The sequence below is a fragment of the Ruminococcus sp. HUN007 genome, from assembly GCF_000712055.1.
GTDB lineage: Bacteria > Bacillota > Clostridia > Oscillospirales > Ruminococcaceae > HUN007.
The window spans coordinates 461,371-692,056 of record NZ_JOOA01000001.1; the positions used below are offsets into that span (position 1 = coordinate 461,371).

Here is a 230,686-nt window from a genome sequence, read left to right on the forward strand (position 1 = left end):
TCGTAGCCTAAGCTGCGGAACTTTTCGAGTTTTTCAATAAGGTTTTCAAGATCGCTGCTCATCAGGGTTTCAGTTATCTCAATGTGGAGATACTGCGGAGAAACATCGTTTTCCTCGGCGATCCTCTGATATTTCTCAACAAGATCGCTCAGAGCAAATGTCAGCTTGGATGCATTTACCGAAACCGGAACCACCTTTAATCCTTTATCCATCCAGTTTCTGATGTTTTCACAGGTCCTTTTCCAGACATATGAATCTATTTCGGCAACAAACCCGTTCATTTCAAAAAGAGGGATAAAATCAGAAGGAGACATGAATCCGAATTCAGAATTCTCCCATCTTACAAGAGCCTCAGCTCCGATAAGTTTTCCGGTCGCAGCATCATGCTTCGGCTGATAATACACCTTGAAATCTTCATTCTGAAGAGCTGAATACATAGAATCTTCGATTTTGCGGCGCACACTGAGCTTCTGCTCCATTTCAGCATCATAGAAAGCCATGTCAACACTGTAGTCATGCTTGATATTATTAAGTGCAATGTGCGCTTTGTCACAGCAGGAGATAACATCAACGTCATGAGGAATGTTTTCATAGACACCGAATTTTGAAATGATGTTCGGCAGCCCGTTCCGGTTCATTGCATAATACCAGTTTTTTGCACTTTCTTCGGAAAGCGTGAATTTCATGATATTTTCATGATCGCCTATCATGACCATCTGATCTCCGCCGTAGCGTCCGATGACAAGCCTGTCATTGGCAAAAGGCGCAAGAAACGAGCCAACCCACGCAAGAATCCTGTCAGCAGTCTGAATTCCGTAAACCTCATTTATTTTCTTGAAATCAACAATGTCAGAAATGACAACGTCGAACTGTTTGTCCGGATTGAACTTTACCAGTTCAGTCGCATGACGCAGGAAAGCCGCTCTGGTAAGAAGTCCTGTGAGAGGATCAACATCAGCAGTCAGCATAATATCGATATCCCTGGTGGCAAGCACAATGTAGCGCAGACCGTTGTCATCGTTTATACGGTCATAAACGAGCTGATTGTAGTTCTTGTGATTATCTATGACCCTTCCGTAACCGATAAGAAACGCTTCCCCGTCCGCTGTCCTGCTGATAACGCTGCTTAAAGATGACTGTTCAAGCAGTCTTTTGCGGTAACGCTCACCGATGTAGTTTTCAGCATACCACTGACGGACTTTATCGTAATCGGAAAGTTCACGGATATTTTCGATCATATCAGCAAACTCATCATAGAGTTTACCTTCCAGCGGCCAGTACAGTTGTATCGTATTGTCATTTATATCTATAAGCCAGACGCTCTGATATTCTTTTAAAAAAACATCAAGAACTTTTCCGCTGATTTCTTTTCCAATCATGGCCCCATATCCTTTCCCCGAACTTAAGGAAACGCTGATTTATTCATAAATCAGCGTGGGGGTTCGGGGCGAAGCCCCGTAAATCCCACCTCCGGAAATCCGGCGAAGCCGGATTTCCGATTTAATCAGTGTTTCCTTAATAAAAACTCTTAAATATATTATATCAGTTAATTAACTATGATGTCAATAATAAATTATATAAAATCTGTCATAATTCATAAAATGCTATTGATAATTTACCGCTCATGACGTATAATAGACACATGAAAAACTTAAGGAAACACTGATCCGTTTGCAGACGGCACATTCTGCGGGACCGGACTGATCCCGGCACGGTCAGTGTTTTCACAAAACGGGGGTTAAAAATTATGAATCAGCAGACAAAATTCGATCTTCCGGTCTGTCTTACAGTCGAGGAAGATGCTCTTTACCATTCAGACGAGATCATAAAGACCTATATTCCTGAAATATCTGGTCAGAAAACGCTTATCGTTTCCGAACAGTTTCTGATCGACATCTACAGGGAAAAGGTAGAAGATCTGAGCACCGATTTCGGTGATGCGGAAATATATGCAATGGGAAGCGCAAGCTTTGACGAAGCTGTGGCTATCGCGAAAAAAATATGCATAGAAGATATAAAAGTGATAATCGGCTTCGGCGGCGGCAGAGTCCTGGACACCGCAAAATATGCCGCACATGTGAGCAAGGCTGCATATATCTGTATTCCTTCCTCACTGAGCAATGACTCACTCGCCTCTCCTTTTGCCGTGCTTGAAACGGAAGGAAAGGCAAGAAAAACTCTTGAATGCAAAATTCCGGCTGCTATCATAGTTGATCCCTGCATGATAAAAGCAGCACCTGTAAGCCAGACTCTTTCAGGTATAGGCGACACAATAGCCAAGCATACTGCCCTTTATGACTGGAAACTTGCTGCGAAGAAAACTGGCTCAAGAGTCGATGACTTCGCCTACGCCCTCAGCAGAATGAGCTACGACTCCGTTTACCACTGTGATGAAAAAGACTTGAACAGCCGCGTTTTCATAAGGATCCTTTCCAGAGCACTGGTAATGGGCGGCCTCGCTATGGAAATAGCTGGCTCTTCAAGGCCGTGCAGCGGAAGCGAACATCTGTTTGCCCATGCAATTGAGGAATATTATCCTGAAGTTAAGATCTCACACGGTCTGGCTGTAGCACTCGGATCCATAGGTGCATGTATTTTCCAGGGTCAGTCCGAAAAGGGCATAATGGATTTCTTTAAAATATACAGTCTTGATCCAAACCCTGCTTCCTACGGTATCACAAAGGATATGTTCGCAGATATGTGGGAAAAGGCACGTACAGTACGTACAGGCAGGATCACCGTACTTGACGATGTACACCCTGACAGAGCTAAACTCGACAGCATTTACGACATAATGCAGGGATAAACCTGTTTTTACAGCCGCGGCGCACGCGGCTGTATTTTTTCGCCGGCAGAAAAATAAACGGTATGTCGTGATTGACCAATAAAACATGAATGTCCGTACTGAAAAATATCAGTTTGTCAGTGTTGCACTCAGAGCGGAAATATGGTAGAATAGAATAGATATTGTTTAAAAAATTTCGGTTTAAGGTGGAATATAAAAATGAAGACAATTACCCAGATATTAACTGAAAAAGTTTCCGACGCCTTTGAAAAATGCGGTTACGACCGTGCACTCGGTGCAGTATTCGTTTCAGACCGTATGGACCTCTGTCAGTTCCAGTGCAACGGCTCCTTCGCTGCTGCCAAGCAGTATAAAAAGGCTCCGTTCATCATCGCTGAAGAGATAAAGAACGTTCTGAGTGATGACCCGGACTTTGAAAAGGTCGAAGTTGCAAAGCCTGGATTTATCAACATGACAATGACTGACGAATATCTTGTAAAGCTCCTCGCTGAAACTGCTGATGACGCTCACATCGGTATTCCTCAGGTCGGATGCGGTGACACAATTGTTATGGACTACGGCGGACCTAACGTTGCAAAGCCGCTCCACATCGGCCATCTCCGCTCCGCTATAATCGGTGAATCACTCAAACGTCTTGCACGCGAATGCGGATACAATGTTGTTTCCGACGTACATCTCGGTGACTGGGGTCTTCAGATCGGTCTTGTTATAGCTGAACTTGAAGAAAGAAATCCTGAATGGGACTGCTTTAAGGAAGATTTCAAGGACGGAAAAGTTCCTGAACTTACTGCCGACATGCTCAACGAGATCTATCCTTTCGCAAGCAAAAAGAGCAAGGAAAACGAAGAATTCAAGGCAAAGGCACATAAATTCACTGCAGACCTCCAGAACGGCAGACCGGGATACATTGCCGTATGGAAGGAAATTTTAAGAGTTTCAATAAACGATCTTAAGGGCAACTACGAAAAGCTCGGCGTTGACTTCGACTACTGGTACGGTGAAAGCGACGCAGACAAGTACATCGATGAACTCGTTTCAATTCTTACTGACAAGGGTCTTCTTTACAAAAGCGAAGGCGCTATGGTCGTTGACGTTGCCGAAGAATCAGACAAGGCTCCTATGCCTCCTGTTATCATCAAAAAGTCTGACAATTCAAGCATTTACGCTACTACTGACCTTGCAACCATTATCCAGAGAAACAGGGACTTCGCTCCGAAAAAGATCTGGTACGTTGTTGACAAGCGTCAGGATCTCCACTTCACACAGGTATTCCGCTGTGCAAGGAAGGCAGAGCTCGTACCTGCAGACACTGAACTTGAACTTTTAGGATTCGGTACAATGAACGGAAGCGACGGCAAGCCGTACAAGACCCGTGACGGCGGTGTAATGAAGCTTTCCGACCTTATCGAAACAGTTACAAACGCTGCCGCGGAAAAGCTCCGCACATCAGAATTCGTTTCTGCTGAAGACCACAGTGAGATTGCTAAGCGTGTAGGTATTGCAGCTGTAAAGTTCGGTGATCTTATCAACCACAGATCAAAGGACTACATCTTCGATATTGACAAGTTCCTTTCATTTGAAGGAAAGACCGGCACTTACCTTCTCTACACTGTTTCAAGAATAAACTCAATTTTAAAGAAGACAAACACTGAAAATTCCGATGCCAAGCCGGCTAAACTCTACACAGACGCTGAACGTGAGCTTATTCTCGCCATCCTTCTCACAGGCGATGTATTCCGCCACGCAATAGATGAAAAGGCACCTAACTACGTTTGCGAAAACGCTTATAAACTTGCAGTCATCTTCTCGAAGTTCTATCACGACAATCATATTCTCGGTGAAACTGATGAAGCAAAGAAGAAAGACTGGCTTGCACTCATTTCATTTACAAGAAAGCTTATTTTAAAGCATCTTGAAATTCTTGCGATCGAACCAGTAGAGAATATGTAATCAATCTGTCAGGAGGTGCTCTGAATGGATCAGAAAGCTGAAAAACAGCTTGCATTTCTTAAAGAGATAACCAGATGCTCAGGAAGTGAAGATGTTTTTGAAAAAAACATCGCACCGGTACGAAATGTTCTGAAAAAATATCTTCCGGACATTTATCCTGCTCACGCTGAACTGTGCGCCAGACTTGAATCAGCTTACGAAAGGCTCAGGGATTACGCAGCGTACAGACAGCTTGTCAAGAAAAACATCATTTCACTGTGCGGCAAAACCGCGTCGGGCAAATCATCGTTCTTCAATTCACTCTACGGCGGCGGTATTCTGCCGGTAGACACGGACATTAACTGTGCCGTTCCCGCCTACGTTATATGCGGCAGCTCACAGTATGCCTGCGGTATAAACCGCTTCGGACACTTCATCACAATGGAGCCGGAAGAACTCATGTCAGCGTTTTCAGGCTCTGAAAATGACGACATGCCGCTCGGACACCTTTTTTCCAGTATTCTCACCTACGCTTCCGCACCTGAACTGAGACACATCGCGTTCATGGAGACTCCGGGATATACAAGGTCATACGGGGAAATGCTTTCAACAGATGAACTCAAAACCATCCAGCGAATAAATTTTTCTGACTACATACTCTGGTTTGCGGACATAAATATAAATACACTGGGAATCAGCGACAATGACATAAGAATGCTGAAGAGAACGGATCAGCATATTCCAAAGCTCATCATAATAAACAAAGCTGATGCATTTAACCAGAAAGACATTCCTGAAATAGTGGAAAAGACCCGGAGAATACTGAATGCTCGCGGTGTAAATCACATCGACGTACTGACCTATTCAAAAAATCATCCTGAAAAATTTGATAAATATAAAATACTTGCTTATCTTGACAGATGGGACAAGAGTCCTTCGGTGATCAGTTTTTCCCAGGAATTCGATAAAATTTTCGATTCTCACCAGCCTACTCAGAAAATCGACGAGTTCCGTTCGAGCCTGCTTCCGGAAATACAGACCGCCAGCGAAAACATTTTCTCGGTCCAGAATGCATTCGGTTCATCCGGAAAACAGACTGCCGAGGAATTTGTTCCTGTGGAATCAGTACAGCAGAAGCCTTTAAACAGACTCAAGAATATTGATTTTACAAAAATAAAGCTCACTGACCTGCCTGTTCCTAACCCGGAAAAGCTTTTCAGAAACTACAACGACAGAAACATAACAGACATGTCGGCTTATGAACGCTATATCAACTCTGTTTCGATCATTCTCAGCGAGACCATGAAAGACATCGAGCCTGTATTTTCAGCATCGTCAAAGAACATGAAATACAGAAAAGAAGTATCTGCTGTTATAAGCAGAATATTCGGTGTACAGGAAGAACCAGCGGAAACCGCAAAAAGCCGCAGCGATTCAGGATCTGAACGTGAGGCTTCAGAGGAAAAACGCAGAGGAAAACGTTCAAGACTCGGATCAAGACGGGAACGTGAAGAGGAAATACCTGCACAGACAGAAACAGAAAACACTGAAGCGCCGGAAACAGCAGCTCCTGCCGTTCCTTCAAGACGCGAACGTTCATCATCTCTTCCTTCACGAAGAAGATTACGATAAAGAAAGGAAGCCGTCATGGATTCAAATAAAGTTTACGAGCTTTTCAACAAGACCATACTTCAGGGTTCCGCCATCAAGGAACATCCGCTTGAAAAAGCTGATGAACGTCTGAAAAGCGTTTATTACGATCTGCTCTACATTACTGCTCAGTATGAAAATACTGATACCGACAACCAGATCCAGTTTATAAAAAGAATAATGGACAGCACAAACGCTGTTACGGTAATTTCTGACCATATAAGAAGTGCCGGTGAACTCACACCGGAAAAAACAGCAGACTTCATACGCAACTGCAAGAACATGCATCTTGAGATAATCTTCTTCATGGACTGTCTGCTTATTGCATGCTCAACCGGAAACCTGAAAAAGAAACAGGTGGATTATCTTTCCGAGGTTGCTGCATCACTTGAAATAAAACGTTCCGACGTTGAACTTCTCTGCGGTTATGCAGTTTCCATCCTTGAACAGGACACAGAAAAATACGAGAAGACCAACAAGCTTGATACATCGGAGCTTTACAGACACATTCTGTGCTATACCAAGAAATATGTATGCGGCGCTATCGCCAATACGGAAAAATGCATGCATCTTTACTCCATGGGACATGAAACCATTGATCCGAAGAGAATAATAGTCTTAAGTTCATCTGCAAACTACAACAGCTGCGAAATAACAAGGGAAACCATTATTTTCGAAAATATCAGGATCGACCTTTCAAACATGACCCAGATACACGACTTTCACATCGGATTCAGCTGTGCAAAGAACGTCATTTTCCGCAGCTGCGATTTCATAAACGGCGGAAGTCTTAGATTTCACGGATGCCAGAATATCAGCGTAGATGACTGCACATTCACTGACTATGTAAATGACGCAGTTTTTGACTTAAACCAGGACAGTACACTTACAGTGACCCGTTCAGAGTTTAAAAACTGCGGTTATGAAACAAGCTTCCAGAATACAACGGGAGGCATAATACGTTCCGCAAATCTCAACCGTGTTGTTTTCAGAGAATGCAGCTTTGAAAACTGCTTTGCACAGGGCAGCTTCAAAGGCGGCATAATATGCTTCAACAACGCTGCCGAAGCATATGACTGTACATTCAGCGGCTGCAACAAGGGTACTTACCTCTTCTTCACTGACAACGGAACTTTCAGAGGTGACAGAAACAAACTCGTTGACAGCGTGGAACTTAAAAGCTGATACACTTCTGTTAAGATCAGCAGCGCCGGAACAATTCCGTATCTGCAGCTGAATCAGTGTTTCAGCATAACCATAAATATAAAACATCGGAGGAATTAATTTGAATCCAGCAATAAAAAAAGAGATTGAACGCCGAAGGACCTTTGCTATCATTTCACATCCTGACGCAGGTAAAACCACACTTACTGAAAAGTTTCTTCTGTACGGAGGAGCAATCAATCAGGCTGGTACTGTAAAGGGAAAAAAGTCTGACCGTCATGCAGTTTCAGACTGGATGGAGATTGAAAAGCAGAGAGGTATTTCTGTAACGTCTTCCGTTATGCAGTTCAACTACGAAGGATTCTGCATCAATATTCTCGACACACCGGGACATCAGGATTTCTCGGAAGATACATACCGTACACTTATGGCTGCTGACTCAGCAGTAATGGTCATCGACGCAGCTAAGGGTGTCGAAGCTCAGACAAGAAAACTTTTCAAGGTCTGCGTAATGAGAGGGATCCCGATATTCACATTCATCAACAAAATGGACCGTGAATCAAGAAATCCTTTTGACCTTCTTGAAGAGATCGAAAACGAACTCGGTATCAAAACTTATCCTGTAAACTGGCCTATCGGTTCCGGAAAGAGTTTCAAGGGTGTTTACGACCGTGACAAAAGAGCGATCATCTCATTTACCGCAAACGGCGGTCATCAGGAAGTTGAAGCAACTGAAGTTGATCTTAACGATGAGCACCTTTCAGAGATAATCGGAGAGGAAAACTACAGAACTATTGTTGACGACATCGAGCTTCTTGACGGCGCAAGCGAGGAATTCGACCTTGATGCTGTTCAGAACGGTAAGCTCTCCCCTGTTTTCTTCGGTTCCGCTCTTACAAATTTCGGTGTTGAACCGTTCCTTGAAAACTTCCTTCAGATGACTCCTTCACCTCTTGCCCGTGAATCTGACCAGGGTGTTATCGATCCTTTTGAAGAGGATTTTTCAGCTTTCGTATTCAAGATCCAGGCTAACATGAACAAGGCTCACCGCGACAGAATTGCTTTCATGAGAATATGTTCAGGTAAGTTTGAGCGTGAAAATGAAGTTTACCACGTACAGGGCAGCAAAAAAATGAAGCTTTCACAGCCTCAGCAGCTCATGGCATCCGAACGTGAGATCATTTCGGAAGCTTACGCCGGAGATATCATCGGTGTATTTGATCCGGGTATCTTCTCCATCGGCGACACTATCACAATGCCGGGAAAGAAGTTTAAGTACTTCGGAATTCCTACCTTCGCTCCTGAACATTTTGCCAAGGTATCATGTACGGACACATTAAAGAGAAAGCAGTTCTTAAAGGGTATCAACCAGATCGTTCAGGAAGGTGCTATTCAGATATTCACAGAACCATACACTGGTTACGAGGAAGTTATCGTCGGCGTTGTCGGCATGCTCCAGTTTGAAGTTCTTGAATACAGACTCAAGAATGAGTACGGCGTTGACATAAGACGTGAAACTCTCTCCTACGAATACATCAGATGGATCGACAATGCTCTCGACTTCGATGTCAAGACACTTTCTCTTACCAGCGATACAAAGATCGTTCAGGACTTCCACGACAACTATCTGCTTCTTTTCACAAGCGAATGGAATATCAGATGGGCGCTTGAAAAGAACGACGTTCTTAAACTTTCAGAATTCGGTAAAGCTCAGTAATAAACATAAGCAGATTTCAGGATACATATTTTCTTTATGTATCCTGTTATTATTATGAAGAGGATGTGTATGTATGAAATTTTCAGACGGCTTCTGGCTCAACAAAAAGAATTACGATGTTAAATACGCCTGTCACAATTACCGGACTGTATGTGACGAAAAATCAGTCAGATGCACGGCTGCACCGTATATTGTCTATAACCGCGGCATGACTCTCGGCGGACCGAACCTGGAAGTCACCGTATCATCGGTAATGGAGAATGTTATAAAAGTCAGCATCGTTCATTTCAGGGGATCATATGACAGTACACCAGGTTTTTGAACTTTTCTGTGATGATGAGTTTAAGCCTGAGATAAATGATACTGAAGAATATACGGAACTCGTTTCCGATGAAACGAAAGCAGTTATAAAAAAAGGTCCTGTATGGGACATAAGTTTTGAGTTTCACGGTAATAAACTTACGCATAACGGAACTAAATCGACCTCATACATTACTGAAGATGAACACAGCACGCAACTTCGCGTCACCTCATACCGTAACAGCAGGCCGTGGGACAGTGCATATACAGGATCTGCATTTATTCGTGAACAGCTTTCGCTGGATGTCGGAGAAAACATTTACGGATTCGGAGAAAAATTCACACCTTTTGTAAAGAACGGCCAGACCGTCGAGATCTGGAACTCAGACGGCGGTACAAGTTCTGACCAGTCTTACAAAAGTGTTCCGTTCTGCATTTCATCAAAGGGATACGGTATTTTCGTAAACTCCGCAGACAAAGTCTCTTTTGAAGTCGGATCAGACACCGTTTCAAAACTGTCGTTCACTGTTCCCGGAGAGAAGCTTGAATACTTCATCATCGGCGGAGAAACTCCACGTGATGTTATCAGCACTTATACGGCCCTTACAGGACGCCCTGCCCTTCCGCCTGCAGAAACATTCGGATTGTGGCTTACTACTTCATTCACTACAGACTACAGTGAAGAAACAGCGCTTTCATTCATCGATAAAATGAAACAATACGACATTCCTCTTGAAGTATTCCACTTTGACTGCTTCTGGATGAGAGAATACGAATGGACGAATTTTGAATGGAATACCGACTGCTTCCCTGATCCGGAAGGAATGCTTAAAAAAATCAAGGATCACGGGCTTTCAGTCTGCGTCTGGATAAATCCTTATATCGCACAGGAATCAGTATTGTTTGATGAAGGCATGAAAAAAGGATTCTTTTTAAAGAATCCTGACGGTTCAGTTTTTCAGACAGATATGTGGCAGCCGGGAATGGCTATAGTCGATTTCACAAACTATGAAGCATGTGAATGGTTTAAAGCCAAGATCAGATCACTGTGCAAAACCGGTGTGGATTTTATAAAAACCGATTTTGGCGAAAGAATTCCGGTGAACGTTAAATACTCAGACGGATCTGATCCTGAAAAAATGCACAACCTCTATTCCCTGCTTTATAACCGCGCTGTTTTCGAAGCACTTGAAGAGTGTCACGGAAGAAACAAAGCGTGTCTTTTCGCACGAAGTGCCACTGCAGGCGGTCAGAGATTTCCAGTTCACTGGGGCGGCGACTGCACCGCAGAATACGTTTCAATGGCCGAAACACTCCGCGGCGGTCTTTCACTATGTTTAAGCGGATTCGGATTTTTCAGTCACGACATAAGCGGATTTGAAGACACAGCCACTCCCGACCTTTACAAGCGCTGGTGTGCTTTCGGACTTCTTTCCACCCACAGCAGGCTTCACGGCAATTCTTCCTACCGTGTACCGTGGCTCTTTGACGATGAATCTGTCGATGTTCTGCGTTTCTTTACAAAACTCAAAGGCAGACTTATGCCTTATCTTTACTCCGAAGCAGTTCATACACACGAGACCGGAATCCCGATGATGCGAGCAATGTTCCTAATGTATCCCGATGATCCGGTATGCCTCACGCTTGACAGGCAGTACATGCTCGGCAATTCTTTGCTCTGCGCTCCGGTATTCCGTGATAACGGTGTTGTACAGTTCTACCTGCCGGAAGGAAACTGGACCGACATAATAACAGGCCAGACCGAAACCGGCGGAAAATTCATAACACGTACCTGTTCCTATATGGAAATGCCTGTTTACGCAAAGGAAAACTCACTTATCGCATATGGTGATTTCAAAAATAGTTTTGCATACGATTATTCCGCTAACGCTGAAATAGTCTGGTATTCCCCTGTCGATGATGTTCCGGCACATGCAAGGATCTGTGATACTGAAGGCAGAACCGTTATCGAAATTACTGTCGTAAAGCATGGTGAAAATATAAAGATAAACTGTTTAAATCCTTCGGCGAAGTCATTAACATTATCTATTCACGGCACTGATACTGTAATAATGATAGACTGAAGAACAATAAAAAACAGCATAACCAGCAAGCTTTTTTCGCCGGCAGGTTATGCTGTTTTTGTTATATTTCATTCTTTCGCAGTCTAGTCTGTGAAACAGCTGCAGAATATGTTTTAAAACAGACTAAGCTGTCCGTTTGTTATCTTGTAAAATCCATGCTCTATAACATCATTTCCTTCATGTGTCATTATCTCCTGATCTGACAAGCTCTGTTTCTTTATCACAAGTTTTATAACACATTCAAAACAGTTAATAACATCACTCTTGTTGATATCGCTGAAGCAGATAAGCTGAACGTTATAGCGCTTTGCAATCTCAAATACCGGTTTAAGAAGATGTTCAGATGTGATCTTTCCGAATGGATTGTCAAGAATGAGAACACCGCTTGCATTTTTATCAGCAAACCCGGTCACTGATCTGGTATAATTCATAAGTGTAAGGACAAGCGAGAAGAATACAACAAATTTCTCACCGCCGGAATTCTGAACAAGAGTATCTTCCCATCTCTTGTAAACTGAACGGCTGCTGTTCTGTTCGACCTTATAAACTTTAACAGCGATAGTATCCTGACAGATATATTTGTGAAGCAGCTTTTCACTGCCGACAACAGCTCTGGCTTTTTTACGGATAACTCTGTCCTCTGCACCATCTCTTATAAGATCCTTAAGTTCATTCGAACCGTATTCTATCTCTGTGCTTATCGAAAGCTTTGACTGTTCCTCTGAGATAGCCTTTTCCTCCGGAAGATCAAACTTGAACATCTGGATCTGAGGTTTTTCCTTTATTATCTGTACCCGCGAACTTGCAGCTATCTTGCAGAGATCTGTGTACATTCTCTTGCCCTGTATCATGCACTGATTTAAGATATCGTTGAAATCATTCTCAATTTCACGAAGATCTGTTTCTATTCTCTTGTTTTCCTTTTCAAGAGATTCGATCATAGTACTGATACTCTCGCTCACTGTAAACAGTCTGTCTCCCTTTAATGAAGTATCAAACAGCATTGCTCTGACAGAAGTCAGTTTTTCAGTTATTTCATGCATTACAATGCCATCATAATTCCGAATGATATCACTGAGACTCCTGTCAAGTTCATCTTTCTTTTCATTGTATTTATCTTTACTTTTTTCCACTGCCCTTCTTATAGCACCAAACTGGTTTTCAGGGTCATCAGAAAGAATAACTTCATTTACAGTTTCAACGCATTCATAACTATCCAGCATATATCCGGCAAGATTATACACTTTCTCCATAAGACGTGCTGTTTTTTCAAGTTCATTGTTTTTTAGTTTAAGCATCTTTACTGAATCAGAGGCAGTTTTTCTTCTTCCGGCAAAATCATCACCTATCTCATTTTCAGGAAGAGGCTTGTTTTCAAAAGCTGCAAGTGCATCAAGAGCAAATTGCAGATTCTGATCAGCACGCGAGTACTTATTGCTGCATTTACCGAACTCTTCACGACAATTCTTCGCCCGTGCCTCACATTCCTCTCTTTCACGTTTGTACTTTGAGAAAAGCTCAGTAGAATATATCAGATCCTCATATTCAAAAGCTTCACAGTCAAATGCTTTAAGCTGTTCTTCTGCTTCAGTTTTTCTCTTTATTTCTTCTTCAAGCCTGCTTTTCAGAGAGGCTATATCATCATTCATACTTGTAAGAAGTGTCTGGTACTGACCCCAGAGTGAATCCAAATCACCGTCAGTGATATCTGCTTCCTTTGCATTCTTTACTTTTTCAAGTATATCCTGAACACGTCTGAATTCTGTCTTTATTGCTGTAATTTCACTGTCAAGTACTGAAATAAGCTTATTATGTTCTTCAAGATCATCGCAGGCCTTATTATACTTATCCTCCGAAGACTTAAGATCAGCACGTGATTCTCCGAGTTTTGCATTCAGATCTGCTTCATCATCAAGCATTCGGCGAAGTTCTGCAAACAGAGTAAACCATGTTTCGAGCCCTGAAAGATTTTTGACTGCTTTATCAATATCACTTTTGATCTTCCTGTTCTCCTCTTCCAGCTCCTTATTCTCTTTTTCAAGTCCGGAAAGCTTTTCAGCATATTCTTTTTCTTTCTGCATGAGTTCAGAAATAAGTTTATCCTGATCTTCTCTCCATTCCGGAGCAAAATCAAATTTATCAGCCAGTTCTGCTTCTGACTTAAGTTCCGGAAGACGGTTTTCATAAAGGCTTATCCTGCTTTCAGTCTCCTTTATTTCGTCACTGATCCTACTGCAGTAACCTTCTCTGTCTGCAAAATAACTCCTGTCGCATAATGCAAGATACGCTTTGTTTTCAAGATCTCCGCTCAGTATCTGATTCATCTGATCCATGGTGAAAAGAGGTACAGATGCAGGCAGCCATTCAGTATTCCCGGCAGATAATAGTTTATTAAGCTCCTTATCATTGTCAAACAGAAGCGAATAAGCAAGTTCAGGATATCTGTCAAGTATAGCATCCGCAGATTCATCTGACAGTGCTCCGCTTTCCGTAAGACTGCAGAGATATCCTTCACCTGTACTGCAGCTCACGCCTGTTGAAACAACATATTTCATTATATCAGGCAGTATATGAACACACCCGTTTTCAGAAGCTTCGAGTCTTCCCTCAAGAGTATGCTTTTCCTGAGTCAGCTTCGAGATCATAACTCTTGTTTCTTCAGTTTCTTTTACTACAACGCTTTTCAGAGTATCTGAGAAAACTGCATCACTCATAAGACTGTGCTTTTCGCAAACCTTAAGAAGCTTGGCATAAAGATCGTCATAGAAAGCAGTTTCTTTTCCGGCTTTCTCTATTTCAGCTGTCGTTTTACCTGAATCAAGCATTATATCTGCCTTTTCTACCGGAATTGCACGCATTCTTTCATCAACCGCAGTGACACGTTTTTTCATTGTATCTATCCGGTTTTCAAGACCACTCTTTTCCTTTTCTTTCGTTGTTTTTTCAGCGTTTATCTCTTCTTCAGAATAGGAACCGTCAAATCCTCTCATAATATTGATTTCCAGATTTGCAAGGCGGGAATCCGTATTCTTTTTTGATGTTTCAAGCTGCGAATTTAAGGAATTATATCTGTCCTTGGCAGCATCACGAATCTCTTCAGCCTGTTTCTTATATTTTCTGCATTTCTCAAGAGTTTCATTTTCTTCATCATATTCTTCTTTTCTATCGGCAAGCCTCTTATCAAGCTCTGAAGTCTTTTCTTCAGCCAGAACAAACACTGAGTATTTCAGACTGGCTATACGCTGAGCCTCATCAGAATCATTTTCCTTTGCTTCGATCTGTCCTCTTAAGGCAGTACTCCTGCTGTCAGCGTCATTTCTCTGTCTTTTCAGATTTGCACACTGAAGAAGTTCCTCTTCATGTTTTTTATTTCCAAGTTCACTTTCAGTTTTATCCAGGAGTTCCTTTGCATGTTCCAGTTCAGTTTTAATTATTTCAGCATTCTCTGCGGCAATATAGTATGCCTTTGATTTTTCTTCGTGATCTATATGAACTATCTGTTCTTCATGCTTTGATATTTCGTCATCTGTTTTTGACTTTTCATCTCCGATTGAGATACGTTTATCATTAACTGCATTTCTGAATCCGAATGCATCCTTTACCGAGGATGTCAGTTTGTCATTGATATTAAACAGTTCCCCGCTCATCTCGCTGACACCGGAAAGATCCGCAAGCAGTTTCCTGTTGTTATCACGTTCTTTTATTGCGCTTTCCTTAACAGTGATCTTCTTTGCATAATTGAGGAGCATAGTTTCAAGTGAATCGTCCGTCTTTGATGTGGCAGCACTCTTAAGTTTCTGTTCAATTGCAGGAATAAAGAACTTGGATATGAGTCTGTCAGATGTCTTTGCTTCATCAAAATACTGACTGAGTCCGCCTTCGTCTTTATTCAGAACTTCTATAACATTTTCCCACTCAGAGCGCAGTATGCCATATTCTGCAAGAACCGAACTCCATCTTACACTGTCATCCGAAGAATAATACTCCAGCATTCCTCGGCTTGATTTTGCCTTCTCACGAACATAGTCAAATGAGGCGGGAACATATTTGCCTCTGTCACTGAAGGAAAGATCAAGCGAAGCAATACTGTAAGGAGATCCACCCTCATAAACAGTTTTGAATGTATAGTACTTTATACTATTTCCGCGCTGATTTTCATCATTTGAATTACTGGTGCTTGCAGCTATCGAGATACCGGTAAGCAGTTTTTCACGGCTTCCGTCAGTATTCCATTCTATCACTATATACGAATGATCACCCGGACGTGAAAAATATTCTTCAATACGTCTTCCGCCGGCCATCGCTTTCGGATGGACGGGCTGCATCAGAAGCTGAACCAGAACTGTCTTGCCACCGCCGTTGCTGAGATTGAAAAGCGAGTTGAGCGCCTCACCATCCTCCGGTGAAGAAAGATCATACAGTTCGTCAGGTATGAATCTGCTGCCGTCATTGTAACTGAAATTTACTATTCTTATTTTAGTTATCTGCGGCATGCCGATCCTCCTCTATCCAGTTGTTTATTGCACGCACTCTGTCCTTACGAAGTACGTAAGGCATAAGATCCTTCGTTTTTCTTGTTGGCTTGATGATTCCGCCTTCCTCTTCATAGAAAAGCTCATCTGCTCTGAATTTCAGCATGATCTTGTTTACAACACCATACCGGTCTTCGATCCTTCTGCTTGTTTCATCGCCTTCTTTTTTACTCAGCCAGTCTTCAGCAAGCATAAGAAAGTTTTCGCTGAAATCTTCTTTCTTGTCATCACCATCAATACCCTTCTTGGTAACATCCTCACAGTGTTCTGTAAATTCCTTTATAAGTTCTTCCTTCGTAATAAAATCACGTACCTGTGCATCTGTACCTTCTCCCCTGAAAAAAAGAAAAAGAACATATACGGCAAAATAATTAAGAAGATACAGATCTCGTGCACGCACTTCACTGGTTGCCTTGATATCAGAACGGTAATCAACGTTATTCTTCATAAAAAGGTCATTTTCCTCAGTAGGCACCAGATAAAGACGATCCTGAGCCTGAAGTATCTCAAATCCGAGTTCATCACCCATCTGCTCAAGTTCTTCTCTTGCTTCCGGATCTTCAGCACAGTTCCAGACTGCACTGCTGTCTTTTCTGTCTATCCAGCCTTTTTTCATCAGTTCATGATAAAGTCTGATCGAATTACTGTTCATCGTTCCACCTCGACATGGTAATTTGTCATTTCTATTTTCACGCTGTTCTCTCCGTCAGTAACGGTAAAGTCAAATGTTTCATATGACGTTGAGAATACTATTTTTTTCATTCTCAGATATTCTTTCGGCATATTGCTCAGTATCCAGAGAAGATCAAGTTCTCCGAGCGGTTCTGACACCAGGATATCATCTTCAGAACGGAGCAGTTCAAGGTCTATAAACTTCTTCTGGTAAATGGTCATAAGTGTATTCGGAAGAAGGCCTTCAAGACTCCATTTAAAAAGATCATCCATAGATAAGGAACGTATAAAATCTTTTATATAAAAATCATCGTGTTTTAAAAGAAATGCAAAGAAAGAATTACATATAGCATCGAAAATTTCATTTCGTTCCCTGCTGCGTTTCAAAACCTCATCATCGTCTTCTTCAAGTGATACGCCTTCCTCCTCCGGTTCATCACCTATGATCCCGTACGACGAATAGAAGTTTTCTATACTGAACTTCTTCTCCAGTTCCGGACTGCACAGCGGCCACATTAATGTCATAGCTGCATCACCAAGACCGTCGCCCATCCTGCGAAGCTTTACCATTATATCCTGTTCAAAATTCATACGTTCAAAACTCTTTATAGCAAAACTGTCCCTGAGGATCTGTTTATAGGATTCCGAAACTGAATGTTTGGCGTTTATAAGTGACCGCTGTTCAAGAATTGTAATATCAAGATTTTTGTTTATCTCAATAAGTGCCTGCAGGTTCTTTCTTGACTCCTCAGTATCCGCACCGCTTTCAAGAGCTTTCCTTATCGTTTCCGACTCTCTTTTTGCAGTATTCTGTATATCTTCAAGCTCCTTCTGTTCATCGACCATGAGATTTCTGAACTGACCGACAATACGCTCGTATTCGTCTACTGTAATCTTCATAATGTTTTCACGACAGCGCCGGATAAAATCATCCATACTCTGACTCATATTTCTGAGTCTTGAAACAAGTTCCTTGCTCTGAGAAAGCGCCTCGGAATAGTTTTTACGCTTCATGTATTCCTGCATTTTGAAACGTGTAACTGAATAATCAAGTTCTGATTCTATTTCTTTTGAACGATACAGAAAATCAAAGACCTCATCCGTCAGTCTGTAAGAACCTTTTTCTTCATTCACAAGGCGGACCGGCATTTTGCGAAAGCTTTCCGAATCTGAAAAGAAGGTATTGTATTCAATCATCTTACCATTATTCTGAAGAACATTAACTACTATAAAATAGGCGAGCTTATTTGAATCTATTTCGTATTCTTCAGGAATTATCTGAATAATGCTGTCGAGAAAATTTTCAATATCCTTAAGCGTACACTGAAGTACATCGCTGAGCGTACGTTCCTTTATATAAAGAAGAACTGCAACTACCAGATTATTGACGATATCATAATCTCCCTTAAACATCTTCTTTATTTCGTCCGGATAACTTGTTACTGTTATGCTGCGGACTATGTCTATAAATTTCATTCTGTTCTGAAAGCCTGAAAGCATTTCCTTTAAATCAGAACGAAGCATCTGATCACTCCTGACTTAGCTTTGTAAACGGGATGATTTCCTGTGGTATAAGTTTATTATGCTTTAAAACATCATTTAAAAATTCTCTTTCATCCGGTGTGAATTCTGTAAACAGATCATCAAAAAGCATTCCGTCCTTTTTATCAGACGGACTGTCTTCCGGCACGGTACCTCTGGAAAGTCCGATCATTTTTCTGTAGCCGGGAATAAAGAGAGATATATCCGCTGAAGGATTAACTTCACATGTCCTGCGAAATATATCAAACCCTTCCCTGTCTATATCTCCCCAGTATAAAAATTTCACATCCGGATCACCCATGAATCTGACATACTGAAGAAGAGCACCGTTACTCTGCGAAACCTTGTTACCGCAGCCGTATACAACTCCGTCAATTTCAGTCCCGAACAGTCTGTTCCAGCGGTATTCAAACATAAGACGCCGAATACCGAACCAAATATCCTTGTTTTCACACACAAGCAGTGTCATATGCTCTTTTCGTTCAGGAATATAGTCATGGAAACAGTACTCCGGCGTATCGTAGAATTTAAGATCTTCCGCTGTTATTTTTAATTTCACTAACAGTGATTTCACAGAACTGTCATCAAGATATTTTTCATGTCCGAAAATCTGAAATGAACGTTCTTTACGTGATATAAATTCGTTATCACGGATGAAAAAGAAAAATCTGTTTAGTCCTTCAATAATTTCTGAATATTTCTCATATACCGAAAGATTTGAAGATAAATAACCGCTTTTAAGCAGAACAGGATGAAGTCTTTTTACTTTCATTACGGTTTCCGGAGCAGATTCTTCCTTTATAAGAATACGATATTTTTTATAATATGGAAAAGAATGATTTCCGTTTTTGCCTGATGCTTTAACCGGTTCAATTATTTTTTCATTCACAAGCTCATGCGCTTTTTCTGACAATGTCCTTATATCAGCAGTACTCACCTTCAGAAAGTCCGCAAGTTCTTCGACTGTGATCGTCTTTTTTCCGCAGCCTGACAGTCTGTTTCTGATATTCATTAATATATTATCCTCATCTTACAGCTTCCGCCCAGCATTTCTTCATTTCATCTCTGACAGTTTTAAGCTGATCTCTTACAGTATCATTTTTCGCATCAAGGTTCATGAGCACGTCAAGATATCCCTGCTTAGCTACTATATTCCTTGAAACTTTATATTCCAGTTCAAACGCCATACAGCAGTGACTTACAAGGCTTTCAAATTCAGTTTTTGTAATACCTCTCGGTACACAGCGGCGTTCCTTTACAAGCTCCATTATCTTGTCAGATGCAGGCTCACCGTCGTTTATGATACGCTCATTTCTTCCGTCATACGGAGGTTCGGTAAGCACACGGAAAATATCAGCCTTGTCGGCATCTCTGAGAATTCTGGTATACATCAGTGTTTCCTTATCAAGTCCGTCCGGTACCGCCAGCTTGTTGTGCAGACGTATAACAGTTTCAAGCAGTTTCTTCTTATCTTCATTTAAAAAGATGTTTTCATCACTTCCGGTATCAGAAAACAACGCTTTCTCAAACTCTGAAAAAAGTCCGTCCTTAAAAAGTATATCCGCACTGAGCTCCGCATGATCGATGGATACCGCATCGTAAAATGTGCCGTACCTTTTCACCTGCTCAAATCTTCCGATGTCATGCAGAAGCCCCGACAACCACGCAAAATCGCGTTCTGCACCTAAGCCCGCCGCAATCCTGTCAGCTATCTCAGCCACCCTGAATGTATGGTCTATCTTAAGTTTGATTTTTACATCAGATGAATCATAGTTATCAGTATAACTCCTGAAAACCTGTTCTGCCTTTGTTCTGTTCATAATGGATCTGTATTCTCCTTTGCTTTTAACACTCAAAATTATTATAATTCATTTTTCGAAGAAAAATGCTCATTTTCATCAAACAATCCGTTCAGTACAGAAACAATACGTTCTGCATTTCCGGAAGAAAGATAATAATTGTTTATCTCCTTTTTGGTATATTCCCGATAGGTACCCTGAGTTGATTTTTCAAGCAGATCTGTAAAAAACTTTTCCCAGCTGAAGAATTCTTCACTGAAAATGTATTCAGATGGATTTGCGATTACATCACTGATTTGTTTATCTGCCAGTATACCGGAAGCGAGTATCATCCACTCAAATGATTCCGGCAGACAAAGCATTATGTTTCCTGAAGTCCTTTCGATCAGAGTTACTACATCATTTGCATACGGTCCAAATGCTGCGCCGTCAGCGATAATAAGCACCTTTTCTGTTCTGTGTTTTTCAAGCCATTTTATAATATTCGAATTTCCTTTGGAAGAAACGCACTTTGTCTTTTTATTCTGAACAACCACCTGAAAGAACTGAAATCCTGACTTGGCATCCTCAACTACAAGAAACTCCGGAACAAAGTCAGCGTGTTTGTTATACACTAACTGATTATCAGAAATATATCTTTTTTCAAATCTGCAGTATTTACCGCTTCTTTTTATTTCATAAACCGCTTCAACACTGTACGGAAGTTCTTTAAGTTTTTCTCTGTTGAATATAACATAGTAATTATCAGTTTTACGTATTTCACGGGCAAATTCTTTACCTGAAATAAAATCAGCCCCTTCATCGATAAAAACTATACTGTCTTTTATTCTCCTTAAACGTATTTTCCAGTCCGGATCATCAAGGACAACACATTTTTTGTCACATAACAGATTGATACCGCTGTGCTCCCCGTCACGCATATGTTCATAGATAAGCTCATACAGTGTAGTCTTTCCTGTCGCACTGTTTCCAACAACTACTGTAATATTTCTTTCAAGTGTAAACTTAAAACTGATATCACGATTGGAAACTGAAATCTCATGTTTACCGTTCATCTGTTTTCTCCTACACATACTGATGAGCTTTGAATATCAGATCAGCCATATTGTCTACTGTTTCTCCGCTGTTAAGTATTTTTGCCTTGAATTTTCTGCTGCCGAAATCCATAATATGACGTAAATTAATCGTAATATCTTTATGCTTCGCTATTTCAAGTATCCATCGTGCACAGTTATCTCCGCAGTTTGAAGCATTAAAAACATATTTTGGATCGTTGGCTATAAGTATAAGAGTCTTGACGCCGCCGGACAGTTTTACAGGTGAGATCAGCCCGAAAACCGGACTTTTGATAGTTTTTGCATCAATTACTTCCGAACGGTCTACGCTCTTTATCATTTTAACCGATAATTCATCGGTGATCCATTCATCTTTATATGTATTTTTAAAATACACACTGGTATTATAAACTGCATCCGGCATGTTCCCAAAATAGATATTCAGCATGCTCATTCCTCCTTTATACAGCAATCCGGCAGACAGCCGGAAATATGTCTTTGATTTTTCCGGAAAAAACTACCGTTTGCGCTTGTTCCTGCAACATTGTTCTTATATATCATTCTTTAAAATTATACCACATTCTGATTAACAAAAACAAGTATTCAAAAAACAGTCATAAGCTGAAACGTGATGCCATTGCGGCGGCATTTTAATGTGCTGCACTCATCATTTTCTTACGATAAGGATTATTTTCGCCTGCGTCAAATCCTTCAAGCTGATATTCTTCCGGCATATAATTATCAATATCCACATCAAGAAAATAGTTGCAGAACATAACAGCAGAATATGTAACAGTATTATCCTCGTTTTCCGGTTTCAGAGCATATACAAATCCATAATACTCATCGGCATCCATAGCGATCAGGTCATATCCCGGCGGTTCTCCTGTAACATCATAGATACCTTCATACTTCTCGTTTCCGATATCCGATAAACGCTTAAGTTCTGTTTTATAGTCCTCATCACTGTATTTCACTGTAAGATACGTAATTATCTGAGGATCCCACGGATTATAGTTTACATACTGAAAATCTGTTACTGTCATCCCGACCTTTATTTTCTCAGGGAAAATTCTTCTGTTAGATTCGTTCAGAAAATACTGTCCGTCTTTTTCTTTATCAAGGCAGTAACTGTATTTTGAAATATCTGTGCACACCGACGGCTTCTTTATCGCCGCATCATATATCACCCCTCCGAATGCCATCAAAGTGAGTAAAAACGGCAGAAGACCAATTATTATTACGGCAGTGATAAGTATACACAGATTTTTCTTCTGTTTTTTTTCTGACATTTCTAAGAGATCTCACCTGTGCCGATTCATAATCTTCCGCCCCATTTACTGCTTCATCATTACGCATAGAATCCGTTAATGAAGCACACTCCGGACATTCTTTTATATGATCCTCAACGATTTTTCTGCTCTCATCACTGCAGACTTCATCAATATAAAGCGGAAGCAGATCTCTTATCATTTCACATTTATACTTCATCTTTGTAACCTTCTTTCAGCATCAGTCTCGCTCTGTGGTATGTGACTCTGGCCCAGCTTTCAGTCTTTTTATGAATATTTCCTATCTCCTTAAAAGAAAGATTCCCGAATGTTCTCATCCAGAAAACTTCACGGTACGGGTCAGAAAGATTCATAACCTGTATCGTGACTTCATATATAAATAACCCCCTTAGTGTATACACGATTTTTGTTATTTCGTGTTTCTACTCTAAGGGGATTATATCAGAATGATATGCTGAGTTGTTCTTCTTTTTTAGTATCAGGATTATTTATCATCTGATCCCGCTGTTTCAAGGCCTGCAAAAGTTTCGAACTCCTTTACCGGCATTGGTTTTGCAAAATAGTACCCCTGAAAAAGAGTACATCCCATGTCAGTTAGGATCTGGTGCTGCGGCTGGGTCTCGACGCCTTCGGTAAGTGCGACGATGCCGAGTTCCTTTGTAAGCGAAATGACATTGTGAACAATTATCCTTGCACGTTCGGCATTGCTGCTCTTTCCGAGGAATTTCATGTCGATCTTAAGAACATCGACCGGCATATCCTTAAGCATGTTAAGCGATGAATAGCCGCTTCCGAAGTCGTCCATCTCAACTATGAATCCTGCGCACCGGAATTTATCAAGTATGCCCATCCGGTTGTCGGCATCGTTCATCATTACTGTTTCAGTTATTTCTATTCTTAACTTTGAAGGATCGATGTCATATTCCTTTACAAGACTCTTCATATCCGCAAGGACATCTGTAAAGTAGAAATCCTTCGGAGAAATATTTACAGATATAAACATACCGGCACCAAGCTTTTTCCAGCGGGCAAGTGTCTCACAGGCACAGCGCCACATATGCTTGTCAACCTCGACGATCATGCCGTTGCGTTCAAATACCGGTATGAACTTAAACGGCGGCAGAAATCCGTACTCAGGATGCTCCCATCTTGCCAGCGCCTCAGCACCTACTATTTTTCCGTTCCTGTCGGCTATAGGCTGAAGGTAAGGACAAAGCTGTCTTGTCTCTATTGCATCAGCAAGCTGTGAGGATATTTTTCTGATCCCACATAAGCTGTTCACGGATCTTTGAATCGTAATATGCTATATGAACATTGAATTCATCTGAAATAGTGGAGATCGAAAGCAGCGCCCTGTCGAACATAACTGAAACATCTTTTTCGGAACCATCGATCTCATAGACACCTGTATGAATAAGCACATGATATTCAGCATGCTGATTTTTGATCATTAACTTTGAAAGACCTTCCTCGACTTTTACAGGATCCCATTCATCCTTCGGGACAAGCACGCCGAATGCCGCTCCGATAAGTCTGCCGTGTATGCATCTGCCGGAAAAAGCTTTCCCTTATCCAGTCAGCAATGGACTTTATAGCCTGATTACCGAATTCCGTACCGAAAATATCGTTTACCACCTGAAAATTCTTTACATCGAGATACAGAATATAATACGGTGTTTCCTTATCGTTGCTCAGTCTTTCCGTGATCCTTGTAAAAAGGTATTCGCGCGTGAACAGGCCTGTCATCATGTCGTGGGTAACGTCGTACATCTCACGTTTGGCATCATCTACATTCGCAACTGAAATGATAATCTGCTTCGCTTCATCATCAGGACTTACTGCATAAAGTGATACGTATCGCGGTACGCCGTCGACCATAAGGCGATAGGTCAGAGTAAGCTTGCCGAATGCTCTAAGGTTCTTCAGCAGAGTATTCCTGCTTAAATTCTCCTCGACCATCGGAATATCTTCGCTGTAGACGCTAGTATGAATATTTCTCTGCGTATCACTGAAGAAATCCGTTCCGCTCTGTCCGCTCTCAGCCCACCTGTACTTGTCCGATGTACTGTATTCGGTATATTCACCGGTCTCAGTATCGATTTTATAAACAACTTCATACCTTGAAGCCAGTGCTGTCGCAATATCGCTGAATTTTTTGCTCTCCTCTTCGATAGTTTTTTTTCAGCTTCATCTCGGCATCGGTATTGGCGACACCAATAACAATATGACTGCTGTCACCATGTGCAGACATACAAAGCAGACCGACGTACTGCTGTCTTCCTTCAAGGATCTGACGGTACGAAAGCGAAAGAATACCGCTTTCTCTGATACTTTCAAGAAGGCTGCTCTTCTCAAGAGTTTTTAATACTACATTTCTGTCTTCCGGATGGATAAACCTTTTTACATCTTTTTTCAGATCGGAAAAGAAATCTGATCCGAAACTGGTCATACCAAGCTCCGTAAATTCCTTACTTGCACTGTAGACCTGATATTCGTTTGTAACCGTGTCAACGTAGTAAATAACCTCATAACGGCCGGCAAGTGTACGTGAAACCTGCGCAAACACATCGTTTCCGGTGGATTCCGTACTTTCGGAAACATTTAATATGTTTTCATTGTTTTCATACATTTCATGCATCTCCTTATATCATAAAATCACATCAACAATGAAAATACCGGAGACCTGCTTTATTCCCCGTCCCCTGCATTCTGTCGTTTACGTGATTATGCAATTGCAACAAATATATATAATTATTGTATAATATTCAGCGCGCTTTGTCAACCTTTTAGCCGGAAACCATTTTCTTAAAGTCCAAATCAAATTCAGCAACAATTAATTTGACAAGCAATCAGAAAAATGGTAAAATGTTTTACAAACCTTATGCTTTAAACACAGCATATATTATGAACACACATGAATAATAAACGGAGAGGTATTAAATGAATAAAAAGACACTTGCAGGCCTTATGGCTTTGATTATTACAGTTTGTCTTGCCGGATGTTCGGCTGAACAGAAAAGCGGTAATGAGACCGCAGAAAAAACGGATGAAACTACTGCAGTTTCAGAAACGACTGAGGAATCAGTAACAGAAGCACCGGAATCAGAAACTACTGTTCCGGAAACCACAGTAACCACTTCAGAAGAAACAACCACACCGGATATAACTGAAATAACTGTTACACTTGAAGATAAATCCGGGTTAATGAGCGGTGTGGCTGAGACTATGGCTCCAGTATCTGATGGAAACGGAGTAAAATTCACGGTCATACAGGAAGACGGAAACGTAGTGGAAGTAACCGATTCAGAAGAAACACTGAAAATGCTTGAATTACTTGGCGAACGAGTAAGAGTCGGTGAAGAAAACTTTGGATTTATTGATATTCCCGTAGACTGGGATTATAAATCAAAATACGAATTAAACGGAACTGAGTATCTCAGATTCGGTAGTCATGATGAAACACAGATGTTTACAATGAACAAATGCCCTGACGAATCGGCAATGGATATGGCCAATCAAGTATATGATTCTGTTGAAGCCTCAAAAGAATTAGGTTTTGAGATATTAGAAAGCAAAACAACCTGGATGATGGGTAAAAAAGCGTACCGCATCGATTACACTACAGGTAAGGGTAACCCGCTAAGGGCTGCATATGTCATTGAAACAGGTGAAAACGAATGCTACCTACTTCAGGTAATGTATACTGACCCGGCTGTTTTCAAACTTGTCAGCACCTACGATACAGATAAATGATCACGAATACACTGAGTATAATGTATTCATGTCGGTAATATCTTTAAACCGGGCGAATTTCCGCCCGGTTTTTTATTATACTTTGAAACTGCTGAAACAAAAAACGATACGTCATTGCACAAGACTTCATCAACATTTATCAACATTCATTTATTTTGTGACAATTATTTATTGAAAAACTGCCGCATATATGTTATAATATAAATTTGCAAGGGAGGAATGATATGACCCTACAACAGCTTAAATATGTTATAACTATCGCCGAAACTGGTTCGATCACAACAGCAGCGCAGCGGCTGTTTATTGCACAGCCGAGTCTGTCAAAATCGGTTGCGGAACTTGAAAAGGAAATGGGAATAACGATATTCAACAGAAGCAACAGAGGCGTTTATCTTTCGGAAGACGGTACGAAATTTCTTTCGTACGCAAGACAGATAATCGAACAGACGGAACTTCTGGAAAGCGAATACAAGTCTTCTCCCCCGCCTAACAGAGCTTTTGCTGTTTCATCGCAGCACTATGCATTTGTTGTCAATGCATTTGTTGAGCTGGTACGTGAATACGGACGGGACAAATACGAATTCTCGCTTCGTGAACTTAAGACAGCCGAGATCATAGAAGATGTACGTACTCACAGAAGTGACATCGGTGTTCTTTATCTCAGCGGATTCAATCACGAAGTTATTAAGCACATTCTCCAGACGGAAGAAATTCAGTTTGTACCCCTGTTCACTGCAAAACCGCATGTATTTGTAAGCAGGAAAAACCCTCTTGTAGGCAGAAAAAGCGTTACGCTTGATGACCTGAAGGAATATCCCCGTCTTACATATGACCAGGGAGTGAAAAACTCATTCTACTTTGCGGAAGAACTTCATATCACTGCGGAAAGCCCGAAAAATATTGTTGTCTCGGACAGAGCAACACTGTTCAATCTGCTTATAGGACTTAACGGATACACCATATCGTCCGGTATATTAAGTTCCGATCTGAACGGAAAGAACATTGTTTCGATACCGCTTGAAAGCAATGAACATATGGAGATCGGATACATCATCACAACTGACAGGCCTATGAATGAACTTACGGCAAGATATCTTGAGCACCTGAAGAACTATATCGAAAAGCACTATCAGACGAACTGATCCTGTCATAGCTTTTAGCTATGGTACCGGATACTTTTTTGATATTAACACATTACTGAAACTGTATGATATAATAAGATCATTGAAACGCGCGCTAAAAACGAATTAAAATGATCAAGTCGCAGATCCGGCTTCGCCGGATCTGCGGTGGGAGAGAATGCGGGGCTTCGCCCCGTTCCCCCACACTGATTTATAAATAAATCAGTGCTCCCCCTATTATCATACACGGAGGAAAATGTGAAATGAAAACTTCAATAATCGGATACCCAAGAATCGGCTGCCTTCGCGAACTCAAATTCGCAAGCGAAAAATATTTCCGCGGCGAGATCACAGCTGCTGAACTTGAAAAGACAGCTAAGGAAATAAGAAGCTATAATCTTCAGTTACAGAAAAAAAGCGGTCTCGATTTCATCCCGTCAAATGACTTCTCTTACTACGACGGAATTCTTGACACGGCTTTCCTTTTAAACGCTGTTCCTGAAAGATATACAACACTCGGTCTTTCTTCACTTGACACATACTTCGCAGCAGCAAGAGGATATCAGGGCGACAAGGGCGACGTTAAGGCTCTTGCAATGAAGAAGTGGTACAACACAAACTATCACTACATGGTAGCCGAGATCGATGACAGCACTGAAATAAAGCTTAACGGTACAAAGCCTTTCGATCTCTTCAAGGAAGCTCTTGACGCAGGTGTAAAGACAAAGCCGGTTGTTATCGGTGCTTTCACCTTCCTTAAGCTCGCAAGATACAAGGGTACAAAGAAAGCTGCGGATTTCGTTAAGGAAACTGCAAAGGCTTACTCAGACCTTCTTAAGAAGTTTGCTGAACTCGGCGCAGAATGGATCCAGTTTGACGAACCTTCACTTGTAAAGGACCTCACAGCCGAAGACATTAAGCTCTTTACAGATCTTTACAAAGAGATTCTTGCACACAAGGGTTCAGTTAAAGTAATCGCTCAGACATATTTCGGTGATGTCCGTGACTGCTGCAATGAACTCTGCGGACTTGATTTCGACGGTATCGGTCTTGACTTCTATGAAGGGAAGAAATCACTCGAACTCGTTGAAAAGAACGGTTTCCCGAAGGACAAGGTTCTTTTTGCAGGCGTCGTAAACGGTAAAAAACATCTGGCGCAACAACTACGCAAAGACATTAAATATTTTAAATACACTTAAGAAATATGCTTCTGTGATCGTGATCAGCACATCATGCTCACTTCTCCACGTTCCATGCACTCTTGCAAATGAAACAAAGCTTGCAGAAAACGTTAAGAAGCACTTCTCATACGCAGAAGAAAAGCTCGGCGAACTTGCTGAACTTAAAGTTATCGTTTCTTCTGCCGCTCCTGAAAACACAGAAGAATTCAAAAAAAATGCTGCTCTTCACGCAGAAACAAGAGAAGGAAGCAACCAGGCTGTAAAAGACAAGGTGGCAGCTCTTACAGAAAAGGATTTCGTAAGACTCCCTGCATTTGCAGAACGTGAAAAGATCCAGAAGGAACGTTTTAAGCTTCCGCTCTTCCCTACTACAACGATCGGTTCATTCCCGCAGACAGCTGAAGTAAAGTCAGCACGTAAGCAGTTCAGAACCGGCGAACTCTCCGCAGAAAACTACGAAAAGTTCATCGAACAGAAGATCGCTGAATGCGTTGCTTTACAGGAAGAGATCGGACTCGACGTACTCGTTCACGGCGAATTCGAACGCAACGACATGGTCGAGTACTTCGGCGAATGCCTTGACGGATACATCTTCACAGAAAAGGCATGGGTACAGTCATACGGTACAAGATGCGTTAAGCCTCCTGTTGTATGGGGTGACATTTCAAGAGCAAAGCCTATGACAGTAAGATGGTCTGTATATGCACAGAGCCTTACAGAGAAGCCGATGAAGGGTATGCTCACAGGTCCTGTTACAATTCTCAACTGGTCTTTCCCGCGTGAAGATATAACACTTAAGGAAAGTGCTTTCCAGATCGCTCTTGCCATCCGCGAAGAGGTTCTTGACCTCGAAGCAAACGGTATAAGCATTATTCAGGTAGATGAAGCTGCTCTCCGTGAAAAGCTTCCGCTTCGTAAATCAGACTGGAAGGAAGATTACCTTGACTGGGCAATTCCTGCATTCCGTTATGTTCACAGCGGCTGCAGACCTGAAACACAGATCCACACACATATGTGCTACAGCGAATTCGCTGATATAATCAAAGAGATCGACGACATGGATGCTGACGTTATTACATTCGAAGCATCAAGATCAGATCTTACTATACTTGACGTACTCAAGGAAAACAACTTCCGTACTGAAGTTGGTCCTGGCGTATATGATATTCATTCACCAAGAGTTCCTTCAAAGGAAGAAATCATTGAAGCAGTCAGAAAAATGAAGGAACGAATCCCGGCTGAAAAGCTCTGGATAAATCCTGACTGCGGACTTAAAACGAGAGGAAATGCTGAAACTGTCCCAAGTCTTAAGAACCTTGTGGCGGCAGCATCAGAGGTAAGAAAATAAAAAATGAAAACTGCTGATATATTCAAAACCAAGACTGTATTCTCACTTGAAATATTCCCGCCGAAGCCTGATGCTGACGAGAGCGTTATCTACAACACTCTCGACCAGCTTACAGACATCTCCCCTGACTTCATAAGTGTAACATACGGAGCAGGCGGCGGCAAAAACGGCGCGAAAACGATCCAGATAGCATCAGACATCAAAAACAAATACCATGTGGAAAGCATTGCCCACATGCCTTGCATAAATCTTACCAAGGATCAGGCTGCGTCAATACTCGACAACATGGTCGCACACGGCATTGAAAACGTACTCGCTCTCAGAGGCGATATTCCTGAAGGAACTGTTTCACCGGGAGACTTCACACATGCTGATGACCTCATCACATTTATTCAGGACAACTACGACTTAAACATTCTTGCTGCATGCTATCCGGAAGTTCATCCGGAGAGTATGGGAGCTGTTGATGATCTTAAGTGGCTCAGACACAAAGTAGACTGCGGCGCAGATCATCTTATCTCACAGCTTTTCCTTGATAATGAATATTTCTTCAGCTTTCTTGAAAAGGCACGCATCGCCGGTATAAACGTACCGATCGAAGCCGGCATCATGCCTGTAACAAATAAAAAACAGATCGAAAGAATGGTAAAGATGTGCGGTGTTGAGCTTCCTAAGAAGTTCATCCGTGTCCTCGAAAGATACGAAGATAACGACATCGCTCTCCGTGACGCGGGTATCGCATACGCAGTAGACCAGATCACTGACCTTATTGCAGAAGGCGTTGACGGTATCCATCTTTACACAATGAACAACCCGTACATAGCTCACAAGATCTATGACGCAGTTCAGAACCTTGTAGCAGCAAAGGCTAACGCCTGCTGATAAGAATATCAGGAGATAACTTATATAAATACGAGCAGCATGACTTATCCATTTTATGGTTTAAGTCATGCTGCTTTTTTAGTAATTGCTTATTTTATGATTCCTAAGGAGCTTATCATGCCTTGAAAAGGCAGCGGATGAAATTGTACATGAGCGGTGTTACTGTTTTGTTGTCGTGACCGCCGCCCGGAACTGAGATAAAGATGTTTTCTGTTCCGTGTGCAGTAAACAGGTCACTGTACTGCTTAGGATATGTTCCTACCATGTCGTCGTCTGTACCGCCTGCGATCATGAGAACGTATGGTTCATACGGTGCGTCGATACGCATGTCATCCTTGCTCATAACTCCCGGATGATCCATGAACTGATCCTTTGTCGGGAAAATACCCGGTGCAGGAGCGCCGGCACCGATATATCCTACCTTGTCACAGCACTTCATTCCGATGTAGAGTGACTCTCTGCCGCCCATTGAGAAACCTGCCACTGCGGTATTCTCACGTCCTGTGGCAACTGAGTAATGTGATTCAATATACGGCATAAGGCTGTCAGGAAAATCTTCAACGAATGCATCGTAATAAGGCACATCGGCAGCCCCGTTGCCGCTTTCCTTATTGCCTTTAGGGTCAGTATACTGATGCGTGAATACGATGATCATCGGCTCTGCTTCCCCGCTCTTTATAAGGCTTGTGGCAATTTCCAGTATTCCCATACCGTTTACCATTGTGGATTCATTTCCGCCGTAGCCGTGGTTCACATAGAATACAGGATACTTTTTACTCTCGTCATATCCCGGCGGGAGCCATACGTTTGCGTTCTTGTCATGTCCGGCCTTTTTTGAGAAATATGATATGTGTTCAAGCTTACCCTCAGCCTTGCCCATTGCAGATGAAGGAACGCTTGTTGTTATCTGATCACGAATCTTTGACATATATGCAGTATCATGAGCGGCTGTCGGTTCAGACGTCGGAACAGACACTGCTGAAGGATCAATGATATGTGATTTGAGCAGTGAAAGATCCTTTATAGTTATCTTTTTATCATCGTCAAGATCAGCTGCACCGGAATTATCAAGTGAATCTTTTGTTCCGAGCATGTAGTCAAGAAGCATCTTAAGATCGATGCTGTTTACAGCCCTGTTTCCGTCGATATCGCCTTTTATCTTACTGTCTGACGGAGACGGTGAGGCAGAAGGAGAAGGCGACGGAGCTGCTGCTTTTCCCTTTGAGATAACGATATTGTCAACGTAGAAATCACATGTGTCAGTATCTGTTTCAATGTAGAAAACAGGATTGGTTCCGTCCTTGACTGTGTAGCCTTCAGCTGAAAGCTCTGTCCATTCACCTGAAGCGATATCGCCTTCTGCAAATGTATCGTATTCCGCACTGTTTCCGGAACCGTACTGAACTGAAAGCTTGAATTTTACCTTGCCGCCTGAATTCTGCTTTATTCTCGAGGAAACATTGATCGTGCTTCCTGCAGGACAGAGACTGCTTATGTCGTATGAAATACCATTCCATGCAGCTGTACGTCCGGTAACGGCTGCTGACTTTGCTCCCCTGTCGTATTCAGCCTTTGATGCTGATACACCCGCTCCGCCGCGTGCAGTCCATCCTGAAAGTCCGTTTTCAAAACCGCAGCGGAGAAGTTCGTTTTCTCCAAGAGGTTCTTCCGGTTCTTCTGGTGTACCGGAAGCTCCTTCAAGATATTCAGAAATAACCTCAGACCAGAACTTACCCATTTTCTCATAACCGGCACCGCTCGGATGAAGGTTATCGGAAGACATGTCCGCCATTCCGTTAAGTGAACCGTGAACGTCAGCGAACTGCACGTTGTCACCGTATGATTCTGCGACCTTCTTTACTGTGTTATTGTAATTCGCAACACGCTGTGCATTGCCGCCGTATGCTGTGAATTCAGGGATAGATCCCATGAAGATAACACCGTCTTCAGACATATCACCGAGAATATAGTCGATGAGAGTGTGAAGGTCTTTTTCACAGTCGTTTAAGTTTCTGTTGGCAGTCATATCATTTGTGCCGATTATAAGAAGTACAATGTCCGGATTTGCCTTCTTTACAGCGTCCTTGCTCTTAAGTCTTTCAAGAAGACCGTTTTCGCCCCAGCTTGGTATCGGATACTGCTGCTTAATGGTAAATCCGCTGTATCCGGCATGGTTATTATCGTAATTAACGTTCTGACCGTTATACTTAAAACTTGCGGAATTCTGACCCTCAGGTCCTACCATGTCAAATGAAATGCCCTTCTGGCGCAGTGAATAGTCGAGATATTTTCTATAGCCTCCGTTTTCGCCGAGGCCAAAAGTGATCGAGTCACCTATCGGCATAATGTTTACCTGACCGGCAGCGTATACGCTGTCAGGTTTCAGGTTCACTGCCGAAGCAAAAACAGCTGTAACAGCAACTGCAGAAGCCGTAAGCAGGGAATGCAGTTTTTTCATAAATCAGTTCCTCCTTCATAAATACGTTTTCTGATACCGCATGAGTGAAAACGATTTCGATGATCTGAAATCTCCGCCGTCATTAAAGTCTGTCAGAAACAAAACGGCGTGGTTCCTTTACACAATATTTCAGCTTTTATTATAGCTTATAAAATTTATGCTGTCAAGGTGATTTTTTAGTACCATATTACCAAATTCAGCTGTAATAAAAAAGCACCCGGCAATCAGTAATTGCCAAGTGCTTCTATATCATTGTACAAAACACGTATTTTATAAGCTTCGCTGTTGATGTCCTCATGATAGTGTCCGCAGAACCAGTATTTGAAACTGGTCCTCCTGTAGATCTCATTCAGATAAATTCCGGTCGGTTCAGGTGAATAGTAGCATTTGCACACCGGATATTCAAGATCTGCCGGAAGAGTATGCGTAATAATGTAATCCACATTATAATTATGCTCTTCAAGTACCGACATTCCGTGACTCATTTCATAGTAGTCAGGAATTTCAGATTCCCACCAGCTTACATCAGGAATACGCATAAGCCTGTCGTGTGATTTGGCTCCGCCCATCGTCCAGAATGTATAGCCGTCTATTTCATAGAATTCGCCGCGTTTAAGATGTATTACATTCGGTGCAAGCGGATGATAGTTTACCAGTCCGCCGTGCCAGTATGAAACCGGCTGGTTGTACCAGAAATTATGGTTGTCATGATTTCCGTCCACCCACAGAATAGTATACTTGCGCTTTGCAAGCCATCTGAGACGGTATTCGTAGGTATACCGTGATATTTTAGCCTGCTCTGATACAGGCATTTCCGGTGAGTAATCTGTCGGAAGAAACGGAAAACCAAAATCTCCGCATATTATAAGGTAATCATTTTCACCCGGCTTGTCTGCTCCGCTCCAGTCTTCATCAAGGAGTTTGTTTATATCGTGTTCGCCATGTGTATCCCCGGTAACGTATATCATTATTTGCTTCAGCTCATTTCTGCATATAGTTTATTTCCCGTAATCACATACACATAAATCCTGTCTTGTTTATTATACCATACTTTAGCCATATTTTCAACAACAAATTTTGTCTTTTGCTGTATATTAACAATATATCACGCACTAATTTGTATAAAAAACTATTTTCGCATCAGAAACCGATCAGCGTTTCCTTAAATTATTTCAGATTTTTAACTGATTCCTTTATAACCGTTTTTCCGAGAATGATCTTTCTTCCGGCACGGTATTTCTTGTTTTCAAGTTTCTTAAGCATGGCAGCAACCGTTTCCTCAGCCATCGCCTTCATATTTACTTCCACAGTTGTGATAGGAGGATCACATACATCTGATACGATGAAGTTGTCGAATCCTACTACTGAAACATCATCAGGAACGTTTATATTTCTCGATCTGAGTATTGATATAAGTCTGAAAGCAGTTTCGTCACAGTTGCACACGAAAGCTGACGGCATTTTTTCAGGAAGATCAAACTCCTTAAGGGTTATGCCGTTGTCATCACGGTCGTTTATAGCCTTTGGAATGTCGCTGTTCTGAGTGCAGATGTTGTTTTCCATAAGTGCCTTTACATATCCGAGATAACGGTCCTGGATACTTGAGGTCGCATTGAGTCTTCCGATAAATCTTATATCTTTGTGTCCGTTTTCAATAAGATAATCCGTAAGGAGATACATACCGTAGAAATTGTCCGTAACAACTGAATCAACATTATAATGCTTGTCGTAGAAATCAAGGAATATCAGCGGTATATCGCATCTGATAAGAACATCAATATAGGAATGCTTTATCTGACCGAGAACTATAAGTCCGCTCACTTTGTTTTCGGATATTATACGCGGAAGTATTCCTGCTTTTTCATCGTCCTTTGAAAGAGTTTCGTTGATTGCAAACAGATTCTTTTTAAGAAGTTCCTTTGAAGTTTCCTGACAGAGTCTCCAGTAGAATGTCCCCTTTTCGCCTACAAAACGCTCTGACATAAGTATACCGATATTTCTGTTTTCGATTTTTGAAGTGATACGTTCATTGACAGTATACTTGTAGCCGAGATCATCGGCAGTTTTTTTGATGGCTGCGCGAAGTTCCGGACTTACGCCTTCCCTGTCGTTAAGTGCGTTTGATACGGTAACGACACTGACATTGAGGCTCTCGGCAATATCGATCATTCTTATTACTTTTTTCATAGAATATTCACTCGACCTTTCGGGTTTAAGGATTTTGCAGACAAAAGACAAATCGTGTCCTGTGCTGCGGATAAGAACAGTGACCGTACGTAAAATTCACTGTTTATAAAACACTGGTACACCAGTAAACCTGCATCTGAAAAGATGCATTAACCCCTCAAGTCATCCCTTTCACGGAACGTTCAAAGCATACCTGTCCCGTGATATGATCAGTTTTATTAAGAATATTATAACACAGCATCAGAAAAAAATAAAGTATTTTGCTTAAATTCACTTAAAAAATTTTCAGGCAATTAACCTTAATTAAAGTGACAATCTATTCAGTTACCACAGACAGCAATTTAAACAATTTTTTCTATTGATTTTTATTGATAATAATGCTATAATAAAATTTGCTTATTATAAAATTCATAGGAGATCATATATCATGAAAAAGTTGATTTCATTTATCACGACAGCAGCTCTTGTTTCATGTTCAGGAGCAGTTCTTACGGCCGGTGCAGCAGAACAGGACACCAAAGTCCTTGTAACTGTTTCAGACGGAAAAAGCGCTTCACCTGTCCTCATTCAGAAGGAAGTTAATGTAACGGACATCGACAGCGACGGAAAGCTCACCATCAACGATGCTCTTTACATTGCCCACGAAGATAATTTCACAGGCGGTGCGGCAGCCGGATACAAGTCATCTGAAAGCACTTACGGACTTATGCTCAACAAACTCTGGGGTATCGAAAACGGCGGAAACTACGGATACTACGTTGACAATACTGCTGCTATGTCACTCGGCGATGAAGTAAAGGACGGAAGCAGCATTTACGCATTTGTTTATTCCGACACGGCAAAATTCTCAGATTCATACAGCTGGTTCGATAAAAGCAATGCAGAAGCAAAACAGGGCGATGAACTTGAACTCACACTCTCACATATAGTATACGACGCAAACTGGACACCGTCTGCAGTTCCTGTTGAAGGTGCAGTTATCACTGTAAACGGCAAAGCTACAGAATTCAAAACTGATGCTTCAGGCAAGGTAAAGGTGAAGCTCGATGAATCAGGTGAAGATATTCTTATCAGCGCTTCATCAGAAAACCTTACACTTGTTCCGCCGGTACTTGTGGCTGATGTTACTGCAAATACGGCAGTTACTGCTTCAGTCTCAGAAACTGCCGCTGAAACAACGACTGAATCAACCACTTCAGCAGCAACTGCATCTGTAAGCAAAATAGCAGTCGTTCTCCACGAAAATTTCGGAGAAGATACCACAACATCAGCTCCGAAGGTTTCTGCAGTATCAGGCTCACCGGCAACAGGTGACAAAGGCAGCAGCACAGCAGTTATCGCATTCATTGCTGCAGGATGCACAGCATTTGCATTAAGAAGAAAAAATGAAAAATAAGACTTTATCACTGATCATAAGCACTCTGGTCATCGTTCTGACCATATTCTGCTCTGATCCGTCTAAAGCCGGTGCTTACGAATATACCGTCGGTGAGGTACAGTCTCTCATCGACGGTATCGTTGATTATAAGTGCAGACAGACCGGATCTTCCGATGTACAGAGTTTAATAAACGGAGCACTCGCTGACGGTGCAGGCAGAGATTCCGAATGGTATGTAATTTCGCTCAGCCAGTACGGTTACAGCGATTTTTCACGTTACGTTTCAAATCTTGAAAATTATCTTAAGAACAACGATGAACCTTCAGCGACTTCAAGGGAAAAATATGCACTGGCTCTGTCGGCAGCCGGAAGTACTGACCCTTATACTGAAGATATTCTCGACAGCTCGATAGGCGCACAGGGCATCATGAGCTATATTTACGGCTTAAATGTACTGAACAACGGTTACACATGTTCAGCCTTCACCGCTGAAGGCACTGCACAGACACTGGTCTCAATGCAGTACGGCGACGGCGGATGGGCTCTTTTCGGAGAATACGGCGATATTGATGTTACATCCATGACTATTGCTGCTCTTGCTCCCTACTACTGGAACGACCAGTCTGTTCATGATGCTGTTGACCGCGGTGTGGATTTTCTTTCAGCCAGGCAGCAGGAAAACGGCGGCTACCAGAGTTTCGGAACACCTAATCCGGAAAGTGCATCCCAGGTTCTCGTCGCTCTTTCGGCAATAGGTATCGACGGCGTTCACGACGAAAGATTCATCAAAAACGGAAACTGTCTTATTGACGGGATCGCTGAATACAGACTTGATGACGGCAGTTTTTCACACATTAAAGGTGATGCATCAAACGAAACTGCAACCATTCAGGCGCTCTACTCACTTATAGCCTACAAGAGAATGTGCGAAGGCCGCTCCGAACTTTATGTTTTCGATAACCGCAGATCTGTGGAAAGACCTGCAGAGACTGAAGCTGTAACAGAGGCGCCGGTCACGGAAGCTGAAAAAGTTACTTCAGAAAATGTGACTGATATCGCAGCTGTTTCTGTCACTAACGTGTCAGGATCTGCCGTATCAGAAACCTCGCTTTCAGGAACTGCGACTTCAGTAAGTGATGTTACCGGAAATGTTACATCACCGGCTGCTGTCTCAGAAACTTCTGTTTCAGTATCATCAGATATAAGCGAAAACATTTCTTCAGACTCTGATATTCAGAATGATCACAAAACTGACAGCGAAAAGAAAAACGCAGAAGGCTCTTCAGACTCAGGCAAAAGAGATAATAAAATATTTATAGTACTTATTATTTTCGGAGCTGCCGGAGTTTTATGTCTCGTACTTTTCCTTGCCGGCAAACGCAATAAAAAGAATTTTATCTTTATCATTATCGCTGCAGCCGCTGTTTCCGCTTTTGTTTTATTGAATGATTTCAGCTCAAAAGATGATTACTACAATGGAAAATCATCAGAAAAGCCGGATGCAACCGGTACGGTAACACTTGAGATACGCTGCGACACCATAGCTGGAAAATCAGACGATGAGCACATTCCTGCCGACGGAACGATACTTAAAAAGACTGAATTTGACATAGAGGACGGAGAAACTGTTTTCGACGTGCTCACCGAAGCGGCCAGGGTTTATAACATACAGGTGGAAAACAAGGGCGGTGCCGGTTCAGCACACGGCCTTTCCTACATAGCCGGAATAAACTACATCTACGAATTTGACTTCGGCGATCTGTCCGGATGGGTGTACCATGTAAACGGCATTACCCCGTCGCGAGGATGCGGTGAGTATATCCTTTCAGACGGTGACGAAATAGAATGGCTCTACACCTGCGATCTCGGTCACGATCTTGATGAGGTATACGAAGATGATCCGCTTTCATGAGCTTAATCCGGCAGTAATTGCTCTGTGGTTCTTCACTGTCACCGGTACGGCAATGTTCTGCAGCTATCCGGTGATTTGTTTTCTGACACTGACTGCCGGTGTTCTTCTGTTTCTTGTAAGAAACGGGAGAAATCATATCCGTACTCACCTGTTTTTTCTGATTTTATACGTGATACTTACAATAGCCAATCCGCTTGTCTCACACAACGGTAAAACTGTTCTGTTTGTAATGAACGACAATCCGGTAACACTCGAAGCACTTCTTTACGGCCTTAACTCAGCAACAATGCTTACGGGAGTATTATATATGTTCCGGTCGTTTACACAGATAATGACAAGCGAAAAGCTTCTCTACATAACATCGCTGCTCTCCCCGAAGATATCACTGGTGCTGTCAATGGCAGTACGATACGTTCCGCTGTTTAACAGACAGGGGCAGAAAGTAAGCGACACCCAGAAGGCAATGGGACTGTATGCTGACGACAATATTATTGATGACATTACCGGACGCATGCGTATTTTCTCCTCCGTTTCCACATGGGCGCTGGAAAATGGTATAGTGACCGCTGACAGTATGGCAGCCCGCGGATTCGGTACAGGACGCAGAACCGCTCTGAAAAGATTTTCATTCACTCTTACCGACACTGCTTTTCTTATCCTTACAGTATTTTTTTCGGGTACTGTGATCGCCGCAGCAGCACACGGAAGTCTTGAATTTGATTTTTATCCGGAAATATCGGGTATCCATCCTGATCACACCGGAAAAGCCGGACTTTCCGCATTCCTTCTGCTCGTCCTGATGCCGGTATTCAAAGAAACGGAGGCTCTGATAAAATGGAAATATTCCGAGTCGAAGATCTGAATTTCACCTATCCTGAATGCAGCTCAAAGGCAGTGCATGATGTGAGTTTTAAAATCGGCAAAGGTGAATTCATTGTCATCTGCGGCTCTACCGGAAGCGGTAAATCAACTCTTCTCCGTCTTCTGAAGCCGGAGATATCACCGAACGGAGAAATGACCGGAAACATACTGTTTCACGGCGCTCCCCTCTCAGACTGTTCCGGCAGGCGCTCCGCCTCATCAATAGGATTTGTAATGCAGTCACCGGAACAGCAGATAGTTACAGACAAGGTCTGGCACGAACTTGCATTCGGGCTTGAAAACCTCGGAGTACCCGCTTCAGAAATAGCACGAAGGACTGCTGAAACAGCCGGATTTTTCGGTATCGGCAGCTGGTACGGAAAGAATACAGCCGATCTTTCGGGAGGTCAGAAACAGCTGCTCAATCTCGCTTCCGTTCTGGTAATGTCACCTGAGATCATCATTCTCGATGAACCGACCGCCCAGCTCGACCCGATCGCAGCTTCGGAATTTATCACTGCGTTAAAACGTCTGAACGAAGAGCTTTCCCTTACAGTTCTGATCGCCGAACACCGGCTTGAAGATACTTATCCGCTGTGCGACAGAATAATGGTAATGGATGGTGGAAAACTCATCTTTAACGGTGAGCCGCGTAAGATATTTACGGAAATAAAGGGCGACTCGCCTGTTCTGCGCGGTCTTCCTGCAGCAGCGAGAGTATACGGTCTGACAGGCGGAAAGGATGACTGTCCGCTGACTGTACGCGAAGGCCGGAACTACATTGAAAAGACTTTTAAAAAAGACATCACCGCCCTTCCGGCTCCTGCACATGAAACGACAGATAAAGAAACTGCACTGGAATTTAAAAACGTCCGTTTCAGATACAGCCGTAACGGTGATGATGTTTTGAAAGATTTAAGCTTTAAGGTGAACACCGGCGAAATATTCTGCATTCTCGGCGGCAATGGCTGCGGCAAAACGACTTTTCTTAAGCTTGCCGCAGATCTTGCTTCACCGTACAGCGGCGTGATAAAAGTCTTCGGGAAAAAACTTAAGGAATACAGAAACCGTTCGCTCTACAGGGAATGTCTCGCACTTCTCCCGCAGGATGTACAGAACGTTTTCCTCTGTGATTCAGTTCGTGAGGAACTTGAAAAATGCGGAGCCGATACCACTTCACTGCCTTTTGACATTTCCGGTCTGCTTGACAGGCACCCTTACGATCTCTCGGGAGGAGAACAGCAGGCTGCTGCTCTGGCACGCATCCTTGCGGCGAAGCCAAAGCTTCTGCTTATGGACGAACCGACCAAGGGCCTTGACGCTGACTGGAAATCAAAGATGAAGGACATCCTTGACCGCCTGAAAAATCAGGGTGTAACCGTAGTCATCGTCACACACGACATCGAGTTCGCAGCTGAATGTGCCGACAGATGTGCCATGTTTTTTGACGGAAAAATAGTTTCAGAAGGCACTCCGAAGGAATTCTTCCCGGCAAACAGTTTCTACACAACTGCTGTGAGCCGTATGACAAGAGAAATGTACAAAAACATAGTCACCGTTTCCGAAGCCGTGGAAATATGCTCGCTCAACGGCAGAAAGGATGATGCTCATGACAGTCATTAAGAGCAGAAGACTCCGTGAATTCATCCGCTATGCAGTTCCGCTTGTCATAATCCCGTCTCTCGTACTTGCAGGTGCATTTGTATTTGACCGGAAACGGCATATCCTTGTTTCACTGGCAGTCGCACTCTTCTCGCTTCTGCTCTTCGCAGCAGGATTTGAAAGAAGATCCGCCGGCACGAGGAGGCTTGTAATAGTTTCCGTTATGACCGCACTTGCATTTTCAGGAAGATTCATACCTTTCCTCAAACCTGTTTCCGCGATCACCATAATAACCGCGCTTTATCTCGGCGGTGAAGCCGGATTTCTAGTAGGTGCACTTACAGCGATACTTGCAAATTTCTACTTCGGTCAGGGTCCGTGGACAGCCTTCCAGATGCTCGCCTGGGGACTTATCGGCTTTACCGCCGGCCTTCTCGCACCGGTACTGAAAAAAAGCCGGATAAATCTCATAATATACGGATTTATATCCGGCATAGCCTATTCATTTATAATGGATATCTGGACAGTCCTTTCGTACAACGACGGAAAGTTCGGCCTGAAACTATACCTCGCCGCCCTGACAACAGCTATCCCCTACACCATATCATATGCCGTATCAAACATCCTCTTCCTCTGGTTCCTCGCCGAACCCTTCGGAAGGAAACTTAAGAGGATAGTGAAGAAATACAATGTATGAAAAGAAAAGCTTAAACTATTCCGAACCGGATAATAGTTTAAGCTTTTTATATTTATTATCTGCTACTTAAGCAGTGATCTCATCTCAGAATAATCTGCACCGCTGTGGCGTTTTTCAGCCATTTCGGTAAGCTTCAGGGATAATGATCTGTATATATCCGCATCAGTGCCCTCACCTAATGCATCCAGATGTTTCTTTACAGTTGAAACATCATTTCGTTCCACCGGACCTGTAAGAGCTGTTACCGGATCTGATGCTAATATTCGGTTTAAATTGCTGACTGCAAGAGGTTTAAGGGCTTCAAGTGCCTCTTTTTCAGAAAAGCCGCATCCCGTAAGAAGTTCCGTACTCTCTGCCATAAGTCCGCACACGAGATTGCTTGCCGCCACGCAGGCAGCGTGGTATTTTATCTTGATATCACTTTCTATTATACGAACCGGATTGCCCATATCAGAAAGAATACGGCTCCATTCATCCGCCCGATCGCCTTCGATGCAGAAAAATGCATCACCGATGGCCTTATACGAATCATATTTGCTGCTTACAGGAAACAGCGGATGTACCGACGTTCCCTCTGCCCCGTATTCATTTATTCCGGGAAAAGCATCTTTCGAGGACAAAGCCCCGCTGCAGTGACAAAGCTGTTTTCCTTTCAGTTTATGAAGGGGCAGAGAAAGATAAACATCCTTTATTGCTCCGTCAGGAACAGTAAGAAATATTACATCACTCGCTTCGATAAGTTCCTCCGCATTTTTATAATAAACCGAACCGGTAAAATCTGCAGCTTCCTTTGCAGATCCTTCAGAAGAACTGCAGTATCCCGATAACTCCATTCCGTTTCCGGCAAAGTATTTTCCAAGTGTAAAGCCGACTTTTCCGGCTCCGATAAAACCGATCTTCAAAACTGTCACCTCAGTATGATAAGTATGCACTGATAAGCTGACCGCATTTCCGGATCCGCAGTTCTGAAAAAGCGATAATGCGAACATATCAGCGTTCTCTGTTACATATATTATACATCAACCGGTTAAGGATAACAACATTTTATCTCCGGCACTTTTTTCAGATGACAAAACTTTAAAAACGGCACGCCTGAAATTAGCACTATTGAACAATAACGATTCTATTATTACGAAGCAAAAGGTTGTGTTCAACAAAAATTAATACAAAAGCAATATATTGCTTGACACGGTCTGACTATTAGTATATAATCGTAATCGTTGTTATCTGAATACATGTTTTTTCCATTCAGAGAAACATATTATATACTGGAGGTTAATTATAATGAAAAAGTCTATTATAGCAGCTGCACTTGTTGCTTCGGTACTCAGTATCACAGCCTGCGGTCCTGCAGAAAATATTGAAGTTGCTGAAGAAAACTATGATGCAGCAGAAGAAACCACAGCTGCGGAAACTACTGAAGAAACTACTGAAGCTACTACTGAAGAAACAACAGCTGAAACTACAACGGAAGCTACTACAGTAGTAACAACAGAAGTTACAACAGCAGAAACAACTGAAGTATCAGCTGTAACAGAAGTTTCAGGCAATGCTGAAAAGAAGGATGAAAAAACTGAAGAATTCAAGGCAACAGAAGGTTTCAGCAGTACTTATGCTGATCTTGACAACAGAGCATTCGGATATAACGGTAAAGTATTAAAGCTCGGCGAAAGCTCATTTCAGGATCTTGTTGATGCCGGTGTTCCATTCAGCGAAGATGATCTTCTCGACGCTGACAACAACGTAAAATCGGGAAATACATCAGATTATTATACATTACATGTTGATGACTCAAAGTATTCCAACTTACAGTTAGTGTTCGTCAACGATACAGACACAAATATCAAGCTGAAAGAATGCAAGCTTGAGATGGCAAGATGGTGGGCTATGATCCCAAGACCAACATATGATGAAGAACGTAATGCGGAGCTTAAAGCTGACCTTGAAGCTGCAGCAAAACATGTTTCATTCGCATTCCCTCTTACACTTACGAAGAGCGAACTTATCGCCAACAGCGGTGATCCTACTGATGAAAAGCTGGGCACAGAATACAAAAACCCAGGCGAGGTCTACGGAGGATACAGATTCACTTTTGATCCTGACAGCGAAGTCCTTCAGGATGTTTCGATAGAATTGCTCTATTGATCAGCTTTTTACGATGACACAAAAACAGGACACAGATACTCATGAGCTGAAATATCTGTGTCCTGTTTTTTTATATTCTAAAATGCCTGAAATATATCTATTATAAATACAAAAGACGGACAGCTGTAATAGTAAACAACTGTCCGTTAAATAATCAGCTTATCTTTGATCAGGCAAAAATCTCAGCAAAGATCTTTTCTCTGTTGCTTCTTGCTTCTTCAAATGAATCAGAGATAGTTTTCATATTCTTTTTAAATGTTTCTCTGTTGTTATAAGCGTCATCAACAGCTTTCCTGATAACATCAGATGTAATATCAATTTCATTCTTGTTTAACTCAATACCGGCATTGAGGTTCTGAGTTACCTTTGCCACGTCAAACTGATCGACAGACTGCGGAACCATTACGAGCGGAACACCTGCAGTAATGCCCTCTGTTGTTGAGTTATATCCTGCATGAGTTACGAATACATCAACTTCAGGAAGAAGCTGTGTCTGAGGTACGTAATTAAGAATAGTAAAGTTTGCAGGGATCTCCTTAAAGCTTTCTTCAATATTAACAAATCTTCCGACAGACATAATAACCTGATAATCTTCTGAATCACGGAAAGCCTCAATGCAGCGGTGATAGAAACTGAGATCATTGCCGAAAATCGTTCCAAGTGAAACATAAACAAGTTTCCTGCCGGCATCCTTTTTGAATGTAAAGCTTGTGTCAGGGTTTCTCTTTTCAATGTTAGGTCCGATAAAATAACATGTGTTATCTGTATCTTCAGCTCTCAGGTGGAAATACTTCGAAACCGGTATAAGCTTTTTGTATATACTCGGACTGAATATGTTGGATACAAAATCGTGAAGATTGATGTTATATTTTCTGCTTGTCATCTGAAGGCCCTGAATTCTTCTCGGGTCGTACTGATCAACATCAGTGAGAGCATATGAAACATAAAGTACAGCTATCTTAGCCGGGTCAATATTGAGTACCTTGTTCATTTCAGCTACATCAAAGAAGAGATCGAAAATGAAGTAATCAAACTCGTCCTTCTTTTCAAGCAGTGTTGAAATAACGATATCAGTAGAAATACCTACACGGAAAGAATTGATAGCAAAAGGAGGTACATTTGGAGGAAGCATCTTTTCAGCTTCAGTTGTATCGATTTTGTAAACGATCTTTTTTACATTTTCGACATTCATTCTGGCTTCAAATTCATCTGTCAGGCAGCATGTAACGTCATAGCCTAAAGATACAAGTTCTCTGACCAGTTCAACACTGGTAGTGAAATGACCGTGAAGAATACCGTTTGCTACAAAAATCTTTTTTCCTTTTCCGATGTTATTCATTCTGTTGCCTCCATATGTCAATTACTTATTTAATGCTTCTCTGTACCACTTAACTGTTTCTGCAAGACCGGCATCAAGTGAATATTCAGCCTTCCAGCCGAGTAATTCGAATGCCTTGGTCGGGTCAAGCTGCTGTGCAAGAATTTCAGAAACTTCGCTTTCCTGAACGTTTGAAGGAATATTTTCGAGGTTCATAACAGTCTTGATCTTGTTTACGACTGTTTCAACGTCAGTTGCTATACCTGTACCGAAGTTGAAAGCATTACCTACTACATCTTTCTTTTCAATGTTATATAACATGTACATGTAAGCATTTACGATATCCTTGATGTAGAGAAAATCTCTTCTGAACACACCGTTCTTAGGACGTCTGATAAGAGGAGACTCACCAAGTTCAAGTCTCTGGATAGTTCCCGGAATAAGTCGGTTGAAGTTATTGTCACCAGGTCCGTAAATATTGCCGAATCTGCCAACAACTACCGGAAGGCCATAGCTGTGGTAGAAGCTTCTTGCGAGCATATCCTGACAGACCTTTGAAACATCGTAAGGATTGCTTCCCTGAAGCGGAAGTGTTTCCTTGTAAGGAAGTATGTCACTGTCACCGTATACCTTGTCGCTTGAAGCAACAAGAACGCTCTTTACTGTATCCATGTGAAGTCTTGCTGCATCGAGAATATTATATGTGCCGACAATATTAACTTCAAATGTAACCTTCGGCATTTTATATGCAAGATCCTGAAGAGCAACGGCAGCAAGATGGAATATTGTTTCGATCTTCTGTTCAACAATGATCTGCTCAATAAGATGACCGTTGCTGATATCACCGTAGTAAATGTTTACCTTTTTATCGAGTCCGCATGTGCTGAAATAACTGCTGCTGTCACATCTTTCGATCAGTACTGTAACAACGGCTCCCTGTTCAATAAGATGCTTTGTAATGTGGGCTCCGACAAATCCTGTGGCACCTGTAACAAATACACGCTTATTCTTCATATCTTTTTTCATTGTTAATTCTCCTCTTCAATCGTTATATATATTCATTCATGAAAATGGTGTATTTCATTTAACGGAAATACACCTTCATAAAAACAAATCTTAAATAATCAATCCCCTCAAAGAATCAAACAAATATCATTTATCAAACATTTTGTTCTATGCACATTTACTTTTCGGAAAAACACCGATTTTCTGTGTAGCAGAAACATTTTTATATCAAAAAGGATTATAACACAATTTACAGACTTTGTCAAGCAAGTCCAAATAGTAAAATGTCATAATAATTTCTCGCAAAGCACGCATTTACGCTGCTTACGCATAATAGCCTTCCGATATCCATTGGAATTTTTGTCGTTTGATATAATTTTTTCTGATCTGTCATCCAATAATATATTGCTTTTTTCAATTATTGAATTTTATCTACGCATTCTCTCTTTATTCTGATAAATTCAGTCAGCGGTCAGAAGAAGTGAGGAGAAACCAGTGCTTGTACTATTAAACAATTTTGTTTTTTAAATGGTGAAATCACTGGGAATGATGTATAAAGTTTTGCAATGACATTATTATTGCCTTGACACTAACAGTATATTCGTATATAATTTAAAACGTTAGTATCTTAAGGAAACTCTTTACAGAATGGAAATGATAAAGCATCGGAATAAAAAAATTCACGTTATTTATTATTTTCCTTCTATATAAACTATATAAACCAGAGTTTCCGTACAGTGTTGGTTTTCAATGAAAACGCACTTAATTTATAGGGGGTAAATACAAAATGAAAAAGTCCATTATTTGTGCAGCACTTATTTCATCAATGCTCACTGTTACTGCATGCGGTCCGGCACAGAACATTGATGTTACAGATGAAAAATACGATGCTGCGGAAGAAACCACAGCAGCAGAAACAACTGAAGAAACTACTGAAGCTACAACAGAGGAAACTACAGCTGAAACTACTGCAGAAACCACTGAAGCTACAACTGAAGCAACTACAGAAGTTTCAGCAGTAACAGAAACTTCAGAAACTTCAGTATCAGGTGTTACAGAAGTATCAGGCGATGAACAGAAGGCTGAAGAAGCTGCAGCTGACATCAGCCCTGTGGAAGGATTCAGCAGCACATACGCAGATCTTGACAACAGATGCTTTGCTTACAAGGGAAAACTCTTCAAATTAGGAGAAGCAACATTCCAGGATCTTATCGATGCAGGCGTTCCGTTCAAGAAGGATGATGTCGCAAACGCTGATAATAACCTCAGCAAAAACCGTGAAACAAGCTGGTACACAGCAGACATTACACAGTATACACACTTACAGTTCACTTTCGGTAACTTTACTGATGATAACATAAAGGAAAAGGACGCAGTTCTTGACTATGTAAGATGGTACAGCATATACACTCCAAGAGCAAGTTTTGATGCAGAACGTAACGCTGATATTGAAGCTGACATTGCTGAATCTGCAAAGTCTGTAAGTTTCGCATTCCCGCTTACTCTTAAAAAGGCTGATCTTTTTGCCAACAGCGGTACTCCGACAAAGGACGGCGGCAACTTCAGTATAGAATACAAGAAAGAAAGCGAAAAGTATATCGGCAACAAGGGATATACATTCCAGTTTGACAATGAATCAGAACAGATGTCAGAAGTAAGCATCAGCTGGCTTCCATGATCATAGCACAGTTTACTTAAAAAAATAAAAAAGACACAGGTCATCTGATCTGTGTCTTTTCTTTTTATGCTCTGCATAAGCAGATCTATTTAGCCGTTGATCTCTTTATAGAATTCCGCATAGTCTTTTCTGTTATCCTTTGTAAACTGGATAGCAGTTCTCGGATGCTGATTGAGCTGACCTGTCATGAGGTACTGAATATCGTAGCCCCACTTAACACCGTTTTCCTTAAGCTTCATCATCTCTTCTTCAATAAACTTGTATACAGGATATACGTTGTACTTAGGGTTCTTGAGAAAACCGAGAAGAAGTTCCATAGCACAGTTGCCGGCACCGCGTCCCATTGAAAGATATGTAGCGTCAAGCCAGTCAACGCCGTCTCCGCAGCCTTCAATAGTATTGGCAAAAGCAAGCTGCTGATTGTTATGAGCATGAATGCCGACCTTCTTGCCCCTCTTTTCTGCAGCATTTACGTAAAGATCTGCTATTCTTGCCATCTGCTCCGGATAGATGGAACCGAAACTGTCAACAATGTAGATGCAGTTTACCGGAGTGTCAGCGAGCATGTTGAGTGCAACTTCAATATCTTCCTTCTGAGCTGTTGAAATAGCCATTATGTTGCAGCTTGTTTCGTAGCCTTTCTTTGCAGCGTCTTCGATCATGTCGATAGCTTCAGGCATCTGATGGATATATGCTGCTACTCTTACAAGGTCTACCGGAGAGTTAGCCTTCTGGTCAAAGTCATCCTTGTCATGTCTTCCGATGTCGGCCATAATTGCGAGCTTGAGATCTGTGTTGTTCTCGCCTACGATTTCTCTGATATGTTCATCGGAGCAGAACTTCCACTTGCCGAACTTGCTCTCGTCGAATACTTTCTTTGAGGCTCTGTAGCCCATTTCCATGTAGTCAACGCCGGCTTCGATATTTGTTTTATATAATTTCTTTACAAAGTCATCAGTAAAATAGAAATCGTTGCAGAGACCTCCGTCACGAAGTGTTGCATCAACTACCTTGATGCTTTCTCTGAAATTAAGTAAGTTAGATAATTCCTTCATTGTAAATACTCCATTCTGAAATTTAAAAGAATAATGACCGGTCCGTGATACAGCCGGGTATTTTTATCTGTTCCCGTATATGACTGACCGTTAATTTTACTTTATCGGTTTAAAGTGTTACGCTTTTAACTCCTAAAGTATTATAACACAGTACGTTTTCAAAATCAAGTATTTTTTCAATAAAATTTTGAAAAACCTCATAAGACAGTGACAGCCCCGGATATTTCGCTGCAGGAATGAAAAAATCCGCCTCATAGCTAAGGAATCACTGATTAAACAGTAAATCCGGCTTCGCCGGATTTACGGGGGTGGAATTTGCGGGGCTCGCCCCGGAGCCCCATGCTGATTTATGAAAAAATCAGCGTTTTCCTAAAAAAAACCGAAGAGCAGTAACAATGCCCTCCGGTCTTTTTATACTATGAAAATCATTTATGACATTTTATCATTAATTCTTCGGTTTCACCTTCATCATTCTGTACGATGCCGGTTATGTAGGAAAGAGTACTTCCGTCTGAAGAGAGAATGATCTCACGGCAGTTGCCGCCGTATTCACCGGTACTTGTTACAAAGCGGATCTTGTGGTCTCCTTCTTCTGTCTTTGCTTCATCGAAATACGAAACCCCGCTTTCGAATCCGTTATCGCCTGTCGCTGTAACCTTATAAGGCTTTTCTCCGCTGTTTTCTTCAAAGCTGACAGTAAAACTGCCGTCATCTGACTTCCAGGTTCCTTTCAGAAGATCGAATATTTCAGGCTTCGTCATTCTGACTTTTCCGCCAGAGTTACCGCTTCCGGCATTTTCGCCTGATTCTTCATCTGAATCCCCGGAACCCTCAGCATCTTCGCCTTCTTCTGAAGCTGCGTCCTCTTTCACCTCAAAGTCATCAAGGTCGCCAAGATAGGTACATCCGTTCTTTTCGGCCTTATTTGTAAGAAGATATTTGAATTCTTCATTTTTCAGATCCTTGACCTTAAGGTTCGTGTTTTCATTGAGTTCGACTTCAGCCATTGTAACAGCACTGACATCCCCCTTAATAGAAACACTGTTTTTTTTCAGTATCAAAACTGCATTCGATGTTTTCAGTTATCTCGTTTTCTTCAGCATCATAAACCTTTACTGTAACATCGCCGGCCTCAAAGTTTTCGATGGCGAAATTGAGTTTCAGCTCCTCTTCAGTTTCGGTCGAATTCAGCAGCTTGATCGATGTTTCGTCTTCTTCGAAGATCAGGCTGTCAGCATATTCATACTTTGTACCGTCTTCCTTGCCGCAGCCGGTAAGAAATGCAAGAGCAAAAACAGATGATATCATTATAATTAACAGTTTACGTTCCATATCATAACTCCCCTTATCCAGGGAAACACTGATTTAATCGGAAATACATCTTCGCTGTATTTCCGGGTGTGGAAATTGCGGGGCTTCGCCCCGTGCCCCACGCTGATTTTTGAACAGATCAGCGTTTCCCTAAAACCGATCCGGAACAACAGCATTTACCGTTTACAGCTGTTACAACCAGATGATTTAAGAAAAGCACAGATAAATACAGATCCGTGCTGTACCCGTACTTGATTATGTATAGATTATAACACATTTTTAATTATAAAACAAGCGTTTTCACCAAATTTTCATTACTTTATATTCTTCTGCTTCAACTGCACTCTTCAGCACTTCATCAGCAACATCAGAAGAAAGCGTAACAACTGCTTTGTTCTCCTCATGGCTTGCGCTGGCACTTTCCACTCCGTCTATCGCTTCAAGAGCCTTCTTTACATGTGCCTCGCAGCGAGTACACATCATTCCTTCGATCTCAATAGTTTTTGTCATAGTTTTTTCCTCCGTTTTAAATTCTCCGGCAAATTCTGTTCCGGAATAATTCTGTTTTATTTTTTTATCATGACTGTCATCATGAATTTTAACAAGATTGAGTCTGAGGGCATTCATGCAGACACAGAAACTTGAAAGCGCCATTGCCGCTGCTCCGTATGCCGGTTTCATTTCAATACCGTAAAGTCCCATTGCAAGCGGTATGCAGAATGCGTTGTAAAAAAACGCCCAGAAAAGATTTTCATGAATGTTTCTTAATGTGGCACGGCTCAGCCTTATTGCGGCTGAAACATCAGTAAGCCTGTTTTTCATTATTACTATGTCGGCAGCATCAACAGCAACATCTGCTCCTGCTCCTATCGCTATACCCGTATCTGCTGTGACGAGTGCCGGAGCATCGTTTATTCCGTCGCCAACCATTATAGTTTTTCCATGCTTTTTAAGAATTTCCACACATCTTGATTTTCCGTCAGGAAGCACTCCTGCGACAACGTCATCCACTCCTGCCTCAGCGCCTATTGCCGCGGCTGTACGTTCATTGTCTCCGGTTACCATCACAACACTGATACCCATACCCTTAAGTTCCCTGATGGCCTTTGCCGAATCTTCCTTTATCGTATCAGCTGCTGCTATAAGACCGATATATTCATCATTCCGCATAAACAGAAGCGGGGTTTTTCCCTCTGAAGCAAGCGCATCTGCTTTTTCACGTATTTCCGGCGACAGTTTTACTTTCCCTGAAATGAATTTCAGACTTCCTCCTGTAAGTGTATTGCCTTCAAGCTTTGCAGTAAGTCCGTTTCCGGGAAGTGCTTTAAAATCAGTTACTTCCGTTACTCTGAGTCCTTCCGCCCTTTCAGTAACAGCCTTTGCAAGCGGATGTTCACTTTTCGCTTCAAGTGAGGCTGCCAGTATGAGCAGTTCTTTTTCAGATATCTTTTCCGGAATTATATCAGTGACCCTTGGTTTTCCCTCGGTTACAGTGCCGGTCTTGTCAAGTGCTGCTATTCCTGTCCTGCCCGCCGATTCAAGAGATTCCGCAGTTTTATAAAGAATACCGTTTCTTGCACCGACTCCGCTTCCAACCATTATCGCAACCGGTGTGGCAAGTCCCAGCGCACACGGACAGCTGATGACCAGAACTGAAATAGCCCTGGCAAAAGCAAAACCGACTTCCTTTCCGGCCAGAATCCATCCGGCAAATGTCAGCAGAGAAAGAATAATTACTGAAGGAACAAATATTCCTGATACTTTGTCCGCAGTTCGTGCAACAGGAGCCTTGGTCGCTGAAGCATCGGAAACTGTCTTTATTATCTGTGAAAGAGTCGTGTCCTCACCTACTCTCGAAGCCCTGCAGCGTATATACCCTGAAGTATTTACAGTTGCCGCCGAGACAGGAGAACCTTCCTCCTTATCCACCGGAATGCTTTCACCGGTGAGTGCGGACTCATCAACTGATGTTGAACCGAAAACGACCACACCGTCAGCCGGTATTTTTGCACCTGGTCTTACTGCAAAAATATCTCCGGGCTTTAATTCAGAAATGCTTACTTCCCGCTCTGCACCGTCTTCATAAAGCAAAGCTGTTTCAGGACGAAGCTTTACCAGTCCCTTAAGAGCGTCAGTAGTCCGTCCCTTTGAAACTGCTTCAAGCAGTTTTCCGACTGTTATAAGGGTCGGGATCATCGCAGCGGACTCAAAGTACAGATTCATTCCGTACTTCATAACTGTTTCGCGGTCACCGTTTCCCTGTGCCAGTATCATTGCAAAGAGCGCGAAAAGTGAATATCCGAAAGATGTACCTGATCCGAGTGCCACAAGTGTATCCATATTGGGAGCACCGTGCAGAAGTGACTTTATTCCGCTTATGAAAAACTTCGAGTTTATGATCATAATCACTATTGCAAGAAGCATTTCAAATAATCCGAGAAATACGTGATTGTCAAAAGCATACGGTGCCGGGAACCCCCACATCATATGCCCCATGGAAAAATACATTAATATTAATAGTACGATACCTGAACTTACAAGTCTTTTTTTCAGTTTCGGAGTCCCGGTATCCTTCAGCAGTTCTTCAGCCTCATTACTGCGTTCATCCCGTGAACTGCCTTTTTTTGAAGCTCCGTAACCTGCTTTTTCAACTGCCTTTATTATATCTTCCGAAGAAGCTGTACCTTCCACTCCCATGGAATTCGTGAGCAGACTTACAGCGCATCCGGTTACTCCCGGCACTGAAGACACTGCTTTTTCCACCCTTGTGCTGCAGGCGGCACAGCTCATTCCGGTAACATTATACTGTTCCATAACAGCTCCTTTCCGGTTTAATCAGTGTTTCCTGAAATTCGTTGTAACTGTATTTACCAGTAACCGATAATTTATCATAACGCTGTAAACGGATTTTGTCAATAGGTTCAGCATCAGACCATGGTACTGTCTGCAGGAAAAACTGTCACCGCAAAACTTGGTTAGCTTTATCTAACTGTTTAAAATTATAACATTCATCCTGTGTCGTGTCAATAGCGGAAAGTAATATAAGTATACAAATTTTGTGCAGCATTAAGAATACAAATACATCTTTCGTCAATAACTATAAATTTTATTCAGATACAGATTGACTTTTTAAGCAGTTTAAGCTATACTATTATTGTAAAGTTAAATACGCCATGTGCGGTGGTGCAAATAAACTGATAAAAATTTGTACCATAGACAAATCACAGGAGGGATTGTATACCTATGACGTGTACAAGAAACTGGAAACGTGTTCTGTCATTAGTCGTTTCAGGAATGATGGCAGTAACGTGTATTTCGTTTCCGAAAAACAATGAACCGACCAGTGTTTTAGCCGCTGCGCCTAACATCGAAAGTTTTTCTCTGAGCGATGTTAAAATGACAGATGCATACACGGTCAATGCCTACTCAAAAGAGATCAAGTATCTGCTCTCTTTTGACACCGGAAAACTGCTTGCCGGTTTCCGTGACAATGCAGGCCTTTCGACAAACGGTGCAACAAGATACGGCGGATGGGAAAACTCACTCATCGGCGGCCACACTGTCGGACATTATCTGACAGCTATTGCACAGGCTTATGCCAATCCTCTGACAACTTCCGAACAGAAAGATGCTCTGTACAAGAAAGCAAAGGATCTTATCGACGGAATGAAAGTATGTCAGCAGAATTCAAAGGGAAAGCCGGGATTCCTCTGGGCAGCAAACATCAAAAACCGCGGAAATGTTGAACAGCAGTTCGACAATGTTGAAAACGGAAAAACAAACATCATCAATGAAGCATGGGTTCCGTGGTACACAATGCATAAACTCATTGCCGGTATAGTTGATGTTTACAATCTCATGGGCTATGAACCTGCTAAGGATGTTGGTTCATCACTCGGTGACTGGTGCTACAACCGTGCTTCAAAATGGAGCGACCAGACTCACAACAAAGTACTCTCAGTTGAATACGGCGGAATGAACGACTGTCTTTATGAGCTTTATCTCATAACCGGAAAAGACAATCACGCCGTTGCAGCTCACTACTTTGACGAAACTGCACTTCATGAAAAGGTTCTCAAGGGCGGAACTGATGTCCTCAACGGAAGACACGCAAACACTACTATTCCGAAGTTCATCGGTGCTCTCAAGAGATACATCGCAGTTGACGGCAAGACAATAAACGGTCAGAAAGTAGATGCTTCCAAATATCTGCAGTACGCTGAAGCTTTCTGGGATATGGTAGTAACTCACCATACATACATCACAGGCGGTAACAGTGAATGGGAACACTTCGGCAAGGACGATATTCTCGATGCCGAAAGAACAAACTGTAACTGTGAAACATGTAACTCATACAACATGCTCAAACTCAGCCGTGAACTCTTCAAGATCACAGGTGAAAAGAAGTACATGGATTTCTATGAGAATACATATTACAACTCAATTCTCTCGTCACAGAACCCTGAAACAGGTATGACAACATACTTCCAGCCGATGGCTACAGGATACTTCAAGGTATATTCATCAGAATTCAATCACTTCTGGTGCTGTACAGGAAGCGGTATGGAAAGCTTCACAAAACTCGGTGACACAATGTACATGCACAAGGGTAACACTCTTTACGTAAACTACTACCAGAGTTCAGTTGTGAACTGGGCAGACAAGAACGTTAAAGTTACACAGGAAAGCACTATTCCGAACGGAAATACAACAAAGTTCACGATCGACGGTTCCGGATCACTTGAATTCCGTTTCCGTATTCCTGACTGGCAGGCTGACAATATGACGATCTCAGTCAACGGCAGCAAATACAACTACAAAACTGAAAATGACTACGCTGTAGTTTCAGGCGATTTCAGTTCAGGCGATAAAATTGAACTTACTATCCCTCTGGCAGTTAAGGCTTACCCTCTTCCGGACAACCCGTCATCATACGCCTTCAAGTACGGCCCGGTAGTTCTCAGTGCTGAGCTCGGAACTTCAAACATGAAGCAGGGTACAACAGGTATGAACGTTTCAATTCCTGCTGATGCAGTTACTCCGACAAAGACTATCAACCTCAAGGATTCAAGCGGTACCCTCTCCTCATATATGTACAAGATCAATGACTATATGAAGAAGGATGCTAACTCACTCAAGTTCACACTTACAGGTGCTGATACAACACTTACATTCACACCTCACTATCAGCAGTACAAGCAGCGCTACGGTATCTACTGGATATTCAAGGCATCAGGCAATGCTGTTGAAGAAGATATCCCGCGTGCAAAGGAAACTGTAATTGATACAGTTCAGCCTGGTTACGGCCAGTATGAAAACGACGAACTCCACGCAATGGACGAACAGAACTCAGTTAGCGTAACAGATGACAGTACATACCGTTACGCTACAAAGGGCGGTCACTTCAAATACCAGATGGCAGTTGACAAGGATGCTGCCTACACACTTCTTCAGGTAACATTCAGAAAAGCTGACAACGGCAAGCCGATCGTAGTAACAGCCGGCGACAGAGTACTTTTCCAGGGCAAGCTCGACTATTCAGGTAATGAAGATACATATAACGTAAGCTACATCATTCCTGACTATGTGCTTGAAGACTGCGTAAAGAACATTTCAGCAAACGGCACTACCTACGATGTTATCGACATCGGATTCTCATCAGGATCAACTGCTGATTCAGCAAGAGTATGTGACTTTATCTACACAAAGGCTGTAAAGCCTGACTATCAGATCGACAGCTCAATAGCTTACTTCGTTGACTGCGGCGACCACAATACAAGAACTGCATCAAACGGTGATAAATACGGCTACTACAACTCACTTACAGAACAGCTTTACGGACCTGACCAGGTTACAGGCATGAAATGGGGCCTCGTTGATGATCCGTCCGACCAGTACGGCGGAAGCAAGAACAGCAAGGGCCTTTACACAGCAAATACATGGTGTGACGAAAGAAACACACAGGACGGAAGAGCAAAGACAGCATCTTTCCGTTACACAAAGAACCAGTATGAAAACAACATCGACCGTCACCTTGACTACCGTTTCGATCTTCCGAACGGCAAGTACTCAGTTGAACTCTGCTTCAGCGATCCGTGGTCATGTTCGACCTCACCTACTGTATATCAGGTAGACGGATCAGGAAAGAAGACTGCAGTTGCTGAAAACTGTGCAACAGACAGCAGAACAGCTTCAAAGGGTAATGTTACTGTTACAGACGGAACACTCAATTTAAGCATTACATCAGCTGACAAGGCTATTAATGTAAACTACATTATCATCCGTGCAGTTGATGTTGATAAACTTCCGCTTGCAGCTGCAACACCTGTAAAGGGTGACATCAACAAAGACGGTTCATGCAATTCAGCTGACCTTCTTGCTCTCTGCAGCTACATGACAGGAGCAAAGGATTCACTCGCTGATGCTTCTGCAGCTGACTATGATTCCGACGGTAAAATAACTATCGTTGACTTCTGTCTGCTGAAGCAGGCTCTTATGAAGTAATTTTCACGGAGAAAATCCTGAGAATATTACTCCTCAAATCAGCGTTTCCCTAAATCAGAAAACGCTCTGGTCAGAAATGATCAGAGCGTTTGTTTTTTATATTAAGGAAAAACTCTGCGCTGATCTGCAAACAGATCGGCGCACCTCTAAAAAATCAGCCTCTGACGTCAGATACGTACAGAGGCTGTTCTTTGTTTTACGAACAGAATTTTCATAAAACTTTACACATTATTTTATAATCAGGTACTTTCTTTTTCAGCAAGTGTCCACTGGACACATTCGGAATGTGATTTTTTTCCGTTAAGAATATCTATCAGCTTATTAGCCGCAATAGAGCCGATATTTCTGTCCTCATAGGACATTGAAGTGATACGCACCGGTGAGATCTCACTGAAGTTGCTGTTGTCAAAACTTGCAACTGCAATATCTTCAGGAACGCGTTTGCCGTACTGTGTAAGCGTTCTTATCAGGCGGATAGCTATGTCGTCATTGTAACAGACTACAGCAGTTGAATCGCCTATACGTGAAAGAATCGTTTCAGCGTTTGAGAGCATCTGTTCCTTTGATTCGGTGGTATACCAGATGACCTTTTCGTCGCCTACAAGTCTGCCTGCATCACGCAGAGCTGAAATATAGCCTAAGTAACGCTGATGTCCCTGTATGTCATCACTCTTGAAAAATCCTGCGATACGTTCATGTCCTTTTCCAAGGAGATAGTTCACAAGTTCATATCCGCCGCTTCTGTTATCTGCGCATACAGAAATCGTTCCCTGCAGTTCAGGATTATAACTGTTAAAAAATACAACAGGAATACGGCGCTTGAACAATTTTGCGTACAAATCAAAATTCGGGTTAGGCATAGCCGTTTTTGTTCCTTCGATCAGAAAACCGTCGATCGGTTTGTTGAGCAGATCTTCAAGGATCGTTCTTTCACTGTATACTCTGTTCCCTGTAGCGGCAAGCACAGGTGTATAGCCGTTAGCTGAAAGAACAGATTCAACAGCACGAAGCTGGCCCGGGAATATATAGTCATCGATGTATGTTGCTATAACTGCAATAATGTGACTGCGCGGACTTGTACCCTTACCCTTTACTACAGATCCGCTTCCCTGCCTTTTTACAATAAGGTCCTCGTTCACAAGTATCTGAAGTGCTTTTCGTACAGTCTGGCGGCTCATGCTGTACCTTGCCGAGAGTTCTTCTTCAGTCGGAAGACTCTTTCCCTCGGGATACTTTCCGGAACGAATGCCTTCCTTGAGTTCTGCCGAAAGCATTTCGTACTTTTTCAAATTACATACAACTCCTTATAAGATTGTAACAGGTTCTTATACAAATATAATACATCTAAAAAAGGGAATTGTCAATAACATGTACGCATTTTTAAGATAAAAGTACTATTTTGTGCATACAATTTAGCAATAGTGCACAATGATTTTAAAGTTATTATAGTAAATTTAGTTCTTGAAATCACATTGTGTAATATGATACAATATAAACAACCTGATGAGGCGGGTAAAAAATCAGAGATTTGTATGTGTAAATGATTAAATAATCCTCTCATCGAAAGGTCGTAAAAACTTTTTTTAATTTCTTAAATTGTAAGAGATCAGGAGGAAAAACATGAAACTCAAAAAGACATTAGCTATCTTATTCAGCTTGACACTCGGACTTGCTGCATTCACAGGATGCGGCCCTGCAGGCGAAAACAACGGGAACTCAGGAAGCGCTCCGGCTGCCGGAAACGAAAATTCCGGTGAAGACAACGCTTCCGACGGAAACACAGATTCATCCAAAAAGCTGATCAAGGTCGGAATCATAAACAACGATCCTAACGAATCCGGCTATCGTAACGCCAACGACAAGGATCTTAAGGCTACTTTCACAAAGGAAAACGGCTACGATGCTTCTTTTGCATACAGCCTCCAGAATGAAGAACAGATTGCAGCAGCCAAGGGCTTCATTCAGGACGAAGTTGACTACCTTCTCATTTCAGCTGCAAGCACTACCGGCTGGGACACAGTTCTCAAGGATGCACAGGCTCAGGAGATCAAGGTAATCCTCTTTGACCGTACTATCGACGCTGACGAAAGCCTCTACGAAGCTTCTATCGTATCAGATATGGCTAAGGAAGGCCAGACAGCAGTAGACTGGCTTGCAAAGCAGAATCTTTCAGAATTTAACGTTGTTCATCTTCAGGGTGTAGTCGGATCTGCAGCTCAGATCGGACGTACAGGCGCTCTTGATAAAAAGGCAGAGAGCGATGACAAGTGGAACATCGTTACACAGCAGACTGCTGAATGGAACGCAGAAAAGGCTCAGCAGATCGTTCAGTCAGTTATCGATTCAGGCAAGAAGTTCAATGTAATCTATGCTGAAAACGACGACATGGCTAAGGGCGCAGTTGCTGCTCTTGACAAGGCAAACATCAAGCACGGTGTAGGTCAGGACGTTATCGTAATGGGATTTGACTGCAACAAGTGGGCTCTTGAAGAACTTCTTAAGAAGAACTGGAACTACGACGGTCAGTGCAACCCGTTCCAGGCTTCATACATTGATGAGATCATCCGTGATCTTGAAAACGGCAAAAAGCCTGCAAACAAAGTCGTATACATGGAAGAAAAGGGATTTGACGCAGAAACCATCACACAGGCTGATGTTGACCAGTATGGTATCTGATATAACAAGCGACTTTTAATGTTTTCTTAAATCATATATAAAAAGCGCGGCTCTGAATATATGGATAATACCATCCTTTTTTCCGGGTCGCCTTTTTTTGAAATTTTTTCAGATAAAGTTGTTCGAATTTAATACAAAAATATATATAGGGATGTTTTTTAGCTGTTTTTAAACAAGCAAAAAGTATTAATTTTGTCACACGGAGGCGATATCATGCAGGATGACGTTATTTTACGGCTCGAAGGCATCTGTAAGGAATTTCCGGGTGTAAAAGCTCTCAGTAATGTACAGTTCACGCTTCACAAAGGCGAGATCCACGCACTTATGGGTGAAAACGGTGCCGGAAAATCCACTCTCATCAAAGTTCTGACAGGCGTTTATCAGAAAGATGCCGGTAATATTTATATGGACGGAAAGCCGGTATCGATAACATCTACACAGGAAGCACAGAAAAACGGAATAAGCACAGTATATCAGGAAATCACTCTCTGCCCGAATCTTACAGTTGCTGAAAATATGTACATCGGACGTACAGACAGCCTGACAACAAACTGGAGGCAGATGAACGCAAATGCAGGAAAACTTCTTGACTCACTGCAGATCCCTGCTTCCCCTTCCCAGCAGCTGAGCGACTGCTCGATCGCAGTACAGCAGATGGTTGCTATTGCAAGAGCTGTTGATATGGACTGTAAGGTACTTATTCTCGATGAACCTACTTCATCACTTGATGAACGTGAGGTGGAAAAACTATTTAAACTAATGACTGACCTGAAAGCAAGAGGTGTAGGTATTGTATTCGTTACACACTTCCTTGATCAGGTGTACTCAGTATGTGACCGCATAACCGTTTTAAGAGACGGAACGTTTGTAGGTGACTATACTATAAGTGAACTGCCTAGAGTTCAGCTCGTTTCCAAAATGATGGGCAAGGAACTTGACAGTTTCGAAGATATCAAACAGGAAGAAATAGCAGATACCATTGACAGAAATCAGCCTGCAGTATTTGAGGCTTCTGATCTGTCAAGTGCTGCCGGTGTAAATCCTTTTGACTTCAGCATAAGAAAAGGAGAAGTAAACGGATTTACCGGACTTCTCGGTTCCGGACGAAGTGAGTCAGTTCGTGCGATCTACGGTGCTGACAAGATAACCGGCGGAAAGATCCGCATGAACGGAAAAGAAGTTACCATAAAAAAAACCTCTTGACGCTATGAAACTCGGCATAAGCTATCTTCCGGAAGACAGAAAGCGCGACGGAATAATCGGTGATCTTTCTGTAAAGGACAACATCATTCTTGCACTTCAGGTAATGAAAGGAATGTTTAAGCCTATTTCAAAGGCAGATGCTGAAAGATTTGCTGACGAATACATAAAACTCCTCGGCATCAAGACAGCCTCTGCTGAAACACCGATAAAATCGCTTTCAGGCGGTAACCAGCAGAAAGCGATACTCGCAAGATGGCTTCTCGCAAATCCGGTTTACCTTATACTTGATGAACCTACACGAGGAATCGACGTCGGCACAAAACTTGAAATACAGAAACTTGTTCTCAAACTTGCTGCCGAAGGAAAAAGTGTCACTTTCATCTCATCAGAAATAGACGAAATGCTTCATGTCTGCAAACGTCTCATCGTTATGAGAGACCGTCACGTAGTCGGCGAACTTACCGGCGAAGACCTTACACAGACGAAGATAATGTCCACTATTGCCGGAGGTGAAAAGAAGAAATGACACAGAACCAGAATATTTTTATGAGGATCATTAAGAAACAGATCTTCATTCCGATAGCAGCACTTCTCATACTTGTGCTCTTCAACCTTATAGCCGATCCTTCATTCTTTAAAGTAGAGATCGGTAAAAACAGTCTGGGAAATCCTGTTCTCATGGGAAATCTCATTACTATCCTTGATAACGCATCAGAACTTGTCATTCTTTCAATAGGTATGACACTTGTAACAGCTGCTTCCGGCGGACAGGATATTTCAGTCGGCGCAGCCATCGCACTTGCCGGAAGTGTTGTACTCAGGGTACTCTGCGGAACCGATCCGCGTCCTGAGACCATGCAGGCACCTATCATCGTTGCCTTCCTCGTATGCTGTATGGTAGCAATGCTCTTCGGCGCATTCAACGGTGTTCTTGTGGCGTATTTCAAACTGCAGCCGATGGTAGCAACACTTATTCTGTTTACCGCAGGCCGTTCAATTGCAGCCTGGATCAATCACAACCAGCTTCCTATCATAAGCGACCCGCAGTTCGGCTACTTCGGAAACTTCTTCCCTGGTATCCCTGTACCTTCACCGATATTCGCTGCAATACTGTTTATGATATTAACAGCACTTGTACTTCGTTTCACCAAGCTTGCTCTCTTTACACAGGCAGTTGGTATTAATTCAGAATCATCAAGACTCAACGGTCTTAATCCTGAATTCATTAAATTCATAACATATGTTATCCTCGGTTTCTGCGTAGCAGTTGCAGGTTTTATAAAAGTAAGCCGTCTTTCAACTATCAACTACTCAGTAATTGCCAAGGACATTGAAATGGATGCCATTCTTGCAGTCGCTCTCGGCGGCAACGCTCTCAGCGGCGGTAAGTTCAGCATTTCTTCTTCCATCCTCGGTGCATACGTTATCCAGTTCCTCACTATCACACTGTACAAATTTGATGTACCTTCAAGTGCGCTTCCTGCATACAAGGCAATAGTTGTTATCATCCTTGTTGTTCTCAGTGCTCCTGTAGTAAGAGCCAAACTTGCTGAACTCAGAAAACGTTCAGCATCCGGCAGCACAGCAAAGGAGGCAAATTAAATGAAAAACAGAAAAAGACTGACTGATTCAAATTTGCTTCTTATCATCACAATAGCAGTATTTCTCCTGATGTACATCGGAGCAGTTGCTTTTCTCGGCGGCGGATTTACAAAACCGCAGTATTTCTTCAATATTCTCAATGACAATGCTGCACTGATCATTATATCATGCGGAATGAGCCTTGTAATGATCACAGGCGGTATCGATATCAGTGTCGGCGCAGTTACGTCACTCGTATGTATGTGCTGTGCTGTACATCTTGACTTTAACGGCGGAAATGTGTTCACATCAATGCTGATAGCACTTGGCATCGGTATTGCATTCGGCCTCATACAGGGATTCCTGATAGCATATCTTGAAGTCCAGCCTTTCATAGTAACACTTGCAGGTATGTTCTTCGCAAGAGGTCTTACCACAATAGTAAACAGCACTCAGTTCAATGTTGAAAACGAGCAGTTCAAAGCTCTCAAGGACACACGTATCCTTCTTCCGGGAATCGGTTCATACAACAAAAACGGAAACTTTATTCAGGCTTACGTCGAGATCGGTGTTGTAGTCGCACTTCTTACAGTTATCCTTCTCTTCATCCTTCTCAAGTGGTTCCGTCTCGGACGCAGTTTCTACGCTGTCGGCGGAAACGCACAGAGTGCAAATATGCTTGGCATAAATGTAAAACGAACAAAATTCTTTGCATATCTCATCTGCGGATTCCTCGCAGGTATCGGCGGATTCGTATATTTTCTCCACGTTGGTTCAGGTTCACCTTCACACGCAACCGGTGCTGAAATGAACGCAATTGCTTCTTCCATCATAGGCGGAACAATGCTTACCGGAGGTTCAGGAAATATCATCGGAACTCTGTTCGGAGTAATGTCGCTCAGCACCATTAAGAATATCGTTTCATCACTCGGCCTTGACGACGCATGGTGGACAAATATCACAGTTGCAGCTATGATCTGTCTCTTCATCGTTGTACAGAGTGTGGTTCTTTCAAGAAAGAACAAATCAGCCCGCTGACAGGAGAACATAAACAATATGAGTACAAATGAAAATAAATTCAGAAACTGTCTCGGAATTGAGTTCGGATCAACACGTATAAAGGCTGTAGTCACAGATAACAGATTTGAACCGGTCTCATCCGGAGACTATACATGGAAAAGTTCATATACCGGAAAAATATGGACCTACGACCTTGACGAAGTATGGAAAGGTCTTAATGAAGCTCTGAAAAAAGCAGATACCTCAAATGTTGATGCAGCCGGTATCTCAGGAATGATGCACGGTTATCTTGCATTTGACAGCGACTGGAATCTTCTTGTTCCATTCCGTACCTGGCAGAACACAATAACCGGCAAAGCTGCTGAGGAACTCACAGAGCTCTTTGATTTCAACATTCCGCAGAGATGGAGTATAGCTCATCTTTATCAGGCTGTACTGAACGGTGAGGAGCACATTTCAAAACTGGCGCATATAACAACGCTGGCCGGATACGTGCACTATATGCTTACCGGTGTAAACGCGGTCGGTATCGGTGAAGCTTCAGGTATCTTCCCTGTTGACAGTGAAACTTCTGACTACGACAGCAGAATGCTTGACAAATTCGATAAGCTCATGGCAGACATGAACTGCCCGGTAAAAATAAGAGAAGTTCTTCCGAAGGTCCTGACTGCAGGAGAAACAGCCGGAAAACTTACGGAGGCCGGTGCAGCACTTATCGGAAATGCACTTGAAGCCGGAATTCCTTTCGCTCCTCCTGAGGGAGATGCCGGAACCGGCATGACAGCCACAAATGCTGTAGCACCGGGAACAGGCAATGTATCAGCCGGCACTTCAGTATTTTCGATGATCGTGCTTGACAAACCTTTAAGCAGGGTTTATCCGGAAATCGACATGGTAACTACCCCGACAGGCAAACCTGTTGCCATGGTACACTGCAACAACTGCACCAACGACATGAATGCCTGGGTAAACATTTTTAAGGAAGCTGTTTCACTGTACACCGGAAAAGAAGTATCAGACGATATTTTCACAAAGCTTTATGAAAAAAGCCTTGAAGGTGACGCAGACTGCGGCGGAGTTATTGTAAACAACTATCTTGCCGGTGAAAGCATCACACATTTTGACGAAGGCTGCCCGATGGTATTAAGAAACGCAGAAAGCAGCTTCAATCTCGCCAATCTCACCCGTTCAATGCTCTATTCAACGATAGCAACACTTAAAATAGGCATGGACATACTGGCTGATGAAAATGTAAAGATAAGATCACTGACCGGACACGGCGGTCTGTTCAAGACTCCTGTGGTAGGCCAGAAATATCTTGCAGCAGCCTGCGGTGCTCCCGTTACTGTTATGAAAACAGCCGGCGAAGGAGGACCTTACGGAATGGCACTTCTTGCAGCTTACATGCTCTGCAGAAAGGATTCCGGAACACTTGAGGAATTTTTAAATGAAAAGGTATTTGTAAACACTGAGATTTCAGTACTTTCACCTGAAAAAACAGATACCGAAGGTTTTGAAAACTATATGGAAAAATATAAAAAATCACTGGATGTTGAACGCACCGCAGTTATTTCAATGTAAAGGAGATCTTATAATGAAAAAATATGAATTCTGGTTTGTTGTGGGCTCACAGCTTCTTTACGGTGAGGAAGTTCTTGATACAGTTGCCCGTAGAGCAGAGGAAATGGCAAAATTCCTTTCTTCAAAACTCCCGTTCCCTGTTGTCTATAAAGTAACTGCGAAAAGCAGCGATGAGATCAGTTCAGTGATCCGTGAAGCAAATTACAGAGATGAGTGTGCAGGTATCATCACATGGTGCCACACATTCTCACCAAGCAAAATGTGGATAAGCGGACTTAACTCCCTTCAGAAACCATGGTGCCACTTTGCCACACAGTACAACCGAGAAATACCGAATGAAGAAATCGACATGGATTTCATGAACCTTAACCAGGCTGCTCACGGTGACAGAGAACACGGATTTATCGGCGCAAGACTCCGCAGTGCCAGAAAGATAATAGCTGGCTACTGGAAAGATGAAGATGTTCAGAAAAGACTTGCTTCATGGATGAAGTCTGCAGTCGGCGCTGCATTTTCAAAGGAAGTCCGCGTAATGCGTTTCGGCGACAACATGCGTGATGTTGCTGTTACTGAAGGCGACAAGGTAGAAGCACAGAAGAAGTTCGGCTGGCAGGTAAACACATGGGCAACCGGGGATCTTGTAAAGGAAATGTCAAAGGTAACTGAAGCCGAAATCGACGCTCTTATGGAAGAATACAAGAGCTCGTATGACATTGCCACTGACAACACAGATGCCATTCGCTATCAGGCTAAGGAAGAGATCGCTATGGAAAAAATGCTGAAGCGCGAAAAATGCACGGCTTTCAGCAATACTTTCCAGGATCTTTACGGTATGGAACAGCTTCCTGGGCTTGCTTCACAGCACCTTATGTCAAAGGGCTACGGCTATGGCGGTGAAGGCGACTGGAAGGTATCTGCCCTCACAGCCATCATGAAAGTCATGGGCGAAAACGGAAACGGCGCTTCTGCATTCATGGAAGACTACACCTACCATCTTGTTCCTGGTTCAGAATACAGCCTCGGTGCACACATGCTTGAGGTTTGCCCTTCCCTTGCTGCTGACAGACCGAGGATCGAAACTCATCACCTCGGAATCGGCATGAACGAAAAGGACCCTGCCCGTCTTGTATTCGAAGGAAAAGCCGGTGAAGGTATTGTAGCCTGCATCATCGATATGGGCGGACGTTTCAGACTCATCATTCAGGATATTGAGGCTGTAAAACCTATTATGGATATGCCGAACCTCCCTGTTGCACGAGTAATGTGGAAAGCACTTCCTGATCTGAGAACAGGTCTTGAATGCTGGATATGCGCCGGAGGTGCTCATCATACAGTACTCAGCTACGATGTAACTGCTGAACAGATGATCGACTGGGCAAGAATCATGGATATCGAATGCGTTCATATAACAAAGGATACAACAGTTGAAAGCCTTGAACGTGAACTCCTTGTAAACGATCTTGTATGGAAACTGAAATAATATTTAAGGAAGATAACTATGCTTGAAGAATTAAGACAGAAAGTTTACGAAGCCAATATGGAACTTCCGAGAAGAAATCTTGTAACATTTACATGGGGAAACGTTTCCGGCATCGACCGTGAAAGCGGTATCGTGATCATAAAGCCATCAGGCGTGGAATATGATGAGCTCAGACCGGGTAATCTCGTTGCTCTTGATCTTGACGGAAACGTAGTCGAAGGAAAACTGAATCCTTCGTCTGATACAAAGACTCACATCGAACTTTACAGGAAATATCCTGAGATCGGCGGTATAGTACATACACACAGTCCTCATGCTGTTGCATGGGCACAGGCTGTAAGGGATATTCCATGCTACGGTACAACACACGCTGACTACTTCTACGGTCCTGTACCGTGTACAAGAGAGCTTACAAAGGCTGAACTCAATGAAGACTATGAAAAGAACACAGGAAAAGTGATCATTGAGACATTTGAAAGCAGAAACCTTGATGTAAATGCAGTTCCGGGCGTTATATGCGCAAGCCACGGTCCTTTTACGTGGGGAAAAGACGCCGCAAAGGCTGTTTACCATGCAGTTGTACTTGAAGAAGTTGCTAAAATGGCTCTTATGACTGAACAGCTGAAAAAAGACGCAGTTCCTGCGCCTGATTATCTTCAGGACAAACACTACATGCGCAAGCACGGTCCGAATGCCTACTACGGACAGAAAAAGTAATTTTCATTCTTTATTTTCATAATATACGAAAACGGCTGATACCATCGAAGATTTCATGGTATCAGCCGTTTTTTATACGCAAAAAAGCGTGCGGACAGATCATGACTGCCATCACGCTTAAAATTACTGTTAAAGAACTTCCTTTATCGACTTTTCAAGGATCTCAAGTCCTTCGACAAGAACATTGTCTTCTATTGTAAGAGGAGGCATTACCTTGAGGACACCGTCATGTCTGCCGGCAACTTCAAGTATAAGCTTATTGTCAAAAGCCTTGTGCACGCATTCGATCGCAAGCTTAGGATCGATCCCGTTCAGGTCAATGCCCCAGATGAAGCCGATTCCTCTGATGCTGATCCTTTTATCAAGAGAAGCAATACGTTCATTGAGGAACTTTTCTATTATTGCTGATTTGCGCTTTACATCGCTTTCGAGATTATGGTTATTGTAGTACTCAATACCTGCCTTGCTTCCGACAAATGCAAGCTGATTTCCTCTGAATGTTCCGTTGTGTTCCGCAGGACGGAAAATATCGAGTTCAGGGCGGACAAGAACGATGGACATAGGCATTCCAAGACCGCTTATAGACTTTGAAAGCACTACCATGTCAGGCACTATACCTGCTCTTTCAAATGAGAAGAATGTACCTGTTCTGCCGTTTCCGACCTGAATGTCATCCACGATCATTACTATTCCGTGGTCATCGCATATCTTTCTTACGGCCTTTAACCATTCTGCATCAGCAACATTGATGCCGCCTTCAGCCTGGACTGTTTCAAGAATTACAGCTGCCGGCTTGTCAAAACCGGAGTGATCATCTTCAAGAACTTCCTTAAGGTATTCTATTGAATCAATACGGCTGTTGCAGTAAGGCATAAAGGAAACATTGTCAAGAGGAACTCCTGCTCCCTCACGGCTTATTCTGTCAGTAGTGCATGCAAGGCTTCCCATTGACATTCCGTGGAATGCGCCTGAAAATGCAAATACATTGGTTCTTCCTGTATTCTTTCGCGCAAGCTTGAGTGCAGCTTCTATTGCATTTGTACCTGTTGAACCGCAGCACATTACTTTATAGTCGAGTTTTCTTGGTATGAGTATAAGGTTTTCAAGAGCTTCAATAAACTCTCTTTTCGCTTTTGTATACATATCAAGAGCGTTGATAATACGGTCACTGCTCAGATAATCAAGAACAGCAGCCTTTATTTCCGGATTATTGTGTCCGTAGTTTACTGAACCTGCAACAGCAAGGAAATCAATATATCTTTCGCCCTGTTCTGAAAACAGTTCAGCATTTTTTGCTTCATCAAAAACTACAGGATATTTTCTGCAGTAGGATCTTACATTTGATTCGTATTTTTCAAAAGTTTCAAACATCATTAGTCTTCTTTCCGGCGTCAAAATAATCTTATAACTTAAAAACAACCATTTTTAATTTTATCACTGTACAAAGCTTACGTCAATAGTTTTATGCAAAATAAAATCTGTTTAAACGTCAAAAAAATCAGAGATATTTCTTTATTTTTTTATAAAGATCATTACCCTTGTCCTGTCCGTATTTTTTTACAAGAGCTTTATTTGCAAGCGTTTTTGAACCGGACTTTCCGGAATATTTAACTGCTACCGAAGCAAGAAAATCAACCGCTTCAGATCCGAGCTTTGCTCCGGAAAGATCTTTTTTAACTGTTACACCCAACGAATTACCGGTACTGTTATCACTGGTTCCGGAACCGGAAAGACTGTTGTGCTCCTTTACGACTTTACGTACAAGGTCGTAAACGTCACTGTAGTCAGTGAAAATCTGTCTGAGGTCATTGTGAACTGAGGTAAGCATGTGCTTTTCTTCAAAATGGCTCGTAACTATTGCAGTGATCTCATCTGTAAAGCACGGACTGATCTCGCTTTCGCCTATCGCTTTTCTGAGTCTTTCGGAAAGCTCGTTTTTCTGCTGTTCAATACTGTTTTTCCGTGCATTTTTATCTGTTTTTTCTGTTATTTACACTGCCGGAAACATCGGCTTTCTTTTCCTTTTTGTCATGTGTCTGCTTTTTGTTCTTTTTTTCCGTGCTGACCGGAGCGCTCTTTATCACCGGGGTTCTTTTTACTGATACGTTTTCGGCTTCTGTCCAGAATCTGATGATATTGTCAAAGTCCGTGTCCTTGCTTACTATTATACATTCAAAATTCTTTCCGCTGTTCTTTCCTACAAGATAGCCAAGATATGATACTATATGCATATCAGCGGACTGGTTGCCGCATGGTACCTTATGTATCTCGAGCGACGCTGCCCTGTGCCGGTGCAGAATATTCAGGTCAAACTTCGTTGATTTGTCCGTGAAAAATACATGGATATGATCGCTGCTTCCGAGCAGCTCACATCCGGAAAATCCCCCTGTACTGACGTTTTCAAAATCGATTAAATAATATGTTTCCAATTTATTACCCTTCTGTGTTTTTTACAAAGGAAACACTGACAAAGCCTTATCAGCCGTTAAATCAGTGTTTTCCTGTCCCGTTCGTCATCAGACATATACAATATAATTTTACATTATCATATTAATTTTGTCAAGAGAATAAAGTTCAATTTCAGACAGTCTAATTCTTTACATTGATATTCATATTTGTTATAATATTATATAGGATTAATTTGTCCAATTCCTGTGTATTGAATCAGTGTCAAAAATGCATTGTTCCTATCTTGTTCTGTTTGATATGATTTTTACAATTTAGGTCATTGGCGATGCTTTTTTAGATATTTCTATAATTATTTTTTTCGGGGATTGATTTTTTATCTAAAACGTATTATAATAGATATAGTAGTATGGATATAGTTAAAACCCCTATCCTAAAAAAATCACAAATACTTTTATGAGGTGTAAAAACTATGAATGAAGAATTAAAAAGAGTTTATATCGACAGAATGGTTGAGAACCTTACAGTTCTCAGAGCAAAGCTCGGCGTTACACAGTCTGAACTTGCTGAGATCGCCGGAATCAGCCGACAGACTATTCTTTCTGTAGAAAAGAAGCAGCGTGGTATGACATGGAACATGTTCCTTGCTCTTCTCTACATTTTCACTGCAAATGAAAAGACAGTTCCTCTTGTTGACCTCTTCGAGATCAGAACAAACGAACTTGTTGAAGCAATGCAGGGCAAGAAGAAATAATTAAATCTGAATATTTTTCAAAACCGCTGGACAGCCTTCTTTGTTCAGCGGTTTTCTGTTTATAACGAATATCTAAGGAAAAACTGATTAAATCGGAAATCCGGCTTCGCCGGATTTCCGGAGGTGGGATTTTACGGGGCTTCGCCCCGAACCCCCACGCTGATTTATGAATAACGCTGCGTTTTCCTGAATATTATAAAAAACATGATCAGCAGATCCGTACGCGTTCCCGCATCCGGATCTGCTGATCTGTTTCCGTTTCCGTCATTTTTTATTTATCTGCTTCACGCTCAAGTCTGAATTTCACTGAACGTTTGAGATATCCGAGGTAATCCTCATCACGGCACATAGCCTTGCCCGGATCATCTGAAAGCTTGGCAACAGGTCTGCCGTTTACATACTGAAGCTTGATCACTATATTGAGAGCCTGCTCCTCGGTATCGTTTGAGCAGAACGTTCCTATGCCGAACGAAACCTTTGTCTTTCCGCTGAAATAGTCATAGAGCTTCTGTGCTCTGTCAAAGTCAAGGCTGTCGCTGAAGAGAAGAAGCTTCGTCTTCGGATCAACGCCGTACTTTTTATAATGTGCGATCATCCTGTCGCCCCACGCATAAGGGTCGCCGCTGTCATGACGAACACCTGTATAGTTGTTTACCATGGAACGGTTAAAGTCGAGCAGAAACAGATCTGTTGTTACTGTATCCGTCAGAGCCGTACCGTTATCACCGTCGTACTCATTATACCAGTCACGCATTGCATAGTGGTTTGTGTATGCAAGCGGGATCGAATCAATGCCCTGATACATCTGTACAAATTCATGTGCATATGTTCCTATCGGCGTTACGTTGTACTTCATTGCAAGATATACGTTTGAAGTACCTACGCAGTTCTTTGTTTCCGTAACCAGTCTTCTTACGACCACATCCTCCCACTCACGCGAAAGTCTTCTGCGGCAGCCGAATTCAGCAAAACTGAAAGTATAGGTACCGTCATTGAGTCCCTTTATCTTTGCGTCAAGTCTTTCTTCAGCTGATCTGCGGAGTTTCTCATAATCGTACTTCATACGGAAGTAAACTTCATTGACGATCTCAAGAAGATAGATCTCGAACTGCATTGCTGAGAAAAGCGGGCCGTTTACTTCTATGTAAAGTTCACCGTTATCGTCGAGCTTTGCTGTTACATAATCCCTTATCGGACGCCAGAGTCTTAAAAACTCAACGTAGTCCTTCTTAATAAAACGTATGGAACGGAGATAGTCAAGTTCTTCCTTTCTGAATGTAAGCGTACAGAGATGATCTATCTGTTCGTTTATCTCTTTGACCATCTCCGGAGTGAAAACCACATCCCTGTTACGGCACTTGAAGAAATACTGCCCGCACAGATCAGTGTGTCTGTGAAAGATAACCTGATCCATGTTGAACTTGTAAAGATCAGTATCAAGAAGTGAAATGACGATCGGCTCAAGTTTCATTTTAATTACCCTTTCTTTCCCTTTTATTCTGAAGAAACACTGTCTGACCGAAAAAACGGATATCAGCGTTCCGTGATCACTTTATTCTGTCCTTTATGATCTGAACAGCTTCCTCGCGGCTGCCGGCTTTGCCGAAATCAAGATGGTTTCCTGATTTATCCCAGGCACAGGCAAGCCAGATCTTTTTGTCGTCCTCGTATTTGATCTCGACCGTGTAGTAGACCGGTTCTTTTTTATCTGACCAGAAAAAGATGATGTCAGAACATTCAAGATAGTTTTCTGCGACCGGTATTACCATATCAATACACGTAAGGCCGTCTTCATCAGCTATGAAGTCAAGTCTGAATCCTTCATGTTCAGAAACCGGAGCAGCTGAATTTTCGAGAAGAACGTCATCTGTGATCCTCTTTAAAAACGCTTCCTTTTCTTCCTTCAGGCTGCTGATGAATGATTCCGGATCGTCATAAAACTCAGACGGAAGGAAATCGTGCTCGATGAAATAGCGTTCTCTGCCTTCCTTTATAATACCTGATACTTCATCCGTATTATAGGTTATCTCATCCGCAATAAGAAAATCGCCCTGATGCTCGGTAATATCATCAAATACTTCCTTTACATCAAGTCCTTCTTCAGTCACCACGTAATAAGCGTAAACGACCATTCTCAGCACCAAAAGCGGATAAGTAACGAAAGAACGGAACATTCTCGCATTATCGATAAGTGCTCCCGCAGCCATGCCGGCATCTGTCTTGATCGTACTGTAGTCGGCGTCGTATCTTATTCTGATCTCATATTTTTCAGAGAACAGTGAGGCAAGTTCTTCAAATTTTTCAGTGTTTTCAATATTCACCTCATACATCGCAAGAGATACTATACCGTCGTTGTCGATGATAAAGCGCTGGATAAGTCTGACGTTCTTCAGCGGTTCCTCAGTAAACGTAAAGTATTCTCCTGAAGCATACATTTCACCGTCAATATCTTCAAAGTCAAAAGGAACACCGGCTTTTTCAAGATTACGCTCCATGAATTCCCTGCATTTTTCTTTCATAAAAAATCCCTTCTTTCTTTAAGGAAAAAATGATCTTTACCTTTCTTTAACAGGCGTGATCAGAGTTTCATTAATGATCTTTCTTTCAGGACCACAGCAGTCCAGTAAATAAAAACTCCTGCCGCAGCTCCTGCAGTGTTGGTTATAATATCATCAGCTTCTGTAAGTCCTCTGCCGGTTATGTACTGCATCATTTCAATAAAGCACGAAAAACAGAATCCTGATGCCACAGTGGCTATCGAGCTTCTGAAGTATCTGCTTACACACGGCAGAAGAAATCCGAAAGGAATAAACAGTAAAACATTAAGAGTTATCTGCATGAACCAGAAAAAATGATTCGGCTGTTCTATCATCGCCTGCAGTTCACGGAAAGGTTCCATTACCACTCCCCTGCTGCCGGGTGTACGGAATACCATTGTCTCACGTACGATAAATGTAAGAGAAAGAACAGCAAGTATATAAAGCAGAAAAATCAGATTTGTGATCTCTTTCCGTTTATCATAGATTTTTCTGAACATACTCAACCCTCTTATCTGATCGTTTCCTTTGTTAAAAGTATATCACATCCGGCTGATCATTTCAAGTTTATATGTCCCGTTTAATTACATTACGGGACCTTTGATTAACCGACTACAGAAACCGTAATTACGTTTTCTGATTTCCGGAGGTGGGATTTGCGTAACTTCACCCCGGAGCCAATGCTGATTTATGAATAAATCAGCGTTTCCCTAATTTTACATTATTACGTGCGTAATATCAAGGCTTATGCCGGGACACAGCCGTTTTTGTATGTCCAGAATATCTCACCCGGATTGTCGTAGTAGAAGCTGCTGTTGTAATCCTCGATAAGATCGACCATCTTTGAGGAGTACACTTCAGTAAGAACTGTAATAATATCTTTTCCACTTTTCTCTGCGTCCGCAAGTATAAGGCGTTTATATACCTTACCGATATCCCAGTGCGTCGGAACAGAATACCGGCACTCAGCTACATTATCGAAACGCCCTGTCGGAATGCTGAACTCAGTTATCAGATCATCCGAAACTCTGTCGATATTATCACAGTGGAACACATCAGCGTATTCATAAATATGACGGATTCGCTCCCTGCCAATAAGTTCAGTAATAACTGACGGCTTATTCTTTGTTTTCCTTGCGATGTATTCTATCAGAGAGCATGTGTAAAAAAGGTCATTGCTTTTTTTATCTTCCCGACCGTTCATTTCATTGGTACCTCCGAACGTTCAAATTTTATGCACTTAAGTGATCTTTCAGAACAGAAGCTTATCTGATGAGTAGGATATTTGAATCTGGCAAGCGCCCAGAACTGTTCACGAGTGATAACTCCTTCAATATAATCAGAAACATAGTTATATATCTGATCATCAGCCATAGCACCGATAACAATATCATGATCATGCGGTTTGCCGCTCCTGCAGTCGATGATAAAATCTAGCCATTCATCTGTCATCTCTTTGAATTCGAGAATATCCAGCGACTCGTCTATAAGTAGTGAATAAACATTTACCACCGGTGTGCTGTATCTTTTCGCCCATCGTTCCGACTGTTCTTTTATAATCGTACAGTAAAAACCTGTACCAAAATCCTTTGTGTTTCTGCCGACTATTATTTCCGGCACTTTTACTTCGGTATAACTACCGTGATATACAAGAGTTTTGCCCATTGTCTGCTCCTAATTTAAGACTCATTGTTTGTGAATCTGAATATCTATTGCGTTATCTTCACTTCTGATTTCATAGATCTGCTCAGGAAGTTCATAAACATTAACGCTTTGATGCGAAGTTGTAAAAGTATTCTCTTCAAGATAATCAGTTTTTCCAAATATCAGTTTTTCAATATAATCAGAATTATACTCTGTATATTGATTACTTTCTTTTATATACTTCTCCATTTTCTTGATCAGAATAAGATTATCTACATTTTCTGTATTATCATCTGGCATTAATACAAACAGATAATCCCTCGCACGACTGATAGAAACGTTTATGATATTCTTTTTGTTTAGAAATATTGGCTTGTCCTTTTTCAGCGTAATAGAAGGCGGAGGATTATAAACTGATATGATTATTTCACATTCGTCTCCCTGAAAGCCATGAATTGTACCTGTTTGTACTGAAATTGTATCCGGAAGCTTCAAAGAAGCTATCAGACGTTCAATCATATCTGCCTGTGCTTTGTATGCAGCTATAACACCAATACTTATTTTTTTCTCCGGATTATACTGACTGATGATACCGGCAAGCCAGTTAGTAAACTCGTAAGCAAATAACGCAGAATAAATCTGATATGGAGTCTTTCCGTTCAGCTTTTTTGCTCGGTAAATACTTTCGTATTTACTTACAGGAAACTTTATGAGATTTACTGGTTTCACAGCAAATTTACTGCCGAAGTTAATTACGATCTGATCCTCATCAGTTCTGTCGTGTTCCAGTACACCATCATATGTCATTCTACTGAACAGGTCCCCGATAACAGGTATGCTTCTGTATTGTCTGGTAAGCGGTTTAACAGCATAGTCATACGGTACTGTCTTAGGTTTAGCAAAAGAATCAAGCTTAACCATAGTATAGATATTTTCGCCTTTCCACATTTTCAGATGAACAACCGGCTCAATCTGAAAAGGATCGCCAGCAACTATAAACTTTTTAGGATTTCTGAGAAAAAGCGGATATATTATTTTTACAAGCGGTATCATAGATGCTTCATCAAAAATAATATAATCATATCGCTGATTTCTAATGTAATATCTTTTATTATGCAGCATAAAGAAATCATACGGAAAACGATCTATCGTAGTTACAGTAACCAGTCGTTCAGGCGAGCCAAGATCAAAAGTTTTATCCTTAAACAATCCGGATTTTTCTATTGTTTCATCATTGGTTGATCCAAAGCGAACAAGCCAGTCATTATACGAAGTGTCATCACCCATCATTTCCTGAATTTTATTTGTTATGACATCTGCAGCTTTGTTTGTAGGCGTCAGAACTAAAACTTTGCATTTTCCTGACTGCTTCATCTTTGGAATGATAACTTCATTTGCAAGATAAGTTGTCTTACCTGTACCCGGAGGACCGAATACAAACTCAATGTTTTCAGGAATATTCTCCTGCATATTGAAAACATCATCAAGCTCAAATTTTTCGAACTGATTTTTAAGTTCTTCAAGAAGAAATCCAGGATTTTGAGCCGTAATTCGCCCTTCCCTGACTGCCTTGAAGTCAATCCCACTTATATCTGCATTCGGCTTTAATTTCACTCTGAGAGTGTATGATCTGACACTGATAACTTCAATAGGAAGTTTCTTTGTTTCGTTTTCAAATACAAGAACAAGCGGAATATCGGCCAGTTCTTCCATAAAACGAGGAATATAACTACTTGGCTGTTTTAAAATCAAGGTTCGGTTTAATTCACCTTCCGGCTCGACTTTACCAAAGATGATAGAGACTTCTTTGCTATTACCAGAATACTCATTACTTTCTCTTGCTTCAAGTTCCAGTAATGCTTTGAACCAGCCAAAAGTATAGCGTTCCGAGTCCATAGCTTTTTGCTGTAAATCTTCCATTTGTTCAATAAGATCAATTTCAGCTTCACTTTTTGCTCTTGCTCTTTCAATCTTTTTCTGATAATCGACAGTTTTAGGGATATACTCATCTGAATCTGTGTCATCATCGATGTCTGATAAATATGTTCTTGGTACTTTTACTTTTGATTTATAGTTTCTGTCAGAATTCTTATTATCCAAAGATGAAGTTGAAACGCTGGAATATGCTAAATCATTTTCCTCATCGTCTTCACTCAACGCTTTTATTATACGATTTATTTTATCCTCCGGTAAAGAGTTGACATCTATTCCTGCTTTTCTAAGTTGTTCACAAAACTTTACATCACTCTTCTGGTCATCAGATAAGAAATAAAGCTTTGGATCTTCAGACGACATTCTTAAGAATAATACAAGGTTTTGAGCTGAAGCAGAAGAAACATCATATTCTTTTGCTAAAGCAGAAATATAAGTTTCATTAGGACTGACCATTTTCCCTTCTTTAGTAAATAACCATTTAGTTTTTCTTAACAGCAAAACATTAGTAGAATCAAATTCTTCGTACCAACTTCTACGATTAAAATAATGGTGTTTTCCTTTAAGTTTCTGAGAAAACTTATATTTTTCATTCAATCTTATTAGTACATTCCATATATATACTGAACGCTCAAAATCATTGTTACAAACGATATGTTCTATATTTTCCTTGCATCCATCAATAACATTTTGCTCCCATTTTTGTTCATCCAAGTGAGCCTCTGATGGTTGATTCCAATATGATTTAATATCTTGCGCTTCAGTATATGATAAACGCTCAACATCAATTCGTATTTCAAACGAAACTCCAAGTGCTTCAAAGAATGATTTAAGGTATCTTTCGTTTTCTTCTCCGACTATATTCAAATACAAATCCAAATTCAAAAACATAGTAGAGGTTTTTACAGAAAAATATCTCTTTAAATCATCAGAAAGAAAATAAATGTTTCCCGGATAATCCAAGTGATTAATTGTGTTATTTATTTTTTTGCAAATAACACAATTTCTTTTCTTTAATTCTTTTATTAACTCTTCTTTTTCAACCTCAGGACACTCATTTAAAAAATAATCAAATATCTTTCTGAAAGCATGAATTGCAAATGACGAATCAAATGCTCCGAAATTCGGAAGAATTTTGTTGTATATTTCATCCTTTAATGAAGGCTTAGTAATACCGAATTCTTTAACAAATATTCGTATATCCTCATTTTCTAATAATTTATTGCTAATTGTCGTATATTCATTTTCTTCGTCAGTAGGCAAAAATAAAATATGATTTCCTTCATTATCATACGCTGAAACAGCTTTTCCTTCAGATGAAATGAAAATCGGAAGAGTACGATACCTTTTCATTCTGGTAGTAGATTCACTAAACCAGTTATAGAACTCTGAAAGCCATTCTATCGAACGTGATTCTATAAATGACGGTGTTATATTTTTTAGCAGTTTTTCCTCATCAAACCAATCTTTGATTATCTTATCAACATATTCTTTGTGTTCACATTTTTCTCGTGAAAAAGATGTAAACACCCATTCTGCAGCATCATTCCGAGTAATTGCTTTCAAAATATCATTATCAAACAGGTAAACCAAATTACGCTTTTCTGCCCAATATGCATTTTCAGATAAAGTGTAGGAATCACCAGTAGGAATAATGCAAAGTGACTTGAAAGCTTTGAGAATCATTTCATAAAATGGTTCAAAAACTGAAACGCTTGCAACCCATCCCCAAAAAGTAACTTCATTAAATGATTTTGATGGAATAATACTTAAAATATTATCATCAATATACCTCTGGTTCTCTTTAACGCTAATTGCTTTTAAAAAAACTAAACTATCTGCCGACAAGCTTGCTAATAATTTAATCATCTTTTTATTATGCTGCTCGCCAAATTTTATACCCTCACGACTATCAGTCAGAAGAAAAGGAGCATGAATAATAAAGTGAAGGCCTGTAGTAACTTTCGTTGGAAAGAAACAGTACGCATATTCTTCAACGGGAATGAGATTGCCCTGGTCATCCAGATAAAATCCAACCGAGTATTTTCTTTCTTCATCATCTTCGCGAGTAAATAACCAGAGTTTTCTCTCTTCTTTATCACCATTAATTATATTAGTAAGTGTAATCAATTTCGCATCTGTATCATCATTAAACCTGTATGGATTATTAATCTTCTTTTTATACTCACCTTTCGTATCATCAAATTCAAAGGTTATTTTTTTCAAATGATCTAAAAATAATATCGGATTAACAAGCGACATAAGTCTTTCTGATATTGCTTCAAAAGCTATATCGGCATGGTTTATTTCATGATTAAAAGGAAACTCAAAAAGTGTTTCACCTTCTGCTCTTTCTGGATGATCAGATTCAAGAAGAGATGGCACAATAAAGCGTTCTATTTTAAAGCATATTTCCGGATCATATATATATGGAGTAGTAGTATACTGGAAAACCGCCTTGAACCCAACTCCAAACTTTCCTATGGTGTTCTGTTCAATTTTAGTAGAATGTCCAATTGAAGTGATTGCATTAACGTCACCAAGACATCCATTATTTCTGTCTTCTTCCTCAGTTTCTGGATTAGAAACAGAAAAATGTCTTTTTCCGTTATGAGCAAAAATCAGCTTATCATGGTACAGTTTAAATCTTGCATAGGTAGCCTTAGCATCATCAGCATTTTGAAGAAGCTCATAAATGAAATGTGCCTGTTCGCTGTATTTATCCGTAACACCGCTCCATAACGAACTATATCGTGCTTTTTTGAATGTTTTCCAATCTTCTTCACAAGACCGAACTAAAGCATTAAAGTATTCATGATTCAATGCTACCCCCCCTTTTCACTACTAATCAAACTCAAAACAAACGGCCATTATATACATATAGCTAATTATGCCAATAAATGAATTTCTTTCAGAGAATAAGCAGCAAGAATTTTGCTGCTTTTCAATAGCAGTGGACACGAAGTGTCCGTTACCTTTTATTAGTCGACAAAATCATCATCATTTACAGTAACAGCTTCTATATAAAATTCATTAACGATCTGCCTTACAAAACCTGTAGTGGCCTTGAATGATTCACCTGTCTCGATGTCAGCTATTACAAGCGGATACTTTTTTGGCCTTGGTGTTAAAACCCAGGATAGCATAGCGTTTTTCATCATCTGCTATAAAAATACGTCTGTACATGCCTTCTTCGAATCCAAGAAATTTATATTTCCATACATTCCTGTTAAATCTTCTGCATCGTATTTCTTCCGGATCACGACCGTTATCGACAGTCAGTGAAGCTGAAAAATCATTTTTATAATATGTGATCGGTCCAAGAGTAATTGTAACATCATACTTTTCCTGAAGCGAAACCATTGCTGCTTCAAAATCTTCTTTAAATTTATCCAGCTCTGATGAATTTATATTCATTGGTTTTTTCCTTTATAAAATTATATTTTTATGGTTACATTATACCATATTACAGATTTTTCTTCAACATAATATCTACCTTCCATTTAATGCGGCTGTTAAGAACTGCCCTTACGAAGCAGCAAGAATTTTGCTGATTTTCTATAGCAGCGAACACGAAGTGTTTGCTTCCTTACATTTAACGGGTACCGCAAATGCAGTACCCGTTTGAAGATTAAATATCTCGAATTTGATCCTCTGATCTTAATCAGCTATCCCGGCGAATTTTTCAAACTCTTTTACCGGCATTGGTTTTGAGAAGTAATAGCCCTGGAAGAGCATACAGCCCATGTCGGAAAGGGTGCTGAACTGAGCCCGGGTCTCGACGCCTTCGGTGAGGGCGACTATTCCGAGGTCCTTGGTCAGGGAGATAACGTTGTGAACGATTATCTTTGCCTTTTCGCTGGTCTTGTCCCTGTCGAGAAATTTCATGTCGATCTTTAGTACATCGACCGGCATATCCTTGAGCATGTTGAGTGATGAATAACCGCTTCCGAAATCGTCCATTTCAACGATAAATCCGGATTCACGGAATTTTTCGAGCATGGCCATTCGTTTTTCAGCGTCATTGATCATGAATGACTCTGTTATCTCGATCCTGAGTTTTTCCGGCTCAATTCCGAATTCATTTACAAACGAGGTTATCTTTTCATAAACGTCGATGTAGTAGAAATCCTTCGGTGAAATGTTCACTGAAATGAACAGGTCGGAACCTGCCTTTTTCCAGCGTGAAAGTATACTGCAGGCCGAGCGCCACATATGCTGGTCCACTTCGGCAATGAGTCCGTTGCGTTCGAATGCAGGTATGAAACTGCACGGAGGGAGGAAACCAAGTTCCGGATGCTCCCATCTTGCAAGTGCTTCTGCACCGACTATTTTTCCGTTTTCGTCCGCAATAGGCTGAAGATACGGACATACCTGCATGTTTTCTATGGCTTCGCCCAGCTGTGATGAGAGTTTCTGTTCCATCAGCAGCTTTTCGCGTATAGCAGCGTCGTAAAAGGCAATGTGTCCGCGTATATCGTCGCTTGTCACGGTAAGTGCAAGAAGTGCTCTGTCAAACAGAAGCGAAATATTGTTTTCACCGTGTTCCGCCTCACATACGCCCACATTTATGAGAATGTGATATTCCGCTTTGTAGTTGTGTATCATGAAATTCGTCAGAATTTCCTCAATATATTCAGGCTTCCATTCCTCACGCGGCATGCAAACGCCGAATGCTGCGCCTATAAGTCTTCCGTAAATACACCGTCTGGAAAGATTGTTCTGTATCCAGGACGCAATGTGCTTCATTGCCTGGTCACCGAATTCAACGCCAAAAATGTCATTTACCACATTGAAATTCTTTACGTCGACGTACATGATCAGGTATTCAGTATCAGTATCGTTTTCAAGTCTTTCGGAAATGCATGTAAAGAGATATTCACGCGTATACAGACCGGTCATCGGATCATGTGTGGCAGCGTACATCTCACGTTTCATACGGTTCTGTTCTTCGGTAACATCTGAAATACGAAGATATGTTCCAAGGGACTTTCTTTTTTCATCCAGAGCCTTGTTTTCCTCAAGAGTATAGTAATGTGCATCATCACCGTTTCCGACTATACGCTGAACGCATCCGGTGTCATTTTCACTGCCGGGATTCCTGAAGAGTTCCATAAGAGCGGGTACTGCCTTTTCAACGTTATCTTCATCGACTCCGGTAAGTTCAAGACCGGCATCGTTTGCCCAGATACACTTTCCTGCCGGATCGAAAATGAAAAGTGATTCATTCATTCCTGATACGATGCGGGAAAGCATACGGTCAAGCAGCCTGTACGGCCGGTAGTGAAGCGAGAAGAAATAGATGAGTATACCCAGGGCCCCGTATCCGAGCATGGAACGGTCAATCGGTGAATCGGACATAAGATATAATCCCTGCCACAGTCCAACGAATATGACCACGTATGACAGCGCGGTGTAGCGCTCACGGTAGATCTTAGGCATTCCGGATGCTGTCTTAAGGAATATGACAACCACTCCGACCACTATGGAATAGGCGACAAGCCTGTGATATGTCTGGCCGATATACGGTTCAAGCTTCCAGTAGACAGCTCCTTCATAGTCCACCGCTTTCAGATCAAAAGCATGGCCTGTAAAAGGATTAAGCATGAACTGTATGACATCGACGGCAAGCGGTATATAGACTAACCGCGGGGTACTCATAGAATTGTTTCTTGTTTTGCAGTACTCCACCGTAAACCGGGTAAGAGTCAGTACCACGAGGTCTACACCGAGAAAATAAATATAGCTTCCTATAAGCGAAAGAATTTTCTGATGTGAACCGATGATAATAAGATTTCCCAGCAGAGGCGGTATAATGGCTGAATTAAGTGCTGCTACATAGCGTCCGATCGGCTTGCCCGAATGTCTCGCCCTGTAAACACACACTAACTGTGCGATAATTACAACTGTGAAAATAAATGAAAATACAGAACGCACAGTATTCGCCTCCTTTCGATTTCTATTTTGCAGCAGATTTGCATCTGATCTTGTTTTCGTACATAAGCTTGTCGGACCGTTCGAACACATCCTGAACACGCAGATCCATATCCGGATCAAATTCAGAAATGCCTGCAGCAAACAGTACCAGACCGTTTGTTTTACTATTCTCAAGGGTGCTGAACATCTGCTCCATAAGGTCACTCCGGCAGTCATAGTCCCTGCCTTTCAGGATAACGGCAAATTCATCGCCGCCTATCCTGAACACCGGACTGTGAGAAAATGCATTGCATATAACCGTACTTGCCCGCCTTATGTATTCATCACCCGCCTTGTGTCCCAGGCTGTCGTTGATATCCTTCAGTCCGTTTACATCACATATCACTATTGCGAAAGGCGGCTGACAGGATTTTTCTATCTGCCTGTCAAGATCAGCTTCTGCCTCAACATAGGCATGCTTGCTTTTGACTCCTGTAAGAGTATCCTTGCCGACAAGTTCAACAGCATTGTTGTAGTCAAGCTCCATACGCTTGATTTTGTCGATATTCGATACCGCAATGATAATATGGTCCGAGTCCTCGGCTGCACGCACAGCGTACAGAGCCATATACTGCGGGTTATCATCGATCATGAGCCGGTAGGTCAGATTAACGTGTCCGAAAATCCTTATGGCATTAAGAAGGTTTTCCTTTTTCAGTGCGGTGTACATCATGGACCTGTCGCCTTCGTAAACGGAGGTCTTCATGTTTTCCTCGCACTCCTCAAAGAACGAATCACCTGAAGTGCCATGCTTAACCCATGAATACTTCGCGCTTGTACTGTACTCGGTGTAGTAGTTGGTCAGCACATTCACGTGGTAAATTACAACGTACTGCTGTGCCAGAGCAGTGGCAATATCGCTGAAGGTCCTGATCTCATTCTCCATTTCCTTTTCGTGCCGCATCTGCCTGTCAACGTTCTGAACGCCGATTATTATGCTATGGTCAGTGTATGAGCGTATTGTCTTGAGCGAATAGTAACACGGCACACCGTCTATGACAAGACGGTAACCAAGCGTAAATGACTTTCCTGCCGCAAGTGCTTTCATAACGTTGTCACGGCTGAAAGTTTTTAAAAAGTTTGCCAGGTCTTCCTTGTATACAAGTTTTTCCGCATTTCCCGGAACATCATCGTAAAAATTCTTTCCGCTCGAAGCTATTGTGAGTTCCTTGTTTTCACCGCTCGGAACATATTCCACATAACTGTCATCCTCTGCATCGATAACGTACAGGCTGGTATAGTCGTCAGCCAGTGCCAGAGCAAGGCTTGCAAATGACAGTGATTTTCCTTTGTCTGTATCATTCATATTCTCATCCCTCTGTTTTAATACGATCACATGCGCGCTGCTCTTGCCTCCTTAAGCAGGCGGTCATACCTGATAAGAGCAAGATGCGGATCGTCAAAGATAACTGCCGAATCATCAGCAAATGAGCTCAGGGTCATGTTATCCCCGTTTCTCGCGCGGAACACCATGTATTCCATAAATTTCTCGTAACGTGAGTCAATCACCCTTTTTACTTCATCGAAAAAGCCGTGCTCCCTGGTAAAAGGTCCGGTAACACTTATTCCGCCGAAAGGCTGATAGTCATAGTTAATAAAATAGCGTTCCGAAAACCTGTCCTCTTCAGTAAGCCTTTCTTCGTCATACACTTCAGTTTTCGTCTTGGTGAGCACACCGTCGCCGCGTTTCACAAAAGCGTGGAACATACGGCGGTCATTTTCAAATCCAAGTGAAACAAAAGCACGTTCAAAGCTCTTTCTCATAAGCTCAAGTTCGGAAAGTTCAAGATTCTGAACAAACTTTATTTTCGGACTTACAAAAGGAGTTTTCGTAATAACTGAATTTCCGTCAGGCTGGTTTCCAAGAATAAAACGCACACTGAAGTCTACTGAACCGGTTTTCTCAAATCCGAGATATTCGTAGAAAACCTCCCCGTCTGTCAGGGAAAACTGCGTATTTCTTACCGCATCATCCTTTTCCTGAGGCATTATAAGGTCCTTAAGATGAATATCTTTAAAGTCCGGTACCGTACGCGGATAAACAAGCTCTCTTCTGCCTGCAAGGGAGTCTTCGGAAACGTCCTCAAACTTAAGCAGCGCACCGCAGTCCGGACACTTTGCATCCCGTATTTTTCTGGTGTACGGTCTGCCTTTGCATTTTTCGCAGTAGTATACTTCCATCAGAGTGTCACCTCCATGAGTTCACTGTAGAGAAACATTACTGATGCCCTGTCGTCGGAAAGCTTTACGGCCGGTGTTATGTCACTGAGTTTCCGTTCTTCCTCTCCCTCACGCAGGAAAATGTATTCTGTAAAGTCCGGAAGCTTTTCACCCTTTATTATCTGCATGAAACTTCTCTTCTGTTCCTTCGGCGGATGATATTCGAGTATCAGTTTCTTCCCTGAAAACTCCGCTGTAAGCTCACTGCCGTAAGGAACAGCTTTTCTCCTTGACTTTTCATCAGTGCCGTTTCGTGCAAGATATTCACAGACCGACTGGTACATTCTGAAAAGCTCTTCAAGCTTTATTTCGCTTCCCGTCTCCCTTTCGTAGCTCTCATAGGCTATACTTCCCGTACCGGGGCTGTTGTCAGGACGGCACAGCATGAAACGGTACTTAAGTCTTCCCTCCGTCGTCTTTGTGATGCCTGCGTAAGGAACCAGCGTGCCGAAATCAGCTCCGGTGTTTTCCGGCTCAGGATCGGCAGGTATTTCGGTGCATTCATCCTCTGCAAAGAAAACATTTATTTTCACTTCATCGTTTTCTGAAGAATAGTCATAAAGACTTTTTTGCTGATCCCCGCAGACAAACGAAAACGTACGTGAAGTTCTTTCAAGGGATGCTTTCATGGTCCTGAACCATTCCTTCTGCGGGAAAACATATTTTCCGGGAACTATGTCTGCCTTAAGGCTTACAGGATCAGGCTTTGCTTCCCATCCGTAATCTGAGATATACTGATCATAGCAGGTACGAGAAGCACCGCTCATCATTGCCAGCGCATCAGGGATTATTTTTCTCAGATCTTCGGTGTCACTGCTTTTTACGACAAAACCTTCGGTGGAACAGATAGGTCTTCCGAACTCATCCTCACCGCATATATGACAGAAACGGCACAGCATGCTTATCCTGCGTCCGCTGATGAACATGAAGCTGTCTGCTGTATTTTCAAGTACGTTCACCCTGTCCTCGGGGAGAACATCACGTATCTTCATAATAAAGCTCACTGTTTTTCTGTACTCGCGGTATTCCTCAGTATAGCTTTCAAGCCATTCAGGAAGATACATATCAAAATAGTCATGCGTCCTTGTTCTTCCGTATAAAAAAACATCGGCATTCATCTGCAGAGTCACCTCCTTATCCTGAAACTGCACTTATTCCTCCGCTTTCCGGCCTTACCTCACATACGAGGCTGTCGGAAACGCGGAGACTGTTGTACGGTATTCGTATGAACCGCAGCACGACATCGCTCTCCTCGAGCTGCGTTTTAAGTATTTTCATCCTGTTTCTGTATTCACGTGACATCTTCGTCAGAACAGATGCATTTTCCATGTCACTTATCCTTAAGTGAAGAGCTGTCACCTCTTCGCTGACAGTCCTGTAAATGCTGTAGAAAAGCACGCTGTCTATGCCGTACGGAACTATTTCAGCATCGGGCGTTATCCGGTTTGTCACCGGATCAACGCAGTTCCTGCCCACTGCTGATGTGCGTATTATGCCATAGGTCCAGCCGTTTCTTTCTATTATCCTGACAGTAGTCTCAAAGGCGTGCCTTATTCTGTCGGCAAGGAGCTCACTGTCTCCGGTCACCTCAGGTGAATCATCCTTGGTGAGCACGAACAGTACAGTCATCTTTTTGTTCATGAACTGGTTCGTGTTGAAGAAAGTGTTTATATCGTCACTTCCGAGTGCGGCACTTATCTCGCCTGCTGTTTCAGCCCTGCTCAGTCTTATTGCATCGGCGAATATCAGAAGCACATTGCTTGCAAGCAGCTCGTTTCTTACATCCTTAACTTCATCGCCGGACCGCTCGTTTACCAGATTACCGACGAAACCTCCCTTGTAGTCGATAAAGCTCACGCTGCAAAGCGGCACGGACGTACTGTATGTGTCGTCAAAGAGATCAAGCATGTACTTTTTCGTGTTCTCGGTGCTTACCGAAGTGAAATTCCTGTTGTTTCTGATGGAATAACGCCGGACATCACCTATGCTGGTCTCGGACATGTCATCCGCCTGATAAGGCAGTATTTTGAAAAGATGGCTTCTGTCATCGTTGCGGCTGTCCTTTACCTCTATGTTTCCTGAAATGAAGGTATCGCATATTCCCGACAGGAACGCAGTCTTGCCGGATCCGCTGACGCCTATCATTGATATTTTTATATCCTGCATACATCCTCCGCCTCAAATCTGTATTTTACTTCCGCAGGTACATCCTTCATGTCTCGTATCCTCGGATATCGTTTCTTTCTCATTTCCGTCAGCATCTTCGCTACAGCCCGGGCGTTTCCGGTTTTCTCAGTACGTGTCCGGTACAGTTCCTCCATCTCTTTCCGTACAAGTGCAAGCGCTTCATCAGAGCAGGTGTCCTTTGAATCACGGCACATTTTCAGAAAGATCTGCGTGAGCTGCTCAGGATCATAGTCATTGAAATCGTAGCGTGTGCAGCGCGAGAGTATGCCTGCATTCGACGCGATAAAATCTTCATACTCGCTGGAATAGACAATGAAAACGACATTGAAGTTCCTGCGTTCATCGACCATGCGGTTCATCATGGAATTGAGCGCTGCGTGGCCGTAGTGCCGGTCCTTTGAAAGCTGGTAGGCTTCCTCAATGACAAGAACGGTATTGTTCTGCGCCGCCTCATCCATTTTTTCGTTTATGAGTTTCTGTGAATCGCCCACATGGGTGCCGATCAGTGATGATGCATCCACTATGACCGGACTTCTTCCTCCGAGTATGCCGGTGGCGTAGTAGAGTCCTGCCAGAAGCTTCGCAGCTGTCGATTTTCCGGTACCCGGATTTCCGACCCAGATCATGTGTTCCGGACCCGGATATTCTATTCCCTTGTCGCGGCACTCGTCGAAAAGGCTGCACTGGTCGTCAAACATCTGTTTAAGGAAATCAAGGCCGATATACTTTTTCAGATCGCTGTAGGCCTCCTCCCTTGTGGAGGCTCCGAATCCGTCAAACAGATGTACGGAATCCCCGAAATCTGCCTTCAGAACTTCCGGTTCCGCTTCCTTTGCACGCATCTGTGCGGCAGCGGTAACTGACTTTGCAAGAGTAACTATGTCGCGGGCGTTACCGAAGGTCTTTCTGTCACGCTCCCTGTAAAGATTTACAAAATAACAGGAAAGTCCCTCATCCACCTCGGCGGAAAGTGTGAGTCTGTTTCTCCTTATGCAGTCCCGGAATATCTTTTCGAGAACATCCGGCCTGTAGTCATCTATGGTTATGACATTCTTCATGCTGAACCTTGAAGGAAGACCTTCGTTCATCTTAAAAAAGTCAGCCATCTTCGAGCTGTATCCGGCAACAACGACGCAGAAATGATACTTCGGGTCAGTCATTGCCGCAACAAGTGTGTTTATAACTTCAGCACAGTAGTTTTTCACCGCCGGATGATGAGCCGTCACTCAGATTCACAAGCGAATACACCTCATCGATAAAGAGCACACCGCCCTGGGCGCGTTCAACGGCATTTACCGTGTTTATTGCTGATGCACCAAGATACTGGCCTACAAGAGTGTCCCGCGAAGCACAGACAGTATGTCCTGAACTCAGAATTCCGTGTTTGTAGAGAATACGGCCGATAAGACGTGCTATTTCTGTCTTGCCCACACCCGGATTGCCTTCGATAACGAAGTTTGGTATTTTATAGTTTCCGGTACATTCTCCCGGACTTTCAAATCGTTCAAGAGTGAAAATTCCCTCTCTCTTCGTATCTGTACCTGAACTGCTGTATTTTAAAAAGTTTTCATATTCATCAATGTTTCGTTTTATTACATCACATGCATTTTCCCAGCCCTGGTGTCTTCTGCTTTCAAGCACTTCCTCCGGATCTTCCGGAGAATACCGTACATCCTTTTCAGAATAGATACGGTTTATCGTATCAGCCGAAAACGGTATCCTGTCACCTTCGGCATCACGCAGAAATGTTTCAGTACGGTCGCGGAAAGTATTAAGTCCGCTTTCCGATTCACGGCAGTAAAACTGCATGGTATTTACTATGCTTTCGATGTTCTGTTCGTTCCAGTCAAAGGTTATCTTCTTTATTCCTTTTTCCGTTTTTATTCCGCGTACCGCCCAGTAATAAAGCAGATAACGCATCTCGTCGCTTCCCGGATGCTTTACTATGAGACAGTTGTCAGAATTGAACTTTCGTCTTCCTTCATGGTCTTCGGCTATAAAAAGTGAGGAAAGTGACAGCTCGCTGCTGCTCTGGAGCATCTGCTGGATCTCTTTCGTTCCGAGTCCCTTTGAAAGAAAAATGCATATGTTCCTGTTGTCAGCAGGCATAGATTTCCAGCTCTCAAAAAGGCGGTTGTAGTTACGCCGGCTTACGGAATCGGTACGGTTCACAAAGTCGTCAAAGCTCGTGAAAACAATGGCTGTACGCTTTTTACGGCTTTCCATAAGAGCCTCGGCCTTGTGTATGAAGTCGGCATCGCTTTCCATAGGATAACGCATGCGCACTTCCTTTTCCGGAGTCTTTTTTTCTTTGCGGACTGCCGGGTTCTTTTCCTTTATTCCGAAGACGTTGAAAATGTCTTCCTCATCATCTTCCGGAGAAACCGGATCATCCGCAGGCTCCTCGCCGCTGCTTCCTGAAATCACATAGTTTTCAGCACTTTCACTGTCGTGAAAATACAGTCCTGAACCGCTTCCCGAATAGAACAGCACACACTCATAGCCAACCTTTTTCAGATATCCGCAGAGGTACTGCTCAAAACTCATTATCTGAAGATCAGGTGTACAGAATGTATCGGTTATATTTCCTGAAATACTGAAAATACGATGTGATGAATATTCAAAGATCGATCTTTCCACTTTTCTCACCTCTTTCGGACGGGGTCCGTACCCTTTATACTCTTTTCACCGGCTGCGGATTTTCTATCATTGTCTTTCTTCCGGTGTCGGCAGCATCCATGCCTCTTGTCTCTTCACTGCACTTAAGCGAAGCATCCGCTACATTACGGCAGCTGCCCATAAGCTCATTTACTATCGCTTTACGGTACTGTTCACGGTTTTCCTCACTGCTCTTATTGCTCGCAAGGATCAGTTCAGTCTGAAGCTCTGCGTTCTCATCTTCATACGGAAGCAGTGAGATGGTCAGTTCCTCACCGGTCAGCTGACATACATACTTTCTTTCACCCGACTTTGAAGGATCACCGTCGGTATAGTTTGTCTCCTTAAGGGTAAACCCTTTTTCCCTGAGCAGACCGAAGATAACCTTTTCCGCTTCAACTCTGTTAAGGCTGTAGAACATACAGTAGAAGGCATCGGCAGTGGCTTCATTTATCTCAGCGATAAGACTGCTCATTTCCTCAGTTTTTCTTTTAAGTTCGGAAGAAGGCACATCGTCACCGGCACTCACTGTGTATTCCCTTATTTTCGTGTATCTGCCTGTAAGCTCCGCATATCTGCTCTTTATGAACTGAGTAAGGTCGGCTGTAACTTCCCTTTCAGTTTCATCCGGCATTTTAAACTCCGCTTCCTTCAGAGAAGCAAGAAGGCCATCCGCCTCTTCCAGCAGATATGCAAGCGTAACTCTGTAGAATTCACGTTCATTGTCTTCAGCATCAGATCTGTACATATCCATAAAGATCTGGGTGACAGCTGATGAAGCGAGGCTGACAGCCGACTGGTAATTTCCTTTTTCCAGATCACTTTCCGCCTCGTGAATGTATTTTTCAGCAGTTTCAGACTCTGTCCCTTCAAGAAGTGTACGTGCATCTTCAATGAGGCTCGCAGCTCTTTCACGGGCACGCTCGTCACGGTCAGCAATGTCCGCTTCAATTTCCGCGATTCCGGAAAGAATACTCTCCTTAAGTCTTGTCATACGCATTGAAATTTCTGAATTGCTGCGGTTGATCACTTCACTGTAGTTCTTCCTGAACTGCGTGTGTATCCTTTCGATACTGTCAAGAGTATTTTTTTCCGAAGCCTTTAACAGCGCACGGAAATCATCAGCTGCACTGCTGTCACCGAAGCTTTTTACGGTTTCCGTATGCATGTCATTTATATTTTTCAGCATCTGTTCGGTGCTCCGGTAAAGTGCCTCGCGCTGGTTATTCATGTTCTCCGTAACATCACGGCCGAGACTGCCAAGTTCATCGTTCAGTGCATTCAGTTTTTTCTCTTCCACAGCCTTACTGTATTTATGAACTGCTATGACTCCGGCAAACGCGACCCTGCCCGCTGACTTTGCTATATGTTCGGCTGCATACATGACTGACAGTGTCATTACAACAGGTGTGAAAAAAATCGATCCCCTGCTTATACCGCTCATGATCCCACATCTCCTTTCCGCTGATGACCGTTCAGCGGATCATCCGGCGTCTGTTAAGTGCCAGTTCCTTTCTTCTCTGTTCATCAGCTCTGTTTTTCAGTTCATTTAAAACCGTATCAGTATCGGAAAACTCTTTTTCACAGTTGCTTTCCGCAATCACTGTCAGTTGTCCGGTTACGCTCTGAAGCCCCGTCAGGAAGTTTTTCTCGGTGGCCTTAAGGTTTTCAGGAGTTCCTGAACCGTTGTGTTCAAAATAAACGCCCGCTGCATTTATTACCGTTGTCCTGTCCGGACATACCGGAAAGATACAGACAGTGATCTTTTTGCCCGGCTCTGCAGCTTCGATAATGTATTCCTTCCTTATATCACCGTCGCGGAAACCCTTTGAAACAATATCACAGCAGCGTTCAGTCTTCATGTAGTTTATGATTTTCTTCGACAGATCTGCTGCCCGTTCAAAGGATGCCGCAAAACCGGTGTGAATGTACGACCTCATTGTACATATTTCCTTGTGAAGTGCAGTCAGGCTGTCAAGGTTTTCGGAAAGCTCCTCAAACGAAACGCTTCTTCCCTGCCTTCTCTCACTCTTCAGAAATGAAGTGATTTTTTCTTCTCTGGTTCTGCCTTCGCATTCATGGATTTTCTCTGTAAACTCCGCAAAACTCTTCGCCTTTTCCGCTGCAGGTGAAAACCTGTTTTCACACCAGAAATCAAAGGTTTCAGCTTCCCGTTCCGAAGTACGAACCAGCTCCTTTTCAAAAGAATCTGTTTTCACTCTGCAGAATTCATCGGATATCAGAAAATCATTTACAAGAGCTGTGTAGGATTCAAGCTGGGTGTAGTAGCGTATCCACTGCTCCATGTTCTTCTTCATCCGCTCATCCATCAGCGCTATCTGAAATCCGGTTCCGGATGAAAGAGCCATGCATGATTCGTAAAATCCGGCACGAAAATCTGACTTTACCGATTCCAGCTGCATAAGAAGAGCATCCGCCGCTCCCGGTTCAAATGATTCGTGGGGGTATTTCTCCGAAAATTTCTGAAACTCGTCGTAGACATTTTCCATTCGCCTGCGGGCTTCGTTTTTCATTGTCTCCTCACGCTTTTCCAGCTTTCCCGAAAGTCCGGAGATCTCGCCTGCAAGCTCCTTTTCAGTCTTCTTCATCAATACCTGCATTTCATCGTTTTCAGCCTTCAGCTTTGCATATTCGGAACTTATCTCATCTATTTTCTTCCCCAGCTCATCATTCAGAGCTGCCGTGTACTTTTCAAGTTCAGTTTCAAACTCGCCCCTCAGCGATGCATCATGGTCAGCAAGCTTTTCCTTCATTTCCTGCTGCACCTGTGCAAGGCGGTCATTCAGCGATTTTTCGTACTCACTTCTTATCTCGTCCATGGCGGCAAGATTTTTCTTAAACTGACCGCGCATGTTTTCAAGTTTTCTGTTAAGAATAACTGTCTGTGCACTCATTTAAGTTCACCTGCGCGTTTTTCCGCCATTGCGGAAATATCATCCGAAATTTCATCCGCTGCGGATATCAGCCTTTCAAGTTTTTCCTTCACGGTCTCAAAACCGTTATCGTTTCTGTAATGATCAAGAATTCCACTGAACACCTTCAGCTCTGTTAAAAGTTCATCTGAAGTCTTTTTGTTTTCCTTTATCTCATTCAGATTTTCTGAAAGGACTGCATGTCTGGACTCAAGTTCGTTTATTTCTGCTATGCTCTTTTCGATCTCTGAGTTTTCTTCACGCAGGGAAATGAGTTTTTCGTTTATTTCCTGCTTTCTTTCGCCTAAATTCCGGTTTTCTTCCTCATACCGTAAAAGTTCTTCTTCAAGTTCCTTAATTTCTTCTTCATTCTTTCTGGTTTCGCCTTTTATTTCACAGACAGCTTCAGCGAGTTCATCTCGGCCGTCATCACTGCCCGTGATAAATTCGACAAATTCCAGTTCTGATCTGCCTTCAGTATCGGAAGGCTTTATTATAAACCCGGAAGCACTGCACTCTCCGGCCTGTACGGTCTCGCTTCCGCTTCTTATCTCAAAGGTCAGTTCAAGACTGGTTTCAAAAAAGAATGCTGAGGCTTCAGAACGAAATGCCGCTCCGTTTTCCTGCTTTACAGAAAACTTCAGCTTTGCTCCGGTGTCGTTCACCGACGGGCTTATACACTGGATAAGAGGACTGAAACGTGCAAGACTGTTTTCCCTGAAACCTCCGGCCACAGACCTCTGAAAAACCGTTACCCGTGATTCACCGGAAATGATCTTTTCAGCAGCTTCACCGCCGATTATAAGAATACTTTCATTATTTATCGTCATAACTCCATCTCCCGGTCAGATTAAACCTGCATTACGAGTGCCTGATTCTGCTCCGGAGAGTGACACATCCGTAAATTCAGCAGTAAGTTTTCCGTTTTTGATTCCAAGTTTTATTTTTATCTTCTGTCCGCCGGCAGAAGATGTTTTCGCAAGTCCCACCGGTATGATCCTGTCACCGTAAACACTTGAAGGATTCGAGTATGCTGCATCGTCACGGTGTCTTCGTGAAACGGCTATGGTAAATTCACCTTTTTCATCTGCCGGAACAACATAGCTTTCACTCCTGCCGTCATGGAAAAGCAGAGGTATAAATTCTATCCTTCCCGACCGTCTGTTGTTCAGGATTATACCGTAGTCATAGTCCGGAAGGAGTGCATATTCATCTTCGCTGTTCCTGTAATCTGATGAATTCTCTGCGGATCCTGACCGGATCTCCGTATCATCAGCATTATTGTCCGGTTCTTTGAAAGAGGTAGTTTCTTCAGACTGCCAAGCATTTTCCATACCGGCAGAATCAGTTTTTTTCAGCGTCCTGCCTGATCTCATACTCTGAAAGCCGGCTGAGGAAATAATCAGGAGATATTCTTCCGTCTCTTCTGAAAACCGTGGCGTCCTTAAGAAGTCCGGCAAATTCCGTGTACTCATCCGGTATGTATTTTTCAATGATGAGCGAAGAATCCGAATCAGGATCGGCCATCATAAAGCACTCATCCTCCGGTACTCCGGAAACGTCAAAATAGTCCCTGCCGCTTATCGCATAAAAGAGCCTCAGACCGAGAGACCAGACCTCAGAGGCTTCCGTATGCTCTTCACCGAACATAAACTCCTGCGGGTCTTTATAAATACGGGAATTTTCTTCCCCTGTTATCATCTGGCTGAATTTTTTCCCCATAATGCATCACCTAAATCTCAAAACTTACCTCAATACTCCTGTTATGATCGTTAAGATCCTCAGCAGTTACCGTAAGCACGCCCTGACTGTCGAAGCGGAATACCGTTTCTATCTTCTGCTTACCGGTATCCATCGGATTTATATCATTGAATACAAACTCTCCGGCCTTCCTGTATTCGAGATTGCCGAAGTCCTCCGGATCGCCGCTGTACTCATAGACCTCAAACCTGAGCTCGGTTTCAAATCTTCCTGTATTGGTGTAAACATGTCTTACCTCAAAATCATCGTCAACGTCAGTTCCCGCCGGAATGACCGGATCCATGTACTTTCCGTTTCTGCCGGTGCAGATCATTCCCAGCGAATTCAAGAGCTTGTTTACAATGTGGATATTCTCATCGCACGCCTTTATGGCTGCGCCCCTTGCAATCACTGTAAGGCAGCTGTCACCCGTGCATACATCAGAGGCAGATACAAAAGTACTGCCCTCAAAAGTGGATGCGATAAACTGCTTAAGGTACGGGTCTGCGCTCATACCGCCGACAAATATAACATGATCGATCTTTCGCTCCATTACCTCATCGGATACGATCAGCGAAGTAAGTTTCTCGTATATCTCATCAGCCGCCGAAAGATATTCATCATAGCCTATATCTGCACGGAAATGTCCTCCGCGGCTGCAGTTTTCTCTTTTTTCACAGACAGCACAGACCTCATCAAGATCCATTACCGCCCTTTCTGAAGGGGAGGCGTACAGCATCTTTTTAAGCTTTTCAGATGCTTCCTCTATCACTCTTCTTGTTTTTTTTCTTGCCGCACCGAAAACGGCCTCCTCATCGGTCAGATCCTGGCCAGAGCAGTCTCTCAGCTGTTCGAGAAGAAGCGAGGAAATGACTCTGTCAAGGTCACGTCCGCCGAGATGACGGTTTCCGTCTGCGACAGAAACAACAAAACCGGTCACACCGCTCCTACCTGTAAGCTCAACAAGGGCAGCATCCACCGTGCCACCGCCGAAGTCTATGACGTAGACGGTGTCTCCGGGTCTGAAACTGTCGTCATTGAAGGCAAGAGCAGCCGCAACCGGTTCTTTGATTATTTCTATCATTCCAATGCCTGCACGTTTGAGCGCAGACGCAGTACGGCGTATCTGGTCCTCGCCGAATTTGGCAGGAACAGTGACTACCGCATCAAATTTCTTTTCATCAGGGAAGCGTTCAGACAGAGTCATCCTTACTTTTTTCAGGATCTCAAAAGCGATATCTTCAGCTCTGTATCTTCTGCCTTCCTTTTCCCAGGTCTTTTTTCTGTCGTCCATGTATATCTTTGACTGGCAGACAAATGATGAGGGATCTTCAGAAGCACGCACTTCGGCCTCGCTTCCGACGATCACTTTTCCCCTGTCAAAAAACACACATGACGGAAGAAAAGTTCTTCCGTCATCGAACTCAAGAAATTCAATATTTCCGTATATATTCATCCATCCGGCCACCGTATTGGTGGTGCCGAGGTCTATACCGATTTTCATGATCCATTATCCCCTTAAACGCATTATTATGTGAATGAAACGCCATACTACATAAACGATCACACAAGCAATAATGATGTTTAAAGATGATGTTACCAGAATCGCAAAAATATCGGAAAAGCATTCTGACACTGTAAAACCGGAAAACGAACTGAGCTTGTGCTTCATAAAAAACAATACTGTCATCATGAATGAGATTCCTGCGACAGAATTGAAGTTGAACCCGATGTGCGTTCTGAGTCTGTTGGCATAAACCAGAAGAGACGTGAAAACAAAAGCTATGCTGAACATACTTGCAGCAGCAGTTGCCGAACCGATAAATTCAGTCAGTATATGACGTATTGATTCAAGTATCTCTCCGGACTTTGCCGGCTCAATGAAGTACATGAACACCGAGTAGAAAAAGTACAGTACGAAAACTGTTACCATAAAGGCAGCAGGCGAAGAACTGAATCTGATCCTGGTATCGTCGTTACGGATCCAGGTTGCAAAGAATATATCATTGTCTTCCTCCGAAAAATTCCTCAGAGCCATTCTTCCCCTGACTGCATGAGTGAATCCGCTGCAAATGGTGGCACCCTCTCCGGCATAATCACCGTAAATGCGTACATGTACGCGGTCATTACCCGTCTCATCTTCACGCGGACAGATGTCAAATGAATAAAGAGTGTCACTGAAACTCTGCCCGTACATGATGTAGTGCCTGATCTTCGTGAAAAGTCCGCGGCGCTCTCCCGTATGCGGTCTTATGTTTTCGACCGTACCGCAGAGCATACGCTGTTTCCGGTATTTATCAGGAACTGACAGTTGTTTTGCCTTTCCTGTACCCTTGACCGGAGCCTTTTTCTTTCCCTTTGTCTCAAGTTTTGGTCTTCCTGCAAGACTTGCTTCGGAAACTTCCGCAAACTGCAGACGTGCTTTGCAGACCGGACATTTCGTACCAGCCTTAGTGCTTTCTGTGTACGGTTTTCCCTCGCATTCGGGACAGAAATAGATCTCCATTAAAACCCCTCCGTTAATCCGGCATCATCATGAACGAATCATCACTTCTTGACTGTTATGTAGTCGATGAGTTCATCTGTAAGGATCTCAAACAGCTTGAGAAGTGCTTCAGTATTCTTGTTTACTGAGAAGATGAAGAGAAGTGAAAGGAAAGTATTCCATGTCATTGTTCTCTGCTTCTTCTCGATAGCAAGGATCGTCTGTCTGCTCATGCCTGCAATATCAGCAAGCTCAGCCTGTGTGATCCCCAGCTTAGCACGAAGCACTACAAGATTTTCTGTCATGCGTTCCACTAACAGTTCCTTTGTTTTTTCGTTCATAATAAAACAACCCCTATCTTTTTACTAATATCATAAATGAGTAATTTGCATAAAAATTTGCAAATATACCCGCCTTTATACTATGTATTATACTACACTTCATGAAATGTGTCAAGAGTTTCAGAACAATTTGTGCATGAAAATATGTAATTGTGCTAAAGGGCAGCTGCGTGTGATATTGACCTACCGCAAGCAGCCAGTTTTGTATGCAATCTTACAGAGCAGATTTTTTACCCGCCACACCGTCAATTCTTTAGTCTGACGAAGGTGATGTGCCTTCGGCACATAATAAAAAAACAGACTGCATAACCTTAATGGTCACGCAGTCTGTTTTCTGTAATCGGTGATTTTCCAGTCAGCGACTGGAAAATTTCTATTTTATTTTCCGAAGGAAAATACTCCATTAATTCATGCCTCGCAGGAGAGCCAATCCGAAAGGGTTCTTTTTTCAGAATCAAATGATACTCCGATTTTGAACACTTTTCTGTTATCTGCTGAAAACGGAAGAGCATAGTCTTTATCATCTATCTGTCTGAGGGCTGCTTCAGCAGTTTCATCTCGTTTGAATTCAAACAGATAAATAAATTTTTCTGTTTCCACTTTGCAGTCTATCCGCCCGCTGAACGTATGCATTTCACAAACCGTGTACTTACCGAGCAGTGTAAATACAAGATATATAACAGTCTGAAAATAATGTTCAAACGGTGCTTCATTTGAGGTATATGTAATACTCGCAAAAAGAGCAGTAAGTACATTTCTTATGGAATCCAGATCTCCTTCTTCGACATAGCCTTCAAGAGTAAAAATATCCAGTCCGTTTGATTCCGCTGCACTCGGAACATAATACGGCATCATACTGTTAAGGAATCCGTACTTTACCTCTTCGTTAGGAAACGAAAGAGTATAACGCTGAAGCCTTCTATTGTATTCCGATATTGTAAGATAACCGCACTGATAAAGCAGAGGTGTAGGAGACAGTGAATCTCCGGTATAATCAAGAATAACACTTTCACTGGCGTAAATTGTTTTATCCGAAAACTTACGTACATCAAAACTGTTGTTCCTGAGCATCTTAACAAGAAAAGTAGGTGAGCCGCTTTCAAACCAGTACGGTCTGAATTCATGAGCATAAAACGCATTTATAATGCTGAAAGGATTATAAACACCTTCAAAATCCGGATAAAAATGATATCCGTCATAAGTTTGTTTTAACTGTTTCCTGCATTCATCTATAGTGAGATCCTGTGATTTGGCAAGTAATTCAATATGTTCAGAAAAATATGTATTAAGTTCATTTTCAGTAATTCCGCACAAAGCTGAAAATTCTTTATTCAAAGAAATATCTATCAGCTGATTCAAGTCACTGAATATGCTTACCTTATGAAATTTAGTAACGCCGGTAATAAACACAAACTGAATGCAGGCATCACAGCTTTTCAGATTACTGAAAAATCCTTTGAACAGAGACTTGTTATGTTCCTGCAGTTCAGGATCATTTATAAGATCAAGCAAAGGCTTGTCATATTCATCAACAAGAACAACACATCGTTTTCCTGTTTTTTCTTTCACTCTGACAAGAAGATTTTTAAACCTGGTTTCGACTGAAACGGCATCTGTTATAATATCGTATTTATGTTCCCAGTCTTTAAGATGAGAATCCAGCACCTCTTCAAGGGAATTCGTCTTAGAATAATCCTTCCCGTTAAAATCAAAATAAAATACAGGATACGGGTGCCATGCATCAGGATTATCTGCTTCCAGTTTTTCTATTTCAAGTCCGGCAAACAAATCCTTTCTGCCTTCCCAGTAAGCCTTCAGTGCAGACAGCAGCAGACTCTTTCCGAATCTGCGGGGACGACTTAAAAAGAACGGTGCAACATCATGAACCAGTTTATATATATAAGCTGTTTTGTCAACATAGATACAGTTATTATTAACGAGTTTCTCAAAATCCTGTACGCCCATTGGGAGTATTTTTTTATTGCTCACCGTTTACCTCCTGTTATCAGATAAATGTAATAATTCATATAATTAGTATACCACGTTTCAGACTTTCAGGCAACAGAAAATGTGATGTACCTTCGACACATAATTAAAAAAACAGACTGCATGACCTTAACGGCCACGCAGTCTGTTTCTGTTATCGGTGATTTTCCAGTCAGCGACTGGAAAATTTCTATTTTATTTCCCGAAGGAAAATACTCCGATTCGGAACGCACCGCGTACCGAATTTCAAATATCAGATAAATCTCTGACTTCATACTCCGCTTCATCCCACGATTTCACATGATCCTGAATCGTTTTCTCGTCATAACCAAACCAAGTCATTTCCCATAAAACAAGAGAAACAAATTTCTCATCTCCATATTCGGACAGGCTCTTCTCATCGACGGTATATCCAAGCGTGTATTTCCACGGATTGATCTCCAGCCCGTATTTTGTATCTGAAGCCTCATCAAACATATGTACTGCATCATATTCTTCTTCATCTGTCTTAACTCTTTCAATTTGTATAACTTCAGAATCAGATTTTACTGGCTCTATAGCTTTAATATCAGTAATCGCATGTCTGACGCACTGTTCTGTATGCTCAATATCAGGTGAATTCACGCACATTTTCAGAAAGCAGCGAACCACTTCCTCAATATCGCATTTTTCTATCACTTCATAAAAGTACATAATTTTTCTTCCAATTCAGTTTCTTTAAATCCCGGCAATACAAAATCATCTCCAACGAGAAGCGGACGCTTAACAAGCATACCATCAGATGCAAGAAGTGCAAACTGTTCATCTTCGCTCATTGACGGCAGTTTCTTGGATAATTCAAGTTCTCTGTAGAGAATACCACTTGTATTGAAAAAACGCTTAAGCGGAAGGCCGCTTTTTGCATGTAATTCTCTGAGAGTTTTCTCATCCGGATGTTCTTCCTTAATATCAAGAGATGTATATGATACGCCATTATCATCAAGCCATTTAAGTGCCTTTTTACATGATGTACATTTGCTGTAGCAATATACTTTTATCATAATACTAACCGTCCTTTCAGTTTAACTGATGTTTTTATTTAGATATTTTCAGTATAGCATAATTCATTCCTTCATACAACAGAAAATGTGATGTGCCTTCGGCACATCATAAAAAAACAGACTACATGACCTGAGCGGTCACGCAGTCCGTTTATATTATCGGTAATTTTATTTTCCGAAGGAAAATACACCGAGTCTGATAGGTCACTCAGTGCATGACAAGAAAATAATAACAAGCGAGGCGCAGCCGACGCATTTGCGTCAGTTACGCCTCAGATGAGTTCTTAAAGTGTTAAACCGTAAATATTACTTGTTTACTGCAGTAAAGCTGTCGCCGTTTGCTTCGTATGAATCCGGAACGCCGTCAAACTTTTTGAATGAACGCTTTACGAGAGCATCGGTGTCTGTGTTTTCGCCTAACAGGCCGATGTCCTTGAGTTCCTTTGCTACGTTTACGAGAGCGTCATAACCGCCCTGTACGCTTGGTCTGAATTCATATGTTTTAAGGATTGCGCCGTTGTCGTCTGCGTTTCCGCTTACGTAGTCCTTTTCAACCTGTATCTTTGCAGCTTCCTCAGGATGTGCTGCTACCCATGCGGATGCCTTGAGGCATGCGTCAGTAAACTTTGCTGCGATGTCTGTGTGCTTTTCAGCAAGCTCGGTTGAAACGAATGTTACGCAGCAGTACTCTGATGCGAACGGTTCAGTCTTGGCTGTATCCATGAGTGCGAGAAGATCGTATTCCTTTTCAGCCTGTGAAGCGATCGGATCCATTACACAGATAGCGTCAACGGCACCGTTCTGGAGAGCGATCGGCTGATCTGTTGTGGAATAAACGAGGAACTCAATATCTGAGCTGTCAGCGCTGATGTCGAAACCGTCTGCGAAGAGAAGACGCTTTGCAGTAACTGCTTCAGATCCTGCGAGCGAAGATACGGCGATCTTCTTACCCTTTAAGTCGCTTACTGTCTTGATACCTGAATCCTTCTTTACGAGAAGCTTTGTACAGCCTGTGTGCATACCGGCTGTGATGACCATGTTGAGACCGTTGTCGATAGGCTGGATGAACTTGCCTACAAGTCCGAATCCGCAGTCAATAGTACCTGCACCGAGAGCGGCCTGAATATCAGTCTTGCCGAAATCGACTCTTTCCCACTTGATGCCGGCTTCGTCAAGATAGCCGTTTTCCATTGCTATCTGAAGAGGTGCGTGACAGAGTGCACCCTGTGCCTCACCTATTTTAAGCACATATTCTCCGTCATTTCCGTTTGCAGCACCCTGGCTGTTTCCGCATCCTGTAACTGCTGCCATCATCATCGCTACAGCTAAAACACCGGCAAATATTTTCTTTTTCATAAAAACTCCATTACTCCATTCATTATTATATATTGTACTCGATCTCGCGTTCTTTTCCTGCAAAATCAAGTATTTTCAGTATTTCACTTCTGAGTCTGATAAACTCAGGATTGTTTCTGTCACGCGGCTGTGAAAGATGTACGTCGATGACCTTTTCTATCTTTGCAGGTCTTGGCGTCATGACAACTATCTTGTCCGCAAGATAAACAGCCTCGTCAACATCATGTGTTACCATTATCATGGTCATTTCCTTCTCTTTCTTGATTCTGAGAAGTTCGTCCTGCATGTTCATTCTCGTGAATGCGTCAAGAGCTCCGAGAGGTTCGTCGAGAAGAAGTGCTTCCGGATGTCCGATAAGTGCGCGGGCAAGAGATGCTCTCTGGCACATACCGCCTGAAAGCTGATGCGGGAATGACTTTTCAAAGCCCTTAAGTCCGACCAGCTCGATGAACTCATTTACGTCATTCTTTCTCTCTTTAAAGAGCTTTCGCACCTTAAGTCCGAAAGATATGTTGTCGTAGATATTGAGCCACGGGAAAAGATTCGGGTCCTGGAAAACCAGTCCTCTGTCATGATCAGGACGTGTGACTTTTTTGTCGCCTAAATAAACGGCACCTTCTGTAGGAGTGTCAAGTCCGGCAAGCAGACGAAGCATGGTTGACTTTCCGCATCCGGAAGGACCGATAAGGCATACGAAGCTGCCTTTTTCTATTTCAAGATCAACGCCGCCGAGGGCGATAACGGTTTCTCCTTCAAGTGTAGTGAAGGACTTCTTCACACCGTCGAATTTTATTGCTCCTACCATTTTATCACGCCCTTCTGCCATCCAAGCACTCTGTCACGTATTTTGAAAAGAATCGTTATTATAAGATAGAAGAGTGCTGCAATAACTATCAGTCCTGCATATACGTTTGAGTAAGCCATCATTTCCTTCTGCCAGTTTACGTACCAGCCTATACCGTATTTTGCGCCGATCATTTCAGCAGTCATAAGTGCAACGAATGATCCGCAAATACCGTTGAACAGTCCGAGAAAGATGCTCGGCATTGCGGCAGGCACACCTATTTTAAATATTTTATGAATGTTCTTTGCACCGAGTGTGGATGAAACTTCAAAGTAGGAATTCTTTACGTTTGAAATACCGCTCGAAGTAAGCACAACTGTCGGGAACCATACTGAAATACCTATGATGAAAGCACTCGCGCTGCTTGCCTTTGCAAATACAACAAGCAGGATAGGAATCCAGGCTGTTGACGGAATAGGACCGAGTACCCTGATGACCGGATTGATCCAGTAGGCAGCAGTTTTGCTGAATCCGACTGCGATACCCATGAAGAACCCGATAATAAGTCCGCCGAAAACGCCTTTGAAAAGGAGCTGCATTGAGAATGCTATACATTTTCCTATAAGTTCCCTGTCTTCCACAAGCGTTCCGAACACGCGGTCAAGTGCCGGGAAATAGAGCACAGGAAGAAGAGCAGTTTTTACTGTAAGTATGTTGAGAATATTGAAGAAAAGAATTACACCGGCAAGGAAAAGCGCACGGTAAAACAGCGGATTTTCCGGTTTCTTTTTCTTCTTTTTGTTTACTGCGTTTCCGATGAGTGCACCTGCATAGTAGATCACTGTTACTATTATGATCAGATATGCGAAGTACGGATGTGCCGATTTCTGATGCAGTGATGAATCAGGAACTGCAAACGCCACAGCTACAGCTGCTGCTGCAGAGATAAGCGGCAGCAAAGCATTTATTTTTTTCATTGAACATTACCCCTTATTTTCTTTCTGTATCTGCTGTGTCTGCACCCGGAGAAAGCTTTGATCTGTCGATTTCAGCACCTACAGGAGCGTGCAGGAGTTTCTTGTAGTATGCTCTTGCCTGATAAAGAGCACCGGCAGGATTATGAGCGAGCACTCTGTCCTTGGTTATGAGAGTTGTGGTAAGTCCCTTTGCATATTTGTAGAACAGACTGTCATGGCCCACACAAAGACCTACTACAACGTTAAGATCTACCTTTTCCTTTGCAAGAAGCTTTGCCTGCATTATAGGGTTACACATTACAGGACCGGTGATACATGTGTATTCTTCCCTTACACCGATATCCACCTTGTTCTGTGAACCTACCTTACAGCTTATGCCGTAAACTTCGAATCCGTTGAGTCTGAGGATACGTGCAAAAATTCTGCTTTCCTCGATAAGGCCGACACAGGTTGCAATACCGATCTTTTTCGCACCTATACGTCTTGCAAACTCGATTATCTCTTCTACTCTTGTATATTTTCCGTAAAATTCTCCTTCGATCTCAGCAGCTATTACTGCGACCTTCTTATTCACTCTGCTCTTTTCATAGAGAGCTGCGACTTCGTTTATCTCTTCTTCAGTAAGTTCTGCTGTCGGACAGAATTCAGGGTATTTGCCCTTTCTTGTAAGACAGTTCATTACGCCGCAGTCTGCGCAGCTCATACAGTTGTTTTCTTTAGCCATGATTCATTCTCCTTAAAAAATAATATTATCAGCATTTAAAATTTATATCTATTACCCTGTCTGCACTTTCAAGCAGCAGCGGGTCGTGCGAAGCAGCAAGAACCGTGATTCCGTTTTTGTTTACTTCCTTAAGCATATCTCTGACTATTTCGGCGCTTTCCCTGTCGAGATTTGATGTCGGTTCGTCAGCGATTATTATTTCCGGTTCCGTGACAAGAACTCTTGCAAGCATTGCCCTTCTGTATTCCCCGCCGGATATCTGTGACGGATATGATCCAAGAAGAGATGTGAGCGAAAGCCTTTCTGCAATTTCCTCTGCTTTTTGTTTATCGGGTTTCTTCTTTGCAGTATATGCCAGAAACAGGATATTCTGCCAGACGGTCAGTTCCGGAAGAAGAGCATTCTTCTGCATCATGTACCCGATAACACCGCTCCGGAGAGCTGTGCGCTCTTTTTCGGAAAGCTTTGAAATGTCGGTACCCTTTATGAAGACTGATCCGCTGTCTGGACGGAGCATACCCGTGAGGATATTTAAAAGTGTTGATTTTCCGCATCCGGATGCTCCTGCAAGTGCAGCCATCTCACCCTTTTTTACTGTTATGTCCGTGCTTTTAAGCCCGTTTTTTCCGAACAGCTTTGTAATATTTTTTCCTTCTATCATGTCTGTTCCTCCATAAGCAGTGCCGGCTCAGTCCGGAGGATTCCTGCAAAAGTTACTGAGACAGCCGCTGCAAGCATCACAAGATCGATGCCGAGAGTTCTGGCAGCAAGTGAAAAGGCTCCGGCCGGTGAAATAAGCTTGTACGGCATATCGAGTGCTGCCTTTACCTGTTCATGTAGCGGAAGCAGTATAATGCATATAAGTACCATACCCGCTGCAGCTCCGGCTGCAAAAAGAAGAAGATACTCGAAAGCGAAATATTTAAGCACCCTGCTTCGCGGACATCCTGCCGCAAGCATACTTCCGGCTATTCTGCGGCGCTGCCTGAAAGTGAGCGTTACCATTGCAAACAGGGAAACGACAGCAATAATAACTGCACATGCTGAAACAATGCCTACCAGGTTAGACATGAGATCAATGTGGCTTTTAAGATCTGCCGAAAGCTCATCGACAGGATAAACCTTTGCTTCGGTGCCTTCAAGAGCTTCATTCATACGTTTGGTCACCATGCTTATGTCAGCATCTTTTTCAAGCTTTACAAGAAGCATTGAAACAATACCTGTTTTCTCGCCGAACATGAATTTATACTGTTCGGAAGCGGTTATTTCATTCGCTGCGGAATACGGTATAAAAATACTGTTGTCATATCCCATTCCTGTTTCCTCGAGTATTCCCGCAATGGTGAAATCGCGTCCGAATAACGTAATTGTATCGCCCTTTGAGAAATTACCGCCGGAACCTGCAAGAGCTTCATATCCGTTTAACTCATGAGAGCTCCCGGACCACTGTGATACGGCAAAATCTGTTTTCGGATCAAATGCAACTATCTGTATTCCCTCCTCAGCACAGCAGCTCAGCGCCAGCGTTTCCATGTAAAGCTGAGGTGTTACTGTCTCTGTTCCTTCAATATCAGTGATGCGGGACATCACATCATCTTTAAACATGATCGAACATGCCTTTCCTTTGAAAAGCAAATCGCGTGTATTATCAAGATAAGCTTCCGGAACGATCATCATGTCAGCATATGATCTTCCGTAAAGTTTCTGTGAACCGTTTTTAAGATTTTCCGTGAACAATCCTGTTCCGAAAAGACATGCGGTTATTACAAAAAACAGAATAAATATAACGGTACTTCGGAATGCGCTTCTTGATATTACCTGTAAAACGTATTTACCGGTTTTCATTACTGATCACTTCTCTTCATCATAATATGCACTTCTTTTGTGGACAAAAATATAAGGGGGCTTAAAGCCCCCCGCGTTAATGTATAAATATTTTTGAACTAAACCTTATAAACACTATTTTACCTATCAGAATGATATGATTATATCATAATTAAATTTATCAGTCAATTGTAAGAACTAACAAAATCCATCCCTGTTTTCATTTAAATTCCTGTTGACATGTTGAATACAGTAAAAACAAAACTTATTCTGATTCCTATATACTATTATAGTTTTTTACTATAACCATTCCTGTAAGCGACAAGCATCAGGATATAACTTTTATCTATAGCTGACGATAGTTAAGTGATATTATTCAGATTATTGACTTTACGTAAAGGTTCGGGTTATAATAAATAGCAGACCAAACACACCAAACCTATAGAATAAATCAATTACTTTTAATATCTCCGGTCCGGAAAAAGGCAACGCCCCCCTGTTTTCTCTTTCCGCCGGAACGATATTACTGAACCTTACCGGATATCCGGAGCTGCATAATGCTGTTCTCCGGAATAAGGACGTCGGCATCACTTCCGTCTTCCTTAATGCAGGCGACATAAACCGCTAAAAAATTCATATCATACAGGAGTGACAGGATGACAAACAGGATATCATCTTCAGTAAACATTTTAATTTCTTCATTTCTTCTGGCAGCAGTTAACACTTTCTGCAAACCGTGTCACGGACTTATGACTATGCCGTGTGAACGCAGCACGCATATCGCATTTATAGCTCTGGCTGTGATAATTGCAGCAAGTATACTTCGCTTCTTTTTAAAAAAAGGCGCACAGGCTGCTGCAGTTATAATAACAGTACTGAGCAGTATACTGCTCATACTTGCACCTGTAATGGGAAAATGCAAAGTCGCATTTATGTCATGCAATCTGAAGACTTTTCCCGCATTAAGAACAGGCGGCATATTTATTATAGTACTTACAGCAGTATTTACCGGAGCAGAACTTGTAAACACATATCTTAAAAAGGATGCAGTAAACGGAGTGAGATCAGTTTGAAAAGAAAAATACTTGCGGTCGCCGTACTCAGTATCATGCTCACCGGATGCGGCAGTACAGAACAGAATACTGTTTCGAATGAAGCAAAGGAAACATCCGCTGTTTCAGAAACCACGGCATCAACTGCCGAAGCAACTATAAAGGAAGAAACCACCTTTTTTTCGGAAACATCGTATTCAGATACAGTAACATCAGAGACATCCGTAACTGAAACATCAGTATCATCTTCTTCAGATTCTCAGAAGGCAGCAACGCCTGAAACAGAAATCCATAAAGCAGATGAAGAAGGCACTGAAGAGACAGCGGTGAACACTGAAGAACCGCCTGCTGAAGAAACCATTCCGGTAACTGAATCCGCCGAAGAAAGATTCTACGGTGTTCTTATCGATGCTGACTGCAGCGATTTTGAAGATCCTCCGGCTCACGATCTTCCGTGCATGCTCATGGACGGATGCCGTGCAAGCGGATACGGTATCGACATTCTTAAAGATGACGGGACATGGGTATTTTATATGTTTGACCAGAAAGGTCAGGAACTTACACTTGATTATCTGCTGAAAACAAAACGTATGGATAATCTTTATGTATATGTAACAGGAAAATCTGAGGACAGTGTGATCAGAGTGACGGGACTTGAAGAAGCACCGTACTGATCCTTCCGGGGTACTTGATATAGCAGATACGCAGGCACAGGCTACAGATCTGCAGGGCAATATAATTCATCAGGAGGCACTAAAAATGTTAAAAAAATTCTCATCAAAAATCAAAGCTTTTGCTTTTGCATCAGTACTCGCATCTTCACTGTTTACAGTACCTGCTGTTTCAGCAGCAGCAGAAGAAGAAAACTCAGAAAAAATTAGTTACACCTTACAGTGATCTCTGGAAAGGAAACATATCCGTAAAGGTCGGTGAACCTGTAAAATGGTATGTAGATGTACCGGAGGATGTAACTCCGAAGGGATGCGGCGCTACCATCAAGATTCCTGGTCTTGGCTGGGGCACAGATACCCACAACAAGGAAGAGGGTCATCTTGTTCTCAAACAGGGTGAAAACTTCGTTTACGAGTTCACACCGTCAGAAACCGGAGACATTCTCTTCACATGCTGGATGGGTTCAGGATGCCATCACAATTATATTCATGTTACTGAAGACGGTACCTATAATGCTGAAGCAGGTGTTCCAGACGCACTTGACGGTCAGAAGGCTGCAGCCGCTCCGGAAGTAACGACAACTTCTGCAGAAACGACAACAGCAGATGTGACCGTAGCACCGGCAGAAACAACTTCAGAAACTGCTCCGGCAGAAGTAACCACAGCCGCTGAAGAAACTACATCTTCTGAAGTAACCACAGAAAATGCCGTTACATCTGCAAAGGCAGCAGAACAGACTGATCCTGTTCAGACAACAAGCCAGCCTGTTACTTCTGCACTGACGACTACATCAAAGCCGGGAAATGTTACATCCACTCCGAAAACAGGCTCATCTGCTCCGGCAGCCACTGTATTATTCATGATAACTTCACTCGGAGCTGCATTTATCACAAGGAAAATGAAATAAAAAAAAGCACCAGCTGATAACAACTTTTTTCTGTTGTCATCAGCTGGTGTTTTATTTATCCGATTATCCTTACGGTACTTCCGTTTTCAGTGTTCTTTACGAGTATCTGCTTCGGAATGCATTCGCCGAGTTTTTCGACGTGTGAGATGATACCGATCTGGCGGGCGTCGCCGTCTTCGCCGGTCAGTTTGTTCAGAACGCTGATCGCACGGTCGAGTTTGTCGCCGTCGAGTGAACCGAATCCTTCGTCGATGAACATGGATTCCATGCTTATTCCGCCGGAATGATTCTTTACGACATCGGAAAGGCCCAGAGCAAGTGCGAGCGATACCATGAAGGCTTCACCGCCGGAGACGGTTCTTGTATCACGCGGAGGTGCTCCGGAATTGCACTGGATGCTGAGTTCCAGTCCGGCCTTTTTGTTTTTTGCAGAGGCTTCATACCGGTGAACGAGTTCAAATCGTCCGCCGCTCATATCAAGAAGACGGTAGTTCGCCTGATCGACGATCTCTCTGAAAACACTTCCCATAACATGTCTTTCAAAAGAGAGTCTGCCGCCCTCGCCGTTTGCACCGCTCAAAAGATCAGAAAGACGGATAAGCCTGTCGTAAGCCGGCTTTGTCCTGTCAAGCTCTTTCTTTAAGGATCTTACCTTTTCAGTTACAGCAAGATCATTGTTCCTCATTTCACGAAGATCGCTGTAACGCTTTTCGCTTTTTTTATACTCAGCCTCACCTGCAGCGATCCGTTCACTGATAAGGCCAAGATCAGTTTCCTTAAGGTCCTTCGTTTCTTCGGTACGTTTCAGCATATCCTCCTTTGCAGAATGAAGCTCCTTCTGATAAGTGTCTATTCTCGCCTTCTCTGCTTCTATCCACTTCTCCGGATCACTCTCCGGAGAACATATGCTCATAGCAACACGGTAATGCGAATCACCGTCAAATCCCGCTTCTCTGATCTTTGCAGTGAATTCTTCATTAAGCTTTATGATATCATTTTCAGTTTCGGCAAGTTTGTTACGGGCTGTATCAAGGCTGCCCTTTAAACCGCTCTGTTCTTCCTTCGCCCCGGAAAGATCTTTCTGAGCTTTTTCAATGGTTTTTACAATACTGTCGTGCTTCTTTTTCAGAGTTTCAAGTTCTTCTTCCGCTTCTTTTCTGGTATCGTACTTAAGCCTTGACTTTATTTCCTCATACCTTGTCTTCGATTCGGTAAGAACAGCTGATACCACGGAAAGTTCAGCGTTAAGAGTGCTTATCACCTTATCGAGTTTTTCATTTTCCTCTTCGTTCCTTTTACACTCTGCAGCTGTCGCAGATGCTTCTTCATCATCGGCCTTAGCTTTTTTATATTCATTTTCAAAGCCGGTCACTTCATTATTAAACGCATCAGATCTTTCTTTCAGGAATTTTTCGTCTGCAAGCATCTCCCAGGTACATTCACCGAAAAGCTTTGAGGCGCCTTCAAGTATGTTTTTCTTTTCCGTTTCAATCCCGGCACGAAGATTTTCATTTTCCTTTTCCTTTTCAAGCATCCTGTCTGATTCGGATTTATAGTCAGCTGATGCCTTTTCGACCGCTTCCTTATCCGGAATATCTGTTTCAGACCGGGAAACATCAAAACTAAAGGACGTATGTCTGGTATGACACACCGGACATACAGCTTCGCCGTGGTCACGGACTTCATCAAAGAGTTTCCTTTCAAGGATCTCTGCCTGTCCGTCAAGATATCTGCCCGTGAGATCCACGCTTATTTCATGCAGTTCCTTACACTTATTCACAATATCGAGAAGCTCTTTTTCAGCTTTTTCAAGTTTCTTTTCTCTTTTTATATTTTCCGATATTTTTTTATCAAGTGCATCAAGATCTGCCTTCTTCTCTTTCGCACGCTTAAGCTGATTTCCCGCTTCGGAAAGCCTTGCTCCGGTATCGCCGAGTTCTTCTGCTCTCTTTTTCAGTTCCTTCAGGGCTTTTTTGTTTGCCTCTGATTTCTGAGTATTCTTTTCAAGAGCAGCTTTCGTTTCTTTTTCCTTTTTTTCAGCTTCCTTATACACTGCAAGATGTTTATCGAGATCGTCGTATTCAGGAAGGAGCTTTTGAGCATCGCTTATGCTTCCTGTCAGTCTGTCACGTTCAGGTTTGAGCTTTTCTGATTCTTCAAATACTTTCTGACATGCGATGCACTTTTCTTCACTCTTTTCAAGTCTGACTTCAAGATCTTTTATCTGTGCTTTTTCTCTGTCAGATTCTCTCTTCTTCTCATTAAGGCTTTTTTCCGCAGGGTAAACGAGATGAAGTGCCTGGCTGAATGTTTTAAGTTTCTCACCGGCTGCTTTAAACTCATTTTCCATGGATCGCAGTTTATTAAAATGCTCTTCTGCATTTCTGCTTTTTTCAATGAGTGCATTGTTGCTTTCAGCGGTCTTTTTTTCTTCAATAAGCTTTTCCTTTTCCGCGGCAAGCTTATTTTTTTCCTTTTCCGCAGCTTTTGTCTGAGCTTCAAGGAAACTGTTGAGTTTATCAAGGTTTTCAGAAAGCTCAGGATGATCGTAGCTGTAAAATGCCGCATCAGTTTCCGTAAATGATCCTGACGCTTCAGGAATGCTTATACCTTCAAGAATATGTCTTGCCTTGTCTTCGTCCTGTTTACGGAGATTTTTAAATTTGTTTCCGGCCGTTCTTACAGCTTCCTGAAGTCTTCTGTAAGGCGAACTGTCGAAAAGACGTCCGAGTATCTCCGCACGGGCTTCACTGTCGGCATCAAGAAATTTTCTGAATTCACCCTGAGCAAGCATGATTATCTGCTCAAACTGTTTCTTGTTGAGTCCTATTATTTCAGTAATGCGTTCCGTTACTTTTGTATCACCCTCGGAAGGCATACAGTCCGGTTCAGTCAGAGACGCTCTGCTGGTCATATTGCCGGTCTTTGTAAAGTGCATTATACGTTCCGCCCTGTACTTCCTGCCGCTGACTTCAAAATCAAGTGTAACAACGGTATCAGTACCCGGATCGGCGGACTCACAGCGCATCATGTTTCTGGTTCTGTGTTCACCGCCAGGAGCACCGTAAAGTGCATACATAATCGCATCGAAAATGGTGGTCTTTCCTGCACCGGTGTCACCTGTAACAAGATAGAGTCCGGTACCGAGAGCAGCAAGATCTATTTTCGTGTAATTTTTGTAGGATCCAAAAGCCTGCATAGTAACAACTAACGGTTTCATACGTTTCTGCCCTCCTGTTTAACGGAATACTCAATTATCCTGTCGGCGGCCGCATCGATATCATCAATTCCAAGCAGTTCACTTACATGATCAATAAGTTCGAGTTCCTTTTCATCCGGTTGTGCCCCGTCTTTCATGAGAGCATAGAAATCAGCAAAATGTTCGGTAACGGATTTTCCACCCATGCATGCGATACTGTCACGCAGGTTTTCCTCATTGCGCTTCAGTTCATAAATACCAGTTATTTCAAGCATGCGGTTTCCGGACGCTTCCGCTGCTGTGCGCAGTTCTTTTGCCAGATCCGGTCTTACCTTGCAGTCGGTTATCTTTGCTTTCAGATATTCATTCTTATATTTTCCGGAAACTAGTTCATTTATAATATTTTTATAAGTATCTTCGAGTACCCTTACCTTATGAAGCGGACGTATCGGGATAATTTCCGTTGATGCTTTCCCGCCTTTGGCACCCAGTTCAACAAGGACAGGTCCCTTTTCGGAATATTTCGCCTCGTCAAAATGATAGCAGAAAGGCGAACCGGCATAACGGATATTCGGAGGTCCTACCTGCTGAGCTGCATGAATATGACCAAGAGCTGTGTATTCGAAATCTTCAAACGCTGAATAATCGATACCGCCGACACCGGCAACCATCGTTTCGGAACCGCCGCGTTCGGCTTCAATTCCGCCGCGTGTTACGTTCTGATGAGCTACCATGACGTTACGAACTGAGGTATCGATGTTCTGGTGTTTTAAAAGTTCGCGGCAGGCTGTGTCATAGTCACGGAAGTCTGTTCCGAGCATGTCGTTTACAAGAGCCGGGAAAATGTACGGCATGAGCCAGAACACGACATCTCCGTACTCATCGCGGAGTGTAACGTGAGAGATTATGCCGTTTCCAGGGATAACGCCTGAAATGTGCACACCGTTCCTGCTGAGGATACTGCTTGCAAAGCCAAGCTTCTGACCGGAATCGTGATTTCCGGCAGCAATAAGAACAGGAACGTTCATTTCTGCAAGTTCAGTTATAAACTCATCCAGAAGTGCAACGGCTTCGGAAGACGGCGTACTTCTGTCATAAACGTCACCGGCAATGACTACTGCATCTGCCTTTGTTTCACGTACTGTTTTAATGAATTCATTTTTCCAGTACGGCTGGTCTTCCTTTACGAGCGCAACTTCATTCATATACTTGCCGAAATGAAGATCAGCAATGTGTAAAAATCTCATAATTACATTTCTCCCCTAACATTTATGAAAACACTGATTAAACCGGGATTCGAGGGGCTTCGCCCAAGACATCCACGATGATTTAAGAATAGATCATCGTTCACGTTTGTCATCGTAACAGCATTATGATACCCCAGGCTTTGTTCACGTAATACCCTTCTTCCTGCGGACGTTCTATCACGATTATCTGCATTCCGAGTTTCCTTGCAGCAGACATCTTCTCAGCAAATCCGCCGGCTTTTCCGCTGTCCTTGGTAACAAGAATATCACAGCCTTCAAAATCACGGATGTTTTCGTACTCGCTGAAAGGACCTTTTCCGGTAATAATATCAGTAAACCCGCAGCTTCTGCATTTTTCCGCATTCTCCGGCGAATCGTAGACCCTTATCCGCGAACGGTCCGCAAAACAGGAAAACACCGCTGCTTCCTTGCTTCCGGTTGCTATAAATATTTTTCCTTCAGTATTTTTTAAGATAATCTGCCGCCTGCCCGGCGTTTTCAAGATAGACCGCCGCTTCATCCCGCTTTTCCGGTTCTCTTTTTACACGTATATATCTTTTTTCAGAATATCCTGAACGTGTTACCGCCTCCCTGATATTTGCCGTAATGTTCTCAGCATACGGATGCGTCGCATCGACCACGGCAGTATATCCGTTTCCAAGCAGTTTTACAATATCATCGATACTTTTGGTACCGACAAGTTTTTTTTAAATACGGCGACGACGGAAGAAGGTCACTGCCGTATTCAGTTGTTACGCATATGTCGGCATATATCCCCTTTGCAGCACATCTTTCTGCAATTATACGTCCTTCGGTAGTCCCGCCGAATATGAGCAGTTTTTTCATAACTTATGATCACCTTCCCTGTTTTCAACCGCTTCATTCATTAAACGCTGAACCGGACGACGTATACGCGCCGTCCGGTTGACTGATGATCCGTGTATTAACACAGAAAAAGCATATTACTTAAGCAAAGCACTGAGACTGTTAGGAACTCCGCGCGGTCCTCTTACTGCAAATACGCCGAAATCCGTTTTCAGTCTTTCAAAGGTAAACTGATCCGCCTCATACCTTTTCAGAAGTTTTATTTTCATAAGTGCTTTGATCGTCAGTCCGTCGCTGTGATAGTTATACGGTATATCCGTTTCGAGCACCTTACATCTGTACATGATCGCAGAAACAGGTGCTCCGACATAAATATACACGATGTCGTTCTTTATTATTCCTGCACCCTGTTTCCAGTCGATGGTATCAGTATCGTCAAATGCGTGGATTATATCGTAATACTTCGGATTGGACGGGATCAGCCATTCCTTCGGCTGACGAAGTACTTTCCTTTTCTTCTTTGAAGCGGTCGCACTGAAGCCGATATCGATAAGTTCACAAACAGCTTCAAAAGGAACAGTTCCGTCAAGTGCTATCGAGATCCAGTTTCCTCTGCTTATATGATAACCGGGATAGTAACCGTCCAGACTTACAAGATAATCCCTCATGAGTATATCTTCAAGTTTGACGTTCAGTATATCGACCATCCCGCTTTTTTCACTGTCTATCTTTTCATATGAGATATTCATAATGATACCGAACCATTTCCGGTTGTCACTGTGACGAAACACTGCATAATCCGGATACCTCTTCCACAGATACTCCGGATCTGCCTTGTATTTTTTCTTTATGTATTCTGTAACTTCAGAACGCATTGAATCATTCATTTCTTCCCTTCTCTCTGAGTTCCTGTTTATCGTTTTCTTAATTAACGGCAAGCTTCAACTGTAGATTTTATTTAAATTGTGCCGCAGGCACAACCTTTAGTTTATCATTATCATAACATAATCCGGAGTAAACATCAAGGCAAAACATGCAAACGAATGTATTTCACGGCCTGATCGCCGATTTGTTTAATATCCGCTCATATGTCCGGTTAATCGCTGTCTGTAACAATCTTTTTTGTAATGCGGAAATCATTTAAAGATTTTTTAAACTTTGAAATGTTATTATATATTCAGACGACAGATAAATATGTCGGAAAAAAGTGAGCTTTATTACTGAGCTACATAAAAAAGGAGACGCAAACATGTTTTTCAAAATGCTGAAAAATGATCTGAAAATGAAAAAGGGACTTAATCTGATCCTGTTCATTTTCATTGTTATTGCATCGGTACTGGTGTACGTCAGTGCATCGCAGCTGTATATTCAGCTGACCGGTGAGGAACGTACTGTGAAAAGCTGCAGTTCTTCGGACCTGATCATGATGTTTGAAAACACTGAGGAAAAGCGTGAGGAGAAACTTGAGATTATTTCGCAGAGTCTTACTGAACACGAATTTTTCGGTGATTTTTATCAAAGCGAAGGCGTAACTGCAGAAGCGAAGCAGTTTGACTTTGAAAGGATCGATGAGGACGACAAGGAAAGCTTTTTTGAGAAAAAGCAGCTCATCACCACCCTGCCCCGTGAATGCAACCTTGTGTATGACACGAATGACAAACCCTTCTATGTAAAGAACGGGACTGTATGGATCTCTCATAAAATGCGCGATGTCACAGGATCAAAAACCGGTGATCATTTGAAGATCATCACACCTATGGGCCGTGCATATGAATTCGAGATAGCCGGATTCTACAAAGAACCTACTGCTATCTACCTTTTCAAATATTTTCTTTCCGATGATGACTACAAAGTGATCTCGGCTGATTTTCCGGTAAAAACAGATATTTTTTCCGTTTACACTCCGGAAGTAAACAATGACATTACAAGCGTTTTCTTTTCTGATCTGCGTAATAATCACGGAATACAGATTATAGACGGCTGGTGGAGCAGGAGCACAATGTCAGATGACTATGTGGTAATATTCATAATCACATTCTCGATGATCCTTATGAGTATTTTCATGCTTGTCATTATACTTATGACCATACGTTTCACCATGATATCCGCTCTTCGTGATGAGGAAAAGGAGATCGGCATGATGCGTGCCATGGGTATCGATTCCCTTCGTTTCCGCTGGCTGTTTGTCGCAAAATACATTGCATTTGCCGTCACCGGCGGAGTTATCGGCATAATCGCCGGAATACCGGTTTCCTACAGACTTATGCACCTTTTTGCCGGCGGCATCACCTGGCCTCCGCTTCATGAACTGGTACTTGTCGGTGCTGCATCTGCTTTGCTTATGACTTCATCGGTAATACTGTTCTGTCTGTTTATAATGAGACGAATAAATAAAATATCTGTAATCGACGCCATACACGGTGAAAACCGGGGCGAGCGTTTCGGAAAGGCATCTGCACTGCTGCTTCACAGACGAAAAAAGATGCCTGTACCGGTATATCTCGGACTGTCTGATATTCTTACACGCATAAAGCGCTACATCTTTCTTGTGATAGCGTACACTCTCGGCGGAATGATGATCCTGCTTCCTGGATATCTGTACCACTCAGTAATAAATCCTGAGTTTATGAAATACAGTATGATCTACAGTTACGACTTCTTCCCTGACTTCAGTGACGAGATGATGAAGGAATATGAAAAAAGGGAAAACGCTGAAAACAAGTTTTTCTGGGATATTTACAACGACGACCTTAAAAACAATGGAATAAACGCACACGTAGATACCTACTGCTACAGCGGCGGTGAACTTTATACCGGTGGACGGTGCGACTGTGATGTATATTTTAATTTTGACGATATGTCCCCGATTATTTACAGTGAAGGAACTGCACCGGTTCTCGAAAACGAGATAGCAATGTCGAGCTACACAGCAAGAAACCGTGGAATAAAACCAGGAGACGAAATAGAGGTCGGCCTTAACGAATATTCCGGAGACAAGCTTCACATCACACTCAATAAGAAGAAAGTGATCGTCACCGGCCTTATCGATATGATTGAATGGGCATCACCTTACCTCATAATGGGAAGCGAATACGATAAAAGCTGTATAAACGGAAAAGGTTACTATGCTCTGAACATATATTCAGATAACAAACAGGCCGAGTGGAATAAAATGAACGATCTTTTCGGCGGCCATGTTATGTCCGGAGAAGAAGCGATCATGCGTTATCTTGAAGACTACGAGATCCCGCTCAGACTTTTCAGAAATGTGGTTTTCGCAGCAGTTGTATTCGTAAACATTCTGCTTACTGTCCTTTACATGAACATTTTTATTTCGGAAGACAAATCAGAGATCGCACTTCAGAGATGTCTCGGAACAGACGACAGAAAAATACGTGCCGCTGAGCTTTTCAGAATGATGACGCTCACAGCCGCATCAGTCATCGCAGCCATAATTATATCAAACTCTGTCGGTGCGAGGATGTTTGACTTACTGTTCGGAGCGATAAATCTTTCGGGATTCAGATTCATGCCGATGCCGGTACTTACTTTTGTCATCATGCCGGCCGTATCACTGCTCACAGTGCTCATACCTTCACTAATAAGACTTGGAAGAATAGATAGGATCGATATACGCAGCATAGCAGAAGAATAGGAGAAAAAATGAAAGTAATATCAGTAAAGGATCTTTGCAAGACCTATATAGTAAAATCACGCAGCAGCAACGTTCTTCAGAACGTAAACTTTGAAATGGAAGGGGGCGAATTCGTTACCGTAATGGGACCTAGCGGAAGCGGAAAATCCACGCTGCTCTATACAGTAAGCGGCATGGACAGCGCTACAGCCGGAGAGGTCGTTTTTAACGAAAAAAATCTTTCGGCGCTGGGCAAAAAAGAGATAATGCACCTTCGCCTTACGGAAATGGGTTTTATTTTTCAGCAGATGTACATGATGAAAAAGCTGTGCATACTCGATAATATCGTCCTTCCGGGATATCAGGCCGGCGGAGACCGCAAGAGTATTAACGAACGTGCCTTAAAACTTATGCGCAGACTTGGTATAGCCGAGACCGCCGAGCATGAGATAACGGAAGTATCCGGCGGTGAACTGCAGCGTGCATGCCTGTGCCGTGCGCTCATCAACTCCCCGAAAATCATATTTGCCGACGAGCCGACAGGTGCTCTTAATTCGAGTGCGGCATCCGGTGTCATGCGTGAACTGGTAAATGCCAACCGTGACGGCACAGGTGTTCTTATGGTAACGCACAGCGTAAAAGTGGCAGCCCAGAGCGAACGTGTCATCTATCTTGTGGACGGCGGCATAAGGGGCGAAGTAAGTCTCGGAAAGATAAACGACGAGAGTGAGATACCGGCACGTGAAAAAGTCGTAAACTCATGGCTTGCAGAACAGGGATGGTAAAGGAGAAGTACAATGAAAAGAATAAAAACATGTCTTGCCGGAATTGCTTCGGTATTTATCCTTACGTCCTGCACGGCAAAGGCGACCTACGAAGGATTCACCATACCGGATCAGGGCGGAAGCACACTGACTCCGGTGACAGAATACTCCCGCACACTGGATCTTGATGATATCTGTCCGGAAGAAGAAACGATCTCGGAATACACATCTGACGACGGACTATGTGTTATCCAAAAGAAGAAACACTATTACGCGGTCACACTTGATCTTGAAAAAGGTGATCACTACAAAGCCGGAGCAGCTTATGCGGATGCCATACTAAAAGCGGCACCGGACTTCGGAGAAAGCTTTGAACCATATCTTTTTGAGAACATAACCATGGCATTCAGCGAAGCAAATGAAGAAAGTTTCAAATCACTGACTGAACGTGTTACCGCACTGAAAAATTCACTTGAAGAGGAATACCGTCTTGAAGCCGAAGGATTTGCTGACAGAATAAGCGGAGGCGTACACGGATTCAGTAAAGACGGAATCATATCATACGAGGAAGCACTTACCCTTCAGATGGTACCGGACGCTCTCCGCGGTACATCCTGCAGCGCAGTTTCACTCGACGAAAGCCGCACAGTTTCAGGAAAGCGTATTTCAGCCCGAATTCTTGAATGGCTGAGGGGCAGCTCGGATCAGATATCACAGATTCAGACAGTTTTAAAATATAAAAACGGAGACAGATCAATAACGACCGTTTCTGCACTCGGACTTCTCGACGCAATATCAGGTTTTAATGAAAACGGCGTCCTTGCCGGTATACTCGACGTGGGCGGAACAAATAAATGCGAATATACTTACGAAGGAAAGACCTGCTACACATTTGCACTGCGTCACGCCCTTGAAAACTCGGTAAACGCCCGTGACGTCGCTGAGTACATGCTGGCGGAAAGTGATAAATTCACATTCAGCCACAACATTTATGTTACAGATGAAAAAGATGCTTTCTGTGTTGAAAACAGTGCAAACGAACTTCTCGGAAAAGCGAGGATCAGAACGGAGAGCACTCCCCTTCGCCCCGACTATGCTAATTCTCCGGACGGCGCTTTCTTCGTGGTAAACTGCTACGTTTCAGAAGAAAGCCCTGACAAAAATGCTTTCGATCTCCGTAATCTTATAAGGTGGCGTAAACTGTCCGAATGGTTTGACGGTGATGAAAAATTCACATCCGGCAGTTTCCGTTCCCGCCTTGCTTCCGAAACAAAGGAAAACTACGACAGAGATCTTCCTGTCGAAGGAGCCGATGCCGACGCATTCCACGTACTTGTCATCGACTACTCCACCGGCGAGACCGATGTTTCATTCTACCGTCCCGATGACGAAGCGGGTGTTCCGGAATATATAAAAATTGCAGAGATAAAGAAATAAAGAGACAAATAAATACAGGACAAAAGATACAAACAGAAAAAACGGCATCGCTTAAAACGGTGCCGCTATTGATTTGAACACTGAAACTGTGATATAATGGGTGTCATGAACGTGCTGTCTGCTTAAATGAACAGCACAAAAAAATACTGATTTACAAAGGCGGTGACTTATCTGACTGACATACTTATGATAGAAGACGATCCGGAACTCGGAACACTTATAAAAGACTTTCTTGCCAAAGAAAAATTCTCGGTAAAGCTTTGTCCTGACGCGGAAAGCGGAACAGAACTTCTCGAAAAGGAAGAATTCAGACTTGTTCTGCTCGATGTAATGCTTCCGGGCAGAAACGGATTTGAGACATGTTCGTATATACGCTCAAAGGGAAACACGCCGGTACTTATGATGAGTGCCAGAGATGACGAACAGAGCATGCTCACCGGATTTGAGACCGGCGCTGACGATTACATCGGCAAACCGTTTTCCGCTGCTGTACTGACTGCCAAGATAAAGGCCATGCTCAAACGGAACGGCGATCAGAATGAAACTTCTCACCTTTCCTCACACGGCATCACACTCGATCCGGTATCACGAAGCGTTACAAAGAACGGAAATGAGATACGTCTTAACATAAAGGAATTTGCACTGCTCAAATGCCTTATGGAACACGAAGGCGAAGCAATGACCAGGGATGCGCTCTTCAATGAAGTCTGGGGACACGACTGTTTTACCGAACCCTCAACTGTCAGCGTTCACATCCGCTGGCTCCGTGAAAAACTGGAAGAGGACATAACCCATCCGGAACTCATTAAAACCGTCTACAAGCTCGGCTACCGTTTCGGAGGTGAATGATGAAACGACTCGTCATCTCACTTGCCGCGGTAACACTTCTTTTCGCTGCACTCTCTCTGCTGTGGCTGTACGCCGTTCCGGAACTTACCCTTTCACGTATAAATGCAAGGTCAGTTACGGTCAACAGATTAAACAGCATGCTTGAAAATGAGATCTCAGAAGGCAGAGATGCGGAAACGTGTGTCTCAGAACTGTCAGATATTCACGAAAGTCTGATGCCTGACAGCATAAACTTCCTTTCTGCAGACAATACTGACGGAAGTATTTTTGCAGCATCCGGAGGCGGCGGAAACATGATCTGTCCGGTACACAAAAACGGTGAGATCATCGGCTTTGCCGTTTACACCTACTCCGATCCGCTTAAGCATATCTCCGACGTACTTGTGCTTTCCGTCCTCACTTTCTGCTGGATTGCTGCCTCGGTATTTCTGATCTTTATCTATGCAAACATTCTTAAGCCGTTTAAAAGGCTATCAGAATATCCGGAACGCATCGCTAAAATGCCCGACACAGACAAACTGCCAGAGACGCGTAACCGTCGTTTCGGGAAGTTCATCTGGAGTATGAACATGCTCCGCGACGTGCTCATAAACGAAAGAACCCGCTCGGAAAGACTCGAAGGACAAAGGCGCACTCTCCTCGCCTCCGTAGCCCACGGTGTAAAAACCCCGGTCACGAACATCCGCCTTTACGCCGAAGCGATAAAAAACCGGTCTTTACTCCGAAAACGGAAGCGACAACGCAGCACTTGCCGAAAAGATCGACAGCAATGCCGAAAAAATTCAGTCACTTGTAAAGGAACTCATTGAAACATCGGCATCTGCCGTGAGCAGCTACACACCGGAAATATCATCTTTCTATATTTCCGAACTGGCAAAACTCATTTCCGGCGAATACTCCGAACGAATGAAAATAAGCCATATCCCGTTTGAAGTGAAATGCAGCTCCGGACACATAATGAACAGTGACCTTTACGGTCTTGTCCGCATAGTGTCGCAGCTCATCGAAAACGCAGTCAAGTACGGAAACGGCGAAGGAATTAAAGTTACCATCGAATCCGATTCCGACGGCGTATGCATCTCAGTCCGCAACAAAGGCGAACTCCTCCCTGAAGATGAACTGCTGTTCATCTTCGACAGCTTCCGCCGCGGTTCCAATTCGCACGACACGGAAGGCAGCGGAATAGGCCTGTTTACAGCAAGAACGATAGCATCTTCCCTTGGCGGAAGCATATGCGCAAGAAGACTCGAAGACTCCGGCGAAATGGAGTTTACAGTTTATATTCCGGACTAATGAGAAAGCGGAGCCGCGGCTCCGCTTTTTACGCCCTTCAGTTCTAATACAATGTATTGACAATGTATTAAAAAAGCGATATAATATAGATAAAGAAGGAGGGATGTGTTATGGCACAGACTACTGTAAGTATAAGAATGGACGAAGATCTAAAAAAGGATTTTGATTCAATATGCAATGATCTTGGAATGACAATGACAACTGCTGTTATAATACTCGCAAAAAAAAATGGCAAGAGAAAAAAGATTGCCATTTGAAGTATCTATCGACCCTTTCTACAGCGAATCGAATATGAAAGCTCTCGAAGAAAGTATAGTTCAGATGAAAAACGGCAAAACTGTAACTAAATCATTCGACGAACTGGAGTTACTCGCCAATGAATAAACTCACTTTCACAGAAAACGCTTTTGATGAATATCTTTACTGGCAGATGTCATAATGAGCATCTGCCTTTTCTATATATTTACGATCATTAAGCTTCTGAATTCAAAGCATTCTTAGCCTTCTTCTCTTTGATAAGAATATCAGCAAATACCATCGTCATTGCGCCAAGGGCAAGCCACTCAAATGATGAGATGCTGCTGTATGTTGCTGTCGGGCTGAGGATCTCTGAGATGTATCTTACCATTACTGATACTGCTGTAATAACATATCCCATCTTAAAGATTGCATTTCCTATTCTCTGTGACTTTTTCATATTGATTACTTCCTTTCGGTGTTTGTAATTTCATTTTTGTTTTCGGGGTGTTCCCCTTTCCATGATCTTATTATACACCTTTCGGAAGTTGTGGTCGTTCGTTTATTATTACGGTACATTACAGTTTTGTAAGGTTGGTGTGAAACGAGGTTGCATTTATAATTGAGGTAGTATAAACAGGTTTGTTCGTAGTAATAATCAGATGTATCCCAGCTTCGTTGCCAGTCATCAAAAGACGTCTGATAACATCTTCGCTCTTGGCACCATAATCTGCAATAAGATATTCAAATTCACTTATCACCACGATAAAATACGGCAGTTTTTTATATCTGCCATCGTTTTCTGAAATCATCTTATTATACTCTTCAAGATTGTTTGTTCCCATCTTTGAAAAACAGTTCAAAACGTGTATGCATTTCTCTGATCAGATCATCAAGATACGCTATATGCCATAATGAATGATCTCTCGTATTATTTTTGGTATCAATCTCTTTTAATATGATATTCTCATATGGAACCCAATAAAAAATACTTGTAATCATGGAATTGATACATGATTTTTCAACAGCATCTTTCGCTCCGATCATCACATGCTTCATCTGTACAAGATCCCCGGTTACAATATTTCCGTCCTTATCCTGACCAATCACTACAGGGAGTATGCATTCTGAATTACAAAATTTATCACTTTCGATCACATCACGGAGAGTTATTAACTCCTGGTTTTTTATTCTTCTCTAAAACGGTTCCTTTGCTAAGAAGATCGATAGGAAAATATCCTTCTTTCTTTTCTGATACCTTAACTTCATCGCTCACAGAGCATTCTCCTCTCATTTTCAGAATATACTATTGTCCTGTTCTTAAAAGGATTATAACATGAAAAGTACTGAAAATTCGAAGATAATGATATTTTTTTTGCGTCATAGGTGCAATATGATTGAACCGGAGCAGTCGGCTCCGGTTCCACCTTTTATCGGTACGCCTTCGGCGTACTATTACTCTCAGTATATTGTAAACCATCATTCACGTTCCAATTCCTAATAAATATATTTCCGCAAAAATAAAATATTTTGCCGAAACATATTGCCGATTACTCCTGGATATGTTATAATATATATCGGCAAATAATTAATATTTTGCTGGTATATAAGAACGGAGATGATGATATGTGGTATAAAGACAGTATTTCAAAAACTGGATAAAAACAAAATTTACAATCGCAGACAGCTATATGCTATTCTCTCAGCAGCAAAAACGGATTTATCTTTTAATTCTTTCAACTGGACACTGAACGATATTGTAAGCAAAGGTATGATAACCAAAAAAGCCAGAGATATGTATCTCATTGCTGACGATTCAATTGACAAAAGCATTTATATTCCTATATATAACGAAAAAAGTAATGAACTAATACTGAACGTTGAAAAACAGTTTCCTTATCTTGACTTTGTTTGTTTTGAAAGTGTTATGCTTAACGAATTCCTAAATCATCTGATTTCCAGAAATACGATCTTTATCATGGTTGAAAAAGATGCTTCAGATTTTGTATTCAGATATCTTCAGGAAGAAACAGATAAGAATATTTTACTAAGACCTAATTCAAAAGAATGGGATGCTTATTGGAATCAGGATAGTATAATAGTCCTGAACTTGGTCAGCGAATCTCCAAAGGACAGAAAAAAGCCGCATGAAATAACAATCGAAAAACTTCTTGTTGATATAATTGCGGAAAAATCATTCGGCTTTTTAATCAGCAAAAGTGAAGTAGAAGGAATATTCAGAACGGCTGCAGAAAGATATAAAATAGACACTATCCGACTCATGAGATACGCCAAAAGAAGAAACAAAGCAGCCGAAATTATGAACTTGCTGGAGGAATGCAGCATTGCTTAATAGCAAGCCACAGTGTTCCAGCCAATATTTTCCGTAAGAAAAACAATTGTTAAATAATAATATTTGTGTTATAATACTTAAAGGAGAAACAAACATTCATGGAAATAGTAATAGATAAACTAACTCCTTGCTTAGAAAAAGTAAAAGGCCACTCGATAGTTGATACTGATTTTAAAATCGCAACAAAAGAAGACTTAAAATCATTAAAAAAATGGCAATTCAAATGGACTTCTAAAGATCTTCATGAATGTGAGATATATAAGCTCACAGTAAATGGAGATGAACGAATTCAAGGACTTGTTGCAATTCAGGATATACACGGGAGTAATGCAGTTTATGTGAAAATAGCTGAAAGCGCTCCGCACAACATTGGCATAAATAAAGAATATTTAGGTGTAGGGGGTCATCTATTCGCTATCGCAGTGCAGCGCTCTTACGATCTTGGTTATAATGGCTTTGTATATATGGATGCCAAAAACCTCAGTCTTGTTAAACATTACAGTCAATCCTTAGGAGCTATACTAATTGGTCAACCTCATCCATACAGGATGATTATTGATGAAGAAACTGCTTATCATCTTATTAAAACTTACAATTTCAGGAGGGATGAAAATGTCTGAAAATGAATTCAAAAAAATGTGTGAACTCGATACTATCGCAGAAGAAGCTGGCGGCTATGTAGCCTACCATCCTTCATATGAAAATGAAGTAATATATAACTACCGGGCAATCTTAGAGTATTGCCAAGAACGAGGTATCGAACCTCTTGACTTAACTATAAGAGAGATGCAGCAATTTATAGTTGCATAATTTACATTATTCATTCAGCTGAAAAAGGCAGATGTCCGTATTTGAACATCTGCCTTTTTCTATATATTTACGATCATTAAGCTTCTGAATTCAAAGCATTCTTTGCCTTCTTTTCTTTGATAAGAATATCTGCAAATACCATCGTCATTGCTCCGAGGGCAAGCCACTCAAATGATGAGATGCTGCTGTATGTTGCTGTCGATTACAGTCTCGGATCGACCGGTTCGCTTTCAAAAGCCAGAACACCGAATGAGCATTCATGCACACGGTAAAGCGGTTCTTTTCTCACAAACCTGTTAAGCGACTCCATACCGAGAGAGAACTCCTTTAATGCAAGTGTACGCTTACGGTTAAGCGAACGTACCTTCAGACGTTTGAGATGATCCGGTTCAAGGTACTCAGCCCCGTAAATTATACGCAGATATTCACGTCCTCTGCACTTTACCGCAGGCTGCAGGAGTCTGTGTCCCTGTTTTGCAGTAAAAGTCTCAGGCTTTACAACCATGCCTTCACTGCCGTTTCCGGTAAGATCAAGCCACCAGTTTACGCCGTTCTTTACACTGTTTTCGTCCTCTGTATCCACACAGATATACGGTGTTTCCATGTAAACAGGATCTTTGCCGGTTATGTATTTTCTGATATTCTCCATGTGCCATACATGCTTTTCTTCCGAGAATACATGTCCTTCCACCGCAAGTATATGGAAAGGTGCGATACGTATGTCATCAGTACTGTTTACTGTCCAGCAGTATTCACGGTAAGCCTTTATATATTTATCTATGTCATCCTGCTTTGACCTGTAACGTTCAAGTATATCCGAAAGATCGACGTCCTGTTCATTTGCCTGATCGCCGTTGTCCTTCTGACGTATGCACGCCTTTTCAAGCACACTTACAGCCGCTTTCAGACTTCCAGCTCCTGCATTTCCGGCAGGTGCGTACTGAGAACGAATAAGTCCCTGTGCTTTTTCAGACCACGGCATAAGCTCGGTATCGAGACATACCCAGTCTGTTTTAAAGTCATCCCAGAAAGCACTTTCAGTAAGTACAGTATCAAGTCTGTCAAGCAGTTCAGTTTCTGCATTTCCCCTGTCAAAGAATTTTCTGCCGGTCCTTGTGTATATGATACCTCTTGAACCGTCTGTTATACCGAACATTCCGGCTGCTGTTTCCGCATTCCTGCAAAGCACGATGACAGCTCTTGAACCCATATGCTTCTTTTCGCAGACAACATTTCTTATTCCCCTGCTTTTATAGTATTCAAAAGCTTCAAGCGGATGTTCAAGATATCCGTCAAGTCCGCTTGTTTCACACGGAGACATGGTCGGCGGAAGATAGATAAGCCAGTGCGGATCTGCCGCAAAGCGTGACATGATCTCAAGGGCTGCAGCAGCGTTGTTTTCGTGTATATCTATCGACGGCATAAGTTCAGTTTCAACGTGAAGTTTCTTATTGAAGTCACCAACAGTGAGCATATCGCCGATATCTTCTTCCTGCTTTTCCTCAAGCGGCTTTACCGGTTCATAGTACTGCTCCAAAGCATCGACGCTTACAAACTCCTTTTCCGGATAGCGGTATGCAGTCAGCTTTCCGCCGTAAACGCATCCGGTATCGATACAGTAAGTGTTATTCTGTGCTCTGACTTCCCTTCCGGCTATATGACCGTATACAACTGCCGCATCTCCACGGTAGTCTGCAGTCCAGTCAAGACGTACCGGAAGTCCAAAGGTATCAGTTTCTCCCGTGGTTTCACCGTAAATACAGAAATCACGTACTCTGGCTGACGCACGGCTGATATATTCCTGTTTAAGTCCTGCGTGGGCAATTACAAGTTTTCCGTCGTCGAGAACATAGTGACTTATAAGGCTGTCGATAAACCCTGCTGCCTCATTTTTAAAGTCATCGCCCATGCCTTCAATATCCGCTATTGTCTTATCGATACCGTGAGTACGGGCTATGTTCTTTCCGCGAAGATATTTAAGAAGCTTCACATCATGGTTGCCCGGTACAGCTATCGCGTTTTCAGACTTCACCATATCCATTACAAGACGCAGAACATCTGCATTCCTGTTTCCTCTGTCACAGAAGTCACCGAGGAATGCTGCTTTTCTTCCTTCAGGATGTGAATAGATGCCGTCAGTTTTTGTGTATCCGAGCTTTTCAAGAAGAAGTTCAAGCTCGTCAAAACAACCGTGTATGTCACCGATAATGTCGAACGGTCCGTGCATCTCCTTTTTGTCGTTCCAGAGCTTGGTGCGGACTATCTCCGTGTTTTCAAGCTTTTCAAGGGAATCGATAACGTAAACGAAACGGAACCCTTCCTTCTTAAGATAACGTATACTGCGTTTAACATCACGGCAGTGATTGCGTATAACGCGCTCGCTGAAACCACGGTCAGGACGTGCCTTGTTTCGTTCCTGTATCAGATCTTCAGGAAGGTCAAGTACGATCGCTGCAGCATGAACGTCGTGTTCTCTTGCAAGATCAAGCACCCGTTTTCTTGCACTCTGCAGAATGTTTGTAGCATCTATGACAGTAAGTCTCATATGTTCAAGTCTTTTTTTCGCAGCGTAGTAAAGAAGATCGAATGCATCTTCCGAAACATTCTGACTGCTTTCATTGTCGCATACCATTCCTCTGAAAAAGTCCGATGAAAGTATCTCGGTCGGTCTGAAATGAGTACCGGCAAAAGTTGTTTTACCGGATGAAGTCCCGCCGACAAGTGCCACGAGGCAGAACTCCGGTATCTCTATTTTGAATTTATCCATTTTTCGTAAACACCCCCATCTGAGTCGGTGTACCGTATTTTTCATCATTATCGCCTATACCGCTTATCACGCAGGTGTAGCCGAATTTTTTACATATATGATCCGTCCAGTCCTTAAACTCCTCACGTGTCCATTCAAAACGGTGATCGCCGTGACGAAGCTCATTTTCCTGCATATGCTCGTAATTTACGTTGTATTCACTGTTCGGTGTTGTGAGTATAACTGTTTTCGGTACGGCAAATTCAAAAACTGCGCGTTCGAAGGACGGTATCCTCATCGGTTCAATATGCTCGATGACCTCGATAACACAGGCACAGTCAAAACCTTCGAAACGTTTATCCCTGTAAGTCAGCGATGCCTGCATAAGTGTAAGTTTATCTCTGCGGGCCGACGGCATCCTGTCGAGGTGAAGTCTCTGTGCAGCCTTTTCAAGGACGGCCGCCGAAACATCACAGGCAGTGACTTTTCTTATTTGCTGTTCGTTCAGAAGAAGTGAAGTAAGTCTGCACTCACCGCATCCGAGATCAATGACTGAAGAAGCACCGGAGGCAAGAACTGCATTCTTTACAGTTTCCATACGCAGGGTATTAAGCGGTGTAAAATCTTTCTTCTGAACACCTGCATTTTCTTCCGAAGAACTGTCAGATGCAGCCGGAACATTTTCCACAGATTCATTTTCTTCTGTCAAAGTGTCTGCATTGTCAGTTTCATCAGGATCTTCACCGAGAAGAATATCCATTGCTTTGCGTGCATAGCTTTTACGGGCATTGAAATACCGTCTCATTATCTTTTCCCTGTACGGATGATCGGCAAGCCATCCTTCGCCGTGATCAAGCAGCTTCTGTATTTCACCTGAAGAAATGTAGTAATGCTTCTGCTTGTCAAACACGGAAATGAGCACGTAAACATGATTAAGAAGCTCTGAAAGCTTCACCGTACCGCTAATGGTAAGATCTATATACGGCGAGTTTCCCCATTCCGGAAAGCTTTCATCAAGTATAGTTCTTTCTGTTTTCACCGTATAACCAAGTGGCTCAAAAAGTTCTGAAGCAAGGTTTTCATCTCCGTAGTCACGCAGTGAATAGAGTTTAGCCGTAAGTTTAAGCGGTGTATCTGCAAGTTCCTGTTTTTTATCACATCTTCCGTTCATAGCCGTCGAAAAAACACGTGAAATAGCAGTGCTCATAAATGATGTTGAAGCATACGGACGGTCGTTTACATAATCAAAAAGGCCGCCTTCAGTGCTTCCTACCCTTCCTCTCGCAAGATCAAGAGGATCGATATCCAGCAGAAGTGCGGCCGTTGTACGTTCACTGCTTACCTCGGGATAAAAGACGTAAGCCTTTCCGTATGACAGTTCAAACTGCTGTGCCCTCGACGGATTTTTGTGAAGCAGAAATCCAAGATCTTCGGTATTTGTACCTTCGTAAGTAATTGTAAATAACAATCTTTGTCACTCCTTTCGCTTTGTTATTCTTTCGTTTGTATAAGAAAACACTGACCGTTCAATGCAGCATCTATTCGTGATTCCGGTCGAACCGGAACTCTTGTATCGATCAGTGTATTTCTCTATTATAATACTACTCAAATCAAAATGCAAGAAAAATTTTATTTATTTCCTATAACCACTTGAATTCATGACAAAATTAAGGTATAATTTTGTTATAGAATACAAAGGAGGTATCACTATGCCTACAATCAAATCAAGCGCTGACTTACGTAACGGATATAACGAAATATCGTCATTATGTCACTCTTACAATGAAGCTGTTTTCATAACTAAAAACGGAAAAGGCGATCTTGCTGTCATGAGTATCGAACACTACGAAGCACTAATGGGCAGACTTGAATTATACGGACTTATCAAAGAAGGACTGGATGATGCAGCTAACGGTAATGTACGACCTTTATCGGAAGCTATGTCAGATATAAGGGCTAAGCGCAAAAGATGAACTATCGTATCTTCATTACACATAAAGCAGAGCTTGATATCAATGAAGCCGCTGACTATATTGAATTTACACTGATGAATCCTTCTGCTGCTGATAATCTCCTTAACAAAATCGAAGAAGAGTTTAACTCAATTTCTTTTATGCCCGAAAAACACCAGATAATAGACGATCCGTTCCTTTCTTCACATGCAATCAGAATGGTAGTTATCGACAATTATATTGCTTTTTATACTGTGGATGAATCTCAGAAAATCGTGACTATTATACGTTTCATTTACGGAAGACGGAACTGGATATCAATTCTTCGGCAGACTCTGTAACACTCGATTTAGTAAATGAACTATTTGTTTTTTCGTTTACTGTCAGCCACTATTCAGAAAGCAACCGTAGTTTGTGAATCTAAAAGGCATAAAAAATCTCAAGCATTAAAAATTAAAGCGGAGCCGAGGCTCCGCTTTTTTTCTCATTTATAGCAAAGTTATCCGGCAGCCAGTTCTGCGATATGATCTATACGTGCTGCGATTATATCTTTGATTTTTTTTATACGTGCATAGTCTATGAATCCGGTTTCCATGAGAGGATAAAGTATCTCGCCCGCTTCATTGGTAAAGTCATTCAGTTCTGATGCATCAAACCAGTCAAATGAAGTAACCAGTTTCAGCTGTTCTTCCGGATCAGTTCTGAACGGTTTTGATTCGTAGTTTTCTATTCGTTTTACCGGTTTGTTGTAAAACAGTGACGTTCCGCTGTCGTAAACCGGCGCCGGTGAAATGTATTCCAGTGTTTCGGCATTTCTTATAAATCCGAAATTATTGAAATGCCTGTCCTGATTTGCGATAATGTAATCGACCGTCAGCATTCTGTCGATAAATGCGATAACATCACTTTTTTTCATTCCGGCAATAACGCAGCAGTTAAGAAAATGCTCGTATGAATTCTGATGATTCGGTTTCGGAGTGATCTGCATTATCCTGTGCGCAGAGACAAGTTCTGTTTCCGTACTAAGAAAATTCTCACATACGCTGTACGGAATGTCATCTATCCAGACTATTTCATATGAAACATGCGGCACATTAAGACGCTTCATAAGAGCAGATGCAATGACTTCATTAAAAGGTTCCTGTTCAAAAGGATCACTTCCTGCTTTCAGAAGAATTCGTTTTCCGTCAGATATCTTCCAGCGTTTTTTCAGCCATCCGTCTGATGTGTTATCAGGTGAAATAAAACTCATATTTTCTGAAACAACACCGCCAAAAAGAATATTACCTATATCTTCAGAAAAATCATTTTCAAAGAAATTCATATCATCCCAGGTAAGAGATGCTCCGGCAGGTTTTATCCAGTAGTGATCGGATAAACTCAGTCCGTAGCTTTTGGTGAGGAGTGAGCGTGCATTGCTGATGCCAAGGTTATCAAGTGCATTTTTCAAACCCGAACGGCTGGCAGGTATCGAACGTCCCGTCCACCATTCATTAAGGGCACGGTGATCTGCATTTCCTTTTTTCGCTGTACCTGGAGGCAGATGATCAGCATTTATGACATCACCGATCTTTGAAATACCACCAATCATTTCATTTATAAACACCTTGGCAACTTCGGTATTCTTATGCATCAACACATATTTTGATTTCACTGCTTTCACTCCTTCCTGAATAACTTATACTGAAACAGCAGAGTCCCGCATAAGAACTCTGCTGTTTCTTATTATTTAATTATAGTGATTCAAATTATTCTTGTCAATGGAACATAATGTCAGAGTTTTAACTCACGTAATGTGATAAATCCCCGCATCCTTTACTTTTTCGCCGGTAATCTTTTCGAATGCCTTTTTGTACGCTTCGAGCTGGTTCTGATATTTCACATCAAGGGCGTTTCCGTCTGCGTTGGTTTTGTAATCCACGATGTGCCACTCGCCTGCTTTGCGGTATACAACGTCCATTATGCCGTTTATTACTGTCGATGACCGCTTCAATGTGCAGCTTTCTCCTTTTATTCGGTATGCCTGCGGCATACTATTGACTATACGTATAATACGCACTATAATATTATCAGGGGAAAATGAAGTAAATGCTAAAGAAATCATAAAGAATGGGCTACTTCCGCCTCTTGAATTATAATGATAAAGGATTTGAATGATTATGCTGAAACTATTTTATCCTGCATGTTTTTACCCGAATGATACTGGCTTTACTGTGATCATTCCAGACCTTCCGGGATGTGTAACAGAAGGAAAAGAAATTACTGAAGCTTTTGAAATGGCTGTAGACTGCGCAAGCGGATGGGTTCTTACAGAACTTGAAGATGGAAATCCAATTCCTAAAGCGTCGGATATTCAAACCATAACTGCTGATGAATATCCTGATGGATTCACTACAATGATCGTTCTTGATATGGACAGTTATGCTGAAAAATACGGTGAAAAATCCATTAGAAAAAACTGTACCTTACCTGCCTGGCTTAATAACAGAGCTGAAAAAATGAATATCAATTTTTCACAGGTACTTCAGGAAGCTTTGATCCAGAAGCTGAATATATGACATCACAACTATAAAAGGATAATGCGCCTTTGGCGCATTCATAATTAAAGCGGAGCCTCGGCTCCGCTTTCTCGTTTTATTCGATATGCCAGCGGCATATATCAGAAACATCCTTCCACCTCAATACAAAGGAAGAAGGATGTTTTAATTTTAATCAGAAACAGATTCCCTACTTGTTTTTCTTTATTTCATCGCAATACGGAAGTATCTCATCGAAATAATCGTTCAGAGGCAGTGTAGCACCGGAATGTTTTCCGCCTGGTATACGACGGAAACGTTCGTTTCTGCACAATCTTTCAGTAAAATCATTAGTATCGATTATCTCATCCGCATCTCCTACAATGCAGCATACATTATCGTTCTTCAAATCAGTAAGCGTTCCGAACATGGATATAAACGATGTGATTTCTCCATCATAGCCGAGACGCGGAAGATGAAGAAACGGCAGGAGGCATGGATTGATCAGTATAACCGGAAGATTAAACTCAGCAGACAAGTATGCCGCAAAGAAACCGCCAAGACTTGTTCCGACGATAACATCGATTTTTTTGTCAGTGATAATATGTCTGAGATCATCAGCAATGCTTTCAGGTGATTTTGCATCATAGTCTACTGAAGGCGAAGTAATATTTTCACACTGTTTTCCAAGTGCAGCATATGCCGCATTCTCAGGTGAACCATGATAGCCATGAATATTGAGAATGTTTAGATCATACTTGTTTCCATTGTTATTATTTCTTATATCGTTGCTGTTATTCATTTACATATACTCCTTCTGTGAATATCAATAAACTCCTCCGGCGTACTATTTTCACTTATCTCCGTATCCGTCTTATTATACCCTATTTTTTATCATTTCGCAAATACGATTAAATCGGAGTCTCAGTTCCGATTTCTCATTGTTACTATTCACGACCTAATTTTCCCAGTACAAAAGAAAACAACACCACTGGACCGGTTTTATTACCGGCCTGGTGGTGCTGTATTTTTTATTATTCACATTCAGCAAATATTTCTTCGACAGTATATGGGTTACCATCACATAATCTTGTTAATGCATCATATTCGTTGATTCCATTTCTTCGGCATGTTTCAATGTATGTACGAATCATTGCATAGTTATTTGCTGTTTTTGAAGATGCGAACTGACCTGACACCTTCATTTTTGTTTTCGTCCCACGTAGTGCTCGTTCTGAGAGATTATTTGTTGTAGGCAGACTGAAATCATATACCCAGGCGAAGTAATTGCTGCGATATTTTATGATTCTGCGTATCAGAGCGCGTTCCGGACCGCCTGAATATTTTGATGTATTCGCTTCTGCCAGCGTTTCTGCTCTTTGCAGAAGTTCTGTAAGCTTGCTTTCAAAATTTTCAAGATATCCATCATCAAATCGTGTTGTTCCTGCTTGTATCAGATTCTTTCGGTCTTTTATCGTTGCTGATATCAATGCTTTTATTTCAAGCAGTACTTCATGATTGGTTTCATCTGCAAGTTTCTGAAGATCGCGCTGCAAATGTGCATTACACTCAATATTTATGAACACAAAACGTTCATTGTAATTGATGCTGTTATGATCATGCATAACAGATGTTTCAGCAGAAAGATTTTCAAGTATTCCATCCAGAAGAATTCCGTTCATATCTTTGTTTTCATGGGCTGCAAAGAACGCGATTCTTTCGTCTCCGTAAAATCTCAGGCAGATTCTTTTGGTATCGGCGTAAACCACGGTATCATCCCAGTAAATGAGCAGTCTTTTAAGTAACTCCCTTCGCAAATCATTATGAAAAACTGCCAGTGCTTTGGCGGCTCTGGCCTGTACTTTAGCTACATACCCTTCACTCGGACTGATCTCTCCGTTTGTTATGCCCTGAAAGAATACAGGAACCTTATTTATTGACGAATTCATAATATTCAGCAAAACAAGTATCATTGCCTGTACGTTTGCTCCATATCTTACTTTCGTTCTTTTTTCAGGTGCCGTTCTGCTGATCACCAGGGTCCCGCAATTCTTACATTTGTAGACGTAATACTTATGCTTCACCCTCTTTACTTTAACTTCTACTTCTATTTCATAGCGATTTTCTGTTTTTCCGGTATATTCAAACTCATCTTTTTTGCATTTCGGACAACAGTCATCTTCAGTTAAACAATGTTCCGTTATATCAGTTATTGCTTCTTCTGCAGGTGGTTCAAGCTCTGATCTTTTATGCCCTGTTTGGCCTCCTTTGGAATTATCGGTTTCTTCTCTGCTGTTTGGTCTTGCTTTTGATTTCCCGATTGGTGTCTGCGATGTAGGCAGAGATGTATTGGTTCCATCTCTGTCCTGTACCGCTTTCATATGCCGGATCTCGGCTTTAAGTGTTTCTATTATGGTGTCTTTCTCGTCAAGTGCTTTTTGATATTCTTCGTCCTTCTTAGCAAGCTTTTTTTGATACTCACAGAACAAATCATAGTTTTTCCTGTCTTAATTTACAGATTGTATCTATCTTTTCATCAAGCTCTTTGGTGTGATTTTCGCATTCAATTACAAGCTGTTCATACCAGATATCGCGTACTTTCTTCACTGCATTTTTTGATGACCGAACTTGTCTGCAAAGCTGTTTTATCCGCCTCTGATATCCAAGATATATGAGATGATGATTATGCTGCAGTTTTTTATATCTCTCACCATTTTCAAATTCTTTTACCAGACGTTTAAGTCTTTTATTTTCATATTGTAATGATGTATTGATAAAAAACTGCCTGTTCATAGCTTGCTTCCTGTTCTGTTTTATTTCTGTTCCAGCGCTCTTTCTGCTGATTCCTTTATGTTCAGTAAGTGATTTTTAAGAATAGCATTTTGTTTTTCAAGTTCGCTGATTCTTTTATCTTTCTGTATACTTTCTTCTTTTAGTTTTTTTATGATTTCCTTGTAATCCGGTTCTGCTGTTACCTTCGTTTCAACAGTATTGCTATTTGATTCTGATTTAGCCTTTCGTCCCGGCTTTCCTGTAGACGGTATCAGTTCTCCCGTTACCGGATCTTCCACTCCAAGATACTTGCGTATTGGTCTTGATTGTTTGGTTACAGGGTCGTAGTGTGATGTTGATTCATAAAGAACCACTCTTCCGGTTTTCTTATCTGTGTAGCGTACAATCGACATGATTTCAGCTTCCTTTCTACACTTGGTACTTATTATTATATCACATACCAACGAAAATGTCAATAGTTTTATTGGTATCTATTTAAACAAATACCACTATGCTTTTTTGTACTTTTTTTACGTAAAAAAAACAGTGCTGAAAACATCGCATTTTCAATGTTTTCAGCACCATTATCATTTTTCTATTTTACATTATTTGGCCGTGAATAGTAACTTCTCATTCTATTCGGTATGCCTACGGCATACTATTTTTTTATATCCCAACAAAAAAACGCGCTGTCAGAATCACTCCCACAATCACGAATAATACGTAGACGATATTTCTTCTGTGAAATCTATTTACATAAATATCCTCCGGATCATCCGGATTTACGTAGATATCACGGATATCTCCAATACGATTCTTCTTTGCAAAATATCGTCTGTTTTCAGGATTAGTGTAAGTAAATCCGTTGGTGGTGTACTCCCATACATGAATATACATAGTATCTTTGGTCTTTGCACCAGTAGCAACAGTATCTATGCATGTAGCTGCAACGCATTCCGTACAGCGATTCTTTTTCAGATATGCAACAATCTTTTCATAAATGAGTCCATATGCACCGCCTGTAAGAAAAGCAAACGAAATTAATTTGTCTTTAAAAAGTTCATACTCTTCACCCGGAAAGATATTGAGTTTGTCCACAATCAAGGTGAACAGACTGACAAGCAGAGTCAATGCACCTAGAATGAACAAACCAGTGCTCTCTAAACGTTCTTCAGGATAATCAGAGACAGTGATCTTTATCGTAAAAATGCCTAACATCATAAAACCGAAACCAACTGCTGTACCTGTAATGCGTTTGTCAAATTCCAGAATCATAAAAACTGCAGCAGTAACCAGACCTATAAGCGCCAGTACGGCATATATGATATTTGCCTTCGCCCGATTCAAGTCAAAATTCTCGTATGTAATCGGAAAATATTCTTCTTCCGGATTGTATTTCATTTTCATTTTGTTTTCCTCATTTCTTCTGTCTTTTTCTTTTGTTTTTTATTTTTCAGGCTCATAGCCATTATCTGTAACTTAAGTATATCATATTTTAAATATGTTATCAATATTGTACTTTTACAGATTTACCACTCAATACAAATTTTTTGGGCCACAAAATTGTATTCAATATCAGACATAAAAAAATCCGGCAGCCTGAAACCGAACTTCAGCTGCCGGGGGTTAAGTTTTTGGTCTTTAGTATAATTTACACGGTACCTGTCCGAAGACAAACATTCATCAGAAAAATGAGAAACTGCTGTATGTACCGTAGGTTTCACGGTGCCTTGTTTTTTCTTCAGAGGAAAATGAAAACTGCTGTAAGCACCGTATCTCTTTTTATTCACGGTGCTGTTTTTTTCTTCAGAGGAAAATTAGAACTGCTGTTAGCACCGTATCTGTGTTTCATATCGTGTTATTAGTATATCACAGTCAGCAGTTTTTTCACGGCGAAAAAGCTGCGACATCTTTCTGTTTTTGTTTTAGTGCTGAAAGGATCTTTCCGAATACAAGCTGGTTAGGAAAATATCTTTTGTCTTCGAAGATCTTTTTTCCGTTACATTCGAAATATTCAAGAATGGCCATCGCACATCCCGCACTCCTGCTCTGTCCGTAATCGCACTGGCAAATAATATCTTTACCTTCATCATGTGCTTTAAGGATAAATTCCGCTGCCTCTCCCGCCTGCGGGAAAAATGCTTTTATCCCTTCCGGATCATTCTCAAATGCATCCCAGTCGATATCCGGAATGCAAACATAGAAAACATCATCTGTCACATCAGAATAGTCAACCGGCTGATAACCGGCAGAATGTCCATCCGGCGGATCGAAAAAAGTGATAACAGCCGTGTTTTTCGGGAATTCTCCGTTTACAATTATTTTGTAAACATCATTTCTTGAAAGTACCGATACGTTCATTAGATCATCCTTTCGCTTGCAAAATTCAACCTGACTATGATTATATTATAGCACATCATTTTTGAAAATTCGAAGATATTTGATTATCCTTTTATTCGGTATGCCTGCGGCATACTATTCTATCATATTCGTCATAAACACAGGCACTGCATCGATACGGTGGCAGTCGTCGCTGCATACTATTCTTCCAAAGAAATCCAAACTCTTGAAGCGTTCATGACCTAAATGATATTCGTCCCCGTCATCCTTGTACGACTCTCTCCATGGCAGATTCGTCAGGTAACGGGTAAACCATATCTGCAAATTTATCTCCTCACATCCGTAGTGATAGATCTTATGCACGCCATATGGTTCCCATCTGTTCATATATGTATATTCGACATCATCGATATGAAGGGATGCATACAGTGAACGTTCACCTGACAGGAGGGCTTCAATCACATCTGTAAAGCTGGTATAAAGTCTGTTCTGCGCTGCCAGATAGTTTTCAGCCTCCTCTTTTGTCCAGATCACAGAATCCATATCATCTCTGTAAAAATCCCTGAGGATTGTTTCCGGTATCTGAGCTCTTCTGAAGTGTGATTCGACTGAATCATATCCTGCTGAATAATAAAACTTTATTCTTTCCATCTGATCATCCCCCTGATTATGATGTTCTGATTTATCCGGCATATGGCAATCATACATTTACTTCGATAATACATTCCAGAGCGCTCGGATCTTCGATTGGCAGTTCATGTTCTGCAATATATCTGCGGACAGTTTTACGGATACCCTCAAAAGTGAAATTCCACGTTTCTGTATTCTCGTCGTAAACCATCATAAGATCATCGATAAACTCGACATGACTACCTTCGACCTCAGTATCATCCTGCCAGTTCCATTCCATTTCAATTTCTTCGCCGTAACGGAAAACAAGTCCCAGAGCCGGTACGCGTACAAGATAATTGTAAAGATACTGACTGGAAGATCTGTATTTCAGGTAGAGACCCTCACGCTTGTCATTCACCTCAGGTCCGTTATTACAGATCATTTCCCTGCCATAATAAACAGGCTTTACCGACTGAACAAGTGCCTTTGGAAACATATCATCAAGCCGACATTTTACTGATGAGACTTCATGCTCGAAAACTTCGATAATGCATTCCGTTTCATCCGGATCCGAAATATCACTGTCCGCCGCCATAAACGAAACCGCCATATCATAAAGTTCACCGCGTGACATCACTTCCGGTGTATCTGATACTTCAGCGTAATACAGAAGAACATCATCTGAAATGTTCTCTCCATCGCGGATATATGCTCTGTCATATCCAATTTGAAAATAGCCTTTCAGTGCAGGTATGATCACGCGGAAATCATAGACGAAAATTCTTCCGTAAAGATAGAACACATTCTGTTCAAGTATGTTCTGGATATATTCCCGTTCATCAGTCGAATCTTCCGTTCTGTAAAACTTATCGAGCTTATAAGCATTCTCATAGTCCTCACGATTAAGAACGGTGCATCTCATTTTGCTTTCTTCCCTGCCGGCCATTTCCCATACAGCAGCATTTGTGCGGATATCCTTCAGTTTACATTCAAAAGTCATGATATTTCACCTCATAAGATTTCATACGGTGGTGGTCATTCTTTCGTTTCTGTAAACCAATTATAACACACAAATTTCTGAAAATTCGAGGATAATTTGAAAATAATAAAAAAGCAGTGAACGTCTTGTTCTTTGACGTTCACTGTATTCCCTAACTTTTCTTCAGAGTGTAGATCATGCACGGCCGGCCGCCGGTCTCATAATTCATTTTTCCGCTTATGAACCCCTGCTCGATAAGATAGTTCATATATCTTCGCACCGTTACTCTTGAAAGATTTACTTTATCAGCAATTTCTTCACCGGTAAATTCCGAAGATGAATTATTAAGCAGAAACATTTTTATCGTGTCGAGAGTCTGATCCTGAATGCCTTTCGGAAGCAACGCTGATTCACGTACTGCTGAATTACCGATCAAGCTGTCTATATGATGCTGTGAAAAAGATGAAAGCTCATGAAAAGTATTTTTCATAGCAAGAAATTTTTCCAGTGCCTGCTGGAAACGGTCATTGAAAAATGGTTTGACAAGATAATCTACCACGCCTAGACGAACGGCTTCTTCAATCGTTTTTCCGTCATTTGCAGCTGTGACCATGATAACTGAGGCAGGTATGTTTTTGCCTCTGATCATCTTCAGAAATTCCAGTCCGTCAGTACGCGGCATGTACACGTCAAGAATTATAAGATGTATTTCATGGCTCTCCAGATATTCCAGAGCCGACTTGCCGTCTCTGCACACTTCAGCAACATGAAATTTCTTATTCTCATTTACGTACTGTCTGTTTATCATAGCGACCATCGGATCATCTTCCACTATCAGAACTTCGTACATTTTCAAGCCCCCTTACTTTTCAGTACAACAGAAAAAGACGTACCTGTATTCTTTTCCGAATCCACATTTATAGTTCCGCCGTATTTATTCACAATACTTCGGACCTGATACAAACCTGTACCATGTCCGCTGCCTTTAGTAGTATATCCGTTTTCATATATCTTACCGATATCCTCTTCTGATATTCCTTCACCAGTATCATCCGTATTTATTATAAGAGTTCCTGAATCAGTAAAAATACCTACTGACAGTTCTTTCGGCGGTTCGTCTTTCAGGTTCATGGAATCCATAGCATTTTCAATAAGATTACCGATAACAGTTACAAGATCTCCTGACGGAAGCGATATATCTTTTCTTGACAGATGACTTCCCGGTTCAAGACTGAACTGTATATCCAGTTCAGAAGCTCTGGCATATTTTCCAATCAGAAGTGCCGCCACTGACGGATCTTCAATATTTTTCATTATATTATGAATAATATTCTGCTGAATAGATGTTATACCGGAAATATACTCACATGCTTTTTTATTTTCACCCATATGGATAAGTCCGAGGATCACGTGCAGTTTATTGGTGAAATCATGATTATTCGCCCTCATAGATTCAACAAGATACCGGACGCCGGAAAGATCCTCCATAAGCTTGGTAAATTCCGTCCTGTCTCTGAGAATACACAGTCCTCCGTATACTTCAGAATTCTTGGAAAGCGGAAACAAATCTGCAAGTATATCCGCTCCGTTTGAGCTGCATACTGATATACTGTTGAGTTTTTCACCTTCAAGAACAGATGAAACAGGCAGATCCTGCGTGATATCTGATAATAAACTGCTCTGCTGATTTTCCGGTATGTCAAACATTTTTTCTGCAGCCTTATTCATATAGACAACTGTTCCCTCTTTATCAAATTCAATAATTCCTTCTTCGAGTGATTCAAGGATATTGTTTCTGAGTGAATACATAGCTGAGAATTTATCCGGCTCATAGCCCTGAAGCTGATTTTTTATGTTATCTGCAAGTCTGCGTGAGAGAATAACGGAAAGTATAATAAGAAATACAGCTGAAAGCAGATGAATGAGTATGATCGTAATTATACGGTGCCTGATATTATCAGTGAGCATGACAGCCAGAACAAAGCCTTTATAATTGCCGTCTTCATCATAAACAGCGGCATACGCACGTCTCTGTGGTCCTGACGGTCCGGTATCAGAGGTTACATACAGACGGCCTGACGATGAAAAATCCGGAATCGTGCCGTCGTATGCAGTTCCTATAAGTTCAGGATTTGAATGATATCTTCTTATATTATCCGAATCAATAACAGATATGACATCTATACTTAAAAGTGATTTTTTCAGACTGTCAAGATAATCGGTCATGGAATACAAATCAGACTCATTACCTTCATCTTCTGTCATAAAACGCGACTGAGCAATAGTCTGAGCCATATTCTCAAGGTTTTCATCGATTCTCATTATATCTATTCTTACATTTACAGCAATGCTTATCAGCGTTATACAAAGTGTTGACACCGCAACCAGAACACTCATGGTTTTTATAAACCTGCTTCGGATGTTTCCCGTTTTTCTCATCTTCAGATATTCTCTCCTTATTTCAGAATCATCATATGATTAGAGCGTCAAAACAGCGATTTTGACTTTTCAAAATTCCAATAGAATCTTGAAAATTTAATATTATTACAAATTATGGATATATCGAAACGTAAATCTCAATATTTAGTAGCTTTCCTTACTCATTTTTCAGGCTATTACCGCATTTTGGGCGCGGCATGCCGAGCCTTGCATGAATTTGCAAAACTTCTGGATGTTCATAGCAGTTACTTTAGCTCCAAAGAATAGTTTCTTTCGAATCATACCTCTTGCCGGTATTTTGTCAACATGATATTTTCTTCGAAGAATGGATGGAAGTGATTCAACACCATTTCGGAATTTAGTTAAGTCACTAAATTCTTTTGTAGAACGTTTTCTCTGTTGCTGAGCTCTGTTTTTACTTTTTAATGAGACTGTTTTCTTACAAACCTTTACTCTCAAGTTAGGTTTACATTCATTAAAGTGTGGACAGTTTTCGCACTTTTCTTTATCGAAGGATGCTACACACTGCCCTGTCTTTTTATTGTAGCTGCAGCTTATTGGTTCATGTCCTCCGGGACACTTTAAGATCTGTGTTCCGTCTTCACTGAATTCAAAATCAGCATTGATATCTGGTGTTTCTTTACCAGTAAGATTAGTGTTTACAATTTCAATGTTTTTTTGATTTTGCTAATGCTTCATCAGCTGTATATGCACCGTCAGCTACTATTACTGTGCGGTCGTCTTCCGGCTGAGAATTCATTCTTTCCATTGCATCATTGATGAATTTCTTATCACTGTAATTGTTTGCTTCAAACTGAAAATCAGTTACAAGCGTATCACCGTTTTCATTTGATGATTCTACTAAATTTGCAGCGTATCCTATATGATTTTTACCTGCTTTATGGCGAAATGTTGCTTCCGGATCCGCAGGATTCTGAAGTATTGAAGAATCCATACTTGAATCGTCTGCATCTTTAAGCTGACGGATTCCGTTAGGATATATGTTAGTCTGCTCATTGAGAAAGCGTACCAGCAATTTATATGCACTGCTGTCTTCAATATCTTCATCACACAGGTTCATCAGAATTTTTGCATCTTCAAGAATAGTTACAATCTTGCTATCAACAGATTCACTACGATTATGATATACTACTTTATTTCTGTCATCTACATCAGCATAATGCATGTATTCCAAAGGCACTTCTGCATTACTGCGTTTCATCTCTTTTACAAGGTTTGAAACACATGTATAAAGCAGTTCGAGACGCGACATTTTCTTCACATTTGCAGATATCATCATGCTATCCATACGTTTAAGATGATGATCTATTCCCATAACAAGCGCCATAACATCTGTTATTTCTTTTTCCGTATTTTGTATGAGATCTATTCCTGTTTCAATTTCATACATTGCTAATCTTTCACGAAATCTTCCAAGACTTCTGTCACTAAGGGGCTGTTCATCAAATGATGTTGTGTGAAGTGCATACTGATATCTTATGTCAAACAGCAATGATTCAAGAAATTCATCATCGGACTGTCCTGTTAGCTGCTGAATGAATATTGCGCCTACGAGAACGTTTACCGGAGTATTTGGACGCGATAATTTTTCGCTGTAAAGAACCGCATACGGTGTTTCATCTATTGCAGGAAATACTTTTTCAGCAAATACTTTTGCCCATGATTTTTCTAAAAATCTGCGTTCTCTTTCTGTTAAATTCAGCGTGGAATCGAACATTGATATTTGTTCATTCCTTAAATCGTTTGCTACGAATGACATTTCTTTTTCCTCCGAAATTTGATACTTCTATTGTACCATATTTCGCGTTTTCATTTGTTGTAATAATATTAAATTTTCAAGATGCTTTTGTTGGCTCAGATTGGTCTTACCCTTTTGACGCCCGAATCATCATATAAGAATTATAGCATATTTTCAATGTCTTTTGAACAGACTATGACTTTTGTAAGTAAAAAAAAACGAGGCCGTATCACGTATTTTCCGCCAACAGAAGCAGTTTTACCAGATCCTTTAGTTACTTTTGAAGATGCCGTTTAAACTTTTCTATGTTATATAGTTTCATATAATTGCCAGTTCACTTCCTTTGTATTAAAATATAATCAAAGAAACAGAAAGGATCTGATAAAGATGAATACATTCGCAAGTATAATGGAAATGATGATGGTGGTTTGCTTCGGAATATCATGGCCGCTCAACATCGTAAAAGCATGGAACTCAAGAACCGCAAAAGGAACAAGTTTACTGTTCTATTCTTTCATTTGGATCGGTTATGCATTCGCTCTCATAGGAAAGTTTATTACAATACACAATAACGCACCAGCTCCGTGGTATGAAACCGTTCACTGGTATGTTATGTTCTTCTATGTACTGAACGTTATTATGGTAACAGCAGGTATAGGAATCTATTTCAGAAACAAAATTATCGACAGCAAATCAGGCAGACTTGAATTAAAAGCCTCTTAAATAAGAAAGGAGTAATCATTATGGAAAACACAATCAAAACAGGCCTTTTCAGCAGAAGAAAAGACATCACACTCACATCAACAGATGCCGTATCTTCCAAACCTGAAGTTCCGGAAATATATTCAGCACAGACTGAAAAATATATAAAGCTCAACAGAATCGCACAGAATAACGGAATCGTCCTTTTAGGTTCAGATTTCTTCAACAGCATGCCGGCCTGTGAACTGAAACAGGCATTAGGATTCGACTGTTGCCTTTACAACAGAAGTTTTGACGGTCTCACAGCTGCAGATTCTGAAGCTGTCTATACAAATGTGATCGCTGATATGCATCCGTCAAAAATTCTTATCCAGCTTGGTGAAACTGATCTTGAACGCGGATTCAGATCTATTCCTGAAATAATCAGTTCATACAGAAACCTTATTGCTTCGATCAGAAAACACGATAGAAAATGTGAAATAGTTATCGTTTCAGTATGCGAAAACAATTCAGGTATCCAGCCGGAAGAATTCAACAAGCAGCTTGAAAAGCTTGCTGATGAAAATAAATGCAGTTTTGCTGATATCAGTGCAGCATTTTCAAATGATGCTCCTGACATCAAGGCTTTCAGTCTCCTTAAGCGTTTTATGCGCGACAGGATCACATTCTGCGAAGCTATGAATATGATATAACCACTCCAAAAAATATAAAAAGCCAGCATATTATTTCACGTTTATGTGATAATGATATGCTGGTTTTTTGTTATAGTGACGCACAAAAGACTTATACGTTCAACATAATTCTATACAATTCCTTCAAAAATGACCTTTCCGTTAATATTAAGGCGTTCAACTCCCGGTTTCTTATTACTGTTAAAACTGAAACTCAGTAAATATCCTGTATCAAGTCCGAAACGATCAAGATATTCACATATCTGTTTCTCTCCTTTTTCATTGTACCGGTCTCCGTGCCAGATTTTCAGTTCGATCACATATCTTCTTCCGAGATAGTGGATCACAACATCCATACGACGATGATCTCTTGTCTGTTCCTCAACGCTGTATGTTCCGGTACCGTTGATAATCGGAGCAAGATATGTTAAGAACCGTTCTCGGCCTTCTTCTTCAAGAAATTTCTCATTATCATCCTTATGAATGATGTTATGATCTCTGATAAAATGCTCCATTATTTTCGGAACATTCAGCCATCCGTTTTCATCTATAAATATAGATCTGGAGTCAGAAGCACTTTTCCTAAGATCTGAATTCTTTCTGCTTTCGCCGATGAAATATACATACAACCGCATTTCAAAGATTCTGTTTGCAACAGCAACGGTATTATGATTATTATAGATAAATCCGTACATGCGCAGCTGTTTCTGTTCCTCATCATCAGGAAGATACGCAATAGTATCGCCTTTAAGTATGATATTTCTGAGCTGATCCTTAAGTTCAGGAGTTTTTTCAAGTTTTACCATTGCTGACTCAAAGAAAGAATTGTCCTCTGAAAGGATAAGACGGACTGCCTCATCTATACCGGCAACAGTCCATGCCTCAGAAAGAGAAGCGAAATATTTCGGAACAAGTTTCGTATCAATGATCTGACAAATACGGCTCACAAAATACGGGAATCCGTTTGTATATTTTCTTATTTCCTTTGCGATAACTGCCGTATTCATTCCGGTTTTATGATCAGATTCATATTCATCCAGCATTTTCATGATGCCTTCTTCAGGAAGACTCATGTCAATATCAAAATCTGTTGCGATATTCCACGGACTGTTTAGTTTATGTTCTTTTTCCGGTCTGATATTTAACTGAAGATGTTTTATATCATGCACTCCGGCAAGTATAACTGAATGGAATGTAAGCGTGCCTTTGATATTACGGCTGGTATACCCATCCCTGAGCTGTGCAAGAAAATCAAGAAAGACCTGATTGTTTGATGCAGAGTCAACTTCATCGATAATCAGAACAACAGGTTTGTCGGAATTTTTAATCCATCTTTTGAAGATACGGAACAGATCATCCATCTTGACTTTTTCCACATCTGCATCGTTCAGTTTTTCAAGAACATCCAGTATATCTTCAGGAACAGGAACATCTTCAAATTCATGTAAATCAATGATCAGTCTGGCTAACGCCTGCGAAAAAACAGCTCCGTTTTCAAAAACATCCTTATCTATCCCCTGAAAATCCAGGAACAACACGAGATAATCATTCTGCAGAACCTTATACAGTTCTGACAAAGTAGTCGTTTTTCCGTACTGTCTCGCACGATTGATCGTGAAATACTTTTTGTTATCAACAAGTTTTCTGATCTCATCTATTCTGTCCTGAATGTCAACCATATAGTGCTCATCAGGATTGCAGGCAGATGTCGTGTTGAACTCCTTCATTGAACATTTTCTCCCTTCATTTCAGATTGTCTGTTTTTTTATTATACCATTTTTGGAGTGGATAATTCAAGAGAATCATAAAAACGATGTTTTAAGGCTACGAAATTTTATATCAGATCAAGTGTACGCGTATCTTCCGATCCCATACAGAATTTATCGAGGACTTTTACGAAAAGCTCATCTTCCGGAACAACGTATTTAAACAGCGTCATGCATGATCGAAGCTTGTAGCAGTCCGGATCGCCGAATACCACCATCGGGTCGTTCTCGTCAATATCAAGGAGAATAGATGTTATCTCACGGAGACGTTCGCCGAGAACCGGGTGATCATAGTAATCGCGTGCTTCGGTAAGATCCTTTATCGAAAAATACGCAGTTGTGGAACTCATTCCGAGTCCGGCTATCTGCGGGAACACATACCACATCCAGCAGGAACATTTCATACCGCGTTTTATTTCGGCAAGTGCAGTTTCATACGTGTCGCCGAAACCATATCCGCCATCATGTGCATCGATAAATCGCTGAAGCTCGGTGCATCTCAGCTCGATTCCAAGAACGCCGTATTTCTCCTGATTCTCCTTTGAATAAAATGCATCCATATCCTCAGGAGCAGCATTTTCATCGGGTCCGTATCCGAATTTCTCCTTTGGAAATGCAGCAAACAGCTCTTTAAATGAACTGTATTTATGAAGTGCGGTAACACGGGTCTGGATTTTTTTCGCCGGATCATCCGTAAGAGAAAACTCAATAAAATCTCCCACGCTGACCTGCTGACATTTCTCATCGTTCAGACGAAGTTCAATAGTCTTGCTGCCTGATTTTATACTTTCAAACGGTTTTTGAATTTAATTTCATTTTATGAAGCATGTTTTTTCTCCTCCCTTTGCAGTTCTTATGATTTTTTATTATACCATCCCGGACATCAATAATTCAATAGTAATATTTTGCGCCAGAGGCGCATTAAATTTGAAGCGGAGCCGCAGCTCCGCTTCCTCCTTTTATCGGAACGCCTTCGGCGTGCTATTTTAACAAACTCCCTATGATATCCGAAAAATATTCCTTCAGCGGTAATGTAGCTCCGGAATGCTTTCCGCCAGGTACACTTCTGAAATTTGAATGATTCGGGCGTCAAAAGGGTAAGACCAATCTGAGCCAACAAAAGCATCTTGAAAATTTAATATTATTACAACAAATGAAAACGCGAAATATGGTACAATAGAAGTATCAAATTTCGGAGGAAAAAGAAATGTCATTCGTAGCAAACGATTTAAGGAATGAACAAATATCAATGTTCGATTCCACGCTGAATTTAACAGAAAGAGAACGCAGATTTTTAGAAAAATCATGGGCAAAAGTATTTGCTGAAAAAGTATTTCCTGCAATAGATGAAACACCGTATGCGGTTCTTTACAGCGAAAAATTATCGCGTCCAAATACTCCGGTAAACGTTCTCGTAGGCGCAATATTCATTCAGCAGCTAACAGGACAGTCCGATGATGAATTTCTTGAATCATTGCTGTTTGACATAAGATATCAGTATGCACTTCACACAACATCATTTGATGAACAGCCCCTTAGTGACAGAAGTCTTGGAAGATTTCGTGAAAGATTAGCAATGTATGAAATTGAAACAGGAATAGATCTCATACAAAATACGGAAAAAGAAATAACAGATGTTATGGCGCTTGTTATGGGAATAGATCATCATCTTAAACGTATGGATAGCATGATGATATCTGCAAATGTGAAGAAAATGTCGCGTCTCGAACTGCTTTATACATGTGTTTCAAACCTTGTAAAAGAGATGAAACGCAGTAATGCAGAAGTGCCTTTGGAATACATGCATTATGCTGATGTAGATGACAGAAATAAAGTAGTATATCATAATCGTAGTGAATCTGTTGATAGCAAGATTGTAACTATTCTTGAAGATGCAAAAATTCTGATGAACCTGTGTGATGAAGATATTGAAGACAGCAGTGCATATAAATTGCTGGTACGCTTTCTCAATGAGCAGACTAACATATATCCTAACGGAATCCGTCAGCTTAAAGATGCAGACGATTCAAGTATGGATTCTTCAATACTTCAGAATCCTGCGGATCCGGAAGCAACATTTCGCCATAAAGCAGGTAAAAATCATATAGGATACGCTGCAAATTTAGTAGAATCATCAAATGAAAACGGTGATACGCTTGTAACTGATTTTCAGTTTGAAGCAAACAATTACAGTGATAAGAAATTCATCAATGATGCAATGGAAAGAATGAATTCTCAGCCGGAAGACGACCGCACAGTAATAGTAGCTGACGGTGCATATACAGCTGATGAAGCATTAGCAAAATCAAAAAACATTGAAATTGTAAACACTAATCTTACTGGTAAAGAAACACCAGATATCAATGCTGATTTTGAATTCAGTGAAGACGGAACACAGATCTTAAAGTGTCCCGGAGGACATGAACCAATAAGCTGCAGCTACAATAAAAAGACAGGGCAGTGTGTAGCATCCTTCGATAAAGAAAAGTGCGAAAACTGTCCACACTTTAATGAATGTAAACCTAACTTGAGAGTAAAGGTTTGTAAGAAAACAGTCTCATTAAAAAGTAAAAACAGAGCTCAGCAACAGAGAAAACGTTCTACAAAAGAATTTAGTGACTTAACTAAATTCCGAAATGGTGTTGAATCACTTCCATCCATTCTTCGAAGAAAATATCATGTTGACAAAATACCGGCAAGAGGTATGATTCGAAAGAAACTATTCTTTGGAGCTAAAGTAACTGCTATGAACATCCAGAAGTTTTGCAAATTCATGCAAGGCTCGGCATGCCGCGCCCAAAATGCGGTAATAGCCTGAAAAATGAGTAAGGAAAGCTACTAAATATTGAGATTTACGTTTCGATATATCCATAATTTGTAATAATATTAAATTTTCAAGATTCTATTGGAATTTTGAAAAGTCAAAATCGCTGTTTTGACGCTCTAATCTTTGAATTATCAAACAGATCCTTTGTGAACTGGTGATCTCCGAGAATCTCGTCTTCTTCACCGACAATACACCTCCGTTTCGTGCAAGGCACTTATATGGTTTTGCTGTCATCTTTTATCATACAAACCATCCGCTACCTTAATAATCAGATCGTGCAGCTCTAGACGCTCCTTGTGTTTCTGAGGAATAGCATTGTAGCCGATGTATGCTCCGAGGATATTTCCGCAGACTGCTCCTGTTGAATCGCTGTAAGTGTGTCCTTTTCTGTTTCCGCAAGCTGAACAGCTTTCCGCATGATCACCGAAAAGTCAGCTATATGCTGCGCTGTCGGAAACAGCTTTTCCATCGCTGTGATAGAATCATTTATGGCAGTTTTTAGCGGTACATCGCTTTCTGTAACTGCTCTGATGATATGTGCCAATGCAGCGGCGGGAATAAAGCCAAGATCATGACCGTGCGTCAGTGCTGCTACTTCTGCGGCAAGCATATCCGATTCTTCGTAAGAAGTATCAGTATCAGCGAAAAACAGTCCTATCGGTGCAACACGCATGACTCCACCGCAGCCTTTGCTGTCGTTGATCGGAGTTTCCACTGTGCCGTTTGCACCTGCCTCGATCTCTGTCATGCAGGTCATTCCAGGGCATCTTCTATGGAACAATTCCGGTACACGCATCAAGTGTGAATGATGCTGTATACCCTGCACAGGGTATATTTCTTTCTGTGTCTGATACCAATACTGATACATCTCCCTGATACTACTTATGTAATCAGGATATACGCCTTTGTTTCCTGCAAGCAGCATACCTTCCGCAGTAAACAGGGTCATCTGTGTATCATCCGATATTTCGGCGACATCATCGTCCAATATCAGATCATACTCTGTGATGCCCTCCTTGCCGTACTCGGAGAAAATCTCATCTTCACGTTTGAATTCGACTGCATATCCCAGTGCATCTCCGGCTGCCCCACCTATGAGACAGCCACGGAATTTATCAATATTGCCCATAGACTCCTTTTTTAATAATAAACGTATATCACTCGTTTATCATGCCTAAAAGCCCTTCTTCTAAAATATCGTTATCATTGTCCAGATAGAAATAGATTTTCGAGAGCATCGAAAACCTTGTGATATACAACCTGATTTGGATAGTATCTGTAATCCGTAAAGATATCTATTCCGTTATGGAAGAAGAATTCCTTTATCGCTGCTGCAGTAGCGGCACTGCGGCTCTGTCCATATTCGCACTGACAAATGATATCCTTCCCGCTCTGATAAGCTTCGTAAATGAACTCGGCGAGATCATTTGCATTCGGAAAGAAGCTTTCGTAGGTATAGCCCTTTTCCGGAAGATAATCAAGGTCGAGATCATCAAGTTCACAATAGAATACATCATTGCAAACATTGCTGTAATCGACATGAGTATAGTCTTTGTCAATATGATTCAGCTCCGGATCGTAATAAGAGATCACAGCCGTATTCTCCGGAAAATCTCCTCTTCTGATGATCTCTTCAATTGCTTCTCTTGAATATACTGATACGTTCATTAAACCACCCTTTCACAAAGTGTTCATACAATATCCGATCATTATTGTTTACCGAGTATTTTGATTATATCATATATATGTATGAAAATTCAAAGATATCAGCAAAAACTGAAAATTCTACGTTATAAACAAATACAGAGCCATTTATATGTTCATACAGACACGGAAAGCGGAGCCGCAGCTCCGCTTCTGTATTTCTGTTGTGTCGTATTATTGCCCCGCTTAGCCAACCTTCGCATATCGTTCGCACATTATCGCTCTGTCCATGACGAGTTCCGGAGTTATTTCTCCGCCCATCATGAGGTCGAAGAGTGACGGTGAGAAGCCGGATACCAGGGCGGTACCGTTTGTCCCCAGCTTCACAGGGAAGTTTGTCTGCATGCTGTTTACATTCCAGAAAACTACCTGCGGAAGCTTGTAGCCGGCATTCTCGTACATCTGACGCATTGTGTCGTAGAGTGTCTGGTCGTTGCCTCCTTTGATACATCCGTCGAATTCCATATCGGAAATGATGAACATTTTCGAAGGTATTTCCTCGCAAGGAACATTGTTCTTCACAGCTGTGCCAAGGATGAGACGGAACACCGCTTCGAGGTCGGTATTTGCTACCTCGTTATACGACTGGCAGTAACGAACTTTTTCCGTGATGTCCTGACCTGTTACCTCAACAAGCTGCGGATGCATCGAAAATGTTATGAAGTGATTTGCAAATGCCCCTTTGTTGTGCTCTGCAAAATATATGCCGAGTGACAGTGCTGCGTCTATCGGACGAACACTGTTTCTTGCACATGTCATTGAGCCGGATCCGTCGATCACGGCAATGGCATTTTCTTCGCTGTTGGCATATGAAGGGAGGTTCTTCCACGTGAGATCGAGCATCCAGCGTTCCTTGTGATCCATATCGTAGTTCGTAAGACACTTACGTACTACATCATACGGATAGAGCGTATCTGCATGCATCGTTACGGTGCCATGCTCTACTGCCTGCAGGAAATTGGTGTATCTTTCCCCGTCGTTACGAATGAATGCTTTTCGGTACTTGAACATCGCACCGGATGACTGCTTGCTGTAGTCGAAGGTGTAGTCTGCAGTACGGAGACGGTTCTCGATAATATCCGAGTTCTTACGGAGTTTCGAGAGAGTCTTACGGTATTCGCTCTCGGACATGCCGAGAAGCTTTGCGATGCGGCGGCCGTTTTCGCGTGTCTCCTTTGATGAGGCGTTTACTGACGGAAGCCACTTTGCAAGAAGCGAAACCTGTCCGTCTTCTGACATGGACTTACAGTCAGCAGAAAGCTGTCTCTTTATTATCTCCACTGCTTTCTGCTCGCATGGTGTTCCAAGAAGAGCGCAGAGGTCGTCGTATCTTCCGTATTCGCAGAAATATTCCGCATTACGAAGAACTGCATCCGGAACTTCTTTTGCAAGAAGCTTAACAGCCTCACGGAAGAATCTTCTTTCGCCAAGGCCACCGCGGATATCACGTGCAAAGAAGATAATCTTCATTGTACGTACCGGATCTTCCGCATATGCACGGCGTACTGCTGCGGCGATATCCTCAGAAGAGGCATTTCTCATAGCGCCTGCACGGAAGAACAAATCGAGACATTCCGAATTACTTGTCGAATATGTCTTAGCGCCGTTGAATGTGTTTTTGACAGTTGATTCGTTCTTTAATAATTCTAACATAACAATTCTCCTCTTCTGATTTTTTATTTATTTAATTTATATTCTTTCCATAATCATGTCTGCTTAAAACAGACGCTCTGAAACAGCAAGGTTCCTTCCAAACAATTAAAAATGATAATGCTGTATGTACTTTTTTCAAAGTACAACCATTATATATTTTTTCATCAATATAGGCTCGGCTGTATGCACCTTTTTCAAGGTGCGAGCAGTTTATAGATTCTTTTCAAAAATATAGCTTGGCTGTACGCACATTTTTCAACGTGCAATTGAATTTGTAACCTGTACCTTTTCCACGGTGCCTGTCTTATAGACATCTTCAATTTTCAGTTGAAATAAGAAACTGCTGTATGCACCGTATCTCCGTTTCAGAGCGTGTTCTTAGTATAGCACAAACAAATCGGATTTCACGGAGAAAAAGCTGCGACATCTCATGACCTTGAAAAAATTGCTGTAATAAGGTATACTTATCATACAAGGGAGGGATTTTGGTGAGCACATTTTCTGAACTTATCAAAACATTCAGCCGTACCCGCGACTATGTGCGGGACTTTTTTATCTACGGCTGCAAGGTTCGTGATGATTTCAAACACAAGAGCAGCCGAACTTATGACGACGAACGCCGACGCACGGAAAGCTGGCTCGGTGACTATATAAATCATGATGATTCAAAACGAGGCAGACAGATAAGCATGTCGGTGGACAGCGGACATATAACTGAAAACCCGCTGTATCAGGCTTACTACGCAAAGAGTTTCACGGATAACGACATAAAACTTCATTTCTTCCTGATTGACCTTCTTGCAAACGGAAAACAGTTTACTTCACAGGAACTTACTAATCTTCTTTTTAGGAAATACGATTTTTATCTCGATGAAAAAACTGTCCGCACAAAACTTAAGGAATATTCAGACGAGGGACTTTTCATCTGTGAAAAGGAAGGCAGAACACCGTATTACAGTATTTCACCGGATACTTTCGATGAAATGTCCGGACGTTATCCCGGACTTAAAGATGCTGTAAGATTCTTTTCCGAGATACAGCCTTTCGGGGTTATCGGAAACAGTATTCTTAAAAGCTGCGATATGCAAAACGACAGATTTATCATGAAGCACAACTACATCGCCCGTACTCTGGAAGATGACATACTCCTTGATATTCTTGAAGCCATGCGTTCTGAACGTTCAGTAAAACTTAAAATCTTTCCGGCACGTTTATATCTTTCAGAAAACACAAAGGAACTGAACCGGATCTGCGTTCCGATGAAGATAAGCACATCTGCCCAGACCGGACGGCGATATCTGATAGTATATACGCCGAATAAGAACAGCTTTGATTCCATAAGGCTCGATTATATAAAAGAGGTCAAACCGGATGAACCGTGTCCGGAATATTCAGCTCTGATCGAAAAGCTGAATGAAGAACTCACGCACGTTTTCGGCATTTCATTTTCCGGAAGAAACGGTACGGAGGAGATAACTCCTCTGCGCATAACGATGCATATTTCTCCTGAGGAATACTACATTTTCGACCGTGTGAAACGTGAAATAAGATACGGAAAAATTGAGCAGACCGGCGAAAACACCTATCTGCTCACGCTTGATATATATGATCCAAAAGAAGCTGTTCCGTGGATAAGGACATTCACCGGAAGGATCATTTCGGTTGAAGGAGAAACTGAAGAGATATGCAGACAGTTCCGGACTGATACCGAGGCCATGGCCAAGCTCTATGGGGAGGTGCAGGCATGAACATATTTCATGAGATATACGGCACTTACTTCCGTATCGTAAAACACCTGCTTAAGCGCAGACGCATGACGGAATCAGAACTGAATTCGGTTATAATCGATGAAGGATACCGCGACTCGTGCCTTTTCCTGCAGCCGAGACTGATACCTAACGCTGACGGATCTGACTGGGGACTTTTCCGGAAAAACGATGACGGAACACTTTCTGCCAACACAAAGAACGATCCGCAGTCTCCTCTCACTCTCCTTCAGAAAAGATGGCTCCGCACAAAGCTTGATGATCCGCGTATCCGTCTGTTCCTGTCGGATGATGAGTACTCCGGTCTTACGGAAGAACTAAAAGATACTGCTCCTCTTTACACTTATGAGATGCTTTATTTCTACGACCAGTTCAGTGACGGTGATCCGTTTGAAGACAGGAAATATAAAATGCATTTCCGTGAGATACTTACTGCACTGCGCGAACGAGAGATACTTGATGTGTCATACCGTTCAGGGAAAGGCAATGGAAAGCGTCTGCGCGTTGTCCCGTTCTACATCGAATACTCAGAGAAGAATGACAAGATTCGTGTCCACTGCATTTTTCCGTTCAGTGAGCAGAAAGAGAATTTCATCATACTCAATATCGGACGTATTCTTTCACTGAAACGCACAGGAATTTTCTTTTCAGGTGAAATTGATTCAGAGGCATGCTTCCGCCAGACCCGCTGTGAAGAACCGGTCACTGTCCGCATAAATCCGGAACGCAACGCTCACGAAAGATTTATGATGGAATTTGCGCCGTATGAAAAGCGCACAGAACTTGATACGGAAACCGGAGTGATGACAGTACAGCTCTGGTACGACAGCCTCGATGAAACTGAAATACTCATCCGCCTGCTCGGATTCGGTCCGATGCTTGAAATTGTTTCGCCGCCAGATTTCCGCAAACAGGCCGTCGAAAGAATAAAAAGACAGTGCGAAATTATGAAGAGTGAATAACAGAAAAACTATCGTTAAAAACAAATCCGCATATTCCAGAGTCCACGCATTACGTGAACCGGGATATGCGGATCTTATTGTATGTCGTTTTAATCATTGATAAGCTAAATTGATCAATGGAAATTGCTTTCGTATTTACATCTCCTCAGTCTGCCGTCTGAGCTCATCGGTGATCTCCTGTGCTGACTTTCCTTCCGGATCTATCGGATCGCCGAAGATGATCTTCAAGTCGTATTTTTCAATGTTTTCGATATCAAAAAGTCTCGGCAGTCTGTTTGTTACCGGATAGATCTTGCCGGAACCGATTATGCGGACCGGGACTGTTTTTACTCCTGTATTCTTTGAGATAAGTGCTGCTCCCTTTTTATACTCACCGAGGTTTCCGGATCTCGTTCTTGTGCCCTCAGGATGAATGAGCAGGAGTTTTTTCTTTTTCTCTATGAGATAAGCGGCTCTTCTCAGTGCACCGGAAAAATCGCCCTTACGGTCAACAGGTATGCCGCCGGAAACGCGGAAAATGAATTTTTCAAGCGGATCATCAAGGTGTTCCGCAGCTATCAGTGCGCACATGTCGTCGATGGAATAGCATTCACTCAGCGCTGCCCATACCCACATGCAGTCAAGATCACTTTCATGATTCGGACAGATGATGTATTTTTCAAACGGATCTATTTTTTCAAGACCTGTAACTTCAAAATGATACATGTGTCCGGTAAGTTTTACAAACGCATCAAAGAACAGATAGTCCCTGTATCTTCTTTCAAGCGGATAACGTCCGTACTTTCTTTTTTTATCCATCATGGCCCTCCCTTTATTTTTAACACGATCAGTTTTCCGGGCAAGTGCCCTTGGTGAAGGATACCTGTGAAACATTAACAGACATTTCTCACTGAAAACCAGCCGGCTTTATGATACTTTTCTTTATTCGTTAATTATCTTCGTGCCTTCGTTATCGATGAGAAGATCGTGTACCTTCCAGCCGTGGATGCCTGCATTTTCAAGCGAGAATTCCATCTTGCCCTTGAAGAATGTATTTTCCTCATCAACTATTGCCATAAGTGTAGGACCTGCGCCTGAAACATAAACGGCGTAGGCACCGTGAGTATAGGCTGTGTCAAAAACGTCGCGGCAGTGCGGAATAAGTTCCATTCTGTACGGCTGGTGAAGCTTGTCGTGTACAGCAGTGCGCAGATTCTCGTATTTTCCGGTAAGAAGTGATGCCGAGAAAAGTGCCGCTCTTGAAAGATTATAGACAGCATCCTTATGTGAAACTTCCTTCGGCAGACAAGCTCTTGCCTTTTCCGTCTTAAGTTCGAATTCAGGGATCATTGCTTCAAAATGAAGCTTTGTATAAACCTCCTGCTTTACCCAGTGGACTTTTCTTCCGTCGAAAACAGCCGTTACTATACCGCCGAGAAGTGCAGGCGCTGTGTTGTCCGGATGTCCTTCTATCTGGGCTGCCAGGTCAACAAGATCATCCTGAGTAAGCGGATTTCCGAGAAGATGATTTGCACCTGCAAGTCCGGCAACGATACACGCTGAAGATGAACCAAGCCCTCTTGCCATAGGTATGTTGTTTGTCTGGATTATTTTAAGTCCTTCAAGTTTTCTGCCGCAGATCTCGTAAAGATCCCTTGCAGCAACGTATATCATATTAGTCTCATCTGCCGGAACTTCTATTCCGTCAGCAGATGTTATGTCGATACGGTCCGATTCCTCCATTTCCACATAGTTGAAGAAACCGAGAGCCAGTCCCAGTGCGTCAAAGCCTGCACCAAGATTGGCACTTGTTGCAGGTACTCTGATCTTTATCATCAGAAGATCTCTCCTTATATGTATTTCCGGAAAATGTTTTACGGGACTTCACCCCACGCTGAATTATGAACAGATCAGCGTTTTATTATTTCTCCGGATAGTCTTTAAGATTTCTTATATATTCAAATGTCGCGTCTTCGCCCTTTTCAGCCAGCATGGTAAGAAGCATTTCAATAAGGTCTGAAGTTTCCTGATGAATAGAACGCTTTCCCTTTGCAAGCATGAAATATTCAAGCGGTGCCGAATCGGTATACTTGTCCTTTTTATAGATCTTGCTGGCTGCAACCCTGTCACAGAACATTTCCTTAACGTACTTTACCGGCATGCGTACAGGTATAGGCAACCTTGTCTTGTAGTCGTAATCGCTCCAGTACTCAAAGTGATGTCTGTTTCTGCCCTTGTGATGCATCCACGCATACGAGAACCCATAAGTTTCACGTTCCCCCTCATGCGGCGAACGTGTACCCTGAAAGTATTTCACACCATTAAAAAACTCACACGGTGAAAACTTCGAAAGATCATGTGTAAGTCCCTGCCAGACAATGCCCGCCTTTATGCAGTGCAGAAAAACCTGATGTCTGTGTCTGGTCACCGTTTTAAGATGACCTGTAAACCGTTCAAAAAAATTCATTGCTATTCCCTTCTGTATTCCTAATGATACTGAGCGTCAAATTCAGCCCTATGAACAAGACGGAGTCGTCAAACTTATCCCCCTCCCCTCGGGGATGGGGTTGGGGGTGGGGGCAATCCCCGTACCGTCAAAACAAGGAATAAAACTCTCAGACGCTGCCTCCCCGTCCTGAATGAAAGCATTCTCCACACCGAGTCCGACTGCAAAATCTATTACGGAATCATACTCCTCATCCATTACCTTACGTCCAAGTTCCGGATAGTCTTTAAACTCTCTTACAGGAGTATACTGATTCATTATGCTCATAAATATATCATGACGGTATTTTTCAAACAGATATCCAATCACCTCTTTTGATTCCTCTGCATGATCCGGAAGGATGAGATGCCTAACTATTATCCCCCTCTTCATCATGCCCTTATCATCGAATACCGGTGTACCGACCTGTGAAAACATAGTGTCCAGAGCTTCCTTAGCCTTTTCCGGATAGTCAGCCGCATTCGAATACCGCTTTGCAGTTTCACTTCTTATATATTTGAAGTCGGTAAGATAAATATCCACCGTACCGTCAAGAAGCTTTATCGTCTCAGTCTTTTCATATCCGCTGCAGTTATACACCACCGGAAGCGTAAGTCCGTTCTTTCGCGCCTCCGCCACCGCATTTATCACCGAAAGCGTATAATGGGTCGGCGTTACAAGATTTATATTATTTGCTCCCTTTTCCTGCAGTTCAAGGAATACTTCCGCAAGGCGTTCGTCAGTGATCTTAACGCCGGAACTGCAGTCTGAAATGCTGTAATTCTGGCAGTAAACGCATTTAAGCGGACAACCTGAGAAAAAAACTGTTCCCGAACCGCTCTCACCGGAAATGCACGGTTCCTCCCACATATGAAGTGAAGCCCTGCCGGCAACCACCTCTGCCGGAGCACCGCAGTAACCAGTGCCGTGTGTCCTGTCCGCCCCGCATTCACGAGGACAGAGTCGGCATGACACAAGTGATGGATCGTTCATTTTAATCAGTCCCATTTTATGTTTTTACTAATATATAATAGCCTATTTTATGGGATTTGTCAATTTTGATGACAGCGTTCCGGGACTAAAAAACAACGCTGAGTTCCCGGTTTTCTCAGCGTTATTTTTTATATTATACTTTATTCTGCTTAAACGGTTTGTCAGTTCTTGAAATAGGCATTTCAGGATGACTTTTATTCCACTCATCTATAGAAACTATAGAAAAATCATTTATAAGCTTTCCTTTATCAAATCTTTTCTGAAGTCTGAACGGAAGCTTTTTGGATATCTTATTTCTAAGTATTTTTCTGGTAACAGCATCGTCATCAGGAAATTCCAGTACAAAAATATAATCAACCGGCTTTTCTTTCTGCATAAGCTTAAGGTAGTGAAGTGAATCATAATACTTTTCAGAAACTTTATTAACTGTCTTTTCATCGCATGGATTAAAGGACTGACCTGATGAATAGACTGTTCCGTTTTTATATTCAACAAACAGAATTCTGTCTTTAGTTTCAATGATCCAGTCAACATCTGAAAGAAGTGATGCAGTATCGTCGAGATACATCTGATGATGTTCATCAGTCGCCCACAAAGCTTTATTGCAGTCAATCTGATAATATCCGTTCTCCTCTGTAAAAATCATCTGTTAATGTACCTCCGAATTATAGACTTCATCCAGAAGTTTTTCAAAAGAACTTATCAGAATATTATTGTGCAGTTCTGAAAACTTTGCAGATGATTCTGAAGCAGCAAATTTTCCGTCTTTATTTAAGGAAATATACATAACGCTGTCTTCATCTCTGCTTCTTATCTCAAAATATTTAGCAAGAATATAACTGTGCGTGGATATAAATATCTGAACACCATTTCTTTGAAGTTCAAGTAAAATATCAGCGATTACCGGAATATACTCCGGATTTATATTTGCTTCCGGTTCATCCCAGAAAAGAACATCACCGCTTTTAAGAGCACCTTGTTTTATAAGCTGCCAGAGAAGTGCCATTTTTCTGATACCTTCAGCTACAAGATTGAACTCCTGTTTGTTCTGGCCTTTTATGTAATACTGATCTTTCTGATTATCATATAATACTTTTCCACCGATAATACTCTCTATTTTCTTAAGCATATCCCCGGAATCAGTGCTGTCTCCATCTCCGGAAACATCAACTTTTACCATATGCAGAAGATCAGTATAAGTATCATCAAATCTGACATTATCACGTTCCACTGCTGAAATTAGGGTATAACAGTTCGAAAGAATTTCCTTTGCAGGAATGTACACACTGTTGGCACCTGAAAATATTTTTTCCCAGCTTTCCTCACCTGTAACCTTAGCATCAAACTTTTTGGTTTTAGCATCAAAGCTAAGTCCTAACACCTCTGATTTGCTTTCTTCTGAAGCATAGACGGCAATGTCTGTTTTCTCGGATTTTTTTCCTTTTGATATCAGAGCTGAAAGCTTATAGTCATCCGGAAGCATGGTTCTTGCCAGCTTATATGCAAACGGCGTCTTTTCATTTACTGCCTGACACGATGCATACAAAAGCTTCATGATATGTGTTTTTCCAGTTCCGTTTTCGCCTATAAAAATGTTTATCCCCCGTGAAAACTCTAATGAACTTTCACTGAAAACAGTGTAATTTTTCAAATTCAGTTTATAAATTTTCATTTTAATCTCTCCGTGCCTGTTTTCCTGTATTACATATTATTTTACCATATCACACTATTGATTTCAAGCAAGTTAATGGATTTGAGAGTTACGCAGAATGATTGCATCCCAATTCTCTCTATACAAATAATATATATTTTATGCGTTTAAATTATTTCTGTAAATATAATTATAAAATAATCATTATTCATTGTAATGATAAGCAAATTTTTTTATTCGTTTTTTGTAATTTCTATGAATAGCCTTATAAGCTTATTAGATGATATAATAATTATAACCTTTATGAAAGTAGGAATTATTATGGATGAAAAAGAAAAGGAAAAAATAATAACATTATTAAAAAGCAAGGATAATGAAGATAAAATATACCATCTCAATATTCCGAAAGAATATCAAAATGATATCGATATTATCCTAAGTTCCCGAGAATTTTTTAGTCTACATTATCAAGCAGACGTTTTATAGAAACAGGACATTGAATTTTAAAAGCCTTGTATGCATCGTTCATTTTCTTAATCGGTTCTGTTGTTACAAATTCCTTGTCATACACGATGGCATGCTGTTCATGTAAATTCATAAACACAGATTCAGTTGTCAAGGCAGTATTTCTTAGCTTGTCACTCATCATTTTAAGTACAACAGTTGCAATAAAAGTCAACATCAAATGCCCACGTAATGTTGCTTCTGACTCTACGTTAATCGGAAGTATTTTACCTCCCTGTTTGCATAGCTCAAATATTTTTTCAACCTGATCACGCATATAATAAAGAGGCAGTATTTTTTCGACTGCAACTTTTCTGGTTGATACAATCACAAATACTCCTTGCCTTTGTAAATCATCATAAATATCTGATGCTGTAAGACTTTCATCTTCAGCTCTTGCAATAGCATTTTTCTGTCCTTCATTGTATGCCGTCATATCCTTACACAGGAAAGCGTATGCTTTACGATTTTCTTTCTGACCTATTTCACATGGAACGCATTTGATATAGATAAGTCGTTTGTTGAATATCACTGCATTTTCCTTAATCATCAGATTATTAAGATGTTCACTTACGATTCGTTTGTACACCTTGAAATTACTTTTCATTCGAGCCATAAAAGAAATTCCTGAATCAAGAAGTGCATCGGCATTTACTCCTGTATAATATCCGGCATCAAGAATCGCAAATTTGGTATTTATGCCATTCGCTTTTAGTTCAGCTATAGTTCTTGTTATTGTACTTACATCGATAACATTACCTGCAACATATCTGAAAAACAACGGCATTCCAGTGTGCTGCTGAACAACGTAAATGAGCCTCAGTTCCTCACTGATTATTCCGTTATGATTGCTTACGGCGGTTAATGGAAAATGTATAGAATTTGGAAGCCCTGAACTATCAATAAGTATACCGTCATCAATTTCATTTGATTCATCTGCGTCTTTTTTTAAGGAAAGAAACTTAAAGTATTCCTTGAAGAAGTGGCGCTTAGCATCTTCACTGCCTATATCAGCGAGTGCATCGCTTATTCTCTGAGATGCCATCTGTGCTTTAGGATAAAGATATCTGGCATATGTAAGTTCCCACCAGTCTTCTGCATGACAGTTGGAGTATGTTGTTAATATGTAGTAAGCAACCAGCGCATGAAGGGTATCCTGATTTTTATAATTGATTGCATTCACTGCTGACATAATTCCACTTTTGTTCATGAATGAATCAAGTAAATATATATCTCCGAAAGATACTATCAGAACTGGACGTTTTTGATACTTTGTTTTTCGCTGGTCTTTTGGCTCTTCAAAATCTGCTGAAACAGAACTGTATGAATCTGTTGCAAGATCGTATTTAAACAACCCTCTTTCACGATTTTTGAATATACCATTTTCCTTGTCTATTACTCTTCCGAGATATATTTGTTTGCCTTTTGAAACACTTTTTCCTTTTCGAACAGATGCAGTCACTGTTCCATATTCTTTACCGTTTACGATATTATAGTTTATATACATGATTCCCTCACAGCAAATGATGTAGACTAAATTTATTATATCTACATTATATCATTTTTCATGTCAGAAATCAAGTGGATATTCAAATAAATTACGTATCTGCGTGAATTATCATGCGCTTGTAACTACAATCCTGTGATGTAGACTAAGAAAAACCCGGGAACTCAGGATTATTAAATTAGAACGTAAACTTGGTGAAAGGAAAATAGTCAATATTGGTTTTGATGTTATCAATCAAGTTTATTTTGCTAATGAAAAAGTACTCAATTATAATCATATCATAGATGAAGAAGAATGGTTTAATGACAATAAAATATTTGAAGATTTTGATGAATACTATGATTATTTAAACGGCAAAATATACGCTAACTCCTGTTATTACCAATGTGATTTTTCCACGATAACAAAATCGGTAGACTTAAACAAAATGAAAAAATGCAAATCATTTATTGACTACACTATAGATGATTTTAAAGCTACGCCTTCAATTGACGATGAAGAACGATATATCGAAGGTGAAGTTAGAAAAGAACAAGTAATTGAATGGGTAAATAGATTTGTACAGAGCAGCTCTTTAGTTGAATTACAAATGACAGCATTTATATATAAAGAATCTGATTTCTATAAAGAACACAAAATTAACATTGATTTTTTCATATGGCAATATATTTTTTTTGATATAAACGATAAAAAACGTTTTAACATAATAATGCAATACATACCAACCGATTTTTCTGTTAATTTCAGGCTTTTACATCCGATATGTCATTTATACGATGCAAATGAAGTTCTGGCATCATACACCTATCCATACGGTACAAAACAAACACGTGACAAACATAAAAGAGAACTAAAAAAAATATGTTGAATCATTGAAACAAATAGATGATTTTGAAAAAAACAAAACTAAAGTATTTTTCGACAACAGAACTCATTTTTATTGTGAAAAAAACGGATATGGAGTACATAGATATTTTGAAACATTTAATGAATTAATTTTGTATCGAAAAAACGATTTAACTAACTCTGATTTATCCAACGATTTATATCTTAACTATGATTTTTCAAAATGCAAAACAGATGAAACTACAAAATTGCCTATAGTCGATGAAAAAAGCCTTAAATATGTTATCAGAAAAACATATTACGACAACCAATTTCAAGTAATACAATTCTGGTACAACTCAAATAATACCCTAGTAAAACACCATTTTCATAGATTCAAATATTTCTTTGATTTTATTGCATTCTTGAACGGAGATTTGTCAGAAGCAGATTTATTATTATGTGACGGACTAATAAATCTTTCCGATGTATCAGAAATCAATTTACAAAATGCAATGATACCAAGTGTAATATGCGAGAAATTCGGCATCAAATATAATACGTATGAATTAGATACATCGAAAATAGAATCCTTTGATAATACAAAAGACTTTGAAAATGATACTGCTATTGTTTTACAATCATCAAGGGAAATATCAACTAACAATAATTATTCTGAGATTAGTATTAATAATAATGATAACTCAAAAGAAAAGATATTTTATATATCAGATTTACACCTTCTGCATAAATTGGAGCACTTCCAAGTCAAATCTCAATCCGACGTTATTTATATTATTCAAAAATGTGTAAACATTATTGTGGATGAAACAGAAAATATTCTTTTGCTAGGCGGTGATATTTCATCAGATTACAAAATTTTTACTATCTTTTTAGAGCTGTTAAAAAGAGAATTTAAAAGACGTAATCGCAATCCTGTTATTATTTTTACTCTGGGAAACCATGAACTATGGGATTTCCCACTATTATCACTTCCCGAGATTATAAAAAAATACGATTTATTAATCTCCGAACATGGAATGCATCTACTTCATAATAATGTAATATATATAGATTCTGATAGAAAAGTCAAAAAAATATCAAGCGAAGATTTACACTTCATAACTAATGCAGAAATCCGCAGAAAACTAAAAACATCAAGAATCTCTTTCTTCGGAGGTATAGCATTCTCTGGCTGTAACAACGAATTTAATGCAGAAAACGGGATATACAGAAACACAATAACAAGACAACAAGAAATCGAAGAAAGTAAATCTTTCAAAGATTTATATGATAAAATTCTTGAAGCTATTCCTGACAAAAAACTTGTTGTTTTTACACATACTCCTATGGAATGTTGGAGTGACAAAACTGATTATCATAAAGATTATGTGTATGTCAGCGGTCATACGCATAGGAACTATTTTTATGATGATGGAGAAACAAGAATATATGCTGATAATCAAATAGGATATTTCAACAACTATCTCCATTTAAAATGGTTTGAACTGGATAATGAATATGATTATTTCTCAGATTATCAAGATGGTATTCATGAAATAACAAGCGAAGATTATCAACGTTTTTATAAAGGTAAAAATCTTCCTCTAACATTTGCAAGGAAAATATACACTTTGTATATGTTAAAAAGAAATTGTTACTATTGTTTTATTCACAAATCAGCAAGTGGTTCACTCACAATTCTTAATGGCGGTTCATTGAAAAAACTTAATGTATGGAACGTTAATTATTACTACGAACACATGGATGAAATGATTAAAATGATAAAAACTCCTCTCGATAAATACACCAGTATTCAGAAAAAAGTTTCAAATGAAATACGCAAAATAGGTGGAACGGGAGAAATACATGGTTGTATTGTAGATATTGACTACTATAATCACATATACGTAAATCCTTCTGATATGAAGCTAACATGTTATTGGGCTTCTGATATTATCAACAAAAAAATATTTCCAAACGTTCGTACTTTATTAAAAGCTGAATGTCCTATGTTATATAAACAATATAATAAATTACTAAAAGAAAGTTCTAACAATTTGCCAGCTATCTCAAAAGATGACACTACTGACATTTCTGTTTTACCACAAACATATCTTGAAACTGATATTTACAAAGTATCGAGAGAAATCAAGAAAATGCAAAAGCTTAGCTCAAACATATTAACAACTTGGTATGATATCAATAGAGACATGATTGAAACAAATTAATGATCAATACATCAACATATCCCACACATTTGTTTATATAGTTTTCAAAACAGCTGACCCTGACGATGATTGTTTCGGTCCTTTATCGAATTCAGTAAAATAGTACAAATGTGATGACAAGGAGGTAGACAGTATGTACCGTGCTGTAGAAGAATACGCTGCTGAACGCGAGAAGATTGCAATTGAAAAAGCCGCTGAAGAAATGGCCAGAACTAAAGCCGGAATTGTTAATTCACTTCTTGAAAAAGGTTTTACTTTAACAGAAGCTATAATATAACAAAGACTATGTACGAAAAAACGAACATGGATATCCGTATATTATTAATAAAACAAGCAGAGCGAGGTGTGACTATGTACACGATACAGCCCAAGAAACTGATGATCATCAATATTCTCGATATATTGAAGAAATACACCGATGAAGACCACAGACTGTCTCAGAAGGACATCGTAGATATTCTCATAAAAGAATATAGTATGCCTGCGGACAGAAAAGCGGTAAAGAGCAATCTGATGAACCTTGTGGACTTCGGATATCCTATCAATTATAGTGAATCGCTTCGTAAGGACAAAAACGGCGATGACAAGACTGTTCTGACCGACTGGTACCTCAGCCATGACTTTAGTGACGCAGAACTGCGCCTGCTTATTGATGGGCTCCTGTTCTCATGCCATATTCCATACAGTCAGCGAAAAGAGCTTATTACAAAGCTGGAGGGGCTGTCGTCTGTATACTTTCATAGCAAGGTACGTCATATCTGTACAATGCCCGATGACAGTAGCTCGAACAAGCAGCTGTTCTATACTATTGATGTTCTCGACGAAGCTATCGAAAAGAAGCGTCAGGTGGAATTTGAGTATTGCAGCTACGGTACCGACAAGCTGCTTCACCCACGCAGGAACGATAACGGTGAGATTCGTCGATATATCGTGAATCCGTATCAGCTTGCGGTAATGAGCGGTCGTTATTACCTTATCTGCAACTATGATAAGTACGATAATCTTTCCAATTACCGCGTAGACAGGATCAGCAATATCCGTATGCTTGATACTCCGATAAAGCCTGCGGACAAGGTCGACGGATACAAGTACGGACTTAACCTCGCTGAACATATGGCTGAGCACATATATATGTTCACAAGCGAGAAAATAAATGTGAAGTTCCGTGCCAACAGCTACATTATCAACGATGTCATCGACTATTTTGGGGCTGACATTGATATTTTCGACGTTACAGACAAGGATTTCATTGTCCACGCACATATCAGCGAAGAGGATATGTTCAAGTGGGCAGTTCAGTACGCCGGTCACACTGTTATACTTGAACCAGTTTCGCTCAGAGAACGTATTATAGAAGAATTACAAAAAGCTTTAAAGAATTATGTGAAGGAATAAGTTATGCCAAAACCATATCATCAGAATGTAAAAGGAGTATTAATATGAATGTAATGAAAACTGCGATTAAGATTGCAAGATGTGATTATTATCAAAACGAAATCTGCAAAGGCTTTATTGAATGTCAAGATAATGCAGGAGTCAGACAAATTCCCGAACCTTGGAACGGAGATATTGAAAACTCTAAAATCCTTATATTAAGTTCAAATCCTTCGTATGATTCAACAGAAGAATACTACCCTGCATATAATGATGACGATGAAATAATTTATGATTACTTCAAAAATAGATTTAACGATCCTAAAGGCAAAAATTTTAAATCCGTAAAATTCTGGAACACTATAAACAAGTGGACTCACTGGATTGAATGTATTGAAAAAGGTGAAACAAATGCAGACAATATCATTCAGTATCATAAAAATAAAGCTAATGAGTCAGCTCTTAATGAAGTTTGTATTTCAGAAGTCTGCCATTGTAAATCTGCAGAACAGAAATGTGTAAGTGAATATGTAGATAAATGTGTTAATAAACATTTAGATTCAGTATTAAAATGCTTTAACGGAAAATATATCATTGTTGTCGGATCTATAGCTTGGAATTTTCATGATAGAATCAGTAGTCAAACCAAAGCAAAAGTATTATCGATTCAGCATCCAAACGCTTATAATGTAAATGATATATCAAGAATTAACGACTTCATAACCCAACTAAAACATCTATCCATAAACCTCATAATCCAATAAGACAAAAATGCGGAGGTGTCAAAAAATGAAAATTATATTATCACGAAAAGGCTTTGATTCATCAAACGGCGGCTGTCCAAGTCCTATCTTGCCAGATGGTACATTGCTTTCAATGCCAATTCCATCTTCAAACGATAAGGATACTTTTGCTGATCTTTGCTACAATGGAGAAAAGTATTCTGATATCCTAAATCAGCTTTCACCAAAGAGAGCATTCACAAAATGCCATGTTGACCCTGACATAAGAGATAATAATCGTATTTCTCCGATCAATGGATGGAAACCTGCATTCGGACAATGTGACGCTGCTCAGGGAATGCTGGCAAACGCCAAAGTCGAAAAAGGAGATATTTTTCTGTTCTTTGGCTGGTTCAGGAAAACAGAAATATATAATGGCAGTTATCGTTATATCAGCAGGAAAACCGGAGATTTTTTTGATCATGCTGATTTACATGTTATTTACGGTTATATGCAGGTTGGTGATATATTAACCGATATAAACGACATATCGAAATACTATTGGCATCCGCATTCTTATTACACTAAGGTCCCAAACAATGCCTTATACATTCCAAGTCAAACATTGTCATTCAACTCAAAATATAAAGGTTACGGAATACTTGACTTCAGAAAAGAACGTGTTCTCACAATGAAAGATAAAAGCAGAAGTATATGGAACGACTTACCGTTTTTAAAGCCAGAGCATGTATACGGTAATCGCAAAAATTCTGCTAAAAATGAAGGTCTGTCTTATCGGGGAATTTGGCAAGAACTTGTTATTGATGAATCTGATGGACTTATTGACTGGGTTAAAAGCATTATTTTATAGTCATTAAAACATAATTACGCAACAGCCACGGTGCAAACCGTGGCTGTTTTCAATTCTGCGCCTGCAGGGCGCAGCACCTTTCTTACAGATCAGCAAGGCGATAATCTTATGATGAAAGATGTCCGTTTTTTTGTACATGTACTGTGTTATATTAAACTTACAGACATATATTATTGTCAGCGGAGGTTTTTCTATGAATAATAATTCTGATACACTTGTTCCGATTGCCGATTTGATTACTGATACTTATAAGAGACTGATTAACAGCAGCGTTTCTGACAAAGAAAGATACACAGGGCTTAAAACAGGTTTTGATAAACTTGATCAACTTACGAACGGTCTCCTGAAATCGGATCTTATCGTCATTGCTTCACGTCCTGCAATGGGTAAAACATCTTTTGCAATGAATATAGCACTCAATCTTGCCGGAAAACATAATAAAAAAACTGCTGTTTTCTCACTTGAAAAAAACAAAGAACAACTTACTGAACAATTGCTTTTAACAGAAAGTCGGATTGACCGTAATATCATCAGAGACAGTGCTCTGAAAGAAGATGACATTAAAAGATTATCCGACGGAGCTGAAAGATTACGCAAACTGCCGTTATTAATCGATGATACTACGTTGCTCACAGTAAATCATATCGAATCGAAATTAAAAGAAATCAATGACCTGGATTTAGTTATAATCGATGATCTTCAGTCATTGGCAGATACCATACCAAACATCAACTTCATCAAACATGTTTCAGACACACCACTCCAGCTTAAAGAAATGGCTGCAAGGTTTGATGTTCCGGTTATACTTCTGTCACAGCTGCCGCGCAGAACAGAATTCAGGCAGGACAAACGTCCTTTGCTTTCTGACTTTAACAAAACAGATCTCATCGTTAAGGCAGCTGACATAATAATATTCCTGTACCGAGACTCTTACTATAATTATGATACCAGCGAGCCAAATGTGTGTGAATGTATTGTTGCAAAGAACAGACACGGTGAAACCGGTACAATAAAACTTATGTGGGACGGTCAGTTAAAAAGGTTTCATAATTCGTAATTTCATTTACTTCAATCATACACACTGATTTTACTCCCTTAATTTCAGCATCATCAAATACTTACAGAAAGAAGGATATAATAATGTTTGATCGTGATGAAATATTCATTTCGGAATATACAGAACGCGGTGCACTGTGCTATATATTTATGTGCATTGAACGATATCTTAAAGCGCTGTATTATGACTGTGAGCTGATACCGATAGCACGAATCATGTGGCAGTATGAAAATCAATGGTGGGATGAAGAAAATGACGACAGATCTTTATTCAAGCTTATTCCTTCTTACATGATGCAGTTTGATTCATATGATAAAGCATGTTTCGATAACAATTCGTGGAAATTAAGTTTTCATGAATATACTGCTGTGAATTCTATTTACAGCAAATCAACTGCAAAAAACGCAGCTGAAGAATTGGAACGAATTTGTCACATTCCGTTATTATTTCTTGGTATTGAAACAGAATCTTTGGAAGATGAAATGAATTCGAAATACATAAAAGAGATTGAAGAAATACTTTTTAAAAATAATATACCTCTGCCTGAAAAAGAGAAACTAAAACCATTTAAGTATGAAGAAAGATGGAAATACCTTAGAAAAATAGATACTGCATTGTTGTCTGATATTCTCAATCATTAATTTTCAAGAAGACAATTTTCGTTTATATCTTTACCACATATTATGCAGCAGCCGCGGTGACAAACCGCGGCTGTTTTCAATTCTGATCAAACAGACTATACTGTTTATACTTCTCCGGAAATTCATTCAGATAGGCAAAGCATTCATTTGCTGAACACATTATTCCATGCTCTGTGCAGATGTTTTTAAACACGGACATAAGCTTCCGTGCATCCGGAGACGGCAGCATGTATGCATTTCCGTAGGTTTCAATGTAATGCTGCTTAAGACCCGGGAAATGTCTGTCGAGTGCTGCGTAATAGTATTCGCGGTCTCCCTCGCGAAGGGTAAGGCCCATATCAAAACAGACTATTCCCTTTACCCCTACACGGATACATTCTCTCAGAATGCCAGTAATATTTTCCTCCGTGTCATTTATAAAAGGAAGAATCGGAGTCATCCACACCATCGTCGGTATGCCTCGTTCCTGCATGGCAGCGAGAACTTCAAACCTGCGGCTTGCAGTGCATACATTCGGCTCAAGTATGCCGCAAAGTCTGTCGTCGAAAGTTGTGACGGTCATCTGCACCACGCATTTAGCATTTTCATTGATCTCCGCAAGAATATCAATATCACGCATTATAAGGTCTGATTTTGTAAGCAGCGTGGCACCGAAACCATGCCTGTTAATCACTTCAAGGCAGGTCCTTGTAAGCTTCAGCTCCTTTTCGATATGCATGTACGGATCGGACATCGCACCTGTCCCGATCATACACTTTTTCCTTTTGGAACGAAGCGCTGAGTCCAGGAGTTCAGGTGCATTCCTCTTCACTTCGATATCTTCAAAATCGTGTGTAAACTGATAGCATCTGCTCCGGCTGTCACAGTAGATGCATCCGTGTGAGCATCCGCGGTAAACATTCATCCCGCAGAAACCGCCGCTTCCTGTCAGTATTCCTTTGGCATCAACAAAATGCACCGCACTCACCTCATCTTTCTCAGCAATATACTATCCCTTCGTCAAGAAGCCGTCTGTATTCTTCAAAGCTTATTTTTTCTCCTCCCATACTTTCAAGATGATCAGTGTGAAACTGGCAGTCGATCATCACTCCGCCGTTCTGTTCAAGATACTCGGCAAGCATGATAAGTGCCGCTTTGGAACCATTCTCAATTTCCGAAAACATGCTCTCGCCGAAAAAGCAGCAGTCGATCGTAACTCCGTAGAGACCGCCTGCCAGCTCTCCGTCGAAAAATGCCTCAACGCTTGCAGCAAGGCCGTATTTATTGAGTTCATTATAAGCTAATTCCATTTCATCAGTTATCCAGGTTCCGACAGTGTTTTCCCTTTTCATGCGGCATCGGTGAATGGTATCGGCAAAATCACGGTTGATCTTCATTTCAACTTTATGCTTACGCATGAATTTCTTCATGGAATGAGATACATGGATCTTTTCCGGTCTGATGATAAATCTTTCGTGAGGACACCACCAGAGGATAGGATCATCATTGCTGTACCACGGGAAGATGCCGTTCTGATAGGCAAGAACAAGCCGTTCCACTGAAAGATCGCCGCCGTATGCCAGAAGGCCATCATCTTCAGCCTGTTCCGGATCAGGGAACCATATCTCGTCATCAAGTCTGTACACTGCCATGTTTTCACTTCCTTATAATACGTTCTCCGCTGTTATTTCCCTCATAACTTTTCCTGCACTACCGGTTGTTTTCCTTTATGTATTCTTCTATTCGCCTGTTTGCGATCTTCACTTCCTCGTAGAGTTCAGAAGCTGAAACACGGTAAGCTCCGTTACCGAGTATGATGATCTGTTCAGCTCCGTCTGATGTAGCGACCCTGACGCGGTGTTCCCTGCTTAAGTCGTGCGAAGTCTTTTCAATGTAGGTATCAGCTGTTTCTGATTCCTTTGTGTAGACAACGCTTATATTCCCGACCTTCTCGATCTCGCGCACCTGTCCTTTTACCTTGTATGCATCAAACACGACTATAACTTCACATCCGTAAATACCCTGATAATTGCTCATGGTATTGATCAGCATGCTTCTTGCCAGATCGAGATTTGATTTTGAGATATCTCTGAGCTCATCCCAGGCAAAGATTATATTGTATCCGTCCACAAGAAGATATTCCGGTCCCTTCGGCAGCGGCTTTGCCTTGAATTTTACGCTGGTTTCCTTTATCTCCTTCTTCGTTCTGAAGGAGTTCCGTGAACGTTCCTCGTTCGGTTTTCCGTAAGCCATCTCGAATATAGCCATGAGTTCCTTTTCACTGTCGTGTGCACCGCGGAAACTGTTCACGCTTCTGCCAGAAGATGATGCCGCACTGTCATCTTCACCGACGCGTTCCCTGCCGTAGTTCAGCCCTGCGATTCCAGGAAGGTGCATGTGTTCACCGACCTCATTCCATTTTACCACAAAACCGGAACCGTGTTCACAGAAAACAGAATCAGCGGAGTTTTCAACATCACTGTCTGCATTGTAATCCATTTCCTCAATGATCTCATCCGCATTGTGACACGGATAATATCCGCAGAGAGAACATGAAAAAATCCCCTTGCCGTGAGTGTATCCGAGAACTTCAGTATGATACTCCCTTACAGATGCCACCGGAGCCCTGCCCTTAAGCAGTGAAGTGTCACCCAGTGTTTCCGGAGACGAGAATTCACATCCCATTGCAGTGAGATCTGAAATAGCTCTGCCCACAAATTCATTCGGAACTTCAAGGGTGTATTCGTACCATGGCTCAAGCAGAACACTTTCCGCATACATAAGTCCGTTACGTACCGCACGGTATGTCGCCTGACGGAAATCGCCGCCCTCAGTGTGCTTGAGATGTGCCCTGCCGGATACAACCGTTATCTTCATGTCAGTAAGAGGCGAACCGGTAAGCACACCCAGATGAGTCTTCTCATTAAGATGAGTAAGAACAAGCCTCTGCCAGTTCTTATCGAGCACTTCCTCACGGCAGTCGGTGTCAAATACCATGCCGCTTCCCGGCTCACCCGGTTCAAGAAGAAGATGTACCTCAGCATAATGCCGCAGCGGTTCGTAATGACCAACACCCTCGGCTCTGGTTCTTATAGTTTCCTTATAGGCAATGTTTCCGTGCGCAAAATCCACTTTGAAATGAAAACGATCGTCAAGCAGAGTCTTCAGAATATCCAGCTGCATTTCACCCATTACCTGAACATGTATCTCCTTTAGCTGCTCGCTCCAGATAACGTGAAGCTTTGGATCTTCACTTTCAAGCTTCCTGAAAGCATTAAGCGCCTCTGAAATATTCACATCATCAGGAAGATCGGCTTTATATGTCAGTACCGGCTCAAAGAAGTCAGAAACCGAATCTTCCTCAGTACCGATTCCCTGTCCGGGATAAGTTGAATCAAGTCCGGTTGCAGCAACTATCATACCCTGAACGGCTTCATCCACAGGCTGGAACTTAAGTCCGGAATAGACACGCAGGCGGCTTATCTTCTCTTCACCGATCATGTCACGAACACGGAATTTTCCGCCTGTTATCTTCATGTGAGTGAGTCTGTTGCCCTGCTCGTCCTCGCTTATCTTGAAAACTCTTGCTGACAGTTCATCGTTTTCTGCCGGCGCTTCAGTAAACCGGTCTATAGCTTTCAGGAAAGAATCAACACCGTCAAGCTTCAGTGCTGAACCGAAAAAGCACGGAAAGATCTTTCGTTCCTTAATGCATCTTGTAAGATCAGCATCCTCAAAAGCTTCACCGTCAAAGTATTTCTGCATAAGTGATTCATCATGTGATGCTGCTTCTTCCATAAACTCTTCCGATGAAAACTCCCTGTCGAAACGGCAGCATGAATCACTTAGTTTTTTCTGAGCGTCAGCAATGAGATCGTCCCTGTTAGTGCCCGGAAGATCCATCTTGTTTATAAACACGAACACAGGAATGCTGTAACGTTCGAGAAGCTTCCACAAAGTACGTGTATGGTTCTGTACACCGTCAGATCCGTTGATGACAAGAACAGCATAGTCAAGCACCTGAAGCGTTCTTTCAGTCTCGGCAGAAAAATCGATGTGCCCAGGAGTATCGAGAAGAGTTATTTCAGTATCATCAAGATGAATGACAGCCTGCTTGGAAAACACCGTAATCCCTCTGTCCTTTTCAACACTGCTGGTATCAAGGAATGACGTTTTATGATCAACTCTTCCGAGCTTTCTTATGTCACCGGAACTGTAAAGCAGTCCCTCCGACAGACTTGTTTTGCCTGAGTCAACATGTGCAAGTATTCCGATTACCAGCCGCTTCATGGCCTTCTCCTTTCAGCTGCAGAAAATACAGCAAATCCGTTTTCGTTAATATAAAAATTCTCCGGACCCAAGAAGGATATGGATCCGGAGAAACAGATTCAAAGAATTTTATTTACTTCTTTAAATTATTCGTTTTCAGCGTCTTCAGCTTCGTCTTCTGAAAGAAGAGCACGCATTGAAAGGCTTACACGCTTGTTTTCAATGTCACATTCTGTGATCTTAGCTTCAACTTCCTGACCGATAGAAAGAACGTCCTTAACGTTTTCAACTCTCTGGTTAGCGATCTGTGAAATGTGGATAAGACCGTCAACACCGTCAATGATGCTTGCGAAAGCACCGAATGGTGTGATTGAAACGATTGTAGCCTTAACTACATCACCGATGCTGTAAGAATCAGAGAACTTCTTCCAAGGGTTGTCCTCATCCTTCTTGTAGCCAAGTGAGATTCTGCCAGTTTCCTGGTTGAGTTCCTTGATGTAAACTTCAAGAGTGTCACCAACCTTGACAACTTCTGAAGGGTGCTTGATTCTCTTCCATGAGAGTTCTGAAACGTGAACCATACCGTCGATTCCGCCGAGGTCAACGAATGCACCGTAGTTTGTGATTGACTTAACTTCACCCTTGTATGTCTTGCCGATTTCTGCATCTTCCCAGAACTTCTTCTGAGCTTCTTCTCTTGCAGCCTTGGCAACGAGCTTGATTGAGCCAACTGCTCTTCTTCTCTGCGGGATAACGTCGATAAGCTTAAGAGAAACCTTCTGCTTAACAAGCTTCTCGATGTCTTCGTCACGGCCGAGACCTGTCTGTGAAGCAGGTACGAATACGCCGATGCCGTCTACGAGAACGATAACGCCGCCCTTAACAGCTCTCTGAACTGTACCTTCGAGGATCTTTTCTTCTTCCATAGCCTTAACTATGTTGTCGAAGCCAACCATTTCGTCAACTTTCTTCTTTGAGAGAGTTGCGATACCGTCCTGGTCATTGATCTTGATTACTACGAGGTCAACAACATCGCCAACGCTTACTACATCTTCAGGCTTCTTTGTAGGATCGCTTGAAAGCTCAGAAGCGCTGATGAAGCCTGTATGCTTAGTTCCGATGTCAACAGTTGCTTCAGAATTGTTAACAGCAACAATGGTTCCCTTGATCCTTTCACCTGTATGTATTTTCTTGAAGGACTGTTCAAGTGCCTCCGCGAAGTTAATTTCCTCTTCCTGATTTTTCTGGATTTCGCTCATTTTTAGAATAACCTCCTTAATTATATAAGCCGGTGTGGATGCTCCGGCTGTGACACCAATCTCAGACGCACCTGTCAGATCAATTTTATAGAGTTCATCGGAGTTCTCTATATGATAAGACGGACAATACCTGCTGCAAACATTGAACAGCTTGATCGTATTTGAACTGTGTTTTCCGCCAATCACGATCATTACATCCGAACGTTTAGCCAGTTCAATAGCCGCTGTCTGTCTGTCCGACGTGGCGTTACAAATCGTATCGAAAACCTCAGTCACATCTTTGAAGGTATCCGGAATAATGTCTACGCATTTATTCCACACTATTATATTATACGTGGTTTGCGAGACAATTGCAACCTTTTTTTTCAAAAAAACCGATTTTTTTTTGAAAAATTTCTTTCAGCTCTTCCTCATTGGCAAAAACATAGCATTCTCCCACACAATGTTTTACAATTGCGTCAACTTCAGGATGATTAGCATCTCCAGCAATAAGTATGATTTTACCCTGTTCAGACTGTTCCTTGACGATTTTATGAATTCTCGCAACAAAAGGGCATGTAGCATCAATATATTCATTGCCCATTTCATTAAGCTGATCATATATACATCTGCCTACTCCATGTGACCTGAGTATAAGTCTTTCGTCACTTTGTAGTTCTGAAAGTTCGTTTACTATTCTTACGCCTTTTGATTCAAGTTCAGCGACAACATCCTTGTTATGGATTATAGGTCCGAAAGTCGCTACCTTTCCTCCTTTTTCTATCTCAGCATAGACCATTTTTACCGCACGGTCAACACCGAAGCAGAATCCTGCCGACTTTGCTACTTCAATTCCCATATCATTTCTCCACCAGTTCAGTTATAGCATCCATTATCGTGAGTTTCAGCATTTTAAGCTCACGCGGCTGCGGCGTTTCACTGATCTTCAGCTGTTCAGGGCTGATCGGTTTTCCGTAGCGTACAGTGACTTTTGTTCCGAAATGCAGCTTTCCATCATATGCTATGCCTACCGGCAGAACAGGAACCCCTGCCCTTGCTGCGATCAGAGCCACTCCTGTTTTTCCGCGTCCGACTTTTCCGTCTTTTGAACGTGATCCCTCAGGAAAAATGGCGAGATTTCTTCCGGTTTTAAGTTTTCCTACTGCCGTATCGATTATTCCGTCATCACCTGCACCGCGTCGCACAGGAAACGCACCGAAAAAACGTATAAGTGCTGAAAAAATCGGGTTCTTAAAAAGCTCTTCCTTGGCCATAAAGCAGCACGGTCTTTTTATCTTCAGTGCAAGCAGTACCGGATCAGCATATGATCTGTGGTTGCAGGCTACCACGAAGGTACCGTCCTTAGGATCAGGGATATTCTCAACACCCTCAAAGCTGACTCTGTACCAGATCTTATATGCAAGTATAGCTCCGCGGCGTACTATTCCATATAAAAACAAGGTTACGCCTCCTTTGCCTCAGTTTCCTTTATCATCTTTTCAAGAAGTGCAATTACCTCTTCGATCGTCATTTCAGTTGTATCTACAAGAACTGCGTCTTCAGCCTGCTTAAGAGGTGAAACCGCCCTGTTCATGTCATTTTCATCACGCTTTATTATATCAGCGAGAATACTTTCAAAAGTCACACCGTCAGTATCCTTCAGTTCGGCAAATCTTCTTCTTGCTCTTTCCTCCGCACTGGCAGTGAGAAAGATCTTGAGCTGCGCATCAGGAAGTACAACTGTGCCAATGTCACGGCCGTCCATAATGATGTTGTTTTCAGCTGCTATCTTTTTCTGAAGATCAAAAAGAAAAGCTCTTACCTCAGGTATGGCTGATACCTTTGATGCCGCCATTGAAACCTCAGGAGTTCTTATCCTGTCAGAAACGTCATTACCCTGTGAAATGACGCGCTGTCCGTTTTCATTGTAGGCAAGCTTTATTTCAAGTCCGTCAAGAAGTGCAGTTACTGCTTTGCTGTCGTCAGGTGATACGCCCTTTTCAAGCGTGTAGTGCGCTACAGCACGGTAAAGAGCCCCTGTGTCAACGTAAATATATCCTGTGTCCTTCGCTACGGCCTTTGCTATTGAACTTTTGCCTGCACCTGCAGGTCCGTCGATTGCAACATTTATCATAAATAATTCCTCTTTTCCTTTATATATTCATTCCGGCAGTATATCCTGTCGAAAATGCTATCTGAAGATTGAAGCCGCCTGTATAGCCGTCAACATCAATGACCTCGCCGGCAAAGAACAGACCGCTCACTATTTTTGACTCCATGGTCTTCGGATCGATCTCTTTAATGCTGACGCCGCCGCTGGTGACTATAGCCTCATCAACAGGACGGAAGTCAATGACATTCAGTCTGAAGTCCTTCAGCAGCTTTACAAGACCCCTTCGCTGTTCCTTTGAGATCTGTCCGGCTTTTATTTCAGATGATATTCCGGAACGCTTAACGATGACCGGTATCATTTTTGACGGCAGGAGCTTTACAAGGACGCTTTTAAACTCTGTTCCGGACATTTCCGTGAAATCACGCTGAAGTCTTCTGTCAAGCTTTTCTTCGTCAAGTCCGGGCTTTAAGTCTATGGAAAGAACGTATCTGCCGCGTTCCATCTTTCGTATTCTCGAACTTGCAGTCAGAACCAGCGGACCGGTTACACCGTAATTCATAAATGACATTTCGCCCAGTTCACTGAAAATCTTTTTATTTCCGTCAAAAAGAGTAAGAGTAACGTTTTTCAAAGCAAGTCCGGCAAGCTTTTCACAGAAATCGTCCGCAGTCTCCAGAGGGACCAGCGAAGGAACTATCTCAGTGACAGTGTGCCCTGTTTCCTCAGCGAATCTGTATCCGTCCCCTGTGGAGCCTGTAAGCGGATAGGAAGCGCCGCCGGTGGCCACAAGCACTGTCTGTGCATTATGTTCTCCCCTGTCCGTCCTTACGCCGCAGCAGACACCGTCCTCGACGATTATTTCCTTTACAGTTTCATGTATGAGCTTCACCCCTGCCTTTTTCATCTCGCGTTCAAGAGCTGAAACTATATCGGCTGCCTTGTCCGATACCGGAAAGACTCTGTTTCCGCGCTCGACCTTAAGCGGTACGCCGGCATTTTCAAAGAAGTCCATAACGTCCTGCGGTGTAAAGGCAGAAAATGAACTGTACATGAATCTGCTGTTCACCGGAACATTTTCCATGAATTCATCACGGGTACAGAAATTTGTTACATTGCATCTGCCCTTGCCGGTTATTCTGAGCTTCTTTCCGGGTCTGTCGTTCTTTTCAAAAACAGCGACTTTTCTTCCGGCACGGGCTGCTGTTACAGCAGCCATCATTCCGGCTGCACCGGCACCTATGATTATACTGTCAAATCTCAACTAAATACTCCTTTTACCGGTCAGTTTTTTCGTAAACGTCGTACTCATCCCACAGATGTTCAAGAGTCTCGAAGCTTCTGCCTATTTCTGCTTCCTTTTCAAGGCTTACAGCAGCTATGAGAGCGTTGATAAGACTTAAAGGAGCTGCCAGTGAATCTGCAAATGATACCATACCGCTTCCGGCTGTAAGCACATGCTTTGCATTCTTTGCAATAGGAGAATTCATGCTGTCAGTTACTGCAATAGTTGTGGCACCCTTTCCCGAAGCATACTCCATGGCAATGTTTGTATGCTTTGAGTAACGCGGAAAACTGATCCCTATTACAACATCGTCCTCACTTACACGGAAAAGGCGCTGAAGAATGTCACTTGTATCAATGTTGTTAAGGAGCACCACCTCATCAAAAATGATACTGAAGTAATAACGTAAAAACACCGCCAGAGCTGATGCGCTCCTTGAAGCGACTATGTAGATCTTCTTCGCTTTGAGAATTGCATCCACCGCACCGGCAAATGCTTCTCTGTCACCGTTTTCCCTTGTCTGTCTGATGAGTTCTATGTCAAGACTCATCACTTTGTCATAAACGTCGTTTTTGTCCATCTGGCTGCTTGCCAGCTCGATCCTCTGCACTGAAGTCAGTTTTGACTTCATCGCTGTCTTAAGGTTATCCTGAAAGCCCGGGTAACCGTCAAAACCAAGCTCCATTGCAAAACGCACCACAGTTGATTCGCTTACACCTACAGTCTGACCAAGAGAAAGAGCCGTCATGAAAGAGGCTTTCTGATAGTTTTCGAGTATGTATTCGGCTATTTTTCTGTGTCCTTTTGACATACTGCCGTAATTGTTTTTAATAGCTGCAAAAACATCAATACTGCTGCCCATATTATTTCTCCGCCTGTTCTTTATCCGCTGTTATAAAGCAGATAGTTTTTCCGTCTGATTCAGCTATCACTGAGCCCTGCAGGTCCGTTCTGAACACACGGACCCCGTATTCACCAAGCCTTTTCATAACTGATCCTGACGGATGATTATATGAATTTCCCGCACCGCAGGAAATAACTGCGTATTCCGGCTTTACTATCTCCAGAAATTCACTTCCGGTAGATGTTGAACTTCCGTGATGACCGGTCCTGAGAACGTCAATGTCTTCAAGGACACCGTTTTTAAGCATGTCTGCCTCACTTTCCGTTTCAGCGTCACCTGTTATCAGAAAAGTGTTTTCACCGTGTACCAGCTCAGTCACTACCGAGTAATTATTGATCTCATCGTAATCGCTTGAGGGAGCAAGAACTGAAAGTGATGATATTCCGAGATCAAAAGTCATTCCCGGAGATACTTCGGTCATAGTTATTCCCGCTGCTTCCGCAGTTCTGTTCAGTTCATGCCATGCATAAAGATCTTCCTCACTCTTTCCTGATTCTGAAAAATGCGGGATCAAAACAGCACCTGTTTCAAAGCTTTCAAGTACCATTTCTATACCTCCGGTATGATCAGAATGAGGATGTGTGGCTATAAGATAATCCAGATGGTCAACATTCTGTGAAACAAGGTAAGAGCGAACTGACTGTCCGCCTTCCCTGTCACCGGCATCAATAAGGACTGTCCGGTCTCCCGAAATGATCAGCGTTGAATCGCCCTGTCCGACATCTATGAAATGAACTGACAGTTCAGCAGATGTGAATGCCGGACGCCGGAGCCGCAGAAACACCATCATTTCGTCATAGGTAATGATACCGAAAGTATCACACAGTGCCATAGCTGTTATAAGCAGAAGCACAGATACCACAAGGATCCTTTTAACTCTTTTCATTCATTACTGCCCGCCGGATGTCTCTTCTGCCCTGCGCAGTCTGCGTTCGACCCAGTCTGATTTTGTCATGAGTATCCTGCGCGGCTTTGAACCTTCTGAAGGTCCTATTACACCCAGTTCCTCAAGTTCATCCATTATCCTTGCGGCTCTTGCATAGCCAAGCTTCAGTTTTCTCTGAAGTGATGAAGTAGATGCCTGTCCAAGTTCAAATATAATATCTATAGCTTTTTCAATAAGATCATCATCACTGTCATAACCGCTGTCATAGCTTCCTCCGGATGGCTTTTCACCCTTCGGAACAGGTACATTCTTTTCGATTTCTTCCATGATCTCATCGCTGTATTTAGCTGTTGCGTCCATCTTGATATATTCAACAACCGATTCTATCTCCTTGGTTGAACAGAAACAGCCCTGAACTCTTATTGGTTTAGGCAGACCGGCCGGAGAATAGAGCATGTCGCCCTGACCGAGAAGCTTTTCAGCACCGCTCAGGTCAAGAATAGTTCTTGAGTCGATGGATGATTTTACTGAAAGAGCGATTCGGCTCGGAATATTCGCCTTGATAAGGCCCGTGATAATATCTACCGTAGGTCGCTGTGTAGCAATGATAAGATGCATACCGGCTGCTCGCGCCATCTGTGCAAGGCGGCATATAGCATCTTCAACTTCGTTTTTGGCAGCCATCATAAGATCGGCAAGCTCGTCGATAGCGATAACTATCTGAGGGATCGGTTCAACCGTTCCTCCGCTCTCGGCAGCCATTTCATTGTATTCCTTAAGGCCTTTTACATTGTTGTCAGCAAAAAGCTTGTATCTTCTGAGCATTTCCTGTACAGCCCAGTTAAGTGCACCTGCCGCCTTTCTCGGATCAGTAACTACCGGTATGAGAAGATGCGGAATACCGTCGTAGACCTTGAACTCAACTATCTTAGGGTCAATAAGAAGAAGTCTTACCTCGTCCGGAGATGACTTGTACAGAATACTCATGATGATCGAGTTTGTACATACTGATTTACCGGAACCTGTTGAACCTGCTATGATAACGTGAGGCATTTTGGCTATATCGCCTATGATAACATTACCTGCTATGTCACGTCCCACAGCAAAGGAAAGTCTGCTTTCCGATTTTCTGAACTCTTCACTTTCAAGGAGTTCCCTGAGTGTGACTGTATCTTTGACTGTATTAGGAACTTCAATACCTACTGCCGGTTTTCCCGGAATAGGAGCTTCTATTCGTACTCCGGCTGCAGCAAGATTAAGTGCAATATCGTCGGCAAGGCCTGTAAACCTTGAGACCTTTACACCCGGGGCAGGCTGGAGTTCATAACGTGTGACCGAAGGACCCCTGTGAACGTCGGAAAGTGATGCCTTTACGCCGAAGTTTTCAAGCGTTTGTATCAGCTTTATTGCTGTTTCTCTCTGCTCGGCTTCTGCCTTTACTGCAGTTGAAGATATCTCCTTTGCCTTGAGAAATTCGATCAGAGGGTATCTGTATTCCGGTTTCTGCGTTGCTTTACCGGAAGATTTCTGAGCCGGTTCATCATCTTTCTTGCTAAGATCGATAGGTTTGCGTTCAGGAGCTACCGTTTCCGGAAGAGTTACATCTATACCGCCGTCAGTCCCACCGTAGGCCTCAGACATTTTTCTTAACTGTTCAGCTTCGATCTCCTCAGTCTGCTTTTTCCTTTTTCTGTATTCATCATTTGCCTTTTCAGATACTATAGGAATGTCGATCGTATTTGAATTCGTCTTTTCAACGGTAAGATCCATTGATTTTTTATCAAGGAGCTGTGAAAGTTCCTCATCACGCTCCTCTTCTTCAGGATCATCATCGAGACCGAAACGCTTTTTAAAGAAGTTCTTTATCTCTAACACTGCAGCATCTTTATTTATAAGCGGAAGTGCTGCACGCTTGGTTTCGTCGATCTTTATTTCACCCGCAGTATCCTCTATTTTATAGTTTGCTCCTGCAGCTACTTCTTCCTCGTAGTCATCGCGAAGGGAATCGTCTCCCATTCTGTTCCAGAAATCCTTCACCTTACCGTACATATCCTTTATTGATGTGAAAAGCTTTTCCACGGTTATGTTTTTCATAAGGAGAACGATAACAAACAGAGCAAGAAGGATCGTAAGCTTTGCACCGGTAGCGCCAAGCATGGAAACCAGCGGTACGCCCAGCACTGCGCTCAGTACGCCGCCGCTCTTCATCTGAATACCTTTCTCGTAAAGACCGGTTACCTTTGCGTCAAAGTCTTCGCCCGGTATATCACCTATAAACACGACCTGAATTATCGCACTTGACAAAAGGAGAAGAAGTACGCCCTGTATTATTCTTGAAACTATCATGTCCTTGTTTTCTTCCTTGGAAATGATATATGAAGCATAGAAGAAAACCGGAATTACGAGAAACACTGAAAGTCCGAATACACCGCGCACAACATTATGTATGTTAAGCCAGCCGTCTGTACCGGGTACAAACGCTGTAAGCGTCAGAAAAACTGTGAACGCAAGGAGAATTATTGACCAGAAGTTACTGTCAAACGGTTTCGCCTGTTTAGCTTCCTCCGGCTTGTCTGCTCCTCTTTTCTTTCTTTTGTTATCACTGTTGTTACTGCCGCTGCCAGATTTATTATCTTTTTTTGGCATTGTAGCACCTCTTGATATTTATTGCGGGTATTTGTAAACCGGAATTCAGATCAGAAAACACAGTTTGCTGTTCTGAATTGCAGCATAAATCAACCGCACATTCTATTATAACATTTTTACGACACCTAAATCAAGATAAAAAATATGAAAGCCGGGCCCAGAACGTTGAAAACGTTCTGGGTTCGGCTTTCGGGTATTACATTTTTACAACAATAATTTCATCTTTCGGATCAAGCTTAAGTCTGTTTTCCCTGATCACAAGCTTTTCATCATCATTTTTCGGAAGAAGAACAGCTGTATCAAGATCATCGTTACTGCCGTTCGTTCTTGCAAACAGATAGTTGATTCCGTTCTTTACGCATCCGACCGGCAGATATCTGTGATCTGTTGCTTCGAAAACACCTGAGATCAGTTCACGCTTGCTGCTGAAATCAAGCGGACCTTCAAAATTTCTGAAGAACATACCGGCTGCTACAGAGATAACACTGCAGTCGTTGAGAAGTTCGTTGTTTTTATTTACTGATGAACTGTCATTTTCATAAGTTACCATATCTCTTATAAATTCAAGACGCTTCGGATCCTTACCGAGCTGTGCGTAAAGACAGCTTAAGAACTTTTCACTTAAAATTACCTGATCCCTGTCTCTGCTCTCGATAATATCCTTGTTCTGCATGTCGAGAACTTCAACGATGCATTCCCATGACTGTTTGTTTTCAGCAATGTTTTTAACCTTGCTGTTATTGAGTCTGCTCCAGAAAAGAAGCGGCTTTTCATCAATATGTCCGTCTTCACAGTTTTCCTCAGAAAGGAAAAGCACTGAATTTGCGTTATCAAGGATATGCGGATCAAGATCACCGAGAGGTTCAAATATATCTTTTATAACTACAGCTCCGCTTCCCTCGCCTTCAAAAAGCACGCTGTAAGCAGGGTCGCTGCAGCATTTTTCAAGCTGCGCTCTGTTTTCTTCGGTATCCATAAGAATTACGTCAAGATCCGTTCCTTCAAATTCCTTCTTGAAACATGCAAGGCTTTCGAGAATGTATTTCAGCTTGCTGTTTGAACCGACAATTACTATCTTGGATTTGTCAATATTTATTACCGGAGTGAAAGGTTTGAACTCTGAAAGGCTGCTGCCGGAAGCCGTACTGTTCTTTGTCTGTCCGGCAGCGTTTTCATCTTCAGCAAGATAAACTCTTTTTCCGCCCTTGTCGATTATCGGAACAGCACTTTTCTGCCTTTTTATATCTTCTGAAACGGAAACGCCCTCCGGTATATCCTCAATGTAAAACTCAACGCCCTCAAAGCTGATCATATGCAGAAGTGCGTCATTGAGCGAAGGCATCATAGTTACTATCGCGAATATCTTTCCGAGAAGCTCATTGTAGTTCACAAGTTCCACCATCTGACTTCCGGAAGCATCAGATTCATCATGATATTCCTTTATGATCTTTTCGATATCGGAATTAGGTGTTTCAACGATAAGATTAGGTGAACATGATGCATCATATTTTTTCAGATAACTGCTTATAAACATAAACAGCTTGGAAATTGCAAAACTCTGGGCATTGTATAAACCGGAACGGTCAGAAGCACCTTCCTCTTCAGGGCTCATTATAATAACAGTTTTAGCGGTATTCAGCGATATCTTGTCAAGTTCCAGCTTCGACAGCGGATTTCCGTTTCTGACAATTATATTGAAAAGCTTTTTCTTTTTTCCGTAAATACTGAAAACATCGTCGATTTGTTTTTCAATATATGATTTTTCCCTGTCTGCAAGGATAACTATGTAGGTACTGCTTATATCATCAAAACAGTAGTCATATATAAGTGCCGGTACCTTATGATTGTAGTTAAGTATTACTATATGCTTGTCCAGATTAAGATTTCTGCGGCTTGACGATGACTTTTCGATAACATTCATTATTATACTTGTTATATAACCGACAGTACCGCCTGTCAGTGAAATCATACCAAGAAGTACGACCACTGTAGTGATTATAAGTGACACAGGATAATCACTGTACTGATATCTTCCGCTCGGATTTACCATAAGAGTAAATGCAAAACGCATCATCTCGCCGAAACTTCTTCCCTTGTTTTCCGGCAGGAAAAGCAGCAGCAGTGAAGAGAGCACCACTGCTGCAAGATTTGAAACAATGACCATCGCAAAGATAAAAGCGCTCGGTCTGTTTTCCTTATAAATACTCAGTTTGTTTTTCAGTTTTTCACTGAAGGTTATTGAATCGTTGTTTCTCATAGTTTTTCTCCATTGTTTTATTTATGACAAAGACGTCATTTATTTATCATGCGTGAACTTCAGGAGTCTTTTCTCTTCCTTTCAGTACGGCGCTGCCGCTTCAGAAGAAAAAAGTATCCTTTTTTTATGCATGTCCCCCTTGAAATCCATTACGCCCATTACGGTGTTTTCATCGATCTTTCTGAAAACATCGATTATTTCAAGATGATCATAGATCATTGCCGTACTGACCGTGCCTCTGTATCGTATCTCTCTGACCCTCGCCTTTTTTCGGGATGTGCGGAACATTTTGAAAAACGGATCAAATAAATTCGGATCAATACCGGCAGGCTTATCCGGAACAAGCGAAAACAGCCTTGCATACTTTAACAGCCTGTCAGGATCGGCACTGTAAAGTCTTCCCTGTTTGTCCCGCATTATAAGAGGTGCCGCATTCTCCTCGTCATAGAACTTCTTCCCGTACCACGGCGCAAGGCTTAATATACCGTCCATCGGATGTCCTGACGGTATTTCAGTCCCCTTCCACATTCCGATCATGAACGAAGGAGTTACCGGTTCCAGTTTGTCAAAAAGTTCAAACAGGCTTTCCTGTGCAGGTCCGGCTTTTATTAGTTTAAAACATTCAGTTACAGTCATATTCATTTTCCTTATTAATGAATCGGCGATAGGTAAACGGATCAGAAAATGCCGGCTTATGCTTCCGGCATTTTCCGGAAGCATGTATGATCAGCTTCCGAGAAGTGATTTGTAAAGTTCAATGTACTTTTCAGAAGATGATTCCCAGCTGAAGTCACATTTCATAACAAAGTCAACAAGCTTCTTCCATTCCTTTTTGTCATTGTAAAGCGCCTGTGCTCTGAGGCAGGCATTAAGCATGTCATGAGCATTGTAGGTCTTGAATGTAAAACCGTTGCCGTTTTCACCGCCGCAGTCTTTTACAGAATCACGTAATCCGCCTGTTTCACGTACTATCGGAACTGTACCGTATCTCATTGCAATCATCTGTGCAAGTCCGCATGGCTCATTCTGTGAAGGCATGAGGAACATATCAGCACCTGCATAGATCTTTCTTGCAGTTTCAGGAACAAAGCCTATTGTAACGCTCACTCTGTCCGGATAGCGGCGTGCCATCTCCTCAAAGAAATCCTCAAAGATCTTTTCACCGTTTCCGATAACAGCGAACTTAAATCCTCTGTCAACCATTTCCTCAAAAATATATTTGATCAGATCAAGGCCCTTGTGAGCAACGAATCTTGTTACAATACCTACTACCGGCTCATCACCTTCACAGAGGCCAAGATCAGCAAGAAGCTTTTCCTTACAGATCTTTTTTCCCTTAACGTGCGAACCCGCTTTGAAATTAGCCGGAATGAGCGGATCTTTTTCAGGATCGTAAATATTCGTATCAATACCGTTAAGAATACCTGAAAGCTTATACTGTTTGTTTATGAGTATTCTGTCAAGGCCGTACGCATACCACGGATCAAGTATCTCATGAGCATAGCTCGGACTTACAGTTGAAATTCTGTCCGCAGCTTCGAATGCACCTTTCATCATGTTCACGCAGTCATCGTACATGAGAAGGTCACTGTGATACATAGGAATGCCCATGATCTCATTTACTACTTCAGTACCGTACTTACCCTGATACTGAATATTGTGAATGGTGAATAGATTCTTTATATTGTCAAACCCCTGCTGATAACGGTAAAGTGTCTGATAGTATACTGATATAAGAGCTGTCTGCCAGTCATTAGCATGGATTATATCCGGCTTGAAATCGATATAGCGAAGCATTTCCAGGACTGCTCTTGAGAAAAACGTAAATCTTTCGCAGTCATCATAGAAGCCGTACATTCCGTCACGTCCGAAATAGTATTCGTTGTCGATAAAGTAGTAGACCACTCCGTTGTAGATAGTCGTCAGAATACCGCAGTACTGCTTTCTCCACGCTACGTCAACTGTGATGCTGGTAAGCGGTGTCAGAGAAGCCCTGAGATCCGGTTTCATGTTTTTGTAGAGCGGTATTACTACCCTGCAGTCATGACCTTTTTTGTTTACTGCTGCAGGAAGAGACCCCGAAACATCAGCAAGTCCGCCTGATGCTGCAAAAGGCGTTGCTTCACTTGCTACGTATAAAATATTCATAAAGATACCCCCAATTTATTATTTTTGTAAACGCTGATTTATTCATAAATCAATATACCGATTATAACATTTTGCAAAGAACATGTCAATCTTTATTACCAAAAGACCGGAAACAGTTCTTTGACTGTCTCCGGTCATCATTTGTCTGTAAATATTGTGTCAGTCTTCTTCGATCTTCTGATTCTTCTTGATGAAGAGAGCATTCTTCATTGAAGCTGTAAGAAGCTTGTCCTTGCCGACCTTAACATTCTTGTCTGTGATAACAGCATGAAGCTCAGCTCCTTCGCCGATCTTGGTATTCTGCATGAGTATGCAGTTTCTTACTATAGCACCCTTCTTGACCTTTACGCCACGGAAAAGGATCGAATTTTCAACTGTTCCTTCAATAACGCATCCGTCGGCAACAAGTGAATTCTTAACACTTGAGCCCTTTTCATACTTGGCAGGAGCACTGTCCTTTACCTTTGTAAATATCGGTGTGTCATTAAGGAAAAGCTTGTGAAGGTTCTCAGGCTTGAGAAGATTCATGTTTGCATTGTAGTAAGACATGATATCTTCTATCTTTTCATAATAGCCCTTGTGCTCGAAACCGCAGATCTTGTAATTTGCCTTGTTCTGCTGAAGAACCTGCTTGTCAAAACTTGCAAAACCTTCAGGAGCAAAACGTGTAACGATCTTTTCAAGGATCTTTCTGCTTATAACGAACATATTGAGTGAACGGTTGGCTTCGCCCAGTATATCAGGATTGATGGTAGCACTTACTACTCTCTTGTCACTGTCAACTTCGAGAATAGTTGATGCTCTTGATCCGACACCATTGTTTGTAAAGTTGTGCTTTGCATATACAACTGTGATATCCGCTTCGTTTCTCTTATGTTCTCTGATGACCTGTCTGAAATCGATTGTGGTAACTACATCGCAGTCTGACATTACAACATATTCAGCATCAGAGTGCTGGATAAAAGGAAGTACCCCTTCAAGCGCTTCGATTCTTCCTCTGTAAAGGCCGTTCATATGGTTTGAAAACGGCGGAAGAAGATGAAGTCCTCCGTTCTTGGTACCGAGATCCCATTCGCGTCCTGAACCGATGTGGTCAAGAAGTGACTGGTAATTCGCCTTTGTAATAATACCGACTTCAGGAATACCTGAATTGGTCATGTTTGAAAGCGGAAAATCTATAAGTCTGTATCTGCCGCCGAACAGAATGGAACCCATGGTTCTTACCTGTGTAAGCTCAGAAACAGCCTCGTCATGCATATTTGAAAAAATAAGTCCAAGAATATTATTATAGATCATACGTTACATCCCCCTTAATCATTATACCGTTGGAATCATCTGACCGGGAGCTACAGAAACGCCTGATGATATTACTTCACCGTGACCTATAACGGCTATATCCCATTTCTGATTTTCGCCTGTCTCTTCCTTTGAAGCACCGATCTTTACATCTGATTCAATAACAGAATCAGCCCCGATGATCGCATACTTCACAACTGCGCCTGACTTGATTACCGCACCAGGCATAACAACACTGTGATCGATCACAACATTGTTTTCAATAGTAACACCTGAATAGATAATGGATGAATGAATACTTCCGTTAACTGAACAGCCGTCACTTACAAGTGAATCCTGAATATCTGCTTCAGGTCCGATATACTGAGGCGGAAGGCTCATATTTCTTGAATAGATCTTCCAGTCCGCATCATAAAGTTCAAGATCTGATGAATTGAGAATGTCCATGTTTGCTTCCCAGAGGCTGTAGAGTGTACCTACATCCTTCCAGTATCCGTTGAATGAATAAGCATACATTCTCTCATTGTTCTGAAGCATTGCAGGAATGATATCCTTTCCGAAGTCCTTTGATCCTCCGGCGTTTTCATTTTCAATGAGATATTTTCTGAGTTTGTCCCATGTGAAAACGTATATACCCATTGAAGCCAGAGTCGATTTTGGTTCCTTAGGCTTTTCGGTAAAGTCAACTATACGGCAGTCGCTGTCGCATGTCATGATACCAAAACGAGAAGCTTCTTCAAGAGAAACATTGAGCACTGCAATCGTTGCATCAGCTGAATGTTCCTTATGAAAATCAACCATCTTGGAATAATCCATCTTGTAGATATGATCACCGCCGAGAACGATGATATATTCCGGATTATATCTGTCGATAAACCTGATGTTCTGATATATCGCATTCGCCGTACCCTCATACCAGGAGCTTCCTGAAGCTGTCTGATAAGGCGGAAGGATATGAACACCGCCCCTGAGTCTGTCAAGATCCCACGGCTGGCCGTTTCCGATGTAGTCATTAAGTTCAAGAGGCTGATACTGTGTAAGTACACCTACTGTATCGATACCTGAGTTTGAACAGTTGGAAAGAGGAAAATCTATGATCCTGTACTTTCCGCCGAACGGAACCGCCGGCTTAGCCATTTTCTGTGTCAAAGCATATAATCTGCTTCCCTGCCCTCCGGCAAGAAGCATAGCTATGCATTCCTTTTTCATTAAAAGCCCTCCCTATTTCATTTTTTTGCTGTTTTGCTTTTTTCTTTTTTTGCTGTTGCTCTTTCTGTTTTCCGCGGCTTTCCTTTGCCGGCGGTTTTCTTTATATGCTGCAGATAAAGTACTGATAAAGGAGGCAATGTGAGTGATATGCTCTGATCGTATCCATGCATCGGGATATCTGCTGTTTTATATTTGTCAGCTGACTTTCCGGAACCCCCGAAAGCCGCGTCATCAGAATTGAATACCAGACGGTATTCACCTTCTTCGGTAACGCCAATACAGTAGTTCTCACGTTCAACAGGAACAAAGTTACATACAACGATTATTTCGTTCTCGTTATCGTCGATACGTCTGAACGAAATAACACTCTGCCTGTAGTCGTCGTTTGAGATCCATTTAAATCCGCCCCATGAGTTGTCATTTTCCCACATAGGAGGATTATCTATATAAAATTTATTGAGCTGCCTGTTAAAATCCTGAAGCTGTCTGTGTGTTTCAAAATCAAGAAGACACCAGTCAAGCCCCTCTTTGTAGTCCCATTCTTTTCTCTGACCGAATTCCTGCCCCATAAAGAGCAGTTTCTTGCCCGGATGAGCCATCATGTAACACATGAACGCCCTGTACGAGCTGAATTTCTGATACTCATCACCGCTCATCTTTTCGAGAAGAGAACACTTGCCGTGAACAACTTCATCGTGAGATATCGGAAGAACATAGTTTTCCGAGAAGCAGTAAAAGAATGAGAATGTTATCTTGTCATGATTGAACGCTCTGTAGATAGGGTCAAGTGACATGTATAAAAGCATGTCGTTCATCCAGCCCATGTTCCACTTGTAGTTGAATCCAAGTCCGCCTATGTCAGTAGGTTTTGTTACCATAGGCCATGCAGTGGATTCCTCAGCGATCATGAGAGTGTTCGGATTATTTCTGAACACAGCTTCATTAAGTACACGGAAAAACTCAACGGCTTCAAGATTCTCCTTGCCGCCGTAAATGTTCGGTGCCCACTCACCGTCCCGCCTGTCATAATCAAGATAAAGCATTGATGCAACTGCATCGACCCTGAGTCCGTCAAGATGGAACTCGTTGATCCAGTAGCATGCATTTGAAACAAGGAAAGACCTTACAGGTCCCTTGCCGTAGTCGAAAACATGAGTTCCCCACGCTTTGTGTTCACGTTTTCTCTGATCTTCATATTCGTAGCAGCATCCGCCGTCGAACATGTATAAGCCGCATTCATCCTTTGGAAAATGAGCCGGTACCCAGTCAAGGATGACACCGATACCGTTCTGATGGAACAGATCGATCATGTGTCTGAAATCATCCGGTGTACCGTAACGCGAAGTAGGCGCATAATAACCGGTTACCTGATATCCCCATGAACCGTCATACGGATGTTCTGTAAGAGGCATGAACTCAACATGAGTATATGACATATCCTTAAGGTAAGGAATGATCTCCTCAGCGAACATCGTGTAACTCTTGAAAGTAGAGTTAGGATTCATTTTCCATGATCCGAGGTGTACTTCGTAGATATTGATAGGACCTCTGTAGATCTCACGGTCAGATTTACCGTCACGCCATTTCTGGTCATTCCAGATGTAATCAGAATCAAAGATCTTTGAAGCTGTCTCGGGTCTTGTTTCATAGTGATTTGAATACGGATCAGATTTCATGACGATTCTGCCGTCAGGAGTTCTTATACTGTACTTGTAGTTGTCATACTGTGCAAGTGCAGGAATTTTAGCCTCCCAGATCTCGTCAGAAATCTTATACATACGATTGCAGCCGCGGTCCCAGCCATTGAATGAACCGACAACTGAAATATCACGGGCATTTGGTGCCCAGACACGAAAATAATGATATTCTGTTCCGTTTTCATTTACTCTGTGTGCGCCGAAAAACTTATAGGATTCAAAATTGTTTCCCTGCTGAAAAAGATATATCGGAACATCGTATGTATTGTCGTAATTTGTACTATTGTGCATCAAATCACCCTCCCATAACTACTTTTTATTATAACAGAATGTAAAAATATATTCAAGTCTTTTGATCGTTTTTTTATGCTTTTGTCAGTTTAACTCATTGAAGCATTAAATTATCGTGCAATATTTTTTTGAAAACTGTATTTAACAAACCACACATGGTGCAGATAAACAATTAAAAGCGACGATTTAAAGAATTTTTTCTCTGTTTTGCACAGTGCGTTTGTGCATGTTATCGTTTGCAGACCACTATATTTCGTCATAAAGACTTAAGCAAATTTTACTGAATTTTCTGTCTGAGCACATTTGAAAAGGCGATCAGTTTTTCCATATCGAGCTGTTCCACCCTTGTGTTTTCTCCTAGGCCGCATTCCGAAAGCGCTTCTGCTATCCTGTCCTTGCCGACTGACATCATGGATGAAAGCGAATTTGTCAGAGTTTTTCTTCTCTGCGAAAAAGCCGCCTTCACCACACTGAAGAAAAATTTTTCGCTTTCCGGGCCGAGCGGATATTTTTTACCGACATCTATCCTGATAACCGCAGAATCGACATTTGGCGAAGGAACAAAACTTCCGCGTGACACCTTAAACAGTGTAGAAGCCGTTCCGTAGTAATCCACTGCCACTGAAATAGCTCCTGACTGTCTGGTTCCTACAGGCGCACAAAGTCTGTCAGCAGCTTCCTTCTGTACCATTACAGTAAGAGAATTTATCCTCGCACCACTCTCGAGAAAATACATTATAACCGGAGAAGTAATATAGTAAGGAAGATTTGCACAGACCGCAACATCCATACCCTCAAATTCCTCTTCAATAAGTTTTTTCAGATCCACCTGCATAATGTCCCTGTTGATGACCTTTATGTTGTCAAAATCAGCCAGTGTTTCCTCAAGTACGGGAAGAAGCCTGGTATCGATCTCGACTGCCACAACTTTATCTGCCCGCAGTGCAAGTTCCTTTGTCAGAACACCGATCCCGGTTCCGACTTCTATCACACCGTAACCCTTCCGTGCATTTCCCATCTCAGCGATTCTCGGACATACTGAGGGATTGACAAGAAAATTCTGTCCGAGTCCCTTGGAAAAGCTGAAATCATGCCTTGCGAGAAGTTCTTTTATATATCCGATATCAGTTAGATTATTCATATAATAAATACCTTTCAAGAATTTTGGTACAGGTCTTGCAATACTACAGAAAAATCTCTATAATTATAGTATATGATTTTCAATAGTAAAAAGGAGTGATCCTATGACAAGACGTGATAAAATAAACTACTACCTTGACATTGCCGAAAGTGTTCTCAAACGCGGCACCTGCCTCAGAAGAAATTTCGGTGCGATCATCGTCAAGAATGACGAAATAATCTCCACCGGTTATGTAGGAGCACCGAGAGGACGCATGAACTGTTCCGATCTTGGATACTGCATGCGTGAAAAACTGAACATTCCGAAGGGAGAACGCTATGAGCTCTGCCGTTCGGTACATGCTGAATCCAATGCGATCATATCGGCTCCGCGAAATGAAATGATCGGTGCATCTATCTATCTTGCCTGTCACGACGCAAGGACCGATACTCTTTACGGTGAGGTTGAACCGTGTTCAATGTGCAAGCGTCTTATAATAAATGCCGGAATCACAACGGTCTATGTAAGAACTACAGAAGACACATACAAAACGATCGATGTAAATTCATGGATTGAAAATGATGATTCACTCACCTTAAAAAACGGATATTGATATGATACCACATTTTCAGCCAGGATACAAGCATTATTATTTTGCAAACCGAAAAAATAATGAATCCGCGGAGTTCTGTACCTCTGCCCCTGGTACTGATGATTTATCTGTAACTTTTTTTGTAAAAAAAGTTGTTTTTCTATGGAAATAATTCTGTATATGTGATATAATTATTCTGTAACACTATAGATCAGAGAAATTCCTGTCTGTAAGGCAGGGCATGCATATGGGGTTATTATGAAATAATTTCTTATTACAAGGGGTGAACACACATGGCAGATGCTCTTTCACAGCATCAGATAGACGAGCTCTTTGAAAGTCTGAACAATAAAGATGATGATGACGAAAGCGACGTCAGAAAAAAGGAAAAGCGAATCAAGAACTACAACTTCAAGATGCCTCAGAAATTTACCAAGGAGGATCTTAAGCTTATTCGCGACATCTATGAACAGTACTCACGTCTTATTGCCTCATACATAACGGGCATCACACGTCTTTACTGTCATGCAAAGGTTCTTCACGTCGAAGAACAGAAATACTACGAATTCAACAACTCACTGGAAGACTATGTAATGATGGGTGTCGTAGGACTGCATTTTGAAAATTCAGATATTATGGATGCTGAATGTACGATCCAGTTCTCAAACGCCATCACATTCTCTCTCATTGACCGGCTCATGGGAGGTCCGGGAAATGCTTTTGAACTTTCAAGGGATTTCACCGAGATAGAAGTATCAGTCATAAGAACCATACTTGAGAAAATGGCGGTTTTCCTTCAGGAAGCATGGTCCGGCTACATTGAGATATCGCCGACACTTTCAAGAATAGAAACAAATGCACGACTCACCAAGTCTATCGCACCTGATGAAGTAATTGTAATTGCGACACTCGAAATCGAACTCAACAAGAGAAAAAGTCTCATGACAATCAGCATTCCTGCTATCAACATGGAAGAGATAATGACCAACTTCAGTCAGAGATATACCTCTGAAGCCTCAAGACGTGTTGTAGATGATGAAAAAAGGCAGGAACAGCGCAGCAGCATAATGAAGGGTGTAAAGAGTTCGAAGCTTACAATGACCACTGTTCTCGCTGAGACCCAGATAGATCTGAGTGATATTCTTTCTCTCAGGATCAATGACATTATCCCGCTTGATGTACCTATTACACAGAACGCAAAGGTCAAGATCAACAACGTTCAGTGGTTTACTGCCAAGCCGGGCATAAGCAACAATAAAAAAGCGATAAAGATCATTGATATATGCAACAATAATGAGAGGTGAATACATTGAGTACTATAGAATTAAACGCTAACCAGCTTTACGCAGTAAAAGAATCACACAACCTTGCAATGCTTTCATCAGCTACAGCAGCTGCATCACTGCTCAATGCAAGCATCTGGATAACTGATCCTTCAGCTTCTGTAAGCAGGATCATGGACTATATTTACGCCGACCTTTCCCCTTCTGTTTTTGTCAAAGTATCATATACCGGTGACATGGACGGAGCGGCAGTTCTTATTTTCAAGGCGGACGATGCACAGCTGATGCTGAATCAGCTTATGGGTATGCCTCTGACAGTCAGCCCTGATTTTACATTTGATGAGATCAACACCTCAGCTTTCAACGAAGTGATCAGTCAGATGATGGCTTCCTACTTCACTGAAATTTCATCCATCACCGGATTGACTCTGGCAGCAGCCGGAGCTGAAGTTATACCTAACAGTGCAAATCAGAATCTTTTCTCTCTGATGGGACTTAATCCTGATGACACAATATGCGCAGTAACTTCAGCATTCCGCATAGACAACGCTGTAAACAGCCGTTTTGCCACTGTCATTCCTGCGGAACTGGCTGAGATAATAGCCGAGAAAACAGCAGAACGTTTTCCGATGCCGGAAGAGCCTGAACCGTCAGCTCCTGTTCCTGATTTCTCATCATCTCCTGAAGAAAACAATCCTTTCGACACGACCGGTTCAGAAGAAACAGGTTCAGTTTTCGACATAACCCCTGAAGAAAGTGCATTCGGAGCGGCTCTTGACCAGCCTTCAGCATTTTCAGGACTTGCTGAACAGAACCGTTCATTCACTTCATTCCAGAACACACTTAACGAAGAACAGCTGCGCAATCTTCAGCTTATCATGAACGTTCCTCTGGAGCTCTCCATTGAGATAGGCTCAACCCAGAAACGTGTCGATGAAATTCTTTCATTTTCCTACGGAACAGTCATAGAACTCGACTCCCTTGCCGATGCTCCGGTAAACGTGATCGTAAACGGACATCTCATAGCAAAAGGTGATGTCGTAGTCGTTGATGACTACTTTGCAGTAAGGATCACTGAAATAGTGAAATCCGATCTGCTTGACACTCTCAGTACAAAGGAATAATACGTAAGCAATGACCCCGGGATTTCTCATAGTTGATGGTGCATCCTCAATGCGCAGTGTCATACGTGATGTACTCGAAAAGGAAGAATACCACAATATTTCTGAAGCTGAAAACGGAGATGAAGCCTGCGAATTATTCGATGCAGAATCTCCTGACGTCATAATAATGGATCTTTCCATAGACGGCAGATCAGGAATGGAATGCTTAAAGGAAATGAAAGAAAAAAACAATGCAGTAAAGATAATAATCTGCTCTGCATCTGCACACAGAGAACTTGTTATGGAAGCAGTTAAGCTCGGAGCTTCTGATTTCATACTCAAGCCACTCAAACCGCAGCGGCTTTTGCAGGCTGTTACAAAAGCCCTGAACAGTTTTTAAATCAGAATACGGGGGTGCAGGTATCTTTCCTGCACCCCTTTTCTGCGGAAACGGTATCAGTATTTCCGCATATACCAGCAGTAAAATACAAACGAGGTAATGACTAATGCGAAAAACAAAAATCATATGTACGATCGGACCAGCCAGCCAGGATGAAAACACTCTGAGAGAAATGTGTCTGGCCGGAATGAATGTGGCAAGACTCAATTTTTCACACGGAACCCATGAGGAACAGCAGGAAAAAATCAATACCATCGTAAAGGTTCGCGAACAGCTGAATCTGCCGATTGCTATAATGCTTGACACCAAGGGACCTGAATACAGGATCAGAACTTTCAGGGAACACAAGATACATCTTGAAGACGGCGAAACATTCACTTTTACCTGTGATGAATGTGAGGGCTCACACGAACGTGTTTCTGTTACCTACAAAGAACTTGCTAACGAAGTAAACATCGGTGATACCATACTCGTAAACAACGGTCTTCTGTCCTTCAGGGTCAAAACCATTGACGGAAGCAATATTATCTGCGATGTAATAAACGGCGGAGACCTTTCTGACAGAAAGAGCATGAACTTCCCGAATCATGTTCTCAGAGGCGAGTATTTAAGCGAGCAGGATAAAGATGACATACTTTTCGGAATAAAGAATGATGTAGACTACATTGCTGCATCTTTCGTATCCAACAAACGCGACATTGAAGCTGTCCGTTCATTTCTGAATGAAAACGGAGGCGAAGGCATCGACATAATTGCAAAGATAGAAAACCGTTCAGGTGTTGACAACATTGACGAGATCTGTGAAATAGCTGATGGCATTATGGTTGCCAGAGGCGATCTCGGCGTCGAAATACCATTCGTTGAAGTACCTGCAATACAGAAATATCTTATCAAGAAGTGCAGACTTCTCGGAAAACGTGTTATCACAGCAACTGAAATGCTTGAATCGATGATAACAAATCCGCGTCCGACCCGTGCTGAGATCTCAGACGTAGCAAATGCCGTTTATGACGGATCATCAGCAGTAATGCTCTCAGGCGAAACTGCTTCCGGTAAATTCCCGGTAGCTGCAGTACGAAACATGGCTGAAATTTCGGAGCGCACGGAACAGAACATTGACTATACCAAGCGCTTCAGTACAACCGAATACGTAATAAAGAACAATACTGATGCCCTTTCACATGCCACATGTGCAATGGCTATCGATACAAAGGCCAGAGGCATCGTAATCAGTTCACTTTCCGGTATGACCGTACGTATGGTTAGCCGTTTCAGACCACCGGTAGACATAATCGGTATGACAACTTCAGTCAAAGCATGGAGAAAGCTTAACTTAAGCTGGGGTGTAACTCCTGTATTGAGCGAGGAATTCAATTCCGTTGACGTTATGTTCTATCACGCAATGCAGAAAGCCACACAGATATTCGGGCTTACAAAGGGCGACAATGTCATACTGACAGGCGGTCAGACAAACGGTAAATCCGGCAATTCAAATACCATCCGTCTTGAGACGGTCAGGTAAGACTGCAGCGCTTCCTTAAAAGGTCTGCTGATCAGAGTATTCAAAAAAGGGTAACTGCCATAGTTTATATGACAGTTACCCTTTTTATAGTAAACGAAAAATTCATTTTTCGTTTACTATTAGCCGATATGCAGGGAGCAAACGTAGTTTGCGGATCTGCAAGGCAATATAATTATTTATTCTTCAAAATACATAAACGACCTCCTGGTTTTCTGATGTTCGTTATTACTCCGGTAACACATAGCATGCTGCAGTATATACGAATGCAGAAAGCAATGCAAAGCAGCACGCTGTAACGCATACAGGGATTTTCGCGGTCTTATACGCTTTTGGTTTTGCAGTTCTGATACGGTCAAGAACCATTCCGGTAAAAAGCATCTGTACAGGAACTGTAAGAAGAATGTAGCGGAAATTCAGAGTGCATGTGAACGGATAATCGTATGCCATCTTATAGAAATAGATAACGTTAAGAAAATAAAACGATCCGAAAAATATCTTATGGACGATATCCATTCTGTTTTTCTGAAAGAAAGAAACGATCATGCAGACAAAAGCTGCTGCTGCCATCACAGCTGAGTACCAGAAAAAACACCGTTGATACTTTTATCGCGACAGGCATTTTTTCAAATGTCCATTGGTTTATATGTTCTGAAAAAAGTGAATTTTTCATCAGTGCAATAAGAGGATTATGTTCATTGTATCCTTCATATGCCCCTGTTTCTTCAGAATGAAACACCCACTGTATAAACACGGATTTGAACTGGTAAGGTGAAAAATCAGTTATCCTTTCTTTAAAAGGCATTCCTGAAATATCCTGTAAAAGTCCTTTCGGAAGTTCCTGAACGTAGAGGATCGGCACGCCCCAGTTCACGTAGTTTCTGATCTCGTATCCGAGTCCGAGAGGCACACAGATAACCGCAAACACTACAAACTGACGAAGAATGGTTCTCCATTCGGTTTTCAGGTTTCTTATAAAAACAATGGCAAAAACCACCGCCGTTGAAGGTGCTATAAGAGCTGCCGTGAGCTTCGACATCATACCCAGGCCGATGCACACTGCTATTTTCATGATCCCCCTGTATGTCGGGGCACTGTACCATTCAAGAAGTGCGACAACTGAACCGGTCATAAGGGCCGCTGCAAGTGCGTCATTGTTTATACTTCCGGAAAAGAAAGTAAACTGCGGATGGAATGAGACCACAGCAAGCGGTACATAAAGAGCGTATCCTTCCAGCTTAAAGTGTCTGAATATCTTATAAACGGATATCATAATACACATTGTATAAAAAAGCGGAAGCATCTGGATGCTTTCACGCGCCTTGTTGATCTCTATACCGCAGCAGCAGTTATTAAACCATAACCAGACCGCACTCATGATATGACTGAGCGGAGGATGACAGAACTGAAAGCGTTCCCTTATATCAAAATCAGGAAGATGTCTTTCATTCAGAAGATATGTGATATATCCGGCATGTCCGTCAATAGCGTCAAATGTAAACACGTCGTGCTGTCTGGATAGGACGGATGTCCCTGTAACATAGTACAGTTTAAGAAAAAAGCCTGTGCCAAGTATCAGAAATGATATCATCTGTCTTCTGTATTTACGATGGTCAGAGATAAAGAACAGCAGAAGAGTAAGTACACATCCGCCTGCAAAATGCCATACCCCCTTGTTAAGAGAAGCGGAATATGGTTTTGCTAAAAGCAGCACTCCGGCTGTGACCGATATAAATACAGCAACAGCTGCGTATCTGTTAATTTTTTCTTTTTTATAACCACAAAAAAGAAGGGCTGCGGCGGATAACAGTATAAGAACGCATTCGGTAAGGAGTGCGTTCTCAGGTATATTTTCCACCGCGCCCAGAAAAAACGGATGAATGAACAGACAGACTGCAAAAGCACATATATAAGGGTGCCCGACAAGCAGTTTTACTAATCTGTCCGTATATGAATATTTATTTGTCATATTACTCTTCGTCTTCGCCTTCTGTTTCTGAGTTTTCATCCGGATCATCAGCATTTACCCTCAGGTAAGCTGCAGGATCCCTGCAGATATTCTTTTCACGGACTTCAAAATGAAGATGCGGTCCTGTAGAATCTCCTGTTGAACCGACCTCACCTATGAGTTCTCCGCGTTTTATTTCAGTGCCGTTCTTTGCTATGACCCTGCTCATATGTGCGTAAAGGGTTGCAAATCCGTCACCGTGATCTATCATAACAAAGTAGCCGTAACCGCCGGTGTTCCACCCTGCTGCAATAACTTTTCCGTCTTCAGCAGCATAGATCCCTGTACCTGACGGTGCGGCAATATCGAGACCCTTATGGTTCCTGTTGCTGATAAAGACATCACTGATCTCGCCGCCGTCCACCGGCCACATGAATTTTCCTGTGCCTTTAAGAACTGTATCTTCAGACGCCGGTTCTGCTTCAGCCTGTGCAAGCATAATACCGACAGCTATTTCTTCATCTGTCGGAGGCTCAATGACCTCTGTCGAAATGAGTTCGCGTCCGGTAACCGTGTCACCGTCAAGTTTTACACGGTATCTGCTGATCCCTCTGCCGTTTACGCCTTCGACAAGCAGTTCGCTTTCGCCGCGTTCAAGAAACTCACTGTCTATAATTTTTGTATCATACGGAATAACTGTTTCCTCTTCCGTTTCCTTTGTGATGATAACCGGAAGAACCTGGCTTTTTCTGGCTACAGTAACTACCGTTCCCTCTCTGAAATCATCCGGATCGTCAGCAAGTTCAGGATTCATTTCAAGGAGTTCCTCAACTGTAAGATCATTGTCAGATGCGATCCAGTAAAGAGAATCGCCCTCCTGTCCCGTATATGTTATCTCCGGTGTTTCAGTACAGAGACACTCCATAGCTGTTTTAACATCAGAGATCTTTTCTTCAGGATAAATATCCTTTATGAATTCAGGAATGCTCCTGTATTCCGCATCAATAACGCCTGGCTGCTGCTTTATCTGTCTGAGATTTGCTTCAAGCTCCTTCTTCAGTTCTGCACCGTCGGCAACGCAGCAGATGAATTTTCCGTCAATGAAAACGCCCGTAGCTTCATTACCGGCTTTTCTGCTTTCCGTAACAGACACGGCAGATGTTGTTTCAGTAACTGCTGTTTCCGTTACCGGTGCTTCTGTAACAGCTTCGGTCTCATAAAGCACACCCGCAGCCGGAACCGGATTCGTATTTTTGGAATTCAGGTGATCCGATACTTTTGAATCGATAAGAGAAGCGTTGTTGAGAACTACAGCAAATGCAAGAAGCGCTGCAGCCGGGACTCCGTAATGAACAGCCCTTGAAGCAAACTGTTTAAATCCGCCGATTCTTATGCTTCCGACTGTCATGTCGGTCATTTCAGATGCTTTTTTTTCACCGGAAACTTTACTGTGTTCCGCCTGTGAACTGTTATTATCAGACAGTGCGTCGTTATTTCCGTTTTCCGAAACGCCTTTATGACGTTTTTTGCTCATCAAGACAGCTCCCTTCTAAATATTACAGATTTATTACACTTTAATATTATATCAGACTCGCAGAAAAAATCAAACCTTTTATGGAGTTAAATGTAATTATCCAGTGTTTTTTGTACACTTAAGCATTTATCACAGTGCTTCAGCAGACAGCTTACGCACAATGCACAACAGATATAATGGCATAGCTTCACTATATTTCTTTAAAAGGATATTTTCTGAATAAATACTGAATATTTTCTCCCGGAGGTGCTTTGAGGACAATTTCACCGTCTTTAATATCCGTAAAGGAGACCTCACCGCAGTGAAGCGTCTGTCCGGAAACATCTTCACAGCTTCCGCCGTAAAGATCATCTCCTGCAAGAGGAAAACCTATGTGTGAAAAGTGTACTCTTATCTGATGTGTCCTTCCCGTTTCAAGATCTATTCTTGCATATGAATATTTACCGCAGGAAGATATTATCTGATAATTTGTGACAGCGTTCTGTCCGTCAGGCGCAACACATCTGGTTATCAGCGACTCTGTCTGACGCTTTATCGGAGCATCGATCCGTCCGGACTTTTCTTCGGGCTCTCCGCAGATAACAGCATAATAGACTTTTTTTACGCTTCTCTGCAAACGTGCTGCACTGTGCTGGTTCTTGGCAGCAACACACAGTCCGGATGTATTTCTGTCAAGACGGTTCACCGGTCTGAAAGTAAGTTCAGGATGAAGCGCTGAAAAATAATTACCGAGCGTATCTTCGTAATGATTCATGGAAGGATGAACAGGCATACCCTGCGGCTTGTTGAATACGATCACCGAATCATTCTCAAAAACCACGGGAACATTAAGCCCGGCATTCGGCGGGATCTCATTTTCATCGGAAATATCAAGTATGACCTCTGCACCTGCAGGAACATCATCTATGGTACGTATAAGTTTTCCGTCACATGTGATACCCATTGGCCGGCGTTTAAGCTTTGTAATAAGCCTCCTTGAAACGCCGTTCTCCTTCTGAAGAAAGAACTGGAGATTTACCGGCTCACTGCTTTCGTTTCTGAATCTGAGCTTCATTACTTAAGGAACGGTGCTCTGCCGAGTATCTCAAAAGCCTGTGCCTGATGCCACATCTGAGCAGTAACGAGCACCTCAAAGCCCTCGCCCGGTTCACAGGTTATCTCATTCGGCTTGTACTTCGGCAGTCCGAAACAGGACAGCATGTTGGAAATGATCCCTGAGTGAGTAACTATGGCTGTGGCATTGAATTCCTCATCCATCATATTTCTTATGATACGGTCAAGTGCCTGGTAAACACGGACGATCATATCGGAAAGGGCTTCGCCTCCCGGAGGGGAATTCTCGATTCCGCCCTTCAGCCATTCCTTGTAGTCATCGCGTTTAATGAGTTCTTCAACTCCGAGTCCTTCAAACTCACCGAAATCAAGCTCACGAAGGTCCGGGACAACTATAGTCTGACGGTCCTTAAAGATAATATCAGCCGTTTCAGTGCATCTTTTGAGCGGACTGGTGTATACCCTTTCAACACCGGGATAATCGTATTCATCGAGCTTGTCAATAAGTTCCCTTCTGCCCGATTCTGAAAGAGGATAATCAGTTTTTCCGATATATATTCCCTTTTCATTTGCCTCTGTTCTGCCATGTCTCATTATGTAAAGTCTGTAACCCTTCAATTCATGGAACCTCCGATCAATATACTGTATATCTTTACAAAATTATAATTTTGAGCTATAATATTATAATGAATACTGATTAATTTTTAATCAGCAAATCAGCGTTTTCAAGTGCAGTCAGGGGAGTGAGCGGCATCAGAAAAAAATCAGTTTTTTACAGTGATTGTCCTGATGGCTGCCTTCGGACTGCCTTTTTTATTTTATCATAACAGACATGATTATACAAGTACATTTTTCTCGCTGGATACCGTAGTGTCGGTAAGATCCGATAAAAACATAACTGATGCTGTCAGAAAAGAGATCACATCGCTTGATGCCGTATTTGACAGCTGTTCGGAAAACTCAGAGATCACAGAACTTAACGTAAAAAAAGAGATGGTCTGCAGCAGTGAACTGACTGACCTGATCCTGAAAACTGAAACACTTAACCGTACCTACGGGTACGGTGTTGATATTTCTGCAGGAAGACTCACTGATCTCTGGCGCGGAGCGATCGAAACCGGCATTATACCTGATGAAGAAAAGATAGATGAGATCCTGAAGAACACGGAAAATAAAAAAAATCTCAGTATCCGGTGACAAAATCATTCTTGAAAACGGTGCGTGCATTGATCCGGGTGCCGTTGCCAAAGGCTATGCCCTCGACAGAGTAAAACACATTTGCGAAGAAGCCGGATCCGGATACACAGTTATTTCAACCGGTTCTGCTTCCCTGCTTTACAGTTCAGATCCTGACCGAGTATTCACCTGCGCGGTCAGAGCTGACAAGGACAGAATAGCCGGAACAGCTGAAACGGGAAGCTGCTTTGTATCCACATCAGGAGACTACGAACGCTGCACTGTTTCAGACGGCAGAAAATTCCACCATATAATCGATATGAATACAGGATATCCGGCTTCTTCCGGACTCTCATCTGTAACTGTTTTCTGCAGCGACGGGATTACATCAGATTTTCTGTCAACACTTATCTTTACTGAAGGAAAAGATAAACTCGGAAAATATCTTGACTCTGAAAAATTCAAAGTAGTTGCGGTAGACGCTGAGGGCAACATAATAAAAAGCAGATCGCTCATTTTTCATCCTAATAAAGAACAGACCGAACCGGATGAATGAACTGCGGATCATAACACCTGATTCGCTGCTTCACTGAAATACTTAAGGAAACGCTGATTTATGAATAAATCAGCGTGGGGCTCCGGGGTGAAGCCCCGCAAATCCCACCTTCGGAAATCCGGCGAAGCCGGATTTCCGATTTGATCAGTGTTTCCTTAATACAATTCTGAAAGGAACATACAATGTTCAGACTAAAAAGCATCATACTTGATCATTTAAAACACACTGCAGGCACGGAAGCCCGGATGCTTCCGGATCCTGACAAAGTTCTCATACCAATGTCAATGCACATAGGGACTCCGTGTGAACCCGTTGTAAAAAAGGGCGACCATGTTCTTGCCGGACAGAAGATCGGTGACTCTGAAGCGAAGATGTCTGTACCTGTACACGCAAGTATATCCGGAACAGTCACTGATATAAAAGACTACAGACTGTTAAACGGTAAAACATGCAAAGCAGTCGAAATCAGCTCTGACGGCAAACATAAAACGGCTGACTGCAGTCCGCCTGAAATAACGGACAAAGCTTCATTTCTGAAAGCAGTGCGTGAGAGCGGAGCATGCGGTCTCGGCGGTGCAGGTTTTCCGGTACACATAAAACTTGACTTAAAAAAAGAAACTGACACACTGATAATTAACGCAGCAGAATGTGAACCATACATTACCTCGGATTACCGTCAGATGGTTGAAAAACCGGATGAAGTACTTGGCGGTATCAGACTGGTTATGAAATACACCGGAATCGCAGGAACAGTTATTGCAATAGAAACAAACAAGCCGGATGTTATAGAGGATTTTGAAAAACTTACCGCAGATATTCCTGAAATAAATGTACTTAAGCTGCCTTCAGTTTATCCGCAGGGTGCTGAAAAAGTACTCGTCTATTCCTGCACCGGCAGGATAGTCGGCGAAGGTGAGATCCCGGCTGATCAGAAAGTAATCGTAATGAATGTTTCGACTGTCGCGTTCCTGTACAGATACTGCTGTACCGGTATTCCTCTTATAAGCCGCAGGATAACTGTAGAAGGCACGGCAGTAAAAAATCCGCTCAACATATTTGCTCCTGTCGGTACAATGGTGAAAGAGCTTCTCGAATTTACCGGCACTGACATAAACGATGTCAGAAAACTTGTTGCCGGCGGTCCTATGATGGGATCATGTCTTATGACAGCAGACACTCCTGTTGTAAAAACAAGCAATTCATTTATCGCGGACAGAGAATATACTGAACCGGTCACAACCTCATGTATACGATGCGGAAGATGTGTAAGAGCCTGTTCAATGAATCTTATGCCGCTTATGATCGAAAAAGCTTTTATAAACAGAAACACATCAGAACTTAAAAGACTCAGGGCCGGACTCTGCATGAACTGCGGAGCCTGCACTTATGTATGTCCGGCTAACAGAAGACTTGCTGAAACAAATCAGCTCGCAAAGGAACTTATCAGATAACCCCGGAGGTATAAAATCTTGAATAAACTCATCGTTTCACCGTCACCACATCTTAATTCCGAAATAACAACAGCAAAGATAATGTCCCTTGTGCTGGCAGCTCTCTCTCCCGCAATGGTTGCAGCAGTAGTCTTTTTCGGCGCAAGAGCAGCCGCACTTATAGCTGTCTGTACAGCTTCATCAGTAGTATGTGAATACTTCTGCCGCAGGATCATGAAACGTGAACAGACCATAAACGACCTCAGTGCTGCAGTAACAGGTGTGATACTTGCACTGAATCTTCCTGTAACTGTTCCGTACTGGATGGCAGGGCTCGGCAGCTTCATTGCAGTGGTTATTGTCAAGCAGCTTTTCGGAGGTATCGGCCGGAACTTTGCAAATCCTGCTGTAACAGCAAGGATCGTACTTATGGTCTCATTTACCGGATACATGACAGACTGGGCAGTGCCTCAGTACTGGCAGGCTGAGGGAACATCATGTTTCGGCGCCCTGTATCATACTGCAGACATAATTACAGGTCCTACTCCCCTCGTATCAGGAAACGCATCGCTCACATCACTCTTTCTCGGCAACACAGGAGGCTGTATCGGTGAAACATCTGCCGCTGCGCTCCTTGCCGGAGGAATATATCTGATGGTCAAAAAAGTCATTACTCCTGCTGTTCCGGCAGCATATTTAGGTACTGTCGCTCTGCTTACTCTCATTTCAGGAGGTAATGTTCCCCATTCGCTCATGTCAGGCGGTCTTTTCCTCGGGGCATTCTTCATGGCGACTGACTACACCACATCTCCGGTCACTGAAAAAGGAAAGATCATTTTCGGAGCAGGATGCGGTATCATCACTTTCGTTATCAGAAAATACGGAAGCTATCCTGAAGGAGTTTCCTTCTCGATACTTCTCATGAACATACTTACTCCTTACATCGACAGGATCTCTGAAAATATTCCGTTCGGATCCCGTTCTGAAAAAAAGGAGGTCTGAAAAAATGCCTGATAAAATAAAAGGGCCGCTTGTCCTCACCGTTATCTGTACTGTCATATCCGCTCTGCTGATCTTCGTTCACGAAAAGACCTATGTCGACACCACCGGAATTATAACAGATGATCTAAAGGCCGGTCTTGAAGAGATCTACGGCGAAGGTGAATACACCATGCTCCGCTCACCTGACGGAAATGTACTGAAATACGACGGAGTCGATTCAGTTATTGTAAAGGACGACGGAAGCACTGCTTTTGAAGTAACTGCAGACGGATACGCCAGAAACGGTATTCATGTTCTTGTGGGTGTGAATGAAGACGGAATAACCGGAATCAGTTTCATTGATCTGGCAGAAACTCCGGGAGTAGGCACAAGAATACGGGATGATAAAAAATTTATAAAACAGTTTACCGGTATTTCAGATGAAAGCTTTTCACCTGATGTTCTTACCGGAGCCACCCTCTCCTCAAAGGGTATGAAACGCGCAGCAGACAGTGCGCTTAATGCCTACACCCTGTACAGAAACGAAACAGAAGAAGGAGGAACAGCCGATGAGCAGCCTTGAAGAATTTAAAAAAGGGATATTAAGAGAAAACCCGACCCTGGTCGGCCTTCTCGGAATGTGCCCTACCCTTGCGGTCACAACTACGGCTGCAAACGGTATCGGCATGGGACTTGCAACTACATTCGTCCTCATCTGTTCGAATCTTGTTATATCCCTTATGAAAAACATTATTCCGAAGTCAGTTAAACTTCCATGCTATATTGTAATAATCGCCGGCTTTGTTACTCTTGTCGAAATGCTTACAAAAGGTTATGTACCAGGGCTGTACAAAAGCCTCGGTACCTTTCTTTCCCTTATCACTGTAAACTGCATAATACTCGGACGCGCTGAAGTATTTGCAAGTAAGAACAAAGTACTTCCTTCGGTAATGGACGGACTGGGAATGGGACTCGGATTTACATGTTCACTCACGCTTATGGCATCGATACGCGAGATACTCGGTGCAGGTACATGGTTCGGATTAAAACTTCCTGTACTTAACGCAATGACTTTTTTCATTCTTCCGGCCGGCGGATTTTTCGTTCTCGGATGCATAATAGCCTTCGTAAACAAGGTGACCAGAAAGAAGCCTCCTGTAAACGCCGGATGCTCCGGCTGCGCTTTAAACAGAGAATGTTCATCATGTGAACACGAAGGAGGTGCCGGAGAATGAAAACCTTCTTTGCAATAATGCTTGCAGCACTTCTCACAGACAATTTCGTGCTCACAAAGTTCATGGGTATCTGTCCTTTTCTGGGAGTCTCAAAGAAAGCCTCCTCCAGTCTGGGCATGGGTGCAGCAGTCACCTTTGTTATGGTCTGTGCTGCTGCAGTTACTTACCCGTTTTATCATTTTGTACTCGAACCTCTGGGCATAACATATCTTAAAACCATTGCCTTCATTCTTATAATCGCGCTCTTTGTTCAGCTGGTGGAAACCGCACTGAAAAAACTCATCCCGCCGCTCTATAAGGCCCTCGGTGTGTATCTGCCGCTCATCACCACAAACTGTGCGGTACTCGGACTGACTATTCTCAACATCGACAATGAATACACTTTCCTTCAGTCCGTGGAAAATGCATTTTTCTCAGGTGCCGGATTTCTTATGGTACTGCTTCTGTTTTCAGGAGTACGTTCAAGAGTGGAAGAAGCAGATGTTCCCGAAACTTTCAAAGGAGTTCCGGCCACACTTATAGCAGCTGCGATTCTTTCATTAAGTTTTCTCGGCTTTTCCGGTATAGGCGGTTAAGTTATAACTGAAAGGGGATCAGACAATGTTAAATGAATACATTATTCCTGTGGCAGTGTTTGCAGTCACAGGACTTACTTCCGGGGTACTTCTCACTGCCGCTTCGAAGATATTTGAAGTGAAAACTGATGAACGCACAGAAAAGATAAGTGAGATCCTTCCGCAGGCAAACTGCGGCTCATGCGGATACGCAGGATGCGCTGACTACGCAGATGCAATAATCTCAAAAGGAGAAAAAACAAATCTCTGCCGTCCGGGCGGTACTGAAACTGCGAAAAAGATCTCTGAAATAACCGGTTCAGATGCCGGAGAAGTCACAGAGACATATGCTGCCGTACTTTGCAGAGGTGACTGCAGTGCTGCAGACACGAAATATGTTTTTGCAGGAATACATTCATGCGCTTCCGTAAAACGATACTATGCAGGAAACAGCACCTGTGCCTATGGCTGTGCAGGTTACGGTGACTGTGCTGCTGTATGCGGATATAATGCCGTAAGCATAGAAAATTCTGTCGCACACATTGATCCTGAACTGTGCAGAGGATGCGGCTCATGCGCTAAAGTCTGTCCTAAGGGTCTGATCGCCCTTATTCCGCGAAGCAAAGGATATACCGTTCTGTGTTCCTCACGCGACAACGGAAAAGCCACAAAGCTCGCATGTAAAAACGGTTGTATCGGCTGCAGAATGTGTGAAAAAGCCTGTAAGCACGAAGCAGTTACCGTCACAGACTTTCATGCTTCCATTGACCCCTCAAAGTGCACCGGCTGCGGATCATGCGCAGAAAAATGTCCTGTCGGCGCTATACGGAAAATCAACTGTACAGAATAAAAAGGACTGCCCTCAGAAAAGTCCTGAATACAAAACAGATCAGGATAACCTCCCCGCGTAAGTACAATACACCGGATGGTTATCCTGATCTGTTTTTAATTATTCATTCAGCCTTTTTCAAATGGCCTTGCTTTAATTCATTACTTAACTTTTTGTAAATCCTGATATACCGTCGCTGATAACAGTTACCGGGAAATCACCAGTAAATCTGAAGCTGTAAAGAAGCTCTTCATTTTCGTTGTAAAGGTTGTACCAGTACACAGCATAGTTATCAACATCAAAGTTGTATTCAACATAAGCTTTGCCTGCAGTCACAGTTGTACCGTCAGCATCAGTTTTTTCAAAATCACCGGCATACGGAGTGCAGTTTTTGAATTCGATCACCGTTCCTGATGCATCCTCCCACTTTCCTGCAAGAGCTGTAATCGTCGGTCCGGCAGTACCCGGTCTCGGATTTTCCGTAACTCTTATGAAACCGGCTGCATTTGGTACAGGAGCCTCTTTCTCAGTTACTTCTGATGTTTCTGCAGTTTCGGTAATCCCTGCAGCTGCGCTTTCTGTTTCACGTACAAAGAGAAATCCGGCATTTTCTCCAGAACGGAGTTCTTCTCTCAGTTTACCGTTTTCATCCGGTCCGGTTCCTTTTGCAAAATCACACCAGAGTGAACCCTTCTCATTATAGAAGTAAAAACGCTCTGATTTGTCCGTTTCATCATTTTTTATATGAACTGTACCGTTTATTTCAACACCGCTCGGATAGGAAACAGTAAATGTTCCGTCCTCACTGACTATGAGAGTTCCGGCATCAATAGAATCTGCTTCATTCCATTCACCTGCTACTTCAGCAAGACTGGAAACTGCTGAACCTGAAGGAGCTGTTCCTTCCTTTACAGCAGCGGAAGCGGATGCTTCAGGCATTTCCGGAGTTTCAGTTACGGCCTGGATCTCTGTTCCGGAAGCTGTATCTGCCGGAACGGCAGGAGCAGTAACTGCAGTATCTTCAGCGATCCTTATACTTATCTGTTCCTCAGGACCACAGCCTGTCATCGCAAGACAGAGCATCGATGCCAGAATAAATAAAAACTGTGTCTTCTTTTTCATAAAGTTTCTCCTTAAACAACGAACGGTATTTCCGGACGTATCCTTAAAGTTTCTTCATCATGGCGAAATTCGACATTATCTTCTTTGTGCCGATCTCGTCGAACGCGATCTCAAGAAGTGCATCATTTCCCATCGGCTTGACAGAAATGACTGTACCCTGTCCGAACTTTTCATGATCGACCCTGTCACCGGCAAAATAGTCAACATGTTTCTTAGTGGTGCCGGGTCTGGAATTCTTCTTTGCAAGAAGCTGCTGCTGGAATGAAAGTGTGTTCATTGCTGAATGTGATCTTGACTTTGCACTTGCAGGAACTGTTGTCGATATCCTGTCTTCCTTGAAGATAACATCAGGATCTATCTCCTTGATGAATCTGGACTTCATATTGCGGCTGGTAGTACCGAAGAGCATACGCTGCGAAGCATGTATAAGACAAAGTTTCTGTTTAGCTCTTGTAACAGCAACGTAGGCAAGACGTCTTTCCTCCTCCATGTCCTCATCGTTCATCATGGATCTTGTTCCAGGGAAAATCCCGTCTTCCATTCCTATAACATATACGTTTTCAAATTCAAGACCCTTTGCCGAATGGATCGTCATGAGTGTTACACATTCAGCATTGTCATCCATCTTGTCAAGGTCAGTGTAAAGAGCTATGTCGGCAAGGAATCCGTCAAGAGTTGAATCTTCATTGTTCTTCTGGTATTCCACCATTGTAGTCTTGAGTTCCTCGATATTTTCGAGTCTTGTCTCTCCCTCAGTTCCCTGGGTCAAAAGATAGCTTCTGTAACCTGATTTTTCAAGCAGTTCATCAAGAAGTGTATCAAGCGGAACTGTGTCGACCATATCAGCAAGTGAATCAAAAATACCTGCAAGACTCTTGAGCGAATTGGCTTTCTTTGAAAGAAGAGGATAATCGGATGCCTCGCGCATTACCTCTATCGGAGAAAGTGCATTTGCCACGCATATCTCATCAAGATTTTTGATGGTAGCTTCACCGATACCGCGCTTAGGTTCATTTACTATACGCTTGAAACGCATCATGTCGTAGCAGTTGTTAAGTACGCTCAAGTAAGCTATAATATCCTTTATTTCCTTGCGGTCATAGAATTTCATGCCTCCGTAGACCCTGTAAGGAATATTGTTCTGCACAAGTGCACGTTCAATGATGTTCGACTGCGCATTCATTCTGTAGAGGATCGCATTGTCACTGAAATGTCCTCCTGCCTTCTTGTCAGCCATTATAGCGCTTGCGACATATCTTGCTTCATCGTTTTCATCCGATGCCTTGTATACGTGTACCTTTCCGCCGTCATCGCCGTCACACCACAGAGTTTTCGGCTTTCTTCCCCTGTTGTTCTTTATTACTGAGTTTGCAGCGGCAAGAATGTTCTTTGTTGAACGGTAATTCTGTTCCAGCCTTATTACACGGCAGTTCTCAAACTGATCCTCAAAGCTTAGTATGTTTTCGATGGTAGCTCCCCTGAAGCGGTAAATACTCTGGTCATCATCACCTACAACACAGATATTTCTGTATTTTGCGGAAAGAAGACTTACGAGTCTGAACTGTGCATAATTGGTATCCTGATATTCATCGACCATTATGTAGCGGTAACGGTTCTGATAGTGTTCGAGGATCTCCGGATAGTCTTCAAAAAGCTCGACCGTGAGCATGATGATATCATCAAAATCAAGTGCATTTGCAGCAAGAAGCCTTTTCTGGTACTCGCGGTAGACCTTTGCATATACTGAATACTTGAAATCATCTGCATTTTCCTTTATTGCTTCTTCGGGTGACATGAGCTTGTCCTTTGATCTGCTTATGAACACTGCTGCGGATTTGGCGTTGAAGGCTTTGTCCGTTATGCTCATATCAGCCATGCATGTCTTGATAAGCTTCTGGCTTTCATCTGAATCATAGATGGTAAAACTGCTGCTGTATCCAAGATTGGTTATCTCACGTCTCAGAATACGTACACAGGCTGAATGAAATGTGGCTGCGTTTACATCAAGTCCGGATGTTCCGAGCATTCCTTCAAGTCTTGTGCGCAGCTCATTTGCTGCCTTGTTGGTAAAGGTAATGGCAAGTATTTTCCACGGATCTACAGGATCGACAGCGACGATCTCTTTTAAACGTTCATGATCATCTGTCCTGCCTTCAGCATAATCGTCAAGAAACTGCAGATCATCATCTGATACTGCATTAACAGTATCTTCATTGTAAGCATTACCGAAGCTTATCATGTTCGCGATTCTGTTAATAATAGCTGTAGTTTTTCCGCTTCCGGCACCGGCAAGAACAAGAACAGGACCGTTGATGGTAAATACCGCTTCTCTCTGCGGATCATTCATCCTGTCAAAGTATTTTCTCAGTGCCTTCTGCTTAAGCGTGGTAAAGTTATCAGTCATTAAAACTACTCCTGTCAGTACATTTTTTCAGCAACGGTGCTGAAATGCTGTGAAATCATTTAATTAAACCTTATTTATTATACCACATCTGAAGCCTTTTTCATAGAATTAAAAGTTAATAATCTTAAGATACATTTACCACTTTTATTACACACATTTACCATAGCAAAACCTACTTAAATCCTATGAAAACAAAAATCCCTGCGTCTTTCGACGCAGGAACTTCTGCTGTAGTATGTCAAAATAAGAATTTATCATAAGCCTGCTAAAAAGCGGAAAACACCCGCTGCTGTCTCCAGTCTGATGCTCCGGATAAACGATCTTTACTTTTTTCTCTGTATTCCTTATAAATAATGCAAAGCCGCTGTCCTCAAATTCTCCCCTCGGTTTTTAATTTTATCATTTTTTAAGAAACAATGCAATAGGTTTTGGGTGAACGGTAGGCTATAGCGGGTAAACGGTCGTTTTTTCTCTTAAATATACAGAACTGGTTTCACATTGCCATGGTGTATCATTCCTCTTCTGGCGGAAGTTCTCCAATATTATTTCTGAGAGAAGGTTTGAGTCCGTGCTTTAATTCGCGGAGGACCTTTACTGAAGGTGAAAAAAGAAGGCGGCATTTTCCGTAGGTAGGATGTTCAAAATCGCCGTAGAATGTCGGGAGCACCTCTGAAGATGTTCCTACAGCCCAGATAACTGTTTCATCTCCTGACTTAAGATCTTCAGTGTATTTTCCGAAATCAACGAAATCTCCTGTTTTTACAGTAATAAGCTTTTTTCTTCTTTTCTTGGCAAGGATCTTGTCAATATCAAGTTCGTTATTAACAACCAGATATTCATATTCAACATCATAATTGGTCCCGAGATAAAGTCCGCCGTAAAACGCTCCGACACCAAGAAATATTCCGACAACTGCGACCTTCAGCATCTGTGCCAGAAAAATTATCAGAATACCTGCAGCCACACCGCCGGCATAGCACAGGCCCCTTTTCATTTTGTCAGACCCGTTATCTGCTTTTTTTACTATCTGTTCTGCATAAGAATCCATTATTATTCCTCCAAATTTTTCTTTTCGCCTGAGTCATGCAGTTTACTTGCAGATTTCGTAGATGGCATTCGCCATTATTTTGGCGTTGAGTCTCAGGCTGTCGAGGGAAACGGACTCGTCGTTGCCGTGCATGTTGTTTTCCTCGCCCGGAAATTCAGCACCGAATGCAACGCCGCCCTCGATGTCGTGAACGTATGTTCCGCCGCCTATAGCCTTGCAGTATCCTTTAAGGCCGCTCTCTCTTTCGTACACGCCGAGAAGAGTCTTTATGAAATCACTGTTTTCATCCACGCTGTGCGGCAGGCTTGCAATATCTGTTATAAGCTCAAATCCGGCAGGTGCGACCGTTTCAGTGATCTTTGAAATTATGTCCTCCTTGTTTCCGCTTTCCGGATAACGCACGTCGATCCTGAATTCCAGAACTCCGTCATCAAGCGAAACAATACTCAGTACCTCAGTGAGATCACCCGTTTTGTCCGACATCTTTATTCCGCATCCGCTTCCGCTGAAATCACCGTGTACAAAGGCTTTTTTTATGTTTTCAAAAGTTTTTCTTTCCTCTGTATCAAGATCAAGAGTGCACAGATAATCCACAAGACCTGTAACTGCATTAACACCGTCATACGGTGTGGAAGCATGTGCTGCTGAACCCTTGAATTCGATCAGGACCGCTCCGTCTTTTTCCGTAACCGTTATGTTTTCCGCTTCATTAAAATGTGTGATACCGGTAACCACCGCATAAGCATCAGAAGGAACTGCATTCGGTACAGTGCCGCCGCGCATCATTTTCACATGGGAAAACGCTGCATTTTTTCTTATGCGGAGTCTGAGCATACCCTTTTCAAAATTAATGACAGGATAGTCACCGTCAGGCGTAAAAACAAGTTCAGGCATGGATTCACGCTTCATATAGTACTCCATGTCAGTGGATCCGTTTTCCTCATCGCAGCCGACTATGAAACGTACATTGTGTGTAAGATCGATATTCAGTTCCTTAAGTGCCCTTAAAGCAAACAGTACTGCAACAGCAGGGCCTTTATCATCGATCGTTCCGCGTCCGTATATTCTTCCGTCAGATATCTCACCGCCGAAAGGTTTGAAAGTCCAGTCCTTTTCAGTTACCGGCACAACATCAAGATGACACAGAACACCGAGTTTCACAGGTTTTTCGTTATACTCCACCGTACCTGCATAGTTTTCAAAATTGTTCGTACAGAACCCGTATTCATCTGCAGTGTCCAGAAAATTTCTGAGCACACGTGCACATTCTTTTCCGTACGGCATATCCGGTGATCCGGGAACTGAAACACTCGGTACAGCAATAATACTTCTGAGTATACTGATCATCTCGTCAAAGTTTTTGTCTATTACAGCATTTATCTTCTCTCTCAATTACTTTCCCTCCTTAAGGGCATTTACCTCATCTTCATCCGGCTTTACATAAACCGTTGAGTTGTTCGTAAAGATGACCATTCCCGGCTTTGCTCCGTTCGGCTTCTTTACAAATCTCGCTTCGGTATAGTCCACCGGCACCTGGGATGAATTCTTCGCCTTGCTGTGGTATGCCGCAAGCATGGCGGCTTCCATTATCGCCTTGTCAGACGGCGTCTTTCCTTCGGTAAAAAGTATGACATGGGAACCGGTGATATTATGGGTGTGGAACCATATATCCGTCTTTCCGGCAGTCTTCAGTGTAAGCTTGTCGTTCTGCCTGTTGTTCCTGCCTACGAACACTGAAAATCCGTCACTGGTCTTAAACTTAAGCGGCGGCTGTTCCTTAGGCGGTTTGCCTTTCATCTTTCCGGCTCTTAAGTAACCCTGTTCGGCAAGTTCAGCTCTCAGTTCGATTATGTCAAGGTCGGTGCGTGCTCTCGTAAGCGAATCAAAAACGCTTTCGATGTACACAAGCTCCTCGCTGTTTTTACGTATCTGTTCAGTCAGCACCTGTTCAGCAGTCACCAGCTTCTTGTACTCGTGATAGTATTTCTGCACGTTCTTTGCCGGAGCAAGTCTGCTGTCCAGCTTTATTTCCACCTGCGGACAGTTTTCATCGTAGAAGTTTTCAAGAGTTACGCTTTCATCGCCCTTGTTTATACGGTAAATATTTGCTGAAAGCAGGTCTCCGTACAGTTTGTATTCGTCCTTCCTGTCACAGTCTGCAAGCTCAGCCTGCTGGTTCGATATTCTCTTGCTTATTCTCTCGGTAAGATTCATAAGCAGTCTGAAAAGATCGTTTGCACGCTGCTTTATTCTCGATTCAGTATCTCTTGAAGCGTAGAAATAATCAAGTGTTTCGCAGGCACTTTCCTTCTGCTGCTTGACAAGTATCGCTCCGTACTGCTGTACGTCAATGAATGTAAAGTCCTTTGGCAGATTTTCCTTCGTTCTGAGTACGGTGTACTGAAGCCTGCCTTCACGGTACTGCTCAGCTGTCTGCTTTATTCTGAACAGCAGCCTGCTCATAATGTTTTCGTCCATCGCCGACAGATCAGTATCTTCACCTCTTGTGGCATAGAAGATCCATTCTCTCGCGATCACCGGTGAAATACCTTCAAATATCTTTACAAGCGCCTTTGCCGGATCACCGGTCTTGTACTCAGCCAGAGCCGCACGTATATCCTCATCAGATGCTTCTGTAAACAGAAGTCTGTTATCACGCGGCGGAAGCTCGTATTTCATTTTCGGAAGCACGAGTCTTGCCCTCGACATTTCCGCATCGACCCTTTTTATACTGTCAATGATGCATCCGTCATCGCCCACAAGGATAAGGTTCGAGTACTTGCCCATTATTTCGCTTACCAGCGTAAGGTTTACAAGATCGCCGAGTTCATTCATAGCTTCAAAGTCGAAGCAGAGTATTCTTTCGAACCCGTCCTGTCTTATTCCGAGAAGCTTTGCTCCTCCGAGATGTTTTCTCATAAGCATGCAGAACATAGGCGGTACAGCAGGATTATCTATGTCAGAAGACGTGATGTGCACACGGGCACTGTCAGCAGCCGCACTGAAAAGAAGTCTCGCACTCCCTCCCCTGTAGCGTAATCCTATTACCATCTGTTCCTTCGATGGCTGATATATCTTATCAACTCTGGCACCTATGAGAAATTCAAGTTCCTTCTTTACAAGATGAAGGAACGCTCCGTCCAATGCCATTTGTTTTTCTCCTTTATATGTTATTTACGTGCGCGGAAACTGCAGAGGATGATACCCTAGTCCACGCTTAATTTTGTTTTTTCGGTTTTCAGATACAGCGTACAACATCAGTACATGTCGCTGCAGTTTCAACGTTTACTCCCGGAGCTGCAGTTTTAAGCAGCTTTGCAAGATATTCCGCACTCATGCGTTCAGTGTAGAAATGTCCGCAGTCGAAGAGTGTTATTCCCTCACTGACAGCACTGAGCCATACGTCATGTTTTACGTCACCTGTGATGTATGCGTCACAGTTATTTTTTGAAACGAATGAAAGAAGTGATCCGCCGCTTCCCGAACAGATGGCCACTCTTCTTATCTTCCGCATTCCCGGAGCAAAACGCACCGGACCTCCGCCGAACATTTTTCCGAGCCTGCGTGCCATGTCTTCCGCTGAAAGACCTTCTTCGGTGATCTCGATTATTCTCCCGTCTCCGTCAGCAGAATCCGGACTTTCAGAGATCATCGGAGTCCTTGTACCGGAAACAGAAAATTCACGGCCTATCATATCTGCGATCATATCGTTGATGCCGTGAACAGCCTTGTCAAGCGGAGTATGAACACATATTGCTGAAATGCCGGCCGCTGCAAGATGAACTGCCGGATCACTCATCGAAAGATGCTTAAGTGGCCTGAAAATAACCGGATGATGTGAAACAATGAGATTAGCCTTTTTTGCTATGGCCTCACCTATTGTTTCATGGGTTATGTCAAGTGCAGTAAGAATACCGGTTACCTCAGTATCCCTGTCGCCCACGAGCAGACCGGAATTGTCCCAGTCATCCTGCGTACGGAAAGGAGCGATGCGGTCTATCTCGTCGTATATATCACCGACTGTGAACTTCTTTGTACCTTTGGAAATTTCATCGATAAAGCATATCATTTTATCAAGATCTGCGGTGTCCTCTTTCCCTGAACGTCTGATACCCTCGGATACATTCTTAAGCTTTGCCGCATGTTTTCTTATATATTTAAATGATTCCTCATCGCTCAGGTCAAACATTCCCGTCTCAGCAAAGTTATCGCTTACAGTCATACGGAAGCCGTCAAAACGGACGTTCATGACAGTATAGATGCGGTCACCGTCAGAGACTGCCTCTTCCTTTACTATTATATAGCCGTTTTCATAAAGCCATTTTCTCAGGTAAGGCTCCTTAGTCATAGGCTGAAGCACAAGATTAACGCCGTTCTCAAGCCATGGTGCGGCAGCGATTATCTCACTGATAGTTTCAGCGCCCATTCCGGCCATAACAACATCTGTTATTCCCTCAGGCTTAATATTTTTAAGTCCGTCAGATTTTACAACGTCTATTTTATCTTCAAGTCCTGCCTTTTTAACCGTAGCTGCGGCAGCTTCAAGCGGACCGTCAGCTATATCACCTGCGACGGCTCCGGCACAGATGCCTTTTTCAAGCAGATACACCGGAAGATAGGCGTGGTCTGTCCCGACATCGCATACGATCCCTTTTCCGCTCACCATAGACGCACATTTTAAAAGTCTGTTATCGCAAATCATGTTTTTCCTCCGGCTGTTTTATTTTTCAGATTTTATCCACTCGTTCCACACGTCCGGGCAGTAGCCGACCGTTGCGGTTTTTCCGTTTCTGACTATCGGCGTTTTATAGAGTTTCGGACACTCCATCAGTTTGTCCGGCTTTGCATCGTCAAGCAGATATTTTATATCGCAGTAATCCTTATTCTTTTCATCTATAAGAGCGTCAACTCCGCCCACAGCCTGCGACACGCTTCTGAACTCACCGGCACTCAGCCCTTTTGAAAGAATATCGACCGACTGAAACTTTATACCGTGTTCCTTGAAAAAACGCTCCGCCTTTTTCGTATCAAAGCATTTTGACTTTCCGAAAATCTGAATATTCATCCGTATTTTCCTTTCTTAAGGAAACGCTGCTTTATTCATAAATCAGCGGGGGCTTCCGGGTTAAAGCCCCGCAAATCCCGCCTCCGGAAATCCTGCGAAGCAGGATTTCTGATTTAATCAGTGTTTCCTTAACTGTGATCATAGCTTTTTTAGTATACCATAATATGAAATATTAGTCAAACAAAACGTCGTTATTATCACACCTCTGTTCTTGACTGTTCTTGACTTTTGTCTGATTTCGTGGTATGATTTGTATAACAAATCATACTGTGAGGTGAACCATATGAAAACACCGAAAGGAAAATATGCATGGACAGCTACTGTAGGGGAAAAAGGCCAGATAGTGATCCCAAAACAGGCACGCGAAGTTTTCGGCATAAAGCCGGGAGACACTCTGCTTATACTCGGCGATGACGAACGTGGGATCGCTATTCCGCCGAAAGGCGCATTTTCAGAGCTGTTTGCAGCGACTTTTGATGAAAAGGACGGTGACGTAAAATGAAAATAGCCTGGTTCTGTGTTCCTGCTCACGGACACACCAATCCGACACTAGCACTGGTGAAAGAACTGACCGCAGCCGGACATGAGGTCTTCTATTTTTCATTTGAAATGTTTAAGGAAAAGATTGAAAACACCGGTGCAAAGTTTATAAGCTGTGACGGATATGATTTTGAAATGGAGGACAGGGAAAACGCCGACCGTGTCGGCAAGGACAAAGCGTTTGCCACGGAACTTCTTGTTTCCTCCACACTTGCTCTCGATGAAATGACCTCGGAAAAGATAACGGAGATAAAACCGGATCTCATCGTATCTGACTCCATTGCATTCTGGGGCAAGCTGGTCGCCCTGAAACACGGAATACCTTATGTTTCTTCCACTACCACATTCGCTTTCAACAGATACTCGGCAAAGTACATGAAGGAATCTCCGCTTGATATAATAAAAATGCTGTTTGCAATGCCAAAGATAAACCGGCAGCTCGCCCGTCTCAGAGAAAAAGGATATCCCGTAAAAAGTCTTCTGGAAATAGTTCAGAATGACAACGATACAAACACCATCGTTTACACCTCAAAGTACTTTCAGCCGCGTTCCGAAACATTTTCTGACAGGTATCATTTTATCGGCCCTTCCATGCGTCCTGTAAAGGAACCTTTCCCCAAAAAAGCTGATAAAACAGTATTTGTCTCAATGGGAACCGTAAACCGGAACGAAGAATTTTACAGGAACTGCATAAACGCTCTCGGAAAGACAAGCTGGCAGGTGATCATTTCGCTGGGTCATAACAGCGAGCATTTTGAAAATGTACCGGACAATATCGAAATATATGACTTTGTCGATCAGATGGCCGTACTGTCAGTTGCTGACGCATTCATCACCCACTGCGGCATGAATTCCACCTCCGAAGCCCTGTACTACAAAGTCCCGCTTGTTCTCTTCCCTCAGACACCTGAACAGGGTGCGGTAGCAAAAAGAACAGAAGAACTCGGCGCCGGAATACGTTTAAAATCAGTATCGGAAGAAGATATACTCACCTCGCTGAAAACCATTTTAAACGATCCGGAGTACAAAAACAATGCCTTAAAAATATCGGAAAGCTTCCACACCTGCGGTGGACCAAAAGAAGCCGTCGCTTTCCTCGAAAGCTTAAGGAAACGCTGATTTATTCATAAATCAGCGTGGGGGTTCGGGGCGAAGCCGGATTTCCGATTTAATCAATGTTTCCTTAAAAAAATAACGCTGAACTAAAAACAGGCATAACCAGCTGACGTAAATAAATACGCCGGCCGGTTATGCCTGATTTATTTTAAATATTCAGTTAAAATCAAAGTGCTGCAATGATGTTGTTGATCTTGTTTTCGATTTCTGAAGCGTCAACTCCGTGAACCATACATGCATCAGCGAGTGATTCGCCTCTTGCTGACGGGCAGCCAAGACAGTGCATTCCAATTTCCATAAGAACAGGTGCACACTGCGGGCACTTATCAAGAATATCGCCTATTATCATATCTTTTGTTACTTTAAAATCCATGTTAATTCCTCCGTTACTGAATGCTGTACAACTCCGGTGCATCTTCCGTACAAACGTCAGATCTCCGGCTGAATACTTACATTGAATATCATACCATATTGATATGAAAAAAACAAGTGGTGTTCTGAGAATTTAATGAAAAAAAGTGCACACCCGAAACGAGTCTGCACTTCTTAGTTTGTATCGATCTATATTCCGAAAAATACTTACCGTTCTGAAAAATCAGAAATTAAGCATTCTTCTTTGCGAAACATTCGCTGCAAAGAACCGGACGATCCTCTCTAGGCTTGAACGGTACTCTTGCTTCGCCGCCGCATTCAGCACATACTGCTGTAAAGAGTTCTCTTTCGCTCTTTGAAGAAGCCTTTCTTGCGCTGCGGCAAGCCTTGCATCTCTGTGGTTCATTTTCAAAACCTTTTTCAGCGTAGAACTCCTGTTCGCCTGCAGTGAATACGAATTCAGCACCGCAATCCTTACAAACTAATGTCTTGTCTTCAAACATTTCAATTACCTCACTATAGTGAATTTTTTTAGACCACGAGCGGATTTTCACCGCCACCTTTTGATAAACAACGCTCTGGAATTAAGCTACTGGGCCATATATCCAAGTTAGTTTTAAACTAACTAACTGATAAAAATAAATGGTCTGCTCTCCAAACTGATCTGGAGCCTTTGTCGCACCCTGTGCCGCTGTTTGTTTAATCAAAGCTTTGCTGTGAGGGAAAAATAATATGTGACAAGTCCAATGTCCGTAAGTGGAGCCCCTTCCGGTTTATATCCTCCGATGCCCTAATATCATTAAGAAAAATATACTATTAAAAAAATAATCAGTTGCCGCGTCTTAAAAAATGATCGGATATTATTCAGATCAATTTCCGGATAAAATAACCATCGCAAAAATCTGTATGCAATCCTTGTTACATAAGAGTTTGCTATGTTGTTAATTATAACTGTACAAATATAGTTTGTCAAGCGAATTTTATGATTTTTTCATGAATCGGGGTGCAAAATGTCAATTTCAATATACGAAGCGACCATTATTTGTTTATAATTCACACACAATTTATTTTATATATTTGAAAGCGGATTTTTTTATTTTCATAACTTTAGCTGGAAAATAAATTTTTCGTTTACTATAGATGTTGAAATCAGTAATCTGTTATGGTATAATTATTTTTATAGACTTTATTTCCGGGGAAACGCTGATTTATTCATAAATCAGCGCGGGGCTCCGGGGCGAAGCCCCGCAAATCCCGACTCGGGAAATCCGGCGAAGCCGGATTTCCGGTTTAATCATTGTTTCCCTGGTAAAGTATATTTTTTGAAAGGAATTCACACGCTTATGAAATTATCAGGTTCACAGATCATTATTGAAGTTCTGATCGAGCAGGGCTGTGACTGTATTTTCGGATATCCGGGCGGACAGGTCATAAACATCTATGACGCTCTCTACGAGTATCAGGACCGTATCAAACACGTCCTTACTGCCCACGAGCAGGGTGCTTCACACGCTGCCGACGGATATGCACGTTCAACAGGCAAAACAGGTGTATGTCTTGCAACATCAGGTCCGGGAGCAACAAATCTCGTCACAGGTATAGCAACCGCTTACCTTGACTCAGTCCCTATGGTGGCAATCACGGGTAACGTCCCATGCTCACTTCTCGGCAGAGACAGCTTCCAGGAAGTCGATATCTGTGGAATCACTCTTCCGATAACAAAGCATAACTATATAGTAAAGAACATTGAAGATCTTGCCGACACGCTCAGAGAAGCTTTTCTCATCGCACGTTCAGGCAGACCAGGTCCTGTTCTTGTTGACATTCCGAAAAATGTTCAGGTCGCAGTTACCGAGTTTACAAACAAGCCGGTCGCTTCTCCTCTTCCGGTTCCGGAAGCTGATGAAACCCTGCTTGCTGAAGCTGCAAAGCTTATCGCTGAAAGCAAAAAGCCGTACATCTACGCAGGCGGCGGTGCTATTTCAGGCAACGCAGGCAAAGAGATCGAAAAGCTTGCTGAACTTACCGACGCATACATCGGATGCAGCATGATGGGTATTTCTGCTGTACCGTTCAATAACCCGCGCTTCCTCGGAATGCAGGGCATGCACGGTCACTACGCATCCTCAATGGCTCAGGCTGAAGCAGACCTCGTTATCTGTGCAGGTGCACGTTTCAGTGACAGAGCAACAGGCAAAAAGGATGTATACACAAGAAACTGCCGTATAATCCACATCGACATCGACGCTGCCGAGATCGACAAGAACATCACTTCCGATGTCGGCATTACTGGTGATATAAAATCAACACTCGCAAAGCTCATTTCCATGGTAGGCAAAAAGAGCAATCCTGAGTGGAAGGCACAGGTTGAAAAGTTTAAGGCTGAAGAAGCTGCTTCACTTACAAAGTCAGACAAGATGACTCCTTATGACATTGTTGACACTGTAAATGAAAAGATGCCTGAAAACGCTGTTATCGTCACAGACGTTGGTCAGCATCAGATGTGGGGTTGCTCAGCGTTACCGTTTCTCACAGCCGAGAAAGTTCATTTCAAGCGGCGGTCTCGGAACAATGGGATTTGGCCTTGGTGCTGCCATCGGTTCATATGAAGGCACAAAAGATCCCGTTGTTCTTTTCACAGGTGACGGAAGCTTCGGCATGAACCTTAACGAACTCGCAACTGCTGTTTCATTTGACATTCCTGTTATCGTAGTTGTTATGAACAACCACGTACTCGGCATGGTAAAGCAGTGGCAGACACTCTTCTTCGATAAACACTACTCAAATACAATACTCGACAAGCGCCAGACAAAGTTCACAAAAATAGCTGAAGCATTCGGTGCTCTCGGCTTCTCAGCCACAACTACCGAAGAACTTTCAAAAGCTCTTGATGAAGCCATCGCTTCAAAGCGTCCGTGCGTTATCGACTGCGCAGTAGATGAGAATGAATTCGTTCTCCCTATGCTCCCTCCTGGCGGATGCATCGACAATATCATCACACACATAGGAGGCTGATCTTATGGGAAAACACATTTTCAGCATACTCGTTACCAACAAGCCGGGTGTTATGACAAGAGTCTCAAGCATGTTCACAAGACGCGGCTTCAACATTGACACACTTACAGTGGGCGAAACTGAATCACCTGAATTCTCAAGGATCACAGTTTCCATGATCGGCGACGACTACGCAAAGGATCAGGTAGTCAAGCAGCTCAGCAAGCTCCACGACGTAAAGCAGGTACAGGTGATGGAACGCGATGACACAGTTACACGCGAACTTCTCCTTGTCAAGGTAAAGAACGATTCCTCAACAAGACAGGACGTACTTGCCGCAGTTGACGTATTCCGTTCAAAGATCGTTGACTACTCCCCTGATGCTCTCTGTATCGAGATCACAGGCGAAACCACCAAACTCAATGCTTTTATTGAGCTCGTAAAACCTTTCGGTATTATGGAGATATGCCGTACAGGTATCGTAGCTCTTGAAAGAGGCAGCCACTGTCTCAGATCATCAGACTGAAGACTGCCAGGATAAACTATAAGGAAACGCTGACTTATTCTTAAATCAGCGCGGGGGCCGGGGCGAAGCCCCGCAAATCCCACCTCCGGAAATCCGGCAAAGCCTGATTTCCGGTTTAATCAGTGTTTCCATAAATTATTAATTATAAAGGAGTCCTTACAATGGAAAATTCAGCAAAGGTTTATTATCAGGAAGACTGTGATCTTTCACTTCTCTACGGAAAGACTATCGCTGTTATCGGTTACGGCAGCCAGGGTCACGCACACGCACTCAACGCCAAGGAATCACTTGGTGACAAGGCTCGTGTTATCATCGGCCTTTACGAAGGAAGCAAGTCATGGGACAAGGCTGTAAAGCAGGGATTTGAAGTATTCACAGCTGCTGAAGCTGCAAAGCAGGCTGACATCATCATGATCCTCATCAATGATGAAAAGCAGGCCGGCATGTACAAGAAGGATATCGAACCAAACCTCAAGGCAGGCGATATGCTCATGTTCGCTCACGGTTTTGCTATCCACTTCGGTCAGATTGTTCCTCCGGCAGACGTTGACGTAACAATGATCGCTCCTAAGGGACCTGGACACACAGTAAGATCTGAATACCAGGCTGGCAAGGGTGTTCCTTGTCTCGTTGCTGTTGCTCAGGATGCTACAGGCAAGGCTAAGGATATGGCTCTTGCTTACGGTCTCGCAATCGGCGGTGCAAGAGCTGGTGTTCTTGAAACAACATTCAGAACAGAAACAGAAACAGACCTCTTCGGTGAACAGGCTGTTCTCTGCGGCGGTCTTTGCGCACTCATGCAGGCTGGTTTTGAAACACTTGTTGAAGCTGGTTACGACCCGAGAAACGCTTACTTTGAGTGTATCCACGAAGTGAAGCTCATCGTTGACCTTATTTACCAGAGCGGTTTCGCTGGTATGAGATACTCTATTTCAAACACAGCTGAATACGGTGACTACATCACAGGTCCTAAGATCATCACAGAGGAAACAAAGAAGACAATGAAGCAGATCCTCAAGAACATCCAGGACGGCTCATTTGCTAAGGAATTCCTCCTCGACATGTCACCAGCCGGCGGCCAGGCTCACTTCAGAGCTATGAGAAAGCTTGCTTCTGAACATCCATCAGAAAAGGTCGGCGAAGAGATCAGAAAGCTCTACAGCTGGAACAGCGAAGAAGACAAGTTCATCAACAACTGATCATCTTCTTTAATAAAGCACTGATAAAAGAGGTGGGATCTGCGGGGCTTCGCCCCGTACCCCCAACGCTGATTTATAAATAAACCAGCGTTTCCTCTATTTCCATAAAATCAAATACAGCCCCGTCCCTCAGAGGGAGGGGGCTGTTTCAGTATACTGAAAGGCGGTCATTTTAATGGATCACAATTATTTCTGCGACGGAGTTGAATGGGCTCCTGCACGTTCCCTTTTCAATGCTCTCGGCATGACAAAGGAAGAAATGGAACGTCCGCTCGTTGGTATCGTTTCATCATACAATGAGATCGTTCCTGGTCATATGAATATCGACAAGATAGTTGAAGCTGTCAAGACCGGTGTTTCAATGGCCGGCGGAACTCCTGTCGTTTTCCCTGCCATAGCTGTATGTGACGGTATCGCAATGGGTCACAAGGGCATGAAGTACTCACTGGTAACAAGAGACCTCATCGCTGACTCAACAGAATGCATGGCTCTTGCACATCACTTCGACGCACTTGTTATGATACCTAACTGTGACAAGAATGTACCGGGACTTCTCATGGCTGCTGCCAGGGTAAACGTTCCTACAGTTTTCGTAAGCGGCGGTCCTATGCTTGCAGGTCACGTAAATGGAAAGAAGACTTCACTTTCAAGCATGTTCGAGGCAGTAGGTGCCTACACAGCCGGAAAGATCACAATGGAAGACGTTGAGGAATTCGAAAACAAGGCTTGTCCGACCTGCGGTTCATGTTCAGGCATGTACACAGCCAACTCGATGAACTGCCTTACTGAAGTTCTCGGCATGGGACTCAGAGGCAACGGTACTATTCCTGCTGTTTATTCCGAAAGAATCAAGCTTGCCAAGAAAGCCGGCATGGCTGTAATGGACCTTCTTAAGAAGAATATCCGTCCTCGTGACATCATGACAGAAAAGGCATTCTACAATGCACTTACAGCAGATATGGCTATCGGCTGCTCAACAAACAGTATGCTCCACCTCCCTGCTATCGCAAATGAATGCGGTATCACCATCAACCTTGACATGGCTAACGAGATCAGCGCAAAGACTCCGAACATCTGTCATCTCGCTCCGGCAGGTCACGCTTACATGGAAGATCTCGACGAGGCAGGCGGTGTTTACGCTGTACTTAACGAACTGAACAAGAAGGGTCTTATCAACACAGACGTAATGACATGTACAGGAAAGACTCTCGGTGAAAACATTGCCGGTGTGGTAAACAAAAATCCTGATATCATCAGACCGATAGACAACCCGTACTCACAGACAGGCGGCATTGCAGTTCTCCGCGGAAACCTCGCTCCTGACGGATGCGTAGTAAAGAGAAGCGCCGTTGCTCCTGAAATGCTCGTTCACAGCGGTCCTGCAAGAGTGTTCAACTCTGAGGAAGACGCAATCGAAGCTATCCGCGGCGGTAAGATCAAAGCCGGTGACGTTGTTGTTATCCGTTACGAAGGTCCTGCAGGCGGTCCTGGTATGAGAGAAATGCTCTCACCTACTTCAGCTATCGCCGGTATGGGTCTTGACAAGGACGTTGCCCTCATCACTGACGGACGTTTCAGCGGTGCCACAAGAGGCGCTGCTATCGGACACGTATCTCCTGAAGCTGTAAGCGGAGGTAACATCGCTTACGTTGAAGACGGCGACATCATCTCGATCAACATTCCTGAGTACAGCATCACTCTTGAAATACCTGATGACGAACTTGAAAAGAGACGTGCAAATACAAAGATATTAAAGAAGGAAAACATCACAGGTTATGCAAGAAGATATGCCGCAATGGTTTCTTCAGCTGACAAGGGTGCTATAATCAATAAGTTTTGATCGCTGATGCGGTAAATCCCCACCCCCCTGCCCCCCTCCCGGAGGGAGGGGGGATTCCTGAGACCATCTCTCTTTGAGAGGTGGTCTGTCATTAATCATACTAAGAAAGAGGCGCTTTAAAATAAAAAGCTCTTTAAAACAGCTCTGGTACAAGCTTAATTCACTTGTAATTTTCAGAGATATAATGAACTGCCGGACCATGCAGAGTCTGAGCAGACTTCTTAAATGCGTAAGTCATGAAGAAACACCGACTGAGGATTCAATCCTCGCATACGCCGACTTCGTTTCCGACCTCTACCGTCACCACAACGACCTCGGCACATATGTTCTCACACTTGTTTTCGAGGACGAAAACATCTGCATGATAAAGAAAGGCAAGAACGAAGAGATCAGTGAAAAGATGCTCTCCTGCCTTCAGAATGAACTTTCTGCTCTCGAAGAAATCTCACAGATATCTTCAGATGAGGTAAAGGCTCTTATCGACTACGACGGATTCCTTCCGGACTGGGACAATACGGCTTATGATTTCAGGGCAGAATACAGTACACGAATAGACAACGTTGATAAATTCGGCTACGGCATCTATGCGAAGTACTACATGTTCATCGTTAAGGACGGAAATATCGTTCCTGTCAAGCATCCGGATGAAGTCAAGCTTTCACAGCTTATCGGATATGAGGTCCAGCGCAAGATGATAATCGACAATACTCTTGCCCTTCTCAGAGGAAAACCAGCATCAAACGTTCTTCTCACAGGTGATGCCGGTACGGGTAAATCCTCATCTGTAAAGGCTATTGCCAATGAATACAGAAATGAAGGACTCAGGATCATCGAGATCAGAAAGGATCAGCTTTGCGATATTCCGACTGTTATCGACAGCCTCAGCAGCAATCCGCTTAAGTTCATCCTGTTTATCGATGACTTGAGTTTCGAATCGGACGATGACAATTTCGGTGCACTGAAGGCAATACTGGAAGGTTCCGTTTCCGCACGTACACAAAACATCGCCATCTACGCAACAAGCAACAGAAGACACCTTGTAAAGGAAAACTTCTCGGACAGAAACGGTGACGATGTACACAGAAACGACACCGTTCAGCAGCTCATCTCACTTTCTGAACGTTTTGGTCTGAAGATCTCGTTCTCAAAGCCATTAAAGGACGAATACCTGAAGATCGTTGCCGGACTTGCGGCTCAGAACGGTCTCACAATTCCGGAAGAAAAACTCTTCGCCGAAGCCGAACAGTTCGCCCTCGCCAAGAGCGGCCGCTCCGCCCGTGCAGCAAAGCAGTTCATCGATAAGATGATTGCGGAAAATACATAAGTGTATAAGCCTTCGGCGTACTTTACGCAAAACCGTCACCTCAATCAGGTGACGGTTTTTTTCGTTTACTATATTATATGTAATGTATAATTTTTTAGAATAAAACTATTGATAATACGGACAATATGCTGTATAATAATAGAAAGTATTATCTAAGGAAACACTGATTAAATCGGAAATCCGACTTCGCCGGATTTCCGAAGGTGGGATTTACGGGGCTTCGCCCTGCCCCCCCACGCTGATTTTTGAATAGATCTGTGTTTTCATAATACATTTATGATATGAGGTATTAGATTAATGGAAAAAAGATCTTTAAATAAAAGAATACTGCTCATTACGGATATTCTTATGCCTTTTCTTGCGGTTGCTCTGGTACTCTTAGCATATTTTATCTTCTCGCCTCCGAGCAGTCACGTGCTCAAACCATCGATTGACATGATGACAGGATGGATAAGCGAAGACGGTAAGGAATATTCACTTTATGATCTTCCGGCAGGTGATAAGGTGCTTACGCGGAACATAAGCAGTATTGATAAATATAATCAGAGCTTATGCCTGAAAACCGATGACACCTGGATCGAAATTGAATTTGACGGTCAGACAGCATACCGGTATGCACCTGAACAGGCTCCAGCCTACGGGGCATCATACGGATTATATATCCACATGGTATCAATTCCGTATGACGCAAATGAGATAACGCTTAAACTTCACCCTATTTACGACGGAAGACTACCGGTCGTGTCATCAGTCTGTATTGAGGAATCATCTGTTTTCATCGCAGATATTTATCACCAGGGATCCTTCTGCTTCTTAATTTGCATGATCATGTTTGCTTTCGGCATAGTAATGTTTATAATGGGATTTACTTCCCGCGAGCTCAACGCGACAAAAATGCTGAATTTCTTCGCACTCGGATCTTTTTCAATGCTGGTGGCAATGTGGTCAGCCAATGACACTTATCTGCTTCAGACATATACCAACCATCCGGAATGTGTGAAGATGCTTGCATATATCAGTCTGGTATTTATTCCATATCCACCGGTATCATTTCTGGCAAGTGCCACACACAACAGAAATTCAAAGTTTCAGCCTGTTCTGGCAGTGATGGTCGCTGTTGATCTCGCAGCCAATATCGTACTTTCGTCGTCAGGTATAGCTGATCCTCACAGCCTGCTTTACCTTTCACATATTAACATTGCCGCTTCGATGATCATGGTCATCAACCTTATTGTAACTGCAATAAAGAAAAAAAAGACAAGTGCAATATTTGTCCGTATGACACTTATAGGTATGACTGCTGCGATAATCGGTGTTGCGACAGATATGGCGCGCTACTGGATGAACCGGGACAGCGGCGAAAGCGCAAGTACATTTACTCAGCTTGGTGTTCTTATATTTATCTTCTCAGAGGGCGTATACCTTATCAGAGAACGAGGCAGACTTGCAGTTGAACGCAAGCGTGCTGAGCTCATGGAGAAAATGGCATACACAGACGGTCTTACAGAACTGGCAAACCGTGCGGCATTTCACGAAAAGGAAAAAAATATCCGCAAAAACAAAATGCCGTGCGTTATCGTCCAGCTTGACATAAACTTTCTGAAAACTGTAAATGACGTTTAC

Annotated in this window: 201 protein-coding genes and 4 pseudogenes (2 of these 205 running past the window's edge); 78 read left to right on the plus strand and 127 right to left on the minus strand. The window is 42.1% G+C overall.

Annotated elements, in window-relative coordinates:
* Nucleotides 1–1,379: the 5' portion of a GGDEF domain-containing phosphodiesterase gene (locus CC97_RS02010; RefSeq protein ID WP_044973501.1), read on the minus strand. It extends 316 nt beyond the left edge of the window; only the first 1,379 of its 1,695 coding nucleotides appear in the window; the start codon lies at nt 1,377–1,379; its stop codon lies off the left edge, out of view.
* A gap of 368 nt (nt 1,380–1,747) precedes the next feature.
* Between CC97_RS02010 and CC97_RS02015 the strand changes: the two genes are divergently transcribed.
* The 7 genes from CC97_RS02015 (at nt 1,748) to yicI (ending at nt 11,650) form a co-directional block, all read left to right on the plus strand.
* Entirely contained in the window at nt 1,748–2,806 is a 1,059-nt protein-coding gene (locus CC97_RS02015) for an iron-containing alcohol dehydrogenase family protein (protein WP_044973502.1), read from the plus strand.
* Nucleotides 2,807–3,004: 198 nt separating this feature from the next.
* Entirely contained in the window at nt 3,005–4,756 is a 1,752-nt protein-coding gene (argS, locus tag CC97_RS02020) for an arginine--tRNA ligase (RefSeq protein ID WP_044973503.1), read from the plus strand.
* A gap of 24 nt (nt 4,757–4,780) precedes the next feature.
* On the plus strand, nt 4,781–6,367 hold the full coding sequence (locus CC97_RS02025; protein WP_044973504.1) for a dynamin family protein: 1,587 nt from the start codon (nt 4,781–4,783) through the stop codon (nt 6,365–6,367).
* A gap of 15 nt (nt 6,368–6,382) precedes the next feature.
* Nucleotides 6,383–7,570 (plus strand): right-handed parallel beta-helix repeat-containing protein, encoded by a 1,188-nt coding sequence (locus CC97_RS02030; protein ID WP_044973505.1) that lies wholly within the window; start codon nt 6,383–6,385, stop codon nt 7,568–7,570.
* Between the two features lie 100 nt (nt 7,571–7,670).
* Complete coding sequence (locus CC97_RS02035; protein WP_242848097.1) at nt 7,671–9,266, plus strand: peptide chain release factor 3; 1,596 nt, start codon at nt 7,671–7,673, stop codon at nt 9,264–9,266.
* A gap of 73 nt (nt 9,267–9,339) precedes the next feature.
* Nucleotides 9,340–9,588: a hypothetical protein gene (locus CC97_RS20435; protein ID WP_049962621.1), complete on the plus strand. Its 249-nt coding sequence runs from the start codon at nt 9,340–9,342 to the stop codon at nt 9,586–9,588.
* On the plus strand, nt 9,566–11,650 hold the full coding sequence (yicI, locus tag CC97_RS02040; RefSeq protein WP_049962622.1) for an alpha-xylosidase: 2,085 nt from the start codon (nt 9,566–9,568) through the stop codon (nt 11,648–11,650). Before CC97_RS20435 ends, yicI begins: the two co-directional genes overlap by 23 nt.
* Before the next feature lie 113 nt (nt 11,651–11,763).
* Here yicI and CC97_RS02045 read toward each other — a convergent pair whose 3' ends face one another.
* The 14 genes and pseudogenes from CC97_RS02045 to CC97_RS02100 form a co-directional block, all read right to left on the minus strand.
* Nucleotides 11,764–16,143 carry a hypothetical protein gene (locus CC97_RS02045; RefSeq protein WP_044973506.1) on the minus strand — a complete coding sequence of 1,460 codons (4,380 nt, stop codon included), beginning with the start codon at nt 16,141–16,143 and terminating at the stop codon, nt 11,764–11,766.
* Entirely contained in the window at nt 16,127–16,834 is a 708-nt protein-coding gene (locus tag CC97_RS02050; protein ID WP_044973507.1) for a DUF6063 family protein, read from the minus strand. The genes CC97_RS02045 and CC97_RS02050 overlap by 17 nt, the downstream gene beginning before the upstream one ends.
* Nucleotides 16,831–18,378, minus strand: a complete 1,548-nt coding sequence (locus CC97_RS02055; protein WP_044973508.1) for a hypothetical protein — start codon at nt 18,376–18,378, stop codon at nt 16,831–16,833. Before CC97_RS02055 ends, CC97_RS02050 begins: the two co-directional genes overlap by 4 nt.
* 4 nt (nt 18,379–18,382) lie before the next feature.
* Nucleotides 18,383–19,408, minus strand: coding sequence for a Wadjet anti-phage system protein JetD domain-containing protein (locus CC97_RS02060; RefSeq protein WP_044973509.1), 1,026 nt, complete (start codon nt 19,406–19,408; stop codon nt 18,383–18,385).
* A gap of 13 nt (nt 19,409–19,421) precedes the next feature.
* Nucleotides 19,422–20,216 carry an HD domain-containing protein gene (locus tag CC97_RS02065; protein ID WP_044973510.1) on the minus strand — a complete coding sequence of 265 codons (795 nt, stop codon included), beginning with the start codon at nt 20,214–20,216 and terminating at the stop codon, nt 19,422–19,424.
* A 41-nt stretch (nt 20,217–20,257) separates the two neighbouring features.
* Nucleotides 20,258–21,250, minus strand: coding sequence for a hypothetical protein (locus CC97_RS02070; protein WP_044973511.1), 993 nt, complete (start codon nt 21,248–21,250; stop codon nt 20,258–20,260).
* A gap of 10 nt (nt 21,251–21,260) precedes the next feature.
* Entirely contained in the window at nt 21,261–21,698 is a 438-nt protein-coding gene (locus CC97_RS02075) for a DUF4869 domain-containing protein (protein WP_044973512.1), read from the minus strand.
* Between the two features lie 202 nt (nt 21,699–21,900).
* Nucleotides 21,901–22,542 (minus strand): hypothetical protein, encoded by a 642-nt coding sequence (locus CC97_RS02080; RefSeq protein WP_197021818.1) that lies wholly within the window; start codon nt 22,540–22,542, stop codon nt 21,901–21,903.
* Nucleotides 22,430–22,741 carry a zf-HC2 domain-containing protein gene (locus CC97_RS21250; protein WP_044973513.1) on the minus strand — a complete coding sequence of 104 codons (312 nt, stop codon included), beginning with the start codon at nt 22,739–22,741 and terminating at the stop codon, nt 22,430–22,432. The genes CC97_RS02080 and CC97_RS21250 overlap by 113 nt, the downstream gene beginning before the upstream one ends.
* Nucleotides 22,731–22,889 (minus strand): annotated as a pseudogene (locus CC97_RS19430) (sigma factor-like helix-turn-helix DNA-binding protein); the annotation flags it as partial. The pseudogene CC97_RS19430 and the gene CC97_RS21250, both read right to left, overlap by 11 nt.
* A gap of 137 nt (nt 22,890–23,026) precedes the next feature.
* A complete protein-coding gene (locus tag CC97_RS18455; RefSeq protein ID WP_049962624.1) occupies nt 23,027–23,824 on the minus strand; it encodes an EAL domain-containing protein in 798 nt (265 codons plus the stop codon).
* Nucleotides 23,778–24,053, minus strand: coding sequence for a hypothetical protein (locus CC97_RS18460; protein ID WP_049962625.1), 276 nt, complete (start codon nt 24,051–24,053; stop codon nt 23,778–23,780). The genes CC97_RS18455 and CC97_RS18460 overlap by 47 nt, the downstream gene beginning before the upstream one ends.
* Complete coding sequence (locus CC97_RS18465; protein ID WP_049962626.1) at nt 24,034–24,501, minus strand: diguanylate cyclase; 468 nt, start codon at nt 24,499–24,501, stop codon at nt 24,034–24,036. The genes CC97_RS18460 and CC97_RS18465 overlap by 20 nt, the downstream gene beginning before the upstream one ends.
* Nucleotides 24,502–24,655: 154 nt before the next feature.
* Nucleotides 24,656–25,171: a hypothetical protein gene (locus CC97_RS02100; RefSeq protein ID WP_044973514.1), complete on the minus strand. Its 516-nt coding sequence runs from the start codon at nt 25,169–25,171 to the stop codon at nt 24,656–24,658.
* Between the two features lie 311 nt (nt 25,172–25,482).
* On the opposite strand from CC97_RS02100, the gene CC97_RS02105 reads away from it, so the two are divergent.
* The 4 genes and pseudogenes from CC97_RS02105 to metF all read left to right on the plus strand — a co-directional run bounded on the left by CC97_RS02105 (nt 25,483) and on the right by metF (nt 30,827).
* The gene (locus CC97_RS02105; protein WP_044973515.1) at nt 25,483–26,295 is read left to right on the plus strand and encodes a hypothetical protein; all 813 of its coding nucleotides are present in this window, start codon (nt 25,483–25,485) and stop codon (nt 26,293–26,295) included.
* A gap of 224 nt (nt 26,296–26,519) precedes the next feature.
* A complete protein-coding gene (locus tag CC97_RS02110; RefSeq protein WP_044973516.1) occupies nt 26,520–27,437 on the plus strand; it encodes a LysR family transcriptional regulator in 918 nt (305 codons plus the stop codon).
* A 242-nt stretch (nt 27,438–27,679) separates the two neighbouring features.
* Nucleotides 27,680–29,945: pseudogene (gene metE, locus CC97_RS02115) on the plus strand (5-methyltetrahydropteroyltriglutamate--homocysteine S-methyltransferase).
* Between the two features lie 3 nt (nt 29,946–29,948).
* On the plus strand, nt 29,949–30,827 hold the full coding sequence (gene metF / locus CC97_RS02120) for a methylenetetrahydrofolate reductase [NAD(P)H] (RefSeq protein WP_044973517.1): 879 nt from the start codon (nt 29,949–29,951) through the stop codon (nt 30,825–30,827).
* A 115-nt stretch (nt 30,828–30,942) separates the two neighbouring features.
* Here metF and CC97_RS18470 read toward each other — a convergent pair whose 3' ends face one another.
* The 3 genes from CC97_RS18470 to CC97_RS02135 form a co-directional block, all read right to left on the minus strand.
* Nucleotides 30,943–33,285 (minus strand): GDSL-type esterase/lipase family protein, encoded by a 2,343-nt coding sequence (locus tag CC97_RS18470; protein WP_049962627.1) that lies wholly within the window; start codon nt 33,283–33,285, stop codon nt 30,943–30,945.
* A gap of 224 nt (nt 33,286–33,509) precedes the next feature.
* Nucleotides 33,510–34,253: a metallophosphoesterase gene (locus CC97_RS02130; RefSeq protein ID WP_044973518.1), complete on the minus strand. Its 744-nt coding sequence runs from the start codon at nt 34,251–34,253 to the stop codon at nt 33,510–33,512.
* Between the two features lie 199 nt (nt 34,254–34,452).
* Nucleotides 34,453–35,472, minus strand: a complete 1,020-nt coding sequence (locus CC97_RS02135; RefSeq protein WP_044973519.1) for a LacI family DNA-binding transcriptional regulator — start codon at nt 35,470–35,472, stop codon at nt 34,453–34,455.
* Nucleotides 35,473–35,899: 427 nt separating this feature from the next.
* Between CC97_RS02135 and CC97_RS02140 the strand changes: the two genes are divergently transcribed.
* From CC97_RS02140 to CC97_RS02160, 5 genes are read left to right on the plus strand one after another with little or no spacing between them, the layout of a single operon-like run.
* Nucleotides 35,900–36,868 (plus strand): hypothetical protein, encoded by a 969-nt coding sequence (locus CC97_RS02140; protein ID WP_044973520.1) that lies wholly within the window; start codon nt 35,900–35,902, stop codon nt 36,866–36,868.
* The gene (locus tag CC97_RS02145) at nt 36,858–38,762 is read left to right on the plus strand and encodes a DUF4430 domain-containing protein (RefSeq protein ID WP_044973521.1); all 1,905 of its coding nucleotides are present in this window, start codon (nt 36,858–36,860) and stop codon (nt 38,760–38,762) included. Before CC97_RS02140 ends, CC97_RS02145 begins: the two co-directional genes overlap by 11 nt.
* Complete coding sequence (locus CC97_RS02150) at nt 38,746–39,624, plus strand: energy-coupling factor transporter transmembrane component T (RefSeq protein ID WP_044973522.1); 879 nt, start codon at nt 38,746–38,748, stop codon at nt 39,622–39,624. The genes CC97_RS02145 and CC97_RS02150 overlap by 17 nt, the downstream gene beginning before the upstream one ends.
* The gene (locus CC97_RS02155) at nt 39,597–41,246 is read left to right on the plus strand and encodes an ABC transporter ATP-binding protein (protein ID WP_044973523.1); all 1,650 of its coding nucleotides are present in this window, start codon (nt 39,597–39,599) and stop codon (nt 41,244–41,246) included. The genes CC97_RS02150 and CC97_RS02155 overlap by 28 nt, the downstream gene beginning before the upstream one ends.
* Complete coding sequence (locus CC97_RS02160) at nt 41,233–41,922, plus strand: ECF transporter S component (RefSeq protein WP_049962628.1); 690 nt, start codon at nt 41,233–41,235, stop codon at nt 41,920–41,922. Before CC97_RS02155 ends, CC97_RS02160 begins: the two co-directional genes overlap by 14 nt.
* 62 nt (nt 41,923–41,984) lie before the next feature.
* Here the strand turns inward: CC97_RS02160 and CC97_RS02165 are convergent, their stop codons facing one another.
* Entirely contained in the window at nt 41,985–42,911 is a 927-nt protein-coding gene (locus tag CC97_RS02165; protein ID WP_081849943.1) for a Rossmann-like and DUF2520 domain-containing protein, read from the minus strand.
* Nucleotides 42,912–43,206: 295 nt separating this feature from the next.
* On the opposite strand from CC97_RS02165, the gene CC97_RS02170 reads away from it, so the two are divergent.
* Complete coding sequence (locus CC97_RS02170) at nt 43,207–44,067, plus strand: hypothetical protein (protein WP_044973524.1); 861 nt, start codon at nt 43,207–43,209, stop codon at nt 44,065–44,067.
* A 169-nt stretch (nt 44,068–44,236) separates the two neighbouring features.
* Here the strand turns inward: CC97_RS02170 and CC97_RS02175 are convergent, their stop codons facing one another.
* Both CC97_RS02175 and CC97_RS02180 read right to left on the minus strand, forming a co-directional pair.
* The gene (locus tag CC97_RS02175) at nt 44,237–45,406 is read right to left on the minus strand and encodes a nucleotide disphospho-sugar-binding domain-containing protein (protein WP_044973525.1); all 1,170 of its coding nucleotides are present in this window, start codon (nt 45,404–45,406) and stop codon (nt 44,237–44,239) included.
* Between the two features lie 21 nt (nt 45,407–45,427).
* A complete protein-coding gene (locus CC97_RS02180) occupies nt 45,428–46,411 on the minus strand; it encodes a GDP-mannose 4,6-dehydratase (protein WP_044973526.1) in 984 nt (327 codons plus the stop codon).
* 766 nt (nt 46,412–47,177) lie between these two features.
* Between CC97_RS02180 and CC97_RS02185 the strand changes: the two genes are divergently transcribed.
* A complete protein-coding gene (locus CC97_RS02185) occupies nt 47,178–48,068 on the plus strand; it encodes a hypothetical protein (protein WP_049962629.1) in 891 nt (296 codons plus the stop codon).
* A gap of 89 nt (nt 48,069–48,157) precedes the next feature.
* On the opposite strand, the gene CC97_RS02190 is transcribed toward CC97_RS02185, so the two are convergent.
* The 4 genes from CC97_RS02190 to CC97_RS02205 form a co-directional block, all read right to left on the minus strand.
* Nucleotides 48,158–49,123 (minus strand): aldolase catalytic domain-containing protein, encoded by a 966-nt coding sequence (locus CC97_RS02190; protein WP_044973527.1) that lies wholly within the window; start codon nt 49,121–49,123, stop codon nt 48,158–48,160.
* A gap of 425 nt (nt 49,124–49,548) precedes the next feature.
* Complete coding sequence (locus CC97_RS02195; protein WP_044973528.1) at nt 49,549–50,130, minus strand: hypothetical protein; 582 nt, start codon at nt 50,128–50,130, stop codon at nt 49,549–49,551.
* Nucleotides 50,131–50,152: 22 nt separating this feature from the next.
* Complete coding sequence (locus CC97_RS02200; protein WP_044973529.1) at nt 50,153–50,455, minus strand: hypothetical protein; 303 nt, start codon at nt 50,453–50,455, stop codon at nt 50,153–50,155.
* 279 nt (nt 50,456–50,734) lie between these two features.
* The gene (locus tag CC97_RS02205; protein WP_044973530.1) at nt 50,735–53,248 is read right to left on the minus strand and encodes a heavy metal translocating P-type ATPase; all 2,514 of its coding nucleotides are present in this window, start codon (nt 53,246–53,248) and stop codon (nt 50,735–50,737) included.
* A gap of 429 nt (nt 53,249–53,677) precedes the next feature.
* On the opposite strand from CC97_RS02205, the gene CC97_RS02210 reads away from it, so the two are divergent.
* A complete protein-coding gene (locus CC97_RS02210; RefSeq protein WP_242848098.1) occupies nt 53,678–56,938 on the plus strand; it encodes a beta-L-arabinofuranosidase domain-containing protein in 3,261 nt (1,086 codons plus the stop codon).
* A 239-nt stretch (nt 56,939–57,177) separates the two neighbouring features.
* Here CC97_RS02210 and CC97_RS02215 read toward each other — a convergent pair whose 3' ends face one another.
* Nucleotides 57,178–58,227: a GntR family transcriptional regulator gene (locus tag CC97_RS02215; RefSeq protein ID WP_044973531.1), complete on the minus strand. Its 1,050-nt coding sequence runs from the start codon at nt 58,225–58,227 to the stop codon at nt 57,178–57,180.
* A gap of 331 nt (nt 58,228–58,558) precedes the next feature.
* On the opposite strand from CC97_RS02215, the gene CC97_RS02220 reads away from it, so the two are divergent.
* The 7 genes and pseudogenes from CC97_RS02220 (at nt 58,559) to CC97_RS02250 (ending at nt 67,196) form a co-directional block, all read left to right on the plus strand.
* Nucleotides 58,559–59,614 carry an ABC transporter substrate-binding protein gene (locus CC97_RS02220; RefSeq protein WP_044973532.1) on the plus strand — a complete coding sequence of 352 codons (1,056 nt, stop codon included), beginning with the start codon at nt 58,559–58,561 and terminating at the stop codon, nt 59,612–59,614.
* A gap of 213 nt (nt 59,615–59,827) precedes the next feature.
* Nucleotides 59,828–61,343, plus strand: a pseudogene (locus tag CC97_RS02225) (sugar ABC transporter ATP-binding protein).
* Nucleotides 61,340–62,419, plus strand: coding sequence for an ABC transporter permease (locus CC97_RS02230; protein WP_044973533.1), 1,080 nt, complete (start codon nt 61,340–61,342; stop codon nt 62,417–62,419). Before CC97_RS02225 ends, CC97_RS02230 begins: the two are co-directional and overlap by 4 nt.
* Nucleotides 62,420–63,436 (plus strand): ABC transporter permease, encoded by a 1,017-nt coding sequence (locus tag CC97_RS02235; RefSeq protein WP_044973534.1) that lies wholly within the window; start codon nt 62,420–62,422, stop codon nt 63,434–63,436. It begins immediately after the preceding gene.
* 18 nt (nt 63,437–63,454) lie between these two features.
* Nucleotides 63,455–64,999 (plus strand): FGGY-family carbohydrate kinase, encoded by a 1,545-nt coding sequence (locus CC97_RS02240; RefSeq protein WP_044973535.1) that lies wholly within the window; start codon nt 63,455–63,457, stop codon nt 64,997–64,999.
* Between the two features lie 13 nt (nt 65,000–65,012).
* Nucleotides 65,013–66,479, plus strand: coding sequence for an L-arabinose isomerase (gene araA / locus CC97_RS02245; RefSeq protein WP_044973536.1), 1,467 nt, complete (start codon nt 65,013–65,015; stop codon nt 66,477–66,479).
* Nucleotides 66,480–66,497: 18 nt separating this feature from the next.
* Nucleotides 66,498–67,196, plus strand: a complete 699-nt coding sequence (locus CC97_RS02250) for an L-ribulose-5-phosphate 4-epimerase (protein WP_044973537.1) — start codon at nt 66,498–66,500, stop codon at nt 67,194–67,196.
* Between the two features lie 129 nt (nt 67,197–67,325).
* Here CC97_RS02250 and ectB read toward each other — a convergent pair whose 3' ends face one another.
* From ectB to CC97_RS02260, 3 genes are all read right to left on the minus strand, one after another.
* Nucleotides 67,326–68,570, minus strand: coding sequence for a diaminobutyrate--2-oxoglutarate transaminase (ectB, locus tag CC97_RS02255; RefSeq protein WP_044973538.1), 1,245 nt, complete (start codon nt 68,568–68,570; stop codon nt 67,326–67,328).
* 124 nt (nt 68,571–68,694) lie between these two features.
* Nucleotides 68,695–69,024: a hypothetical protein gene (locus CC97_RS18475; RefSeq protein WP_049962630.1), complete on the minus strand. Its 330-nt coding sequence runs from the start codon at nt 69,022–69,024 to the stop codon at nt 68,695–68,697.
* 142 nt (nt 69,025–69,166) lie between these two features.
* Nucleotides 69,167–69,625 carry a PIN domain-containing protein gene (locus CC97_RS02260; protein ID WP_049962631.1) on the minus strand — a complete coding sequence of 153 codons (459 nt, stop codon included), beginning with the start codon at nt 69,623–69,625 and terminating at the stop codon, nt 69,167–69,169.
* Between the two features lie 449 nt (nt 69,626–70,074).
* Between CC97_RS02260 and CC97_RS02265 the strand changes: the two genes are divergently transcribed.
* Nucleotides 70,075–70,356: a helix-turn-helix domain-containing protein gene (locus tag CC97_RS02265; RefSeq protein ID WP_044973539.1), complete on the plus strand. Its 282-nt coding sequence runs from the start codon at nt 70,075–70,077 to the stop codon at nt 70,354–70,356.
* 271 nt (nt 70,357–70,627) lie between these two features.
* On the opposite strand, the gene pncB is transcribed toward CC97_RS02265, so the two are convergent.
* The 31 genes from pncB to CC97_RS02415 all read right to left on the minus strand — a co-directional run bounded on the left by pncB (nt 70,628) and on the right by CC97_RS02415 (nt 105,721).
* The gene (pncB, locus tag CC97_RS02270; protein WP_044973540.1) at nt 70,628–71,827 is read right to left on the minus strand and encodes a nicotinate phosphoribosyltransferase; all 1,200 of its coding nucleotides are present in this window, start codon (nt 71,825–71,827) and stop codon (nt 70,628–70,630) included.
* Nucleotides 71,828–71,903: 76 nt separating this feature from the next.
* The gene (locus CC97_RS02275) at nt 71,904–72,875 is read right to left on the minus strand and encodes a hypothetical protein (RefSeq protein ID WP_044973541.1); all 972 of its coding nucleotides are present in this window, start codon (nt 72,873–72,875) and stop codon (nt 71,904–71,906) included.
* Nucleotides 72,876–72,934: 59 nt separating this feature from the next.
* Nucleotides 72,935–73,393, minus strand: coding sequence for a VanZ family protein (locus CC97_RS02280; protein ID WP_049962632.1), 459 nt, complete (start codon nt 73,391–73,393; stop codon nt 72,935–72,937).
* A 245-nt stretch (nt 73,394–73,638) separates the two neighbouring features.
* The gene (locus CC97_RS02285; protein ID WP_044973542.1) at nt 73,639–74,097 is read right to left on the minus strand and encodes a hypothetical protein; all 459 of its coding nucleotides are present in this window, start codon (nt 74,095–74,097) and stop codon (nt 73,639–73,641) included.
* Entirely contained in the window at nt 74,094–74,558 is a 465-nt protein-coding gene (locus CC97_RS02290) for a DUF3990 domain-containing protein (protein WP_044973543.1), read from the minus strand. The genes CC97_RS02285 and CC97_RS02290 overlap by 4 nt, the downstream gene beginning before the upstream one ends.
* Before the next feature lie 21 nt (nt 74,559–74,579).
* Nucleotides 74,580–79,292, minus strand: coding sequence for an AAA domain-containing protein (locus tag CC97_RS02295; RefSeq protein WP_044973544.1), 4,713 nt, complete (start codon nt 79,290–79,292; stop codon nt 74,580–74,582).
* A gap of 267 nt (nt 79,293–79,559) precedes the next feature.
* Nucleotides 79,560–79,886, minus strand: a complete 327-nt coding sequence (locus CC97_RS02300) for a hypothetical protein (RefSeq protein ID WP_044973545.1) — start codon at nt 79,884–79,886, stop codon at nt 79,560–79,562.
* Between the two features lie 243 nt (nt 79,887–80,129).
* Nucleotides 80,130–82,406, minus strand: coding sequence for an EAL domain-containing protein (locus CC97_RS02305; protein ID WP_044973546.1), 2,277 nt, complete (start codon nt 82,404–82,406; stop codon nt 80,130–80,132).
* 22 nt (nt 82,407–82,428) lie between these two features.
* Entirely contained in the window at nt 82,429–83,751 is a 1,323-nt protein-coding gene (locus CC97_RS02310) for a GGDEF domain-containing protein (protein WP_156036737.1), read from the minus strand.
* 26 nt (nt 83,752–83,777) lie between these two features.
* Nucleotides 83,778–84,626 (minus strand): hypothetical protein, encoded by an 849-nt coding sequence (locus tag CC97_RS02315; RefSeq protein ID WP_044973548.1) that lies wholly within the window; start codon nt 84,624–84,626, stop codon nt 83,778–83,780.
* Nucleotides 84,626–85,816 carry a hypothetical protein gene (locus CC97_RS02320; protein WP_044973549.1) on the minus strand — a complete coding sequence of 397 codons (1,191 nt, stop codon included), beginning with the start codon at nt 85,814–85,816 and terminating at the stop codon, nt 84,626–84,628. Before CC97_RS02320 ends, CC97_RS02315 begins: the two co-directional genes overlap by 1 nt.
* Nucleotides 85,800–86,831: a hypothetical protein gene (locus tag CC97_RS02325; protein WP_044973550.1), complete on the minus strand. Its 1,032-nt coding sequence runs from the start codon at nt 86,829–86,831 to the stop codon at nt 85,800–85,802. Before CC97_RS02325 ends, CC97_RS02320 begins: the two co-directional genes overlap by 17 nt.
* Nucleotides 86,819–88,057: an AAA family ATPase gene (locus tag CC97_RS18480; protein WP_049962633.1), complete on the minus strand. Its 1,239-nt coding sequence runs from the start codon at nt 88,055–88,057 to the stop codon at nt 86,819–86,821. The genes CC97_RS02325 and CC97_RS18480 overlap by 13 nt, the downstream gene beginning before the upstream one ends.
* Nucleotides 88,038–89,492 (minus strand): AAA family ATPase, encoded by a 1,455-nt coding sequence (locus tag CC97_RS18485; protein WP_049962634.1) that lies wholly within the window; start codon nt 89,490–89,492, stop codon nt 88,038–88,040. Before CC97_RS18485 ends, CC97_RS18480 begins: the two co-directional genes overlap by 20 nt.
* Nucleotides 89,493–89,526: 34 nt before the next feature.
* Complete coding sequence (locus CC97_RS02335) at nt 89,527–90,954, minus strand: hypothetical protein (RefSeq protein WP_044973551.1); 1,428 nt, start codon at nt 90,952–90,954, stop codon at nt 89,527–89,529.
* Between the two features lie 31 nt (nt 90,955–90,985).
* Complete coding sequence (locus CC97_RS02340) at nt 90,986–92,425, minus strand: apolipoprotein A1/A4/E domain-containing protein (RefSeq protein ID WP_044973552.1); 1,440 nt, start codon at nt 92,423–92,425, stop codon at nt 90,986–90,988.
* Nucleotides 92,422–93,273: a hypothetical protein gene (locus tag CC97_RS02345; RefSeq protein ID WP_044973553.1), complete on the minus strand. Its 852-nt coding sequence runs from the start codon at nt 93,271–93,273 to the stop codon at nt 92,422–92,424. The genes CC97_RS02340 and CC97_RS02345 overlap by 4 nt, the downstream gene beginning before the upstream one ends.
* Before the next feature lie 15 nt (nt 93,274–93,288).
* Nucleotides 93,289–93,819 (minus strand): hypothetical protein, encoded by a 531-nt coding sequence (locus CC97_RS02350; RefSeq protein ID WP_044973554.1) that lies wholly within the window; start codon nt 93,817–93,819, stop codon nt 93,289–93,291.
* On the minus strand, nt 93,788–94,165 hold the full coding sequence (locus tag CC97_RS02355) for a hypothetical protein (protein ID WP_044973555.1): 378 nt from the start codon (nt 94,163–94,165) through the stop codon (nt 93,788–93,790). Before CC97_RS02355 ends, CC97_RS02350 begins: the two co-directional genes overlap by 32 nt.
* Nucleotides 94,166–94,175: 10 nt before the next feature.
* Nucleotides 94,176–95,687 (minus strand): Hsp70 family protein, encoded by a 1,512-nt coding sequence (locus CC97_RS02360; protein ID WP_044973556.1) that lies wholly within the window; start codon nt 95,685–95,687, stop codon nt 94,176–94,178.
* A 6-nt stretch (nt 95,688–95,693) separates the two neighbouring features.
* Nucleotides 95,694–96,689, minus strand: a complete 996-nt coding sequence (locus CC97_RS02365; RefSeq protein ID WP_044973557.1) for a hypothetical protein — start codon at nt 96,687–96,689, stop codon at nt 95,694–95,696.
* Nucleotides 96,690–96,730: 41 nt separating this feature from the next.
* Nucleotides 96,731–97,009, minus strand: a complete 279-nt coding sequence (locus CC97_RS02370; protein ID WP_044973558.1) for a helix-turn-helix domain-containing protein — start codon at nt 97,007–97,009, stop codon at nt 96,731–96,733.
* A gap of 408 nt (nt 97,010–97,417) precedes the next feature.
* Nucleotides 97,418–98,998: an ATP-binding protein gene (locus CC97_RS02375; RefSeq protein ID WP_156036739.1), complete on the minus strand. Its 1,581-nt coding sequence runs from the start codon at nt 98,996–98,998 to the stop codon at nt 97,418–97,420.
* Nucleotides 98,999–99,241: 243 nt separating this feature from the next.
* Nucleotides 99,242–99,688, minus strand: coding sequence for a DUF6557 family protein (locus CC97_RS02380; RefSeq protein ID WP_044973560.1), 447 nt, complete (start codon nt 99,686–99,688; stop codon nt 99,242–99,244).
* Nucleotides 99,670–100,035 (minus strand): arsenate reductase family protein, encoded by a 366-nt coding sequence (locus CC97_RS02385; protein ID WP_044973561.1) that lies wholly within the window; start codon nt 100,033–100,035, stop codon nt 99,670–99,672. Before CC97_RS02385 ends, CC97_RS02380 begins: the two co-directional genes overlap by 19 nt.
* A gap of 306 nt (nt 100,036–100,341) precedes the next feature.
* Nucleotides 100,342–101,391 (minus strand): ABC transporter substrate-binding protein, encoded by a 1,050-nt coding sequence (locus tag CC97_RS02390; protein ID WP_044973562.1) that lies wholly within the window; start codon nt 101,389–101,391, stop codon nt 100,342–100,344.
* Nucleotides 101,392–101,416: 25 nt separating this feature from the next.
* Nucleotides 101,417–102,196, minus strand: coding sequence for an ABC transporter ATP-binding protein (locus CC97_RS02395; RefSeq protein ID WP_044973563.1), 780 nt, complete (start codon nt 102,194–102,196; stop codon nt 101,417–101,419).
* Nucleotides 102,190–103,152, minus strand: coding sequence for an ABC transporter permease subunit (locus tag CC97_RS02400; RefSeq protein ID WP_044973564.1), 963 nt, complete (start codon nt 103,150–103,152; stop codon nt 102,190–102,192). The genes CC97_RS02395 and CC97_RS02400 overlap by 7 nt, the downstream gene beginning before the upstream one ends.
* Nucleotides 103,153–103,165: 13 nt before the next feature.
* The gene (locus CC97_RS02405) at nt 103,166–103,876 is read right to left on the minus strand and encodes a DUF1847 domain-containing protein (protein WP_044973565.1); all 711 of its coding nucleotides are present in this window, start codon (nt 103,874–103,876) and stop codon (nt 103,166–103,168) included.
* A gap of 28 nt (nt 103,877–103,904) precedes the next feature.
* Entirely contained in the window at nt 103,905–104,537 is a 633-nt protein-coding gene (locus tag CC97_RS02410; protein WP_044973566.1) for an ABC transporter ATP-binding protein, read from the minus strand.
* Nucleotides 104,534–105,721: an ABC transporter permease gene (locus tag CC97_RS02415; protein ID WP_044973567.1), complete on the minus strand. Its 1,188-nt coding sequence runs from the start codon at nt 105,719–105,721 to the stop codon at nt 104,534–104,536. Before CC97_RS02415 ends, CC97_RS02410 begins: the two co-directional genes overlap by 4 nt.
* A 635-nt stretch (nt 105,722–106,356) precedes the next feature.
* Here CC97_RS02415 and CC97_RS02420 point away from each other — a divergent pair.
* From CC97_RS02420 to CC97_RS02430, 3 genes are all read left to right on the plus strand, one after another.
* The gene (locus CC97_RS02420; protein ID WP_044973568.1) at nt 106,357–106,773 is read left to right on the plus strand and encodes a DUF4418 family protein; all 417 of its coding nucleotides are present in this window, start codon (nt 106,357–106,359) and stop codon (nt 106,771–106,773) included.
* Nucleotides 106,770–107,426: a hypothetical protein gene (locus tag CC97_RS02425; RefSeq protein ID WP_044973569.1), complete on the plus strand. Its 657-nt coding sequence runs from the start codon at nt 106,770–106,772 to the stop codon at nt 107,424–107,426. The genes CC97_RS02420 and CC97_RS02425 overlap by 4 nt, the downstream gene beginning before the upstream one ends.
* 125 nt (nt 107,427–107,551) lie before the next feature.
* Nucleotides 107,552–108,331 (plus strand): hypothetical protein, encoded by a 780-nt coding sequence (locus CC97_RS02430; protein WP_044973570.1) that lies wholly within the window; start codon nt 107,552–107,554, stop codon nt 108,329–108,331.
* Nucleotides 108,332–108,386: 55 nt separating this feature from the next.
* Here the strand turns inward: CC97_RS02430 and CC97_RS02435 are convergent, their stop codons facing one another.
* From CC97_RS02435 to CC97_RS02450, 6 genes are all read right to left on the minus strand, one after another.
* The gene (locus CC97_RS02435) at nt 108,387–111,551 is read right to left on the minus strand and encodes an SMC family ATPase (RefSeq protein ID WP_044973571.1); all 3,165 of its coding nucleotides are present in this window, start codon (nt 111,549–111,551) and stop codon (nt 108,387–108,389) included.
* The gene (locus CC97_RS02440; protein ID WP_049962635.1) at nt 111,548–112,777 is read right to left on the minus strand and encodes an exonuclease SbcCD subunit D; all 1,230 of its coding nucleotides are present in this window, start codon (nt 112,775–112,777) and stop codon (nt 111,548–111,550) included. Before CC97_RS02440 ends, CC97_RS02435 begins: the two co-directional genes overlap by 4 nt.
* A 109-nt stretch (nt 112,778–112,886) precedes the next feature.
* Nucleotides 112,887–113,195 carry a precorrin-6A/cobalt-precorrin-6A reductase gene (locus tag CC97_RS02445; RefSeq protein WP_049962636.1) on the minus strand — a complete coding sequence of 103 codons (309 nt, stop codon included), beginning with the start codon at nt 113,193–113,195 and terminating at the stop codon, nt 112,887–112,889.
* A gap of 40 nt (nt 113,196–113,235) precedes the next feature.
* The gene (locus CC97_RS21255) at nt 113,236–113,460 is read right to left on the minus strand and encodes a precorrin-6A/cobalt-precorrin-6A reductase (protein WP_081849946.1); all 225 of its coding nucleotides are present in this window, start codon (nt 113,458–113,460) and stop codon (nt 113,236–113,238) included.
* The gene (locus tag CC97_RS21260) at nt 113,453–113,623 is read right to left on the minus strand and encodes a precorrin-6A/cobalt-precorrin-6A reductase (protein WP_156036740.1); all 171 of its coding nucleotides are present in this window, start codon (nt 113,621–113,623) and stop codon (nt 113,453–113,455) included. The genes CC97_RS21255 and CC97_RS21260 overlap by 8 nt, the downstream gene beginning before the upstream one ends.
* Nucleotides 113,624–113,739: 116 nt before the next feature.
* Nucleotides 113,740–114,489 (minus strand): MmcQ/YjbR family DNA-binding protein, encoded by a 750-nt coding sequence (locus CC97_RS02450; protein WP_044973572.1) that lies wholly within the window; start codon nt 114,487–114,489, stop codon nt 113,740–113,742.
* A 362-nt stretch (nt 114,490–114,851) separates the two neighbouring features.
* Between CC97_RS02450 and CC97_RS02455 the strand changes: the two genes are divergently transcribed.
* The 8 genes from CC97_RS02455 (at nt 114,852) to CC97_RS21495 (ending at nt 121,963) form a co-directional block, all read left to right on the plus strand.
* Nucleotides 114,852–117,257: an FtsX-like permease family protein gene (locus CC97_RS02455; protein ID WP_044973573.1), complete on the plus strand. Its 2,406-nt coding sequence runs from the start codon at nt 114,852–114,854 to the stop codon at nt 117,255–117,257.
* Nucleotides 117,258–117,265: 8 nt separating this feature from the next.
* On the plus strand, nt 117,266–118,021 hold the full coding sequence (locus tag CC97_RS02460; RefSeq protein ID WP_044973574.1) for an ABC transporter ATP-binding protein: 756 nt from the start codon (nt 117,266–117,268) through the stop codon (nt 118,019–118,021).
* A gap of 12 nt (nt 118,022–118,033) precedes the next feature.
* Nucleotides 118,034–119,437 carry a C45 family autoproteolytic acyltransferase/hydolase gene (locus tag CC97_RS02465; RefSeq protein ID WP_044973575.1) on the plus strand — a complete coding sequence of 468 codons (1,404 nt, stop codon included), beginning with the start codon at nt 118,034–118,036 and terminating at the stop codon, nt 119,435–119,437.
* 162 nt (nt 119,438–119,599) lie between these two features.
* Nucleotides 119,600–120,286 (plus strand): response regulator transcription factor, encoded by a 687-nt coding sequence (locus CC97_RS02470; protein ID WP_242848099.1) that lies wholly within the window; start codon nt 119,600–119,602, stop codon nt 120,284–120,286.
* Complete coding sequence (locus tag CC97_RS02475) at nt 120,286–121,095, plus strand: HAMP domain-containing histidine kinase (RefSeq protein WP_044973576.1); 810 nt, start codon at nt 120,286–120,288, stop codon at nt 121,093–121,095. The genes CC97_RS02470 and CC97_RS02475 overlap by 1 nt, the downstream gene beginning before the upstream one ends.
* Before the next feature lie 16 nt (nt 121,096–121,111).
* Nucleotides 121,112–121,579 (plus strand): HAMP domain-containing sensor histidine kinase, encoded by a 468-nt coding sequence (locus CC97_RS02480; protein ID WP_044973577.1) that lies wholly within the window; start codon nt 121,112–121,114, stop codon nt 121,577–121,579.
* 110 nt (nt 121,580–121,689) lie between these two features.
* On the plus strand, nt 121,690–121,836 hold the full coding sequence (locus CC97_RS21490; protein ID WP_347493444.1) for a type II toxin-antitoxin system RelB/DinJ family antitoxin: 147 nt from the start codon (nt 121,690–121,692) through the stop codon (nt 121,834–121,836).
* Complete coding sequence (locus tag CC97_RS21495) at nt 121,826–121,963, plus strand: hypothetical protein (protein WP_347493445.1); 138 nt, start codon at nt 121,826–121,828, stop codon at nt 121,961–121,963. The genes CC97_RS21490 and CC97_RS21495 overlap by 11 nt, the downstream gene beginning before the upstream one ends.
* A gap of 88 nt (nt 121,964–122,051) precedes the next feature.
* Here the strand turns inward: CC97_RS21495 and CC97_RS02490 are convergent, their stop codons facing one another.
* Both CC97_RS02490 and CC97_RS02495 read right to left on the minus strand, forming a co-directional pair.
* The gene (locus CC97_RS02490; RefSeq protein WP_044973578.1) at nt 122,052–122,276 is read right to left on the minus strand and encodes a hypothetical protein; all 225 of its coding nucleotides are present in this window, start codon (nt 122,274–122,276) and stop codon (nt 122,052–122,054) included.
* 118 nt (nt 122,277–122,394) lie between these two features.
* On the minus strand, nt 122,395–122,679 hold the full coding sequence (locus CC97_RS02495) for a hypothetical protein (protein ID WP_156036741.1): 285 nt from the start codon (nt 122,677–122,679) through the stop codon (nt 122,395–122,397).
* A 758-nt stretch (nt 122,680–123,437) separates the two neighbouring features.
* Here CC97_RS02495 and CC97_RS02505 point away from each other — a divergent pair.
* The 3 genes from CC97_RS02505 (at nt 123,438) to CC97_RS02515 (ending at nt 124,979) form a co-directional block, all read left to right on the plus strand.
* Nucleotides 123,438–124,169, plus strand: coding sequence for a DUF6577 family protein (locus tag CC97_RS02505; protein WP_044973581.1), 732 nt, complete (start codon nt 123,438–123,440; stop codon nt 124,167–124,169).
* Between the two features lie 98 nt (nt 124,170–124,267).
* On the plus strand, nt 124,268–124,789 hold the full coding sequence (locus CC97_RS02510; RefSeq protein WP_044973582.1) for a hypothetical protein: 522 nt from the start codon (nt 124,268–124,270) through the stop codon (nt 124,787–124,789).
* On the plus strand, nt 124,782–124,979 hold the full coding sequence (locus CC97_RS02515) for a hypothetical protein (protein ID WP_044973583.1): 198 nt from the start codon (nt 124,782–124,784) through the stop codon (nt 124,977–124,979). The genes CC97_RS02510 and CC97_RS02515 overlap by 8 nt, the downstream gene beginning before the upstream one ends.
* Before the next feature lie 202 nt (nt 124,980–125,181).
* On the opposite strand, the gene CC97_RS02520 is transcribed toward CC97_RS02515, so the two are convergent.
* Nucleotides 125,182–127,746 (minus strand): polynucleotide kinase-phosphatase, encoded by a 2,565-nt coding sequence (locus CC97_RS02520; protein WP_044973584.1) that lies wholly within the window; start codon nt 127,744–127,746, stop codon nt 125,182–125,184.
* Nucleotides 127,739–129,193, minus strand: a complete 1,455-nt coding sequence (locus tag CC97_RS02525) for a 3' terminal RNA ribose 2'-O-methyltransferase Hen1 (RefSeq protein WP_044973585.1) — start codon at nt 129,191–129,193, stop codon at nt 127,739–127,741. The genes CC97_RS02520 and CC97_RS02525 overlap by 8 nt, the downstream gene beginning before the upstream one ends.
* Before the next feature lie 241 nt (nt 129,194–129,434).
* Here CC97_RS02525 and CC97_RS02530 point away from each other — a divergent pair, with 241 nt between their 5' ends.
* Both CC97_RS02530 and CC97_RS02535 read left to right on the plus strand, forming a co-directional pair.
* Entirely contained in the window at nt 129,435–129,698 is a 264-nt protein-coding gene (locus CC97_RS02530) for a type II toxin-antitoxin system prevent-host-death family antitoxin (protein WP_044973586.1), read from the plus strand.
* Nucleotides 129,695–130,018 carry a type II toxin-antitoxin system RelE/ParE family toxin gene (locus tag CC97_RS02535; protein ID WP_044973587.1) on the plus strand — a complete coding sequence of 108 codons (324 nt, stop codon included), beginning with the start codon at nt 129,695–129,697 and terminating at the stop codon, nt 130,016–130,018. Before CC97_RS02530 ends, CC97_RS02535 begins: the two co-directional genes overlap by 4 nt.
* A gap of 158 nt (nt 130,019–130,176) precedes the next feature.
* On the opposite strand, the gene CC97_RS02540 is transcribed toward CC97_RS02535, so the two are convergent.
* Together CC97_RS02540 and CC97_RS02545 are read right to left on the minus strand one after the other, a co-directional pair.
* Nucleotides 130,177–131,331, minus strand: coding sequence for a HipA domain-containing protein (locus CC97_RS02540; protein WP_156036742.1), 1,155 nt, complete (start codon nt 131,329–131,331; stop codon nt 130,177–130,179).
* Nucleotides 131,332–131,463: 132 nt separating this feature from the next.
* Nucleotides 131,464–131,670: a PD-(D/E)XK nuclease family protein gene (locus CC97_RS02545; protein WP_044973588.1), complete on the minus strand. Its 207-nt coding sequence runs from the start codon at nt 131,668–131,670 to the stop codon at nt 131,464–131,466.
* 166 nt (nt 131,671–131,836) lie between these two features.
* On the opposite strand from CC97_RS02545, the gene CC97_RS02550 reads away from it, so the two are divergent.
* Nucleotides 131,837–132,235, plus strand: coding sequence for a type II toxin-antitoxin system HicB family antitoxin (locus CC97_RS02550; protein WP_242848100.1), 399 nt, complete (start codon nt 131,837–131,839; stop codon nt 132,233–132,235).
* Nucleotides 132,236–132,404: 169 nt separating this feature from the next.
* Here the strand turns inward: CC97_RS02550 and CC97_RS02555 are convergent, their stop codons facing one another.
* The 11 genes from CC97_RS02555 to CC97_RS19435 form a co-directional block, all read right to left on the minus strand.
* The gene (locus CC97_RS02555) at nt 132,405–132,995 is read right to left on the minus strand and encodes a YqiA/YcfP family alpha/beta fold hydrolase (protein WP_081849948.1); all 591 of its coding nucleotides are present in this window, start codon (nt 132,993–132,995) and stop codon (nt 132,405–132,407) included.
* A gap of 232 nt (nt 132,996–133,227) precedes the next feature.
* Nucleotides 133,228–134,682 carry a transposase gene (locus tag CC97_RS02560; protein WP_044973589.1) on the minus strand — a complete coding sequence of 485 codons (1,455 nt, stop codon included), beginning with the start codon at nt 134,680–134,682 and terminating at the stop codon, nt 133,228–133,230.
* Between the two features lies 1 nt (nt 134,683).
* Nucleotides 134,684–134,986, minus strand: a complete 303-nt coding sequence (locus tag CC97_RS02565) for a hypothetical protein (RefSeq protein WP_044973590.1) — start codon at nt 134,984–134,986, stop codon at nt 134,684–134,686.
* A 20-nt stretch (nt 134,987–135,006) separates the two neighbouring features.
* On the minus strand, nt 135,007–135,378 hold the full coding sequence (locus CC97_RS02570; protein WP_044973469.1) for a hypothetical protein: 372 nt from the start codon (nt 135,376–135,378) through the stop codon (nt 135,007–135,009).
* A gap of 253 nt (nt 135,379–135,631) precedes the next feature.
* The gene (locus CC97_RS02575) at nt 135,632–136,372 is read right to left on the minus strand and encodes a DUF3592 domain-containing protein (protein WP_044973591.1); all 741 of its coding nucleotides are present in this window, start codon (nt 136,370–136,372) and stop codon (nt 135,632–135,634) included.
* 480 nt (nt 136,373–136,852) lie between these two features.
* Nucleotides 136,853–137,326, minus strand: coding sequence for a hypothetical protein (locus CC97_RS02580; protein WP_044973592.1), 474 nt, complete (start codon nt 137,324–137,326; stop codon nt 136,853–136,855).
* Between the two features lie 114 nt (nt 137,327–137,440).
* Nucleotides 137,441–137,956, minus strand: coding sequence for a hypothetical protein (locus CC97_RS02585; RefSeq protein ID WP_044973593.1), 516 nt, complete (start codon nt 137,954–137,956; stop codon nt 137,441–137,443).
* Nucleotides 137,957–138,005: 49 nt separating this feature from the next.
* Entirely contained in the window at nt 138,006–138,917 is a 912-nt protein-coding gene (locus CC97_RS02590; RefSeq protein WP_044973594.1) for a hypothetical protein, read from the minus strand.
* Between the two features lie 151 nt (nt 138,918–139,068).
* A complete protein-coding gene (locus tag CC97_RS02595; RefSeq protein ID WP_044973595.1) occupies nt 139,069–139,746 on the minus strand; it encodes a response regulator in 678 nt (225 codons plus the stop codon).
* 2 nt (nt 139,747–139,748) lie between these two features.
* Nucleotides 139,749–141,335 carry a sensor histidine kinase gene (locus CC97_RS02600; protein ID WP_044973596.1) on the minus strand — a complete coding sequence of 529 codons (1,587 nt, stop codon included), beginning with the start codon at nt 141,333–141,335 and terminating at the stop codon, nt 139,749–139,751.
* 667 nt (nt 141,336–142,002) lie between these two features.
* Nucleotides 142,003–143,115 carry a transposase gene (locus CC97_RS19435; RefSeq protein ID WP_242848101.1) on the minus strand — a complete coding sequence of 371 codons (1,113 nt, stop codon included), beginning with the start codon at nt 143,113–143,115 and terminating at the stop codon, nt 142,003–142,005.
* Between the two features lie 366 nt (nt 143,116–143,481).
* On the opposite strand from CC97_RS19435, the gene CC97_RS02615 reads away from it, so the two are divergent.
* A complete protein-coding gene (locus CC97_RS02615; RefSeq protein WP_049962640.1) occupies nt 143,482–143,817 on the plus strand; it encodes a hypothetical protein in 336 nt (111 codons plus the stop codon).
* A gap of 20 nt (nt 143,818–143,837) precedes the next feature.
* Complete coding sequence (locus CC97_RS02620) at nt 143,838–144,488, plus strand: hypothetical protein (RefSeq protein WP_044973597.1); 651 nt, start codon at nt 143,838–143,840, stop codon at nt 144,486–144,488.
* Nucleotides 144,489–144,598: 110 nt separating this feature from the next.
* Here the strand turns inward: CC97_RS02620 and CC97_RS02625 are convergent, their stop codons facing one another.
* Both CC97_RS02625 and CC97_RS19440 read right to left on the minus strand, forming a co-directional pair.
* On the minus strand, nt 144,599–146,194 hold the full coding sequence (locus tag CC97_RS02625; RefSeq protein ID WP_044973598.1) for an AAA-like domain-containing protein: 1,596 nt from the start codon (nt 146,192–146,194) through the stop codon (nt 144,599–144,601).
* 107 nt (nt 146,195–146,301) lie between these two features.
* Nucleotides 146,302–147,039: a DUF1810 family protein gene (locus CC97_RS19440; RefSeq protein ID WP_081849949.1), complete on the minus strand. Its 738-nt coding sequence runs from the start codon at nt 147,037–147,039 to the stop codon at nt 146,302–146,304.
* 401 nt (nt 147,040–147,440) lie between these two features.
* On the opposite strand from CC97_RS19440, the gene CC97_RS02635 reads away from it, so the two are divergent.
* Complete coding sequence (locus tag CC97_RS02635) at nt 147,441–149,051, plus strand: transposase (RefSeq protein ID WP_044973085.1); 1,611 nt, start codon at nt 147,441–147,443, stop codon at nt 149,049–149,051.
* 292 nt (nt 149,052–149,343) lie between these two features.
* On the opposite strand, the gene CC97_RS02640 is transcribed toward CC97_RS02635, so the two are convergent.
* The 3 genes from CC97_RS02640 to CC97_RS02650 form a co-directional block, all read right to left on the minus strand.
* Entirely contained in the window at nt 149,344–150,189 is an 846-nt protein-coding gene (locus CC97_RS02640) for an ADP-ribosylglycohydrolase family protein (protein ID WP_049962641.1), read from the minus strand.
* A 74-nt stretch (nt 150,190–150,263) separates the two neighbouring features.
* On the minus strand, nt 150,264–150,728 hold the full coding sequence (locus tag CC97_RS02645) for a hypothetical protein (RefSeq protein ID WP_044973599.1): 465 nt from the start codon (nt 150,726–150,728) through the stop codon (nt 150,264–150,266).
* Nucleotides 150,729–150,950: 222 nt separating this feature from the next.
* Nucleotides 150,951–152,417, minus strand: a complete 1,467-nt coding sequence (locus tag CC97_RS02650) for a DUF2828 family protein (protein WP_044973600.1) — start codon at nt 152,415–152,417, stop codon at nt 150,951–150,953.
* Between the two features lie 488 nt (nt 152,418–152,905).
* Here CC97_RS02650 and CC97_RS02655 point away from each other — a divergent pair, with 488 nt between their 5' ends.
* Complete coding sequence (locus CC97_RS02655) at nt 152,906–154,165, plus strand: WYL domain-containing protein (protein ID WP_044973601.1); 1,260 nt, start codon at nt 152,906–152,908, stop codon at nt 154,163–154,165.
* Nucleotides 154,162–155,145 carry a WYL domain-containing protein gene (locus CC97_RS02660; RefSeq protein WP_044973602.1) on the plus strand — a complete coding sequence of 328 codons (984 nt, stop codon included), beginning with the start codon at nt 154,162–154,164 and terminating at the stop codon, nt 155,143–155,145. The genes CC97_RS02655 and CC97_RS02660 overlap by 4 nt, the downstream gene beginning before the upstream one ends.
* Before the next feature lie 135 nt (nt 155,146–155,280).
* Here the strand turns inward: CC97_RS02660 and CC97_RS18500 are convergent, their stop codons facing one another.
* From CC97_RS18500 to CC97_RS02695, 7 genes are all read right to left on the minus strand, one after another.
* Nucleotides 155,281–155,943, minus strand: coding sequence for a lysophospholipid acyltransferase family protein (locus CC97_RS18500; RefSeq protein WP_049962642.1), 663 nt, complete (start codon nt 155,941–155,943; stop codon nt 155,281–155,283).
* Nucleotides 155,944–156,066: 123 nt separating this feature from the next.
* Nucleotides 156,067–156,960, minus strand: a complete 894-nt coding sequence (thrB, locus tag CC97_RS02670; protein ID WP_044973603.1) for a homoserine kinase — start codon at nt 156,958–156,960, stop codon at nt 156,067–156,069.
* Between the two features lie 85 nt (nt 156,961–157,045).
* On the minus strand, nt 157,046–157,591 hold the full coding sequence (locus tag CC97_RS02675; protein ID WP_044973604.1) for a DUF5662 family protein: 546 nt from the start codon (nt 157,589–157,591) through the stop codon (nt 157,046–157,048).
* Between the two features lie 48 nt (nt 157,592–157,639).
* Complete coding sequence (locus tag CC97_RS02680) at nt 157,640–158,602, minus strand: radical SAM protein (RefSeq protein WP_242848102.1); 963 nt, start codon at nt 158,600–158,602, stop codon at nt 157,640–157,642.
* 133 nt (nt 158,603–158,735) lie between these two features.
* Nucleotides 158,736–159,248, minus strand: coding sequence for a hypothetical protein (locus CC97_RS02685; protein ID WP_049962644.1), 513 nt, complete (start codon nt 159,246–159,248; stop codon nt 158,736–158,738).
* A 3-nt stretch (nt 159,249–159,251) separates the two neighbouring features.
* A complete protein-coding gene (locus tag CC97_RS02690) occupies nt 159,252–160,274 on the minus strand; it encodes an AAA family ATPase (protein ID WP_044973605.1) in 1,023 nt (340 codons plus the stop codon).
* A gap of 433 nt (nt 160,275–160,707) precedes the next feature.
* The gene (locus CC97_RS02695) at nt 160,708–162,264 is read right to left on the minus strand and encodes a transposase (protein WP_044973606.1); all 1,557 of its coding nucleotides are present in this window, start codon (nt 162,262–162,264) and stop codon (nt 160,708–160,710) included.
* Between the two features lie 427 nt (nt 162,265–162,691).
* On the opposite strand from CC97_RS02695, the gene CC97_RS18505 reads away from it, so the two are divergent.
* The 8 genes from CC97_RS18505 (at nt 162,692) to CC97_RS02725 (ending at nt 169,985) form a co-directional block, all read left to right on the plus strand.
* Nucleotides 162,692–163,132, plus strand: a complete 441-nt coding sequence (locus tag CC97_RS18505; RefSeq protein ID WP_049962645.1) for a hypothetical protein — start codon at nt 162,692–162,694, stop codon at nt 163,130–163,132.
* Nucleotides 163,133–163,136: 4 nt separating this feature from the next.
* The gene (locus CC97_RS02700; RefSeq protein ID WP_049962646.1) at nt 163,137–165,320 is read left to right on the plus strand and encodes a hypothetical protein; all 2,184 of its coding nucleotides are present in this window, start codon (nt 163,137–163,139) and stop codon (nt 165,318–165,320) included.
* A 133-nt stretch (nt 165,321–165,453) separates the two neighbouring features.
* Entirely contained in the window at nt 165,454–165,597 is a 144-nt protein-coding gene (locus tag CC97_RS19930) for a hypothetical protein (RefSeq protein WP_156036744.1), read from the plus strand.
* A gap of 74 nt (nt 165,598–165,671) precedes the next feature.
* On the plus strand, nt 165,672–166,715 hold the full coding sequence (locus tag CC97_RS02705; protein ID WP_044973607.1) for a WYL domain-containing protein: 1,044 nt from the start codon (nt 165,672–165,674) through the stop codon (nt 166,713–166,715).
* Nucleotides 166,716–166,759: 44 nt separating this feature from the next.
* A complete protein-coding gene (locus CC97_RS02710) occupies nt 166,760–167,458 on the plus strand; it encodes a uracil-DNA glycosylase family protein (protein ID WP_044973608.1) in 699 nt (232 codons plus the stop codon).
* 25 nt (nt 167,459–167,483) lie between these two features.
* Nucleotides 167,484–168,287: a hypothetical protein gene (locus tag CC97_RS02715; protein ID WP_044973609.1), complete on the plus strand. Its 804-nt coding sequence runs from the start codon at nt 167,484–167,486 to the stop codon at nt 168,285–168,287.
* A gap of 193 nt (nt 168,288–168,480) precedes the next feature.
* Entirely contained in the window at nt 168,481–169,344 is an 864-nt protein-coding gene (locus CC97_RS02720; RefSeq protein ID WP_049962647.1) for a DnaB-like helicase C-terminal domain-containing protein, read from the plus strand.
* 83 nt (nt 169,345–169,427) lie between these two features.
* Nucleotides 169,428–169,985 (plus strand): hypothetical protein, encoded by a 558-nt coding sequence (locus CC97_RS02725; RefSeq protein ID WP_044973610.1) that lies wholly within the window; start codon nt 169,428–169,430, stop codon nt 169,983–169,985.
* A gap of 76 nt (nt 169,986–170,061) precedes the next feature.
* Here the strand turns inward: CC97_RS02725 and CC97_RS02730 are convergent, their stop codons facing one another.
* The 18 genes from CC97_RS02730 to rsmA all read right to left on the minus strand — a co-directional run bounded on the left by CC97_RS02730 (nt 170,062) and on the right by rsmA (nt 193,341).
* Nucleotides 170,062–170,943 carry a radical SAM protein gene (locus CC97_RS02730; RefSeq protein ID WP_044973611.1) on the minus strand — a complete coding sequence of 294 codons (882 nt, stop codon included), beginning with the start codon at nt 170,941–170,943 and terminating at the stop codon, nt 170,062–170,064.
* A gap of 19 nt (nt 170,944–170,962) precedes the next feature.
* Entirely contained in the window at nt 170,963–171,616 is a 654-nt protein-coding gene (aat, locus tag CC97_RS02735; protein ID WP_044973612.1) for a leucyl/phenylalanyl-tRNA--protein transferase, read from the minus strand.
* 58 nt (nt 171,617–171,674) lie between these two features.
* On the minus strand, nt 171,675–174,254 hold the full coding sequence (locus tag CC97_RS02740) for a TetM/TetW/TetO/TetS family tetracycline resistance ribosomal protection protein (RefSeq protein ID WP_044973613.1): 2,580 nt from the start codon (nt 174,252–174,254) through the stop codon (nt 171,675–171,677).
* Nucleotides 174,255–174,379: 125 nt separating this feature from the next.
* On the minus strand, nt 174,380–175,813 hold the full coding sequence (locus CC97_RS02745; protein ID WP_242848103.1) for a S1 RNA-binding domain-containing protein: 1,434 nt from the start codon (nt 175,811–175,813) through the stop codon (nt 174,380–174,382).
* A gap of 7 nt (nt 175,814–175,820) precedes the next feature.
* On the minus strand, nt 175,821–176,330 hold the full coding sequence (locus tag CC97_RS20800) for a hypothetical protein (RefSeq protein ID WP_242848104.1): 510 nt from the start codon (nt 176,328–176,330) through the stop codon (nt 175,821–175,823).
* Between the two features lies 1 nt (nt 176,331).
* Complete coding sequence (locus CC97_RS02750) at nt 176,332–176,931, minus strand: lysophospholipid acyltransferase family protein (RefSeq protein WP_044973614.1); 600 nt, start codon at nt 176,929–176,931, stop codon at nt 176,332–176,334.
* A 2-nt stretch (nt 176,932–176,933) separates the two neighbouring features.
* Nucleotides 176,934–177,605 (minus strand): (d)CMP kinase, encoded by a 672-nt coding sequence (cmk, locus tag CC97_RS02755; RefSeq protein WP_044973615.1) that lies wholly within the window; start codon nt 177,603–177,605, stop codon nt 176,934–176,936.
* A 19-nt stretch (nt 177,606–177,624) separates the two neighbouring features.
* On the minus strand, nt 177,625–178,845 hold the full coding sequence (locus tag CC97_RS02760) for an NAD(P)/FAD-dependent oxidoreductase (protein ID WP_156036745.1): 1,221 nt from the start codon (nt 178,843–178,845) through the stop codon (nt 177,625–177,627).
* 13 nt (nt 178,846–178,858) lie between these two features.
* On the minus strand, nt 178,859–179,728 hold the full coding sequence (locus CC97_RS02765) for a MurR/RpiR family transcriptional regulator (protein ID WP_044973616.1): 870 nt from the start codon (nt 179,726–179,728) through the stop codon (nt 178,859–178,861).
* Between the two features lies 1 nt (nt 179,729).
* The gene (locus tag CC97_RS02770) at nt 179,730–180,656 is read right to left on the minus strand and encodes a ComEC/Rec2 family competence protein (RefSeq protein ID WP_044973617.1); all 927 of its coding nucleotides are present in this window, start codon (nt 180,654–180,656) and stop codon (nt 179,730–179,732) included.
* A gap of 3 nt (nt 180,657–180,659) precedes the next feature.
* Complete coding sequence (locus CC97_RS02775; protein WP_049962648.1) at nt 180,660–183,302, minus strand: DNA translocase FtsK; 2,643 nt, start codon at nt 183,300–183,302, stop codon at nt 180,660–180,662.
* Between the two features lie 196 nt (nt 183,303–183,498).
* Nucleotides 183,499–185,559 carry a hypothetical protein gene (locus CC97_RS02780; RefSeq protein ID WP_044973619.1) on the minus strand — a complete coding sequence of 687 codons (2,061 nt, stop codon included), beginning with the start codon at nt 185,557–185,559 and terminating at the stop codon, nt 183,499–183,501.
* 81 nt (nt 185,560–185,640) lie between these two features.
* Complete coding sequence (locus tag CC97_RS02785; protein ID WP_197021804.1) at nt 185,641–186,195, minus strand: DUF4334 domain-containing protein; 555 nt, start codon at nt 186,193–186,195, stop codon at nt 185,641–185,643.
* A gap of 90 nt (nt 186,196–186,285) precedes the next feature.
* A complete protein-coding gene (locus CC97_RS02790; protein WP_044973620.1) occupies nt 186,286–187,707 on the minus strand; it encodes a glycogen/starch synthase in 1,422 nt (473 codons plus the stop codon).
* A gap of 159 nt (nt 187,708–187,866) precedes the next feature.
* The gene (gene glgD, locus CC97_RS02795) at nt 187,867–189,003 is read right to left on the minus strand and encodes a glucose-1-phosphate adenylyltransferase subunit GlgD (protein ID WP_044973621.1); all 1,137 of its coding nucleotides are present in this window, start codon (nt 189,001–189,003) and stop codon (nt 187,867–187,869) included.
* Nucleotides 189,004–189,024: 21 nt separating this feature from the next.
* Nucleotides 189,025–190,212, minus strand: a complete 1,188-nt coding sequence (locus tag CC97_RS02800; RefSeq protein WP_044973622.1) for a glucose-1-phosphate adenylyltransferase — start codon at nt 190,210–190,212, stop codon at nt 189,025–189,027.
* 17 nt (nt 190,213–190,229) lie between these two features.
* Nucleotides 190,230–192,200 carry a 1,4-alpha-glucan branching protein GlgB gene (gene glgB, locus CC97_RS02805; RefSeq protein WP_044973623.1) on the minus strand — a complete coding sequence of 657 codons (1,971 nt, stop codon included), beginning with the start codon at nt 192,198–192,200 and terminating at the stop codon, nt 190,230–190,232.
* Between the two features lie 277 nt (nt 192,201–192,477).
* Nucleotides 192,478–193,341, minus strand: a complete 864-nt coding sequence (gene rsmA, locus CC97_RS02810) for a 16S rRNA (adenine(1518)-N(6)/adenine(1519)-N(6))-dimethyltransferase RsmA (protein ID WP_044973624.1) — start codon at nt 193,339–193,341, stop codon at nt 192,478–192,480.
* A 103-nt stretch (nt 193,342–193,444) separates the two neighbouring features.
* Between rsmA and CC97_RS02815 the strand changes: the two genes are divergently transcribed.
* The 5 genes from CC97_RS02815 to pyk all read left to right on the plus strand — a co-directional run bounded on the left by CC97_RS02815 (nt 193,445) and on the right by pyk (nt 198,220).
* A complete protein-coding gene (locus tag CC97_RS02815) occupies nt 193,445–193,933 on the plus strand; it encodes a deaminase (protein WP_044973625.1) in 489 nt (162 codons plus the stop codon).
* A 272-nt stretch (nt 193,934–194,205) separates the two neighbouring features.
* Nucleotides 194,206–195,216, plus strand: a complete 1,011-nt coding sequence (fliM, locus tag CC97_RS02820) for a flagellar motor switch protein FliM (RefSeq protein WP_044973626.1) — start codon at nt 194,206–194,208, stop codon at nt 195,214–195,216.
* Nucleotides 195,217–195,221: 5 nt separating this feature from the next.
* Entirely contained in the window at nt 195,222–196,319 is a 1,098-nt protein-coding gene (gene fliN / locus CC97_RS02825) for a flagellar motor switch protein FliN (protein WP_044973627.1), read from the plus strand.
* Between the two features lie 10 nt (nt 196,320–196,329).
* Nucleotides 196,330–196,698 (plus strand): response regulator, encoded by a 369-nt coding sequence (locus CC97_RS02830; protein WP_044973628.1) that lies wholly within the window; start codon nt 196,330–196,332, stop codon nt 196,696–196,698.
* 106 nt (nt 196,699–196,804) lie between these two features.
* Entirely contained in the window at nt 196,805–198,220 is a 1,416-nt protein-coding gene (gene pyk, locus CC97_RS02835) for a pyruvate kinase (RefSeq protein ID WP_044973629.1), read from the plus strand.
* A 225-nt stretch (nt 198,221–198,445) separates the two neighbouring features.
* Here pyk and CC97_RS02840 read toward each other — a convergent pair whose 3' ends face one another.
* From CC97_RS02840 to CC97_RS02860, 5 genes are all read right to left on the minus strand, one after another.
* Complete coding sequence (locus CC97_RS02840; RefSeq protein WP_044973630.1) at nt 198,446–198,733, minus strand: hypothetical protein; 288 nt, start codon at nt 198,731–198,733, stop codon at nt 198,446–198,448.
* The gene (locus tag CC97_RS02845) at nt 198,717–200,225 is read right to left on the minus strand and encodes a hypothetical protein (protein ID WP_197021805.1); all 1,509 of its coding nucleotides are present in this window, start codon (nt 200,223–200,225) and stop codon (nt 198,717–198,719) included. Before CC97_RS02845 ends, CC97_RS02840 begins: the two co-directional genes overlap by 17 nt.
* Nucleotides 200,188–201,699, minus strand: a complete 1,512-nt coding sequence (locus tag CC97_RS18510) for a M23 family metallopeptidase (RefSeq protein ID WP_049962650.1) — start codon at nt 201,697–201,699, stop codon at nt 200,188–200,190. Before CC97_RS18510 ends, CC97_RS02845 begins: the two co-directional genes overlap by 38 nt.
* Before the next feature lie 190 nt (nt 201,700–201,889).
* The gene (locus CC97_RS02855) at nt 201,890–202,753 is read right to left on the minus strand and encodes an RluA family pseudouridine synthase (protein ID WP_049962651.1); all 864 of its coding nucleotides are present in this window, start codon (nt 202,751–202,753) and stop codon (nt 201,890–201,892) included.
* Nucleotides 202,753–203,370 (minus strand): histidine phosphatase family protein, encoded by a 618-nt coding sequence (locus tag CC97_RS02860; protein ID WP_044973632.1) that lies wholly within the window; start codon nt 203,368–203,370, stop codon nt 202,753–202,755. Before CC97_RS02860 ends, CC97_RS02855 begins: the two co-directional genes overlap by 1 nt.
* A gap of 252 nt (nt 203,371–203,622) precedes the next feature.
* On the opposite strand from CC97_RS02860, the gene CC97_RS21265 reads away from it, so the two are divergent.
* The 8 genes from CC97_RS21265 to CC97_RS02900 all read left to right on the plus strand — a co-directional run bounded on the left by CC97_RS21265 (nt 203,623) and on the right by CC97_RS02900 (nt 209,534).
* Nucleotides 203,623–203,949, plus strand: coding sequence for an FAD:protein FMN transferase (locus tag CC97_RS21265; RefSeq protein WP_197021806.1), 327 nt, complete (start codon nt 203,623–203,625; stop codon nt 203,947–203,949).
* Between the two features lie 28 nt (nt 203,950–203,977).
* Nucleotides 203,978–204,484 (plus strand): FAD:protein FMN transferase, encoded by a 507-nt coding sequence (locus tag CC97_RS21270; RefSeq protein ID WP_278245310.1) that lies wholly within the window; start codon nt 203,978–203,980, stop codon nt 204,482–204,484.
* A 182-nt stretch (nt 204,485–204,666) separates the two neighbouring features.
* Nucleotides 204,667–205,935, plus strand: coding sequence for an electron transport complex subunit RsxC (gene rsxC / locus CC97_RS02875; protein ID WP_044973635.1), 1,269 nt, complete (start codon nt 204,667–204,669; stop codon nt 205,933–205,935).
* Between the two features lie 18 nt (nt 205,936–205,953).
* Nucleotides 205,954–206,916, plus strand: coding sequence for an RnfABCDGE type electron transport complex subunit D (locus tag CC97_RS02880; protein ID WP_044973636.1), 963 nt, complete (start codon nt 205,954–205,956; stop codon nt 206,914–206,916).
* A 4-nt stretch (nt 206,917–206,920) separates the two neighbouring features.
* The gene (locus CC97_RS02885; RefSeq protein WP_044973637.1) at nt 206,921–207,478 is read left to right on the plus strand and encodes an FMN-binding protein; all 558 of its coding nucleotides are present in this window, start codon (nt 206,921–206,923) and stop codon (nt 207,476–207,478) included.
* Entirely contained in the window at nt 207,465–208,130 is a 666-nt protein-coding gene (locus tag CC97_RS02890) for an electron transport complex subunit E (protein ID WP_044973638.1), read from the plus strand. The genes CC97_RS02885 and CC97_RS02890 overlap by 14 nt, the downstream gene beginning before the upstream one ends.
* Nucleotides 208,127–208,705: an RnfABCDGE type electron transport complex subunit A gene (locus tag CC97_RS02895; protein WP_044973639.1), complete on the plus strand. Its 579-nt coding sequence runs from the start codon at nt 208,127–208,129 to the stop codon at nt 208,703–208,705. Before CC97_RS02890 ends, CC97_RS02895 begins: the two co-directional genes overlap by 4 nt.
* Before the next feature lie 25 nt (nt 208,706–208,730).
* Entirely contained in the window at nt 208,731–209,534 is an 804-nt protein-coding gene (locus CC97_RS02900) for an RnfABCDGE type electron transport complex subunit B (protein ID WP_044973640.1), read from the plus strand.
* Between the two features lie 144 nt (nt 209,535–209,678).
* On the opposite strand, the gene CC97_RS02905 is transcribed toward CC97_RS02900, so the two are convergent.
* The 7 genes from CC97_RS02905 to CC97_RS02935 all read right to left on the minus strand — a co-directional run bounded on the left by CC97_RS02905 (nt 209,679) and on the right by CC97_RS02935 (nt 219,152).
* Nucleotides 209,679–210,635: a hypothetical protein gene (locus CC97_RS02905; protein WP_044973641.1), complete on the minus strand. Its 957-nt coding sequence runs from the start codon at nt 210,633–210,635 to the stop codon at nt 209,679–209,681.
* Between the two features lie 43 nt (nt 210,636–210,678).
* On the minus strand, nt 210,679–213,039 hold the full coding sequence (locus tag CC97_RS02910) for a UvrD-helicase domain-containing protein (RefSeq protein WP_044973642.1): 2,361 nt from the start codon (nt 213,037–213,039) through the stop codon (nt 210,679–210,681).
* A 511-nt stretch (nt 213,040–213,550) separates the two neighbouring features.
* The gene (locus CC97_RS02915; RefSeq protein ID WP_044973643.1) at nt 213,551–214,087 is read right to left on the minus strand and encodes a DUF6106 family protein; all 537 of its coding nucleotides are present in this window, start codon (nt 214,085–214,087) and stop codon (nt 213,551–213,553) included.
* Nucleotides 214,088–214,129: 42 nt separating this feature from the next.
* Entirely contained in the window at nt 214,130–215,479 is a 1,350-nt protein-coding gene (locus tag CC97_RS02920) for a Sapep family Mn(2+)-dependent dipeptidase (RefSeq protein WP_049962653.1), read from the minus strand.
* Nucleotides 215,480–217,237 carry an NFACT RNA binding domain-containing protein gene (locus CC97_RS02925; RefSeq protein WP_044973644.1) on the minus strand — a complete coding sequence of 586 codons (1,758 nt, stop codon included), beginning with the start codon at nt 217,235–217,237 and terminating at the stop codon, nt 215,480–215,482.
* A gap of 88 nt (nt 217,238–217,325) precedes the next feature.
* A complete protein-coding gene (locus CC97_RS18515) occupies nt 217,326–218,789 on the minus strand; it encodes a Nif3-like dinuclear metal center hexameric protein (RefSeq protein ID WP_049962654.1) in 1,464 nt (487 codons plus the stop codon).
* Between the two features lie 18 nt (nt 218,790–218,807).
* Nucleotides 218,808–219,152 carry an arsenate reductase family protein gene (locus tag CC97_RS02935; RefSeq protein ID WP_156036746.1) on the minus strand — a complete coding sequence of 115 codons (345 nt, stop codon included), beginning with the start codon at nt 219,150–219,152 and terminating at the stop codon, nt 218,808–218,810.
* Nucleotides 219,153–219,435: 283 nt separating this feature from the next.
* Here CC97_RS02935 and CC97_RS02940 point away from each other — a divergent pair, with 283 nt between their 5' ends.
* Together CC97_RS02940 and CC97_RS02945 are read left to right on the plus strand one after the other, a co-directional pair.
* Complete coding sequence (locus CC97_RS02940) at nt 219,436–219,654, plus strand: AbrB/MazE/SpoVT family DNA-binding domain-containing protein (protein ID WP_044973646.1); 219 nt, start codon at nt 219,436–219,438, stop codon at nt 219,652–219,654.
* Complete coding sequence (locus CC97_RS02945; RefSeq protein WP_044973647.1) at nt 219,651–220,811, plus strand: macrolide family glycosyltransferase; 1,161 nt, start codon at nt 219,651–219,653, stop codon at nt 220,809–220,811. The genes CC97_RS02940 and CC97_RS02945 overlap by 4 nt, the downstream gene beginning before the upstream one ends.
* A gap of 163 nt (nt 220,812–220,974) precedes the next feature.
* Here CC97_RS02945 and CC97_RS02950 read toward each other — a convergent pair whose 3' ends face one another.
* Both CC97_RS02950 and CC97_RS02955 read right to left on the minus strand, forming a co-directional pair.
* Entirely contained in the window at nt 220,975–221,181 is a 207-nt protein-coding gene (locus CC97_RS02950) for a DUF1858 domain-containing protein (protein WP_044973648.1), read from the minus strand.
* Nucleotides 221,182–221,410: 229 nt separating this feature from the next.
* The gene (locus CC97_RS02955; RefSeq protein ID WP_044973649.1) at nt 221,411–221,683 is read right to left on the minus strand and encodes a zinc-ribbon domain containing protein; all 273 of its coding nucleotides are present in this window, start codon (nt 221,681–221,683) and stop codon (nt 221,411–221,413) included.
* Nucleotides 221,684–222,523: 840 nt separating this feature from the next.
* Here CC97_RS02955 and ilvB point away from each other — a divergent pair.
* The 6 genes and pseudogenes from ilvB to CC97_RS02985 form a co-directional block, all read left to right on the plus strand.
* Nucleotides 222,524–224,195 (plus strand): annotated as a pseudogene (ilvB, locus tag CC97_RS02960) (biosynthetic-type acetolactate synthase large subunit).
* A gap of 4 nt (nt 224,196–224,199) precedes the next feature.
* The gene (ilvN, locus tag CC97_RS02965; RefSeq protein ID WP_044973650.1) at nt 224,200–224,700 is read left to right on the plus strand and encodes an acetolactate synthase small subunit; all 501 of its coding nucleotides are present in this window, start codon (nt 224,200–224,202) and stop codon (nt 224,698–224,700) included.
* A 161-nt stretch (nt 224,701–224,861) separates the two neighbouring features.
* Nucleotides 224,862–225,899, plus strand: a complete 1,038-nt coding sequence (gene ilvC, locus CC97_RS02970) for a ketol-acid reductoisomerase (RefSeq protein ID WP_044973651.1) — start codon at nt 224,862–224,864, stop codon at nt 225,897–225,899.
* A 175-nt stretch (nt 225,900–226,074) separates the two neighbouring features.
* Nucleotides 226,075–227,739: a dihydroxy-acid dehydratase gene (ilvD, locus tag CC97_RS02975; protein WP_044973652.1), complete on the plus strand. Its 1,665-nt coding sequence runs from the start codon at nt 226,075–226,077 to the stop codon at nt 227,737–227,739.
* 73 nt (nt 227,740–227,812) lie between these two features.
* Complete coding sequence (locus CC97_RS02980; protein WP_242848105.1) at nt 227,813–229,063, plus strand: ATP-binding protein; 1,251 nt, start codon at nt 227,813–227,815, stop codon at nt 229,061–229,063.
* 297 nt (nt 229,064–229,360) lie between these two features.
* On the plus strand, nt 229,361–230,686 hold the 5' portion of the coding sequence (locus CC97_RS02985) for a GGDEF domain-containing protein (RefSeq protein WP_044973653.1). The gene runs 333 nt beyond the window's last position; the window shows 1,326 of its 1,659 coding nt (coding positions 1–1,326); its start codon is at nt 229,361–229,363; the stop codon falls past the right edge of the window.

Bases quoted from the DNA above. Each gene is read 5' to 3' on its own strand.
- CC97_RS02205 (WP_044973530.1), bottom strand. From the start codon at position 53,248: ATGGAACAGTATAATGTTACCGGAATGAGCTGTGCCGCCTGCAGCACA.
- CC97_RS02235 (WP_044973534.1), top strand. From the start codon at position 62,420: ATGAAAAACAGAAAAAGACTGACTGATTCAAATTTGCTTCTTATCATC.
- CC97_RS02615 (WP_049962640.1), top strand. From the start codon at position 143,482: ATGAATACATTCGCAAGTATAATGGAAATGATGATGGTGGTTTGCTTC.
- CC97_RS20435 (WP_049962621.1), top strand. From the start codon at position 9,340: ATGAAATTTTCAGACGGCTTCTGGCTCAACAAAAAGAATTACGATGTT.
- CC97_RS02645 (WP_044973599.1), bottom strand. From the start codon at position 150,728: ATGAACGTATCAGTATATTCAAGAGAAGCAATTGAAGAGATCATCAGA.
- CC97_RS02575 (WP_044973591.1), bottom strand. From the start codon at position 136,372: ATGAAAATGAAATACAATCCGGAAGAAGAATATTTTCCGATTACATAC.
- CC97_RS02280 (WP_049962632.1), bottom strand. From the start codon at position 73,393: ATGTTCAGAAAAATCTATGATAAACGGAAAGAGATCACAAATCTGATT.
- CC97_RS02465 (WP_044973575.1), top strand. From the start codon at position 118,034: ATGAAAAGAATAAAAACATGTCTTGCCGGAATTGCTTCGGTATTTATC.
- CC97_RS02855 (WP_049962651.1), bottom strand. From the start codon at position 202,753: ATGAAGCTCAGATTCAGAAACGAAAGCAGTGAGCCGGTAAATCTCCAG.
- CC97_RS02015 (WP_044973502.1), top strand. From the start codon at position 1,748: ATGAATCAGCAGACAAAATTCGATCTTCCGGTCTGTCTTACAGTCGAG.
- CC97_RS02590 (WP_044973594.1), bottom strand. From the start codon at position 138,917: ATGACTTTTGAATGTAAACTGAAGGATATCCGCACAAATGCTGCTGTA.
- yicI (WP_049962622.1), top strand. From the start codon at position 9,566: ATGACAGTACACCAGGTTTTTGAACTTTTCTGTGATGATGAGTTTAAG.
- aat (WP_044973612.1), bottom strand. From the start codon at position 171,616: ATGGCAGTGTACAGACTTGATGACGAGATATGGTTCCCTGATCCGGAA.
- CC97_RS02385 (WP_044973561.1), bottom strand. From the start codon at position 100,035: ATGATAAAAGTATATTGCTACAGCAAATGTACATCATGTAAAAAGGCA.
- CC97_RS18475 (WP_049962630.1), bottom strand. From the start codon at position 69,024: ATGCTTACCTCAGTTCACAATGACCTCAGACAGATTTTCACTGACTAC.
- CC97_RS02220 (WP_044973532.1), top strand. From the start codon at position 58,559: ATGAAACTCAAAAAGACATTAGCTATCTTATTCAGCTTGACACTCGGA.
- CC97_RS02435 (WP_044973571.1), bottom strand. From the start codon at position 111,551: ATGAAACCGTTAGTTGTTACTATGCAGGCTTTTGGATCCTACAAAAAT.
- CC97_RS02915 (WP_044973643.1), bottom strand. From the start codon at position 214,087: ATGGATTCTTATGCAGAACAGATAGTAAAAAAAGCAGATAACGGGTCT.
- CC97_RS02285 (WP_044973542.1), bottom strand. From the start codon at position 74,097: ATGAACGGTCGGGAAGATAAAAAAAGCAATGACCTTTTTTACACATGC.
- CC97_RS02365 (WP_044973557.1), bottom strand. From the start codon at position 96,689: ATGGAGATCTATTTCTGTCCCGAATGCGAGGGAAAACCGTACACAGAA.
- CC97_RS02380 (WP_044973560.1), bottom strand. From the start codon at position 99,688: ATGTACTTTTATGAAGTGATAGAAAAATGCGATATTGAGGAAGTGGTT.
- CC97_RS02695 (WP_044973606.1), bottom strand. From the start codon at position 162,264: ATGTATATAAACTATAATATCGTAAACGGTAAAGAATATGGAACAGTG.
- pyk (WP_044973629.1), top strand. From the start codon at position 196,805: ATGCGAAAAACAAAAATCATATGTACGATCGGACCAGCCAGCCAGGAT.
- CC97_RS02060 (WP_044973509.1), bottom strand. From the start codon at position 19,408: ATGAATATCAGAAACAGACTGTCAGGCTGCGGAAAAAAGACGATCACA.
- CC97_RS02145 (WP_044973521.1), top strand. From the start codon at position 36,858: ATGAAAAATAAGACTTTATCACTGATCATAAGCACTCTGGTCATCGTT.
- ectB (WP_044973538.1), bottom strand. From the start codon at position 68,570: ATGATGTTTGAAACTTTTGAAAAATACGAATCAAATGTAAGATCCTAC.
- CC97_RS02050 (WP_044973507.1), bottom strand. From the start codon at position 16,834: ATGAACAGTAATTCGATCAGACTTTATCATGAACTGATGAAAAAAGGC.
- CC97_RS18510 (WP_049962650.1), bottom strand. From the start codon at position 201,699: ATGAGCAAAAAACGTCATAAAGGCGTTTCGGAAAACGGAAATAACGAC.
- CC97_RS02950 (WP_044973648.1), bottom strand. From the start codon at position 221,181: ATGGATTTTAAAGTAACAAAAGATATGATAATAGGCGATATTCTTGAT.
- glgD (WP_044973621.1), bottom strand. From the start codon at position 189,003: ATGATCTATAATAATATTCTTGGACTTATTTTTTCAAATATGCATGAC.
- CC97_RS02070 (WP_044973511.1), bottom strand. From the start codon at position 21,250: ATGAACGGTAAACATGAGATTTCAGTTTCCAATCGTGATATCAGTTTT.
- CC97_RS02900 (WP_044973640.1), top strand. From the start codon at position 208,731: ATGTTAAATGAATACATTATTCCTGTGGCAGTGTTTGCAGTCACAGGA.
- CC97_RS02845 (WP_197021805.1), bottom strand. From the start codon at position 200,225: ATGAAAACTCAGAAACAGAAGGCGAAGACGAAGAGTAATATGACAAAT.
- CC97_RS02890 (WP_044973638.1), top strand. From the start codon at position 207,465: ATGAGCAGCCTTGAAGAATTTAAAAAAGGGATATTAAGAGAAAACCCG.
- CC97_RS02230 (WP_044973533.1), top strand. From the start codon at position 61,340: ATGACACAGAACCAGAATATTTTTATGAGGATCATTAAGAAACAGATC.
- CC97_RS02935 (WP_156036746.1), bottom strand. From the start codon at position 219,152: ATGAATATTCAGATTTTCGGAAAGTCAAAATGCTTTGATACGAAAAAG.
- CC97_RS02555 (WP_081849948.1), bottom strand. From the start codon at position 132,995: ATGAATAACAGCAACGATATAAGAAATAATAACAATGGAAACAAGTAT.
- CC97_RS02715 (WP_044973609.1), top strand. From the start codon at position 167,484: ATGAAAATTATATTATCACGAAAAGGCTTTGATTCATCAAACGGCGGC.
- CC97_RS02045 (WP_044973506.1), bottom strand. From the start codon at position 16,143: ATGCCGCAGATAACTAAAATAAGAATAGTAAATTTCAGTTACAATGAC.
- CC97_RS02785 (WP_197021804.1), bottom strand. From the start codon at position 186,195: ATGACTGTAACTGAATGTTTTAAACTAATAAAAGCCGGACCTGCACAG.
- CC97_RS02340 (WP_044973552.1), bottom strand. From the start codon at position 92,425: ATGAGTGCACAGACAGTTATTCTTAACAGAAAACTTGAAAACATGCGC.
- CC97_RS02815 (WP_044973625.1), top strand. From the start codon at position 193,445: ATGACAAGACGTGATAAAATAAACTACTACCTTGACATTGCCGAAAGT.
- CC97_RS02945 (WP_044973647.1), top strand. From the start codon at position 219,651: ATGAAAATAGCCTGGTTCTGTGTTCCTGCTCACGGACACACCAATCCG.
- fliM (WP_044973626.1), top strand. From the start codon at position 194,206: ATGGCAGATGCTCTTTCACAGCATCAGATAGACGAGCTCTTTGAAAGT.
- CC97_RS02535 (WP_044973587.1), top strand. From the start codon at position 129,695: ATGAACTATCGTATCTTCATTACACATAAAGCAGAGCTTGATATCAAT.
- CC97_RS02725 (WP_044973610.1), top strand. From the start codon at position 169,428: ATGTTTGATCGTGATGAAATATTCATTTCGGAATATACAGAACGCGGT.
- CC97_RS02600 (WP_044973596.1), bottom strand. From the start codon at position 141,335: ATGAGAAAAACGGGAAACATCCGAAGCAGGTTTATAAAAACCATGAGT.
- CC97_RS02055 (WP_044973508.1), bottom strand. From the start codon at position 18,378: ATGCTTCGTTCTGATTTAAAGGAAATGCTTTCAGGCTTTCAGAACAGA.
- CC97_RS02515 (WP_044973583.1), top strand. From the start codon at position 124,782: ATGTCTGAAAATGAATTCAAAAAAATGTGTGAACTCGATACTATCGCA.
- CC97_RS19930 (WP_156036744.1), top strand. From the start codon at position 165,454: ATGTACCGTGCTGTAGAAGAATACGCTGCTGAACGCGAGAAGATTGCA.
- CC97_RS02135 (WP_044973519.1), bottom strand. From the start codon at position 35,472: ATGAAAAAAGTAATAAGAATGATCGATATTGCCGAGAGCCTCAATGTC.
- CC97_RS02265 (WP_044973539.1), top strand. From the start codon at position 70,075: ATGAATGAAGAATTAAAAAGAGTTTATATCGACAGAATGGTTGAGAAC.
- CC97_RS02400 (WP_044973564.1), bottom strand. From the start codon at position 103,152: ATGAAAAAAATAAATGCTTTGCTGCCGCTTATCTCTGCAGCAGCAGCT.
- CC97_RS02405 (WP_044973565.1), bottom strand. From the start codon at position 103,876: ATGGCTAAAGAAAACAACTGTATGAGCTGCGCAGACTGCGGCGTAATG.
- CC97_RS02780 (WP_044973619.1), bottom strand. From the start codon at position 185,559: ATGAGAAACAACGATTCAATAACCTTCAGTGAAAAACTGAAAAACAAA.
- CC97_RS02885 (WP_044973637.1), top strand. From the start codon at position 206,921: ATGCCTGATAAAATAAAAGGGCCGCTTGTCCTCACCGTTATCTGTACT.
- CC97_RS02635 (WP_044973085.1), top strand. From the start codon at position 147,441: ATGTCATTCGTAGCAAACGATTTAAGGAATGAACAAATATCAATGTTC.
- CC97_RS02420 (WP_044973568.1), top strand. From the start codon at position 106,357: ATGACAAACAGGATATCATCTTCAGTAAACATTTTAATTTCTTCATTT.
- CC97_RS02130 (WP_044973518.1), bottom strand. From the start codon at position 34,253: ATGATATACGTTACCGGGGATACACATGGCGAACACGATATAAACAAA.
- CC97_RS02075 (WP_044973512.1), bottom strand. From the start codon at position 21,698: ATGCTGAATATCTATTTTGGGAACATGCCGGATGCAGTTTATAATACC.
- CC97_RS02650 (WP_044973600.1), bottom strand. From the start codon at position 152,417: ATGTTAGAATTATTAAAGAACGAATCAACTGTCAAAAACACATTCAAC.
- CC97_RS02300 (WP_044973545.1), bottom strand. From the start codon at position 79,886: ATGAATATAAATTCATCAGAGCTGGATAAATTTAAAGAAGATTTTGAA.
- CC97_RS02595 (WP_044973595.1), bottom strand. From the start codon at position 139,746: ATGTACGAAGTTCTGATAGTGGAAGATGATCCGATGGTCGCTATGATA.
- CC97_RS02185 (WP_049962629.1), top strand. From the start codon at position 47,178: ATGAAAAAGTCCATTATTTGTGCAGCACTTATTTCATCAATGCTCACT.
- CC97_RS02030 (WP_044973505.1), top strand. From the start codon at position 6,383: ATGGATTCAAATAAAGTTTACGAGCTTTTCAACAAGACCATACTTCAG.
- CC97_RS02570 (WP_044973469.1), bottom strand. From the start codon at position 135,378: ATGTCGATTGTACGCTACACAGATAAGAAAACCGGAAGAGTGGTTCTT.
- CC97_RS02170 (WP_044973524.1), top strand. From the start codon at position 43,207: ATGAAAAAGTCTATTATAGCAGCTGCACTTGTTGCTTCGGTACTCAGT.
- CC97_RS02350 (WP_044973554.1), bottom strand. From the start codon at position 93,819: ATGAGATCAGGCAGGACGCTGAAAAAAACTGATTCTGCCGGTATGGAA.
- ilvD (WP_044973652.1), top strand. From the start codon at position 226,075: ATGGATCACAATTATTTCTGCGACGGAGTTGAATGGGCTCCTGCACGT.
- CC97_RS02620 (WP_044973597.1), top strand. From the start codon at position 143,838: ATGGAAAACACAATCAAAACAGGCCTTTTCAGCAGAAGAAAAGACATC.
- CC97_RS02775 (WP_049962648.1), bottom strand. From the start codon at position 183,302: ATGCCAAAAAAAGATAATAAATCTGGCAGCGGCAGTAACAACAGTGAT.
- CC97_RS02150 (WP_044973522.1), top strand. From the start codon at position 38,746: ATGATCCGCTTTCATGAGCTTAATCCGGCAGTAATTGCTCTGTGGTTC.
- CC97_RS18465 (WP_049962626.1), bottom strand. From the start codon at position 24,501: ATGGTCGAGGAGAATTTAAGCAGGAATACTCTGCTGAAGAACCTTAGA.
- CC97_RS02290 (WP_044973543.1), bottom strand. From the start codon at position 74,558: ATGGGCAAAACTCTTGTATATCACGGTAGTTATACCGAAGTAAAAGTG.
- CC97_RS21250 (WP_044973513.1), bottom strand. From the start codon at position 22,741: ATGAAGTATAAATGTGAAATGATAAGAGATCTGCTTCCGCTTTATATT.
- CC97_RS02065 (WP_044973510.1), bottom strand. From the start codon at position 20,216: ATGAACAGAACAAAGGCAGAACAGGTTTTCAGGAGTTATACTGATAAC.
- ilvC (WP_044973651.1), top strand. From the start codon at position 224,862: ATGGAAAATTCAGCAAAGGTTTATTATCAGGAAGACTGTGATCTTTCA.
- CC97_RS18515 (WP_049962654.1), bottom strand. From the start codon at position 218,789: ATGATTTGCGATAACAGACTTTTAAAATGTGCGTCTATGGTGAGCGGA.
- CC97_RS02550 (WP_242848100.1), top strand. From the start codon at position 131,837: ATGCTGAAACTATTTTATCCTGCATGTTTTTACCCGAATGATACTGGC.
- CC97_RS02905 (WP_044973641.1), bottom strand. From the start codon at position 210,635: ATGAAAAAGAAGACACAGTTTTTATTTATTCTGGCATCGATGCTCTGT.
- argS (WP_044973503.1), top strand. From the start codon at position 3,005: ATGAAGACAATTACCCAGATATTAACTGAAAAAGTTTCCGACGCCTTT.
- CC97_RS20800 (WP_242848104.1), bottom strand. From the start codon at position 176,330: ATGGGAATTGAAGTAGCAAAGTCGGCAGGATTCTGCTTCGGTGTTGAC.
- CC97_RS02360 (WP_044973556.1), bottom strand. From the start codon at position 95,687: ATGAAAATCGGTATAGACCTCGGCACCACCAATACGGTGGCCGGATGG.
- CC97_RS02275 (WP_044973541.1), bottom strand. From the start codon at position 72,875: ATGAAAGAAAAATGCAGGGAATTCATGGAGCGTAATCTTGAAAAAGCC.
- CC97_RS02175 (WP_044973525.1), bottom strand. From the start codon at position 45,406: ATGAATAACATCGGAAAAGGAAAAAAGATTTTTGTAGCAAACGGTATT.
- CC97_RS02415 (WP_044973567.1), bottom strand. From the start codon at position 105,721: ATGAAAACCGGTAAATACGTTTTACAGGTAATATCAAGAAGCGCATTC.
- CC97_RS02110 (WP_044973516.1), top strand. From the start codon at position 26,520: ATGACCCTACAACAGCTTAAATATGTTATAACTATCGCCGAAACTGGT.
- CC97_RS02940 (WP_044973646.1), top strand. From the start codon at position 219,436: ATGAAAACACCGAAAGGAAAATATGCATGGACAGCTACTGTAGGGGAA.
- CC97_RS02450 (WP_044973572.1), bottom strand. From the start codon at position 114,489: ATGAATGATTCAATGCGTTCTGAAGTTACAGAATACATAAAGAAAAAA.
- CC97_RS02160 (WP_049962628.1), top strand. From the start codon at position 41,233: ATGACAGTCATTAAGAGCAGAAGACTCCGTGAATTCATCCGCTATGCA.
- CC97_RS19435 (WP_242848101.1), bottom strand. From the start codon at position 143,115: ATGTCATTCGTAGCAAACGATTTAAGGAATGAACAAATATCAATGTTC.
- CC97_RS02640 (WP_049962641.1), bottom strand. From the start codon at position 150,189: ATGGGCAATATTGATAAATTCCGTGGCTGTCTCATAGGTGGGGCAGCC.
- CC97_RS02345 (WP_044973553.1), bottom strand. From the start codon at position 93,273: ATGACGATAAATAATGAAAGTATTCTTATAATCGGCGGTGAAGCTGCT.
- CC97_RS02510 (WP_044973582.1), top strand. From the start codon at position 124,268: ATGGAAATAGTAATAGATAAACTAACTCCTTGCTTAGAAAAAGTAAAA.
- CC97_RS02740 (WP_044973613.1), bottom strand. From the start codon at position 174,254: ATGAAGCGGCTGGTAATCGGAATACTTGCACATGTTGACTCAGGCAAA.
- CC97_RS02490 (WP_044973578.1), bottom strand. From the start codon at position 122,276: ATGAAAAAGTCACAGAGAATAGGAAATGCAATCTTTAAGATGGGATAT.
- CC97_RS21260 (WP_156036740.1), bottom strand. From the start codon at position 113,623: ATGAAAAAACTGCTCATATTCGGCGGGACTACCGAAGGACGTATAATT.
- CC97_RS02710 (WP_044973608.1), top strand. From the start codon at position 166,760: ATGAATGTAATGAAAACTGCGATTAAGATTGCAAGATGTGATTATTAT.
- metF (WP_044973517.1), top strand. From the start codon at position 29,949: ATGAAAACTGCTGATATATTCAAAACCAAGACTGTATTCTCACTTGAA.
- CC97_RS02580 (WP_044973592.1), bottom strand. From the start codon at position 137,326: ATGAACGTATCGGTACTTTCAAGAAATGATGTTTACAAAATAATTGTA.
- CC97_RS02025 (WP_044973504.1), top strand. From the start codon at position 4,781: ATGGATCAGAAAGCTGAAAAACAGCTTGCATTTCTTAAAGAGATAACC.
- thrB (WP_044973603.1), bottom strand. From the start codon at position 156,960: ATGATAAAGATCAGAGTACCTGCAACAAGTGCCAATCTTGGTGCAGGC.
- CC97_RS02840 (WP_044973630.1), bottom strand. From the start codon at position 198,733: ATGGATATCGTCCATAAGATATTTTTCGGATCGTTTTATTTTCTTAAC.
- CC97_RS02800 (WP_044973622.1), bottom strand. From the start codon at position 190,212: ATGAAAAAGGAATGCATAGCTATGCTTCTTGCCGGAGGGCAGGGAAGC.
- CC97_RS02460 (WP_044973574.1), top strand. From the start codon at position 117,266: ATGAAAGTAATATCAGTAAAGGATCTTTGCAAGACCTATATAGTAAAA.
- rsxC (WP_044973635.1), top strand. From the start codon at position 204,667: ATGTTCAGACTAAAAAGCATCATACTTGATCATTTAAAACACACTGCA.
- CC97_RS02325 (WP_044973550.1), bottom strand. From the start codon at position 86,831: ATGCAGGATATAAAAATATCAATGATAGGCGTCAGCGGATCCGGCAAG.
- CC97_RS02105 (WP_044973515.1), top strand. From the start codon at position 25,483: ATGAATAAAAAGACACTTGCAGGCCTTATGGCTTTGATTATTACAGTT.
- CC97_RS02310 (WP_156036737.1), bottom strand. From the start codon at position 83,751: ATGAATGATACAGACAAAGGAAAATCACTGTCATTTGCAAGCCTTGCT.
- CC97_RS18505 (WP_049962645.1), top strand. From the start codon at position 162,692: ATGAAAAAATGCAAATCATTTATTGACTACACTATAGATGATTTTAAA.
- CC97_RS02190 (WP_044973527.1), bottom strand. From the start codon at position 49,123: ATGAAGGAATTATCTAACTTACTTAATTTCAGAGAAAGCATCAAGGTA.
- CC97_RS02685 (WP_049962644.1), bottom strand. From the start codon at position 159,248: ATGATTTTTACAGAGGAGAACGGATATTATCAGATTGACTGCAATAAA.
- CC97_RS02660 (WP_044973602.1), top strand. From the start codon at position 154,162: ATGAACATATTTCATGAGATATACGGCACTTACTTCCGTATCGTAAAA.
- CC97_RS18470 (WP_049962627.1), bottom strand. From the start codon at position 33,285: ATGAAAAAACTGCATTCCCTGCTTACGGCTTCTGCAGTTGCTGTTACA.
- CC97_RS02410 (WP_044973566.1), bottom strand. From the start codon at position 104,537: ATGATAGAAGGAAAAAATATTACAAAGCTGTTCGGAAAAAACGGGCTT.
- CC97_RS02165 (WP_081849943.1), bottom strand. From the start codon at position 42,911: ATGTTCGCATTATCGCTTTTTCAGAACTGCGGATCCGGAAATGCGGTC.
- CC97_RS02200 (WP_044973529.1), bottom strand. From the start codon at position 50,455: ATGGAACGTAAACTGTTAATTATAATGATATCATCTGTTTTTGCTCTT.
- CC97_RS02955 (WP_044973649.1), bottom strand. From the start codon at position 221,683: ATGTTTGAAGACAAGACATTAGTTTGTAAGGATTGCGGTGCTGAATTC.
- rsmA (WP_044973624.1), bottom strand. From the start codon at position 193,341: ATGAATAATCTAACTGATATCGGATATATAAAAGAACTTCTCGCAAGG.
- CC97_RS02210 (WP_242848098.1), top strand. From the start codon at position 53,678: ATGACGTGTACAAGAAACTGGAAACGTGTTCTGTCATTAGTCGTTTCA.
- CC97_RS02765 (WP_044973616.1), bottom strand. From the start codon at position 179,728: ATGGGCAGCAGTATTGATGTTTTTGCAGCTATTAAAAACAATTACGGC.
- CC97_RS02475 (WP_044973576.1), top strand. From the start codon at position 120,286: ATGAAACGACTCGTCATCTCACTTGCCGCGGTAACACTTCTTTTCGCT.
- pncB (WP_044973540.1), bottom strand. From the start codon at position 71,827: ATGAAACTTGAGCCGATCGTCATTTCACTTCTTGATACTGATCTTTAC.
- CC97_RS02315 (WP_044973548.1), bottom strand. From the start codon at position 84,626: ATGGAAGTATACTACTGCGAAAAATGCAAAGGCAGACCGTACACCAGA.
- CC97_RS02585 (WP_044973593.1), bottom strand. From the start codon at position 137,956: ATGGAAAGAATAAAGTTTTATTATTCAGCAGGATATGATTCAGTCGAA.
- CC97_RS02910 (WP_044973642.1), bottom strand. From the start codon at position 213,039: ATGACTGATAACTTTACCACGCTTAAGCAGAAGGCACTGAGAAAATAC.
- CC97_RS02720 (WP_049962647.1), top strand. From the start codon at position 168,481: ATGAATAATAATTCTGATACACTTGTTCCGATTGCCGATTTGATTACT.
- CC97_RS02680 (WP_242848102.1), bottom strand. From the start codon at position 158,602: ATGAACGATCCATCACTTGTGTCATGCCGACTCTGTCCTCGTGAATGC.
- CC97_RS02690 (WP_044973605.1), bottom strand. From the start codon at position 160,274: ATGAAAATTTATAAACTGAATTTGAAAAATTACACTGTTTTCAGTGAA.
- CC97_RS02925 (WP_044973644.1), bottom strand. From the start codon at position 217,237: ATGGCATTGGACGGAGCGTTCCTTCATCTTGTAAAGAAGGAACTTGAA.
- CC97_RS02335 (WP_044973551.1), bottom strand. From the start codon at position 90,954: ATGAGCGGTATAAGCAGGGGATCGATTTTTTTCACACCTGTTGTAATG.
- CC97_RS02565 (WP_044973590.1), bottom strand. From the start codon at position 134,986: ATGAACAGGCAGTTTTTTATCAATACATCATTACAATATGAAAATAAA.
- CC97_RS02180 (WP_044973526.1), bottom strand. From the start codon at position 46,411: ATGAAAAAAGATATGAAGAATAAGCGTGTATTTGTTACAGGTGCCACA.
- CC97_RS02100 (WP_044973514.1), bottom strand. From the start codon at position 25,171: ATGTATGAAAACAATGAAAACATATTAAATGTTTCCGAAAGTACGGAA.
- CC97_RS21490 (WP_347493444.1), top strand. From the start codon at position 121,690: ATGGCACAGACTACTGTAAGTATAAGAATGGACGAAGATCTAAAAAAG.
- CC97_RS02625 (WP_044973598.1), bottom strand. From the start codon at position 146,194: ATGAAGGAGTTCAACACGACATCTGCCTGCAATCCTGATGAGCACTAT.
- CC97_RS02440 (WP_049962635.1), bottom strand. From the start codon at position 112,777: ATGAGATTTTTACACATTGCTGATCTTCATTTCGGCAAGTATATGAAT.
- CC97_RS02770 (WP_044973617.1), bottom strand. From the start codon at position 180,656: ATGAAAAGAGTTAAAAGGATCCTTGTGGTATCTGTGCTTCTGCTTATA.
- CC97_RS02455 (WP_044973573.1), top strand. From the start codon at position 114,852: ATGTTTTTCAAAATGCTGAAAAATGATCTGAAAATGAAAAAGGGACTT.
- CC97_RS02195 (WP_044973528.1), bottom strand. From the start codon at position 50,130: ATGGCTGAAGTCGAACTCAATGAAAACACGAACCTTAAGGTCAAGGAT.
- CC97_RS02675 (WP_044973604.1), bottom strand. From the start codon at position 157,591: ATGAATTTTTTTGAACGGTTTACAGGTCATCTTAAAACGGTGACCAGA.
- CC97_RS02505 (WP_044973581.1), top strand. From the start codon at position 123,438: ATGATATGTGGTATAAAGACAGTATTTCAAAAACTGGATAAAAACAAA.
- CC97_RS02355 (WP_044973555.1), bottom strand. From the start codon at position 94,165: ATGGGGAAAAAATTCAGCCAGATGATAACAGGGGAAGAAAATTCCCGT.
- CC97_RS02370 (WP_044973558.1), bottom strand. From the start codon at position 97,009: ATGAACGAAAAAACAAAGGAACTGTTAGTGGAACGCATGACAGAAAAT.
- CC97_RS02240 (WP_044973535.1), top strand. From the start codon at position 63,455: ATGAGTACAAATGAAAATAAATTCAGAAACTGTCTCGGAATTGAGTTC.
- CC97_RS02390 (WP_044973562.1), bottom strand. From the start codon at position 101,391: ATGAAAAAGAAAATATTTGCCGGTGTTTTAGCTGTAGCGATGATGATG.
- cmk (WP_044973615.1), bottom strand. From the start codon at position 177,605: ATGATAAATGTTGCAATCGACGGACCTGCAGGTGCAGGCAAAAGTTCA.
- CC97_RS02395 (WP_044973563.1), bottom strand. From the start codon at position 102,196: ATGGTAGGAGCAATAAAATTCGACGGTGTGAAGAAGTCCTTCACTACA.
- CC97_RS02155 (WP_044973523.1), top strand. From the start codon at position 39,597: ATGGAAATATTCCGAGTCGAAGATCTGAATTTCACCTATCCTGAATGC.
- araA (WP_044973536.1), top strand. From the start codon at position 65,013: ATGAAAAAATATGAATTCTGGTTTGTTGTGGGCTCACAGCTTCTTTAC.
- CC97_RS02705 (WP_044973607.1), top strand. From the start codon at position 165,672: ATGTACACGATACAGCCCAAGAAACTGATGATCATCAATATTCTCGAT.
- CC97_RS02830 (WP_044973628.1), top strand. From the start codon at position 196,330: ATGACCCCGGGATTTCTCATAGTTGATGGTGCATCCTCAATGCGCAGT.
- CC97_RS02790 (WP_044973620.1), bottom strand. From the start codon at position 187,707: ATGAATATTTTATACGTAGCAAGTGAAGCAACGCCTTTTGCAGCATCA.
- CC97_RS02140 (WP_044973520.1), top strand. From the start codon at position 35,900: ATGAAAAAGTTGATTTCATTTATCACGACAGCAGCTCTTGTTTCATGT.
- CC97_RS02080 (WP_197021818.1), bottom strand. From the start codon at position 22,542: ATGTCAGAAAAAAAACAGAAGAAAAATCTGTGTATACTTATCACTGCC.
- CC97_RS02895 (WP_044973639.1), top strand. From the start codon at position 208,127: ATGAAAACCTTCTTTGCAATAATGCTTGCAGCACTTCTCACAGACAAT.
- ilvN (WP_044973650.1), top strand. From the start codon at position 224,200: ATGGGAAAACACATTTTCAGCATACTCGTTACCAACAAGCCGGGTGTT.
- CC97_RS02250 (WP_044973537.1), top strand. From the start codon at position 66,498: ATGCTTGAAGAATTAAGACAGAAAGTTTACGAAGCCAATATGGAACTT.
- CC97_RS02530 (WP_044973586.1), top strand. From the start codon at position 129,435: ATGCCTACAATCAAATCAAGCGCTGACTTACGTAACGGATATAACGAA.
- CC97_RS02520 (WP_044973584.1), bottom strand. From the start codon at position 127,746: ATGGATAAATTCAAAATAGAGATACCGGAGTTCTGCCTCGTGGCACTT.
- glgB (WP_044973623.1), bottom strand. From the start codon at position 192,200: ATGCACAATAGTACAAATTACGACAATACATACGATGTTCCGATATAT.
- CC97_RS18500 (WP_049962642.1), bottom strand. From the start codon at position 155,943: ATGGATAAAAAAAGAAAGTACGGACGTTATCCGCTTGAAAGAAGATAC.